This is a genomic window from Bacillus sp. AF23, assembly GCF_020861455.1.
GTDB classification, from domain to species: Bacteria; Bacillota; Bacilli; order Bacillales; family Bacillaceae; genus Bacillus; species Bacillus halotolerans.
Window position 1 is genome coordinate 1 of sequence record NZ_JAJHVY010000017.1, and the last position, 224853, is coordinate 224853.

Below are 224853 nucleotides of genomic sequence, written 5' to 3' on the forward strand. Positions count from 1 at the left end.
ATTGGCTGTATAAAAGGTGTTTTGATCCCTGTCTCAAAAACGGGGGTCAGTCCCTTTATGGACGGGGCTTTTTCTTCTTATTGGTTCACGCTGTCTTTTTCATAAATCGGAACCCAGCCCTCAGATGTAACAAAGATCCGCACCGCCACAACTTTTCGATCCTCTTGAAGCGTGAAATAATGGCGGATATTTTCAGGTACCGAGATTAAATCTCCAGGGTTTAAACGGACATCAAAAAATGTGCCGTCCTTGCCTTGAATGACGAAAATTCCGTGTCCGCTTACAATAAAACGGACTTCATCGTCTGTATGGTGATGTTCTCTTTTAAAGTTTTCTAGCAGTTCATCCAGTTTCGGATTAGCGTCAGACAGAGAAATAACATCTTGGGCTTTGTAGCCGCGGCGGGCTGAGATATCTTTAATTTCAGCGTCGAAGGTGTCAAGAATTTGCTGTTTTTCTTCTTCAGACAGGTCATATTTTTCTGAAAGCTGTTCAGGGAGCTTGGCGATATCCCATTGCTCATAGATCACCTCTTGGCTGTCCAGAAAGCTTGCCACTTCCTCTTGATTTTCAATCGTTGTATTTGCCTCATCATGAATTCGAATTGTTGCCATTTGCGTTTCCCCCTTTTATTTAACCAGCTGATGCTGGAGTGTTTTCAGCTTCAAATGATAGCTGAATAAAAATTCATATGCTTCAAGCACTCTTTTCGCTTCAAGTGCTGTTCTTCCCCAAGCAGTAATGCCATGGTTCCTGATCAGGACAGCTCCTGAATCTCCAGTAACCTGATCCGCGAAAAGCGTTGCGAGAGTCGGAATATGAGCCGGATTTTCTATAATTGGAATGGACACTTCTGCATTCTCTTCCCACAGGCCGAGCGCTTTTATAATTTCTTGGCCTTTAAAAGTAATTTGGTTTTGATCGCCATACAGCTCTGAGATGACGTTATTGTTGACCGTATGAACATGAAGACAGCATCCGGCATTTGTTTTATTGTACAGATGCGTATGCAAAAGCGTTTCCGCTGACGGTTTCAGATGATGCCCCTTTTCGGCAGGCTCTCCGTTCTGATCCACCAACAGGAAGTCTTCATCCGTTTCTTTTCGTTTATCTTTTCCGCTCGCCGTTACGAGAAATTGCAATGGCTCATCAGAAACCTTGATGGACAGGTTGCCGCTGGTCGCCGGAAACCAATCTCTTTCTGCCAATTCCCGTTTTACTTCGGCAAGCTCGAGCCAGCGCTCTTGTTTTGCAGCCATTTCTTTACCTCCGTTACATCTTCAATCGCTTTCTTTATTTCGTGAAAATCATGGTATGGGATATGATTCAGATGATGCTCCTTGCATTCATTTAATAAATAATCCCTTGCAAAGCAAAGATCAGACAGCTTTGCCGCCTCTACATCGGTAACGGAGTCACCGATCATGATGATATATTGATCAGGCTCAGAAAGCTCGTTCATAACAGTCGGCTTGCAGCACCCGCATTGATTTGTGCATGTGCCTTTGCAAGAATGAGGCCAATCAATATGAATGAATTCGTTCTCAAATGACGCACGGTTGCAATAAATATGATCTTTCTCAACAATTCCTTCAAGCAGCGGATAGACAAAAAAGTCCATCCCCCCGCTTACGACATAAAACGGGAGTTCATGCTTGTTAACAAATGCGACAAATTCCCGAAAGCCGTCCCGGATTTTTGCGTCTTCTAATACGAATCTCGTAATCTCCTCTTTTAAGCAGCTCGGCAGAAGACCGAACATTCGTCCGACGCCTTCTTGGATTGACATCGTTTTGGAGAGCACGCCGTCTTTTAACGCCGTCCACTCCGGCGGAGCGAATGTTTTCATAATGTTTATAATGTTGTCGTTCATCGTGATGGTTCCATCAAAATCACATATAATTAACGGTTTTTGAGTCGTCATACGGCTTCAGCCTTTCCCCATTTATCAAGCGCAAGCTTCAAATCTTCGCATTGACCGGCTTTTTCTTCAATCGGCTGCGCCTCCAAAACCGCATCAATAATAGCTCTGAACGCTTTGCCCCCGCCTTGGGCGCCGTTTGGATGTCCGTGTATGCCTCCTCCGGCGTTAATAATATGATCAATGCCAAAATCACGCATGAGAAGCGGAACCATCCCAGGGTGAATACCGGCGGACGGAACGGCAAATGTCTGGTTAAAGGCATCTTCTCTCACGCATTCTTCATGAATCGCCAGCGCGTCTTCTTTCGGAAGCGCAACTGAGCCATATGGAGAAGGAAACAGACTGAAGTCAGCGCCGCAATATCGGTTTAATTTTCCGAGCAAAAGGGCATGGGAAAACCCGTACAACGGTGAGGATGTAAATGCCCCGCTGACTGCCGGATGCGCCATAATGGGGATTGATACGTCCGGATCTTCCGCAAGGCTTTGCATGACGTCCAAACCGTAAGCGAAGACATTCAATAAAAGCGCATCCGCTCCCAATTCAGCGGCGCGTCTTGCTTTATCTATAAGCTCAGCTGTTCTTCCAGTCAAATTCACTGCATACAGCGTTTTATGGCCGGTCTGCTCGTATGTTTCTTTCAAAATTTGTTTTCCCTCTGTAATTCTTGTTTCAAAAGGTGCTAAACCCGTCTCAAAGAAAATTTCATCGTCTTTGATTACGTCAACCCCGCCTAGCGCCTGCTGCCTGAGCTGTTCTTTAATATCACTCAGGTCCCTTCCGATGACCCCTTTAAAAATGCTCATTAACAGCGGTCTTTCAAACTCTCCAAGCATCTTCCGGATGCCGTATACGCCAAACTTCGGACCCGGAAGTGTTCGCTTAAACGCTTCAGAAAATTCGAGATCTATTAACTTGATTTTTCCGTCCAGCGACAGCTTGCCAAACACAGTTGTCAGCAATGCCGGAATATCCTGTGAGAAATTTACCTCGGGATAGGCAATTGTGATAACCGCTTGTTTCCCTGATGCAAGATGTCCCTCTCTCTCCTCGACTTTTACAACCCGTCCCTTATGCTTTTGCATCTGCTCCTGCTTCACCAGAGGCAGATCAGTCCAAGAGCCCACCGTCAATCCTGTTGCGATTTGTTCTGCTTTTTTCTCCGTGTCGGCTCCCGGCTCGGTCAGGAGATATGTTGCTAATAATTCACTCATGCCAGAGCTCCTTTCATTTTTTAACCATATAAAAAACCTCTTCAAACAGCTATGCGTCTAAAGAGGTTTCGTTTCTCGTCCGAATCTTATCTCTCAGCCGCCAGCTGCAAGAATTAGCACCGTGCTTTACAAGTCGGTTGCCGGGCTTCATCGGGCTCGTCCCTCTGCCTGCTCTTGATAAGAAAATATAGATTTGATAAATTATTTTGAATTATCCCACCGTTAAAGAATCTTGTCAATGCTTTTTTGGGTAAACAGGTTTAGTTTGCCAATTCGATGAGCTGCTTCTTTAAGCCTGGCTTCACTCGTTAAGAGCCCCACTCTGACATACCCCTCGCCATATTCACCAAAGCCGTTTCCTGCTGCAACCGCCACATTCGCTTTTTCAAGCAAGAGATCTGAGAATTGCTCAGAGCTATAGCCTTCAGGCACCGGCAGCCATGCAAAAAATGAACCCGCAGGCGCTGTTACATCCCAGCCGATTTCCCGGCATGCTGCTATCCAAGCGTTGCGCCTGCTTTCATATCGGGCATTTTGCTCCGCTACGCATGTCTGCTCAGATAAAAGTGCCGCCTCGGCAGCCTGCTGGGTTGCTTTGAAAAGACTGACAAACATATGGTCTTGATAAAGATTGATCGCTTCAATGACCGAGGCGTTACCAACTGCAAAACCGATCCGCCAGCCCGCCATATTATATGTTTTGGACAGCGTGTAAATTTCTATTCCGATATCCTTGGCGCCTTCAGTCTGCAAAAAGCTTAAAGGCTTGTGTCCTTCAAAGCCGACTGCACCGTAAGCAAAATCATGGACCACACAGATTTCGTTTTCTTTCGCAAAACTCACCGTTTCTCCAAAAAATTCCGCGGTAGCGACGGCTCCAGTCGGATTATTCGGATAATTCAAGTACATCAATTTCGCTTGTTCTCTTACGTCAGGCGAAATGCATGCGTATTCAGGAAGAAACGCATTTTCCTTAGTGAGCGGCATCATTTCCATTTTCGCTTTCGCAAGCGTGACACCGGACCAATAATCTGGATAGCCGGGGTCAGGAACCAAAATCGTATCCCCCGGATTTAGCAGGCATTGCGGCAGCTCGACAAGACCGGCTTTCCCGCCGAATAATACGGCTACTTCAGTTTCCGGATCAAGCTGAACGCCGTATTCTCTGTTATAAAATGCCGCCGCTGCTGATTTCAGACTGTGCGAACCTCGAAATGAGGAGTATTTATGATTTTCAGGCTGAGCAACGGCTCGCTTCATTTCCTCCACAATATGCTCGGGCGTCGGCTGATCCGGATTTCCCTGCCCCAAATTGATGACATCATGTCCTTCCTTCAGCTTTCGGTTCACTTTCTGCACAAGAGAAGCAAAGAATTGTTTAGGCAGTTCCTGCAGCAATTGAGAATGTTCAAATTTCATCTGTTTTCACCTTCTAAAAAAATCTTGAAATGATAGTCCAGTATCATATATGGTTAAATGAAAAAAGTAAAGAAAAATATGGGGTGTTAAAAAATGAAATGGACCATATCTTGTCTTCAATTTGATATTTCATACGGAAAACCTTCTGAAAATATAAAAAAGGCTGAATCTTTAATCGGAAAAGAGAGTAAAAATGCTGACGTTCTTGTTCTCCCTGAATTATGGACGACTGGTTACGACCTTGCCAATCTTGATCAGCTTGCTGATGAAGACGGACTCACTGCTCAAAGCTGGCTGCAAAAAACCGCAAAAAAACACGGGGTTCATATTGTCGCAGGATCTGTTGCTGTCAGAAAGGGTTCTGATGTTTATAATACAATGTTCATCGCAGATAAGGAAGGACGAATCATTAAAGAGTACAGCAAAGCCCATCTTTTTCAGCTGATGGATGAGCATGTGTATTTATCAGCCGGTTCCGAGGACGGATACTTCGAGCTTGAAGGCGTCAAAAGCTCAGGACTGATCTGTTATGATATCCGTTTTCCGGAATGGATCAGAAAACATACGACTAAAGGCGCTAACGTGGTGTTCATTTCCGCGGAATGGCCTCTGCCCCGCCTTGATCATTGGAAAAGCCTGCTTATTGCGAGGGCCATTGAGAATCAATGCTTTGTCGCCGCCTGCAATTGCACAGGATCTAATCCCGATAATGAATTCGCCGGGCACAGCATGATTATTGACCCTTGGGGACGCATATTGGCCGAGGGCGGCCGTGAAGAAGGCAGTGTCAGAGCGGAAATTGACCTTCAAGAAAGCGTTGAGGTGCGGGGAAAAATTCCTGTTTTCGATGATATCAGAAAAGATTTATATTAAAAAATATATTGACAATTCAATCACACACCTGTTACTATGTTCATCAACTGATAAATTAGAATTGTTTAACAAGTGAATATATTCTCTTATCGAGAGTTGGGCGAGGGATTGGCCTTTTGACCCCAACAGCAACCGACCGTAATTCCATTGTGAAATGGGGCGCATCTTCTTGGCGCCGAGACTGAAGTCTCGTAAGGCACGGTGCTAATTCCATCAGATTTGATCTGAGAGATAAGAGAGGCGGAACATGATTGTTAAGCCTCCTTCTCTCTGAGAAGGAGGCTTTTTTACGGCCATTCGCGGCACACATAACAAGATAGTACATAACTGGAGGTAATGACGATGGCAGTCACAAAAACACCTTTATACGAAACGTTAAATGAAAGCTCCGCTGTCGCACTGGCGGTGAAACTCGGCTTATTTCAAAGCAAAAGCACACTGACATGCCAGGAGATCGGCGACGGAAATTTAAACTACGTCTTTCATATTTATGACCAAGAAAACGACAGGGCTTTGATCATTAAACAGGCGGTTCCTTATGCAAAAGTTGTCGGGGAAAGCTGGCCGCTGACAATCGATCGGGCAAGAATCGAAAGCAGCGCACTGATCCGCCAGGGTGAACACGTCCCTCACCTCGTACCGAGAGTTTACTATTCAGATACTGAATTGGCGGTTACGGTCATGGAGGATCTTTCACATCTGAAGATCGCTAGAAAAGGACTTCTTGAAGGTGAAAATTATCCAAATCTGTCACGAGACATTGGCGAATTTTTAGGAAAAACGCTTTTTTACTCTTCTGATTACGCACTTGAACCTAAGGTGAAAAAACAGCTTGTTAAACAATTTACAAATCCTGAGCTCTGCGATATTACTGAAAGACTCGTATTTACAGATCCTTTCTTTGATCATGATACAAATGAATTTGAGGAAGAGCTTCGTCCATATGTTGAAAAGCTTTGGAAAAATGACAAGATTAAAGTTGAAGCGGCTAAGCTGAAAAAGTCATTTTTAACATCTGCCGAAACGCTGATTCATGGCGATCTGCATACAGGAAGCATTTTTGCCAGCGAGCTTGAGACAAAGGTGATCGATCCTGAATTCGCTTTTTACGGGCCAATCGGTTTTGATGTTGGCCAATTTATCGCCAACTTATTGTTAAATGCACTCAGCCGTGACGGTGCTGATCGAGAGCCATTATATGAACATGTAAAACAAGTTTGGGGCACGTTTCAAACAACATTCAGTGAAGCCTGGGAGAAAAACAGTCTCGATGTGTATGCCAAAATCGACGGTTATCTCGCTGATACGCTCAGCCATATTTTTGAGGAGACAATTGGGTTTGCCGGCTGCGAACTGATACGCCGCACCATCGGCCTTGCCCATGTGGCAGATCTGGATACAATTTTACCGTTTGATAAACGAATCGAAAGAAAACGGCTGGCGCTGGAAACCGGTGCTGCCTTCATCGAAAAACGTTCACAATTAAAAACCATAACGGATGTTATTGAATGTTTTAAGTTACTTGTAAAGGAATGATTCACCCATGACCAATTCATTTGCTGTTCCGCGTTCTGTTGAATGGAAAGAAACAGCCATTAAGATTTTAAATCAGCAAAAGCTTCCTGATGTTACGGAATATTTGGAGCTGACAACGAAAGAAGAAGTATTTGACGCGATTGTCTCACTTAAAGTTAGAGGAGCCCCGGCGATCGGGATTACGGCAGCATTTGGGCTCGCGCTGGCGGCAAAAAACATCGAAACTGGTGATGTGGCGGAATTCCGCTGCGAATTGGATAACATCAAAAATTATTTGAACAGTTCAAGGCCGACAGCAATCAATTTATCATGGGCGCTCGAAAGACTGAGCCATTCAATTCAAAACGCCATTTCTGTAAATGAAGCAAAAACCAATCTTGTCCATGAAGCGATTCAGATTCAAGTGGAGGATGAAGAAACGTGCCGTATGATCGGCCAAAACGCGCTTCAGCTTTTCAAAAAAGGCGACAAGATTATGACAATCTGCAATGCCGGTTCTATCGCGACAAGCCGCTATGGAACCGCGCTTGCCCCGTTTTATTTGGCGAAACAAAAGGATTTGGGGCTTCATATTTATGCTTGTGAAACCAGACCGGTTCTTCAAGGTTCACGGCTTACGGCTTGGGAACTGATGCAGGGCGGTATTGACGTCACTCTGATTACGGACAGCATGGCAGCCCATACAATGAAAGAAAAACAAATTTCTGCCGTCATCGTCGGCGCGGACCGAATTGCAAAGAACGGAGATACCGCGAATAAAATTGGCACTTACGGACTTGCTATTTTAGCAAACGCCTTCGATATTCCGTTTTTTGTAGCAGCACCTTTATCTACTTTTGACACAAGAGTAAAAAGCGGGGCTGATATCCCAATAGAGGAACGGGACCCCGAAGAAGTCAGGAACATTTCCGGCGTCCGAACCGCTCCGGCTGAAGTGCCTGTCTTTAATCCTGCTTTTGATATTACACCACACCATCTGATTTCTGGGATCATCACTGAAAAAGGGATTATGACCGGTTCCTATGAAGAAGAAATTGAACAGCTGTTTACAGGCGAAAAGGTTCATTAAAAAACCGCTGAAGACTTTGCTCATATTGGGCCGAGTCAGCGGTTTTTTTGTTTGCTCATATTCATATCGATTATTTCATCTTTTTGAGCGCTGGATAAGATATGCAGTTTTACAAGCAGCTCGGCAAAAACGGCAATTTTCTCAGAGCGGCTCGGCTTCAATTGCTTTGTCCTCCTCTTTCATCAGACCAACTTTTTTAACTTAGTAAAATCATATGTCGGCGGCGAAAAAAGGGAACGTGCCATATGTTTTATTTTTCTTTATAGGAGATTTGCTCGATGCTAAGCAAATAAGCTTTGATGTCAGTTTTGCTTCCGGCATACCCTGTTAACGTGCTGTTTTTGCCGATCACTCTGTGGCACGGGACAAATATCGGCAGGTCATTTCGTTTATTTGCCTGTCCGACAGCGCGCACCGCTTTCGGACTTCCGACCGCTACGGCAATGTCAGCATAGCTTCGTGATTCGCCATACGGAATCATGGCAAGCGCCTCCCATACTTTTTGCTGAAAAGGCGTGCCCTTTTGGCTCAATGGCAGTGAGAATATCTTTCTTTCTCCCGCAAAATATTCGTGAAGCTGCTTTTTCGCTTCTGCCAAAAAAGCCGTCTCCAACTGCTCCGTATTCCCAACGGATTCTTTCCACTGCATCAAATCTTCCTTACTGAGGAAGAGACGGGTGATGCTGCCTTCTTCCTCGGCAATCGCGAACTCCCCGAGCGGCGTTTCCGCTGTCGTATAGTAATTCATTCCTCTAACCTTCTTTCTTCAAAATTCTGCCTGACGGGAAGTGTAAGATGAAAAACAGTCCCCTTTCCTTCTTCACTTTCCACCATTATTTTGCCTTGATGTTCTTCAATAATTTTATAGCTTACCATAAGCCCGAGTCCAGTTCCCCGTTCCTTTGTTGTATAAAACGGTTCTCCGAGACGCTTTAATTTGTCCTCTGTGATTCCGACTCCTTCGTCTTTCAAAGATATAAGTATATGATCTTGATCAGCTTTTTTGATCGTCACATAAATATTGCCGCCATCAGGCATGACTTCGATGGCGTTCTTTAATATATTGATAAAAACCTGTTTCAGCTGATTCGGTTCACAGTATATCGGCGGAATGTCGCCGACTAAATCCAGATGCATTTGTACGTTGCTGAGATTGGCTTGCGCGTTAAGAAGGTCTAATGTGTCTTTCATAATTTGTGTCACATGTTTTTCCTCATACATGATAGCCTGGGGCTTGGCTAAAATTAAAAACTCTGTGATGATGGATTCGATGCGCTTTAATTCTGAGGTGATGACGTTGAAGTAAAGTGAATAGTCTCCCTCCACACTCCCTTTCAGGAGCTGAATGAAGCCTTTAAGAGCTGTCATTGGATTTCTGATTTCGTGAGCGATGCCGGCAGCGAGTTCTCCAACGACATGGAGAGTATCAGATTTGCGAAGACGCTCTTCCAGTTCTTTTCGCTCTGTGACATCTTTAAAGATAGCCAGGTTCATATTTTGAATAATATTTCGTTTAAATGAAAATTCTAGTTTTCGATTATCATTGCTGCTCAGCAAAAATGGAATCTCATTGTCCATTTCATCGAAATTAATCTGCCTTGCCGGCGATGCCAGATTTTCTATTTCATAGGAAGAAATAATATCAAGCAGGCTGTGTTTTTTCAGTTCTTCATGCGGCAGGCCCAAAATATTGCTCGCTAACGGGTTGGCGTCGATGATTCGGTACTGATTGTCGAATAATACGTTGCCGTCCATTGAGCCGTTGAACACTTTTCTGAATTTGAGCTCGCTTTCCCGAAGCTCCTTTTCCATCCGCTTTCGGTCACTGACATTTCTTAAAATTGTTAAGTGCTGGTTTTCAAGTATTGTCCGCTTTGAAGTAAATTCAAGCTCTTTGAACTGCCCGTTACCCATTTGAAACAGCATCTCTTCCCTAATCTCACCGTATTTTGCATATTTTCTCTTCGTCAAGCTGTATTTCTGCTGAGAGTCTACGAGAAAATCACACAGCTTTCTTTTTAACAGCAAATTCATCGGCAGTTCAAAAATTTTACAGGCTGACTGATTGGCCTTAACGATTCTTCCGTCATTCGACCAGATGATAATGGCGTCCATGGCGTTTTCAAAAATTTCTCTGAAGCGCTCCTCACTTTTAAATAGCTGGAGCTCCATGGACCTCTTCTCTGTGATATCCCGCATAATCGACATATAAAAACCGCTGATGATGTTAGACGTAATCGTAAATTCAAACAGCTTCTGATCTCCTGAACGAAGCCTGACAGGCAGCTCGCCTTTTGCTTTTCCCTTTCGATAAAGCGTGTGCCAAATGTTATCGAAATCTTTTCGCGATCCGCTGTCTATGAATTGATACAGCGACAAATGTGACAGCTCATTCTGGTCGATTTCAAAGCTTTTGCAAAAGGACAGATTGGCATCAATAAAGCCGCCGTCTTTATCAAATAAAACGATTCCGTCGACAGCTCTGTCAAACAAGTCCTTAAAAAGCTGTTCATTCATGGAAAATTCCCGTTCCAAAATTTTCTTTGAAGAAATGTCTCTCATAACGACAAAAAAGAAATCCTCGCCAATCCCTCTTTTGGCAAGAAACTCAATATATTTTGTCGCTCCGCTGTCCAGCCTGATCGGAACCTCCTTCCACAGAAAACCTTTCTTAAAAAACTTCTTTACGGAAAGGTCCAGCTCATCCTTTGGAATAGAAAACAAAAAATCAAAAACGGAACGCTTTTTCAAACCTTCCGCATCTACTTGAAGCATCCTCGCTGTTGCTTCATTTGCCTGCACGATTTTCATTTCATTATCGCATATAAAAATAGCATCGAGCGTATTGTTCACAATCACTTGATGCTGATGTAATTCCTTTTTCAGCCGATCATTTTCTTGTTTGAGGCGCTTCAGTTCCTCTTTCAGATCTGAATTTGTCTCGACATTGAGAGTTTCCATGCGTAAACACTCCTTCTTCAAAACCTATCCCTCAATATTTCTACATATTGCATGAACTTCCTTCATTCGCCCTATACATTTCAGAAAATTTCAGCGTGATTACATAAAGAAGACATTTTCAACGATCCTTACCGTCACTTTACATCGTCCTAACAATCAGACGTTTTTTCAAATCCTTTTTGATCTTTTATTTTAAAATAAATACCAACAGGGAATAATCTTTTAGTGACTGATTTAAAGAGAAGGTGATGCTATGAGTAAATCGCGAGACAGTTATTTTGACAATGCAAAATTCTTATTGATATTCCTTGTTGTTTTCGGTCATATTCTTCGATCTTTTATTCATGATAACAATTTTATGCTCTACCTCTACAAGTTCATTTACACGTTCCACATGCCTGCCTTTATTCTTGTATCCGGTTATTTCGCCAAAGGTTTTAAACGCGCCGGATATGTGAAAAAGCTGGCGGTTAAGCTGATTATTCCATATTTGATTTTCCAAAGCATCTATTCCGTCTTTTATTACATTATTCAAGACGAAAGCATGACAAATGTGAATCCGATTGATCCGCAATGGTCGTTATGGTTTCTGGTAAGCTTATTTTTCTGGAATATCCTGCTCTATCCTTTTTCAAAGCTTTCTAAGCATTGGGCGCTGTTTGTCAGCTGCGGCATCGCCGTGCTGATCGGCTATCTCGACTTTGTCAGCAGCACACTGAGCCTGTCCCGGACATTTGTATTCTTACCGATGTTCCTGGTCGGATTTTACTCGAATAAACATCACTTTGATTTACTGAGATCAAAACGAGGCAAACAGATTGCGCTCGGTGTGCTCGCCGCCGTATTTGTCATCTGCTGGGGCATCGATTTTGACTATTCATGGCTGTTCGGCTCTAAGCCGTACTCATCATTTGGCGATGTCACCTTGGCAAGCGGCCTCTCCCGAATCGGCTGGTATGTACTTTCCTTTGCGGCAACCTTTAGCTTTTTAGCGCTTGTTCCGCAAAAACGCTATTTCTTTACGAAGTGGGGAACAAGGACATTTTACGTATACCTGCTTCACGGATTTATCATTAAAACACTCAGGCAAGTCGGGCTTGAGGATGGACTCACTGACTATCAAAACTTAGTCATCCTGCTGCTCTTAACTGCAGCCCTTACCTCCATTCTCTCAAGCAATTTCGTCAAAACGGTTGCTCAGCCGTTCATTGAATTGAGAATGACAGGCTTGCTGCAGCTAGTCAGAGGAAGCAGCAAAAATGCCTATTTAAAATAGCTTAACACCTCTTAAGCGGCATGCCGCCTAAGAGGTGTTTTTTATTTTTGTTTTTTCTCTTTTTTCTTTTTCGGCTTTGTTACTTCAAGGGTTTCAATGATTTTCCCGGCGTTGTAATCCCCAAGCTCACTTGAGAATTCTTCCTCAAGCACCTTCTTATTCATCGGCTTTTTATGATTCTGCATGTCTTTGCTGTGCTGGTTCTTTTTCAAGATCACGCGCCTCCTTGCTGACCTTGTTTGGAATTGCGATTGGCCCCTCGGAAATTCGGGTCGTCGTGATATTGAGTCTTATATGCATTTCTGTCCATACTCTCAGTCGGTGTATTGTTATTTTTTATGGCTTCATTGACCTCAGCCTTACGTTTCATAGAAATCCTCCTCGCCAGTATTTCTAATTTTTATTTCGCTTGAAAATGCAGGCCAGCTGATTAACTGCAGCTGTTTATATTAGGTTCTCCAACTGGTGCCGGGTCACACATCTTTTTTTTGACAATAAAAAAACACCGCAGATGCGGTGTTTCATTATCCGATAATCACTCTTTCCTTCGGATAATGGTAATTTGCTTCAATTTCTTTTCTACCGATCAGATAAAGGAAGGTCAATATTCCGATCCGCCCGATAAACATGACGATCATAATGACACATTTTCCTACGTTGCTCAAATCAGCGGTAATGCCAAGGGACAGACCAGTCGTTCCAAAGGCCGAACATACCTCAAACAAAAGCTGCAGCAGAGAATGCTTTTCTGTCACTGTAAGGATCAGTGTCGCTCCAAAAACGAGCAAAATCGCCATCATTGTGACCACAAGAGACTTCATCAGATCTGCTGGGTGCAGCTCCCGTTTGAATACTTTTACTGCTTTATTGCCGCGGGCAAAATGAAACAGCGCAAGCAGATTCAAGGCAAAAGTTGTTGTCCTTATGCCTCCTCCGACTGAGCTTGGTGACGCACCGATAAACATCAGCGCGCACATAAAAAACAACGTGGGATCCGACAGCTGGCTGATATCAATTGTTGCAAGCCCGCCGCTTCGGGTAGCTGTTGATTGAAACAAGGATAGAAACAAAATATCATGCCATGCCTTTCCTGCAAACGAGTGGCTTGCTTCCAGCGCATAGATGCCGATGGCGCCAAACACTACGAGTGAGCCAAACATAATGGTCGTGATTTTTGTAAAAAGCGTAAACGGATATCTCCGATGCTTTGAAAACAAGAAGTCCTTTACTTCGACAAGCACCGGAAAGCCGATCGCTCCGAAAATGATCAAAAGCATCGTAATAAACTGCACAAAATAATCATGGCGGAATGGAACCATGGAATTTCCTGTTATATCAAACCCGCCATTTGTGGTTGCGCTGACACTTGCAAAAAACCCGTGTAAATAAGCTTCCTGAAAGGAATCATAGTAGGTTAAAAAATAAGTGCCAAGTATGATTCCTCCAAAAAATTCAATCCACAATATAAGAAAAAGAACCTGCTTCATTAAATTGACAATACCCGAAAACTGAGATTGGTTTTGGTCTACCATAATCAATTTCCGTTCTTTAAGGCCGATTCTTTTTCCCATGATCAGCCAAATAAACGTTCCGAGCGTCATAATCCCGATTCCGCCAAATTGCAGAACAAATGCCAAAATAAAAATGCCTGTAGTGCTGAATGTATCAGCTGTATCCACAACCGTCAGCCCCGTGACGCTGACTGAACTGACAGCCGTAAAAAGCGCGTCAATAAAAGTCCAATCCGCTCCCTGCTTATGGGCAGCCGGCAGGCTCAGCAATATCAGGGCCACAGTTACTGCGAGAAAGTAATATAATGCAATCAGCTGGGCCGGAGATAATGCCTGTATCAATTTTCCAAGCTTTAATCTCATGTGAAATCCTTCTGCCTCTCTTTTAAAGTACGGTAATTATTCTAAAGATATTAGATCCATTTTTAAAGGCTTTTGCGAAACATTTTCTTAACTTGCATATTTTTTTATTATTTTAGTCAAAGTGAAACAGAAAAAAAACCTCTGAGGGTTCTCAGAGGAAGGATGTTTTTATTTTATTTAGCTTCTAATCGTCTGATTCTTTCATCTAAATCAGGGTGAGTAGAGAAAAGCGATGACCGCTTCTTGCCATTAATCTTTAGTGTTTGGACAGCTGTCTGATCTTCTTCCATGATGCGGGAAGAATAGCCCTTAAGCGTTCGAAGAGCATGAATCATCTTATCCTTGCCGGCAAGATCCGCTCCTCCCCGGTCAGCATGGAATTCACGGTGGCGTGAATACGCAAAAACAACGAGGCTTCCGAGAATTGAAAAGACAATCTGAAACACAATCATTGCGATAAAATGAACAATCGGAGCAAGATCTTCCTTAACAAAGCGGCTCGCGATCCATGCAGCGATCCGTGATAAAAAGACGACAAAGGTATTCACAATACCTTGTAAAAGCGTCATTGTCACCATATCACCATTTGCAATATGAGCGACCTCATGGGCAAGCACGCCTTCAACCGCAGCGTCATCCATTTGGTCAAGCAGGCCTGACGACACAGCGACAAGAGAGCGGCGTTTTGAAGGGCCGGTCGCAAACGCGTTCACTTCGGATGAGCGGTAAATTCCGACCTCCGGCATCTTCGTTAAGCCGGCAGAGCGGCTTAATCTATAAACACGGTCAACCAATTGCTGCTCTTCATAGCTAAGTGTATGTTTCTCCGGATTCAGCACTCTGACGCCCATCATTGTTTTTGCCATCCATCTGGACATCGCAAGAGACATAAAGGAACCGACAAAACCGACGACTAAACTGAATACAAGAAGCGCAATAAGATTTATATCGCCATCAGCTGTAAAGTACGTCCCAACTCCAGTGACAGAGCTTATGACAGATAAAACAATGCCGATCGTTGTAAGCACCAAAATATTCGTTAAAATAAACAGAAAAATTCTTTTCGCCATAATAACCTCCGTTATTTTTAAGATCAAATGAACCTGTATATTTAAATTATAAAACATCTGTTTGAAAATGCAAGGATTTAGACGTATGATGTTAATGTATTACTGACGCTTTAATAGTGCATTTATACATAGAGATTATATCCGCGTCAAATTGTCTTGAAGAGGTGAACAATGAATATTTTTAAACTCACTCGAAAGGAGATGGTACGGCTGCTCTATTCCCTTAAAGGCCTGGGAGACATGAGCCCGCTCGACATCCTCGTTAAATCGGCGAATATGTCAGCGGAAGAAGCTGCAAGCCATCTTCAAATTCCAGAATTTCTTACAAGATATGAACGAAAAAAACAGAAAAAAGAATACGGCCTTTCAACCAACGAAATCGTTGAGCTTGGCAATTTATGCGAGCTGACTTCGTTAAAGTCAACCGCGATTCAAAATTGGGTGAAACGCGATATCAAAGATCTCATTGGCCATCCTGAGCTGGGTAAAAAGTATTCAGTTGAACAGGCAGTGATTCTTTTAATTGTACGTGACCTAAAATCCATTTATGACTTTGAACACATACGAGCTATCTTAAAAGTTGCTTTTAACACCATCTCAGACAGATCTGATGATGTCATCAGCCCGTTAGCGTACTATGAAAGCTGCGCGCATGTGCTGCATGCCATTTATCACCAAGATACTCCTTCCATGAAGGAATCAAATCTCCAGCAGATTGTCGAACAGGAAACAGACCTTCTTCGTCACCATTTTGAAGAGCTGAGTGGCACCCAATGGGTCAAAATCAGGCAGATTATTGCCATTACAGTTCTCTCCATTTTGACGTTCCATATTCAGGCGACCGCGAACAAAATGACCGCTGACATACTGTAATCAGGATGTACCCCCCGGCAAATCGCCGGGGGGTTTCTTATTCCCCCACAACAATTGCCAGCATAAATAAACCCCGTACATTTCAAACTAAATACGCGTTAAGAATTTCTTAATAGAAAAAGGAGATGAAAAAAGATGGCGAGCAGAAATAAACTCGTTGTTCCAGGGGTGGAGCAGGCACTAGACCAATTTAAACTTGAAGTGGCTCAAGAATTCGGTGTGAACCTTGGTTCTGATACAGTTTCACGCGCTAACGGCTCTGTAGGCGGGGAAATGACAAAGCGTCTGGTTCAGCAGGCACAATCACAGCTAAATGGCACAAATAAATAAACTCAGGACTCTATTCGCCGGGGGCACTCGGCGAATCTTCTGTTTGAGCTGATTCATTATTACTGCTGTAGCCATTTGGATTACGGTGGTAAGAAGCATTATCCCGATTAGATGAGGAATGATCCTTTCCTTTTTCACCGTTATTCCAATTTTTGCGATTTTTGCTATTCTGGTCACCATTGTCTTCTTCTTCATTTCCGTTATCTTGAGGAACTTGTGTAGGGGTTTGCTCAGTATCCCCATCTTTTTCAACTTTCGTGTTTTCATCCGATTCCTTTACATCTTTATTCTGTTCACTATCATCATTCTGCGTGTCAGTTGTATCTTCTTTTTGTGAATCCGTATCATCCAGCTGTTCATTTTCTCCTTGTTTGCTGTCCTGATCGTCTGTCTGATCCGTGTTTTCTTCCTCGCTGCCGGTATTTTTTTGATCCTCTTCCCCGGATTTTTGAGAATCTTCGTTTGGATCTTTCATGTTATTCTTTTCATTTGATTTTATGTAGCTGCCTGTTGATACGCCTTCCTTTTTTGCTTTTTCTCTCGTTTTCATATCTGTTTCGAGAGATTCCATGCGGTATGTCGTTTTATATTTTTCCGTTACATCATTAAGCTGTTTTTTTACTCCTGATTTATATGTATCGTCATCCGTATTTTCATAAACAGTGGAAATCAATATTTCTTTCGATTCCTTTACATATCCATGCTCGCTGCAATCCGTAATAATATCGTCTATCACCTTTTTAAAATCAGTCTCCTCCCAATCATCGATGTCACTGATAACCTTCTTGCCGTCATCATTTAAGGGCGTCAGTTCGATCACTTCGTAATCGCTGTTTAACGCCATTTCGAAGCTTGGATTGATATCTATTGTCATATACGCATAGGCCTTGTCATTAGAGAAAACGGGGAGGATAATAAAAATAAAAAGCATAATAGCAGTCATCGAAAAAATCCCCATTTTGAAAGGGCGCAGTCTTAAAACATCAAAAAAGCTGGCCCTTCTGCCCATGCGTGTCTCACTCGGAAGCATGATTTCTTCTCCGATTTCATATGTTTGGCGATCATTTTTTGCTTTTAAAAATTGTCCGTCAGGGGTCAGCAACGTGACGAATTTTTTATTTTTCTCTACTATGATCCCTCTTCTCATGAGTGCAGCACCCCTTTAAGATAATCTTTTAAATAAATATAATCACCGGTAATGATAATGCACATTGCAATGATATATTTTCTGTTTCGCTCAATCGTTTTTCTGCTTACTGAAACGAGCTGTTCGAGCTGTTTAACAGGAAGCTGTTTCTTCGTATAAAGAATCGCAGCTAATTCTTCATGCTCGATAAGGGTGAGCGCCACCTTTATGGCGTTTTGCCTTGCGTCCGCATGCTTTGGAGAATGTTCAAGCAGCTCTTGAAATGAAAGACCGTAGTCTTTAAGCTGCTTTTGAAAATACAGAATTTCCTCCCGCCTCTGTTCCTGTTCTATCTGGCGGCGGTATTCATCAATAGAAAGCTCGGCTTCAATCAGGCTTTGTGAGGATTCCTGATCGTCACCCTCCTGTAAATCCATATTAATATTTTGAGCGGTTCTTGCTTCTTTTCTAATGTAATCAATGACTTTTCTTTTTATAATAAGCTCTGCGAATGCGAGCAGCGAATTTCCTTTTTCAGGTGAGTACTTTTCAATAGCTTCGTTAAATGCAATCAGTCCGATGCTGAACTCATCGTCTTTTTCATCTATATATCGTTTACAAACGGATGAAACCGTCTTTGCGATAAATGGCTTATATTGCTGTATCAACTCGTTTTGCAGATCTTTATTGCCTTTTTGTATGCTTTCAACAGATTTTTCAAGCATTTGCTTCTTTTTTCCCAATTTAAACAAAAGGCTAAGCACTGGTTTCACCTCAGTTCCTCCCTATAACTACTCATTAATGATAGCTAATTTGATAGGGAATCGCAAAGGAGAAAAAGAAATATTGATTTCCAATGTCTCAATTATGACAATCCATTCTCACGTACTATACAGGATTTCGTGCCTTTAATGAGAATTTTGGGGGTTTTAAAAGAGGTTTTTGTAACAAAGCTGTTATAAAAATGTTATTTTATTTCGTCTGTGAAAACGCTTCAAACATGAAAAGACTCTGCTTTTCAGCAGAGTCTTTATGATTAAGCCCTTTCTTGGCTTCTGTCATTTTGTTCGTTTTGTGCGTCTTCCGCCTGTTTTTTTGAGCCTGACATAAACCAGCCGCAAACTGCGATCGCCGCTAAGACACCCCAGAAAATCAGCTTCCATGTCCCTGAGTGGATAAAGTGCGAGGACACTATAGCGATGTCATCATGTGCGAGTGTATATAAAGCAAGCTTTACCCCGACCCATCCGACAATAACAAATGCTGCTGTTTCTAGGCTTGGACGTTCCTTTAAAAGCTTAACAAACATCGATGCCGCAAACCGCATAATCACCAGTCCGATAATGCCTCCGGCCAAAATAACGAAGAATTGTCCTCCATCAAGTCCGCCGATCTTTGGAAGTGAAGTTCCCGGCAGCGTAACCGCCAGAGCGACGGCCGCTAAGATGGAATCAACAGCAAAAGCGATATCTGCCAGCTCAACCTTTAATACAGTCGGCCAAAACCCGCTTTGCTTCGTCACCTTATGATTGTCTTCTTTCTTAAATACATATCTTTTGAGCAAGTGGCTTGCTGCAATATACAGCAAGTAGATCGCGCCAATGGCTTGAACCTGCCATACGTTCACCAAAAAGGAAATAGCGAATAAAGAGCCAAATCGCAGAACAAAGGCGCCTGCCAGCCCGTAAAACAATGCCTTCTTTCTTTGCTCCTCCGGCAGATGTTTTACCATAACCGCCATCACTAAAGCGTTATCGGCGGCTAAAATACCTTCCAGCCCGATCAAGACGAGAAGAACCCAACCATACTCCAATAATAATGCTGCATCCATAAATGATACCCTCCCAAAAAAGTTGTTTTCTTTCTCTTCATCCGATCTTATGCCGGCCGGACATGCAAAAAAGACCTTTGCCGACATAAGGCAAAGGTCTTGCTAGACATGAATTCAGGCATGCCAACAAAGCCGATGGATATCACTATCCATGAAATGACGACTTTGTTTCCGGAACATTCCGGACGCTACTCCCCTTTGGGATTTCAAGAAATATCATATTATATGTCAATGATATGCGGAGAGAGCTTATTTGTCAACGCTTATTTTTTAAAAAAACTGAAAAATGTTCAGACTGAATTCGTTTTTTCCTCTTCTTTATCAGTAAATAAAGAACAAACAAGATCAAAATGGCGATCCCGATCGGCAGCATATATTGGTCTAGAATAGAGCCAACGTCTTTCCAATTTTCTCCGAGCTTCACACCGAGATATACATAAACAAATGTGATCGGAAGCATGGCGATAAACGTGTAAAGAGAAAACACCCAGACATTCATTTTTGCGATGCCGCATGGTATGGAAATCAGTGTGCGGATCCCCGGCAGGAAGCGGCCGCTGAAAGCGACAAAACCGCCATGTTTTTTAAAAAATTCATCCGATTTGTCAAGAGCCTCAGGCTTTATAAAGAGGTACTTTCCGAAACGTTCAAGAAACGGCCTGCCTCCATAACGCCCGATCCAATACAGGGTGAGCGGACCGGCGACTCCTCCTAATGATCCTGCCAGAACAGCGCCGGCAAGCGTCATGTCACCTTTCGATACCCAATACCCAGCAAGCGGAAGGACAATTTCGGCCGGAATAAATTCAATACAGAGCGCCAGAAAAATTCCGAAATAAGATAAGCTTTTAAATGCTTCTATCCAGGACATAACCAATTCTTCGATCATCTTCACTTCCCTTTTCCCTGATCTATGTATACACATTTTTGTTTTTCACTCAAAACATCAAAATGATTTTAACATATTTTTGACGGTCAGCAGAACTAAAAACAGAGAATCATCATTTCAAGCATTTTTCTGACAATTTCTCCAGGCCTATAGACTGAAATTCTTTAGCTGACAGCCGATATTAAGGAGAGTCAACAAGACTGGAACACACGGGGGAATCTCCATATGGAATTACACGCAACGTATAATACAACACTTATATGTTTATCTATTCTTATTGCTTGCGCAGCATCGTTCACCTCCCTTGAACTTTCAAGAAAAGTCACCATTCATACAGGATTAAAAAGCAAGGTGTGGCTGATTGCAGGCTCTATCATTATGGGCTTTGGGATTTGGTCCATGCATTTTATCGGCATGATGGCTGTTCATACGGAGATGCCGATGCATTATGAACTGACGCCTTTAGTTGCCTCGATTGCAGCTGCTGTTTCTGGATCATTTGTTTCTTTATATATCGTCAGCCGTTATATCCTAACCTTTTACAGACTGCTTACAGGATCGGTGGTGCTGGGTGCATCGATTTCATCTATGCATTATATCGGAATGTCTTCCATTTCCCGGGTAATGATGATGTATGAACCGCTGCTTTTTACATTATCCATTGTCATTGCCATTGGAGCATCTTTAGTCTCACTAAAGATTTTCTTTGACTTGTCCATGAAAAAACCTGCAGACCATTTGCTGATTTATAAAATAATCAGTGCCTTAATAATGGGAATTGGCATATCGGGAATGCATTATACAGGAATGATGGCCGCTACATTTTATGAAGATGTTGCACCTCCCGACCATCATATGGAAGTCCATACATTCGATTGGTCTATTCTGATTGCCTTAATCGTCTTCTGTATGCAAACGTTATTATTATTCAGTTCTCATGCTGATCGAAAATTCATGAAACAAAATGAACGCATGAAGGATAACGAACAGCGGTTTCAATCTTTAATCATTCATAATATTGATGCGATCTTTATCCTGTCATTAAAAGGAGATATTATATCTTCTAATCATGCCGGTGAGGATATGATGAATAATTTCGGCCTACACCATCAAAATTGGAATCATTATATGTCGCCAAAAATCAATGCGCTTTTTAAGCAGGTCAAAGGCGAAAAACAAGCCATTAACAGTGATACCAATCTCATGACGGACAAAGGCCAGTTTCATTTAAATATTACGTTTATCCCTGTTGAGGTGAACCAAGAACTGGACAGCATATATGTCATCTGTAAAGATGTGACAAAACAGTACAGAGCCGAAAAAAAAATCCATAGAATGGCTCATTACGACTCACTTACAGATTTACCCAACAGAAGACATGCGATCTCCCATTTAACAAAGGTCTTGAATCGCGAGCATGCCTTGGATTATAACACCGTGGTATTTTTCTTAGATTTGAACCGGTTTAAAGTGATAAATGACGCATTAGGCCATAATGTCGGCGATCAGCTGCTCCAGCTCGCGGCTAAACGGCTTTCATCCGTTATACCTGATAATGGATTTATCGCACGGCTTGGGGGTGACGAATTCATTATTATTTTGACTGACGCCAATACCGGAACGGGGGAAGCCGATACTTTGGCTAAAAAAATCATTCAGCAATTCAAAAAGCCATTTAAAATTCAGGAACACACCCTTATTACATCCGTCAGCATCGGAATTGCGATTTCTCCTAAAGACGGAACAGACGGCCCTGAATTGATGAAAAAAGCAGATATGGCAATGTATGCGGCCAAAGAGCGAAACAAAAGCAAATACAGATACTACTCTTTCTCAATCGGCAATAAAGAAACCGTCAAGCTTAATCAAGAAATGGAGCTGAGGGAAGCGATTGATAACAAAAGATTTGTCTTGCACTATCAGCCGCAATTCAGTACAAGAGATCAAAAAATGACAGGTGCTGAAGCGCTCATACGCCTTGTCACTCCCGACGGCAATCTGCGTCCGCCTGGAGAATTCATCGGTGTTGCCGAAGAAACCGGCCTTATTATTGATATTGGAAAGTGGATTATTGATGAGGCGTGCAGGCAGGCAAAAGAGTGGCACGACAAAGGATTTGATCTTTCTGTCGCCATTAATATTTCCGCCAGACAGTTTCAATCGGAGGAACTGATTCCGCTCATCAAGAATACACTTTCTAAATACATGCTTCCCCCTCGCCTTCTTGAAGTTGAAGTAACAGAAAGCATGACTATGGATAATCTTGACCACTCCAAAAAGGTTCTATCTTCTTTAACCAAATTAGGCATCAGGATCAGCATTGACGATTTTGGCACGGGGCATAGTTCTCTAAGCTATTTAAAGGACTTTCCGATCCACAGGCTGAAAATCGATAAATCATTCATCGACGATATTCAGACACACCCGAAATCAGAACAAATTACAGGCGCCATTATTGCCATGGGCCATCAGCTGTCTTTACAAGTCATTGCCGAAGGCGTGGAAAACTCCGGACAAAAACAGCTGCTTGACGAAAAAGGCTGTGACCATTTACAGGGCTTCTTTTTCAGCAGGCCAATACCGCCCGAACAGCTTGAACACTTGATATTGAACCAGCCGCCGCGTTAACAGCGCCGGCTGTTTTTTATACCCATAAGTTACTACACATGAATCACCCCTCTCATCTCCACAATAATGAAAAAAAGGGGTTCATCGATATGCATACAATGTGGAAGGGATCCATCAGCTTCGGTTTGGTGAATATCCCCATCAAGCTTTATGCCGCCACAGAAGACAAAGACATCAAACTGCGAAGCCTTCATAAAGAAGATCATGCGCCAATTAAATATGAAAAAATGTGTACCAACTGCGAAAAAACGCTCAGTCCTGACGAAATTGTGAAGGGATATGAATACGTAAAAGGAAAATATGTCGTGCTGACTGATGAAGATTTAAAAAGCTTAAAGCAGGAGCATGAAGAGAAAGCGGTTGAAATTGTCGATTTTGTTCAGCTGCAGGAAATTGACCCGATATATTTTAACCGCTCCTACTTTGTCGGACCCGGAGATAACGGCACGAAAGCCTATACTCTTCTTCGCGAGGCGCTTCGGTCCACCGGAAAGATCGGGATCGCCAATATGACGATCAGGTCGAAACAGCAGCTTGCCATTCTCCGCGTATATGAAAATTGCATCGTAATGGAATCCATTCATTATCCCGATGAGGTCCGTAGTGCTGCCCACGTACCCGGAGTGCCTGATCAATCAAGTGTAAATGATAAAGAATTGCAGACCGCCATTACACTGATAGATGAGCTGACAACTGAATTTCAGCCGGAACAATATGAGGACACATATCGAAAAGCCTTGCTGCAAAGAGTCAATGATAAGCTGGAAAATAAAGAAACAGCCGTCACTCCTGACAAAGCGCCTCCTCGTGAGGATGTGATCGACCTGGTCAGCGCACTTCAAGCCAGCATCGATCGAACCAAAATGCCGAATCGGGAAAAACCAGCGGCAGCACCAGCCGAAGGCGGAGAACCGAAAGGAGCCGGAGAAAAAAAGCAGAAAACCACTAGAAAAAAAGTCTCCGGCACATCATAACCAATGGCGTTTACCATGCAGCCCGTGCTTACTGCGTCACCTCCAAAAGGAGCGGAATGGCATTACGAAGTAAAATATGACGGGTTTCGCTGTATTCTCCGCATTCATCCGTCAGGCGTGACATTAACGAGCAGAAATGGCTTAAAGCTTAACAGTACCTTCCCTGAAATTGCCAACTTTACCGAAACTGCTTTTCAGCATATTGAAAAGGAACTTCCGTTAACACTTGACGGAGAAATCGTGTTTTTGGCGAATCCATTCCGTTCAGATTTTGAACATATGCAAGTGCGGGGACGTTTGAAAAGGCCGGAGAAGATACAGGAATCCGCAAACTCTCGGCCTTGCTGTTTTCTCGCATTTGACCTTTTGGAACGAAGCGGACAAGATGTATCGACTTATTCCTATATTGACCGAAAAACATCGCTGCATGAGCTGATGTCTGCTGCAAAGCTCCCGGCTGAGCCAAATCCTTATGCAAAGGAAACCATTCAGTATATCCCCTCCTACCAGCACCTCGATCCGATTTGGGAGAAGGTAATAAAGTATGACGGAGAAGGAATTGTAGCGAAAAAAATCAACAGCAAATGGCTCGAAAAAAAACGGTCATCTGATTGGCTGAAATATAAAAACTTTAAACATGCCGATGTTTGTATCACTGGATTTAATCCTCACAATGGATTTCTGACGGTTTCTGTGTTAAAAAACGGTGTAATGACGCCTGTCGCCTCTGTATCACATGGGATGAGCGAGGAAGAAAAAAATGCAATACGATCGATTATGGAACAGCACGGACATAAAACAGCATCAGGTGAATATACGCTCGAACCTTCTATCTGCGCTACTGTCCAGTACTTAACGATTTTACAAGGCACGCTACGAGAGGTTTCGTTTGTCACATTTCAATTTCAAATGGACTGGACCGACTGCACCTTTGCACAGCTTGTGCGCCGCTCAAAGCCGGTACATCCAAAACTGCAGTTTACAAGCCTGGATAAAATCATATTTGAAAAGCATAAAAAAACAAAAGAAGATTTCATCCAGTATATGATTGAAATCAGCGACTACCTGTTCCCGTTTCTCAAAGACCGTGCTGTCACAGTTATTCGCTATCCGCACGGATCAAGGGGCGAATCCTTTTTCCAAAAAAATAAGCCGGATTATACACCGGACTTTGTCCAATCCTTTTTTGACGGTAGCCATGAACATGTTGTCTGTAAGGACCTGTCCACCTTATTGTGGCTTGCCAATCAGCTCGCTTTGGAGTTTCATGTTCCTTTTCAAACGATTACAAGCAGAAGGCCGGCAGAGATTGTCATTGATTTAGATCCCCCGTCCCGAGATGACTTTCTGATGGCTGTTCAGGCAGCAAATGAACTCAAACGGCTCTTTGAATCCTTCGGCATCACATCGTATCCGAAGCTTTCCGGCAACAAGGGGATTCAGCTTTACATTCCCTTGTCACCAGAAGCATTTACGTACGAGGACACACGCCAATTTACACAGCTGATTGCCGAATATTGTACCAATGCATTTCCAGACCTATTTACAACCGAACGCCTGATCAAAAACAGGCATGGAAAATTGTATCTCGATTATTTGCAGCATGCTGAAGGAAAAACGATTATCTGCCCCTATTCCACCAGGGGAAACGAGCTTGGCACCGTAGCAGCGCCGCTGTATTGGCACGAGGTGCAGCCATCTTTGACACCGGCGATGTATACAATCAATACCGTCGTTGACCGGGTCAAGAAACACGGATGCCCGTTCTATGATTTTTACCGCAATCCGCAGGATGAACCTCTTGCCGCTATTTTGAATCAGCTGAAGAAAAAGAGCTGACTTATCCGGTCAGCTCTTTGTGTTGTTTCAACTGTATTTTTTCTCCAAACGTTCACTTTCCTGGCGCTGCAGCGGGCTCAAGGGTTCATTATACAAATCGATATCCACCGCATATTTCGGCCGTCTTTTCACTTCAGAGAAAATCGTTCCGATATATTCGCCGATAATCCCGATTCCCATGAGCTGCAATCCGCCCAGAAACCAAATAGAGATGATGAGAGACGCCCAGCCCGCATTTGTGTGGCCGAGCATTTTTTGAATGACTGCGCCAATCCCCGCCATGGCGCTTACCAAAAATAATAGAAAACCCAAAAGCGTAAAAAAGCGAATCGGGGCCACACTGAAGGATGTGATTCCGTTAAATGCGAATGAAAGCATTTTTTTCAGCGGATATTTCGTTTTTCCGGCAAAACGTTCTTTGCGGTCATACAAGACTTCAGCTGACCTGAAGCCGATCATAGGAACGATGCCCCTTAAAAACAAATTGGCTTCCGGATAGCGCGCGAGTTCTTCAAGCGCCCGTTTATTCATTAAGCGAAAATCGGCATGATTGTAAATTAACTTAATACCAAGCTTATTCATGAGCCGGTAAAACGCTATAGCGGTCGTGCGCTTAAAAAAGGTATCGGTTTTCCGGCTGCGGCGCACGCCGTACACGATTTCAAAACCATCGTGATATTTCATCATAAAATCCTTGATAACAGAGATATCATCCTGCAGATCGGCATCAATCGAAATCACGCAGTCTGATTTTTGCTTTGCTTTATGCAGACCTGCTAAAAGCGCTTTTTGATGTCCGACATTGCAGGCTAATTTTAATCCGGTTACCTTCTTGTTTTTCACACTTTCCATGGCAATCAAAGACCAGGTGCGGTCTTTGCTGCCGTCATCAACAAATAAAATTTTACTGTCTTCGGATATCATTTTTTCTTCCATTAAGCTGTTTACAACCTCCGTCAGCTGACGGCTTGTCTCTTTAAATACTTCCTCTTCATTGAAACACGGAACGACGATGGTTAACACTGGCTGTGGCTGTTTCAATCGATATCCTCCTTATTTTGTTTCGTATAAATAAATGCGCCAGGCGGAATCTTTATGGTCAAATGTTTTCACGAGCGCCAGGTGGTTTTGGTCAGCGTTCATGATGGGAACCGAAGAAAAAATATATTGTCCGCCCATTTGTTGAAACACATCTGTATTTAATTCAAGATGATTGATTGTTTTCTTAGAATTCTTTTTAAAGTCATATCGTTTGCCAAGCTCATCGACGAACAGATAGCAGCGGCTCCCCCATTCATCAAAGTATCGTTTCAATTGGGCGTTTTTTTCTAGCTCTTTTTCAATGATTTTTCTAAATTCATATTTATATGAGAGCGGGTACAGGTTGTTATATGTATCTAAGGTGTAAAAACCGTTGTATTGGGCAATAGACGGATGCAGACCGATACTCGCCACCCTGTACGAATCTTGCGGGCGCCCGATATACTCCTTAATTTCTTTAAATTGGTCAGACGCGTAAAATTCACGAAACGTCGGCGCGTTGTAGTGAACGCCATACGTATACTCCTCATTAAAAGGCGCAAGGACCATCAGCTGCGCAGTAACTGCCGCATACACCAGCCATCGCCACTTTTTCCCCATCCGCCAGATGAGGTACAAAGCGAGCGCAAAACTCATGTAGATCACCAGCGGGCGCAAAAAATGAAAACGGGCAAAATTAAATTCAGCTAAAAATGCAAATTTCTGCTTTGGAACAGCCCATATTTTGTTGAACCAAAACGCATACCACAGTGACAGCGCATAATTCAGCACGCAGAGAAAAAGATAAACGTTTTCTTCCCTTGTCCGATTTCGTTTGAACAGCACAGCAAAAAAGACGAGTAATAAGATTGGAAGAATCACAACGGTATGAACTGTCATGACATGGTTGTGTCCGTAGACAAAGTTTTTGACGGACAAACGCAGAGAGTGCCAAACATCATGCCTTGATGAAATAAATTCAATCCGGTGCATCGGCGCGTGTGAAATCAACATCGAATAGACAAGCCGGTACTCGACAAATAGATAAATACTTGTCATAAAAGCGATGCTGCCTAAGAAAATGAAATTCCATTTTCTTTTTGTGATGACATCATACAGCCAGAAGCATGCCATCCCAGCCAAGAAAAAGAAGAAGCCTAATACAAAGCTTGAATACAACGGCAGCAAACCGAGCGTCAGCCATTCTCTCCATGAGATATCCCCTTTTCGGATATTCAAAAAAGCCCACAGCGCCAAAGGGTATCCAAGCGTGCTCAGCATTCCAGAAGGCCAAAAAGGCGTTAAGGCAAATGCGAGCGATACGCCAATTCGGATCAATGCCGCTTTCTCCTCCGGAATCACATGTTTCTTCAGCAGCACATACATTCCGAAGAAAGCGACAACTCTCGTAATGGTCTGGCTTACCGCATAGGCGGTCATAGAAGAAAACAACGCGTGCAGCCAAACAATTCCGCTCCACTCAGTGCCGAACGCATCCCGTGGCAGTCCGTTAATGATTTGCGGAATGGCAGCATCAACTTTGCCGATGATTTCTCCGCTGTCGGCCAGCACCTTGTACCAAGCGATATTGGAATCCAAATTATCGTGTACGCGAATATGGGCGTCTTCCTTCAAAATAAAAAGCGGGGAGACATACAGCAAAAGGAGAAATAAAGCCATCAAAAGATAATATGTTTCTTTTTTGTGTTGTCTTAATCGTAACATCCCTAACACATCCATCTGTTATTCTGACTTCTATTGGGCATGATCTGCCTCACCTGTCAAAATTTATTATCCCTTTTCCCTTCTAAAACATTCATCAAATGACAATCCTTTCTGCATTTTTCAAACTGGTCTTCAACCCATTAATTCCCGCTATCCATAAGGCTGGATCACTTACTATACTGGTAGAAGGGAGGGGATACATGTGTTCATCTTACTTTCATTGGTCATACTTGCTGTTATGCCATTTATATATAAAGCAAACCGCAACACAAAAGATGTGAAGGTCAACACGATTTCAATTGATCAGCAAGACGGCCTTCCAGCAAGAAAAAAACTGAATATCCTTCATTTATCGGATCTTCATTTAGAAAACATTTCTGTATCGCCTGATGAGCTGTATCGTTTAACAAATAATCAACCTGTAGACATCATTGCGCTGACCGGAGATTTTCTTGACCGGAAACGAAATATTCCAAAGCTTGCCGGCTACTTGCAGGCACTGCAACAACTGAAGCCTGCTTATGGCATGTACGCGGTGTTTGGCAATCATGATTATGTATTAAAAGATAAGGACTTTCAAAGATTAAAGCGAGTGCTGGAGGAAAATGGCTGCATTACGCTGCAAAATGAACATGTTCACATCAATACTGATGCAGGGCCTGTTAATATTATCGGAATTGACGATTACAGTACGAATCGCAGTAAAATCACAAACTCTTATAAAGGCCTTCAGAATGGCTATTACCTTGTATTGACACATGATCCAAACATTATTTTAGAGATGCAGGATATTCATTTTGACTACCTGTTATCAGGCCATTTTCACGGAGGGCAAATCCACTGGCCAAAGCCGTATCATTTGGTGAAAATGGGCAAGCTTGTACGCATGAATATGATTAAAGGGCTTCATTATCATCACGATAAACCGTTTTATATCAGTGAAGGTTTAGGACAAACTGGCGTTAATATCCGTGTAGGAAGCCGCCCCGAAGTGACTTTCCATCAAATTTAAAAAGACTGTGCTGACCATGGCATCAGTCTTTTTTTTGATAGGTGTGCTGAAGCTTTTCTTTCGAGATAAACAAATAGGATGAATCCGGCAGATTTCGCAAGCTCACTGGCTTTGACGTTAAATATAAAATCGGCATATGGGTGATTTTTTTAAAGGATCTGTAAAAAGGATTGACCGGGGTTACCACGTCAAAGCCGAGTCTTTCTACCCCTTTATCAAGCATTGTAATGCCAATGATTCCTTTGATTTTTTCGCTTTTTTTATGATTGTTGATATACTCCAGCAGCATCGGCATTGATTGATATACTTTTTGATAAATAATGATTCCTTTTCTGACTGCGCTTTCAATGCTTTGCAGTTCCCTGATCAGCTTGATGTTGTGCAGATGGATTTTAACGAGCACATCGTTTTTTCTTATATGCGTTCCGTCACTCAGCACGACATGATGCCCTTTGTATTTCGTCAGTCTGACTCGAAAGACGCATTTTCGCTCATCTTCAATCAAAGTCAGCCTCGAAAAAAAGAAATAAATCGGGTCAATTACTCTCCAAATGGAAAGGAAACAGGTTTTCATCTCTTCACCTTCCTTATCATCAAAAAAAACACCCTTATATTTTGTGATGATTCTCCCCAAAATATAGTTGCCATATTTTTAAGGAGGACGGACATGACAAACATTCTTATTTTTCCTTTTTTAAGCATTTCCACCGGGCATCATCATGTTGCTGATACCCTGAAGGCTGATCTGGAATCTAAAGGACTGCATTCAGAAAAAATTGATATCTTTTCACATACGTATAAACGTTTAGAACAACTGTCCTCCTCAGCTTATTTAAAATGGATTCAATATTTCCCGAAAACGTACAGCGGAATATACAAGCTTCTCGCTTGCGGAGAGTGTAAAAATGTCAAACGCTATGCCATGTATGAATGGCTGTTTATGCAAAGCATGAGACAGATTCTCAAAGAAAAACAGCCTGATATCGCCTTCTGCACACACGCCCTGCCTTCTTACCTGCTAAACCGGCTGAAACCGGAATATCCAAACATGACCATTGTAAATGTATACACGGATTTTTTTGTGAATCAGGTATGGGGGCGGAAGAACATTGACTACCACTTTGTCCCGATCATGGATATCAAGAAGCAGCTCATGACCGAAGGAATCAGCCAGGAAAAAATATTTTTGACCGGCATTCCCGTTCACCGGGCTTATGAAACAGGAACCGCAGAAACCTGTCAGCATCGTCCGCCTTATACCGTCATGATTACAGGCGGCAGTATGGGAGTCGGAGGTATTTTTAAGCTGGTCCAGGAGCTGTCGCCAGGCGGAAACATCTTATACAAAATATTATGCGGCAGAAACGAAAAGCTCTACCGCTATGTCAAAAGTTTACAACATCCTTTTATCGAAGCGATCCCATACCTTCACAGCAAAGCAGAAATGAACAGTCTGTACGCACAAGCCTCAGGCGTCATGACAAAGCCAGGAGGCGTAACCATCAGTGAATGCTTAAAGAAAAGGCTTCCGGTATTTATCTATCATGCGCTGCCGGGACAGGAGGAAATGAATGTGAACCTGTTAAAAGAACGGCAGCTTGTCACAGATATAAGAAACTGGGATATGAAGCGGGCAGAGGAACGCATTTCCGCATTTTTTCAATCGAATGAACGGGCAGCAGCAGAGAAGCAAGTCAGGGAGTATCTTGGCCAAATGTGTGACCGGGAGATTGGGGAGGTTTTAAAAAGGATATTAGATGAATGTGAACATAAAAAAACACCCTCCTGAAAAGAGAGTGTGGAATGACTAACGAAACAGTAAATGCTGGCTGTGAATACCTGCTTTCTTCAGCAGGAGGATCAGCTGGTCCTGCTCATCAGACGAAAGGCCTGAAAACGCTCTCGCTATACGGAGCGCATGGATTGGATAAATTTTATCCAAATACTCATTCCCTTTATCCGTGAGATGCGCGTAAACGGAGCGTTTATCTTTCGGGTCCTGCTCCCTGACTAAAAACCCGTTTCTTTCTAGCTTGTCAATGACATATGTGACGTTTCCGCTTACAAGCAGAAGTCGCGACCCAATTTGCTGTAATTTTTGCGGGCCTCTCGTATACAAAAGTTCCAGTACGGCAAATTCTGTGGGATTAAAGCCGTGCTCTTTGCTGTCACGGATGCTGTGTTCAGACACACTTTTGAAAGCCCTTGCAAAAACTCTGTACAAATTCATCGCACGCTCAACTTCTTCTTCGTTAAACGATAATCTCATCATATCTACCCCGTATATAGAATTTTTATAAAAAAATAATGAAAACCCTTACATATAATAAGAGTTTAATGCCCTTATTATTTTTATTCGCTATAATTCGAGAAATTCCTTTTCAGGAAACAAAAAAATCCTTATACTCGTTATTTTGTATAAGGATTTTTTTGGTGATATGGGATGCTGCGAAAGAAATATGCGTATTCCTTCCGCAGTTCAGAAAGTGTCATTTTGTTCATTACTTCTTTATTATAAACTCCGATTTGAAAGAGTTTTTCTGAATAATGGCTTCGTTCTTTTTCTAATGCAGTTTTCAATAAATTACTCATAGCGTCCTCCTTCATTTTAAGGTATCCTCTAAATAAGATACTCTTTTTAAATGAATGTGGTGTGAATCTAATGTAAAGAATTTATGTTTACGAAGATTTTCGGTAAAGTCCGTTTTGAACTGATCTTAAAAGCTGAAAAGCATGTTCTCCGGCAAGCTGCATAAACGTTTCAAGCATTTCATCCCGTTTCATATCCAACTCGATTATTTCCTTTGCCAGTGAGACCGCTTTTTCTTCCTCCATGATTATCCTTCCTCCTCATTTAATCGTTACATAAAGGATAAAACGCGCTTATAGGTTACGCATCATTCTTGTTAATTTTTCTGCCGTATTTTTTCAAAAATCTGCTATTTCATGTTAGAAAATATAACAAGCGTCAGGTTTTTTCTCTATGTTTTTTATATACTATTATCAAAAGACATCCAGGGGTGGAAAAATGACCACAGAAGATCATTCTTATAAAGACAAAAAAGTGATTTCAATCGGGATTGTCAGTGAATTGACAGGGTTGTCCGTAAGACAGATCAGGTATTATGAGGAGCGTAAGCTGATTTATCCGCAGCGTTCTTCAAGGGGAACGAGAAAATATTCTTTTGCCGACGTCGAGCGGCTGATGGATATCGCGAATAAACGCGAAGACGGCGTGCAGACAGCTGAAATTTTAAAAGATATGCGCAAAAAAGAACAAATGGTAAAAAACGATCCGCAAGTCCGAAAAAAAATGCTGGAGGGGCAGCTTAATGCTCACTTTAGGTACAAAAACCGTTAAACGATAAAAGTCCGCCTCGCAATCTGAGACGGACTTTTATCGTTTATAATGAGTGAATGAATGCAGTCGCAATACCAAAGTAAATTAATAATGACAAAATATCATTTAACGTCGTAATGAGCGGACCTGACGCAATGGCCGGGTCTACATTCAGTCTATGCAGAATAATGGGGATGATTGTTCCGGACATCGTGCCGATAATTAAGGTCAGCAGCAGTGAAGAGCCGACAACAAATCCTAAAAGCACATTCCCCTGCCATATAATGGCGATCACCGTAATTAAGACAGAACAGACGGCACCGATATAAATACTCGTTCTGAGCTCCCGAAAAATCAGTTTCACAATCGTTGTTTTATTCATTTCTTCTTTAGATAAACCTCTGATGACAACCGCGAGAGACTGTGTTCCTGTATTCCCTGTCATCCCTGACACCATCGGCATAAAGAATGCCAGCGCCACGACCTGCTTCAGCGTATCTTCAAAATAGCTCATGATGCTGCCTGAAATCAGCCCGATGAACAAAAGCAGGATCAGCCATGGAAGGCGGCGGTATGCTGCAACATATGCTTTTGTATCGAAGGTAATGGCTTTACCTGATGCGGCGAATTTTTCGTAGTCCTCATCGGCTTCCCGAATAACGACGTCGATGATATCATCGACCGTCACGATCCCGACAAGCACATTGTTTTCTTCCACAATCGGAATCGCTAAGAAATCGTAACGTTCAATCAGCCGCGCCACTTCTTCCTGATCTTGAAGCGCGTCTGCTGCAATGACACGGGTAAACATCAAGTCTTGTACCTTTTCTTCCGGTTCCCCGAGAATCAAATCGCGATATGACAGAACGCCGACAAGCTGCTTACTGTCATTTATAACATATAAGTAGTTGATAGACTCTGCGATTTCCGCGAAACTTTTTAGTTTGACGACCGCGTCTTTTACCGTGTAATGCTGAGGAATCCACACATAACGGTTGGTCATCATGCGCCCCGCTGAATCAGCCGGGTAATTCATAAGGAGCTGAACAGCTTTTGACTCTGATGCTTCCATGCTGGATAAAAGCTGTTCCTTCAGTTCTTCATCCATTTCTTCAAGCAATTGAGCGAGGTCATCGTTGTCCATTTTGTTCATGGCGAGTGTTGCTTTTGTTTTTCCGACTTTATTTAAGACGGCTAGCTGAAATTCCCGTTCCAGTTCGCCGATCATATCAGTAATATCATCAACAGTTAAATAAGATAAATAGCGGGCGCGGTGTTTTTCCGGCATTTCTTTAAAAATAAACGCCATATCATAGGGCTGAAGCTCATCAATAACACTTCTGAAATCCCTGATTTTTCCGTCTCGCAATAATATAATGATGCGTAAAATGAGTTCGTCATAGGCCATGTTTTGAACCATCAGGACTCGTACCTCCTCTACGGAGACGTGCCGGCCTCGCCAGAAGGTGCGGCAGATCGTCTCCTCATCGTGTAATCAATTGTCTTGCTGTCATAGTATATGGGTACTTCTTCAGATTGACTCGAATGGGGAGAATCCATACTCCGCACCTCCTTTTTGTTCAACATTTCGTTTTCAAGGCATAAAAAAAGCCTTCTGGATTGAAGGTGAAAGAAGCACGGCAAAAAAAGCGTGCGGGCGCCTTCAATCGTAGAGCTTTAGCACTGTATGGCATAGGAGCAATCATCCAGCTGCATTAAAAATCACCTTATGTCGATGATTTCTGTTGACCCATTGGCGTCTTTGGACATTTTTGGGCAGCAGCGTATCTCCATACAGGAGCCTCACCTAACGAAGTTCGTAATTGAATTGACACACTGAGATTACAGAAAAAAACAAGCTATGTCAACTTAAAAAAGTTATTTATGCGTTTACATCTCATCAAATGAAATAAAATAAGGGCCTTAGCCCTTATTCTGTTGTTTGCGTCTCATCATCTTCAGAAAGCAAATGATAGGTTTCATGAAGAAATAAGGCGTATTCCCCTTCTTTCGTCGGGTGTGGAACATACTCAGCCTGATTGATGTATTGTTCTTCTTTCTTTTCCAAGCGCTTCGCCTCCTTTTCTTATTAGATTGTCCAAAAAGCGGCTCGTTATCATGAAAAAACCCCGCGGGTGCGGGGTTAGTCGTCTAATTCCTGTTTCATAATACGTCCGTCCTTTGCAGAGATGTCAAATTCTGCTTCAGTCCCTTGTTTCGTTTGAACCTCAATTTCGTAGATATAAGCACCGTCGTCTTCATCCAGCTTGCTTTCTGTGACGGTTCCAGCTGTTTTCTTTAGAGCAATCTGTTCTGCTTCTTCTTTTGTCAAAACAACTTGCTCTTTTTTCTCTTTTAACGGGTCATTGAGCGCTTGTTTGGTCTTGATATCCACATAAACATCATAATCTTCACCGTCTTTTTCGATTTCAACTTCATAAGCTTCTTTGCCATTATAGATGTCTCTGTCGATGTCATCCACTGTTCCGTCAACAACTGTTTTGGCAATGGACTCCGCTTCTTGTTCAGTAAGTCCGCCAGTTTCAGAAACAGACTGTGTTTGTTCATTATTTTCTTTCGCAAACGCGTTGTAGCTGAACCCTCCGGCCGCTAAACACCCTGCTAATAAGCCAATCATCCATCTTTTCTTCAGCATATGTGATTCCTCCCTTGTTCGTTATGAGTTCAGTTTACACACTCAACATGAAAGGAAAACGAGAGAAAGATGAGAATTTGATGAGAAAACCATTAGTCTTCATAGATAATATTAGAAACTTTGCCGGTATAGGCGTTTATTTTCACCGTAGCTTCCTTGTCATTCGGGAGATCAACATCTACTTCAAACAGGAGAGTGCCTTCGCTTTCTTCCAAATCGGCGTCATCCGCTTTTCCTCCAGCCTCACGCTCTGCAATGGCTTTTGCCTCTTTTTCCGAAATTGTTGTCTTTTGTTTGTCTTTGCTGCTGATTTTATCAGCGGACACCACCGCTTTTGTCTTCATATCTACCTTCACTTCGTATGTTTCCCCATTATTTTTTTGAATGGTATACGACGCAACTCCGTGTTTTCGCGTGTGTTTTTTGACGGTGCCCGGCACCCGCACCAGAGCGAGGTGCTCAGCTTCTTTTTCTGTCATCTCAGATGTGTTCGCCTTTTTCACTCTGTTCATTGACAATATGTCGCCCGATTTAGCATCAGCTTTTAGAAAATAAATTCCTTTTGGATTTTCCAGAGTCATATCATACGTTTTTTTATCATTGGATTGCGTCACTTTTGTGATGTCGCCTTCATAGGAGGTTTCTACTTTTTTTATGACTGCCTCCTTTGACAGCACGTCCTCATGGGTTTGCTGAATGATAAGAACCGCGCAGATGACAATGGCTAAAACGGCTGCCGCAGCAGCAGCTCCTGTTTTCATTCGTTTTGTCATAGCGCTCCCCCATTCTGTTCTTTAAATTGCATCGTGACATTTGTTCCCTGTCCCGGTTTGCTTTTTACAGACAGGTCAATACCATGCTCATCGGCAATATGTTTGGCAATGGATAGACCTAAACCCGTTCCGCCTGTTTTGCGGTTACGCGCCTCATCCGCCCGGTAAAAACGTTCAAACAGACGCGGGATATGCTCTTCAGGTATGCCGATTCCTTCATCCCTTACGGACAAAAACGGACGTCTGTTATTGGTTCCTGCGGAAATCACAATGGCCTTGTTACTATACTTTATGGCATTATCAAGCAAAATCGTCAGCAGCTGCTTTATGCGTTCTTCATCTGCCGTTACAAGCAAATTCTCCTTGTCCGTCTCGAGAAGGATATCGCGTTTATAAACCGGCTGGAGTGTTTGTATGACGGCGCGCGACACTTCGATCAGGTCAACCGTTTTCAGATCAAGCTCCAGTTCTTTATGGGTCTTGGCCAGCGTAAGCAGCTGATTGGTCAGTTTTTTCATATGGACCGCTTCTGAATGAATAGCTTCAATGGATTCCTCAAGCACTTCAGACTTTTTTGCCCCCCAGCGTTTCATCAGATTGCTGTAGCTTTCAATAATGGTGAGCGGGGTTTTCAGCTCGTGTGAAGCGTCTTGGACGAATTGCTGCTGTTTATCGTAGTGCTCTTTCAGCATGCTCGCCATCTCATTAAAGGTCAGCCCCATTTGATACAGTTCGTCATGCGACTGTCCTTCCAGAGAAATTGTTTTGAATGCTTTTTCTCTCTGTATGTCTTTCATCGTTGTCACCAATTGTCTGATTGGATTGGTGATATGGCGGGCGAGTAAGCTGCCGGCAAAGAAGGAAGCGATACAGACAGCCGCGCTGGCCGCAATTAAGATGATTCTTAGCAGAAGAAGACTCTCTTCTGTATGCTCCAGCCTTTCCACGAGCTGAAGCGATACGACTTGTCCGTCTGTCCAAATGACCGGGACAGCTGCTGCTGCAAACAGTTTGCCTTCATGCTTTGTCACGTCTGTCGTTTCCCCGCTGTGAAAAGAAAGAGGGAAGTCTTTATATGCTTTTTCCTTTGTGATGGTCATCACGGCTTTCCGATCCGCACTCACTACCCGCACCATTCCATTTGCCGGAAGATAGGCCTGCAGCATATCCTGCAAAGCCACTCCTTGTGTTTCGGCGGTATGAAGAGCTTCGGCGATATTGTCCGTTTCATCGGCAAGACGGGCCGCATCCTTTGAGGTGAGTGCCGATGAAAAAATAAGATAGACCGCAGTATGAACCAATACTAATAAAATCAACAGCCAAATGGATGTATAAAGATGAATCTTTGTCTTCAGCTTCATCATTTACCCCTTAATGGTATAGCCGACCCCGCGTACGGTATGAATCAGCTGTTTTTCGTAAGGATAGTCCAATTTTTTTCTGATATATCTTATGTACACGTCGACGACATTTGTATCACCGATGTAATCAAACCCCCATACAGAGCTGAGAATTTGCTCTCTCGTCAGCACTTGCTGCGGATGCTTCAGCATATAGACGAGCAAATCAAATTCCCGGGGCGTTAATTCAACTTCTTTGTCTCCCCGTCTGACTTCACGTGTTTTCTCGTTCACCTGCAAATCGTCATATGTCAAAAATGTGCCGATATCCTCTGTTTTGCTTCCGGTTTGGCGGAGTGCCGCTCTGATTCTGGCAAGCAATTCTTCAATTTCAAACGGCTTGGTGACATAGTCATTCGCACCGATGTCAAGCCCCGTTACCTTATCTGGAACGCTGTCGCGGGCTGTTAATAAAATAACCGGTGTCTCTTGATCCGTTTTCCTCAGCCGGCGCAGCACTTCAAGCCCGCTCAACCCTGGCAGCATGACATCGAGCAGCAATAGGGAATACGAACCTTCCGTGACCGCGTTAAGTCCTTCAGAGCCATTATGTTTGATGGTGACGCTGTATCCTTCATATTCCAATTCAAGCTGAAGGACCCTGGCGATTTTTTCTTCATCTTCCACAATTAATATGTGCCCTTTTTCCAATTCCGATCATCCTCTCATGTTCCTATATGAAAAAAATGATTTCATTGTTTACAAAATGATTCTTATCATCTATTATGATGTCAAAATAAAAAATTGTATACGGAAAGCACTAGGGGTGCTGTTATGGCTGAGATAAAGCGCGCAAAAACGCGCTTTGATCCCTTATGACCCGATCTGGATAATACCAGCGTGGGGAAGTGCAGGTTGACCGAAAGGTGTATTTTTTCGTGCGCTTACTCGATCTATGACTGCATATTCCCTAAGGATATGCAGTTTTTTATTTTACCAAAAAAACAGGAGGTCAGAGAAATGGACAACTTATGCGGTACAAGCAGAATCGCCGGATTTCGGTTCTCTTTATACCCGATGACAGATGATTTTATCAGTGTGATCAAGTCTGCGCTGAAAAAAACGGATACGTCAAAGGTTTGGACAAAGACCGATCATATCAGTACAGTTTTGCGCGGATCGATCGCTCATGTATTCGACGCCGCTAAAGCCATCTACCTGTATGCAGCAAATAGCGAAAAGCACATTGTCATGAACGGGACGTTTTCCATCGGCTGCCCGGGCGATACACAAGGAGATACATATCTGACAGCAGATGAAAAGCGTGTCAACGAAGAATCTGTTCACGACCTGAAAGCAGAGGCTCCTTGCCAATTTGCGCTTTATCCGATGAATGAGCCGAATTATATGGACATCATCATGAAAGCTGTTGAAATCGCTAAGGCTGACGGCACCTTTGTACAGGGTGTTCATTACGCAAGTGAGGTAGACGGAGATGCACACGACGTGTTCCGGACACTGGAAGCCGCTTTCCGCATGGCAAATCAGCAAACAGCCCATGTCACCATGACCGTGAACTTCTCGGCAAACAGTCCATCAAGAAAACAGAAAGCAGGGATAAAATGAAAAGCTGGAAAGTAAAAGAAATTGTCATCATGTCTGTTATCAGTATTGTTTTTGGCATTGTGTATTTAGTATTCACCCATTTCGGAAACGTACTTGCAGGGATGTTCGGGCCCATCGCTTATGAACCGATTTACGGCATTTGGTTTATCGTGTCGGTGATTGCCGCGTACATCATTCGTAAACCGGGCGCGGCCCTTGTTTCAGAAATCATCGCAGCTCTCGTTGAATGTTTGCTGGGAAATCCTTCAGGCCCGATGGTTATCGTTATCGGCATTGTTCAAGGTCTCGGAGCAGAAGCTGTATTTCTTGCGACACGCTGGAAAGCTTATTCCCTTCCTGTGCTGCTTCTGGCGGGTATGGGGTCTTCGGTGTCCAGCTTTATTTATGATTTCTTTGTTTCCGGTTATGCGGCGTACTCACCGGGCTATCTGCTCATTATGCTTGTGATCCGTCTGGTTTCAGGTGCGGTCCTGGCCGGCCTTCTCGGAAAAGCTGTCAGCGATTCTCTCGCATATACGGGTGTCTTAAACGGAATGGCACTCGGAAAGGAACTGAAAAAGAAACGGAAACGGGTATCAAATCATGCAAGCCTATAACAAGTTGCTTTCGGTTGACCGGCTTAGCTTTTCATATGAAGAAAACGAGAAACCGATTTTTCAGGATATAACGTTTGAGCTCCAAAAAGGAGAATGCGCTTTATTGTTAGGGCCGAGCGGGTGCGGAAAAAGCTCGCTTGCCCTCTGTTTAAACGGGCTTTACCCTGAAGCTTGCGACGGGATGCTGTCTGGGCATGTATTCTTATTTCAAAAAACGATCACTGACGCTGAAACCTCTGAAACAATCGCTCAGCATGTCGGAGTCGTCTTTCAGGACCCTGAGCAGCAGTTTTGTATGCTGACAGTAGAGGATGAAATCGCCTTTGGATTGGAAAATCTGCAAATCCCCCAAGAAGAAATGGTGAAGAAAATTGATGACGTTCTGGAAAAATTACACATCACTCATGTAAAGGAAAAAACGATTTCCACTCTGTCAGGGGGACTGAAGCAAAAAGTCGCGCTCGCCTGTATTTTGGCGATGGAGCCTGAGCTTATTATTCTGGATGAACCGACTTCCCTTTTAGACCCTTATTCAGCACGGGAATTCGTTCAAATGATCAAAGAGCTTCAGCAGGAAAAAGGCTTCGGCCTTCTCGTGATCGAACATCAGCTTGATGAGTGGGCGCCTTGGGTTGAAAGAACAATCGTACTGGATGGAGCAGGCAAGAAAGCCTTAGACGGGCCGACTAAGGATATGTTTCAGCATCACTCAAACATGTTAAGAACAATGGGAATCGCTGTGCCAAAAATTTGTGGCTTACAAGAAAATGTGAGCATACCGTTTACATTGTCAAAAGAAACGCTGTTCAAGGAACCCTTCCCTGCTGGGCCTGCTGAAGAAGCGGCGGTTCTTTCTGCTGAACACGCAGTGCAGGTCCAGAGCTTATCGTTTTCAAGAGGACAGCAGACCATTTTCAAAGACATCAGTTTTTCATTGCGTGCAGGCTCTTTGACGGCACTTGTCGGGCCAAACGGCACAGGAAAATCTACGCTGTTGTCTGTTCTCGCCCGTTTGCTCAAACCGAAAAGCGGCAAGATTCTTCTGCATGATAAGCCGCTGGAGTCTTACAAAGAAAAAGAGCTTCGCAAACAAATGGGATTGGTTTTCCAAAATCCAGAGCACCAGTTTGTGACTGACACAGTATATGATGAGCTGCTGTTCGGCCATGCGGCAAATGCCGAAACCGAGAAAAAAGCGCAGAACCTGCTGCAGCGTTTCGGCCTTGCACATTTGGCGGACCACCATCCGTTTGCGATCAGCCAAGGGCAAAAACGGCGGCTGAGTGTCGCCACAATGCTGATGCACGATGTAACGGTTTTGCTTTTAGACGAACCGACCTTTGGCCAAGATGCCAAAACAGCCGCTGAATGCATGGAAATGATTCAGCATATCCAGACAGAAGGCACCGCTGTCCTCATGATCACACACGATATGGAGCTTGTATCTTCATATGCTGACAGCGTGCTTGTGCTTCACGGCACACATTTGGCCTTTGACGGAACACCGGAACAATTATTTTCCAGGGAAGCCGAGCTCGTCCAAAAAGCAAAGCTCACCCTCCCCCTTCGATATGAATGGATGACATACCAGCAGGAGGTGCGTGATGAAGCAGCCGTTACATCTCATTAACCCGGCAGTAAAAGCAGCGGCGGTTTTTTGCTGTGTCGTCATGCTGTCGTTTATTTACAATCCTTACACACCGGCGTGCTTTTATATCATGATTGTTGCGGGTGTCCTGTTTGCGGCCAGAATACCGCTGAAAAAATGGCTTTTGTTCACGATTCCGTTTTTGATTTTAGCATTCGGCTGCGTATGGACAGCCGCTGTTTTCGGCAAGATTCCGACGACCGCAGATAATTTTCTGTTCCAAGCCGGCCCTTTTTCGATCAACAGTGAAAATGTGGCTGTCGGCATCTCACTCGGGTTTCGGATTTTGTGCTTTTCTGCCTTATCAATGATGTTTGTTTTTACAACCGATCCGATTTTATTTATGCTGAGTCTTGTGCAGCAGTGCAAGCTGTCCCCGAAGCTTGCATATGGCGTCATTGCCGGATTTCGTTTTCTCCCTCTGTTAAAAGAGGAGGTCCAGCTGATCCAGCAGGCACATAAAATCCGAGGCGGAGCGGCGGAAAATGGATTAAAAGAAAAAATCAGCGCGTTAAAGCGCTATACCATCCCGCTATTAGCAAGCGCGATCAGAAAAGCGGAACGAACAGCTCTTGCGATGGAATCAAAAGGATTTACAGGCAGCCGAAACCGGACGTATTACCGGTCGCTTACCGTCAGCCCGCGCGACTGGCTGTTCTTTTTCCTCATTCTCTTGTTATTCGCAGGATCTTTTCTTGTGTCTTTATGTTTTACCTCATAGAAAAAGCCGCTATGTTGAATAGCGGCTTTTTTATTATTGATGATAGTTCAATGCTTGGGCAAGATTGGTTTTAATATTAATGTTCGTAAAATCAATTCCAAGCTGTACAGCGGTTTGCGCAATTTCTGGTCTGATTCCAGACAATGTGGATCTGACACCGATTAAAGTAAGCGCCTCAATCAATTTAAAGATTTGGTGCGCCACCATTGTATCAACAACGACGACACCTGAAAGATCGATCAACAGATGCTCAACGCGTCTTTTCGCACATGCATTAAGCGTGTTCTCAAGAATAAACTTTGCCCGTTCAGTATCAATATCACCGACAAGCGGCAGCAGAGCTGTCGTTTTGCTCAGAGTAATGACAGGCGAGCTTAATTCCAGTATCATTTCTCTCTGGGCATTTAATTGCTGTTTTGCATTCGATTCAGCGTGATCGACGAATGTATAAATGGTAAAATCAAAAACTTTCACAATCAAATCGGCCCATTTTTGTTTCTCTCCCGGTCCAAATGCCGACTCGTTTTCTTCTGCGAACTTCTCAAAATACTTCGTATATAATCTTCGGTTTCTCATAAACTCACGGATGACGTATTGCACCGGGGTATCGAGATGTTTTTGATCATTCGTCAGCTCAATAACCCATTGTTGAAATTCATCGAGAAATTGTTTTTCCGGTAAAACATACATGTAATTCAGATGCCGGTAGAACTCTCTGTCCTGCTCTTTCAGCTCCTCGGTTACAGTTGCATTATGTAAGGCATAAATCGAATTCGGATCGCTTTCCTCCATTGTGTCAATCCATTCCTCGGCCATTTGTTCTACATGCTCAGAAAAAAACGCAAATATTTTTTCATTCAGTTTCATCACACTGCTCCTTTCCCAACTTCTATTATAACTTGACTGACAGCTGAATCCCAGCCATACACGCTAGAGACATCCATTATTTTGAAAATTACTAATCCATTGGATTGTATCCTATTTTTTCAAAATGCTTCAAACGACACTGTCCGAGCGGCTGCTTTTTTCATATAATGTGAGATAACACCCTTGTATCCACTTGCAAGCATAAAAAAGGAGGGCTTTTTTATGAATGGTGAAATCCGCTTGATCCCGTATGTGACGAATGAGCAGATCATGGATGTGAACGAGCTTCCTGAGGGTATTAAAGTGATTAAGGCGCCAGAAGTGTGGGCAAAAGGGGTTAAAGGCAAAGATGTAAAAATTGCTGTATTGGACACCGGCTGCGATACAAGCCATCCCGATCTGAAAAACCAAATCATCGGCGGCAAGAATTTCACAGATGATGACGGCGGCAAGGAAGATGCCATTTCCGACTACAACGGACACGGCACACACGTTGCCGGAACGATTGCGGCTAACGATTCAAACGGCGGCATCGCCGGAGTCGCGCCTGAGGCAAGCCTTTTAATTGTAAAGGTGCTGGGCGGTGAAAACGGCAGCGGAAAGTACGAATGGATTATTAACGGCATTAACTATGCTGTTGAGCAAAAGGCTGATATCATCTCAATGTCCCTTGGCGGACCGAGCGATGTGCCTGAACTGGAGGAAGCGGTCAAAAACGCCGTCAAAAACGGAGTGCTAGTCGTTTGTGCCGCGGGAAATGAAGGTGACGGCGACGAACGCACAGAGGAGCTTTCCTATCCTGCTGCGTATAATGATGTGATTGCGGTTGGATCGGTTTCAGTAGCGCGAGAATCGTCAGAATTTTCAAACGCTAACAAAGAAATTGATCTTGTTGCACCTGGTGAAAACATTTTATCCACTCTTCCCAACAAGAAATACGGGAAGCTTACCGGCACTTCAATGGCTGCCCCTCATGTCAGCGGAGCGCTTGCTTTAATTAAAAGCTTTGAAGAAGAATCTTTTCAAAGAGAGCTCTCTGAATCTGAGCTTTATGCGCAGCTGATCCGCAGGACACTTCCGCTCGATATCGCAAAAACATTGGCCGGGAATGGATTCCTGTATTTAACCGCTCCTGATGAGCTGTCAGAGAAAGCAGAGCAGTCACATTTACTGACCCTATAATATTATTTTTCTCATATAATATATACCGTAAATTGTAAAAAAAATTTCAAAATCTTTGTTGACAATGAATTTGAATTGCTGTTAAGATTACCAACAAATGATTCAACTTTTCAAAAAATTAATAACATTTTCTCTTATCGAGAGTTGGGCGAGGGATTGGCCTTTTGACCCCAACAGCAACCGACCGTAATTCCATTGTGAAATGGGGCGCACTGATTTTCGCGCCGAGATTTATATCTCTTAAGGCACGGTGCTAATTCCATCAGATTGTTTCTGAGAGATGAGAGAGGCTGTATGTTTTGCAAAAAAGCCTCTTTCTCTCATGGGAAAGAGGCTTTTTAGTTGTGAGAAAACCTCTTAACAGCCTGTATCCGCGGGTCAACAAGAGTGTTTTACATATAAAGGAGGAGAAACAATGACAACAATCAAAACATCGAATTTAGGATTTCCTAGAATCGGACTGAACAGAGAATGGAAAAAAACGCTTGAAGCGTATTGGAAAGGAAACAGCGATAAAGATACGTTTTTGAAGCAAATCGATGAATTATTCTTATCCGCAGTGAAAACGCAAATTGACCAGCAGATTGATGTTGTGCCTGTTTCTGATTTCACACAGTATGATCATGTTCTTGACACTGCGGTCAGTTTCAACTGGATCCCGCAACGCTTCAGACACCTGACTGACAGTACGGATACATACTTCGCCATCGCCCGCGGAATAAAAGACGCCGTATCAAGTGAAATGACAAAATGGTTTAATACAAACTACCATTACATCGTGCCTGAATATGACGAGAGCCTAGAGTTCCGCCTGACAAGAAACAAACAGCTTGAAGATTACCGCCGAATCAAACAGGAGTACGGCGTTGAAACAAAACCTGTTATCGTCGGCCCTTATACGTTCGTCACGCTTGCAAAAGGCTACGAGCCATCTGAAGCTAAAGCAATTCAAAAACGTCTCGTGCCGTTATATGTACAGCTTTTAAAAGAGCTTGAAGAAGAAGGCGTAAAATGGGTTCAAATTGATGAACCTGCGCTTGTCACCGCTTCAGCTGAGGATGTACGCGGCGTAAAAGAGTTATTCGAGAGCATCACAAATGAGCTTTCTTCCTTGAATGTACTTTTGCAAACGTATTTCGATTCTGTTGATGCTTATGAGGAGCTCATTTCTTATCCTGTACAGGGTATTGGGCTTGATTTCATTCATGATAAAGGCAGAAACCTGGAACAGCTTAAGACACACGGCTTTCCGAAAGATAAAGTGCTGGCAGCCGGTGTCATAGACGGACGCAACATTTGGAAAGCGGATCTTGAAGAACGCCTGGATGCCGTGCTTCATATCCTCAGCATTGCACAGGTTGATGAATTGTGGATTCAGCCTTCCAGCAGCCTGCTTCATGTTCCGGTAGCGAAACACCCAGATGAGCATTTGGAACAAGATCTGCTGAACGGATTGTCCTACGCGAAAGAAAAACTGGCAGAGCTAACAGCTTTAAAAGAAGGCTTAGTATCAGGCAAAGCCGCCATCAGCGAGCGAATTCAGCAAGCGAAAGCGGACATCAGAGCGCTCAAACAATTTGCAACAGGAGCCAATTCTGAACAAAAGCAAGAGCTGGAACAATTAAGCGATAAAGACTTCAAGCGCCCGATTCCGTTTGAAGAACGCTTAACCCTGCAAAATGAATCTCTCGGACTCCCGCTTTTGCCGACAACAACAATCGGAAGCTTCCCGCAGTCTGCTGAAGTACGCAGCGCACGCCAAAAATGGCGGAAAAACGAGTGGTCTGATGAACAATACCAAAACTTTATCAACGCGGAGACGAAAAGATGGATTGATATTCAGGAGGAATTGGATCTTGATGTTCTTGTTCACGGTGAATTCGAACGGACAGACATGGTTGAATACTTTGGTGAAAAGCTGGCCGGCTTCGCCTTTACGAAGTACGCCTGGGTTCAATCATACGGTTCACGCTGTGTACGCCCGCCGGTCATTTATGGAGATGTAGAGTTTATTGAACCGATGACAGTGAAAGATACTGTATACGCTCAATCGTTAACATCCAAGCATGTAAAAGGAATGCTGACAGGTCCTGTTACCATTTTAAATTGGTCTTTCCCTCGGAACGATATCTCGAGAAAAGAAATCGCGTTCCAAATCGGACTCGCCCTCCGCAAAGAAGTAAAAGCGCTTGAAGACGCGGGCATTCAAATCATTCAAGTCGATGAGCCAGCCCTGCGTGAAGGCCTTCCGTTAAAAAACCGTGATTGGGATGAGTATTTGACTTGGGCTGCCGAAGCATTCAGATTAACAACCTCTTCCGTGAAAAATGAAACACAAATTCATACACATATGTGCTACAGCAACTTCGAAGACATCGTCGATACGATCAATGATCTTGACGCTGATGTCATTACGATCGAGCACAGCAGAAGCCACGGAGGATTTTTGGATTACTTAAAAGAGCATCCGTATTTGAAAGGGCTCGGTCTTGGTGTTTATGACATTCACAGTCCACGTGTCCCGTCAACTGAAGAAATGTACAACATTATCGTTGATGCGCTTGCCGTATGTCCGACTGACCGTTTCTGGGTAAATCCTGACTGCGGTTTAAAAACAAGACAGCAGGAAGAAACAGTCGCAGCCTTAAAAAATATGGTTGAGGCGGCGAAACAGGCAAGAGCTAAGCAGACACAGCTTGTATAATACGAAAACCATCTGCAAATGCAGATGGTTTTTTCTTTTAGAAAACGGGAATCGGTTTTCGATGCTCCCCATCCCCTTCTTTTAGTATTTTGGCTGTTCCATTTTTATCAAATGCCACAAGGCTCAATGATGTATCATGTATGTAAGCAGAATTCCATATGTCATGAATGCCTCTTCCCTTTATGATATTTAACAGCATTAATATAAAGACAGAATGGGTAACCAGAAGAATATTCCCGGAAGAATGGCTGTCTAAAATCAATTGGAGAGCCAGCCTTGCCCGGCTTTCGAGGTCAAAAAACGTTTCACATCCCGGCTGGCGATATGCTTCAGGATGATGAAAATAAGCATGAAAAAGATCAGGTTCATCTCTTTCAATATCCTCTTGTTTTTTCCCTTCCCATGGCCCCAGCGACATTTCTCTGAATATACGATCTTTCACCAGCGGCAGGCGGCGCGGTCCCAATATAGCTTTTGCCGTCTCTTCTGTCCGCTTGCTCGGGCTGATGTAAACCTGATTGAATTTAATATCCTTCAGCCGTTCTCCAAGAGCTCGGGCATTGTACAGCCCAAGTTCTGTTACACCAGAATCCAGCCAGCCCTGCATTCTTTTTTCTACGTTCCAATGTGTCTGTCCATGCCTGGCGATATACAAATGCAGCATATGCTCCCCCTCCCTTTTTTCATCTTAGCAAATCCCCCAAATATTTTGTTTATTTTTCATTTTTTTGAGAATGTTTTTTGTACTTCTTTTCGGCTATACTTATATCATTCGATCGACTGGGAGGGTATGGGATGAATCATGAAACGTTTTTAAAGCGGGCTGTCGAGCTTGCTCGTGAAGGAGTGAACGCTGGAATCGGCGGGCCTTTCGGAGCCGTTATCGTGAAGGACGGGGCCATTATAGCCGAAGGACAGAACAACGTCACTACAAGCAATGATCCGACTGCCCATGCGGAAGTAACTGCTATTCGAAACGCCTGTAAAGCGCTTGGGACATACCAGCTGGATGACTGCATGTTGTATACGAGCTGCGAGCCATGCCCAATGTGCTTAGGCGCCATCTACTGGGCCCGGCCGAAAGCCGTTTACTATGCTGCTGAGCATACAGATGCTGCTGAAGCCGGTTTTGATGATTCATTCATTTATGAAGAAATTGATAAATCTGCTGAAGAAAGAACGATCCCCTTTTATCACGTGACTCTCGCGGAGCATTTATCCCCGTTTCAAGCATGGCGGGATCTTGCCAACAAGAAAGAATATTAAAGGATCAGGCATGTGCGGCCTGATCCTTTGTTAATTCACTGAGCAGCTGCTGTGCCTGAGTACACCTCGGGTTTGCTTTCAGCGCTTTTTGCAAATATAAAACGGCTGCCATATGTTGAGGCAATTCAGCGTGACAGACGCCCAGCCAGCAAAGGGATCGAAAATCAGCGGCTCCTTTAACCTGTACGTACTGATGGTTTTCACCTTGCGTTTGCAGACAGGATTCAAATGCTGTAATCGCTTCTCTGACTTTTTTAAGCTGATACTTCATTATCCCTTTGTAGTAGTAAAGGGTGCTGTAATCTGGATAATGCCGCAGTGCTTCATCAATATCCCGCTCAGCTTCTTCATACCGTTCAGAATCAATGAAGAGTTTAAACTTGATATAATATAAAACCGCTGGAGGAATTTGCTTTTTGCTGTTGCATTCATTTATGCACTTCATTGCCAGGCGGATGGCTTTGCTCTGTTCACCGCCTCTGTCGTACTCAGCTGCTTTCTGATAAATGAGAAGCGGGTCGGCATATGACGTCAATAATTCTGTATTCAACATGCTTAAATTACGTTTATGCTTACACTTTGCCTCCTGCTCCAGATAGCCGTAATGGTGAATAACACAAGGGAGAGAGAAAGCGCCGCTTGCCTCCTCACCCACGGGCTTTTCGCAAATTCTTCCCTTAAACGTTATCTTCCGCTGATTCCGTATCAGCCTGATCTGCATTTGTTCAAATGCTTCGTTTTCATCCCATTGCTTTCCCGTATAGTTTATAACCTTTACGTAACCAAGGGACTGCCTGCAGTCATTCAGCAGTGAACGCAATAAGCTTCCCGTATCCACGTCTAACTCTTCATCTGCATCCAAAATCAAAATCCACTCACCCTTGGCATGCTGTAAACTGATGTTTCTTGCCTGCGAATAATCCTGTGTCCATTGATGATGATAGACCTGAGCATGAAAACTTCTGCAAATTTCTACGGTTTGATCGTTTGATCCGGTATCAACGACAATGATTTCATCAGCAATATGCTGCACGCTTTCTAAACAGCGGACAATATGACGTTCTTCATTTTTGACAATCATACAAACTGACAGCTTCGGTCTTTTCATTCGCTCACCTTTTCTCTAGTCTGAATCCACCTATACTACATGTATTCACACTTCGAAAAGATCATAACCAATCCGTTCATATCAAAAAAACATCCTGAGAACTCTCAGGATGCTGCAAATTATTTTAATTCCAATTTTACATCAACATTTCCTCTTGTCGCTTTAGAATAAGGACAAAATTCATGAGCAGCCTCGACAAGCTCTTGGGCTTTATCCCGATCCAATCCCTTTGTATTGACGACAAGTGTGACTCCGATTTTAAAGCCGCCGTCACTTTCATCCTTCATGAGGCTGACCTGTCCTTCAATTTCTGAATCAATGTCAATATTTTGTTCTTTGGCCACGTGTTCAAGCGCGCCGCCAAAGCATGCTGCATAACCTGCGGCAAAGAGCTGTTCCGGGTTTGTTCCAGTTTGTCCTTCTTTTTTTGCATTGGGCATGACAATGTCAAAATCGAGAACCCCGTCATCTGATTGAATATGTCCTGAACGTCCGCCGCGAGCAGTGGCTTTTGCTGTAAATAATGCCATTTGTTTTCAGCCTCCTTATTTGTCTTTAGTTGTTATATTTCCCATACACATCTTTTTAAACATGTTTTGTTTGCCGAGAATAGGAAAAGTGGTGATTTTCAGCTACAATAGTATGTAATGTCAGAAAGAGTTGGTGAACACAGATGCAAAATGGATTTGATCATATGAAATTAGAGAATCAGCTTTGTTTTTTGCTTTATGCGAGTTCGCGGGAAATGACAAAGCAGTACAAGCCGCTGCTTGAAAAGCTGAATGTGACATACCCTCAATATTTGGCTTTGCTTTTATTGTGGGAACACGAAACACTTTCCGTCAAAAAAATGGGCGAGCTTCTGTATTTGGATTCCGGAACGCTGACACCGATGCTGAAACGGATGGAGCAGCAGGACTTGATTACCAGAAAAAGATCTGAAGAGGATGAGCGGTTGGTGATGATCAGCCTGACAGAGAACGGAACGTTATTAAAAGAAAAAGCGGCTGATATTCCGGGAACGATTCTGGGACTCTCAGGCCAGTCCGGCGAGGAATTAAAACACTTAAAATCGGCTCTATATACATTGCTTGAAACGCTGCACCATAAAAAATGAGGATGCCCTATGTGAGGCATCCTCATTTTTTATTCAGCGATTTCCAATGTAACATCGATATTGCCGGAGGTTGCTTTTGAATAAGGGCAGACACCGTGCGCTTTTTGCACAAGTGCCTGTAATTCTGATGCACTGACTCCTTTTCCTTTCACCTGCAGCGTCACACCCAGTTTGTAGCCCTGATCTGCTTCATCCTTTAACAGGCTGACATGCGCTGTAACCTCCGTCTCCACTTTCACTCGTTCTGTTCTTGCTACAAGCTGAAGTGCGCTGTCAAAGCAAGCTGCGTAACCTGCCGCAAACAGCTGCTCCGGATTTGTCGCTTTTTCTAATTTCTTTGCTCTCGGTGTTCCCGGCATTGCGACATCGAGCTCGAGAACGCGGTCTGATGAAATTACCTTTCCTTCTCTTCCTCCTACGGCTGAAACAGACGCTGTAAATAATGGCTGACTCATTTTTGTATCCCCCTAAATATATTTTATACAATTAAATTGTACACAATCTAATTTGCGGTGTCAATTTTTTAGTGCACAAAAAAAAGCTTATCCCGTTACGAGATAAGCTTTTTCATCGAACATTGCCCCGCTATTCGCGAATTTGTCCTGTTCCTTTAATGATATATTTTGTAGAAGTTAATGCAGGAAGCCCCATCGGTCCTCTTGCATGAAGCTTTTGTGTACTGATGCCGATTTCTGCTCCGTAGCCAAATTCAAAGCCATCGGTAAAACGGGTCGACGCGTTATGATAGACCGCGGCGGCGTCTACAGCCGTTTGAAAGTAAGCCGCATGCTGATCGTTTTCAGTTAAAATGGCTTCAGAATGATTAGTGCCGTATTTCTGGATATGCTGCACAGCTTCCTGTACACTTTCAACCGTCTTTACACTGATGACAGGCCCTAAGTATTCCGTTCCCCAATCTTCTTCTGACGCCTGTTTGCTTGAAGAATGAAGCCCGCATACGAATTCATCGCCGCGGATTTCGACTCCCGCTTTTTCCAGCTGCGTCAGCAATTCTTTTCCGTGCTGCTCTGCCCATGCTTTGTGGATCAGCAGTGATTCAATCGCGTTGCACACGGAAGGGCGCTGCGTTTTGGCGTTTATGACAATCTTTTCAGCCATTTGCTGATTTGCCGTTTCATCTATGAAAATATGACAGTTGCCGGCTCCGGTTTCTAATACCGGGACTGTTGATTCTCTTACAACGAGATCAATCAGTTTTTTTCCTCCGCGCGGAATCAATACATCCAATCCGTCATTTAACGTAAAGAGTTCTTTTGCTGTCTCTCTGCTCGTATCCTCAATCAGCTGCACAGCGTTGATTGGAAGCGCTGATTGCTCAAGCGCTCTGTGAATAACACTGACGAGTGCTTTGTTGCTGTGAATGGCCGAGGAGCTCCCCCGCAGGACAACCACATTTCCTGTTTTCAGGCAAAGGGTAGCCGCATCAACTGTGACGTTTGGCCTCGCCTCGTAAATCATTCCGGCAACACCGAGCGGCACACGGATTTTTTCAATAAACAGGCCGTTCTCTTTTTCAATTGTTTCAAGAGATTCGCCGACTGGGTCAGCCAGATCAATCAATAGCTCTACCGCGTCCGCGATGTCGCGTATGCGTTTCTCATCCAGCGTGAGACGGTCAATGACATCGGGTGTTAACCCATTTGCTTTTCCGTTCTCAATGTCTTTTGCATTTTCCGATAAGAGAAAATCCAATTCTTTACGGAGTCCATTTGCAATAAGACTAAGCGCCTCATTTTTTTCAGCCGTTGTTTTCATCATCATTTCAGCTGCTGCTTCTTTTGCCAGCTTCGCTTTTACAGAAACTTCACTCATTTTTCCGCCCCCTAGTCTTTTAAGTTGACCCAGTCATTCCTGTGAATGACCTCAAACGTTTTGTCAAAATCAAGCTCATTGCTTCGTTTGCCTTTTGCCTCCATAATCTCCTCAGATGAATAATGGGTCTGGCCTTTGCCGATCACACCGCCCGGTCCCCGGACTTCCACGACAGCCCCTTTTGGAAAGCTCCCGTTCACGCCTACTACGCCAGCCGGTAAAAGACTGCTTCCGTTATGAACCATCGCCTCTTCGGCACCCGCGTCAATGACGATTTCCCCTGATATCGGCGAGTGGAATTGAATCCATTGTCTCGTATTGTTGACTGAGGATAGCTCCTTGTCGCCGATATAAGTCCCATCTCCCCTGCCGTCTAAAATATCCGCCAGCTTTTGTTCGCCGCTGCCTGTTCCGATGAACACTTTGACCCCAAGAGACAGTGCGGTTTGTGCAGCTAACAGCTTTGATTTCATACCGCCCGTGCCGACCTTTGATCCGGCTGAACCCGCGTATCCCAGCAATTCAGGGGTGATCTCCGGCAAATAATCAAATCGTTTCGCATCGGGATTTTCATTTGGATTGGCATCATACAGCCCGTTAATGTCAGTCAGGATCATGAGCTGGTCTGCATGAATTAATCCGCTGACCAAAGCAGAGAGCATATCATTGTCGCCAAAAGTCAATTCTTCAACAGACGTAGAATCATTTTCATTAATAACCGGGATAACACCACGCTCCAGCAATTCCATAATCGTTGCATACGCGTTTCGATACCGCTCTCTCTTCGAAAAATCATTTCTCGTCAAAAGGATTTGACCCGGGGTAAGTGAGTATTGTTTAAATTGATTCATGTATTGCTGCATTAACAGTGTTTGTCCGACCGCGGCTGCCGCCTGCTTTCCCTTGAGGGTAACAGGACGGGACGGATAACCGAGACTGGAAAACCCCGCCGCTACCGCTCCCGAGGTAATCAAAATCATTTCATGCCCCGCTTTTTTCAAAAGAGAAATTGCCTGAACGTGTTCTCTGATTTTTACCTCATCAATGCTTCCTTTGCTATTTGTAAGCGAACTGCTTCCTATCTTCACTACTATTCTTTGTTTTTTCATTTATTCTCCTCCGCGGCTCTTCGCCAGCCAACTTACAATAAAAAAACCCATTTCATCCTCATTAATAAGGACGAAATGGGTTTCCGTGGTACCACCTTGTTTGAACGCACTTCAGCACGTTCCGCTTCCCTGTAACGCCAGGTTATGCGCCTAGGTTTTCCCCCTAAGACTCCAAGGCAGGTTCGGCAGGTTTCATGCGGCAAAATGTTTCAGCCACTCATTTTGCTCTCTGTCACAGAAAGGTCTGCTTACTAATCCTCTTCAACGCTCAATGATTTTTTTATATTATGCAAAGAAAAAAGCCTCTTGTCAAGGTTTTTTCCACATCAAAAAAGCCCGCATTGCGCGGGCGTCTGGCAGTCTAGTTAAAGACAATGGTTTTATTTTCGTGAACGATGACGCGGTCTTCCAGGTGCCATTTCACAGCGCGGGCAAGAACGCTGCGTTCAATCGTTCTGCCGATATTTTTCAGCGCGTCGGCATTGTCGCGGTGGTCAACACGCTCAATGTCCTGTTCAATGATCGGCCCTTCATCAAGGTCATTTGTGACATAGTGAGAAGTTGCGCCAATCAATTTGACCCCCCGCTCATAAGCCCGTTTATACGGATTGGCACCGATAAAAGCAGGCAGGAAGGAATGGTGGATATTGATGATTCGATTCGGATGAGCCGACACAAAATCAGGCGTTAAGATCTGCATGTAGCGAGCAAGAACGATCACATCAATATCATATTGCTCCAGCAGTTCAAGCTGCTGTTTCTCAACTTCCGCTCTGATATCTTTGTTCGCTTTTAAATAGTGGAATGGAATGTTCAGCGGTTCAACAAGGTCTCTCGCATCTTCATGGTTGCTGATGACAACCGCGATTTCCGCCATGAGATTGCCTGTTTGCCATTCCCAAATGAGCTCATGCAGACAATGAAGCTCCTTTGATACAAAAATAGCGACACGCTTCAGCTCGCTGGCCATCGCTAAGCTCCACGTCATGTCGAATGTATTCGCAATAGACGAAAACGCGTCCTGGAGTTTTTCTTTTTTCTCCTGAATGCCCTCACAGTCGAAGTCAATTCTCAGGAAAAAACGCCCGCCTTCAGGATCTGTCGTATATTGATTGGATTCAATAATATTGGCGCCATGTTCTAATAAAAACGCAGAAACGGCAGCAACAATACCCGGCTGATCAGGACAGCTGACCAAGAGGCGCCCTTTATCTTCATTTCCGTCACGGTATTCATTTAACCGCTGGGTCATATATGATTTCATGAATAATCCCTCTTATCTTTGTAAGTCTAAACTAATTATCCATTATACTGAAGATTTGATAAAAATCAATTTATGACAGAATTTTTAAACCGACGGCCGAGCACAAGATTAAAGCGATAAAGAAGATCCGTTTGGCGTCTTTCGGCTCATTGTAAAAGAGAATGCCGATAAGCGCCCCGCCCGCGGTGCCGATTCCTGTCCAAACGGCGTAAGCGGTGCCCATCGGAATGGTTTCCATAGCAAATGATAATAAGGAAAATGAGGCGGCAAAACCGATAATGATCAGCACTACCCATTTGGGGCTTTTTTCTTTCGCAAATTGATTCATAAGTGCGACGCCTGCCATTTCCAAAAATCCCGCGCCTAATAAACTGATCCAATGAAGCATTATGCCTCACCTCCTTTTTCTTCAGCCTCATCCTGTGTTACAAGCTTCAATCCGATCACACCGATTAAGAGCACGCCGATTAACAAAAGCTTCAGCAATCCGACCGGTTCGTGAAACAGAAACATTTCACTCATCACCGTTCCTGCTGTGCCAAGACCTGTAAAGACGGCGTATACGGTACCGACCGGCAGGCTGGCTGTCGCCTTCATTAACAAATAAAAGCTAACTATGATACCGACGGCAGTGCCGCTCCATGTTAAGACTGAGTCAGCATGCTTTAAGCCCACAACCCAAACAACCTCAAATACGGCGGCTAACACAACCAATCCCCATTTCATATCACATCATTCCTTTCTATCTATGCAATAAAATTCTCCGAAAACAAAAAAACCCCGGACAGTCGACTCATAATGAGCTTGACTCTCCCGGGCTTTTTTCCCTCCGTGTGCATATGCGCTGTTATGATGCGCATATGTGTTTTCTCTCGGACCAGTCCATGTCAATGAACATGCGGAACCCTAGAAAACTTTATCTGGTCTTATGATACTACACCTCGACGCTGTCTTCAATTGTAAGATTTTCTTTCATACACAGCGATCGGTTTATTCCATTTTCTGATCATCCGGCTGTAAAGCATGCCGATTTTCTCTGCCACCCGTAAAGACGCTTTGTTATCCGGGTCAATCAAAGCCGCAATTTTGCCGTACTGCCGCTCCTTGAAACCATAGTCCAGGCAGGCTTTGGCCGCTTCTTGCGCATAGCCGTTTCCCCAGTGCCGGCGGGCAAACATATAGCCGATTTCCATTGCCGTTTCATTTTCGGTTTGCTGAGGCACGATTCCGCATTGGCCTAAAAAATCCCCCGTCTGTATGTCTTCGGCGATCCAGAGACTGACCCGGTACCCTTTTTCATTTCTTTTGTTCCAAGCGATCCACTCGCGGGTTTGCCGTTTATCTTTTAAACCGGAATAATATTTCATCACTTCAGGGTCGCTGAAAAGCTCAAGTAAAGATTCTTGATCCCGGTCCTCCATACAGCGCAAACGAATCCGTTCGGTCACAAGCTTCGTTTCAGCGCCCATTTTTGATCATATCCTGCTTCCATTCTTTTTTAAGGGCTTCAATATGGGCTTGATGATAGCGATTATGGTCCGCCATATGCCATATCCCCCATCTTACTGTTGCCTTGTCACCCTCGTAAGAAAGTGTTTGATGCAAATCGCTCTCGGTCAAGGTCTTACATACCGATTTCAGCTCGTTTACGACATGTTGATGTCTTGTCAAAAGTTCTTCTAACCCCGGCTGATTCTTTGGTTCAGGCAATCGTCCGCTTTCATCTGTCATCGGGCCGTAAATGTCTTCAATATGTTCAGGGACCCGATTCTCCTTTATGCGCCACACCCATCTGATATCAACATTTGCGATATGCTGCAGCAGCTGTGCCGTGCTGTTTTTTGTTTGACAGCACCCCTTATAATATAGCTCTCTGTGAGTCATGCGGCTCACAATGGATGCCAGACGGAGGCTGTTTTCTTCCACTGCGGAATACAGCAGACTGACTGTCGGCGCCATGTCTTTTCTAATGAATAAGTCCCTCATGTTCCATTCCCTCCTTACCTATGTGTACATTTTGACGTAAGGGGGGACATTTCCTTTGCAGAAGGCACAATCTAATCTATCAAAAAAGCGCCAAAGAATGTCGGCAGCACATTTAATTGTTATTTCCAGGCTTGTACAAATACGGATCATGGTGCGCACCGTTGGATGTATTCAAATCGAGTGAGATGTCACCGCGGTCATTTAACGTGCCGAGCGTGACCAAAGACAGCTGTTTTGGGCTGTGTCCTTTTTCCTTAAGCTTTTCAAACAGCCAGCTTCGGTTTTTTTGAAGGTACTTCAAATTGTGATCAAGGATCTCGCCGTCCAATATGAGGGGTATCGGGATAAAGTTCCGTTCAGCCTCTATATTCAAATCCCGCACCTGCACTGCTCTCGCTTCTTCTGTCGGGATCACGCTTACTTCTCCCGTTTCTTCAATGATGGCAAGATCAATATCAGCCGGATCAGCATAGCCCTTTTCTCTCAGTTTTCCGAGCAGCTCATTGACGGTCAGCCTCTCTTTTTTGAGTCCACGCTCATCGATATCCCCGTTCCGGATTAACACTGTCGGACTGACCACCAGCAGCCATCTCCACTTATTAGAAAGAGCAAGCTTGCTCATCAGAAGATAAAGCAATAAAAAGGCGCCTGCGTAATAAATAGACATCGGCAGCTTGGATGTGAGGATTGGCTCACTGATAATGGTTCCGATTGCGAAGGTCAAAAGCAAATCAAAATTGTTCATTTGTGACACGGCTTTTTTTCCGGCAAGCCGAAACAAAATATATGCAATCGAAAACACGATAACAGGCTTGAATAAAAATGCCCATACCATCCATAACACTGATCATTGCCCTCCATCCGCTAGTCATAATGAATATATTGTTCCCTGTAACTGAAACGCTATGCATATCTTACCTCTTCATCCAGCATCCAAATAGGCGAACGTGCAGAATGCAGGCACATAACATAGTAGAAAGTCTTGTTATTGGAGGGACAGCATAAAACATCAGCATAAGAGTGCCAATTGGCAATATGAAAGCATACAGTCAAAATCCGCATCCTATCAGCCATACCATACAGCTGACAGGCTGGCCGGTTTAGAGCTTAAAATGGAGCATTTGATCAGAGCCATCGTGGTGAACAATGAATTGCTGAGAACGATTCAAGAGCAGCAAAATCGCGTATGCACAAATGGAGGCGGATCAGTCATTGTGCGGATGTAGAAGAAGGCGCGTCCGCCTTCTTCTATTTACCTAAAAAAAGCCCTTCTCATATAAAAGAAGAGCTGTGTGTATTAAGAAATGGACTGTGCGATGCTTAATTGAGGACCGAACAGTTCGTAATGAATAGACTCTGGCGCTGATCCGAGCTCCGATACAAGCTTATGCATTTGAGTGATAAAAGACGGTGAACCGCAAATATAATAATCCGCATCTGTATTGGCGATCAGGCTTTTGAGAAACTGCTGGTCAATCTGACCTTCATGAAATTGAATGTCACCCGCGCGGTCTTCTTCTGTCGGCTCGCGATACACAAATGCCGTTTTAACAGAAGAATGCTCTGCTGCCTCTTCTGCTTCATCGCGCAGCGCGTGGTATTCACTATTTTTCGCGGCATGGATAAACAGAATCTGCCGCTCAGGCTGTTTGGAAACAGACGTTTTCAGCATGCTGATCATCGGTGTGATGCCAACTCCGGCACTAAGCAGAACGAGATCTTTGCGGGATGAAGAATCTAAAACAAAATCTCCTGCCGGTGCGCTGATTTCTAATGAATCCCCCTCATGCAGCCCTTCGTGTAAATAAGAAGACACAGCACCGTCTTTCTTAACTGAAATTCGATAATAGTCTTTTCCCGGCATATCAGACAAGCTGTATTGACGGATATGCGTATATTCAGAATCAGGAATCCGGACTTTGATGCTGATATACTGCCCTGCTTGAAATTCAGGTAACGGCTTGCCGTCTTCCGGTTTCAAATAGAAGGATGTTATTTCTTTGCTTTCACGCACTTTTTTCGCAACGATGAAAGGCTTATACTCCTTCCATCCGCCAGTTTGGTGTTCCGCTTGTTCATACATTTCTTCTTCAATTCCGATAAAAGCGTCAGCTATAACTCCATACGCTTTCTCCCACGCCTGCATAATGTCAGGAGTCGCTGCATCTCCCAAAACATCTTTAATCGCAATCAGCAAATATTTGCCGACAATCGGATAATGTTCAGGCTTAATACCGATACTGCGGTGTTTATGGCCGATTTGTTTGACGACCGGAATGATATTGCCAAGCTGGTCAATATTAGCTGCAGCTGCAATAACGGCATTCGCCAGGGCGGTACGCTGTGTTTTTTTCTTTTGGTTTGTTTGATTAAAAATGTTTAAAAGCTCAGGATGATCTTGGAACATGAGGTCGTAAAAACGTCCTGTAATGGATTCTCCGTGCTGCTGTAATACTGGTACAGTGCTTTTTATGATTTCGATTGTTTTGTTATCTAACATCGTTTAACAACCCTTCCGAAAAGATGTATTTAAAATATATCTTTAAAATACATGATCCTGCCTTTAAAAGATATATTTAAAATGAATCTTTAATAAAGTTGTCACAAAATTATCAATTTAACGTGACAATTGTTGCTTTTTTATAGAATTCCCTAGCAAAAACGGACTAACCTCTGTAATGATCACCATTAACAGCGAAAAAATGGAAGGCACAAAAAAACCCAAAACAACGTATGTTTTGGGTTTCATGTTTACCAAGGCTTGTCTGTTCCAAGCGCATTTGCCAGCGCCTGACTGTGTTTTTTTCGGTTTTTCCGTTCACTGGCACGCTGAACCGCTGTGTTATGCAGCATGATTTCCTCTTCGGTTTCCGGTACAACTCTCGGCACAGGCACCGGCTTGCCGTTTGAGTCTAATGCGACAAAGGTCAAAAAGGATGTCGCGGCGAGCTCCCGTTCACCAGTCATCAGATGCTCTTTGATGACTTTCACAAACACCTCCATGGAAGATGTGCCGACCCAAGTCACATATGATTCCAAGCAGACAGACTCCCTTTGCCCGATCGGTTTCAGAAAATCGACAGAGTCCATCGAAGCCGTTACCGTATCACGTCTGCAATGGCGCGCTGCGGAAATAGAGGCAATATCATCGATATAACTCATCAGTTTTCCCCCAAACAGCGTATTATGATTGTTCGTATCGAGAGGGAATACCCTGCTGGTTTTCACAACCTTTGACTCTTTACAAAATTTTGTTTCCTGTGCTTCCATACCTTTCTCCCCTTTGATGTCTGATCGATTAGTAAATGCACTCATATTCTCCTATTAAACAATATTCTCATCCATTTGTCTAAAATTTAAAATGATTTGTCTGTCAGGTTTTCTTTCTTAAATGTTTAATGATTTGGCTGACGAGGGAATAATATACGTATTCTTCACACGGTCAGGAGGAGAAACAAATGGATGTATCTGTTCCAAAACATCAGCACAAAACGGTATGCCAAACTGAATATGACACCTTGAAGAAAGTTATTTTATGCAAACCCGAGCATATGACAATTAAGGACGTTATTAATGAAACCCAAAAACATTTTGAAGAAGACAATATTCAGGTCAAAACCGCCAAAGAGCAGCACAAACGCTTAGTAGAAGAGCTCAGGTCACACAGCATTGAGGTCATCCTTTTGCCTGTTCAGCACGGACTGCCTGAGCAGGTATTTACCCGGGATATCGGTTTTGTCATCGGGGAAAAAGCCTTTCTTTCCAGCATGACTGAGCCCATTCGCCAAGGGGAAGAAGCTGTGATAAAAGAATTTTTCCACAATCAAGGGATTCCTTATACCCGGATGCTGGATACTAGCATTGAAGGCGGGGATGTCGTCATAGATGGCACTACCGTTTATGTCGGAATCAGCCAGCGCACGGACATCTCAGCGGTCGGCCAGCTGCAAGAAGAGCTTCCTGAATATACCATCATCCCAGTTCCGCTCCATGAAAAATTTCTGCATCTGGACTGCGTATTTAATATCATTTCTGAAAGCGAAGCATTAATCTACCCTGAAGCCCTTCCGCAGCAGGAAGTTGATATGCTGGCAGAGCGTTACAATCTCATTGAGGTACCCGAAAACGAACAATTTACACTTGGCACAAACGTCCTGTCTATCGGCAGAAAAACCATCATCAGCCTGCCGGGCAATCGTCATGTGAATCGTGAATTATCCAAAAGAGGCTATCACATCATCGAAATTGACTTGTCAGAAATTATCAAATCAGGCGGTTCCTTCAGATGCTGTACGATGCCGCTCATTCGAGGCGAATGAAGAATATTCCCCTTTTTCATGTTTTGAACAGCGTATTTCTTTAAGATACGTTAATATAGAGATGACATCATTTTTAAGGGGGAAATCGCATGACAAAGTACATAGGATATGTCGGAACATATACAAAAGGCGGAAGTGAAGGCATTTATTCATTCGAGCTTGATACTGAGAAAAAAACACTCAGCGAGCCAAAGCTTGCCGCAAAGCTGGGAAACCCCACATATGTGACGCCGAATAAAGACAACACGATTCTTTATTCAATTGAAAAAGCAGACGGTAAAGGCGGTATTGCTGCCTATAAAATCGATAAAAACAGCGGTGAATTAACATTTCTGAATCATCAGTTAATCGATGGCCCATCGCCATGCCACGTGAGCGTCGATGATCATCAGCAATTCGTATTGACAGCCAACTATCACAGCGGGAAGGTGCACGCTTTTCCGGTTCAACAAGACGGAGGTCTGCAATCTCCCGCTTCAGAAGCCGCCCATACAGGAAAGGGTCCGCATGAAAGACAGGAAAAGCCGCATACACACTATGCGGGCTTTACACCTGAACATAATTATGTCGTAGCGGTTGACTTAGGGACAGACAAGCTGTACACCTATAAGCTGAAAGACGGTGAATTAACTGAATCCGGAAGCCATTCCTTCGCTCCCGGTGCAGGCCCTCGTCATATCGCTTTTCACCCGAAAGAAAAATACGCATATGTCATGACAGAATTAAGCAATGAAGTGATTGCGCTTGAATACAATCCGACAGCCGGCGAATTCAGAGAACTTCAAGTCGTCTCTGCCATCCCTGATGATTTCACAGATAACAGCCAGGGAAGCGCCATTCACGTCACTCAGGATGGGCGTTTTGTTTACGTTGCAAACCGCGGCCATGACAGCATCGCTGTTTTTGAAGTGAATCAATATTCAGGCGAGCTGGCATTTGTGGAAAGAGTATCGACTGAAGGAAACTGGCCTCGTGACTTTGTGCTGGATCCAACGGAGACCTTCCTCGTTGCTTCAAATGAAGAAACGGGCAATCTCGTATTGTTTGAAAGAGACACAGAGACAGGCCGGCTGTCGCTGCTTCCTTCAACCGTTTCTGTCCCTTATCCGGTGTGCGTGAAATTTTTACAGCAATCATAAAAGAAAGCTGGCTCCCAACAGCGGAGCCAGCTTTTTGTTTATCTCACCTTTTCTTTCGTTTCAGCATTTCGATATAAATGGCAGGCAACGAAACGGCCGGCTTCGATTTCTTGAAGCAAAGGGCGTGATTCTCCGCATTCAGGCATCGCCTCCGGGCAGCGCGTCCGAAACACACAGCCGCTCGGCGGATGGACCGGACTCGGCAGCTCCCCTTTTAAAATGATGCGCTCACGCTTGTCCTCTAATTCGGGGTCCGGAATCGGAATCGAGGACAGCAGCGCCTTCGTATACGGGTGCAGCGGTTCACGATACAATGTGCCGCTATCTGTAATTTCCATCATGTGGCCTAAGTACATAACGCCGATTCTGTTGCTGATATGCTTTACCATCGATAAATCATGGGCAATAAACAGAAATGTGAGCCCTTTTTCTTTTTGAAGCCGCTTCAGCAGGTTGACCACTTGCGCCTGAACCGACACATCAAGCGCAGAAATCGGTTCGTCCGCTACGATAAACTCCGGATTCAATGAAAGCGCTCTGGCAATCCCAATTCTCTGCCTTTGACCGCCGCTGAATTCATGCGGGTAACGGCTGCCGAAATCCGGGTGAAGCCCCACTGCCTCAAGCAGCTCGTCCACAACGAGAAGCCGCGCTTTATGGGTATTGTAAAGATTATGAATTTCCATCGGCTCTAGAATGATTTCTCGAACAGTCATCCGCGGATTGAGCGATGCATAAGGGTCCTGAAAAATCATCTGCAGTTTGCGGTTAGAGGCAAACTGCTCTTTCTCACTGAGGGCGTGAAGATTTGTTCCGCGGTATTTGACGCTTCCTTCTGTGGGATGGTAAAGACGCATCAGCACTCTTCCCAAGGTTGATTTCCCGCAGCCGGATTCTCCGACAAGCCCGAACGTCTCCCCCTCATGAATCTGGAAGGTTACCCCGTCGACCGCTTTGACTGTTCGCTTTTTCCCTGCGTCAAAATGCATTTTCAGCTGACTGACCTCTAGCAGTGGTGTCATGTGTCTCCCTCCTCATTCTGAAAAACAGCGGCGTGCCGCACAAAGCTCTTTTTCATATCCTGTATCTTTCAGCGTGATGATTTCGATCGATTTCCCTGTTTTAGGAGAATGGAGCATTTTTCCGTTTCCTATGGACAGACCAACGTGATGAATTGCTCCTTTTCCTTCCTCATATGCAAAAAACAGCAGATCACCGGCACCAATGTCGTGAAGCGGCACTTCCTTCCCTGTTTTCGCCTGGTCTCCCGCATCACGGGGAATCCTGTATCCATTTGCTTTAAATACGCTGTACATAAAACCAGAGCAGTCAAATCCAAACCCGCTTATACCTCCCCATAAATAAGGAAGCCCGAGAAAACATGCCCCTGTCTGAATGATGTCTTCCGCCGTTCCTTTCTTATTCTGAACAAACGCCGCATCAGTTTGTCGCAGGAGCCTATCTCCAAAAGGAGTCGCTACCTTGAAAAAGCCATTCTCTTCTTCAATCAGCGGCAGAGCAGTTAAGAAGCTCAGTTCAATTTCCTTATCTCCGGTATCCCCATACAAAAAAGCTGTTGGTTTGCTGATCGCCACGGTGTGATTCGATTGTGGGAGATTTGTGTTTTTCAGCTGGTTCTTTTTCATCCAGCCCGGATAACCGCGTTTATCCTTGCGGGATGACTGGCCGGGCACAACGACAGACACCCATTCATCCTGTTCTGCCGTGACCAGCACCTCCTCACCAAAGAGAACCTGCGTCTGAATCACATTATCTGTACATAACCCAAGCCGCTGATCATAGGTCATGCTCTTCAGCCATTCTCTGATCGACACGGTCGGATCGAGCATGGTGTGATCAAATGGACGAGGAGTATCAGGTGCTGTCCATATGTTGGCAACTGCTGATATAACAGTATGGTTCATGTTTCCATCCCTCCTTTCTGATACGCGACTCCGGTAATGCCAAGACCAGGTTTGTCAGGCATCGTAATCGTGCTGCCGCTGTAAATAATCCCGCCCTTGATCAAATCCGTTTTCAGCATGAGCGGGGCGTCGAAATCAAAGCGGGTAATGTTTTTTTTGCTTGCCGCGAAATGCGCCGCAGCTGTTATGCCAAGCTTTGTTTCGATCATGCTGCCGACCATGCACTCCACCCCGCAAATCTCAGCCATGGCATTGATTTTCTCTGCACCGCTGATTCCTCCTGCCTTCATTAATTTAATATTGATCAGGTCGGCGCTGCGGGTTTGAAGGACTTCGAATGCCTGTCGAGGAGTAAATACACTTTCATCAGCCATGATTAGGGTGTCCGTTGCATCCGTAACTTTCTTGAGCCCGGCAAGATCATCCTTATGGACAGGCTGCTCGACAAGCTCAATGTCCAGGCCTGCATCCTCCATTTTCCGAATGGCCGTTACCGCTTCTTTCGACCCCCATCCCTGATTGGCATCCAAACGCAGCTTTACCCCAGGCCCGACACACTTTCTGATTTCTTGAATACGGGCGATATCTGTCTCAATGTCATCTCTGCCAACCTTTATTTTTAGTGTTTGAAAGCCTTGTTTAAGAAAGCTCTCTGCATCCGCCGCCATCTCTTCAGGCGAGTTCACACTGACGGTGTAGTCCGTTTCAAGTGTGCTTCGATATCCGCCGAGCATGTGGTAAAGCGGCTTTCCGCTCATCTGCGCCCAGCCGTCGTATACAGCCATTTCTACAGCTGCTTTTGCGCTTTGATTCCCTTCCAGAAGATGCTGGATGTCATGCAGAATGGCCTCCCAGCCGGACAGTCTTCTTCCAAGCAGTGCCGGCTTTAAGACGTTGTGAATCGCACTTTCAATACTGTCCATGCTGTCTCCGGTAATCACAATCGTCGGAGGCGCTTCTCCCCATCCGATTGCGCCACTATCATAAGTGATCGTTACGATAACAGATTCGGCCGTATACACTGTGCGAAGCGCCGTTTTAAACGGCTTTGTCAGCGGCACGGCGACCCGTTTCGTGTCTATTTTTGTGATCTTCATACTGAAAGCGCCCCTTCAGAAACGCCCGCCTCAATGACGACCGTTTTTTCGGCTGTATCCATGGCAGCGTGGGCACCGATCGGAACGGCAATACTCGGCGAACAGTGGCCGATCTTAAACCCTCTAAGAGCAGGCCTTCCGGCGGACACAATATAGTCTTCGAGCACCTGCTCAAGCGTCAAAGATTTCTCCCGCTTCACCGGGATGCAGTTATGAAAATCACAAACAAGAATACCGGCTGCGTCCGCCAGCTTCCCTGCCATTTTCAGCTGATTCAGCATCCGGTCAATTTGATACGGCTCTTCATCAATATCTTCAATAAACAGGAGCTTTCCCCTCGTATCAATTTCAAACGGCGTGCCGAGTGTCGATGACAGCAAGGAAAGATTGCCGCCGACAAGGTCTCCTTCCGCTTTTCCCGGAACAAGCACCGTCAGCGGAGAAAGCTTCTCTGTATAGGTGAATACTGTCTCTTGAAACAGCTGCTCATACGACGCTTTTGTCAGGGGATGAACGTCTTCCAGGCCAATATCTGAGCTGAGCATCGGCCCGTGAAAAGTGACGAGGCCTGTGTTTTGATGGATGGCGGTATGTAAAAACGTAATATCACTGTATCCCCAAAAGATTTTAGGATGTTTGCGGAGCAAGCTGTAATCAATGCCTGAAGCGATCCGTCCCGTGCCAAAGCCTCCGCATGCGCACAGCACCGCTTTCACCTCCTGGTCTTTGAACATCTCGTGCAGATCAGCCAGCCGCTCATCATCCTGTCCCGCTAAATAGCCGTGCTGGTTTTTCAGCGCCTTGCCCAGCTTTACCTGAAGACCGAGCTCCTCTAAAAACAAAAGCGCCGTTTCAAGCTTTTTCGGATCAGGCGGGCTTGCAGGTGCGATGACACCGACTGTATCGCCTTTTTTCAGTGCGTTCGGCTTGTGATTCAACTCCGATCAGCTCCCTTCATTTGCTCTGCACCCTACGTATACGTGAAAATAAGAGAAAAAATACCGCTCCTTCACCTAAAGAGAGCAGTATTTTCTCAATCGCCGCGTTAGTTTTTATCGGCCCATTTTAAATCGATGTAGCCGACAGGGTGCCGGACGATGTCCTTTACATGTTCGTTTTGCAGATTGACCTGATTATAGAAATAAACTGGAATGATCGGCGCTTCATTGATGAGAAGCTTTTCCGCCTTATGCATGAGTGAAAAACGCGTTTTTTCATCCGCTTCATTTTTTGCCTGCTTCATCAGCTGATCATATTCTTTGTTGTTCCAGCCTGTACGGTTCATCGAATTTCCTGTTTGGAAGGCTTCCAGAAAACTGATAGGGTCCGCATAGTCAGGCAGAAATGAGCTTTGTGAGAATTGGAACTTAAGCGCTTTTTGCTCTTCTAAAAACACGTTCCACTCCATATTGGCCAGCTTCACATCGACGCCAAGGGTGTTTTTCAATTTTTGCTGGATGGCTTCAGCAATCTTTTTATGCTCCGGTTTCGTACTGTAAGTAAGCGTGACCGCAGGCAGCTTGTCATACTTCTCTTCCTTCATTCCTTTTTCCAGCAGCTGCTTCGCTTTGTTTTCATTTGGTGTGATCAGGTCTCCGCCCGCTTCACGGAAGTCCTTGCCGTCAGGCTGTGTAAACCCTGGTGAAACAAAAGCGTGTGCCGGTTTTTCATTGTTTTTCGTGACATATTTTACGATTTCCTTCTGATCAACAGCCATTGCGAAAGCTTTTCTGATGTTTTCATTTTGGAACGGCTCCATATTGACATTAAAGCGGTAAAAGTATAAACCCGCCTGATCAACGATGTGCACATTGTCTTGATCCAGCAGCTGGTCACTTAGCTCAGCCGGTACGTATGCGGTGTCCAATTCACCGGACTGGAACATTTGGTAATCTGTATTTCTGTCACTCACCATTGCCCATTTCACTTTGTCAAGCTTCACGGTTTCTTTATCCCAGTACGTATCGCTTTTTTCCATTGTGATGCTGTCATCATGCTTCCATTCCGTCAGTTTAAACGGACCGTTGCCGACAAATGTATCGGCTTCAGCAAACCACTTTGGATTTTCTTTGTCGACTTTTTCGTTAACCGGAAAATACGCCGGGTTTGACACCACGCTCAGGAAATATTTTTGCGGTGCGGCAAGCGTCACTTCAAGGGTGTGATCATCCTTCGCCGTCACCTTCACATCGTCTCTTTTCCCTTTTCCGCTGTTATAGGCTTCGCCGCCTTCAATAAAATAGCCGAGAAACGCGGAAGAAGCTCCTGTTTTCGGGTCAAGCATCCGTTTCCAAGCGTATTCAAAATCTCCGGCTGTCACAGGGTCTCCGTTCGTCCATTTCGCATTTTCCCGAATCGTAAATGTGTACGTTTTCTTGTCTTTCGACACAGACCACTTCTCTGCCATCGCCGGCTCCGGTTCATTGTCTTTGCCGAGGCGCGTTAACCCTTCCATGATGTTATTTAACGGCTGCCAAGACACGTTATTAAAACCGATCGGCGGATCAAACGAGGTCGGTTCATTTTCATTATTTAAGTACAGTACCTTTTCTCCGCTTGTCTTTGCCTTATCTTCTCTGCTTTCTTTTCCAGCCTGCTCATTTGCTGTACATCCCATCAGCGCAAATGAAAGTCCCAGTGCAAGGCCCATTCCCCATAGCTTCTTCACTCTCTTCATCCTCTTCCCCCTTTTTTGTTATTCATCCTTCGCTCCCGGCAGCACCGCATGCTCAGCCCGTTTATCCTGAAGCCAGCAGTGTACAGCGTGCGTGCCGGATCGAACAGTTTGATCAGGGTATACCCTGTCACACACGATCATTCTGCTCGGACAGCGGGCGGCAAATGGGCAGCCCGGCGGCGGTGAAAATAAATCCGGCGGCGTGCCGTCAATCGGAATCAGCTCCGCGCCATCAAGATCCAGCCGCGGGACAGAATTCAGCAGCCCTTTTGTATAAGGGTGCTGCGGCTTGTAAAATATATCTTTTCTTGTGCCAACTTCCGCTATTTTTCCGGCATACATAACAGCCACTCTGTCAGCAACCTGGGCAACCACGCCTAAATCGTGTGTGATCAAAATGACAGAAACCTTTGTTTTTCTCTGAATCTCTTTAAACAGTTCCAGTATTTGAGCCTGTATGGTGACGTCAAGGGCAGTTGTCGGTTCATCCGCTATTAAAATATCAGGCTCGCAGATCAGCGCCATCGCAATGACAATCCGCTGTCTCATGCCGCCGCTGAATTGATGGGGGTACTGCTTCAGGCGTGCTTCAGGATCCGGAATGCCGACCAATTCCAGCATGGAAAGAACCTCTTTCTCAGCCGCCTTTTTCGTCATCCTTTTGTGACGAAGAAGCGCTTCCGCCAGCTGGTCGCCGACAGTCAGCGTCGGGTTTAGCGCCGTCATCGGGTCTTGAAAAATCATTGAAATATCCGCGCCCCTTATGCTCCTCATTTCTCTGTCAGAGAGACGGCAAAGGTCTTTGTTTTTAAATAAAATGCTGCCGTCTGTCACCTTCGCTGAATAAGGCGGGAGCAGTCCCATAATGCTTTGAGAGGTGACGCTCTTGCCGCATCCCGATTCACCGACAATGGCAAATGTTTCGCCTTTGTACAAATCGAAGCTCACGCCTCTGACAGCCTGAACCGTCCCGCCGTAAGTCGTAAAAGAAACATGCAGATCATTGACTGACAGAACTTTCTCCATACAGCTACCTCCTTAGCTTAGGGTCCAGTGCATCCTGCAATCCGTCCCCCAGCACATTAAACGCGTACATCGTTAACGAGATGAAAAAGGCAGGAAAGAACAGGCGCCACCAATGCCCGGACAAAATGGTCGGCAGGCCGTCATTCGCCATCACACCCCAGCTGGCAAACGGCGCTTGAATGCCGAGACCGAGAAAGCTCAAAAATGATTCTGCGAATATGGCGGTAGGTACAGTTAAAGTCATTTGTACGATGATCGCGCCCATTGTATTCGGCAGCAAATTTTTGCGGATGATGCGAAAGGTTTTCGCACCAAAGGTTTTCGAGGCGAGCACATACTCGTAATTTTTTATTTGCAGCACTTGGCCTCTTACAATTCTCGCCATGCCGACCCATCCCGTAACAGTCAGCGCTACGATAATGGTGCCGAGCCCCGGACCCATCAAGACCATCAGCAAAATGACAACAAGAAGATACGGCAGCCCGTACAGCACTTCAATAATCCGCATCATGACACTGTCTGTTCTGCCGCCTTTATAGCCGGCAATGCCTCCGTAAATGACACCGATCAAAAAATCAATCAGTGCAGCCATCACTCCGACAAATAACGAAATCCTCGCTCCGTACCATGTTCGTGTAAACACGTCCCGGCCAAGCTCATCGGTACCGAACCAATGATCTGCAGAAGGCGGAAGATTTTGTTCTGTCAGTGATTGGCGCTCGACACTATGAGGAGATAAAAAAGGGCCGATTGCTGCCATCACAAATAGAAATAAAAGAATAAAAAGCCCGGCCATCGCTAGTTTATTTTTCTTCAGCCTCCTCCAAGCATCCTGCGCATAGGACAAACTCGGCCGTTTGACTGAATCGGTCTCTTGGGTCTTTCCCTGATTCGAAACAAACCATTCGTCCGGCACCTGAGCGTGCTGCTGCGGCTGGCGTTCATCTGTTTGTACAGGGAGATTCATACGCTTCACCCTTTCTTATGCAATTTAATGCGCGGGTCCAGCAGACCGTAGGCCAAGTCGACCAAAAACAGCATTACGATCAAAATGACGCTGTAAAAAACGGTCGTTCCCATAATCACGGGATAGTCCCGCTGATTAATACTTTCGACAAAATATTTTCCCATTCCGGGAATGGCAAAGATTTTTTCAATCACAAAACTTCCTGTTAAAATGCTGGCAACGAGAGTTCCCAGTACGGTAATGATGGGCATGAGCGCGTTTCTGAGTGCGTGTTTTACGATAATTTTGAGCGGAGACAGCCCTTTTGCTTTCGCTGTGCGGATATAATCCTGTGTCAGGACTTCGACCATGCTTGATCTTGTCAGCCTGGCGATAATCGCCATCGGTCCAACTGCAAGCGCTGCGGTCGGAAGCACCATATGGATCGGGCTCGTCCACGTAGCGGCGGGAAATAGTTTAAAATTGACGGCAAACTGCTGAATAAGCAACGTCGCCATAATGAAATTCGGGATGGAAATGCCGAGTACCGCGAGGCTCATCGCAGCGTAGTCCAAAAAGCCATTGCGGCGCAGCGCGGCAGTTACGCCAAGTATCAGCCCTGAGATCACAGCAATGACAATCGCTGCCATCCCAAGTTCGAAGGAAACGGGAAATCCGCGTTCCAGCATATCATTTACGCTGTCTGACGGTTTTTTTATAGAAGGGCCAAAATCGAATGTAATGATGGATTTTAGATAGATGATGTATTGGATAATGAGAGGATCGTCTAAGTGATAGTAGGCTTCGAGATTTCTTTGAACCGCTTCATTTGTGCCCCTCTCCTCATTAAAAGGAGATCCGGGAATGACCTTCATCAGAACGAAAGTCAGGGTGGTAATGACCAAAATCGTAGCTGCCATTGCCCAAAAACGCTTCATTATATATCTTGCCAAAGCCTTAACACCCCTTTAGCAGAATGATGTTCGCATTGCCAGTTCAGTCATGACAAGCATAGCCTGATAGGCTTCAAGCATATCCTTCGCCTGAAATTGAACGGTTGTGGTTCCCGGTTTAATTTCTGTACCCGGCATTAGATGAGCCCATTCAGCTTGGCCGTAATTGGCAAATTCAATGCTTAATACAGGCCTGTCAGGCGGTGTAAGCGGTTTAACTTTATCTTTGTTCTGCAAGGCATATGCGGTTTTTTCTGTCAGCAGCCGGCCGGCTTTCGCAGGCGACAGACATTTGACTGCAGACCTTGAAATCGTTTGTTTAACAGCAGCTGTCGTGACATTTGGGATGAGCTCTTCAGCTTCTTTGGCCGCCCGGTCATCACCGGCTACCATTAATACCGGAACATCGTAATAACCGGCAATGTAAGCATTTAATCCAAGCTCACCGACAGGCTGATCATTTATGTAAAAATGACGGACACCGAAAATCATACTATGGGACATGACACCGGGAGTTGAGGCTCTCGCGTGATAACCGAGAAACAACGCGCCCGTGAAAGTATCATCCAGCCCCTGCACCATTGAAAATGGTTTAACATCGCCGGAGATCAAATCCGCCTCCGGATGAAGCTTTTCAACCATCAGATTATTCATTTTCGAATGGCTGTCATTCACCAGCACCTCCGTACACCCGCTGTTAAACGCTTCGGTAATACAGTAGTTTGCTTCTTCGGTCATGATCAGCCGTCCGCGTTCATAATTACGCTTGCCGGAATCAACAAAGGTATCATCCGGAAGACCTGAAATACCCTCCATATCTACTGACATGTACAGTTTCATAACGCTCCTCCTTTTTTACTAAATTATGAATATTCTAACAGATTATATTAAAAAAAGAGGAAAATTGCAATATATCTGGGAAAAATCACTAACGTTCAGAGATAAAAAAGAATCCTCTTTCAAGGATTCATGTTTCTTTTGCTGCCTGTTCTGTCAGCTGCTCATATTTTTCGAGTGTTTTTTCAAATACTTGATCAAAAACATGCGGCACGGAGGCACGTATCACCGCCGCTCCCTCTCCTGTAATTCCGCCTTTCGTTGCAACACGGTTCAGCGTCTCCTCAAAGGACATCTTCTTTTCGATCAGCAGCTTGCCTGTCCCATACAGTGAGTGTATCAGGAAATCAAAGGCTTCTTCTTTTGTCAGGCCGCTGTTTCTCACAGCCGACAGCGCTAATTCTTCAAACACTGCGGCGATGAAGCCCGGGGCAGAGCTCGTCAGATTACTGGCGGCATCTAAATTAGATTCTTTTATTTCTCGCACACTGCTGAAAGCCGATAACAGTGCATCCAAACGTTCTTTCTTCTGTGCCGCGAGTGCTTCGCTGTGAACAACCAGTGAGATGCCGGCTTCCGCTTCAGATGTAATGGCCGGAATCAACCGTGATATTCCAGCTGCCGTTTCAGCCTCTAAAAGCCGCAGAGGCACACCAGCCGCAATGGATACAATATGAGAATTCCGGTTCACATACGGGTGAAGCCGGCGCACTGTTTCAATGACATGGAGCGGCGGGACACATATAAAGATCAAGGCGCACTTTTCCGCCCATATCTCAAGCGGTTTTGCCGAAACGTTTGGATAATCAGCGAGCAAAGCCTGAAGCCGCTCCCCCTTAGTTCTTGTCTCAACAAACAGCTCATTTTCCTCTATTTGTTTATGCTTCAACAGCTGCCTGGCGATCATATCCGCCATGCTGCCATATCCGATCAATCCGATTGACTCCATCGTTTCAGCCCTTTCATGTACAATATTCCTTATAAAGTGTACCGTTTTTCGCACTTTTTCACAATTTCCCATAATGTTTTCATTTTTATCCCACAGTTTTTGTTTATGATAAACTCAAGTCATAAAACTGCCATAAATAAAATGTAATTTGTTGAAAATAGAGAGAAACGGAGTGAACATGATGGATAACTATCGTGACGAAAATAGAACAGAAGGACAAGAGAATGAGGTTTTTTTAATGAAAGAGAATGATCAAAACCCGTCTTACTCAGCCCGCAATGTGATTCATGATCAAGAGAAGAAAAAACGCGGATTCGGATGGTTCAGGCCGCTGCTCGGCGGAGTCATCGGCGGAAGTCTCGCCCTTGGCATTTATACGTTCACACCGCTTGGCGACCACGATTCTCAGGACGCAGCGAAACAGACGTCCAGCCAGCAGCAAACTCAATCTGTTACAGCTAAAAGCACATCCTCTGAATCAAGCAAAAGCTCGACAAGCTCATCTGCATTTAAGAGTGAGGATTCTTCTAAAATCTCAGATATGGTGGAAGATCTTTCACCGGCGATTGTCGGCATCACAAACCTTCAGGCACAGTCAAACAGCTCTTTGTTTGGCTCTGGCTCTTCCGGTTCCAGCTCTGATTCAAGCGAAGATACAGAAAGCGGCTCAGGATCGGGTGTCATTTTCAAAAAAGAGAACGGCAAGGCTTATATCATTACGAATAACCACGTTGTAGAAGGCGCAACTTCACTTAAGGTGTCTTTATACGACGGCACTGATGTGACAGCTAAGCTCGTAGGCAGTGACTCTTTAACAGATTTAGCCGTTCTTCAAATCAGTGATGACCACGTAACAAAGGTAGCAAACTTCGGTGATTCATCAGATCTCAGAACAGGCGAAACCGTCATTGCGATTGGAGATCCGCTCGGAAAAGACCTGTCTCGCACAGTAACACAAGGAATTGTAAGCGGCGTGGATAGAACAGTTTCAATGTCAACTTCAGCCGGTCAAACAAGCATTAACGTGATTCAAACTGATGCCGCGATTAACCCGGGTAACAGCGGCGGTCCATTGTTAAATACAGACGGCAAAATTGTCGGCATTAACAGTATGAAAATCAGTGAAGATGATGTTGAGGGCATCGGATTTGCCATTCCAAGCAATGATGTAAAACCGATAGCTGAAGAATTGCTTTCTAAAGGGCAAATTGAACGTCCGTATATCGGTGTCAGCATGCTTGATTTGGAACAAGTGCCGCAAAACTATCAGGAAGGCACACTCGGCTTATTCGGCAGCCAGCTGAATAAGGGCGTATACATCCGTGAAGTCGCTTCAGGCTCCCCTGCTGCAAAGGCCGGGCTGAAAGCTGAAGATATTATCATCGGTTTAAAAGGAAAAAAAATCAATACAGGCAGCGAATTGCGCAATATCCTATATAAAGACGCAAATATCGGCGACACCGTCGAAGTGAAAATTCTCAGAAACGGAAAAGAATTGACGAAAAAAATCAAACTCGATCAAAAAGAAGAAACACCTTCTTAAGAAAAAAGCCTCAGGCCGCAAAAGCTGCCTGAGGCTTTTTATTAGACAAAAGACCTTTATACTCTATGAAACTTTCTGCCAAGACACCCGTATACGATACAGGCTAACATCATTCTAATCAGATGCTTGAAGCATTGTTTAAAAAAGGAGGAATAACATGAAAACCGTGGGATTGAGCATAATTTGCGCAGGATTGGCTTTTCTGATGCTGAGCTTTCTCCTTCCTGCATCAACATTGGCATGGGGAGTTACACTGGGGACCAGTATTCTATTAAACATAACAGGTACGGCTGTGATTATGCGTTTCTTAAAAACCCTTCAATCTAACAGCTGATTCAAGCAACGCCTAAGACGAAAGCTTTTAGGCGTTGCCGTTTTTATTTCAGCTTGCCTGACCGCAGTGCAAGTTCACAATCCCTTCTCCTCTCCTTCTTCCTTCCATATCAGCACCTTTTACTTTGATCATTACATAAAAAACCCCTGTCCGTAATGGACAGGAGGTTCAGGTTAGGACATATGCTGGTCTCTATAGAGTCTTTTATTTTCAATCCCATACGATTTCTGTACGATGTAAAGCGGCCGGTCTTTGGCTTCATCATAGATTCTGCCGATATATTCACCAATCATGCCCAGTATCAGAAGCACGATGCCGCTGAACAGGAGCTGGATGACGATAAGCGATGACCAGCCGGTAATGGTGCTGTCGGTGAACAGCTTCAAATACAGTACGATAAACATATACAGAAATCCTGCGCTTGACATGAAGACCCCGGCATAGCTTGCCAGCTTCAGCGGTTTATGTGAAAATGTCGTAATGCCGTCCATTGAAAGCTTCAGCATTTTCTTAAGCGGGTATTTCGTTTCTCCGGCAAGCCTTTCATCACGTACATACTCAACTGCCGTTTGTTTGAAGCCTACCCAGCTGACGAGTCCTCGGACAAAAGGGTTTTTTTCCTTTAATTTTTTCATTTCATCACAGACTTTTCTGTCCATGAGACGGAAATCCCCGGTATCAATCGGGATATCAATATCTGTCATGCTGCTGAGAAGCCGGTAAAACATGGCCGCTGTCTGTTTTTTGAAAAAGGTTTCCCCTTTTCGTTTTGTACGTACGGCGTATACGACCTCATAGCCTTCCTTCCACTTTTCAATCATGTCTAAAATTAACTCAGGAGGGTCCTGCAGATCGGCGTCAATGACGGCGATTGCATTCCCCTGTGCATAATCCATACCCGCAGTAATCGCGATCTGGTGCCCAAAGTTCCTTGAAAAATCAATGATTTTCACTCTCGGATCAATCAGACTGTGTTCTCTTAAAATCTCAATACTGCGATCTTTGCTGCCGTCATTGACAAATAGCAGTTCATAGTTTTCCTTCGTTTGATCCATGACCTCTTTTAAGCGCTGATAGGTTTCATGAATGACAAGCTCTTCATTATACACAGGTACCACAATTGAATATTGAATATGTCTGCTCATGTTTTTTTCCTCCTATTCATCAGCATGTAGTTCGTATAATGCAGCTGACTGGTTCATTCCGCCAGGCCCGCCGCCCATTTTGCCGGTTTGGCCTGGTGCGTTGCTCTCGCTTGACGTACCTGATGAATCAGTCTGATCAGGTGATGTCTGCTGATCAGCGCTTGACTGCCATTTATCAGAAGAAACTTTCTTGCCGTTTTCTTGAACCCATTCGACAATTTCATTGTTTCCGCCTTTCCCCATTCCTGAAGCCAAGAAGTATTTCACTTTTCCTTCTTTTACGAGCTTTTTAAATTGAGTCAGCGTGATGGCCGGGTCAGAACCGCTGAATCCGCCGATCGTCATGACGGCCTTTTTCGTTTTGATAATATACGGAGCCGCTGTGTTTGAATCAGTTGTGGCGAATAAATATTCCGCTCCGGAATTGTTTTCTTCTAAATACTCAATCAATTTTTCATTTACACTCGACTCGTTCATTCCCATGCCTTTTCCGCTGCTTGAAGCGAGCTGCGGCCCTGTTTCAGGAAGAGAACTGTTTCCTCCGTACAGGAGAGGTGTGCTTGCCCAATAAATCGGCATCACAAGCAATACGAGAAGACCTGCAAGTGATATATAATATGTGAGCGGTTTTTCACGCTGTTTAAAAATCAAAAGAGCAATGGCAGATAACGCACCGATAACCCCTACGCCGATACTCCATCCAACACCGATTTGATCGTTGTAGTTTCTCAGAATAAACAATTCAAATCCTGTTGTGGCAATCATCGCCGCCGGCAAAAGCCAAGACTTCCAGCCTGTATGGTTTCGGTATAACTGAACGAGCGCAACCCATCCAGCTCCGACAAGTGCAGCAATCGGCGGCGCCAGCATAATGAGATAATAATGATGGAAAAATTCTGCTACACTGAAGAATCCGGCAATCGGCACAAGCCATGCAACCCAGAACACCGTCTCCTTCTGCTCAACTGATAATCTTCTTCTTTCTCTCGCGCCAGCGATCAGTAAGCCTGCGATTCCAAATATCGCAAATGGCAGCAGCCAGCTGATTTGATCAGATAGTTCTTGTTGGAAGAGCCGAAGCGGGCCAGGTGTTCCCGTTCCGAACATTCCTGTACCTGATTGCATTTTTGAGCCGGTTCCTGTACCGCCTTTCCCTCCGTCTCCGCCGGGTCCGCCTTGGCCGCCATCTCCGCCGCTCGGAGGGCCTCCTTGACCGCCGCTTGGCATTTCCCCATTGGATGGCGGTGCCGTCATATTGCCATTTGCAGATTTGCCATCGTTTGATGAGCTGCTGCTTGATGACTGATTAGGCGGTGCCTGAGCGTCAGATGAACTGTTCTCCGCAGAAGGCATTTCTTTTGGTGCGTCTCCGCTTGACCCGCCCTGACCGCCGCCGGAATTTTGTCCTGTCAGCCGCTGAATTCCGTTGTATCCGAAAGCCAATTCCAAAACAGAGTTGGTCTGGCTGCTTCCGACATAAGGGCGTTTGCTGGCAGGGATATTGTCAACAATGAGCGGCCATGATAACGAAACTGCCGCTAATATGACTAATGCGCTTCCTAATGAAATGATTTTTTTCTTGATTGTGGCATTTGCCGCAATCAGGTAGAACAATAAGAAAGCCGGCAAAATCATATAAGCTTGAAGCATTTTTGTGTTGAAACCTGCACCAACGACGAAAAATGCTGCTAACAGCCAGATCAGCTTTCCTTTTCTGATGGCTTTAAAGAGAAGCCATGTAGCCAGCAATAAGAAAAATACCAGTAATGCATCAACATTGTTTGTCCGGGCCACAGCCACCGCAATCGGTGTACATGCCATGATGAAAGAGGCAATTCTTGCTGCCGTCTTACCGAATGTCGGTTTTATTAACAGATACATTAAAAGGACAGAACCTACACCAGCAAGTGCCTGAGGCAGGATGACGCTCCAGCCGTGCATACCGAATATAAGTGCGCTGATGGTTTGTATCTGGAACGTAATAGGCGGTTTATCAACCGTTATAAACCCCGCCGCGTCGAATGAGGCATAGAAAAAATTATGAAAGCTTTGCATCATACTTGTGACTGCAGCGGTGTAATAAGGATTCACCGTATCATCATTCCAGATGTTATAGATATTTAAAAATGCAGATGCGAGCAAAATGAGAATCAGGAAGATGTCCAGCTCGCGTTTTTTCTTTTCCACGTTTGTCTTCACTCCTTTTCGTCTAACTTTGAAATAGTGTAACAAGCAAATGTGAAAAAACTATTAATAAACAAAGGCAATATTTTTGCCATAATCAATTCATACGATCAGTCCATAAAAGCAAAAGTTTTTGGGTCTTTATCCTGGTCTAATTCTGATATTTTTTACCTAATCAACCACGCTATTTATGTAAGCCGTTTTTGAACAAAAAAGCCTTCCGGTGACGCCGGAAGGCAAAGAATCACAATATATCGTTATTGAATCGGCTTCAGCTTTGCTTCAATTTCCTCTCTTCTATGCTCAAGATATGGCGGAAGAGCGATGGTTTGGCCAAGCTCATCAATTTCTTCATCAACCATAAAGCCCGGACCGTCTGTAGATAACTCAAACAGAATGCCGTTCGGTTCTCTGAAATACAGCGCCTTGAAATAGTAGCGCTCAACGATGCCTGAGTTGCTAAAGCCTTCCCGGCTGATGATGCGGTGCCATCCGGCAAGCTCTTCTTCGTCTCTCACGCGAAATGCGACATGATGGACACTTCCTTTTCCTTGACGTTCGCGCGGAAGATCATTTCTTTCAATTAAATGGATTTCTGTGGCCGCACCGCCTTCTCCAGATTCTAAAATGACCGCTGTCCCCTGTCCTTCAACCGGCTCTCGGCTGATCTCTGTAAACCCAAGAATATTGGTTAATACATGTAATGTTGGTTCAGCGTACGGAACTATCAATTCAACAGGCCCTAACCCGCGAAATGAAAATTCTTCCGGAATGCCGCTTTGTTTAACAGGCAGACCATAACCTTTGCCTTTCTCATCAGCAGTCAGCACAAGTCGCTGTCCTTCATGATCCTCGAATGCCAATATGTCACGTCCGGCTCTTTGGGCGATACCGCTATGCACCACCTGATGCTCTTCAAAACACTCTTTCCAGTAATGCAGCGCTTCTGTGCTTGGAACACGTAATCCAATAGAAGAAATACTGTTTGTTCCCGCATGAAACGGCGCAATGCGGGGAATCTCAAAAAACGTCAGTTCCGTTCCCGGATTTGCCACTTCATCTCCGTAGAATAGATGGTACATCGTCGGTTCATCTTGGTTTACGGATTTTTTGACGAGTTTTAATCCTAATACTTTACTATAGAAATCTAAGTTTTTTTGCGCGTCAGCTGTTAATGCGGACACGTGGTGAATGCCGTTGACTTTCATATGCTGTCCCTCCAGGCTAATTTATCTCGATTTCGAGATATTATATTAAAGATGTATATTTATTTTCCTAATTACAAGGTATTTTATTCACATACGAAAGTCAACATATCAGCTTCATCTAGATCCGGCACCCTGCTAAGTCCCGCTGTCAGCCGTTTAATATGTTCATTCTCCGCTTGGACACCTTTCGTAAAACACGAACTTTATATAAGATTACAAACAATTTTATTCGTTTCAAGAGATAGAAAATAGACGATTTCATAGATTTTACGAATGTAAATAGAGCAAATATCGAAAATCAGAAAATTTATTTTATTTCACTTTTCTAAAATAGGGTTTACAATATGAAAAATAGATTCTTCATCACGAAGCTTCATCATAGGAGGTTAAGGACATGCATACTGAAGAAAACGGTTTAAAAAAAGAGATAGGCCTCTTGTTTGCCCTTACTCTTGTTATTGGAACCATTATCGGTTCCGGCGTTTTTATGAAGCCCGGTGCTGTGCTCGTTTATTCAGGAGACTCAAAAACGGCGCTATTTGCGTGGCTGTTAGGCGGTATATTAACGCTGGCAGGCGGACTGACGATTGCTGAAATCGGTACGCAGATTCCGAAAACAGGCGGACTTTATACGTACCTTGAAGAAGTATACGGCGAGTTTTGGGGATTTTTATGCGGCTGGGTGCAGATCATTATTTACGGCCCGGCGATTATCGGGGCACTCGGTTTATATTTTGGATCTTTAATGGCGAATCTTTTCGGCTGGGGTTCAGGCCTATCAAAGGTAATCGGTATTATCGCAGTTATCTTTTTATGTGTCATTAATATTATCGGTACAAAATACGGCGGTTTTGTTCAGACGCTGACTACGGTCGGAAAGCTGATTCCGATTGCTTGTATCATTATTTTCGGCCTTTGGAAAGGCGATCAGCATATCTTTACGGCAGTAAACGAAAGCATTTCTGATATGAATTTCGGAGCAGCCATTTTGGCCACATTGTTTGCTTATGACGGATGGATCCTGCTTGCGGCTCTCGGCGGAGAAATGAAAAATCCTGAAAGGCTTCTGCCTCGCGCAATGACTGGCGGACTGTTAATCGTAACAGCCATTTATATCTTCATTAATTTTGCGCTGCTGCATATCCTGTCCGCAAACGAAATTGTGACACTTGGAGAAAATGCGACAAGCACTGCTGCCAGCATGCTGTTCGGTTCAATCGGCGGAAAGCTGGTCAGTATCGGAATTATTGTCAGCATCTTCGGTTGTTTAAACGGAAAGGTTCTTTCTTTCCCGCGTGTGACCTTTGCGATGGCAGAACGAAAACAGCTGCCTTTTGCTGAGAAATTGTCCCGCGTGCACCCGACATTCCGCACACCGTGGATTGCGATTTCTTTCCAAATCGCTGTGGCGATCATCCTGATGCTCATCAGTAATCCTGATAAGCTCTCTGAAATCTCTATTTTTATGATCTATATCTTTTATGTGATGGCCTTTTTTGCAGTATTTATTCTTCGTAAACAAACAAAGGGAAAAACGCGTGCTTACAGTGTTCCGCTTTACCCGTTCATGCCGATATTGGCGATCGCAGGTTCATTCTTTGTATTGGGAAGCACACTCATTACAGACACATTAAGCTGCGGACTATCAATTCTCATCGGTCTGGCCGGACTCCCTGTGTATTATTGGATGCAAAAACGAAAAGCCCGCTAAAAAAACGGTTCCCTTGTTTAGGGAACCGTTTTTTGGTGAATCAGAAGATAAATGTTGACAAAAAAAACACAACTTTTGATATACTTTTTACGTTAACCAGAAAGATTTTGCAAACTTGGTTCGTTTTTTTGAGGTGAAGTAGGCCAAAATAAGGAGACACGTTTTATCGAAAAAGTCAAGCCGCGTTTTTTTCGACTTTTCCTGTTTTTTTTCGACAAAAGGCTATATAATAATTTGATGTGTGCATTGTCTCATTCAAACAATGGAGGGTTTTTTAATGATAAGAAGAAAAAAAGATAAGTTTTCACTCCTTTTAACAGAAATTGCAAAAAATATAGACGAAACTGCAGAATATTTTGTAAACTTTAAAGTCACAAACCAAACGACGCTTAAAGAGTTTGCAGATACGTTAAAGGAATTTGAAACAAAAGGTGACAATCATGTTCATGTCATGATCAAAGAGCTTAACAAAGCTTTTATCACTCCTATTGAGCGCGAAGATATTCTTCAGCTGACAAACAGCCTGGATGATGTGCTGGACGGAATCGAACATTTTTCTGCCATGATGGAGATTTTCTCAATTACTTCATCAGACGAGCATATCGATAAATTCAGCGGATACATCAGAGAATGCGCGAAAGAAATTTTGATTACAATTGAGCTGCTGGCTGAAAACCGCTTAAAAGATATCCAGCCTCACGCAATTAAAATTAAAGAGTATGAGCACAGCTGTGACAACCTGCACAGAAAATCATTAAAAAATCTTTTCGGAACAGAAAAAGATCCGATTAAAGTGATTCAATATCGTGAAATTTACGAAACGCTTGAGGAAATTGCTGACTCTTGCCAAAGTGTTGCCAATAATCTTGAAACCATCATTATGAAAAACGCGTAACGAGGGGTTATAATGGATATTCTCTTAATATTAACGATACTAATTGTGATTTTTGCTTTGGCGTTTGATTTCATCAACGGGTTTCATGATACAGCGAACGCAATTGCGACCTCAGTATCGACAAAAGCGCTGAAACCGCGCCATGCTATTATAATGGCGGCTGTGATGAACTTTATCGGAGCGATGACCTTTACAGGCGTTGCCAAAACCATTACAAAAGATATTGTTGACCCTTATACTTTGGAAAATGGCTCTGTTGTTATTTTAGCTGCTTTAGTCGCAGCAATAATCTGGAACCTGCTCACTTGGTATTACGGCATTCCAAGCAGCTCATCCCATGCGATCATCGGGGCGATTGCCGGTGCTGCAATTGCGGCAGCTGGATTTGGAGCTTTAAATTATAAGGGATTCATTAAAATCATTGAAGCGCTGATCTTATCACCGATCATTGCCTTTGTTCTTGGTTTTATCCTTTACAGCATCGTCAAGCTGATTTTCAAAGACAGCAATTTGGCGAAAACGAACAAACAATTCCGCAGAGTGCAGATTATAACAGCTGCCCTGCAATCCTATACACACGGAACAAATGATGCGCAAAAAGCAATGGGAATTATCACAATGGCGCTGATCACGGCGAATTTACATACTTCTGCTAATGACATTCCGACCTGGGTGCAATTCGCCTGTGCGACAGCCATGGGTCTCGGTACATCAATAGGCGGCTGGAAAATCATCAAAACCGTCGGCGGAAAGATCATGAAAATCCGTCCGGTAAACGGGGTATCCGCTGACTTAACCGGAGCAGCCATTATTTTCGGTGCCACATTTATTCATTTGCCAGTCAGTACAACGCACGTCATTTCTTCATCAATCCTTGGCGTCGGTGCATCACACCGGGTAAAAGGCGTAAACTGGGGCACGGCAAAACGCATGCTGATTACATGGGTTATCACGCTTCCGATTTCAGGAACACTTGGTGCTATCGCCTACTTTATTTTAAATATGATTTTTTAATGTGGAACCGCTTCTTAACAGAAGCGGTTTTTTTGATGGAACAGGAAAACCAGCCGCATCTCTAGAATACAATAATCAGAACCTATTTCAGATGCGAGGGATTGATGTATGCTTTTATTCTTTCAAATCATGGTCTGGTGCACTATGGCCGCTTTAGGCTTATACGTATACGCCACATGGCGGTTCGAAGCGAAGGTCAAAGAAAAAATGTCCGCCATCCGAAAAACATGGTATTTGCTGTTTGTTTTGGGCGCCATGATATACTGGACATATGATCCCTCTTCCCTGTTCACAAACTGGGAACGGTATGTCATTGTCGCTGTCAGCTTTGCTTTAATTGACGCTTTTATCTTTTTGAGCGCTTATGTGAAAAAACTGGCCGGCAGTGAACTGGAAACAGACACAAGAGAAATTCTCGAAGAAAACAACGAAATGCTCCACATGTATCTCGATCGGCTGAAAACATACCAATATCTATTGAAAAACGAACCGATTCATGTTTATTATGGAAGTATAGAAGCATATGCTGAAGGAATTGATAAACTGCTGAAAACCTATGCTGATAAAATGAATCTGACGGCCAGCCTTTGTCACTATTCGACACAGTCTGATAAAGACCGGTTAACCGAGCACATGGAGGATCCCGCTGACGTGCAAACGAGGCTGGATCGAAAGGATGTCTATTACGACCAGTATGGAAAAGTAGTGCTCATTCCCTTTACAATCGAGACACAGAGCTATGTCATCAAACTGACGTCTGACAGTATTGTAACGGAATTTGATTATTTGCTATTCACATCATTAACGAGCATATATGATTTGGTGCTGCCAATTGAGGAGGAAGGTGAAGGATAATGGAAAACGCGTTTCAAAACGGATGCCATCCGCGGGCAAAGAAACCGTTTAAAATCCTGAAAAAACGTTCAACCACCAGTGTCGCAAGCTATCAAGTCAGTCCGCACACAGCAAGAATCTTCAAAGAAAACGAACGGCTGATTGATGAGTATAAACGTAAAAAAGCATGATCACACTAAAAGGACAAGAGAAACAGCTCTTGTCCTTATTCCTTTTCTTAAGGGGCTACATATAATAAAACAAACAGAGGATAATGTCAGGTGATACAGTGAAAAAATTGGTGCGGCGTGTGAAGGTTATTGATTACGGGAGGTTTGGCTTTTCCGGGTATTCGCTTCGGGTGAGGGAGCGGAGTGCAGGAATTTTAAAAAAATTGAAGAAGAAAAAATAAATCCCGGAGCAACTCCGGGATATTTAGGTTCTTTCATCAGCTAACTTGAGCTGCGATCTTCGCTTTTGTCGCAGGTCCGTAGATACCGTCAGCGGGTAGACCGTTAACAGACTGAAAACGCGCAACCGCGTCTGCTGTTTTCGGCCCGTAAATGCCGTCGATTCCGTTGTTCACAGCTCCTTTATCAGGATAAAAGTAGAGAGCCGCCAGCGCTCGTTGCACCTGAAAGACGTGTTCGCCTGAGGTATATGGTGTTGTCAGCTGAATGATACCGTCAGGAAGCGGATAGAGTTCTGGCTCTGCAGCGGACGAAGGAGCACTTACAATTAACACTTGACCAACCTGAATGAGATTCGGATCTTCGATGTTGTTCCACTCTTGCAGCTGAGCAACAGTGACACCGAACGCTCTCGCTATGGATGTAAGTGTGTCACCTTTTTTTACGACGTAAGTTTGGCTTCCGCCACCGCCAATTCCCGCTTTAAACGAGTCCCACGTATCCAACAGTTTGCGAGGGCATTCCTTCCCTGACCAATATTTGTGAGGCACGACGTTAGCGAGGCTGATACCGTGTTCATCCATCAATGTTTTGATCAGCCACTGGGCATTAGCTGTTGCTTGTGCAAAGTCACCATCCGCATTTTCACAAATTTCAATCCCAATAGAAGCCCGATTGCCGCTTCCATTCCCGTCTCCTGCATGCCAGCCGTTTTCATTTAACGGCAGATGCTGATAAATCTCTGTATCATCAACTGTAAAATGCCAGCTTGTTGTCGTATCAGGGTTTTTCAAATAGCGGGCATGCGCTTGGGCATCGGCGCCTGCTGCCGTGTTCGCTGTATTGTGCACGGTAATATAAAGAGGTGTCATCGCGTAGCCTGGACGGTTATTTGCACCGACCGGAATAAAATCTTGAATAATGTTAACCATTTTCATCTCTCCTTATTTCGTCAGATTATTTTCCTTTAACAAGTCGCGTTGCTTTTTCCCTTTTTCTGTTACATAGTTGTTTTTAAACCAAGCTGCTAGTGTTGTCCCAATTGTGAAGATCACTGATCCTGCTGAATACAGAGCATCTGCAAGCTGATTCACCTGCTCTTCCTGTATGTCCAATGGTGATTTGCCAAACATCAGCATGCTCTGGTTGATGAGCGCAAGCAAAAGAAGCACCGTCCTAGTGACCGTGCCTTTATCATACGTTTTCATGATAATCCCCCTTAATGCTGCAGCAGGTTGTACATAATGGCGATCGCTCCGCCAATGATCCCTGTGCACACTGCTGTAATGATGGCACCAGTGATGGTGCGCTTAATCCATGTTGTATTTTCTTCAATTTTGTTTAATTTTTCGTTCAGCGTCATGATTTGCTGATCCTGCCGGTCAGACACGCGTTCCAATGCGGAAACTCTCTGTTCGAGCGCTTTTTGTTCACCTTTTATGTCTGCTAAATCCTGCTGAAAGACATTAACATCAGGTACCTCCGTCGGTTGTGACACCGGTACGCCCTCCTTTTACTTCATCTTGTTCACCTCCTTTGAGGCAAAATAAAAAAACGCCTATTAAGCGTTTATCCTTCCTTATTAAGTCACAATAAGTTCGTTCGTCTCCTCGGGATTGCTGGGAATTAGTAATCCTTTCCGGTAATTTCTTTATATTGCTCTTTTGTGATCCATTCAATCCTAACGTATTCTTGAACTTTTTCATCCGTATAGCATTTCCACATATAAAATTGCTTTATGTCAGCTACTTCTGGATACCTAGCCATTTAATTTGCTCCCTTCAATTCTTGTATTTGTTTTTGCATCTGGGCAATGACAAAAGCCTGCTCTGCTTCCCTCATACGTCTTTCTTCATTTTCCTTCTCTGTCTTAGCAATCTGCAAAGAAAGCGCCGCATTTTGCTGCTTCAAAAGTTCAACTACAGAGACTTCTTCTCCCACTGAACTTAAAACCGCATCAATCTCTTCCTGTGTAGCTGCCTCAGTCCATTCCTGTTTATCTGCATCAAACTTTGGTTTGAACAGAGAAGGAGAATCCGGCAGCGCAACGGTAGTGCAATCAGCAGGAATGATATAATTGCCTTTCTCGTCAACTTCAATCACCAAGACAGGCTCAACAAACATAAAATCTTCATCATATCTAAAGACTTGTATCAAGTTTTCAACCTCCCTAATTTAATGCAATTACATTATCCATGTAGTAACCAGTTACATTGCTGTTATTATTCGAATGAATACCTGACAATTTCATATCTCCACTTGTATGGATAAATAACTTAGAATAACCAGTCGTTCCTGAAACAGGGACATTTACAACTGCACCGTTTTCTGGCAATCTCTCAGACGGAATTGTTCCACATACAACTTCACGATTTGCTGTGATATGGCCACGTAATAGAAGCAGATTTCCCCACTTTGCGTATTGAAACGGTCTGTCTCCAGTAGCAGCGCCATTTTTTAGTGTGACGTTTTGCCATGTTACCGATTCAAAATCCTCATTAGTAATAAGACGCTTCCATCCTAAAAAATTGCCCTCTTTATGAAAAATTCCAATCCATGTTTGATTATCGTAAGATCTAGTAGCGACAATTTTCCTTAACCCTTGAGGCGGAGCGAGGTCAGCTTGAACATCTGTAATATCATAATAGTACCAAGCTGCTTCATCATCACCTGGATGATTCACAACCCCTGCACCGAAATATAAGCCAGTTGGGTAATCAAAAAGATTCTTTCCATTATCAATCTTAATTCGTTGACCATTCTCTGTTGTTAATGGATATAGTTGTGCATTATTCCATTTGTCTTTATCAGATTTTATTACGTGGATATCTGTTTGATTTGCATGTGCATCTACCTTAGATTGCGCTCCTGCTGTAGATTCGATAGGATACCAATTGATTGCAGTGTTGTTAGCATTATAGTAAAACCACCATGCATTACCTTCTACGTCTACAGCGTACCCAATGCCTATTCCCGGCTGTCCTACTAACTGCATACCGCGCAAGCTTGTCTTTGAAGGGCTATCTGTTACAGCATTTGTTCCATAGAAAGAAACGGAACCAACATCTTTTAGGGAATCATAAAATGAGCCAGAAGTTAAATTTATTTTTTGTGTACCATTATCGGCGGTTATTTTGAAAAGTTGACTGGCATTCCATTTTTCTTTTTCAGTCTTAGTTACATGTATATCAGTAAGTTTGGCGTGAGCATCGACTTTCCTTTGAGCTCCCTCTGTAGTTTCTATATCAATCCAAGATGTCCATGTGATAGAATCATTTTTTCGGATTCGATAGAAAGTTTTCAAACCATTTGAAGCATCGTACGCAGTTTGAACGAGCGTATTCCCATAGCTCATTACTAGAAGAAAGCATTGGATCAAGCCTGGTCCATTCAATCCAGCATTGTATATCAGATACATTCCAGTAGCAGTCAGTTCATTATAATCCGTTGTCTCACTGCTACTTTTATAAAATACCTTGCCGTTGTCTTGCGTTATTTTATAGAACTGTCCTGCATCCCATTTGTCTTTATCGCCTTTTGTTACATGTATATCTTTATTATCAGAATGAGCAGCCACTCTTTTTATTGAGTCTTCTTCCGTTTCATATTTTATCCAGTCAGACCAGATTCCGTTAACTAAAGACTTTCTCCAAAAGCCACCATCTTCAGCCATGGCCATTGCTTCTCCAGCCGTCGAAGAGGAATGCAAGTAAATACCATGAACCGATTGAGAAGGCGCATTTTTCGCATCACTCGAAATATAAAAAGTAAAAGTCTTGTTCTGCCCTAAGGCAACACTATGAAAGTCATAACTTTTACTGATGTTAATAAGGATCGATCCATCGTCTTTCGTAATTTTCGAAAGCTGCGCACCATTCCATCTAACCCGTTCTTCATGCGTAATATGCCGCACCTGATCTTGCTCATGTTCATCAAAATCCTTCTTCGCCGCCTGCTGTACATTATCCACATTCCCCAGCCCGACTTGCGCCTTTGTTGTGTTGTGGGGGTTGTTCATGTCGTTTTTGTGGGCAGCCAGGTCTGTGTGGGCGTCTTTTATGCCTTTTTCCCAGCGGTTGACGTCGTCCTCGTTAATTGGATCATCCGGAAGCCAGTCTGTTTTTTCTTCGTATGCCATGTTTACACCACCTCAAAGGTAAATCTGAAATCGAGTGTTCTGTTTTCACTGACGTCCAGGTCTGTTTTTCTTTCTGTAATGATGTTGCCCAGCTCGTCTAAAATTTGTACCGTTTCTATATGTTTGATGTCTTCTTCACGTTTTGTCAGAACGGTCACTGTTGCTCCTTCAATGGCGAGCTCCACTATTTCTGTTTCTTGGCCGTTAAGCAGCACGTGATGAATCCTGCTTTTCAGATCGGCAGCTGTACGTTCTCTGTATATGGTTGAAATCAAGTTAAGACCACCTCATTATTGTTAAGGGTGACAGAATAACCGACCTTCAGCTCATTGGCTGTTCGGTATCTTCGGTGATTCAGGATGACTGTGTCCTTTATTTGGAGCGTCTCATTTAATCCGCCTCTGAGCGTATACGCCAGATGTGCCGGCTTCATATTTTCCAATGCTTCGATCAGCTCATTCATGTGCTGGAGATCATCAATATTGATGTCTACATTAAAGCGGTATTCACCGGGCAGCAGGCGGACTTGTGCCGACGGGTTTTTTAAGAAACGGTTCACCGCTTGCTCAATGGCCCTGTAGGTGATCGGCGGGATGTTCGACATCTTCGAAATGAGCCGTAATCGCCTGATTTCATCGGTGTCTCCCGATTCCCGCGGCACGTTTAAAATCTTTTCCCAGCGGCTAAGCCCCCATGTTGCTGTCGGGACAAATAACTGGTCTGTCAGATCAAATATGCTGTTATTTTGCTGATCAAACTCAGGTGCTTCCGCTTTCAGCAGCTCCGACATTTCTTTTAAGCTGGTGAGAAACGGCGGCAGATATGAAATCATGTCATCTTGTTTGCTCAATGATATTCACCTGCCCAAGCTTAGGGATTTCTACGTCGCTCAGCACTAAATTTTCGGAAGTGCCGTTGATTTTAATATTTGAATAATCACTGACAGACGGCGAATTATAGACGATGTTATTAATTTGAGAAAGGCGGATAATGTTATCTTCGAATGCCATTTTCTTAAAGAGATTTAAAACGCCTTCTTGAATTTCTGTCTTTACTTCATCAATCGAGTGATTGACTTCTGGAAGCACCTCGGCAGAAATCTCAACTTCCTTCCAGACCGCGCTCTCCACTGTGACAACGGCTCCGATTGGCGCCTGCCCCTCGCCCTGACCGGGCTCAGGGTCAATATAGTCTTTCACTTTTTGAATTAAGATTTCAGAAGCAGGTTCAAGGTTGGCATTCGTGACGACAATTTTAACCGTCCCTTCTCCGTTCCAAAGCGGGAAGATCTTTGCCTTTCCAACACCGTCCACTTCTTCAGCCCACTCTTTATAATGCATTTTATTGGCGCTGACAGCCTCACGCCGAACCCTCGTAAAATACCGTTCTCTTAAACTATCGTCTCCTTCTTCTTCACGCCCCGGAATCAGAATCTCTTTGACAATCGCTTTTTCCAATCCCGGGATGGTATCCAGTGACAACAGATTGCGTCCGGTCAGATTGGCGTTTCCTGCTTCTCCCGGCGTTTCACATACAAGTGTCCCGTCTCCTGTATATTGAAAATAAAGATTGTCCACATAGAAGCGGGAGCCTTCAGGAATTCTGACGCCAGCTGTGAACTCCCCTGCTCTCACGGCCTTTGTTGCAGCTGTCCGTTCAATCCCCGCTTCCGCAGCGCGCCGGTCCAAAAACTCTCCTTGCGCAGTATCAGAAAACACAAGCTCAAGCACGGTATCAAGCCATATATACGACTTCGCAAGCTCGGCTGCCGCCGGGGCTAATGCGTTATAAATAACACTGCCTTCTCTCGTGTCAATATCTGCGGAGATGCTGTTCAGCATACGCTCCATAATCTCTTCAAAGGTCTGATCCTCAAACATCTTCGCCAATCACCTCCTCAATCTCAAGCGATCCTTCATCTGTCTCGACTACAAAGGAAACATGAAACGCATCGCCTTGTTTTTCTATCTCAAAGTCTGTTACAGCGGAAATACGGTCATCATAAACAAGTGCCTCTTCTATGAGCCTTGGAATCTCCATTTTTTTGTAGGCATCAGTCGTCTCATGATCTGTAAGCACGTCCTGAAGCTCATTTCCGACATTATGGCTGTAAACTGAATACGCATATCGTTCAGTTTGTAAGGCGATATACACAAACTGTCTGATTGCTTCAAGCCCGGTAATCAGCTCATTTGTAATTCTTCCGTTTTCAAAATCTATTTTGTAGGTTTGCGAGGTTTCAATGACTTCGCCGTCATCTTCAATATCCTCAAACTCCACTTCTGGTGTCAGGGCCATGATGCCCACTCCTTTATACATGCTAAATAAAAAACCACTTCATCCGAAGCGGTTTTGTTTACAGTTTATCTAAAATAAAAAACGATTGTCCGCCTGTCAGAGCTGCAGTCATGACGCGATCCCCCAGCTCGAGTGCATCATCTCCTCCGGACTGCATCCGTTTTGGGATTATGAGGGCGTCAGCCGGTATAATCAGTTTGCTGTTTTCTTTTAATTTGATTTCAACAGGAGAAACCGAAACCACCTCAGCTGGGAGCAGCTCCACCGGAGATTCAGCATCAACCGCACCGACGGCCAAATGTTTGATGGCTTCACTCAGTCTCATCAGGAAACCCCTTCCGGCATCGTATTCTTTTCGACAACATCAATGGTCATCGTATGTTTCGTTCCTTTAAACTCATGCCGGTCTGTATCTACCCAATAGGTTTTTTTGATACCTGCCTCCGGAATGGATATAAAGACAGGCAAGCCGCTCTGTACTTCTGGAATGCCAATGGCCTGAATATTTTTCAGTTCTTTTTTTACGCCCTTTTTTTCAGCAAGTCGTACGTCGGCCCTCTGCTGAAGCTGCGCCTGGTTAATTTCGTCTGTTACGGTCTCCGTATATTGAAGCACGCCGTATTTGTTTAAGCCTGAACTGTCCTTCGCAGACGCTTTATACGTCTTATTATCCTTCTGGCGGCGCAGCACCACCCGTGTTGCGGTATCATTTATAGACGTGCTGTATTGGTAGCCCGTAATATTGACGCCGGTTTCCAGCACCCATATCTCCGACGGATCTGGCCAAGCGCGCAGACCGAGCTTTCCTTTTTCTGAATACAGCTGATAATTCCGTCCCGTCTGGCTCTTTGTCTGTTTTAAAGCCTTCAATATGATGTCGTACAGGCTCGTATCATTTTTAATCACAAGGCTTTTGATCGTATGACTTGTGTTCGCAATAGAGGTTGTCGGAATTTGAAAATCATTGGCGATCCTCCTGATCATCTGGTCAGCACGCTGATTGGAAAACACGTACACATCCTGATTTTTGACCAGATATTGCAGCATATCGTACGCACTGAAGGCAAGCGTATGTTCATCAGGCGTTCGGGCGAAGACGATCCCGCGGAAAAGCTCTTTTCCCTTCCACTTAAACAAGACGGTATCTCCTTCTGTGACGCTGTAATACGTCTGGTCGCCCTGTTTGATGACGATGGTCGCTTCTATGGAGCGCGGCGCTTGATATCGGTGTCCCTCCAGCGACACGCTTTCCGCTACCAGCTCAAGCCATTCTGTATCTTTAATGACGAACAATTCTATCATCATACATCACCTGTTTCATTGCGGTATCTTTAATTTTTGACCGGGAAAAATCCAATGGCCCGGCTGCCTGATATTTCGTTTGCTTCGTTTAATCATGGCTGTTTTATTGGCGTTCCAAATTTTGCGCCATTGCGTACTGTTCCCGTAAAATCTGCCAGCAATGTCCCATAGCGTGTCTCCCTTTTTCACTGTATAGGTTTTCGGAGAGGCCTTTGACGGACGTTTTGCCTTTGTTTTTTTCTTTTGCTTGATTTTTCGGGGGGAAGCGGTTTTGTATTCTTTTAATTGAATATCAAACGAGCGATCACCGATATCCTGCTGGCCTTCGCTATAGGAAAAACCTTCAACACTGCAAGTCAGGTTCACTTTAGTTCCCGTAATCAAAAACTGGACCGGTTTTTTGGCCTTCATCCATTTTTCAATTTTTGTTATCGCGTTTTCCGGCGACGGGAAGTTTTGATATTCAGCTATCGGGCTGTATTTCTTCGGAAAAAACGAAGAGAACGAAATTTCTTTCGCTCCCTGTTCGTCAATAAATGTAAGGTCACCGAACTTAGCTACTTTAACCGTCTCATTCTGAACCGTATTTGAAATATTCAGCTGGTCGGGAAGTACGGGGAGCCGCAGCTTGTCCTTCCCTTGTGAAATCCAAAATTCATATACGGATTTAGTCAAATGCAACGACTCCCTTCGTTCCAATATTGATATCCTTTTGCAGTTCGTCTATAAGCGCCTGCTTGATTTTCGCTGCAAGACTTTCGGCGTCTTGTCCATTATGGAAGTGCTGGTCACCATTAAATTGAATATAAATTTCTTTTGATCCGGATACCGCTGTCGTTGGCCGGCTTGCCGAAGTAACAGCGGAGACTTGGCCTGAAGAAAGCTCAGACTGCTGGGATTGAGACGGATCTGTCACTTCCATACCCAGAGCTTGCGCTGCTCTCTGAAGGAGGTAGCGGCCGCGTATGCCTCGCTCCTCCGGAATGATCCATTCCCGCTTGTTTCCTTCACCGACACGGGCGATTTGTTCTTTTGTGATCAGTCCGCCGTTGGCATAACCGACATAGGGACCGCCACGTTTCAGGCTTTTAATGCCAGGTACATTATCAATTGAGCCGTATCTGCTTTTGATATAGCCGATCGCTGCAGCAGCGTTGTGAATCGGATTTTTGATGTTACCCATGCCCGGTGCTTTATGAGCATTAAATGTAGTCGGGACTGTCTGCATGAGTCCTTGTGATGGATTTCCCGCCTTCGCGTTGCTATCCCACAGGTTAATAGAGTTCGGGTTGCCTCCTGATTCATACTGAGCAATCGTCATCAATCCTGGAAGCCAGCTTAATGGTGTCTTTGTGGCCATCATTGCAGCCATAAGCCACTGCTTCACATTTCCCCCTACTGCACCCATTCCGGAATAAGCAGCTGCAAGTGAACCGGCTTGCTTTTCAGCGTATTTTTTCACATCGACAGAATCCAATCCTTTTACTACCCCGACAGATGCAAAGCGACCGAGACTCATCATAACTCGAGAAGGCGAATGGATATCTAATTCTTCACGGAAAGCCGTCTCAACTTTTTTCGCGAGTTCCTTGGCGGCTTCATGGACTTCACTTGCCTTTGAAGTCATGCCTGAAACAAAATTCCCGATCATGCCGGTTCCCCAGCCGTTTGATGATTCTTTAGATCGCAAAAACGGCTTATTCACATGTGTATTTACATATTGATCAGTACCGGTTTGGGAACTATTTTGTCCTGAAGTAAATCCTTTGATTGTACTGCTTCCCCATGAGGAGGATTTGTTTACAGTAGCTTGGAACGGTGTTTTGACTTTTGATTGTAAAAAGCCGTCTGTTCCGGTTGCTGTGCTGTTCTGACCATTAGCATAACCATTGACCACCTGTTTTCCGTAATTCGGAGAGTAGGAAATCAAATTATTCATAGGCTGACCAACGTTTTTCTGTTTCCAAGTGGACATCGAAACAACTTTATCCTCAATACCTTGATCAAAACCCCGAGTGAACTGTTGGCCGAAAGAAGAAGCCTGTTCATTAAGACTCGAAGTATCAACTGTAGGAGATACTGTAGCAGTGACTGATGCTGCGCCGGCTAATGGAGAAACTGCTGATTCTCCGCCTGCGGATGAAGCAGAAGCCATGTCGTCAACAACACTCATCCCCAGTTTTGAAGCTGCCTGAGAAAGAAGCATTTTACCACGGCCTTTGTTGTTATCAACAGGGATCACAAACTCTTTACCCGCTTCACCAATCCATGAAATGGTTGGTTTCGTAATATAGCCGCCCGTCGCGTTCGTTTCAGTTTCAAGAACGCTTTTTTGTTTAGGAAAAATACTTGTTGGCGCTGATGACTGAGACTGGACAAGACCAGCAATTCCTCCTCCACCGCTAGAATTTTTACCAGATGAAGACTTACCGGATTTCTTTGTTGTTAATCCAGTAGCTTCCTCACCTCTCCCTATAAGATTGCCTATGATCTCCCCTCCGGCGTCAGCTAATCCTTTTAGCTTAATGACCCACCAGAAGGTATCTTCAAACTTCGTCTTAATTCCGTCAGCTATTCCCCCTAACGGATCACCCACATTTTTTTGGAACCAATCCTCAATACCTTTCCAAGCGTCTTTAACTGCTGTTATAGCTGACTCAAATTTTTCCGAAATGGATTTTTTGGCATCTTCCACTTTTGAGACAATTGGGTTCCAAACATTTTCACTGAACCATGTCGAAACTGCACTCCACTTGTCAGATATCCACGTCCATGCTTCGTTAAGTTTTGTCCAAATCCAGTTTGCTGCATTAGTGACAGCATCACTTACCGGCGTCCACACATTTTCCATAAACCAAGTTGAGACTGTAGACCATAATTCTGAAATAAAAGTCCATGCTTCGTTGATCTTCGTCCAAATCCAATTTGCTACGTTACTAACAGCTGTACTGATTGGGTTCCAGACATTGTCATAAAACCAAGTTGCCACCTGAAGCCATTTTAATTGGATCCAGATTCGCGCATAATCAATATGTGCTTGGATCCATCCGGCAACAGTTGCCACTGCATTACTAATCGGATTCCAGACATTATCCATGAACCAAGTTGATACAGTGGACCATGTGTCTGAGATCCAAGTCCAGGCGTCATTTATTTTTGTCCAAATCCAATCAGCAGCATCAGTGACACCGTCAACTAATGGATTCCAGACATTATCCATGAACCAAGTTGAAACAATCTTCCAAAGAGCTTGGATACCATCCCAGGCAAATAAAAAGGCACCTACTACTAAATTTATGATCGGAACTGCCGTGTTATAAATAGGTGTCCACACGTTATCCACAAACCAGGATGATACGTCATTCCAGGTATCAGTTAGCCATTTCTTAGCATCCTCGAATTTGTCAGTGATCTTATCAATCTTATCTCCGGCCCAATCACTAACAGGGGTCCAGACATTATCCATAAACCAATCCGAAAAATCAGACCAAGTATCCTCGATCCAATCGACGGCATTTCCTGCACCGTCTACAATTCCATCCCATGCTTTTGAAGCGCCGCCATCATCAAACCATTTGCCAATAGAGGATCCTAAATCAGAACCCCCTATACCGCCTGCAATACTACCGACAACGCCGCCAACAGCAGTGCCGACAACAGGGACAACAGAACCAATAGCGGCTCCCGCGGCTCCGCCTGCCGCAGCTCCACCAAGATTCCCGGCGAAAGAACCAACTTTCTCACCTGCATTTTCTTTGTTCATCCCGAGCAAATCGGTTGCCGCTAATGCTGTTCCCAAAAGGGGGATACCTTTCGCGAATTTCCCCAAACCTTTTAAAGGCGTTAAAACTTTCCCCCATTTTGATGAGTCGGTGGCAGTGGACCTCATGCTTCCGAGCCAGTTTCTGAACTTAGAACCAGAATTCCTTCCACTTGTGGCATTTTCTCCTGATGCACCGCTCTGACGTCTTCGTAATACCTCGCCTGGAACTCTCAGTGTTCGTCCTGAAGTCCTTGCACTTGTCGGACTTTTTCTTTTTTTATATCTTTTGTTGGTTTTGCTTCCAGAGCTATTACCTCCGCACCCACAGCAGCAGCAACAGCATCTCTGCCCGGTGTTGCGTTTATCAACTTTCTCGTTACTCTGCGTATTCCCAGGCGCATGATTTGGGGTATTTTCTTCATTATCATTTTTTTTAAACCAAGGAATTTTTTCAAATAACGAGTCAAGAATCTTTTCTATCACTTTATCTTTAAAAGCTGTTCCGAAGTCTTCTAATGTTTGCATAAACCAGTTCTTTTTCTCTTCCGGTTTCTTCTCGTTGATCTTATCAGCAGTTAATTTTTCTTTAGCGATAATATTAACTGTATATGTTTTTTCAAAATCTTTTAAAAGGGCTGTAATTCGATTAACGGTTTTTGTTATTTCATCAATCACTTTTAATTTAACTGAATACCCGTTTTTAAGGTTCTTTTGCAAATATCCCAATATTCGTTTTGTAGCTGGGGTGATTTGATTATTGACGAAAAGACCGACTGAAAACTGATTTCCGCTCAACATTTTTCTTATTTTTTTATAAGCATCTGTTACATGTTCAATTAGATTTACAGTAATGTTTCTTTCTTTCGGAAGCCGTTTCAGCTTATGCTCAATAACATTAAGCCCGGCAGTAGCCTGATCATCAAGAACCACTTTAACTTCAAGTGATTTTGCGAATTTCAAAACAATATAGTCATTGATCTTCCTCAATCTGTAAAAGGCTTGGTCCTCTGCCTTAATACTGATTTTGATTTGTCGATTAATGGTTTTCACCTTTTTTTCGACCATTTGGAACCCTTTATGAATTCGTTTTAACTTTTTAGAAACTTTATCTTCCAGGTCAAAACGAGCTGTCAATTTAGCGATATTATGTACCTCCTTTCCTCGATTCTTTTTCCATTAATTCAAGCTTATACCCAATCAGCCCATACAACAGCGCCTTAAAGTTTCTGGGCGCTTCATACAGTTCTAATAAATCTGATGGAGAATAATGAAGCTCGTGCATCGCATAATAGAGATACACGGCTTCTTTATGCCCATCTTTTATTAGTTTTTTGCTTCTTCTTCCAGGTCTTCTAATTCATCTTCGAATCCATTAATCTCAATTGCTTTGTTGAGCCAGTTTGCGTATTCGCCTCCTACAGACAGGACACGTTTCGCTACTTCTACCGGGTCGGCCGTTTTGTAAGCTTCTCGAAGATCTTTTGAACGGAAGTCTGGATAAACTGTCGATTCCACTGCGATTCGGGCATAAAAGCGCTGGCTGTCTAAATCTTTTACACGGCCTCTGCCTTTTACATTTTTATAAGTTGTTGTTTCTTTCTCCAGTTCGTCAATGCGCTCTGTCGTGATCGCTTTGAAAATAAATGGTACGATATTTCCTTTTTTATCAACAAAACGTTTAGAGATCGGCACTTTGATTTCTTCGGCTTCGATTGTTTTTCCCGGCATAAAAAAGGAAATATCATATACGTTTTCGTTCTTCTCGCTCATGTAAAAAACTCCCTTATCTTTAAATTGATTTCATCATTTAAAAACAGACCTTTCTGAGAAAGGTCTGTTTATGGCTTGTTCAGTTTTGATTAAAACGTGTCAGAAAGCTTTTCAGGCACGTCGAAGTCTTCAAATGTAAACGGAACTTCTTCCTCTAATGCTTCTGAATCGACATCGAGGCTGGCGATTTTTGCGGAGTCGAAGTTTACGTCGTAAAGCGTGACTCTTTCTGTTCCTCTTCCGGAAGATTTATCATCTAACACAGCCTGCAGGGTGAAATAAGGATCGCTGCCTTTTTTGACGTAGTCCATCATAAGGATTACAAATTTTGATGTGACTTTGTAGAACGTCGCTGTGCCTGTTCCGTTTGCGCCTGTTGTTTTATGGCCTGTCATGCGGCGGCCCATAATGTTTACTTCAGACTTGTTTTTCTCGACGTTCGCTTCAAACGTTTTGATGTGCGCCATTTCCTCACCATCGAGAAATAAGCGTCCTTCTTTACCTGAAATCGTGTTTTGTGCTTTTAATGCCATATTAGTTTACCTCCACATTAAAGTAGAATTTTTCTGCTGCGTCGACAGGCTGTACAGCGAGGTCAATCAAGAAGCCGTCACGGTCTTCATTCATTGAAATGGTGATATCTTGATCAGAATCAAAACCGGTAATGCCGCCCGCATCCTGAAGTGTTGTCATGTATTGCGTAATCATCGTTTTCACATACTGAAGCCCGTCTTCAGAGGCCGGGATGTCGCTTCCGCTTCCCTTTCTTGATTTGATTAATGCTTTCAGCTCGCGTGTTAAATCGTTATTGACGGCGTCGAGTACACGGACGATTTTGTTTTTCGCAAACTTCTTGTTTTTCTCAGCCGTAAACGTGACAAGTGAGTTAATGTCTTTTTCTACGCTTACCGATTTATCGCGGGCGTCAAATGTGAATAAAAATTCGCCTTTGCCTAAGCGTTCCACAATCGCGTCGTGGTCAAGGCGGTTTAAGACATCAACGGCGCCTTCATACTCCACAAATGTCAGCGATTGGTTAAAGGTTGCTCCCGCACTTGCGCCGGCTACCCACGCCGTCGCTTTGTCCGGTGTCACTTCTGTTCCATCTTCCAGCAGCACACCTTCTGTCACGTTGATGATGCCTTCATAGTCACCGCTGTAATTGGCTGTTACCCCTTGGACTTTTTGCCCTTGTCCGTCACGCAGACGCTTAATGAATGCGGCAAAGGTCGCCTTCAGCTGATCTCCTTCTGCAACCGGCAAAGCGATGACATCAAAGCTCTCCGTTTCAGCCGCAGCCAAGAAATCAGTATAGTCTGAGTTGACCGGCGCTTTATCCGTACCGCCGGATAAACGGATTCCCGCAGATGCGTTCAGCGTCTCGGCAGCCGCGTCTCCCTCTGATCCAGTCAGCGGAATTGAAGAGGAAAGATCTCCTGTTCCGGTAAATGTCACATAGCCGTTTGCTGTTAATTCTTCAGCTTTTTTGACAGTCTGTTTATCCACTTCTGATTCATCCATATACGTTGTGACATCAAATGACGCTGCATCCAGTACATTTTTATTAATGCGGATGATGATGTCATTCCCTTTTGATCCGCCGTATAGAGCAGTCGCTTTAACGCCTTCGGCAATATCGGCAGATGCTCTGACGCCTTCAGTGAGGCGGTACATCAATACCGTTTTCGCGTTTTTCTTCGCTTCACGCAACAGTAATAAAGATGGATCGTCGATGCTGAGACCCACTTTTTTGTTTAAATCCTCCACGCTTGAAATGGAGACGAATGTTTTCGCTTCGCCCCAGCTTGATGCGACCGGAAGTGCGACCGTCCCCCGTTCACCAAGTGACACCCGTTCCTGTGCCGTCGTTTTAAAATTGAAATAAATGCCTGCACGGTCCTTTTCTTTTCCTGCTGTAAATGTTCCGCCATTCATTATTGCATGACCTCCTTAGTTAAAAATGTTTGTATCAATTGACTTGCCTCTGATTTCGTCAGGCGTGTTTTGTCCACGCCAAATAAAGCCCCCTGAAGGATCTCCGGCTTAACGCCGAACAGTTCCTTTGCGTGCTTGATCAAATCCGCTGTATCAAAAAGAGCTTCCCGGCTCTCTGTATGTACAGCCTTCGCTTGTTTCTGCTTTGCCACCGCTATTTCACCCCGCTGTTCATATCGATATCCTGTAAGACAGGCTGTTCTGTTTTATGATAATAATATCGGCTGCTCCACCTGATCACCATGACCGCCTCGCCCCTGTCTCCCACCCTCGTCTCAATTCGGGTGATACGAAGCATATCTCCTGTCTCGTCACCGGATTCACTGAGCAGCGGAACTATATTTCTCGCTTCTCTGATGGCATCCGCGAGCCTGTCCGCTTCATCCAGCGCCTGTACGGAGTCAAGATGAAACAGCTTCACATTGAGACTGTAGGTTTTTTTAAATGTGGAGACTGTATCTGTTTCTTCAAAAACAGATGGCGCAGGGACATATAAAGACGGCACTTGAAACTGATCAGGCAGCTCGCTTTCATAAATGGGAACAGACCACTGGCTGTACAAAAAAGCCATGATCGATCCTGTTTCGCTGTTCATCCGGCTCCTCCTTTACATCTTTTTCAGCCACTGGCGCAATTTATGTTCCATTGATTTTGCAAACAGCTGTTCATATAGAAGCAGTGCATGCTCCCAATAGCTCGTGCCGGGTATCCATTTTTTCTTGAGCGCCATGCCTGTGGAAGAAGCCGGATCATAGTTAAACCGTGAGCCTTGAAAATGCCCCGGCACCCATCTCACATCGTCCGCTTTCGACGTCCAGTGGCCGTCATTGAGAAAAGAAGCATATTCAAGCTGGGTCCCGACCTCAAGTGAGAGTCCGCCGCTTTGTATCTTCCAGAGGTTGTCCTCTGAGCCTTTCTGAAAGGAGCTGAGCAGTTTTTCTGTATCTATCGTTTGCGTGCTGATGAGTTCAGATTGTACGATCTCCAGAAAATCTTGCCCGCACTCTTCAAGCCACCGGGACGCCTCGCGGGAAAAACCGCCAGATGCCGCTCCTTTTAACGATGCGTTCAGCTGTTTAAGTCCCGCTATCTTCATAGACTTTCATCTCTGACAGCGATGACTTCCCAATGATGGTGTCTGATCTTTTTTGGCAGCTTCAGAATATAGCTGTTGTGTTGCCAAATGATTTTGTCGTTCATCCGGATATCCGCAGAGCCTGGAAAATGGACAAGAAAGCTGTGATACACGGTTTGATCAGGCTCCTCCTGAATCAGCTGCTGCGTTTTTTCTGTAAAGTAGCAAGGGACATTTTCTTCATCGGGTGTATTCGGATATGAAAATACCGGCTGAAGCTTGTCCGCCGGAATTCCGAATCGTCCCGCCGGCGGCGGCTGCGCTTTTTCATGATAAATATCACAGCGATGAATCAGCATCTGCTGATAACTCATAACGACCGCACCTTCAATCTGGCGGACTCCGGAACATAGTCCGGTGCGATAAACTCTTCCAGCAAATGATATACATCGGGCTTTTGAATGCCGGCTTCACCTGAAACCGTGTAGGAGTAATCCCCCATTTTCTCAGACTGATAGCTTGATGCGGCTGATTCGTCGCTGTTTACTAGCGCAAAATATTGGGCGAGCTTCAGCAAAGCTAATCTCGCCTTTTCAGGGAGCGGGTCGTAGATGCTGTCTGTAAAGCTGTGCCCTGTAATGAGGGCCGCTTCCGATTCCGCCTCGATGATATCCTGCGCCAGCAGTTCTTCCGGCCTGTTTTTCACCTGGTCATAGACCGAATAGGCGGCAACGTCCGTCGGTTCGATGAGCATATAAGCTGGCCACCCCATTTCGATTATTCTTTTACGTTAATTAATTTAGCGCAGGCATCCTCTTCCTCGAACTTGCTGTCCAGCTTCGCCGTTAAGACAATGATGAACTTACGGGAGCGGATATCCTTGTCGACTTCAATTCGAATATTGCGTGAGAAGCCGAGAATGATATTTTTCGGATGTGTCAGAATGATATCGGACGCATCATATTGCGCGTCTCCCTCTCCGACTGCGTACGGCTGAATATTGGATACCCCTTTTACCGGTACGCCGAATGCTGTGGACAAGCCGCCCTGAACAGCCTGGTCCCCAAGATTTGTCTGGCGGTCCGCCACGCGGTCCTTCCATTCAACTTCTAAGCCGTGCGACGTATAGAATCTGAATTCCTGAGGGATGCGCAAATATTTCGGCGGAACAGCCTTTAAGCCTTTTTTAAATGTCGCTCTCGACAGTTCTTCACCGTTCATATCGACGATGTGGGACACTGCTTGTTTACGGATGCCGTCCAGCTGCGCCAGGTATGGATCTGCTGATGCAGTATCTCCGTTTACGATCAGCTCTTCAATATCAACTGCCGCGCGCTCTGCTAAAATTTGCATGATCGTTTGCTGCAGTCCGTCTTTTTCAATATTGTTTTCGAGCGTGTCGTACGTAATGTTAATTTCCGCAATGACTTCCTTTGTGTTCAGCTGGACAGTGCTTGTCGTCGGAACCGCCAGCTCGTCTGTTGTGAGCGCCTTTCCTTCTTGAGCCGCGCGCAAAATACGCTGGCCGAAGCCGATTTTCTCAAATTTTTGCGAATCGTTTTCCATTTGAATCACGCGGGATTCACTGAAAATCGTCGGCGTGTTTTGCACCATGCGGATAAAAGCTGATGCTTGTGCAGGGTTCATGAGCCCGCCGCTTTTTAAAGCAGAAAGCGACATTTCCGCTTTCCGAATGATCTCTTGATTTCTCAATTGATTTCCTCCTCTTTGACTGGTTTACAGCAGTCCGCTCCAGATTGATTTTTTGACTTGCTCTGTATTGCCGGCCGCATCGTCCGCCGTTTGTTTAGAGGCTCCCCGAGCTTTTTCCAGAGCCTCAATGCGTTCGATCAGCGGGGCAATCATGTCCTCAACGAGCTTCTTCAGGCGCTCGTCATCTCCCGTCTGCTCCGGTTTTTCCTCTGTTTCTGTGTTTTTTTCAATTGTCTCCAGCCGTTTGAGCAACGGATACAGCGCATGCTCGATTGATTCCCTCATGTCTTCTTTCCTCATTTCTTCAGTCTCCTTTCCTGTTTTGTCGGCCAGCAGCTGTTTAAACACACTTAGGAACCCGGCTTTTTCAACCGGTTCTTCTTCATATACATCAGCAGTGCCCGCCATGCTGTAGCCGGTGATGATGCCGGCTTTGATTTGTTCCCACACCTCATCTGACGCTCTTGTCACAAGCACCCACGAGCCCTTTGTAATCCGTTTTGTTCCGATGATAAAATCATCGGGCGCCACATAGGATTCAACGACCACGCCTGTGCCGCCTTCAAAGCTGTGATTGATATCAATCTCCCGCGCGTCTGCAAGAAAGCCATGCGCTGCTATTTCAATTTCTTCTGCGGTCATATAGTCGCCGTGGGCATCTGGAACATCAGGCTCATACACAATTCCGTATACGAGCTTTTGTTCATCCTGCTCGCTTTTCGTAAACAGCCGAACCTTTTTTTCAAATGACGGAGGTTCGGCTGACTTTGTAAAGAAAAATTCTGTCTGGTTTGCCGCCTTGTCCACATAGCTGACAAAGCTGATTTTGGCATTTTTCAATTCCCGCGCCACCTGCTTGATTCACCTCCCTTCAGGACGTTTTGATAGCTTCGATGCTGTCCTTCAGCTCCTGCAGAAGTGCTGTCAGATTCGTCTTTTCAGCATCCTGTCCGGCAGGGCGTTTGTAAATGTCCTCCGGCCACTCCTCAAGCGTTTTGCCGAGCACCCGTCCGGCAAGGTCTCGTAAATCATTTGGAGAAACGGCTCCAGCTGTAATAAAAGGACCGAGCACTTTCGCAATCTCAAGCGGATCACGAAAGTCCGGTCCTTTTAATGTCAGCCTCACATCATGAAGATTCAGCTCCGGCAAAAGCAGTGTGTTCAATTTGTTGACAAGCGTTTTCCGCTCTGGCTGAAACACCTGCTCCTCCGTAATTTTTCTCGCTGTATCAGCCGTAGCCCGGTTGTATTCCTGAGCTTCTCCCGTATAAAGCGGCGGCAGACGGAAAGCAGAGCGCAGCTTATTTCTGCTTTTTTCATCATATTCAAGAAACAAGGCGTCGTTTTGCAGGATTTCCGCAAGGGATTTGATTTCCACAGAAACCGGCGTGATATCTTCACCGCCGTGAAGGTCCTTCTCCTTCGCGATGCCTTCCGCCTCAATCAGAAGAAATTTATGGGCGTTTTCCACACCTTCAAGGTCATTCATATACTCCTGCAGTTCCCGGTAAGAAGCTTCAGACAGCATCCCGTTTTCCACCGTAATCGCAGCGGGTACGTGACGCCCCTGCTTAAAATACATAAAATTGAGCTCTTCCGCTTTCCGGGCGCCGTATAAATTGACGATATTGCCTACCCAGCGGGGCACGCCGTATACGCCGCTTCCGATTTTAAGATGGATCACTTCGTTTGCTTGGTGCTTTTCAGCCAGTGTGCTGACATATTCGCCCGTGCGCATGTCCAGTTTTCGAGGATCGCCGTATTCTTTGAAAAATACTTTTTTTCCATTGATCATCTGCACAAATTTCCGAAACCGTTTTTGCCTTTTGATTCTCTTCACTTTTCCGTTTTCTTCATACATAAAAGATACTTCCACAGGCTCGCCGGCTCCGCATACGCGCATATATTTCACATCCAAATATTCAATGCCGGCCGGTTTTCCCATCCCGTCGCGAAGCACTTCCATAAAGCCGTTTCCGGTTTTTTCCCTGTCTTCAATGGCATAGCCTAAAATCATTTCAGCAGATTCATCAAAGTGAAGGCATTTGTAAAAGGCTTCAAGTCTGGCCCAGTCTTTTTCCGCTTTTTTCTTTTTCGCCTGGTCGACATCAGTGGCGTTGATATCAAACGTGTACTCCACATCAAAACCAAAACCAGTAATATTCACTCTGTACGCATCAATGCATTGCTGAAGAATGGTTGAGTATTCAGCAATTGTTTTGAGCTCGGTGATATTGTAGGGCGGAGCGATGATATCCTCTCCGTACAAATCAGAAAAGTCGTCTTCATAAATTTGCTTTGTCTGAGGAGCAGATGCATTGGCTTTTAAAACCGTTGCTCTGACTGTTTGATTGTGCGGCATTTATGACCTCCTCCTTTCTCGGTTCGGACGGATTCGTTTTTGCGCTGTTTCCTTCACATCTGCGACCTCATAATCATCAAGCGCATACCAAATAGCAGAAAGCGTATGCGGATCGATCGTGAATTCATCCTCAACCAGCGCACCGTTTTTATCTTTGGCATACGTCAGTGTCTTGAGCTCATAGATGACATTTTCACAGCGGTCCGAACAGAAAATTTTTTTGAAGCGTTTGACCTTTTTGGTGTATTGAAGCCTGGAGCCGGGAAACTTCCTGGCTCCGACCATCCGAAAACCCTGCTGGCGGAAATATTGAATGCTCTTCGGCTCAGCGGAGTCGGCTTTGATCATTTCCTGTGTTTGAACCAATTCCCGCAGCTCCTCAGCCGTCTTGTCATCTGTCATTTTGTTTTTATAATACTCCCAATAAATGTAGAGATATTTCTTATCAGGATCGACGGCGAGACGGACGACAGCATTGTAGGATTCTTCAAAACCAAAATCCATGCCTGTGCGAAGGATCGGCTGGCTGATGGCCGCAATTCGTTCTTCGATACGGTCGTGCGGAAGCACCTCAAATTGCGGCAGCACCCTGATTCCATTGACGCCGAACCTGCCTTTACGGGCAATTCGGTATAAGTCAGGATCATATTCCTTCAGTCCGTCAAGCTGCCTGATATAGCTTTCGGGGAGGAAGAGGTTGTCGTTTGCCGTGGAATGATGGTAATACGTATCTCTCCTGACAAGTGTCCGCTTTTCGTAAAGCTCGCTGTCATCCAGCACAAACCGCTGATTGCGTTCATCCCGAAAAAAATGCCGGTACGTCCAATTGGAGGTGCCGACGGGATTGGTGGTGCAAATCATGTGCAGCTTCAGCTCAGGGTGGCGAAGACGGCCGATTAATTCCTTAAAGCCTTCATACTTCACCTCAGAGCACTCTTCAATCCATATTAATGAAATGTTGTGTACAGATTTCAGCTTCGCCGGGTTGTCCATCCCTTTGAACATGATCCGGCTGCCGTTTTGAAACCGCAGCTGAAGCGGGGAAGAAAGTGCTGCGGCTGCCTTCGTGAGACCAAGCTCTTCAATCACCTCTTCAAATAAAGCGAAGGTCGAATCCCGGTGGGTATCGAACACCTCGCGTATGACGAGCGCCGTCCGCTTTTCCTTCAACAGCTTTAACACGATTTTCAGCGCCGTATGATAGCTTTTTGATGAGCCGTAGCCGCCGACGAGAAACTGGTACGTCTGCTCCCAATTGAACACGTAATCTTCAAAATGAGGATTGATTTCTTTTACAATCATGCCTTGTCCTCTTTTCGTTTGATCATGATTTCAATTGGCTCGCGGCCGTCATCAGTTTTTTCCGCTTTTTGTTTCGCGAGCTTTAACTTCTCATTTTCTATTTTTTGTTTAAATTGATCCGGAAACAAATCAAAGTATAATGACAGCTTTTCAAGTGCTTTCATTTTATCGGCAAGCTTAATGGCGATGCCTTCCTTGCCGAGCTTTGCCTCCGTGACAATCGTGCCGTCAACGAGACCGGAGTCTTTGACGTCGACAAAGCTGATTTCCTTCATGATCGGGTTATCATCTTCATCAAACAGCGGTCCCGACTTTCCGACGGCCTGCACCTCTTTTTTGCCAAAGGTCACATAATCCGTGATATCGGCGAACGCGATTTTGACATATACCTGCAAAACGTCCATCGCTTCAATAAACACTTCATTCACCATTTCTTTTTTTATCCGCCTGATTTCAGCGGCAACCTTTTCATTCTTTAACAACCGGCAGCCCGTCACATGGGCGCTGTCCGGAGAATAGCCCGCATTGATCGCTGACTGTGTCGCATTGAAGCTTTTTACGTAGTACAGGCAGAACAGCCGCTGCCGTTCATTTAATTCATCGTTTTCTATGCGGCGCTGCTTATGTCCGTTTTCAGAAAACAAGGCTTCTTTCCATCCGTCCTGTTTTTTCCAGATGCCGATTGTTTTCGCCGAAACGCCGATTGTGTCTGCAATGGCCCTGTTTGTGATATTTCCCTGATGGTGCTGATAGATTGCTAATGCTTGTTCTCTCTGTTGTGTTTTCATGCTACGGCATCACCGCCACCTCCAGCATGGATTTCTATTCATAAAAGCGGCCGGTTATGCCGGCCGCTTATGTGTCATGCTCTTTTCACTTATAGGTGGCAAACGTATGACAAGCATTCAGGCAAGCGATCGGTTCATTTCCTCCTGCTGTCTTTGCATCTTTAATAAAGCCCGTTTGATTGTTGTCTGCACAGTTGATTTTTTGACGCCAAGAAGATCGGCAATGCGTTCATAAGAAAAGCATTCCACCTTGTGCAGCAAAAACATTTCTTTCTCCCTGTCCGTTAAAAGGGATAAGGCTTCTCGGATTCTCTCCCTGTCTTCCTCAGATACCTGTCCGTCCGGCTCAAACATCATATCGCAAGAAAATGATTCTATGATTCTTGGATCTTTGACCATCAGCCGCTGATACGCATCACGCCGGTCAATCGCCCGTCTGATGCCGGGCTGTCTTCCTTTTTCAAGCCATTCTGTTACATATTCAAGGTCTGTGATGATGTTTCTGATAATCTTTTTATCCCTCATGTCCTCAGCTGAGAGCACTGATTCATCTGCTTCAGCGAGCGGTTTATATTGTGTTCTTGTTTGTTTTAATGTGCGTTTATATTCAAATAATAAGTCTTGCATTCTATGATTCCTCCTCATTTGTGCAATAAAAAAGCGGACACCAATCAACGCACAAATGCTGTGCATGTTGATCAGTGTCCGCAGGCTTTCCGTCTTGGACGTATTCTTTTTTCGCTTTAATTTAATTTGTAGCCGATTTCAAATTCTACTCGGGCAAGGTCTCCCTTTCTCGTTTCAACAAGCGTTTTCCCGTGCTCCGGAGCTTCTGTGATCCAGGCTTCATGCTTTATGCCGTCGACTATAATAACACGGATTTTCCCATCCTCAAGCTGGCTGTCGAGCGTGATGGAATCAATATTTACGAGTTTTTTAGGGTTGATCATGTGTCATTTCCTTCCTTTCGGGTTCAGCGCTTTTGTTGGCTTCTTCTAATACCCTTATGATGTGCTCCTTGGAGTGAGCGGAATTCCCGTTTAGAAAATCCAGCGCCGCTTTAGCCGCTTCCTTCAGCTCAGGTGCGGCTGCCATCAAGTTGGCATTGCTTATTTGCGAAAAAGAGCTGAGGTCAAATACAGCGGCGATCAGCCGGCCGTTTGAATATGGGAACCTCTCTTTTTCTTCTTCACTGTAAGCAGAATAGATATAAATTGGCTTCGTATCTCCGCTTGCGACAGCACGCCACGGCGCAGGACTCATTTCAAATTGTTTTGTTTCCGGCATCTGCTTCACTTCCCGTCATCCTTGTACCATTGTTCGATGTTTTTTTCTGTCCGCTTCGCCCGAAACAGCAACGCGAACAGAGCAGCCAGCTGTTTAATCACGGGCATTCAGCCCCGCTTTTCCGGCTGTCAGCATTTGTTCCAGCTTTTGAATAACCGGCGTTAAGTCATTGCCGGACCGGCAGTTAGGACATGGATGAAAAACCGCTCCGATCCCGGTATGTTCAACAATTACTTTCTTTGTCTTACAGAGCTTGCACATTATCTGATGCCCTCCAATCTATGATTCAGGTCATACGCTGTTCCTTTGATAATCACTAAGTAATCACTGCACATTTCATAGATTCTCGTGCCGATCGCTTCATCAACCCGGACGAGCGTTTCAATCGTAAGCTCGCTTGAAAGCAGAATCGGTTTATGATTTAAGTAGCGGTAGTTCAAAACGGAATACATTTGTTCCAGCTGCCAATCAGTGGCGCGCGGTTTGCCGTTTACCGGTTTAAAGAGATCATCAATGAACAGCACGTCTGCCTGCTTTATTCGGTTCAGCTTGGCTTCCAAAAGATCAAAATCATTTTTTAAATCAGTAAAGCCTTCAACGAACGGAAAATAAATGACCGGCACATGGCGCTTTCTCATCAGGTCATTGGCCGCAGCGGTAAGAAGATGTGTTTTCCCGGAACCGGGCTGACCCAAAAGGGCGATGCTGTTTTTCCGGCTGTCCTTGATTTGTTCATAATCCGCCACAAACTCTTTGGCGCATTCAAACGCGTCCTTGACGGCCTGTGGCTTCTCTTGGGTGCGGAATTCATGGAAGCCAAGCTGTCTGAAAGCAGGTGTAATTTCACTTGCGCCAAGCAGCCGTTTCACTTTTCGTTCTGCCATACAGCTGCACATTGTCCACACTTCCAGACCGTCTTGCCGGCTGAGATATCCCCCCTGATCCTTGCATCGCTGGCAATCATACCGGCTTGCGTCTGATTCGGCCGGTTTGTCCGCCAGTAATGGACGTCTCCCTTTTCTCAGCTCGTCTAAAATCTGCTCGATTGTATGTTTTGTCATTACTTTCATTCCTCTCATGTTGTATTGCGGCGGTCTTTTTGGCTTGCTGCGCGAAAAATCGGTCTTCGATGAATTTCGAACAGTAGCGAAAGGCCTTTATCGTTTCTGAAGCAGCGGTTCGCCGGTTTTCAAAAGCTTGAAAACATTCCTCAAGCCATTTGATTGTTTGCGTTACAGGAACGCCGATGGCGACAATACGGGCGATGGCTTGATAATCTCTGGAGGAAGGATACACGGTGCGTCCTTCTTGAGCCGACCGTAATTGTGTAAACCGCTTCGCAATGTGATCCACTGCATCATCAGCAGCAGTATATGTTTTTGTTTTATCTATATTAGAGCGGTCTTCTTTGTCCTGTGCCAGCGGCGAAAATGACCGCTCATTATCGCTGCGGTGCGCAATTTTGTCCGATCTGAAGCTGAATTTTTTAGAGTGCTTCACAGAAATCATGAGTCCGTATGGCGCGCGGGCAGCCTTTATGTATCCATGGCTTTCAAGAAGCTCCAGCCATCTTCTGACTGTTTTTTCACTTACACCGAATACGGCCGCCATCTCTCTTGCTTTTAATGGCTTATGGCCGAGCACAATTCCCCAGCTCACGCCGTCCTTTTCAATTTCTTTTGTCGTTGAGCTGATAAACCAGAGAAACAGCCACAGGGCCGAGCCTATTTTGTCGTAATGTTCTGAATTCAACAGCCCTGAATACATGGGAAAAGGATAGCTTTTATCCATTTTCATTGCGTTTCACCTCTTCTTTTAACAGCAAGTACGCTTGAAATTGTTCTCGATTTTCAAAATGGAATACCGGAAGGCCGCATGCCGTAAAAGAAATGGAGCCGCCGGATTGTGCGAGATGGCGCTGATCTATCGGATGTTCACTAAAAACGATTTGAATCGGATGCATGTAATCACTCCCCCGATTTGTTTTCGATACAATTCGTATCAACTGTTACCAAGTATAAACGATACATTCTGTATCATCAAGTTATTTTTGATACTTTTTTTATCATAACTTTATTTTGATACAGATTGTATCTATAATCATAAGTAACTTAGGGAGTTAAAAAAAGAGAGGTCATAGTATGATAGGCGGCAGATTGAAGAGTCTCAGAGGAAAAAGGACACAGGAAGAAATCGCATCTCACATCGGTGTATCGCGCGCACGATATTCTCATTATGAAAACGGGCGAAGCGAACCTGATTACGACACACTGCAAAAGCTGGCTGATTACTTCCAAGTGACAACGGATTACTTATTAACAGGAAAAGAAAAAAATTCTGATGATGATATGTTTTCTGATCCGGACTTGCAGCTCGCATACCGGGATATGCAGGATTTTTCCCCGGAAAGCAAGCAGCAGGCCATCGAATTTATCAACTATTTAAAAGAAAAAGAGAAAAACCGGAAACCGAAAAACAAATAAATCTTTCTCTGTTCTCTAAAACATATAAAAAATAGACCGATATAAAGAAAAAAGTGTTTATTTTTTAAAGAAAAGGGAAAGATTTCAACAAACTTTTTTAGTCCTAAACGGGCTTTTCTTTCTCGCTACAAACAGAACATACGTTCGAAAGGGAGTATTCAATTGGGCGATTACTTATCACATCTGGAGGAATACGTAAAAAATTTATACAGCCGGCTGGGCATCACCTCTCCCCATCACATTGACATGCTGAAAATCGCAAACGATCTTGATATATGGGTTCATTTCGAGGATATGGGAAGCATGATGGTGAAATACGACGGCATGTACAGTATCATATTGAACCAAAGAAAGTCCCAGGAAGAGCAATGGGAGGATTTTGGTCATGAACTGTGCCACGTATTAAAGCATGCAGGCAATCATTTTCAGATGAACAAGCTCTTCAGGGAGCTGCAGGAATTTCAGGCGAACCAATTTATGTACCACTTCTGTGTGCCAACCTTTATGCTGTTGCAGATGGAACTGCCGCAATGGAGAAGTCAGGCTCTTGCAACCATTGCGACGGTATTCCGGGTAACAAAGGACTTTGCTGAGAAAAGACTTGAAATGTTTGAACGGCGTAAAGCAGGTATTCAATTTCAGAAGCGGCTTGCTTACTTATTATCACATAAGCGGCCAAATGCGTACGAGGAAGGCGATCAGCAGCACTTGCAGGTCGCTGAAGAAAAAGCGTTGTATCAAATCGGCAAATACAGCTGATCAAAAACAGGCTGAGGACATTTGCCCTCAGCCCGGCATAGATATTAATATTTCGACATCGGAGGCATGGTATTCTGCAGCCACATTGGCGCCGGTTTAAGATGAGGCGCAGATGCGAACGCAATCGGAGCCGGGATATACCTGAACTCGCCCCGGCCGTCAAAGGCTTCGCCATGAGCCCACCTTCCCTGTGAGCTTTCATCCCCTCTGGAAAAGTTAAACAGGTCATAGGATACTTCCTGCTTTTCTAGCTCACGCGGAAATGTCGCGGGAACGACAATATCCCGTTCTCTTTCTTCCAGCTCTTTAATCGCTGCATACCACATATTTTGATGATAAGTATCCCTTGCAATCAAAAATGACAGCATATCCCTTACACCGGGGTCATCAGTCATGGCGTAAAGCCGTGTCACCTGAAGGCGCCCCTGGGCTTCCGCATTTAAGTTTGCACGGAAATCCGCCAGCAGATTTCCGCTTGAGATAATGTATTTTGCATTCCACGGATAACCCTCACTATCTGATGCCATCGCACCCAAGCCGGACACAATAGCGTGCTGAGGATTCATCCCTGACATCACTGCTGCAATAGCGGGGTTGCTTTTATAAGCATTCTCCTGTACATCAGCGGGAGCATCATCCAGAAGCCTGGAAATCATCGTAGCCAACATTTCCACATGTCCGATCTCTTCCGTCCCCACATCACATAGCAAATCTTTATACTTGGCATCCGCCCTGCAGTTAAAACCCTGAAACAAATATTGCATCATCACACTAATTTCACCAAATTGGCCGCCCAGCACCTCTTGGAGCTTTTTCGCATAAACAGGATCCGGACGGGAAGGCTTTGCCTGATATTGAAGCTCTTTAATATGATAAAACATCGTTTATTCCTCCCTGCGCATTCAAACAATCACAGCATATGAAGGAATAGGCAGTTATTGCAGGTCCTACTTGCTTCTTTCATAAAAACCAAGCTTAACGGCATTCACATATCGAGAAAAAAGATTGTTTTCTATGTATTGTCCCTTACGGCAGCCAAAATTGTGAAACAGCGCGCTCCGCTGCGCCGTACTCAGTTCCAGCTGCAGCCCCATCTCCCTTTTCGTCCGATTGACGATATTTTGCGGATGAACACCTGCCAGCCGGTCTTTTTCACTGACCAGTTCCGCACTGAAACCTGCCTCATTCAGCAACTCGCAAATGGCTGCTGCTTTTATCCGATCTGCGCCCCCGACCAATGTATGCGGCTTTTTCAGATCACGATAGCCGTGAAATGCCAGCGCGAATCGGTGGGCGTTTACTTTTTCTATGGCAAGCGGTTCATCAAAACGAGTGCTTGTCAGGTGGAGCGAACGGTTGTTGTGCTGCTTCAATCCTTCAAAAATATAAATGGAACTTTGATCAGCAAATGCCCGCACCAGTTCGCTGACGCCCGGCTCAATTCTTCCGCCGTGAGGACCGAGGACAATATGCTCGCTCCCGCTGTTCTCTTCATAAATAATCCGGTATTCCGATTCAGACGCAGAAAGAGATAAAAAACTGTCATACATATCTTTCATGTTAAGCGCTCTCCTTTATCAGTCAGCACCAGTTTACTCTACTCATCTATGAATGAAAACCTTTTTATCGTATTTCCATAAGGAGATATATGAAGGGATTTATCGATATATTGCTGAAATGTGTCAACTCTTTCAACAGCTGAGGCGATAGAAAAGTAAGCACTTATTTTACTAGAAAGAAAAACTGCGGCGTTTAAATGGGGGCGTTATGCGGTCGATCTACAGGTGGATGAAGTATAAATGTTATAAATCATTCTTTTAAAAGGCTTATGTAAGCTGGCACGCTATCCATTTTTATCAGTTTGTTTTTGAAAACAGCCTTTTTTTGATGACGAATACATTTGACCATACCATCTCTTTTTTAATCCATATAATAAAATTGATCAAACATTAAAGGAGGGGTTAGTATGGGTTATTATAAAAAATATAAAGAAGAGTATTACACTTACAAAAAGAAGTATTACAAGAAGTATTACAAGAAGTATTACGACCACGATAAAAAGTATTATGACGATCATGAGAAAGATTATGATTGCGACAAAAAGTACTATGATCATGACAAAAAATATTATGACCACGGCAAAAAGTGTTATGATCATGACAAACATGACTACGATTACAAAGTAGAATATAAAAAGTATTACTAAACCTGTAACGTTCTATTTCTTTTCCCCGGTGATCACCGGGTCTTTTTATTTTCTATTTTATTGCTCGAAGTTTTTACTTTTCTAGATTTCTTGTCAACTTCGTGCCTAGCAAATTGTTCATAACTCTTAACATCCTTTTGTGGCGCGGCGCTCTCCTGCTGTGCCAAATCAGTCAAAAGGTTCTCGCTGCCGTTTGTATGTAAGGGAAAAAAGGAAGCTCCATCCAAGTGAAGCTTCCTTTTTTTCATTATAGTTTTTGTTCCATTTTAGCTTTCGTTTTCGGCCCGTAAATGCCGTCTGCCGTTAATCCGCTGACAGATTGAAAGCGTTTGACAGCATTTGCTGTTTTTGGCCCATATACACCGTCCACCCCATGATTCTTCGCCCCTTTATCAGGATAAAAATAAAGAGCTGCCAGCGCAGTCTGAACCTGCTTTACTTTTGTGCCTTTTGTCAGCGGGCTCGTTACTTTGATTACCCCCGATGGCAGCGGGTAAGAGGATGCGGCATGGCTTTTAGAGGAAGAGGCAGTCCCGGAAAGCTTGATCTCCTGTCCGACTTTAATGTAATTTGGATCAGTGATGTGATTTAAGCTTTGCAGCGTTTTCACACTGACACCGTGTGATGCTGCGATGCCGGACAGCGTGTCTCCTTTTTTCACATGATACACTTGCGCAGAAGGAGAAGCCTTTTTCGCTGAAACGCTGCCGTTTAATTCCGCTTCAATTGCCGCCTTGACTTGCTCCCAGCGCCCCTCTGATAAAATGCGGTGCGGGCAGTATTTTCCGTTCCAGTCTTGGTGCTTTCTGACTCGATCAATTCCCCAGCCCCGCTCCTTCAAAAGCTGTGCCACAAAAGAGATCGCCAATGCCTCGGCTGCCTCGTACTTTGGGCCTCCCGATTTGCTGTAGCAAATTTCAACGCCAATCGACTTGCGGTTTCCTGTACCGTTTGTGCCGTCACCAGTATGCCAAGCGTTACGGTTAAGCGGCAATCCCTGAATCACCTCTTTATCATCAACCGCGAAATGAAAGCTTGTCGAGCTGGTGTTCCCGATCATGTAGCTAATTTCGTTGGCAGCGGACGCGTCGTTTGCCGTGTTGTGAATGGTAATATATTCAGCGGACATCGCATTCGGGCATTTCAGCGCGTACTTTGCCTCAGAAACCACATTTTTCTTCACTTGAATGCTCACCTATCATCTCTCCTTTTTCTTTTTTCATCAATAGGTGGCATTCGTAGGACGAAAAGCACCGCTATATGGATAATTGTGCTAAACTAAAGTTCAAAAGGAGGGGGCATTCTTGAATACGTACTTAATGCTGACTACGAGAACAGATCAATTCAATCAGAAGCATGCAGCCGGACACTATGAATTTTTGGACCGTCTGCAGGCAGAAAAACGCTTAAAAATGTTCGGGCCTTTCAGCGACGCCACAGGCGGAGCCTACGTCATCAAAGCAGGTTCGCTGGAAGAGGCATCAGAAATCGGACATGCAGATCCGCTGGTGGCAAGCGGTTCTTCTGAGCTGACCATTAAGGAATGGAAGCTGAAATAAAAAAGACCCTTCCGCAACCGGAGGGTCTTTTCTCGTCATCATCATGTTTGATTGCGTGCCGCAATATGAAATGTTTTTCCCTCTGCATCTGCTGTTTCTCCTGCATGGACCATCACCTGAGTAAAGCTGAACCCGACCGCAACGAGCAACAAACCTGTCATCCATTTAGATTTCATATAAACAATCTCCTCTCTGGATTTGTTTTTGTGCGTGCACCATTTTCTCATAAAAGGAAAGTGCTTTTTCAGGCTGTCCGTTCTCTATATAGTATTGGGCAGCATCATGCGCCAGCTCTTCAATGTAAGGATACAGCATATGTTCTTCAAGAAATTGAAAGGTGTGTGAGACTGATTCTGTGTCAATGTTTTTTCCGTATAACGCATGTAAAAATTGAAAAAGCTCCACGAATAATTCATCACTATACTGACGGGCAATTTCCAATCCTTGACAATATTGCTTTTGCGCTTCGGCATCATTTTTTTGTTTATACAGAACTTGTGTTAATGAGTAGATAGAATGCGGAAGATTATCGAACTTTTCCGACTTGCAAATAGAAACAGATTTCTCAAAGTATTCGGCTGCCTTTTGCAGTTCACCCATTTTCTCGTAACAGTTTCCGAGATTGTAAAGGGCCGAACTGATCAGGCGGGGATTGCCTTCTTTCTTTGCAAGATCTAAAGCGAGTTCTAAATGGGGCAATGCTCTTTCTGGATACTGCATATCATCATAATTACCTGCAATAACGAATTCACATTGGATTCTGCGGACAGTGTACGTTTCATACATCTGATACGTTTCTAACGCCTGAACGGCATAGCTCATAGAGACATAAGTCTGCTTTAAATTGTAAAAGATCTCAGCCATTTTAAAAGCAAATTCAGCTTTTTCAATGTCGTCTGACACAAGGGCAAGGTTCTTTTCTGCCCTCTTATAGTACATCATGGCACTGACAAACATTTTCTGCTTAAATTCATACATCCCGCGAAAAAAGTTAAAGTAGTATTCGAGCAGTCCTGTCAGCTTGTACTGATTCCCCTCGATGTCTTCTAATAATTCTGAAAACTCTAGCTGCGAGGTGTCCTCTCCCAAAGGCTTAATGTAATCCAGCATAACACGGTGCCTAAATTCCATTAAAGAATAATACAGCAGCAAATCTTGATCTTCTTCCATATCCTCGATTTCTCTTTCTACTTCGAGCTTGACCCGTTCGGCTTCAGCTACGTGAAACTGCCGGATATGGGTATACCATTCATTAATTTTAAGCCCGACATAAGAGGACGGAATAGTCTGCTTCATCCTCAATTAATCCCCCCTTTTATATACCCGAGATATGTCATATTTTATCATATTTACAAGAAAAAGAAGAACGCAAAAAGACCGCAATTGTCGAATTTCGGCTAACCGCAAAAAAATACAATCACTTCTCAGCATATTGCTTGTTAATTTATGCCCATTGATATAGGATTTCATTGCACCATTTATTTTTACATATGGAGGAGATTCTATTGAGCCAATCCACTCAAATTGTGAGTCACTTTTTGTCACATCGCAATGTGACGATTGAGCTGACAGAAAAAATCAGCAAAAATCATTACAGCTACAAACCGACGGAAACATCAATGTCAGCAGAAGAGCTTGTCAAGCACATCCTGACGACTTTCCATCTGTTCGCAAATGTCATTAAAGAAGGCAATGCCTCACCTTTTCAAAACCAGCAGGAAGAAACGGAAACAGATCTCAATGTTTTGGCTAAAACGTTTACAGAAAAAACGGCTGCCATCCTTGAGCAGCTCACTGAGGAACACCTTGACAGAGAAATTGACCTGACAGCCACTTTCGGAAGAAAAGTCACTGGCAGCGCATTGCTTCAGCTTGCGATGGAGCATGAAATTCACCATAAAGGCAACCTGTTTGTTTATGTAAGGGAAATAGGCCATACGGAGCTGCCGTTTTATCAGCAGCGCATGTAACCTAAAAAAAGATACCTGATCTAAAGGTATCTTTTTTATTGCCTTCAGTTCACTACCGTATCCAATATACCCCGATTCCCAGTGACAGCCAGTATTTTCATATAGCTGACTGGTTGACCTCATTCAGCCAAATACCGACCGGAATTACCTGTTTTAACCGGTCAAACTCAATCCCATCTCGTCCTGACACTCATTATAGGGCAAATGAATAAAGATATTGAACATACAAAAATCAAAGAAACATCCGTACAAATATTCAAAAAAATTTAATTGATTAAAGCGACCTAATCATATATAATCTGATAAAAATAGTCGGGTTTTCAGGAGGCCTTTATCATGAGTGTTAGCATCATTTTGATGGGTTTGTTAGTCGGTGTCTTAGTCGGATTGACAGGTGTAGGCGGAGCTGCGCTTTTAACTCCTCTTTTAATAGTGCTTGGAATCAATCCTTCCATTGCAGTCGGTACGGACCTTGTCTATAACTCGATCACCAAGCTGTTTGGTGTTGCGTCCCATTGGCGGCAGAAAACAATCAATTTTAAATTGGTAAAATACTTAGCCATCGGCAGTATTCCGAGTGCTTCTATAGCCATTGGCATACTTCATTTGTTTCCCGCCTTCCACCAGCATCAGGAAGAGATTATTAAACACGCTCTTGGTTATGTGTTGACCCTAGTTGCCATTTCGATCATCGTCCGCCTGTTTCTGGACAAAAAACTTCGCCCGAACCGCTGGCAGCTGATGCCGCTCGAAGATAAGCGGATGCTTACGATTCTTATCGGTGTCGTGTTTGGGTTTATCGTCGGCTTAACGTCGATCGGTTCCGGCTCGTTGTTTGCGATTGCTATGCTGTACTTATTTAAAATGAAAACATCCGACATTGTCGGAACAGATATTGCGCATGCTTTTCTGCTCGTTACTGCGGCAGGTATTTTAAATGCAAGCTTCGGGAGCGTTGATTATTTGTTAGCGGCCAATTTGCTTATCGGTTCCATTCCGGGGGTGCTGGTTGGCAGTCATCTTTCACCTAGATTTTCACCCCGTCCGCTGCAATTTATTATGGCATCCATTATCTTAATCAGCGGTTTGAAGCTGATTTAACCAAGAAGGCTATCCTGAACAGGATAGCCTTTCTTGGTTTATAGCGTCACACCCGATTTAAAAATGGCAAGCTCTCTGAAGTCATTTTTTTCGTGATTCACGAGCTCTCCGCTTGCAACCTTCGTGATATAATCGATAAACTCACGAAGCACAAATTCCTCATGAACATCATCCTCTGCTAAGAGGCCTGCGTTAAAATCAATCCAGTGCGGCTTCGTCTCGTACAGCTGTGTATTCGTCGCCACCTTTACAGTTGGAACAAAGGTGCCGAACGGCGTGCCTCGCCCCGTTGTAAACAAAACAATGTGGCAGCCGGCCGCAGCCAATGCGGAGGAGGCGATTAAATCATTGCCTGGCGCGCTCAATAGTGTCAGTCCGTTTGTCTTAAGCACTTCACCGTATTTTAATACATCTGAGACAGGAGAAATCCCCGCCTTTTGCGTGCAGCCCAGCGATTTATCCTCAAGGGTGGAAATGCCGCCTGCTTTGTTTCCTGGCGAAGGGTTTTCGTACACCGGCTGATCATGCTGTATAAAATATTGTTTAAAATCATTGATTAAATCGACAATTTTATGGAATACCTCTTCATTGGCAGCCCGCTGCATCAGCAGCGTTTCCGCACCGAACATCTCCGGCACCTCCGTCAGCACCGTGCTGCCTCCCTGCGCAATGATATAATCAGAAAATCGTCCGAGCAATGGGTTCGCTGTGATGCCGGAAAAACCGTCAGATCCCCCGCATTTCAACCCTATTTTCAGTTCAGAAAGCGGGATGTTTTCCCGTTTATCCCCTTTGGCCGCTTCATGGATGTCCTTCAGCAATGCGACACCTGCCTCCATTTCGTCTGTCACCGACTGGGATTCAAGAAACTTCACCCGATCCTTGTTGACATCCTGAAGCGCTTTTTTCATTGCTGCCAGCTCGTTATTTTCACAGCCGAGCCCCAGCACCAAGACACCGCCGGCATTTGGATGGCGAATGGCGTTCAGCAGGATTTGCCTAGTATTTTCGTGATCATCGCCAAGCTGTGAGCATCCGTATTGATGTTTTAGCACTAATACGTTGTCAAATGGGGCAATATCCCCCGTTTCTCTGACAAACCGCTGAAGCATTTTTTCGGCAATTCCATTGACACAGCCGACGGTTGGCACGATCCACAATTCATTGCGAACACCGGCATTGCCGTTTTCTCTTCTATATCCTTTAAATGTCCGATCCTCATGTGTGTATGGATTTTGTTCAAATCTCGGTGTATAACTGTACGTTTGGATATCAGATAAATTTGTTTTTGCATTATGAACATGAATATGCTCCCCAATACAAATATCTTTTAACGCATGCCCGATCGGAAACCCGTATTTGATGATGCTGCCGTTTTCCTTTATATGCTGCAATGCAATCTTATGGCCTCTTTTCATATCATCTTTTACTTCAATCGATATGCCGTCCGCGTTCAGCCGCTCCCCCTTCTGAATATCACGCAGAGCAAGCAAGACATTATCCTGTCTATGAATTTTTATAAATGATTTCACAGCACTTTCCCCCTTTGCAGACAGCATTGTTCAAGAGCCCGCTCCATTCCCAGTTCTTGAATATGATTCAAGTAATCAGCGACTCTCTCAGTCAGCTTCGGAATTTCATTGAGATTTGCTCCCCACAGCCATTGTTCTCCTAATAAGGCTGAAGCGATACGGAGCATATCTCCGGTCTCCTGATTCCAAACCTCTTGGAAAAATTGAAGAACAGCCGGGTCATCCTGCATTTCCTTCTTTCGATAAACATACAGAAGCGCGCTGAATGAAAACACTAAACGTGCAGGAAGCTGTCCCTTTTGTTCAACATATTCCTGGAGGGTCGGCAGGTTTCTCGTTTTGAATTTTGACACTGAATTTAGTCCAATGCTTTCCACATAATGTTTGATGTACGGGTTTTTAAAGCGATTCAGCACATCCTCCGCATATTGAGTAAGCCCTTCCATTTTCAAAACAGGAAGTATTTCATCATGAATCAGCTCCTCAACAAAGCGCCCCACTGCCGGATGTTCAACTGAATCACGCACCGTTTTCAAACCGTATAAAGAAGAAACTGGCGTCATTGCCGTATGCGCGCCATTTAAAATTCTCACTTTTTTCGTCCGATATGGGGTCAGATCGCTGACAATCTTTGTATGAAGACCGGCTGCCGCAAAGGGCAATTCTTCTCCAATCCAATTCGGCCCTTCAATCACCCATAAATAATACTGTTCTCCCACAACAACCAGTTCATCTTGATAGCCTAATTCCGCAGTGATCTCATTCATGCTGTCTACAGGAAACCCGGGAACAATGCGGTCTACTAAACTATTACAAAACGTGTTGGCGTTCTGAATCCATTGCGTAAATCCCTCTTCCAGCTCCCATAGATCAGCATAATGCAGAATCGCTTCCTTCAGCTTTTGCCCGTTATTCTCAATCAGCTCACACGGAATCAAGACACACCCTTTTGTCTCGTCTCCGGCAAAAGCCTGGTAGCGAAAGTACAGAAAAGCTGTTAATTTCCCTGGAAATGTTTTTTGCGGCCTATCCTCTAAGCGGTCTTCTTTCTCACAAACAATACCAGCTTCGGTCGTATTAGAAATGATAAAACGCAGTGCTTCGTTTGAAGCCAACTTTTTGAACTCGTCATAGTCGGAAAACAGATCAATCCCGCGGCTGATTGAATTGATAATCATCTTTTCGTTTACCGCTTCTCCATCCTTCATTCCCTGTAAAAAAAGAGTATACAAGCCATCCTGGTCATTTAATCTTTTGATTTTCTCTGAACCTCTCGGCTGTACAACCGCGACACTTCCATTGAAATCAGTATGTCGATTCAATTGTTCAATTTGCCAATCGACAAACGCCCGAAGAAAATTTCCTTCTCCAAACTGGAGAATCCTTTCCGGATACTGTGTATAGCTTTCGTACAATTTTTTATTCAGCTTTTGCACCGTCATTGCCTCCCTTTCAGATTTATGCACACGTTAACATTTTTCTGTATAAAGAATGCCCGCTGGAAAAACGGGGCATCATGTCGTGACATCTTTTACTGAATCACGCACCATAAACTCTGTGTTTTCAAAGATTTTTTCTGCTTTCGTATCCGGTGTGCTGATCAGCGCCAATAATTTTTTTGCCCCGAGCACGCTGATTTTTTCAACAGGACGTTTCACTGTAGAAAGCCTTGGCGTGATATATTGCGAAAAACCAATATCATCAAAACCGATGACAGATATATCATCAGGCACGCGCATCCCCTTGGCAAATATGGCATTCATTGCTCCGATCGCCATGTCATCATTCGAACAAAAGACAGCGGTTGGAGTGTTCGGGAGCGCCAGCAGGCGTTCCATCGCCTGAAAGCCGCTCTCCATATCGTATTGCCCTTTTACACTGTATTCATGTTTGATCGGTATATGATGGCGAATCAGCGCCGCTAAGTAGCCTTCCTTTCGCTGCTGAGAGGATTTAAATCCTTCGATTCCCTCAATGATGGCGATGTCTTGATGTCCGTTTTTAATCAAGTATTCTACAGCTTCCTGAGAACCTTCCTTGTCATTGGACAATATGTTGGTGATGGCCCTGTCATCGATATCCCGGTTCAGCACGACGAGCGGGATCTTTTTTTCCCGAATATGATAAATAAAAGAATTATCAATATCACTTTGACTCATTAAAATAATGCCGTCATATCTCATTGGTGTTACAGAGTCATAGCTTTTCAGATCATCAATGCCGCGCACATACAGATTGTACTCCTCGCTGATTGCCTGGTTTACGCCTTTAATGGTATCAGCGAAAAAACTGTGTGAGGTTCCGTTTGTGATGCTTGTAAAGAAAAGCCCGATCGTATGGGATTTTTGCATTGCAAGGCTTTTTGCATTCACATTCGGTGTATAGTTGAGCTGTGAGGCGAGCTCCAATATTTTTTTCTTCGTGTGTTCTTTAATATAAGGGCTGTTATTGAGTGCTCTGGATACGGTTGTGTGGGATACGTTTGCAAGTTTTGCGATATCTTTAATGGTTACCATCTATTTCCCTTCCTTATCATACCGGCTGCGATTCGTTATTACATATTGTATCATCAAACACACCGCCTCTCCCACCATATTTCCAGATTAATAAGAAACCGTATCATCAGCATGCGTTCCTGCTGCGCTGCCGATGATTGGCCGCACAAAACGGATGACAGCCAGTGAAGCGAAGACGGCCAGCCCTCCGGCAAGTAAAAATGCGCCAGAAAAAGTACCCGTCCGGTCAACTATAAAGCCGGTTAACGCGGGACCGATGATGCCTGCGGTGTTGGCGAGAAAATGCATGAATCCGCCAACAGAACCGACATTCTTTTGGTCGACTACATCCTGAATAACAGCCCAGTAGATCGCGCCCGTCAAATATAAAAAGAAGACAGACAGAGCCACGAGCGTAACAGCGCTTACAGTTGTGGTAACAAGCCCAGCTAAACCAATCAATACCGCGGAAGAAAACAAACACGTGACGAGCACGACTTTACGCGAAAACAGCACGCCTTTCCGGACTGTTTTTTTGTATACATAGTCCGAAACAAATCCCCCGGCTGCCAGGCCGATAAATCCTAAAATCCACGGAATGACTGTGATGACACTCATTGACACAACACTTAATCCCCGCTCCTCGACAAGATAGCTCGGAAACCACGTCAAAAAGAAGAAGAGGATGTAGTTGTAAGTGAAAAAAGCAAACGCCGTGAACAAGACTGTTTTTTGTTTCAGATAAAAGGTCAGCGGAATTTTCTCCTCGGGAGCGGCTTCAACTTTCATCGCAGGCGCATTGCCCATTGGCTCAGCCGGCTTTTCTTTTACGCATTTTAACCAGAGAAATGCCCAAATCAATCCGATGATCATGATGAGAACGAAGGAAACCTTCCAGCTGAATGCAACAGCGATCATGCCGACAATTGGGCCGGAAATGGCTCCGCCAAGGGGCGTTCCGCTATTTGTGACTCCGACAGCTGACGCCCGCTGAGTCGGCGGAAACCAGTTATTGACCATTTTATTGATAGTCGCCGAAAGCGGCCCTTCCCCCATTCCAAACAAAATTCGTATGATCAGCAGGCTGACAAAGCCAAAAGCCAATGCAACTGCTCCGCTGAACAGCGACCAAACGACCATGGCCACAAATAAGGTCAGTTTTGCTCCATAGCGGTCGGATGCCACACCGCCAAGAAAATTGAAAACGGCATATCCAATCGAAAAACTGCTGAAAATCAAGCCCATTTGTGTAGCGGACAGTGTGAGATCATCCTGAATGAATGGAGCTGCAATGGACAATGCCGAACGGTCCAGATAGTTAATCACACCAGCCAGGAACAAAAAAAGGATGACTGGAAGCTTATCTTTTGAAAACATCTCAACCTCACCCCTATGTTGGTTCAGTATCTGCTTTCGTCACACTCCTGAATAAGCCATAAAACCTCCATCGACAGGAACGGTGATGCCGGTGACAAAGCCTGAATAGAAATCATCCGCCAGCCAAAGAAGCGTGCCAAGCAGGTCCTCCGGTTTTCCAAATCGCTTCATCGGTGTTCCCGCAATAATCTTTTTAGAGCGGTCTGTAAAGCTTCCATCCTGATTGATCAGCAGATCGTGGTTTTGTTTTGTCAGAAAAAAGCCTGGTGCGATTGCGTTAACCCTCAGTCCGGTTTCCGCAAAATGCACAGCCAGCCACATTGTAAAATTATTGATTGATGCTTTGGCCGCACTGTACGCCGGAACCTTCGTCATAGGTGAATAAGCGCTCATTGATGAGATATTCAAAATGGCTGGTGAGTCTGCCTTCAGCAATTCCCTTCCAAATACTTGGGTAGCCAGAAATGCCCCAGTGAAGTTGGTTGAAAAAACAGTTGAAAATCCGTTTTCATCCATGTCAAAGAATGATTGCCCTTCTCCTCCTTCTTCATATGTCTCCACATCAGTAATCGCAGCGGGATGATTTCCTCCTGCTCCATTGATTAGGAGATGAACAGCGCCAAATCGGTCAAGGATATCAGTCTTCGCCTTCTCTAGCGACGTCCTGTCCAGCACATCAGCAGAAATGGAACATGCCGTGCCGCCAGCTTTCGTAATTTCCCTCACAACCTCTTGTCCTGTTTCAGCTGACCGGTTCAGTATCGCCACCTTCATGCCATGGCGGGCAAGCTCCCGGGCCATGGCCGAGCAGAGCACACCGCTGCCGCCCGTGATAACAGCAACTTTACCTGCCAGTCGATGATGAATAGGAATCATCATTCCACCTCTTTTTCGCCATTGATTCGTACGCGTCCCACAGTCCGCTCAAATACATGATGCCTAAAGCGCGATCGTATAAGCCGTAGCCCGGACGGCATTGCTCTCCCCAAATATGGCGACCGTGATCCGGCCTGACATATCCGTTGTAATCCTGCTTGTGCAGTTCTGCCATGACCCCTTGAATATTAATCGAACCGTCCTTTGTCAGATGAGACGTTTCAATAAAATCCCCATTTTCAAAGATCTTCACATTGCGGATGTGTGAAAATGGAGCAAGCCCGGCATATGTTTTAGCAATTTCCACCATGTCATTGGCGGGATTGGCCCCCATGGAACCGGTACATAAGGTGATGCAGTTAGAAGGTGAGTCTGATATGGTCCGCAGCTTCTCATAGCTTGCCTCTCCTGTGATAATACGCGGCAATCCAAAAATCGGCCAAGGCGGGTCATCCGGATGAATGGCCATTTGAATGCCATGCGCTTCAGCAACCGGCAGAATTCCCTTCAAAAAAAATGATAAATTGTTCCACAGCTGTTCTTCATCGACCGGCCTGTAGGCCTCAAACAGTTCTTTGATCCGAGCCATTTTTTCAGGCTCCCACCCTGGGAGTGTCAGGTCAGACGCGTCTTCCACCGTCCGGATCAGCTCTTGAGGCTCCAGGCTCTCCACTTTGGCTTTTTCAAAAAACAGAGCGGTTGAGCCGTCTTCCAGCGGACGGAACATGTCGGTGCGTGTCCAGTCGAAAATCGGCATAAAATTGTAGCAAATCACTTTCACGCCAAAAGCAGACAGATTGCGGATGGTCTGCTTATAATGTTCAATGTACCGGCCGCGTTCTTCGCTGCCCAATTTAATCGCTTCATGAACGTTTACGCTCTCGACAACCTCCGCATGAAAACCTTGGGATTGTATATATTCCGTCTCGGCTTTGATTTCCTCTATTCCCCACACTTCCCCGGCAGGTTTGTGATGAAGAGCCCAGACGATGCCTTTCACCCCGGGAATTTGTTTCACGTGTTCAAGTGTGACTGTATCATTGCCTCGTCCATACCATCGAAATGTAATATTCATCCTACACCTCCGGATTGAGCCTTTTAATCAAATGTGATCACTGCCTTCCGCACCTGATCGGGATGCTCCTTGATAAATTGAAACGCGTGATGGACATCATCAACTGAAAACGTATGGGTGACGAGCCCGTTATGCGCTAACCGGCCTTCATTCAGCAGCTTTACAACTTTCGGAAACTGATTTGTCTGGAGTCTTGAGCCGGTAATCGTGACTTCTTTTTTTGTAATGGGGAGCTGAGGAATTTGTGACGCTCTCTCATCAAATCCAAGCACCACCACACGCCCTGCCGGAGAAACAACATTAACGGAAAGCTCAAAAGTCGCAGGGAGACAGACAGCATCAATGACTACATTGGCTCCTTCACCTCCCGTCCATTCCCGAACCCGCTCAGCCGCATGTTCTGTTTGAACATTCACAACAGCGTCGGCACCGTTTTCTGCAGCAAATGCCAGCCGCTCATGATTTAAGTCGGTTATCATGACGGAAGCACCCGCAAGCTTTGCCATTTTTAACACACAGATGCCGATAGGCCCCGCTCCCTGAATCAGAACGCGATCACCCTTTTCCACCTGTCCCCGCCAAACGGCCTGGGCACCTATTGTATAAGGCTCGGCCATAACTGCCTCCTCCCAAGGCAGCTCTTTTGAAACCGCGTGAAGCTGCTTTTCAGGAAGCACAACATATTCCCGCATCCCGCCGTCTTCATGAACGCCAAACACAGAAAGCTTCGCACAAACATTCGGCCGGCCTTTACGGCAGGCATAACAGTTTCCGCAATAAGAAATCGGTTCAATCACAACATGGTCTCCGGCTTTCAGGCCTTTAACATTCGCACCAACCTCCTCCACTTCTCCCGTTACCTCGTGTCCGATTACTCTCGGAAGGGTCGCAAGCGGATTCGTGCCATGATAAATATGCATGTCAGAACCGCAAATTCCGACTCGTTTTACTTTGACGAGCACTTCATCAGCCTTTGAAAGAACAGGCTGTTCCATGTCTGCTGTCACCAAATCATACGCTTTTCGCACTTGAACCGCTTTCATTTTCTCACCTGCTTTTTAAAAATTCATACACGCTCCGAGCAATTGAAATTCCGTGTTTCCTGTTTCTTTCCTCGTGCAGCTGCTCCAATTCGCCAGGCACATACACTCGCTCGACTCCTCTAGCCGGAGGTGATTGCTGCAGTTCATCAAGCATGGCGTCCATCTGCTCTAAAAACATATCTTGTCCGGTAAAATAGGACGGATGGATCGCGCAAACATAATGTCCAAGCTTCCTATTTTGATCAAGATCGCCGTACATTTTAACGATATGCGGCCCAAAAGCCGCCCCAGCCAGCAAACCTGAAAACACATCCGCCACAACAGATAGCCCGTAGCCTTTAGGACCCCCGAACGTCGAAAGTGAGACGACCTTATGAGGGTCTGTTACCGTCTCTCCGTTTTCATCGACTCCCCATCCTTCTGGTATTTCTGCGCCCTCTTCACGCGCCTGCAGAATCTTTCCAAATGCCACTTTTGACGTCGCCATATCTAGGATAAACGGTTTTTTATGCTTTGCCGGCACACCGTAAGCAATTGGATTCGTGCCTAAAAAAGGAGACCTCCCGCCAAACGGGACTACAATACTGTCAGTATGAGACATAGCGATTCCAATCAGTTTTTCCTCAGCCGCTTTTTGCACAAAATAACTTAACGCTCCGCAATGGCTGCTGTTTGTCGCGGCGACCATGCCAACACCATTTTTCTTTGCCATTTCAATGGCGTGATCCATCGCCTTATCGGCAATCACATGGCCGAACCCGTCATCACCGTCCAGCACTCCTGTCACCGGCCCCGTTTCTTTAAAAATGGGACACGCTTTTTGATTGATGCCTCCAGCCCTCAGCCTGTTCACATAATGTTCTGTTCGCAAAACACCATGAGAATTCACATTGCGTAAATCGGCGTGTATGAGCACGTCTGCTACTTTTTCGGCATCTCGTTCATTCAAATTGGCGCCGATCAGCTTTTGCTGAACCAGTTCCTTCGCTTCTTCAGCGGAAATCGTTACCGTATTCAATTCAATAAAGAGCCTCCTTTCTTTCAGTTTCATCACTTAGCGAAAACCCTTACAAATTATTATTACTTGCAAACTATTCAAAATATTCTTTATATGATTGTTTGATCAGTTTCTATGCTGAAGCTCTTCGACAATCTGTGCATGCTGCTGATCTGTCAGTTTATAAAGAAAACCGATAATGACCATAGCTAATGCCAAAGCAATAGCGGGATACAGAAGAAGAAGCGCTTTAATGCCGAGCAGCGCCTGTGCCGTCTGGGCTACGTTCGGCATATATCCGACAAGCCCCAATCCGATCCCAGAGAGAAATCCAGACAATGACTGAGCAAGCTTCCGCGAGAAGTTAAAGAGGGAATATGTCGTTGCTTCTTTCCGCTCACCGGATTTCCACTCGCCGTAGTCAATGATATCTGAGACAAGCGCCCACGTAATGCCATTGGGAATACTGATCCCAATAAACGCGATGCTTGCAAGGATGGTAAACACATATACATTTGAAGGAAGCATAAAGTTGATCAGATCCGCGGCAACGCTGATGCCGAAACCGATCATTGCGGTTTGTTTCTTTCCAAACATCTTGACGAGCTTTGGCAGAAACACGACGCCCAAAAAGGAAGATCCAATAATGATAAAGTTCATATAAGCCATCAGTTCGACATTGCCTAGGTTATATTGTGCGAAGTATACGAGCATTGCGGATTTAATGTTGTATGCGGAAATCGAAAAAATGGTCATCAGGACAAGGGTTAACAGCGGTTTGTTCGTTATAAACGTTTTGACGACAGATGAAAATGTTAATTTCTCTTTTGGCGCTTCCGCAATAACAATACGTTCCTTGCAGTTGCGATAGCAAATATAAAACCAAAGCACACCAAGAACAGCAAACAATCCCATGACCACCGGATAGCCTACCTTCGGGTTATCAAACTTGACGAGCAGCGGCATGACGGCCACGCTTGTGATAAACAAAGCCCCGAGTGAGCCGATTTGGCGAAAAGTAGAGATAGAAGTCCGATCTTCGGTATTTTGAGTCATCGACGCTCCTAATGAGCCGTACGGAATGTTTACAAATGAATAGCCCACGCCCCACAGCATATAGGAAGCATACGCATAAATCAGCTTGCCTGTCGTTGATACATTCGGGGACAGAAAAATAAGAACAGTAAGCACAGCAAGAACAATGCTGCCGATTAATAAATAAGGCCTGAATTTCCCCCGCCTGCCGATGTTTTTGCGATAATCAATTGATGAGCCGACAATGGGGTCTGTTACAGCCGCAAAGAGCTTGCTGACTAAAAAAATACTTCCCGCCATTGCAGCCGGAATTCCCGCCACATCAGTAAAATACTTTAATAAATAGATTTGGCCTAAATCAAACATAAAACCGTTCCCAAAATCACCAAAACCATAGGACATTTTCTCTTTCAGTGAAAGCCTCTTCTCCGTTTCAATCGACACAACCTTATTTTCCAGTTCTGCTCGCATCTTCCACCTCTTGTCTTAAGAATTTTCGATGAGATGTCCGCTCAGTATGACGTATCTGAGCGGAACTTATTTTATACGTTTGCCTTTTCTTCTTGAAATTGAAAATATTGTTTCGCATTGTGATAGCAAATGCCTTGTACGATGCCGCCAAGAAGCTCCATATCTTTCGGCACTTCGCCGTTTTCAGCCCATTCGCCGATCAGATTGCAAACAATCCGTCTGAAGTATTCATGGCGTGTATACGACAAAAAGCTTCTGGAATCAGTCAGCATGCCGATAAAACGGCTGAATAGCCCGACGTTTGATAACGCTTTCATTTGATCGAGCATCCCATCCTTGCAATCGTTAAACCACCACGCTGTGCCAAATTGTATTTTCCCAGGCGTGATGCCGTCTTGAAAGCTATTTATCATGCTGGCAATGACATAGTTATCATTTGGGTTGAGCGAATATAAAATCGTTTTCGGCAGCTGGTTTTTCATTTCTACTGAATTCAGCAGCCTGTACAAAGGCTTCGCAATTTCTTCGTCATTCATAGAATCATAGCCTGTATCCGGCCCCAATTTCTTCATCATTTTCGTATTCGTATTTCTGAGTGCATTGATATGAAACTGCATCGCCCAGTCAAGCTCAGCATACAATCCGCAAAGAAATTGAAGCGTATATGTCTTGAATTTCTTCTCGTCTTCGTGAGAAACCTGTTCCCCGTTTAATCTTGCGGTAAAAATGAGGCCCGCTTCCTCTTTGTCCGTTTCGGCAAACACCATTGAATCAATCGCATGATCAGATACTCTCCCGCCGACTGAATGGAAGAAACGCACTCGTTCTTCAAGAGCCTTCAAAAACTCATCATAGGTTGTAATCGAAAGTGACGCAGCCTTTTCAAGCGCCTGCACCCAATCCGGGAAGCCTTCGCGATTGATTTCCAGCCCTTTATCCGGCCGAAATCCCGGCAGCACACTGACAGGAAAATCTTTGTCCTCTTTTAATAATAGGTGGTACTCGAGGGAATCGACAGGGTCATCGGTTGTGCATACTACTCTTACATTTGATTTCACAATGAAATCCCTTGCCCCGAAGCCTTCTCCTTGCAGCAGTTCATTCGTCCGTTTCCAAATATTTGGCGCCGATTGCTCATTTAATATCTCGTAAATTCCAAAAAATCGCTGCAGCTCTAAATGGGTCCAATTGTAGAGCGGATTGCCAATCGCCATCGGCACTGTTCTCGCCCATGCCATGAACTTCTCCTCATCAGCTGCATCGCCTGTAATGTATGTTTCTTCAATTCCATTGGCTCTCATAATGCGCCATTTGTAATGGTCTCCATACAGCCAGGCTTCTGTCATGTTTTGAAATCTCTTATTTTCATAGATTTCTTTCGGACTCAAATGGCAGTGATAATCAATAATCGGCATGTCTTTCGCATAATTGTGATAGAGGTTGACAGCGGTTTCATTTTTCAGCAAAAAGTTTTCTCCCATAAAGGGTTCCATGTCCTCACCGTCTTTCATTCTATTTCAAAATGTTAACGTTAACATTTTGATTTGTTTTTATTTTACCTTTATATTCCTCTGGGATCAATCTCTTTTTAAAATATAAATGTTAACGTTAGCAAATAAGCGCAAAAAAGACATTGCCGTAAAGCTGTCTGAAAAGACCTCTTTTTGGCAATGTCCGATTTTACAAGAAAGGATTAGTAAGCCAGGCTGAATAGTCCTTTAATGTGTGTTAAGTAGCGTACGTTACTTGCTTCTTTCATCAAGGAAGCAGGAAGACCTTTAAGCGGTGTAGAATTAGCACCAATGATGGCTACCGCATCTTTGCGTCCAAGACTTGCAAGTGTACCAGAGTTTACTGGCTGGAATGTTTCAAGTGTTTTTCCTTCTAAGTAAGCGAATAGGTTGTAACCGATCAGCTCACCCATTTGCCATGCGATTTGTGCAGTTGGCGGGTATGGACGGCCGTCTGCCGCAAAGTAAACAGCGCTGTCACCGGCAACAAATACATCTTCATGAGATGTAGATTGAAGGAAATCGTTAACTGTCGCACGGCCGCGGTTCACTTCAAGACCTGATTCGCCGACTAAAGGATTTCCTTGTACGCCGCCAGTCCAAACAAATGTGTTGGCAACAACTTTTGATCCGTCTTTCAGATCAATCACGTTTCCTTCTACATTTGTAACAGGAAGGCCTGTTAAGAACTCAACGCCGCGTTTTTCAAGGCTTTTAGTCGCGCGTTCGATAAGATCATCCGGAAGAACAGGAAGGATTTTCGGACCTGCTTCAACCAATTTTAATTTGATTTCTTTGTGGTCTACGCCGTATTTTTTCGCAAGGTTCGGCATGATGTCAGCAAGCTCACCGACAAGCTCAACGCCTGTTAAGCCGCCACCGCCGATAAGGATTGTTGCATCCGCTTCGTTTTTCGTTTTAGAGTACTCGCGCACACGGTCTTCAACGTGGCTGAAAACTTTGTTAGCATCAGCAGCAGATTTAAGAACCATGCTGTTTTCTTCAAGTCCTGGGATGCCGAAGTAAGCAGTGACAGAACCAAGGCCTACTACTAGCGCATCGTAAGTTAATGCAGAACCGTCAGCAAGCGCAATCTCTTTTTTATCAACAGAGAAAGAGCTGACTTCCGCGATTTTAAGATCAATGTCTTTGCCTTTGAAAAGTTTTTCTAACGGCATTGCAACCGCTTTTTCAGACACGTTGCCTGCTGCAAGACGGTGTAATTCCGTAATGATTTGGTGAGTTGGGTATTTGTTTACCACTGTCACGCGTGCTTGTTCTTTTGTGTAATGTTTGCGAACTGTTAAAGCAGAAAGAACACCGCCATAACCAGCGCCTAAAATGACAATATGTTTTGACATCGTATATCCTCCGTCCTTTATATCAATTTGAATCTGAGATTATTTTTGTTTTTCGTTCATGATTTCAAGGTAGCTGTTAGCAAAACGGAACAGCTTTTGAGCTTGAGGATCTTTCAGCATGCGCAACAGGCCGAAAAGTCCAATCGTTTCGTTGCTAGCATCCGCGCGGTCTTTCGCTTCGATTGCAGTCGCAGCCACTTCTTTTGCTGTTTCTTTTACAGGCTCGAGAATTTCAGTGATTGCACCGACTGTATCGCTTTTCAATACTTCGTCAGTCGCAACAGACTGAGCGAAATCATAAGACTTCGTTAAAATATTCACTAACTCAGTCAGCTTTGGAAGCTGGTCAACTAAAACAGTCAGTGATTCTTGAACTTCTGGCTTTAACAGCTGATCAATAAGATCTTGCTGGCTTTGGCTGACAGACGCATTTGTTTGATCGATTGTTTCTGGCATATCCAATTCTCCTTTACTATAAGCAGTATGCTGATTTTTTGGAAAGGGTAGTGCCTCTCCCTGATCTCATGTTTGAAAGCATGAGAAGAAGGATTGTGAATTCGTGCACAATCATTCGCAAAAATAAATGTTTACTACCCAGTTTTTCATCTTGCCATATTCAGTATTATTTTTATCTCAAAAATAAACCATTGAATAAGTCAAAATCCTTTACTCTCTCTGAAAATAGCAAACATAAAAAACTCCAATTTGATTACCTTCTATATGATAACACTTTTTGAACAAAATTTGAACGTGAATTGCTTCGATTATGAAATTAATTTATATGGTGCCCGTGTCATAACATTTCTTCAGCACTAGTTATTGACAATCCATCAATTTTCTCCCCTACGCGTTACCCATATGTCCAATAGAGGTTCTCTTTTTCCTGTAACTGGATCCAATGCCGGAAGTACTGCTTTCTCTATATTCTCTAGCGCAGCCGCTCTTTCATCCGGCTTTCCCGTCTTCATATCATACCGAGAACCATCTGGATAAGCGCCAATCACGGTAAAATCGGGGCTCGCGCTTAGCTTTTTATGGCCGACACCGGCTGGAATGACCGCTGCGTCGCCCGTTTTGATAGGAACAGCAGCTCCTTTTTCTCCCCCAAATTGAATAACAGCCTCCCCTCGGACTGCGATTAGGACTTCATGCGTGTTGCTGTGATAATGATGGTACGGAAAAACACTGCCCGACCAGCTGTTTAGCCAGCCATGCCGGTTGACGATCCGCTCTGCCTGTTCAGCACGTCCCATAAAAACATTTTTATAGATAACGAGCGGAAAATCAGGGTGATTTGGAATCCTGCCGTCATCCTGAAAAAAGTACGTTTCTGTTTCCATCATTTTCACCTCCCTATTTCTGTCTTCCACTTATATTGATCCGTAAAACATCATTATTTTCTCACAATTCCGTTGATCTGTATCATCCCGGGTAGTATAGTATAAAAAAATAATGCCAGAATGAGGGATTTGATGAAAGCGATTGTAATCGGAATATTGGCTTCTCTCTTTTTCGCCGTTACCTTTATTTTAAACAGGGCGATGGAATTATCCGGAGGCAGCTGGCTTTGGAGCGCCTCGTTACGCTTTATTTTTATGGTTCCGTTTTTATGTCTGATTGTCATAATGAAAGGGAAGTTCGTTCCTCTTTTACAAGAGATGCGGAAAAAGCCGTTTTTTTGGATAAAGTGGAGCTTCGTCGGTTTTGTTCTTTTTTATGCGCCGATCACGTTTGCCGCCGCATTCGGGCCGGGCTGGCTCGTAGCCGGAACATGGCAAATTACCATTGTAGCCGGTGTGCTGCTGTCTCCATTTTTCTATGAGAAAAAAGACACGCCTGGAGGCACTTTACTCGTTCGGCAAAAGATTCCCCTTGTTTCGCTGGGCACTTCCGTCGTCATTCTGATTGGGGCAGCGCTGATTCAGCTCCAGCATGCAGAATCGCTTTCCGGAAAAATGCTGCTCTTCAGCGTGCTTCCGGTTGTCATTGCTGCTTTCGCCTATCCGCTGGGAAACCGGAGAATGCTTGAGCAATACGGAGGCAGGCTTGATACGTTCCAGCGTGTGCTGGGAATGACCCTTGCAAGCCTTCCATTCTGGCTTGTATTGGCAGCTTACGGCTGGTGGTCAGATGGCCTTCCGACCGAGGGACAAACCGTTCAATCCTTTATCGTTGCCGTCAGCTCAGGCATCATTGCGACCGTTTTATTTTTCTGGGCAACGGATATGGTAAGAGATAATCCGCAAAAGCTTGCTGCTGTTGAAGCAACACAATCCGGGGAAGTGATATTCGCTTTGCTTGGTGAAATAATCCTGCTGTCAGGTGTTTTCCCTTCCATTTTATCGTTTGCAGGCTTAATGATCATTATTGCCGGAATGGTGTTACATACCTTCGCTTCCCAACAAAAACCCAAAGAGAAAACTCAGTCAAATCTTACTGCTTAGCAGCTTCTGGAGAATGGGCGAAAGCCCGTTCTCCTTTCTTTTTAACGCCTTCCAAAAGAGACCTGTTTCACGTTATATTTATGTATAGTCTAAGCCCACTTAACTGAAAGGTGATATTTTAATGGAAGCAAACAATCAAAAAGACGATATACCAGCAATCTCATTCACATCTGTGCGAAAAAGCTATGAACAAGAGGGACAAACCTATGATGTATTAAAGGATGTCACGGGAGACATTAAACAGGGTGCAATCGTGGCCGTTTTGGGCCCTTCCGGTTCAGGAAAAAGCACACTGCTGTCAATGTGTAATTTGATGAAAACACCGGATCACGGTGAAGTGAAGATTTACGGAAAGGAAGTCAGAGACTGGAATGTGAATGAACTGAGGCGGACGGCCTCCCTTGCTTTTCAATCCGCCCCCGTCCTTGACGGAACGGTGCGTGACAATCTGAATCTGGTACAAAAGCTCCACCAAACCCAGCTTTATTCTCCTGAAGAGCTCGCTTCACTGACAGGTCTGTCTCCAGAGCTGTTAGACAGAAGCGCCAAGGATTTATCAGGCGGACAGCGGCAAAGGCTTTCACTTGCCAGAACACTCGCAAACCCTTCCTCCATCCTATTATTGGACGAAATTACATCTGCGCTGGACCCTGTTTCTGCTCTGGAGATTGAAGAACTGATCAAAAGGCAGCATCAAGAGAAAAAGCTGACGGTCATGTGGGTGACTCATAATATGGAGCAGGCAAAACGAGTAGCCGATTCCATTTGGTTTATGGCGGATGGTCGGCTGCTGGAAATCGCAGAAACTGAAACATTTTTCTCTAATCCGCAGCATGAAACAGCCAAGGAGTTTTTGAAGGGAGGCACTCAATAATGGATTATCTTTCCCTCTCTTTAACGATGATCTTTGTTTTGATCGCCTTGTTTTTATCAAAATCCTTTAAAGCCGGCGTTGAAAAAGATATGATCATTGCCACCATCCGGGCCGCGTTACAGCTGCTTGTGATCGGTTATGTGCTGTCGCTGATATTTCATGGGGATCACCCTGTGTTTATCCTGCTGATGGTGCTGTTAATGCTGGCGGTGGCGGCGCAAAACGTCGTCAAACGAAAGAAAATGAAAATCGGTTCTTTTTGGAGGGTGTTTGTGGCGTTAGCGATTGTAGAAATCATCACCCAAGGCATTCTTCTGGCGCTTCACATCATCCCGCTTACCGCACGGTATGTCATCCCGATCAGCGGAATGGTCATCGGAAATTCAATGGTGCTCGCGAGCCTGTTTTTAAACCGGCTCAGCTCCGAGGTCGGGGTGCGCAAGGAAGAAATTCAATTGATTTTGTCGCTTGGCGGCACACCAAAACAATCCATACAGCATATCCTGACTTCCGCCATGAAAATGAGTATGATCCCAACGCTAGAAAGCCAGAAGACATTGGGGCTCGTCCAGCTTCCCGGCATGATGACCGGCCAGATCTTAGCGGGCGCCGATCCGATTCAGGCGGTTCGCTTTCAGCTTTTGATTGTTTTTACAACGATGGCGTCCGCCGCGCTGACTTGTGTCATACTCAGCGTGCTGACATACCCGTCATTATTTACCGCGCATCAGCAGCTGAAGCAAAATGGTTAACATGATGACAGCGATTTCGAGGATTTGCAGATTACAAAAAAAAGCCGCTTCTCAACAGAAAAGCGGCTTTTGTGCTGGTTATTCCCCAGCCATTTCTTCATAATTCCGTGAAAGTTCAATAATCATCGCGCCCATCCGCTCAATCTCCGGAGCAAGCAGCCTTGTGATGCCTTCTTCCCGCAACGCTTCAGCAGTCACTTTTCCGACAGCCGCTGCGATGGCACACTCTTCGAATACAGCCTTCACTTCATTGATAAAGCCGCGCTCCTTGGCAAAATGAAACAGAGAACGAACCTGAATGGCCGTGGTAAAACAAACGGCATCCAATTCACCATTCAGCAGTTCCCGGCATAACTGTTCCACCGTTTCCTCCTCTGGCGGGATATGCTGATAAGGGAGAATCGGCAAAACTGAAGCTCCTTTTTCCTCCAAAAATGCTATGAGGGCAGGTGCATTTTCTCCGTGAAGCTGCACCATTACTTTTTTTCCTGAAAAGTCGTAAGGCTCCAAGGACCGAATCAATCCGCTGGTTGTCCCATCTTCATCAGAAGCCTCTGCAGTGATGCCAAGCTTTTTTAACGCAGACAATGTTTTGTACCCTCGGCACGCCGCTTTAGCCTGGCGAATCGCCAGCAGAAACTCGTCCTTTACGCCGATTTTCTCTGCCATCTTCACAAGCGTCTCCGTACCGATGCCTGTCGTAAAGATCACCCAGTCGGCTTTTTCTTCCGCAAATTTGCGCAGCTCCGGCTCCACCTGCTCCTCTGCCAAGTACACCGTTCCTTGGAGAGGCCGAACGACAGGAATTCCGCCCTGTTTTTCAATGATTGTGCTGATTTCTTCCGTTTTCCGAGAACCCCCAATCGCGACGCGTTTTCCATGTAAACCTTTACCCATATCCGTTCCTCTCCTCTTTGCCAGCTTAGGCTTTATATGTATATAACCTTTAATAAAGCTATTGTGTCGCAAACCAAGGGAGAAATCAAGATGAACCAAATGCCTCTCATTACCGTTGAATACACCGGTTGCATGCTGTAATATAAACAACAGACACGCTTTAACGGAGGATCGATCATGGAAACAAAAGAAGAATACGAAACAAAAGGCTATGACACATCGGTTATTTATGAATTCAACGAATATCCTGACGTTCATAGCGGACGCTGTGATAATTGTGACTATACGCTTTTTAAAAGCTCCGTAAAAGGCGGAAAGTTTTTGAGAGAATGCCGGAGATGCGGGATGAAAAAGAATATTTAATAGAAGATGTTCGCGGGGCGGGGTTAGCCTCTGCACCCGAGAACAAGCTAGAGAAAGCGGGATTCATTATTTTATTTTCGCTGCAGTCTCCAGCCCTTTGTATATCATTCCCACCGTCTCTTCCGGCGTCATCTCTGACGAATCCAGCCACAGGCCTAGACGCGGTGTTTCTGACTGCAAGACGGCATCGAGAGATTCAATGCTGATATCCCCATATCCTTTTTTCTTGCGTGCTGATTCCCTTGCGGCTATTATGTCTACTCGTGGTGCCAATACGATCACATACAATGGACGATAACTGATCAACTTCACCATTTCTTCTAACATAGGTCCGATGATCACATCCTGCACCACCGTATGAAACCCCGCTTCAGCATACATATCCGATACGTTAGCAGCCAGCCGGTAGCGAAGACGCAACTGTTCCAGCGCCTCAGCTGAAAGAGTGCCTGACATTTGCATTTCGCCGTTTACGATCATTTTTCTAAATACATCTCCCCTGACATGAACGCTCTTGTCGAAACGCTCAGAAAGAAGCTGGGCAACTGTCGACTTCCCCGCTGCCATCACCCCTGTAATCAGATAGACGGCGTTTTCTTTACTCATTGCATCCCATCCTTTTTAAAAGAAGAAAAACCGAAATCTCAGCAGATTTCGGGTGCAAATGTGTTATTGCGGAACGACAGACTTTTTTATGAAGGCTTCAATTTCCGCGGCTGCCTTCTCCGCTCCGCCTGCTTCTTTTACGTCTTTCTGCATATCTTTTACGCGGTTGAGCATTTCTTTATCTCGGGATACGTCCTGAACCGCCTTCTGCAAACGGGAGACGCTGACCTCTTCTTTCGGCAAATAGACGCCGAGGCCTAATTCATCAACACGCCGGGCAGTGAGCTCCTGCTCATACATTTGCGGAATCACAACAAGCGGTACCCCCGCATTCATTGCCTCCATCGTACTGTTCATTCCCCCGTGAGAAACAAACAGATCGGCTTTCGCTAAGATATCCAACTGCGGAACGCGCTGGCGAACCGTAAAGTTGTCAGGAATGTCACCTAGACTGTCAGGTTCAATTGATATCCCTGTTGACATCACAACATGCCAGTCGGAATTCCGAAATGCATCTATGCACATGCGATAAAATTCTGGCCATGCGTTAAAAGCGGTTCCCAATGAAATCAGCATGAGCGGACGATTGCCTGTTTCCGGCAGCAGGCTCTCTTGTTCACCTCGTTTTCCAAGTGAAGGACCGACAAAGCAGAATCGCTCATCAAAGGTTTCGTTTTTAATCTGAAAAGACCGCGGCATAAAGACAATATTTAACGCTTCCGGTATAGCTAAGTGTTCAAATGAGACAGCCGGTAAGTTTTCTTTCTCAAGGTAAACCTGAAAATCGGCCTCCGCTTGTTTGAGTTGCTTGAGCATCTCTTCACTTCCAAGCTGAAAGGATTCATTTTGCGCATAGGAAGAACAAAGCCTGATGGCCGGCACATTCAGCTTATCAGCAAACAATTTTCCCGCAAATGCGATAAAATCATAAACGATAAGATCAGGCTGGTCATTTTGATATAAATCTTCAAGCTGAGGCAAGATTTCGAACGATTCTTTTAAAATGCTAATCGGTGTTTCATTTTTCTCTATCATTTCCCTAATGCGTTCCGGTTCCACGTTAATCGTAGTTTGATATAAAAGCGGGCTTGCCCCGGCTTGCTTTACCGCAGGCGCGAATTCCTCAGTCGTCGCATAAGTGACACGATACCCTTTTTCACAAAGCTTCTCCACTAACGCAAGAGTTGGATTCACATGTCCGTATGCCGGGATATTAATAATTGAGATATGATGCTGTCTCATCATTTCAGCCTCCAATTTTCATATTATATGTTGACGCGAAAACTCTTTAGTCCGTATATCACGCTATTTTCAATCGGGGTAATACTGACTGGCTCCATATGAGAAAACGTTTGAGTCAATGACGTTAACGCGATGGCTGCTTCAAGCCGTGCAAGGGGAGCCCCAAGACAAAAATGAATGCCGTGGCCAAACGCAATATGCGGATTGGGGTGGCGGTGAATATCAAACTTGTGCGCCCTGTCAAACTTCGCTTCATCACGATTTGCTGACGCCACAAACGCCAACACCATGTCGCCTTCTTTTATCTGATGGCCACTAATCTCTGTATCCCGTTTGGCAATTCGCCGCAAAACAGGTGCAGGCGCCCTGAAACGCAGAGCTTCTTCCACCGCCTGAGGCACCAGCTCTGGATTCTGCTGCAATTCGTCATAAGCGCCCGGCGTGTCTAAAATGCTGTACATCGCGTTTGAAATTAAGTTCGTTGTCGTTTCGTTTCCCGCCACCAGCAGCAATGTACAAAACGGAATCAGCTCTTCTCCGGAAAGCTTCTCGCCGGTTTCTTCTGCTTTAATTAAAATGGAGATGATGTCCTGTTCCGGTTTCTTCCGTTTTTCTTCTATGATGCCGGCAAAAAACGCGGCTAGCTCTTCCTCGCACTTGTTCCGCTCTTTCAGAAAGGCTTTCTCCGCTTCCTCACTTCCATCTCTTGGTGTGCTCACCAAAATATCAGACCATGTCTTAAACGCATCCATATGCTCTGAAGGAACGCCTAAAAGCTCAGATATCACAATGACAGGAAGCGGATATGAGAAATCCTGAACCAAATCAAACTCGCTTCGTCCATGAAAACGATGTATCAGATCATCTGCGATGTCTTGAATTCTTGGTTCCCACTGCTTCATGACACGCGGTGTAAACGCTCTATTGACAACAGAACGGATTTGCGTGTGTCTTGGCGGGTCCATATTAATGATCGAATTCCCGATAGAACTTGTCTGCTCTGGCATATAACTGGAGAAAAGCTCTTTATCCCCAATCACTTTTTTGACATCATCATAAAGAAAAACACTCCATACTTGATTGTCTTCATCATAGGTAACAGGAGCTTCCTTTCTCATCGATTCGTACCACGGAAACGGATGATAAGCATCCTGTTTATTTTTTCCGTTCATCAGTGCACGCTGCAAAGCTTGTCGCCGATTTACCACATTCATGCTTTTCCCCTCCCCATGAAAGAAAAGATTCAGCAATTGACGAACTTCACCACCTCCTGCTATCGAAAAAGAGAGGGACATCCATTTTGTCGTCTGAAACAGCAGGCAGGTCTTCAAGATGCCGGTGCAGGCATCATATAATCCCCCTCGAATGTTGTTCATCTTACCATAATCTTTCAATTTTTTTCTATTACGCACCCCCGATTTGGTTCACAACGTGACCTTAGGCATGCGCATCAATCTTAGAAACGCAATCAATAGCTTATGAAAATCTCACACGTCGCCCTCATCCGCAACGTAAGCACTACTCTAAAAGATGACTTTTCCATTATGTAAAGCAAGCTGAAGATATGATTAAATAGAAAGTAAAATGGTGAAGGAGAGAACAAATGACAGCACAGATCAACCGTAAAAAACTAGTTGTCGGCATCGTACTTTCACTTGCATTTGTATTGTTTGTGTTCTCTTTTTCTGAGAGACATTCAAAACCGCTCGTTGAGGGAAAAAAACAGGAAAACTGGCATACTGTCGTCGACAAAGCCTCTGTCGACATATATGGAAGCCGTTTAGTGGAAGAAAGCAAACTAAAACAAAAGCTCGGCCATAAACAAGCCGATTCGGTACTAACCCTTTTGAAGCTTGCCAGCGAAAAACATATTGCCCTGTAAAAACAAAAAAGAGCCCTCGGCTCTTTTTTGTTTAATCCAATACAGTTTTTTTATCCGGATGACGCTGAAAGTCAAAAAGCATGCTGAGCTGTGACTGTGTGTTTCGTTTTGGAGAAAGCGGAGGGAGCCTGTCTTCCGGAAAAAAAGCGGCATGGTTCGTCTCAATCCCGGTTTTCTGCTGCCCGCCCGTTATGCTGCATTCAATGAAGATCTTATAGTAATGATAAGGCTGAGGAGGATGAGGATGCTTATGGCTGTCCAGCACGGCCAGTAATCGGGAAGACACTGTATCGTAACCCGACTCTTCTTTGATTTCCTTGATCACATTTTCAGCGGGCGATAAACCAATTTCACAAAACCCGCCTGGGAGTGACCACAGCTCGTCATGCTTCTCCCGAACGAGCAATATGCGATTCTCTCGAAATACCGCGCCGCGAACATCCGCCTTCGGTGTCGGATAGCCTTTCTCGCCTTTCCATAAATCTGTAATGGCTTCGATATCGGTTTGTGAATAATCTGCCATCATCTCCAAGCTCAGTTCCATCAGTTCTTCGTACCTTTCCCTGTCATACACATCCTTGGAAAAAGCAAGCCCCGCCTGTGCGATCGCCTGAATTCGCTGTGCCCGTTCCAGCCATTTGGTTTGCATAATTGATCACCTCACTACTATTTTATACTATCAATCTCTTTTAAATTAAAAAAGCATGCTCCGATTTTCCGGTGACATGCTCAAAAGATACCTTAATTCAGTTTTACGAAATATGTAATATCCTCTGTTTCAAAATTTAAAAACGATGGACTATATGACAAATTAAGGTTTTTTTCTCCTTTTGGAATCACGAAACTGACTGTGCCTGTTACCTTTTTACCCGAGGCTAACTTTCCTGATTTAAGGCTTGTTTTCAGGTCAGCAGTAGATACTATGTTTGCTCTGATTGATTGATCTTTGCCATCTTTCAATTCAAAACCGCCACTCGTATAATTGAAAGACTTGTCGCTTGTATTTTCGATCGTTACCTCAGCTATTAAAAATTCTTCATTATTATTTATTGTTTTTTCTTTCTCTCCAATTTTTGTCTTATACTCGCCTTGTTCTGCCGTCGTATATACTTTATTGACCGAGAAATTTGTGCTGGAAGCTTTAAAAGTTTCGCCTACTTTATGCACCTTTTCATCCGTTTTGGTTTCTTTTTCCTCTGTTTTCTTTTCCGTTGCTGTTACTTCTTTCTTTTCTGTCTTTTGCTCAGCTGACGCATCACTGGACTGGCTGCACGCAGAAAGCGCAAATCCAATCGTTAGCACAAACAAAATGAATAATGCTTTTTTCATTGCTGTTCCTCCATCTAAAGTAATCGTTTTCTATTATAATCACGCTTTTCCTTTTCTTAACAGGGAACAAAGTAACAAATTACTCTATCATATTCATTCATAGTATAGGTCAGCCAATGACATAGATATTTATCCTTTACTGGAAAAAATACTGGACAGGCCGATGATGGCTTATCCTCTTCCAAAACAAAAGCTTCTTTGTCTTGTTTCTATTTTAGATATTTTATCCTAGTTCCCAAGACTCATCTCACAAAAAACCCGAGCTGGCATTAGCCGGCTCGGGCGGGTGTCAATCTCGCTTATCCATTCCCCTTTTCTCTCGGGGTTCCTGATGATGTTTTTGATGTTCCGGAGGCTGAGTTGTGCGTTCCAGCTCCTTTGTATCTTGTCCCATTCCTTTTAAAAAGGAGAACAGCAGCGTAACCGCTTTGTTGATTTCCGGGTCTTTAAGCGAACGGATGATATCAAAATAACCTGTTTTCTCTTCGCTGTTCTTCTGTTCTACCGCGTTCGCCACACCTGCATTCACTTTCAGTATGAGCGGCTCCAGCTGTTTGACATCCAGCATGCCGAGTGTTCCAAACAGGAGAAGCAGGTTTTTAAGCATATTGGCCGTTTCCTCTGTATCTGCCTTTTTCACTAGGATGTCAAGGACTTTATCACCTTGGCCAAAAAGGCCGCGGAGCAAAGGCAGTACGCCCCGATCGTTCATGTGCCCAAGCATTTGCAGCGTCTCCAGAATGGCTTCTTTGTTGTCGACTAAGGCATCTTCGATTTCTTCCAAATCACGTTTGCGCTGATCTTCTTCGGTCACCTGTACTTTCTGAATGCGTTTAATCGCTTTAGCCATTGTGCCCAATCCCCCTTTTCACAGCATCGCCAGGGAAGATGTAATCCTTCCGCGCCCATTTTTTATGAACCTGCACACCGATTTGCGGCTGCGGATTTCCGTTGCGGTGATTGATTTTAGGCAGCGGATTGATTCCATCCTGCTTCAAGATTTCCATCTTCGCTGATGTTTCTTTGTACGCAGGCGTGTCGGTATCCTTGTCTGCGTGGCTGCCTGTTAACAGGTTGATCGCCGCTTCCCCAGAATCGTTCATTGGCAGATACACTTCCTTCCCTTTGACACGATCAGTGATCAGGCATTTCACCTTCACATTTCCAAAAGGCGACGTGAGTCTGACAAGGGTCCCGTCCTGGATCCCCCGTTCTGCCGCAAGCTCTGGAGAAATTTCTAAGAATACATGCGGCGTTTTTTCAGAAATACCTTTTGATTTATACGTCAGGTTTCCTTCATGGAAGTGCTCCAAGAGTCTGCCGTTATTTACATGGATGTCATATTCCTCACCGAACTCCTCAGGCTCAGTCCATTGAACCGGATAAAGAATCGCTTTGCCGTCCGGAAAAGGAAAGCGTTCTGTAAAGAGTAAAGGTGAATCCTTCCCATCAGCACTTACAGGCCATTGCAGGGAGTTGTAGCCCTCAAGACGTTCATAAGTTACTCCTGCATAAATTGGTGACAGCATTGCAGCTTCTTCCATAATGTCGGAAGGATGCTCATAATTCCAATTGGCCCCAAGCTTATTCGCTACCTCCATAATAATCTGCCAGTCCGGCTTTGATTCACCCATAGGTTCAAATACCTGGTATAAACGCTGAATACGGCGTTCAGTGTTTGTAAAGGTTCCTTCTTTTTCAAGGCTCGGGCTCGCAGGAAGAACAACATCTGCAAATTCTGCCGTCCGAGATAGGAAAATGTCCTGCACAACAAAGAAATCAAGTTTTTCATATGCGGCGTGTACATGATTGATATTAGAATCGACAAGGCCCATTTCTTCCCCTTTTACATACATCGCTTTCAGCTGGCCGGAATGGATTTTTTCAATCATTTCATGGTTGGTCATGCCCGGCTCCTTCGGCAGCTGTACACCCCAGGCTTGTTCGTATTTCTTGCGGACTTGTTCATCCTTCACTTTTTCATAGCCCGGCAGGCTGTCTGGCATGCTTCCGAAGTCACTTGCTCCCTGCACGTTGTTATGGCCGCGTAATGGATAAGAACCCGCACCCGGTTTTCCGTAGTTTCCTGTGACAAGCAGCAAATTTGAAATCGCAGTGCTTGTATCGCTGCCTCCAATGTGCTGTGTCACGCCCATGGCCCACAACGCGCACACACTGTCAGCCTCATGAATCATTTCAGCCATCTGAATCAGGGTTTGTTTATCAATTCCGGTTTTCTCCTCTGCATATTCAAGTGTGTACGGCGCCAGGCTTTTCACGTATTTATCCCTGCCGTTGACCCTTTCCTGCAAAAAGCGTTCATCGGCCTTGCCGTTTTCAATCAGATATTTGGCGATGGCATTCAGCCAGACGATATCTGATCCGGCACGCGGCTGAACAAATAGATCAGAACGCTCAGCCATTTCATGTTTTCTGATATCAGCCACGATAACCTTCTGCCCTCTCAGCTTGTGAGCCCGTTTAATGCGGGTAGACAATACCGGATGCGACTCTGATGTGTTCGAACCGATAATTAAAACAAGATCTGCCTGGGCGATATCTGTAATCGATCCTGAGTCACCGCCGTATCCGACTGTTCGGAACAGGCCGGCAGTAGCCGGAGACTGGCAATAGCGCGAGCAGTTATCCACATTATTTGTGCCGATAACCCCTCTGGCCAGCTTTTGCATCAGGTAGGATTCTTCATTCGTACATTTAGACGACGTGATAAAAGCAAGTGAGTCAGGGCCACATTCTTCTTTCAATTCAGTGAACTTGCTTGCGATCAGTGTTAAGGCTTCCTCCCACTCTGCTTCCCGGAAATGGTCGCCTTCGCGGATGAGCGGTTTTGTCAGACGCTCCTCGCTGTTTACAAAATCCCAGCCGAACTTGCCTTTTACACAAGTGGAAATGCCATTGGCAGGCGCCTCCTCCTGAGGCTCCACTTTCAGAATATCTCTCCCCTTAGTCCAAACATCAAAACTGCAGCCGACACCGCAATAGGTGCAGACGGTTTTTGTTTTTTTGATTCGTTCATCACGCATGGCAGATTCCATGTCAGAAATGGCGAGAATCGAGCCGTATCCTGTCTCTACGCCTTTCGTGATCTCGATCATCGGGCGCAGTGATTCGTTATTGATGCCTGTTAAATATCCGGCTTCCCCTTCCATTCCTTTTTCCATCATCGCGTTGCATGGACATACGGTTGAGCAATGGCCGCACGACACACATGACGACTCGTTAATCGGCACGTCATTATCCCAAATGACGCGCGGGCGTTTCCGCTCCCAGTCAATGGTCAGCGTTTCAGTTACCTGAACGTCCTGGCATGCCTCAACACAGCGTCCGCACAAAATACATTGATCTGGATCATAACGATAAAACGGATGGGATTCATCCTTATGGTATGGCTTGTGATCAAACGGAATGCTTTGGTGATTGATTTTCATTTCCTTCACCGTATTATGTATTTCGCATCCCCCATTGTTGTAATCGCAAACTGTACAATAAAGCTCATGATTATATAAAATCTTGTCCATCCCGATGACCTGTGCCTTTTTCACGTCAGACGCAAGCGTATCAATGACATCGCCATCCTTTATTTCAGCTGAGCACGATCTCTTCAGCTCACCATTGATGCTGACGATACACGTATCACATGTTTCTATCGGCCCAAGGCTCGGATGATAGCATACTTGCGGCACTTCGATTGAACTGTTATTCAAAAGCTGCAGCACCGTCTGGTCTCCGGCTGTCTCCATCTCAACGCCGTTGATTGTTACTTTTTTTGTGTCCGCCATCTCCATTCCCCTTTCTTGCGTTTATATACCGAATTACCCATTTCAGTTCCCTTACAAGTGCTGATTAAAACATACAGAGCGCATACAAATGTTTTAATGCACGAACACCGGGAAACGTCATGATAGACATAAAGGGAGGGATAACCATGAAGAAAACCATTTCCGCATTAACAGCAGCGGCAGCACTGTCAGGCACTGTTTTTGGCTTTGGGACGGCAATTCCGGAAAAAGCTGCCGCTCAGACAAATCCGCCTGCTGAAGAAACAACCTCATCATCCGCTAAGCTTGTAAAAAATCTTTATAACACCGCTTTTACAGGTGAAATGCCGCAGCAGGTACAAGGTCTTACGATTAACAAAAGCACAAAAGGGGATGTCCATGCCAAGATGGGAGAACCGGAAAGACCGGCTGGAGGAAACAATATGTTTGATCTATACAGCTGGAATATGGGAAATCCCGGCTACGGCTTTTCCTATAACAAAGACATGACCATTTCAGAAATCCGTTACTTTGGAACCGGAGTAGAACGCCGTCTGAATCTTGGAGGGGTTACACCGGATGTGCTGAGCGATCAAATTGGCCCCGCCGACCGAATTTTAACCGTCCCATTCACGGATGAAATCGACTATATCTATGATACAGGCCGTTATGAGCTCCATTTCGTCATTGGAAAAGACCAGACAGCCAACCATGTCAATCTAAGAGCAAGATAAAAGTACCTGCGGCTGTTCAGCCGCTTTTTTTATGGACAAAGTGAGGATGGATTCCTTACAATACATGGGAGGGAAAATGCGGGAAGAGGTATCAATCATTCATGAGAAGGAACCGGTTCATATATGCGGCCTTTACAATCCTCATCATCGGGTTGGGACTGGGGTCAAGAGCATTCTCCAGTTTTCTCCCGGATATCGTCAATGCCTATCTCGGAGATGCACTGTGGGCCGCAATGATTTTTACGGGCTGCGGCTTTCTGTTTCATACGATGAAAACCATCACAACAGGCATTATCAGCCTTTCATTTTGCGTTATTATCGAATGCAGCCAGCTGTACCATGCTGAGTGGATCGACCGGATCAGGGACACTTCGCTCGGCGGCCTCGTGCTGGGGTACGGATTTTTATGGAGCGATATCATAGCTTATACGATGGGAATTGTCACCTGCACACTCATAGAGCTGATCCATCAAAACATTAAAAAGCGCCGCTGACGTGACGCTTTTTCTTATGTCGAGAACAGCCCGCACTGAGACAGAATCGTCTCTGTATCCAAGAGTGTGGCCTCCTTTATATCGACCCGGTGTTTATTCATAAAAGACTGAACAGCGTGATATCCAACTGCATATCCGGCAAAAGCAGATAATCCCGCCGGCTCGAAGCCTTGCGCTTTCGCTATTTGATCTCCAAACATGTAACGGCTCACCTCCGAAAAGCCTTTTACATCAATCACCTCTTTTATGACTTCAATGGAATATTGCAAATCGTCCCGATCAAAGCGAGTAACCCAAGGGCCTAATTGTTCTTCGCCAAAGAGCTCCCGCGCAAATGACTCAGCCAGCCCTTCAATGACAAGATAATCCCCGACTGACACAGAACCTCGGTGAAAATCAAAATACGAAAACCGCAGATTATGGTGAAATTCATGGGCAATAATCGATGAAATCCTAAGAAGGTTATAGCTGTTCGGATACATCCAAACGTGAATAAAGCCTGGAATTCCCCCAAACCCGCAATACCCTTTTTGCAGCTTCAGCTTGCTTGGATCAGCAATGTAAAGCCCGAACCTCATTTCTTCCGCATTTACTCGCAGCTTTTCACGCTCGGCAAAATGTATACACTGCTGCAGCGCAGATTCAGCAGTCTCCGCAATATGCAACTGCTGCAGTTTTCTCAATGCTTTCTGTCCGATTTCAGCATTACACACATCCAAATAACCAAGCATCTTTACAGCCATGATTACATCATATCCATTCGGTGTCTTCGCTTTTAGGGGAACCTGTATGGCGCTCCACATTTTTTCAAACGGTCCCATCATCGTATACCGAAATTCGTCCGCTCTTTCGTGTTCTTCCATCGAAAACAGCTTTTCATATTGCTGAAAGGTCTGTTCTATTACGATATTCATCCTAATCCCTCCTTACAAAAAATATACGGTATGCCGCAGCGTAAGGGTCAACAGAAAAAATTAAGCCTTTCTGCCCTATAAAATCAAAGCCGCCCGCCGATAGGTAAGGCATAGGAGGTGTAGCAATGGATATTCCTGCATTATCAGTTGCCATGCATCAAGCAAATCTGGCCCAAAATGTTGATATCGCTTTAACGAAAAAGATGCTGGACACTGCCCAGCAAAATGCTGATCAAACCCTTAAGCTGATTCAGCATCCGACGCTCGGACAAAAAATTGACCTGAAAGCTTAGCTTCACACCCCAGGCGGCCAAGTACTCCATCCTTCCGGCCGCCTTTATTTTTCCAAAAAAAGCATGCATGTTTTGGCCTTTCCTCCGTATGATTTATTGTTTGTCATTTTAAGGAGGTCAGGAAGAAATGAAAAGAATCGTTAAAAAGGTGTCTTTGGTGTTGTTCGCATTCGTATTTATTTTTGCCATCAAGGGAGCACCCGCTCATGCGGAAACGCATGCCTACGATGGAAAAAGCCCTTATTACAATGATTGTGCGTCCAGCGCCGCCACAAAAAAATCTTCTAACTTAGTGAACGCAAACAATCAAGTCATCGGAGTCGTCGAGCTCAAGTTCAGCAGTACATGCAAAACGGCATGGGCAAAAATAACGATGAACAACACCTTGACAACAGGCTATGAAGCAAATGCGGAAATAACCCGGAACACAGATAAAAAGAGATATAACTGTGACTCTGCAGGCGGCAATGGCAAAGCGGTGGCAGGCCAAAAATCTTGTTATACGCCTATGGTCTATGACTTAGACCCGAGAACCTCCTACGCTTTCGGTAAATATTCAGGCCCCAACCTGAATGTATGGGCAACCACAGGCTCTTATTAAAAAGAAAAAAGGCTGTCCAACGGGCATTTCCCGCGACAGCCTTTCCACATTTATTTAGCTTCCCTTTGTTTTTTTACCTCTTCCAGCTGAGTGACCGTCACCAATTGATAGCCTTGATCGGTCAGTCTTTTGATAATCTCATCGGCCGCATCAGCAGAAGTGCCGTAAATATCATGAATTAAAATCGTCTTTCCGTCAGCCGCGTGGCTCATGACTCGGTTGACAATTGTATTTTTATTTCGGTCTTTCCAATCTTCCGGATCAATGTCCCATAACGCGACATCCATTTTCAGCTTGCTGCGCAGTTCATCATTAATGCCGCCATATGGAGGACGCACAAGCGTCGGACGATACCCGCTTATTTTTTCAATCATGTCCTGCGTGTCATTGATCTGCTTTACAGCCTCTTTCACTGAAAGCCTTGTGAGAAGCGGGTGGCTCCATGAGTGGTTCCCCACTTCATTTCCTTCTTTCAGCATTCTTTTTAACGTTTCCGGATAATATTGAACCCTGCTGCCCAGCACAAAAAACGTTGCATGCCCTTCATATTTCTTCAAGGAGTCCAGAATCTGATTTGTTGTCGCAGGATTCGGACCGTCGTCGAAAGTAAGCGCAATGACTTTTTTATTCGGATCAACTGTTTCTTCTTTGGGTAATGAAATGACTTCGTGCTTCGGTTTTTGTTCTTTGATTTTATTTTTGTTTTTCGCTTTATCAATATATTGTTCTTTCAATATATCTTTTAAAAGATGTTTCTTAATCGCAATCGACTGCTCTCCAAGATAGCCCGCAGCGACTTGATATGTATCAAAATAAAACTCGATATAATCTTCCTTGACGGCAAAACGGCTGAAATTTTCTTTTGCCGGTGCAGTTCCTTCTTTTAACAATTCGTCGTCCGCTGCAATGTCCTTATTCTTTTTAAGCTCATGATAAGCGATCAGCGAAAGCTTTTGTAAATAATCAGAGTCCTTTTTGAAAATATCATCAATAGAAAGAAAGGCTTCCTTGCTAAAATCAAAGTTAAATGTTTTTTTTACGTTTTGTCCATGCGCGCCGCCTATGTATTTATATTCATTAAAGACCACTGCCGCTGTCTGCTTGGCATAATGAACAATTTCATAATCGATGTTGAGTTCATTGCGCTTTTTTGTATGCTCCTGGTCAGCATCTTTCGTTTCCTTCTGAAATTGGCGAACCTCTTTCTCTGCGAAACTCTTTAATGCCGCGTCCATTTTTTTATTTTTAAAAACAGGGTAGTTGACCGCGTAATTGAATGTTTTCCCGTCATTCACAAGTGTTGCGATCTCTACATCTCCATACTGAGAATCGGTTTTTACCTGATTCATGACCGTTTCTTTTTTTGATGTATTATGGCAAAAGCCTATAAGCCCTGCCGCACAAACAACTGCTAATAATACTTGAAACCATTTGATTCTTTTCGCCAACAACACAAACTCCTTCTTTCGTAATCACTTCGATTTATATCCCATCAAAAGATTCAGATGATGTTCTTTATGCTTATTCGTACTCAATTAGAAATATTTTTGTAACATTAAAGTAACATTTATTTCACTTTTGTAATAATAGGAGATTTAGAAGTTCTTGTCAATCCCTTTCTGAGGATTTACTCAATTAAAAAAAACAATTTGGTCGATGGACATACACCCATTTCTCATATCAGGAATAAAGTAAACAGAATAAAAAATGCTAGGGAGGTAACCCTCTTGGAATTTCCTGTTAATTACGATCAATTTGAGCAAGTTTCACCTTTTGATGAAAGACAGCCATATTACTACCCGCGTCCGCGCCCTAGACCGCCATTTTATCCGCCTTATTATTACCCAAGACCGTTTTATCCGTTTTATCCGCGTCCGCCTTACTACTATCCGCGCCCTCCTTACTACCCTTGGTACGGATACGGCGGCGGATACGGCGGCGGATATGGAGGATACAACAGATAGCAGGCGGTGTTTACCGAGAATGGGGGCAGTCCAGCTCCCCTTTTTTTGTATAAAAATTGACAATATCATGACAAATACAGGAAATAATTGTGATCTGGCTGGCCTCTTGGTACGATAACTAAAGCATGCAGTTTTGGGGGAGGCGTCTATTTTTGGAGAATTCAAGAGTTTCTGCTCCGATTTCTGAAACAAAATACATAAAAGCCTCGAACCGGGTATCCGTTTACGATTTTATAAAGCTTGCAAAACCCGGCATTATCGTATCAAACTCGATAGCAGCCTTCGGCGGATTTTGGATCGCATTTGTGAGCTCAGAAATACCATTAACAGGACTCGCTTTTTTCATGACAATGATAACGGCAATGCTTGGAACCGCGTTCGTCATGGCCTCCGGCACTGTCTACAACAACTATTTTGATCGGCATATGGATGCAAAAATGGAGCGCACCCGCAGCAGGGCCTCAGTCACAGGAAAAATGCCGCCGGCTTTGATCTTAACGTATGGCTCTGTTTTAGGAATAGCAGGTCTTGCCATGCTGTATTCCCTCAACCCTTTAACTGCAATTCTCGGACTGGCCGCCTTTATTTTTTATGCCATCATCTATACAGTATGGGTGAAACGGGCCTCAGTATGGAGCACGTTTGTCGGAAGCTTTCCGGGAGCTGCTCCGCCGCTGATGGGTTATTGTGCCGTCACAGGAGAAATCAGTGTAACCGCCGTCATGTTATATGCCATTATGTTTCTGTGGCAGCCCCCGCATTTTTGGGCGATTGGGATAAGACGCAAAGAGGAGTATCAGGCGGCTGGTGTCCCGCTCTTGCCCGTTGTAAAAGGAAATCATGTAACGAAAGTAAAAATGATTCAATATATTGCAGTCCTGGTGCCGATTACGCTATTATTTCCTTTTTCTCTCGGCACCGGCCATATAAGCCCATTTTATTTTTTTACTGCCTTGGTTCTCGGAGGTATATGGATCAAAAAAAGCATGCAAGGATTCAAAACAGACGATGACGTAAAGTGGGCAAAGGATATGTTTGTCTACTCACTCATTTATTTTTGCTTGCTGTTTTTTGTCATGATGATTGATTCATTTGTAATGATGTTATTAATCTGATAATTTTATGCAAAAAGAGCCACACATTAATGTGACTCTTTTTTGTTTGGAAAAACAGTCTCTAATAGAAATGTCAGGATAATAAACACAGCCGCGCAAATCAAAAATCGGACGATTTCAGTCAAAATCCAGCTATGGGCAATACTTATATCATCGGTTTCCTGGAGGACTGCACATATTGAAAAAATAGTGAGTATGTATTTTAGGATTTCTTTGTTCATGGACACCATCACTTTCTCGATATGATCACCAATATCCAAAATAACACATAGCTGAGAGCGGCAAAAGCCGAAAGAGCAAAAAAGTACCGGCCCAGGCTGAACTAAATTTCCAACCAAATACATAATGGCTCTCCATTCTAAGATATGAATATATCAGGAAATATAGAAAAATTGCCCAACCGCCTACATTATGGTAATATATAATTTGCTTTTCTCATGTTCATTGATTTGGAGGCGTACGATGAAAGGGATTGTTTTAGTTGTTCAGCTTGGATTTTCATTCATGGCTTTTCTGTTTTTAGCCGCTGTCAATTGGTATCAAGGAAGCGAGCTTGTTTCAGATCAATTCGATTGGAATTACACAGCCACATTTTCAAAGCTTCTTAACGGTATTGACACCATCACCAGCCCCAAACAAATTTCACAGCTGGACTTTTTCATATACTCTGCGAAACACTATCCGGTCATAAGTATAGTGATGATCTGTTCGTTTTTATATGTGTTATTATCACTTTTTCTGCTGATTCGCAATTGCCACACGGCTCGATAAAGAATATGTCATTTCCACATGCCCCATTGAAATACCATATAAGGAGCACCGTTATGATCCTCCCCCTCTTTTTTCTTTCATCGCCAGTTCATCTAAAGGATATGGCAAGGCACAGCTCGCTCCGCGTACTTGATTTCTAAGCATTCCATGATTAGGTGCGCGATTTACATCTTCTCTATATTTGTATGGTTAATCAGACCTGCGTTTATATGATCCGATCTTGAATGTTCTTGCCTCATTGGTTATTTTCGGTTTCACCTTTTGTTTTTCCATCTTTCGGAACTTTTCTCTCGCTCTTTCGTATAACCTCACAGGAGGTATCACATGATGAAAGAGTATGAATTCGTTAGAGTCGAACTCAGTACCATGAGAAGAAGACCCAAAGAAGACTACCAACAAATCATTCGTGACTATGCTCAAAGAGGATGGAAGTTTATTCAGATTTTCGCCCCTAGTATAGACGGGTATGGAGCAGCTGCTTATTTTGAAATGATATTTGAAAGAGATGTGGAAGATGCTTAGTCTTTATGGCTAAAGCATTCTTACCATTGAGTAACTTATATTTATAAATGACAAATCATAAAAAGCTTACAATGAGTAAGCTTTTTTGACCCTTCATGACAAAGAAATACTCTAGTTTTTTCAATCGTGCTTCAAACTTCGCTTTCGTTTTCGCTCGATAAAGTCCATGCATCAGTTCAATGCTTAATCATTAACTTTCCCAGTATACGCATAGATCACCTGTCTTAGAAATTCAGCTAATCCCTCACCATGTTGATCGTAATATCGCTTAAAGCGCTCATCTGATACATACATCTCCCCTAGACCTGCATGAGCTTCTTTGCTGTAGTCGCTCCAATGATAAAGAAGCCATTTTTTGTGTAATTCCGCCGCTTTCAAGGCATCTTCACTTTTTGGATCTCCTTCTTCAAATGCTTTTTTAAGTTTTTCAAACATTTCTTTTTCTGTAGCGGTCAGCTCTTCATATTGCTCCTTTGTCATATTCAACACTTTTTGGTTAGTTTCTTCCACCGCTTCTTCTCCATACTTTTGGCGTATTTCCGCTCCGTATTTCCGCTCATTTTCTTCCACAAGCTCTTTTTTAAATCCTATAAATTTCTCTTCATCTCTCATCTTTTCGTTTCTCTCCTCTGCATGAATTGTTTTTTCTACATTTTGTATAAGGCTATCAATCCGGGCTCTTTCTTCTAGAAGCTCTGCATGATGATTCTTTAATGCTTTATGACGATTAAAAGATGGGGAAAAGATTAATTTTTTTATCTCCTCTAATTGGAAACCTAACTCTCGATAAAATAAAATGTGCTGTAATTCGTTGATTTCTTTTTCCCCATAAATTCGGTATCCTGATGAATTAATCCGTGCTGGCTTTAAAAGGTTAATCTCATCATAATACCTAAGCGTTCTTGTGCTGACTCCCGCTAATTTGGCTAACTTCTGAACGGTATATTCCATTTCTTCTCCCTCCTTATACATTAACCGTACACTTTGACGTAACGTGAATGTCAAAGCTTTTTTAAAAAAGATCTCCTTGAATTTTCAAGGAGATGATTTATCTGCAACATGTCATATACCGAAACTTATTTGATGTCTCTATTAAGAAGTTCTTTTAAAAGTTGATTGAACTCCTCCTGCTGTTTTATACTTTTGCGAAGGGAGTCTGCTACTGCTTTGTTCTCACCGCCAGACTTATGCATATTCCTGTTAGCTGCAAATATCTTTTCATAATAAAGAGCAGGCACCATCTCTGCTCCCCCTTTACTCCTTATCATCCGTTTATTTAGCCCCAGACGGTTATTCTTACCATTTGAAATCATACTGATTTCTTTATCGTTTTTTTCTGTTATCAAATTCATGAATTTTTCTGAAGCGTTACATATTACGGATACGTTATAGAGAGAGAAAATAATGAATATGCATTGTAACAAACTTGTTATAGAGGAAACAATTAATTCTCGATTCATGAGATAAATGAACATAAAAGAATCACATGTATAGATATCAAATAGAAGAGGGGCTAAAGAGATGGTTCTCCTTGAAACGGATCGGTTACTATTAAAAACGATTGATGTTAATCTTCTAGACGCTGCATCTAAACTGGATCATCAGGCTATTATAGACCTGGGTTATAAAACAAATGGGGAATGGCCAAACTCAGATTTTTTTGAAGCAATTCCTTATTTCCGCGAGATTTTAATCAAAAATAAAGGAACAAGAGGATTTGATTCATGGATCATTTTAAAGAAGAATGATTATGAAATTGTCGGAGGAACTGGGTTTTTAGGCGACCCTGATACGGATGGCATGGTTGAAATCGGTTTTGCAACAAATAAAAGTCACCGCCGTAAAGGTTATTGTTTTGAGGCTGCTCAAAAGTTAATAAACTGGGCATTAAGCAAAGAGAATGTTAACTGTATTGCGGCAAGATGTGAACATGGCAATATGGGTTCACAGCATATTTTGAAGAAGTTAGGGTTTAAACTGGACCGTGAAGAAAAAGACTTTATCCATTGGAGATACGCTAAAGTGTAAAAACATATTCTTCACTTATAAGAAAGCAGGCTCTATGCCTGCTTTTTCAAGCTATTTTCCTCTATGCTTTTTTTTAGCTTTTTGCTTTCTGATGAGATGCTTTTGTTCTTTTATTTTTTCTCTTTGTTCTTTCGTTATTTGTTTTTTCTTTTGCTTCTTCGCTTCCAACTCTTGTTTCATCGCATCCTGTGCCTTTAAGGATGCTCCGGCACGTTTCAATTCCTTCGAAACCTGACGTTGCAATCTTTTCGGATTTATCTTTTTCTGATCTTGGGCTTTTACACTAACTCCTTCCTGCTCAGACTGGGACAGAGTCTTTAAGAGTTGTCTATTAACAAAATCTAATACTTCAGAATCCTTCGGCTCTTTTCCAAACAAATGCTGAGAGGCCTTTAGTTTTCCGTTTTTCACAACCTCAATAACTCCTACCCAAAACTGACCATTGTAGTAAATCGTTAATTTCATAACGATTCCCCCCTCTTTTAAATGATGAAAGAATGATGGACATCCCGAGGAGGGGAAGGTTACTGACATAATAAAAATGCATTCGGACTACCAACCGAATCGTGTTTTTTCATTCTTTTGCTTAAATTTTATCAATTTTTCTCTTTAGAGAAAAGATATTGAGAGCATACTTCAAGGAATAAGTCATGCATCAGCTTCACCCTTTTTTTCTCTATTCAAAATCAAGGAATCCAAAGAAGACTGAAAAAATTAAATAGAATTGCATTCTCTTCTTTCAATAGAATATCAAGCTACGGTTTCCTTTTGTTTCGCAAAAGCCGGCAGCTGTCAGGCGTTCACAAAAGCGTGGATCCCATTATTTTCATTCCCCTTTATGAAAGCAGCCTCTGCCGAACCAGTTTCATCTTTGTACGAAAAACGGAACTAACTCAAGTTCATTCGAGTCAGCTCCGCTTGATTATTTAGTCCAAGTTTTGGTCGATGGTTCCCTCAAAATAGTCATCACTGACTTGTTCATGCGTTTCAGCCAAACCCTGTTCCAATTGTGTGGTTCCTTTGTAATCTGACGGTTCAAAATATTTTCCTGCGACATCCATATTTTCATTTGCTTCTTCTTTGTTATTGGTTTGTTCGTTCTTGCCTAATGTCTCTGACTTAGGATCGCCATTTTGATTAAAATCAAAGTCCTTGTCGATTTCAGAAAATCTTTTATAATCATCAGGTCTGTCTGCTCCATTTTTTTGAGTCACATCATCCACTCCCTTTCCTTATCAATCAATATGACAGGCCAAAAACAATTGGCCCAGATCTTGATATTAGGCATTCATTGAAACAAAACTTATTTGGTCCTCTTTGAACCTGTGCCATGTTTTTTAGGGTCATCTGCTTTGAATGCTGTTTCAGTCTCATGATCATTTCTTATTTGTTCAATACTTGAATTTTGAATCCCTTTTTTAGTCATGCTTTCACCTCTTTTCTGAAAACATTGGAATATCAGCTTCACCCTTATTCTGTCTTTTGTGCAGACATTCATTCACCCCCTTTTGACCAATAACAAAAAAACTCTTAAGAGGGACCATTCGTCATGAGTACTAGTTCTGTATCTGCCAAAGCATAATTTATCTCTCAGCAAACACAATAAGTTTAAAGAATGTCATATGACAGAAACTGTTCCGTTTACTGTAAGAAAAACACTCTTTATTTAGAGGATCACCCAGTATAAAAACAAGTCTAGAATTATGTATTAAGCCTAATTGCTGAAGTGACTGCCGTTGGATCGGATACATTCATGCTAGTGAATCTGGTTTTTTTTATTGAATCGGAAAAGCAGATTAGATTGAAAAAAGCCCTTCTCTCTGAGAAGGGCTAAGTAATCGTAATGACATTTACACAATCGGTTCATACCTTAAACCGCGCCATATTAATGAGGGCAGCGGGTGTATTCGCAAAGGGTGCAGTCGGTTTCTTTACACTTGCTGCTTATTTGATTACGAAATCACCGTATTCTGCTGAATGGATATTGATCGGTCCGTTCAGATTGTAGTTGTTCGACTTGGCGACAGAGCGAAGCACGTCCACACGGGCAACCGATTCTCTCCACTCATCACGGGTATCCGGATCTGCTGGATTCATCAGGTCGTCATAGCGCACGTCCAGAAATTTATTTAACCATTTCTTCTCATCTATTCCGTCTTTAGGTGAGCCGCCTGCCTTTTTGTTCGTGCGTTTGATCAAGGCATAAAAAGAGTCAGGGTCATCACCATCGCCATGCTGAATAACTGTATCGTACATCACAGCTTTTGCCAGTGCCGTTTTCAAGCCGGCATTCTCTGATCGTTTCATGGCAGGCTGATAATACAAGCGATCATTTACCTTGTCTTGGGCAGCACGGAAATCTTTATCATTTCCAAGCGAACGCCAGGCAGAAGCAAATCCCTTGAGGTTGCTTATGTCATCGCTTTCTTCTTCGGCCAGACGGCGCAATTCAGGCAGATACTTTTTCAGTTTGTTATTCGGTACTGCCTTTGTGTATACTTCAACTACTTCCAATGCATCCCCGGTAGCCGTTGTAAAGCCTGCCCGTCCGCATGTATAGCCTCTTCCATCACCCAAGGGTTCCACATATCCGTATTGGATTTCAGTCGTGCCGTTTTCAAAGATACTGGTCAGCTGTTCCGCCCGGCGCTTCTGATCCTTGTTCAGTCCGGCCGCAAAAACCGTATCACTCATCATCAGGGTAAAAAACATGGTGAAAATAAATGATGAAATCGCTGCCTTCTTCCAGAAACCTGCTTTTTTCTCCAAACTGATTTTCATTCTATTACCCCTTTCTACATATTGTAATTACGGACTCAGTATACATGAAGGGGCTGACCTTTTGTTGAAAATACATTGATTTGTCAATATTTTGAATCTTAATTACTACTCTTAATGGTAAAGAGATTGCGGGTCTCATGTAAAAGGCAGATATCATTTACATCACAGAGAGATTCTTGAGAGAAAAGCTTTCCGACAAGGACTTCTCTTATTATCATTCGTTCCATTTTTAAAAGTAATCATTGCCAATCAGCTCTCGTAGAAACTGTAACTAATAGGAAATTCATGTAAGTCAAAAAAAGAATCCTTCTTTGTAAGGATCTTCCCAATACCAAGATGTTTTTATTTAAACCATGCTTTCTTTAAATTGCTGGTAAAGTTATTATCATTAAAAGGAAGGAACATTTGCTTTACCGAAATCTGTTGTATGTAATGCATTCCTTGCGGCAGGAGTTAAATCATCCCATCCGATTAACGGTTGAGTTCCGCCTACTACATCATCGCTCATAAGTAATTCATGGTTCAGCGGCGAAGTGCTTTCATATGCAATGGATAAAACTGCATATAGTATTCATTTCAAAAACGTGTCACAAACACACAATAAGCCCCATCCACTAAGGACAGAGCTTTTTGTCATTTTAGAGCCTTTCAAGCACGTTTTTCGTCTGTAGCACCGCCAGCAGAAAGCATCAGAAAAGAATACTAAAACTTCTCTGCACGAAGTGTCGGTTCTTCTGCAAACAATGATGATGTGCTGTTTCCTTACTCATCTTTTTTATCTTTATCGGCATCTTCATTATCCTCAACCGGATCTTCGGGATCAGTCTCATTATCTTTTTCATCATCTTTATTGATCGTATCGTCCTCATCAACACCCGGCGCATTGTTACCGTTATTATCCTGATCGTTCTCCTCAACATCTGGAGTATTGTTATCTTGATCATTATTATTTTGATCATTATTACAGCCCATTAATATAAAAGTGGATAGACATAACGCAGTTATTATTTGCAACCATTTTTTACTCATTTCCACCCTCCTCTCTTCTTTTTAATCCATATAAGTTTGTCCATTAAGTTCACTTTGATTCGTTCCATTCTAAATGTCTTCTTGATCAGCATATTAATTTAATCCTTTGTGAAAACTAAACAAAGGTGCTTAGAAAGTGGTTAAGAAGAAAAAAAATTAACTATTCAAAATGCAGTTAATCATTTTAAACCAAATAATGTAAGATTATTCATGCCATTATCCTGCAGCACAAAATTCTTTAAAAGTTGTTCTCTATCTTGAATATGTAGTTACCTTATGAGTTCTTCAGGCTATAAAAAACACCCCAATCGCTAAACTCATTGTCTAACAATTGGGGCGCAATTTACGATTCATTTATAATCTTAGGATTTGCTCCATATTGATTCTCTATTGTTTCACTATCTTGGCAGTTAAAGATCAGCATCATAATAGGACCGACCACCGGAATAAAGCCTATAAATATCCACCAGCCACTTTTGCCGATATCATGCAATCTGCGGATACTGAGAGCAAGAGACGGAAGAAAAACAGCTAACTGATAAAGAAAGATCAGAATATATGCCAGTAATCCCCCGCCATATCCAATTACATATCCTACTTGTGAACTGGCATATCCTTCTGCCGCCAATGGGCCTGATGTAAATAATCCAACTAGTATTAATGATAGCAGTAATAAAATAAAACAAATGATGCCATTAAAGAGATGAAACATCCAATATTCCTTTCGCCGAGCTCTCCCTTCAAAATTGACATAGTTCTTTAAGCCATTCCAATACCATTTCATATAGTTTCCTCCATTACCAACACTATAGATTACTGCAAAACATATCCATTATATCATAAAAATGATTTGGCTATAAAACTAGTCAATGGCAAAAAGACCTCATAGAACTTGCTATACAAAAAATGAAGGCAGTCGTAAAACAAATATGGACAAGCTGATTGTCCTCACTCCTTTAGTTCCATTCTTAGTCAACTGACAATAAAACAGGAATTAACGAAATACGCCAACATACACTTTGTATGAATGTAAACGAAGGAGTGGTTACTTTGTATCATTACTTTTATGTTCCTGTGTTAATTCCTCACTTACCACCTGCTCATCACACGCAAAGAAATCAAGACTTTTCAGAAAGACAGCGAAGAAGAGAAATCACATTGAATGTAGATGGCTTTATACCGCCATCTTCCACCGAGGATCTCGGAGACGGCTTTTATTCTTACGCATGGACTAACCAACAGGTCATAGATCCCGGTGAATACCTTGTTTGTTATCTTGAAGGAAGAGATATAAAGGTAATCAATGGCGGGTTTACTCCACGTGATTATGCTCCAATGTATGCAATAGGCAGCTTTCCAAGGAGAAGAAACCAGTGGGTAATTACGCTTCATAATCCTCTTCAAACCCAAAGAGCCATATCACTTTATCTCATTGCGAAAAGATAACACAAAACAAAAACGGCAGGAACGCCTTTATCAGCGTTTCCTGCCGTTTTTGTTTTGTGTAATTCCGCCTGGGTTCGAACCAGTGGCCTCTGCCTTGTCAAGGTAGGGGCTATATGCCGTTACGAACTGGCGTTTTATTTTAAAAACCTTATTTTATAAGGTTTTCTGACAAGAATTTCTGATAAAAAACCTTTTGTTTTGACTAAAAGTTTGCCCCATATTCGTCCCCATCTGTTCCCAAATGGCATTACAACATACTTCGTCTATTCACTGTGACCGAATCCTTTCACCTAACCTATCTTCATAAACAGTTTATGATTTGGCTATCAGAAACAGCCCTATTACTAAATTATTAGTGAATGTGGCCATACCATATCATATAAACTTCATATATTAATATTGATTAAAATAATAGGAGGGCTTAAATTGGGTTATTATAAAAAATATAAAGAAGAGTATTACACTTGGAAAAAAACTTATTACAAAAAGTTTTATGACCACGATAAGAAGCATTATGATTGTGACAAAAAGTATCATGACTGCGATAAGAAGCACTATGATTGCGACAAAAAGTATTATGATTGTGATCATGACAAGAAGTATGATGATGATGATCACGATTATCATTACGATAAAAAGTATTATGATGACGATGATCATTATTATGATTTTGTCGAATCGTATAAAAAACATCACTAAATCTCTTAATCATCTAAAAAAGTTCTGCTTTATTTCAAGTGATGTGAAAATAGAAAAGCTCCCTATTGTGTGGGAGCTTTTCTTAGAAAATTGATTTTATGTTCCAAATTAAACACCGCTGAACTTTTCAATGATTTTGACCCTAAAAAGAGACAGGATCAATGAATTTCTAAGCTGAAAAATCAACTTTACCCTTTTATTTCAAAGCCTATTGAATTGTACATCTGATGACTTCTGAATGAAAATGATGATTGTTGGCAGAATTGGACAACAATCCGCCAACATTTTACTACTTAATTACAGGTGGTTGATTCTTAGCCATTGAATGTCTCTTTTTTAAGGAACCTTTTACTCATTCACATTGCTTTTCATTAACCATTCTACTTCCGTTAATTCTTGTTTTTGAACGTCTTTTGTGTGTTTTTTCGTGAAATGTTCTTTAACAGCTTCTTCGTTTTCCCAAATCTCCCAAAGCATTATTTTGCGTTCTGATGGTTCAAGCGGATAAGCATGGAATTGAATACACCCTTCTTCTTTGTTTGTTTCTTCCTCAAGTCTTTTGAATTCCTTCATTATTTCATTAAGGTCTTTATCACTGATGATTTTTAAGCATGCAGTTATGTAATGCATCGAAATCCCCCCTCTTTACATTATTTCATGGCTTTTCATTATAGCATTTTCTCGAAAAATGTAGATGTCATTTATAAACCATTAAACGACATCGATAGCCTTTTAGACCAATTTTCTATAAATTCTAAAGCAAGCTAAAGGGTCGATATCAGACGATATGGTCCTTATTTATGTTTATTCCGACCCTTTTTAGTCTAAATAGAGAGACTTTTCAAAAAACACTCTATTAGAGGGGGTCCTTAGTGGTATAATATTAAATATATGTAAAGAAAAGGAGGTATTTGATTGTCTGTTTCGGATTTAATCCCATATCATTATGTAACTACAGACATTAATCATTGGTATGTTGTCATAAAGCAGGGTCGAGTTGAGAAAGCAAAAGAAATGAAAAGAAAAGTTGAAAAAGAATTCGATATGATGGAGAAAAATGAAAAGGTTGCAGTCTATCTTCAGCTACTAAAGCTACGGCACGAAATAATGCTGTCGTATCTCGAACCTGACTCTGTTAAAAATATAGATGGTGTTTATTCTGCTCTTAAAAAGACAAGGGAGAATATGGCCCCTGAATCCCTTACGAATACAATAGAGTTCTATTATCATTTTTTTACCGGTATGTATCATTTCAGAACAAGAGATTTAGTTATTGCCTTAACATATTATCGCGAAGCCGAAAAATATCTTGATTTATTAGATGAAAACGCAAATACGCTCAGCAAGCATATTCTATATTTAAAGAGCAAAAAGATGCTCAGGGTAACCTTACATATGGCAAAGAAATGGTCCAATGTCAGTTTGTTATCTTTGGGAATTGGCTAGATAAAATGTGTTATGAGGATGCTTTAGAAACAGCTGAAAAAGCCTTACATGATGCTATAAAAATAGGGGAGCAACATTTAATTGGTTCAGCACATTTTAACGTGGGATTATGTTATAATAACCTTGAAGAACTTGACAATGCTGAGAAATATTTTCAAATTGCCTATGAAATTCATAAAGATCGAAAACACATGTATGAGTCCAAAGCGATTTTTAATCTGGCATATGTCAAAGCAAAGAAAAATGATTTAAAGACTGCATTAGAATTATACCAGGAAGGTCAGAAGGTTGCTGCCCGACACAACAACCAGGAAGTAACCAAGAAATTAAAACTGGTTAAAGGTCTTTATTTATCATTCGACTTACAAACACTTAGAGAAGTGTTCAAGTTCTTCGAAGAGAAAAACCTTTACGGTGATATGGAAGAATACGCTGTTGCTGTTGCTGATTTTTTGACCAACAAAGAAGACAGACATGATGCAGTCGATTTTTATCAAATGGCAATTGAAGCACGCAAACAAATTCAAAGGGGGAAACATTTAAATGAAAAAATGTAAAATTGCAATTTGTTTAGCGCTCTTGCTTGGCGTTGTTGGAGTATCTAGCGCTTCATACGCTCTTTCTGAGCAGTCCACTTATAAGGTCGCAGATAGAGCAGCAACTTAATATGAAATTAAGAAATAACCCCATTTTGGACTTTACAAATGGGGTTTTTATTTTATCTTCTCAACTCAACTTTTATTCTTGGGTTTTCATTTAAATCATATACTGCATTAATAATACCGACAACCCCTATAAAAAGTAAAAAACCCTTGCTGCGCAAGGGTTTAAGCTATGATTCCGACTGGGCTCGAACCAGCGACCTCTACCCTGTCAAGGTAGTGATTACCTTCTGAGCTGTTATTTTTATTCCTGACAAATACTTATCCATCAAGGGATTTCAAATTAGATGTCTGATCCCTTCTGAATAAAAATATTAATTGTTGGCAGGTTTGGGCAACAACTCGCCAACAATTTCCCATTTAAAACCAATGAGTTTATACGTAGGCTTACCAATATTTTCTCCGTTGATAAAAGAACGTTTGTTTGCATATAATTTAGTCAAGGAGATGATCGGAATGAGTCAAGGAATTTACGACAAGAGATGGGAACAAAAATTCATATTACCTGAGTAAAGGGCTGCCCTTTTAAGCCGAAAGAGAGAAGTTCAGAAAATCGAAAAACCCTCTCTTGATGAATACCAACTGGAGGAAATGGCACGAACTATTTGCGAAGCCATGGAATTCAACTCGGTTCTGGTCATCGGTGTATACAAAGACGGCTTTATTGAAGATGTAACAGGGCATGTGCATTACATAAACGAAGTGAAACAGAAACTACATGTGAAGGATTTAAAAGGAGATACATGGTTTATTATATTTGATTCTCTTTTAACGTTGTAGCGAATGAGTGAGTTGATGTGGAATAAAAAAAGTGGAAAAACGGTAATATATAAGCTCACTTTATAAAGTGAGCTTCTTTGTATTATGAGAAAAAAGACTTCCATTTTTCAAATGCAGAAATTAAATTTACTGAGGTAGTAGCCGTCTTAATAATAGAATCAGCTGAATCTAGGAAACTTTTTATTAAAACTTTCTTAGGCTTCTCTGTGTTAGCTTCGCTTGTTGTAGCTTGTACCAGATGGTTTAATTTTTCTTCTTCCTCGCTATCTAAATTTGAATCTTTGATTTCTGTTAATAGTGCCTGCGTTAACTCTGCTAACTCATTATTACTGCTATTATGATTCATAACCACATTTGAAGAATTAGATCCAAAGCTAAATGCGCTTCCACTATTATTTGAAATATTATATTGCCTGTTATCCTCCATGTAAACGTACACCCCCTTTTTAGGCTCGCTAAATAGCCCTTCATTAATTAAATCCTTAAAAGTCTTACCATCAGCAATAGAACCTAAACTAACATAGGTATTTTTAGCGGGTTCCAGTATTTCTTTTTTTTTTGACATTGAGACTTAAAAAAATCAGTAAACTCGAACACTAACAAAAAATTTTCAGGGGAAAAATCATTCTCCCCGCAATAACAATCAAATAACTCATCTTCTATATCCTCATGTAATCCAAATGACTGGATTTTATGATTGGATGGACAAAGTAACATTTTTTTAGGGATTAACTCATAACCATCTTTAGTCATGAGATATTTTAAAACAGATTGATAATAATTCTCACTCAAACCTATAGCGTATAATACATTTTCTACAGTGAAATCCTCAATAGGAGGGTCATTAGCAGCCCAATTCAATAAGACTTCATTAATCTCCAAAAAATTTATTGCTTGTTCCACGTAACTCCCCTCCTAATAATCATTCTTCTGTATTTATGGCAGCCTCTTGATCTACTTTTTTTCTATCTTCCATATCAACTAGTATCAATATATCTAAAACATGATCTACTATTGTTTCAGGTACTTCTTTAGTAAATTTAAAATAACCCTTTTGAAAATTAACTTCAAATATTGTTTCTAATTCTATTGATGTTTTTGGATCGGTATATACAAAGATACACTTCTCTTCCATTGTATGATCAGTTGGTAAACCCAGACCTTTTATCGCGTTGGTGATTTTATCAAAAGTTCCATCATTACTTAAATCAATACCCTTTTTTCCATTGAACTGAACACTTCCAACATTAGTAGGAAGTGAAATATGTCTTGAAGATACTCCCGCCGATAATAGTTCACACATTTTAACAGCATTATCCCTTGTTAATTTAGGGACTGTAAAGTAATTACAAGGTTTTTTGTAACCAATAAAATCCATGGTGAATTCAATATATTTTTTTATATCTTTAAATGGACACCTCATTTGAATCAAAGGGTCCTCTCCAAAGATTAACACGACAGAAGTAAACTGTGCATATGATGATACGGAGGAGGAATATCCACTTTTCCTAACAGTTAATTTCTCTTCAACAAACTTTAAATAAACTGCGGACCCTTCATGTTTAATAGCACAGAGTTGTAAAGTTTGTTTTAATGGTGGTTGCCATTCAGTATCAATGTTATTAGGGTTAACATTACGATTTTTCACTAGGTAAGACAGTAATTTTTCAGGTGAGTCTATATTTTCAGGCCAAGCTTCTTCTAGTTCACATAGAGTTAAGTTTGTACTTGAAAATTTAAATTGCTCATCTAAATAATCTAACTTTTCTTTATGCCCTTCTTTGATTAAATCTTGGATTATATCTTCTTCAGAACGACCATAATAAGTTATTTTATTATTCTTTGCAAGTTGATTAAGGAATTTTTTTCTCTTAATTATATTGGTGTATTTTATCATATGACCCTGCCCTTTATAAAAAAATAAACTTAAAGAGCACAAAACTGCAAAATAACAAATAAAATGTTAAAATATTAATGAGTTTGAGTTTAGCGCTCCAAAACGTTCCTTAATAGGAACGTTTTTCTTTTATAATAACAGTATTCTATGTCATCATCCACATTTTTACACCATTTTTTTATAGCTGGCAAACGTATGACAAACAAAACCCTCCTCATCTCGAGAAGGGCTTCATTCATCATACGGTCTGTACTTCTTCCGGCCATACTCTAATTCTTTTTTCTTTTCCTCTAAATCGGTTCGAAGAAACAAACTGGTGCCGCTCAACTTTTTAACCGGAATAAGCTTCCCGCTGCTTATAAGCTGGCTTATACGTGCCCGTTTAACCCCGAGTAACTCTTCTGCCTCATTAGTGGTGAGGACTTCACGCCTAATGAAGTCCTCGACCTCCTGACGGCTTTTAAAATGATATTCCATGTTATCTTCTCCTTAAATCCTTAATGATCATGTAAATGGTTAATGCTAAGACAAAGATCATAACGCCTGTTGTAAATGGGTTTGTCCAAAACGAGCGCAGACCAATGGATGCAACACTAAGCAGTATCATGGAAAAAATGAATGTTTGTTTTCTCTTCATATTGTATGCTAGACTGTTTATAATTATATTGAGAAGCGAGCGACCAACTCGCTTCCCTTTACACTTAGTCCTTCTTATTATTTTTCTTTGCATCGTGTGATTGTTGGGCAATCCATGCGATTGATGCAACATAGAAGATAATTTGAAGGACTTTTAACATATTGTCTAGCATTTCCTCACCTCCTTATGCTCTTATTATACAATATCTATAAACAATTGTATATAGGTTTATTAAAAATATTTGAATATTCGCGAAATAAGAGGATTAATTTAACAATATATGCTATTATCTTACTGAAAAAAATAATGCTAGGAGGTTGTTAAATGAAAAAGCTTTTTGCAATAGCGCTCGCCGTTATTATGTCAATGGTATTTATTAATTCTGCATCTGCCGCTAATACGTACGGAAGTGTAAATGTTAGTCCTTGGGATAGAGGTTATACTCAAACTGTTGATGGTTCAGGTCAATATGGAAGAATCACATTAGAAGGTACTGCAGGATCATACGCTGATGCATATGTAGAGGTATACTCTGATGGTCAATGGAGATCTCCAACTATCAACGACCCTGATTTGGGTTATCTTCTTTTAAATACGGGAGTAAGTAGAGATACTACTAATTATTTTTTTGAAAAAGGAAAAAAATACAGATTATATGTCAGCACTATCGGCTCTGATTACAGTGCAAAAGGTTACATCAGAACATATGATTGAGATATGTATATTAAAGACCCCACTTGTAAGTGGGGTTCTTTGTTTAACTCTCCTATTATTTTAATAGTGCTTCGAGTTTTGCTTTAGTCTTTAGTCCGTAAATATTGTCCTGCCTAAGCCCCTGTATAGAATAGAAAACTGCACTCATTTTGTTTTAAAATGAAGTATGGAACACATATAGTAGTTATTGCTGGCTGTATGTGCAACTTAATGTCTTTTTACTTTGGAGAAGCATTACGTTCATGTTGAATAGTTCGATCAAAGTTCAAATGAAAATTCTCAAATTAAGTCCTTTGTTGTATATATTAATTTTGAGAAAAGGAGGGATTTGTGATTTTTTATTATGAAGTAATTTGTATAAGTTGCAGGAAAAGATTTAGAGTATATGAAGGCACATTGAAATATAAGCAAGTTAAAGAAAACATAAAAGGAAAATATACTTGTGAAGAATGTAGTCATAACATACGTTTAGAGGCTATAAAAAACTTTTTTAGATAACATTTTTTAAGATTTTCTTATAGTATGTTAACTAGAAAACTGCAAAAGTCTGATCTAATAGGCTTCTTTTTTTGCATAAAAAAACCCCCGGTTTATTCATCGAGGGTTGATTTTTATGCTTAAATCGTCCTTTTTATTCTTATTGCTACAAAAATACGAGATTTTTCAACCTCGTCAATTCACAAACTTATTTTAAAAGCTTTTCAATTTCCGCCTTTGTTTTCGGCCCATAAATACCGTCAGCTTTTAATCCATTCATTAGCTGAAACCGTCTGACGGCGTCGGCGGTTTTCGGTCCGTAATATTTTATTTCAATCGATTCGTTTTTGTCTGTTTACTTAACACATAAATAAAAGCCCCCTCTTATTTAGAAGGGCTTTCTGATGCTTATGTTTGAAGACGATCCGACGTAACTTGGAATGAATTTTGAGTTTGACTTTCTGTTAAGCTGGATCCAAACCCACATACTAAAACGAATGACAACCCTAGGATAAGGCATACCTTCTTTTTAAAAGTCATACTGGCATTCTCCCCTTTGAATTTGTGTTTGAGTTTCAATCATTTTCTGATGATAAACATAAGATGTTTCAAATTCTTTAGAGTTTGCGTAAGCAGCTGCAGTCTCACAGGCAATGTCTTCTACATACGAATAGTTCTTGTTTCTTTCTAAGTATTCTATTGTTTTATTAACACCTTGTTGGTCCACTGCATCGACATAAAGAGCTTTTAAATAACCCTGTAATTTCGTGAAAAGCTCATCGCCTTGATAAATAGCTGCCGACAACCCTTTCTTACTTACTTGGATGGCTTCATTCATTTTTCCTTGTTTGAAAAGGATTTTTGCATAAGAAAATAAAGAATGTGGCAAATTCGTCAACTTTTCTTTTTCAGTAATCTCCACAGCTTGCTTCATGAAAACTTCTGCTTGCTGATAATCCCCTCTGTCCGCAAAATTTGTACCTAAGTTATAAAGTGCGGAACTAATGAGCCTTTTATTATTTAATTCTCTGGATAACTCTAGCGCTTTTTCAAGATGTGGCTGACTTTTTTCATAACGCTTAAAATCAATATAATTCCCTGAAATAACAAAGAGACATTGAACTTTCCGTACCTTATACAATTCATATTGATTGTAAACGTCTAATGCTTGTTTAACGTGGTGCATAGATACATGACTTTGCTTCATTCCATAATATGCTTCGGCTAACTTAAAATGAAACTCTGCTCTTTCGATTTCATCAGGAACGTGGATAAGTTCTTTCTCCGCCTCCCTATAATAGGCGATTGCTTTCACATATTGTTTTTGATCAAATTCATACATCCCCCGAAAAAACAGGGAGTAGTAAGACAATAAACCGGATATCCCTTTATTTGACGCCTCTATTTTTTCGAGTAACTCGTCAATAGTTGGTCTTATGCGTGTAGTTACTGGTTCTAAATAGTCTAGCATAAGCTGATGACGGAATTTCATTAATGAGAAATAAATCAACAAATATTCATCCTCTTCCATCTGATTGATCTCTTGTTCCACCTCAGCTTTTAAAATCTCTGCATCTGGGACACTGAATTGACGAATCATCTTATACCATTCATTGATCTTTACGCCAACTTTAGACGACGGTAAAACTGGATTCACGGGACCCCTCCTTAAACACCTTTTATGTAATATTCTAACATTTCCAAAAATATGTATGTCCGCAAAAAAACCGCAAACTTTTGTCGCTGCTAAAGTTCTGTTGTCCTAAATCACACTTAGGTATTTACACCTAATCCTAAAGTTTCATTTTCCATATAAAGAGATTCCTTTCGAATTTTGTCTTATGTCATGTGGTAAAATTTTGTTGCTAATTCCGTATGAACGAAAGGATATGATCATGAAAGTATTTGAAGCCAAATCACTGCTTTCCGAAGCAGATAGACGCGCAAAGGCATACAAGGAATTAAGAAGTCAGATGGTCAATCTAAAAAAGGCTTTTAAAGCTGTAGCAGATTTAGATGACAGTGAGTTTTCCGGCAAAGGCGCCGACAACATTAAAGCATTTTACCAAGATCACGCAGGTGTAGCTGACAATTGGATTGACTTACTTGATATGAAAATTGCTTTTTTGACAAGCATTTCAGGCGCTTTAGAGGACGCCAGCTTAGCTGATGCATACATAGAAGAATCCTTTTTTAGAACATGAGTTGGCTAACGCTTACACAAAATCAAAATCTATTATGTCTGAACAAAAGAAAGCCATGAAGGATATCTTACATGATATCGACGATATTCTTCCGCTTGATTTGTTCTCGACAGAAGACTTCAAAGACGAACTTGCAGATGCAGAGGACAAACGTAAAAAAACAGTCGATAAACTAGGAAGCGTGGACGAAGCACTTGTTACTGAATATGCCCAGTCAGAGCCAAACGAGCAATTCATCAAGAAGGACTTCCAAAAGCTTGAGGAATCCACAGGCAAAGGCAAAAACGCTACGCCCATTCACTACAACGCCAAGGCGTACCGTGAAAGTGACATACATAAGAAAAAAGGCGATATTGAGAAACAGACTGAAGCTTATTTGAAGATCAAGAAAGATGAAGCGAAAGAACGAGAGATCAAAGAGTTGAAGAAGAAGCTAGCTGGCGGAGTGACGGATCCGGATGAATACTTAGACATTGCCAAGAAGGTCGGCTATGAAAATCTTACCCCTGAACAGCTTGAATTTGTTTCATTTCTTGAACAGCGCAAAGCTTTCATGGATAACGGAAAAGAAGTGTTGCAAATCATAGGCGATGGCGCCAAAGGTGCAATTGTTGGTGTATACGATCTTGCCAAAGATGCCGGTGAAGGAGCCATTCAATTTGGATGGAATATCGGTTGGACAATTGACAACTTAAACAAGGATCCTCAAAAAGTGTTGGATACAGTTCTGGAATACGACTATCAAGCTGCCTTTCAAAGTATGATTGACACATTGAAGGATGATTGGGACAAAAAAATGATTCACGGGGATGCATATACACGGATGCACTATGTTACTTATTTGGGCGGAAGTCTTCCGTTATTGAAAGGTGGAAAGTCCTCTGTCTCAACAGGATCGAAGGATCTTGCTAAAGTTGGGAAAGCAGCTAGTGGCCCAATTAAGAAAGGCGGAAAGTCTGTAAAACAGTTTGTCAAATCTCCTGTAAATCGGTATACTCCAGCATTAGAAGGAATCCTTCAAGATGCTGAGAAAACCATTAACGTGAAAAATACGCCACTCCTAAAAAGAATAGCCGATTCCACTAAAGATAGTGTACTCTTTAAATCAATCAATGGTAAGTCATCAAAAAACAAGACAGTTAAAAAGGGCCTTTCCAAAAAATCAAGAGAAGTTGCGCTTCCAAAGGTAGATACATATGAACAAGCTAGAAATGAGGCGCTAAATCTAATTGGTGATTTAGGAATAGATTCAAAGCCTTTTATAGGTACTTTATCTAAAAGCGCAGGCTTTGGTAAAGTTACTGGCCGAATGTCTGGAGATAATAAAGTCCTTTGGAGATTAGATTATGACCCCGAAAAGGGACCTCATATAAATGTTGAGGATTATAGAAATGGAAAAGGAGATAAAGCAAAGAAATATTATATACCTTTTAACGGAAACGAAGATACTTATAAATCCCTTTTAAAACATTTAAATAAATAGGAAGTGTTAATATGACTTTATACGAAGAATGTCTAGAAGCTCTTGGAGATAACAAAGAAGTCCTCACTATTTCTGAGACACGCAAATATCATGAACAACTTGGCGAAAGTTTCCCCTTCACATCATGGGGTAGAATTAAATGGGATGAAGTAACTACTCACAGATCTATTGATTATGCTGAAGATATCGACGAATGGTTAATTGAGAATAAAATAGATGATAAAACTGTTATTCTCCTTTGGGCTTACGGTGATTATCCAGCTGTAAAAACCAGCTTAGACAACGCCTTAAACGTAATTGATGATGTAACTGCTGTAGGTTCAGATACTTTCATGTTCAGCGAATCTGGTTATGTTATTGAATTTTTCCATGATGGAGATGTAACAATAGGAAAGGCAATTTGAAAATAATAGCCCTTCTTAGTAAAGAGGATCAATATGAACTTAGAGAAAAAAATGGAAGCTATATTAATTAAAAGAAAAAAACTTAATCCTAATGATGACTATGGAATTCAAAAAAGTTGGGATGAAATAATTGAAGTACTCTCAGAAAATGAGGAAAATACAATTAGCTATCTAGAAAATTGTAATAAAGAAGATTTATATTGGATCAGTGAAGTATTTGAAGACTTAGCTGAAAGTTTACCAAAGTAAAGAACTTATTAATTGTTTAAGAAAATTAGATGAAAAATACCCTGACTTAGAAATGACAAATGATATTGATATAGCAGAAAGTTATTTAGAATAAGATACGTACCATTTCTCAGATTTGAAGTTAACATTTCTTGGTGGTGATAAGTAATGATCGAAATCGAAATTTATGAACCTGTATTTCAATTTCTAGGAGGTATTTTTCATCAAGATATAGAAACTCCAGAATCAGCACTGGCCGAATACTTAGATGAGATACCAAAAGAAGAGCAAAAAACTGATATAGTAGCATTAAAAGATTTTATTAACAGCGATTACTCGGATGAAGAAAAGAATGATTTTATCGATGAAGCTGCTGACGGAGTGGACATTCTTAGTTACGACGTATCTCCAATCATATGGCTCGAACAAGTTATTCAAAAAATCGAAAAGAATATTGAAACCTTATAATCCATTAAACCTAGCATAGAAACAGGGCTGATTTTGACTTCACTTCTTAATCAGCCCCAAAGAAATTTCGTCCTCAATTCGTCCCCATGTAGGAACAAAGCTAACAAATATAACTAAATACAAAGTAAAAAACCCTTGCTGCGCAAGGGTTTAAGATATGATTCCGACTGGGCTCGAACCAGCGACCTCTACCCTGTCAAGGTATCCGCAAGTGATCCGATAAGTCAATCGGTAAGTCAAACGTTGGTATATCAGCGTTAAGTCATCGTTAAGTCAAACGGTTTTTATTTCGATATTACGAATTATAGCGTATAGCACCGCCACCGCGCAAGTCCACGTACCGTAACCCGCGAGATTATTCAAACGCCTTCCTGAAACGATCCATAAGCGATCCACCACGATTTAAGCGTGCCTTAACCGTCCAAGCCGCCTTCCTAAACCCCGCATATAGGTAATCGTCGAAACGCTTAATTTCGTGCGATTTCGCTTTCATAATCGTTGCGTGCCACGCTTCAACGAATGGAGCCGCATGATCTTCGAGTCTGATCGTTCTATCTACGCTTGCCTTAGCGCGAAGTAAAATACCGTAGTATTTATAAATCTTCTCGGCGTCAAAGTAGCGAGCCATTGCGTTATAGATATCGTTAGGCAACGAGCCCTTTAGCGCTTCAGCCGGGACCGTAGCCGTATCTAATACGTTATTTTGGTTTTTAGAACGCTTAATTAAATCCGATGGTTCGTTTTTCGTTTTCGGCGCTTCAACCGTTGATTCCGTAGGCTTCTCGGCTTGTCCGCGATTGGACATTGTCGACTGGTCATCCAGAGGCAAGATCACGATTATGTTCGCGCCTTTTCCTCCGTTTATCTTCCGCGTCGTGGCGACCTTCTTTACGATGTTCAAAGCCGCTAATTTATTCAGCGCCCTCCGCGCCGTCTTAACGGATTTCTCGATTAGACCCGCCAATGTTTCCGCTTTAAGATGCGCTGCCCCGCTAAACTTAACCGCGTAACGTGCGATCATCTTAAGCGCCTGGCGATCCGTATCGTTAAGCTCGTATGTATTGCGCTTGATATGTTCGTAGACAGCTTCGTTAAGTTGAGCCGTCGAGTCGAACGTTTGGTATTCCGCTAAGTAATGCATATCGTCAACCCCTTTCGTTTTATCGATATATCAGTAATTAAATAATAATAACTCATTATCAATAAGTCAATAATTTCATTTACAAAATATCGATAACGCGATAGAATAGACTTATCAAACGTCTAGGGGTGGTTTAGGTGCGCCTTTATATAAAGCTTGAAGAAATTTTGGACAAGCGAGGAATAAAGAAAACGAAATTTGCTGAAGAGATCGGCGTAAGAAATAACGTAATCTCTGAACTTTGCGCAAACCAACGCAGTACAGTAAATCGCGAACATGTAGCCAAAGTCGCTAAAGGATTAGGTATTACGGATATGAACGAACTATTTGAGATCCGCGACTAAATATTTCCGATTGATAACCGAACGCATATTCGCATATAATAAATGCGGAGGTGTTCGCCATGGAGATCGAGGATAAACGACGGGCGATGCGCATTATAATGCCGGAGCACAGAGCCGGCCTAGCGCGCCAAGCCGAAGAGAAACGGAAAGTTGAAAAGCCGCAACTGGATGCGCAGCAGATCGAGGATAGGGAAATAACGGTCGCACAGTCGATGGAGTTCGGTGCACCACTCGCATTCGAGGTATACGACGATGGATACATACGAGCAGTAATTGGCGCAGTACATTACGTGGATCACATACGGAAGGAGTTTCGCGTGAAGGACGCCCGAGGCGATACTAACTTCGTGAGGTTTGCGGATATCATAAACGTAAAAAACGCCCCATCCGGTTAAGGACGTGGCTAGTTTCGTTAGCTGACGCTCTTCTTTATATTCTCGGGCTTCACCCAATCAACCGCAATGTTTTGCTTACAGCGTCGGCAACTATCGTTAACTTTTCCGCTCGTTACGAAGTTTTTATCGTGACCACAATTCGGACAAGAGTATCGCGCGCCACCTAGTGAAATCGCGAAAAACGGAAGACTGAAAAAGGCGAGTCCTAAGCCCGGAAGGATACCGATAATCGTAAGACATAATAGTACCGAAATCAACATAATGAACGATCCAACGCACAAACTGATAATCCTACCGAATCCAAACTTTTTCTTCGCCACAGTCACCGTTTTATATTCCACGTTAATCCACCCGCCCTTTGTAAGTTAGTAAAATTATACTACGGCGCCAAACTTATCCGCAATGAGTTTTTATGTACGCGAGCACCTACGTTATCATACGTAAGCACTCGCTAAAAGTTTCGTTATTTCGTTGTGCCTTCGCGCTTGGCTCCGAGTTCAAAAAGACCTGTCGCCGCTAATCCCGCAAAGCCACCGGCCCATAACCGGAGCACCAAATCGAGGTCGGTAAACGGATAAGCAACCGCACCAAGTCCGATGCCAATCACGAAGCTTATCGCTGGAACTGCATTTGTCGGAAGCTTAACCGTTTTCTTAACCAGTTGAACAAGCGCCGTTAAGATAGGCGCTAGTACAGTCGCGAAAATTAAAACGTCTTGCATGCTATCGTCTCCTTTTCGTTTACTTTACTGTTGCGCCCGTTGATTTCGCCGCGTAAATATTTACTTTCCCGAACTGACCCGTCTTGATTGTATATACGTCCGTTTGTGGGTTCGCAAGGACTTCGTACTTCAGACCGCCGAATTTCTTAGGACGCAATGAGCCGCATTCGTTTCCTTTAACAGGCGCTTTGTTAGTCGGATAGATGCGCCATGAATCGGCAGAGGCCGGAAGGTATACGTATTTCTTACCGCTGGATGACGGTTTAGAAGAACCGCCTTTAAGCTTGAGCACCTGGCCGACGGAGATTTTATTCGCGTTCTTGATGCCGTTGTACGATTGAAGCTTCGCCATACTTACGCCTGTTTTCTCCGCGATTTCGGAAAGCGTGTCGCCTTTCTTGACGGTATAGGTAGACCCGGAAGTCTTAGGCGCTGAAGCAGCCGGTTTAGACGACTTACCGCCGAGCGCTTTAAGTTCCGCCGCAATAGCCGCCTTTACCGATTCCCATCGTCCCTCGGCAAGCACGCGATGCGGACAGTATTTACCGGACCAATCCTGGTGCTTACGTACGCGATCGACGCCCCAGCCGCGCTCTTTTAGTAATTGCGCGATAAATTTAATCGCCAGCTTTTCGGCCGCTTTATACTTTGCGCCGCCTGACTTCGAATAACAAACCTCTACTCCGATAGACGTGCGGTTTCCGGAATTCTTACTACTACCATCTCCGCAATGCCATGCGTTACGATCAGTCGGCAACCCTTGAACGACTTCCTTATCGTCCACCGCGAAATGGTAGCTCGTTGAACTTGTGTTTCCGATCATGTACCGAATCTCTGCGTCCGCTGAAGCGTCGTTCGCCGTATTGTGGAACGTAATGTACTTCGCATCCATTGAATACGGACACTTAACGGAATACTTACTTGATGCGACCAGATTCTTACGTACTGAAATCGCCATTTTATCGTCTCCTTTCGAAATTAAAAAAGCCCGCCGGGACTCTCACCTGACGGGCGTACTTCGTTTATTTACGTAAAAAGCGCGATACCTACCGTAAGTAACATCCCTACTACGGTTAGCATCACGCCCCATACCCATTTCGTATTTGCTTTCATATCCGCTATATCTGCGCGATTCTCTTTCGCCAACGCCAATGCTTCTTCGGATTTCTCGTCAGCACGTTCAGCTTTCGTTTTGACTTCGTTAAAGAAATCAACCTTGGTGTCTATCCGAACCAGCCACTCGCGAATGTCCGCTATTTTATCGTTGAGCTCGTTGTTACTCGGTTCCGCCATTGGGCCGCCTCCTTTCCGTTAATTACTAAGCCCCAGCAGATCCGTCAGTCGCCCCAGAAGGCCCTTCGCTGGGAGGCGTATTAGGATCGTACGGTTCACCGGTAATTTCTTCGTATTGTTCTGGTGTGATGCGACCGACCGCAACAACATCATAAACTTGTTTTTTCGTCCAACGACCTGTTTCATAAAACCCCTTGATGTATGTGAACCAATCTATCATATTACTCTCCCCCTATCGCAATTAGATAGTATAGATCCGCTACCTGTTGAGACAGGACTTCTATTTCGCTTGGTTTCGGTGCTGGCGGCTTCACACTGTCGATATAGTCTTGTGTTGCCGACTCAATCCAAACGCCTTTTTTTGGATCATACTTCGGATCATATAACCCAGCAGGGATTAACGCAGTTGTACAATTTGGCGGCAGTTCCTCGCCTGCTTCCGTGTTTATTTCGATATCAGCTTCGCCGTCATATTTGAAGTTATCATCGTAGAAAAGAACGTGCATACTCATCACCTCCGTTACCATAGTGGAATTCCGATGTTAAATGAAACTCTCGACACGCTTGCGCTATCGTTCGCCACCATGCCGTCATATCTTAAATCGCCGTCAGTCGTTAAGGAAAATCGAGCAGTACCATAAGATCCGATCGTCGGTACGACAAAATCGACTAGCTGCGTCGGTTTGTTCGTGAATTTTGCGACAGATGTTCCGATAGCTGGAAGAGTTCCGAAAGATCCGCGCAGCCACAGAACGTTGTTGCTGACGGAAAATTTGAACGGTCTACTCGTGTCCTGCGTTGCTCCGTTTATAAGGGTTACGTTATTCCATGTCGGCGTTAAGTCAGATGAAGTTAAAACGCGGCGCCACCCGTGCCATCCTGAATCCGTGTTTAAATAATTCGTAAACATGTTATTTTGATAATCAACTGCGACAACGTAGCCGAACGTACCTAAACCATTACTATCGGTTGCGGTCATATGAAAAAAGCCTCGCGTAGAGTTAGTAGAAGGTGCGTTTGCTGCCTTACCTGTGGAATAAAAAGTGCCGAACCGTCTCCCGCTTTGAGTAATTTTCATATAAAAATCGTCAGTGTCGCCTGCTGAGACGAGAACGCTTCCGATGTCATTCGTTATTTTAAATAACTGGCTTCCGTTCCACTTTGTTCGCTCATCAGCCGTAATATGCCGCACGTTATCGGCGACATGCGTATCAAAATCAGTCTTTGCTGCCTGTTTTACGTTGTCAACGTTAGCCAGGCCGACCTGAGCTTTCGTAACCTTATGCGGATTATCTGTTTTAGCAGCATGTAGGTCCGTATAAGCTTTCGCGTTCGCTTCCGCTGCATTCGCTTTCTCTTGGGCACCAGCCTTTGTTTCGATGTTCTCGAACTCGTTAAACTTCGCTTTTATTTCGTTAAGAGTTTGGTTTATCTCATCCGTAGTTTTATTGATATCCGCCTTCAGGTCTTCGAAATCTTCGATATAGTATTCCGCAAGGGGAGCGATATTGGTATCGATGAGCGCCTTATCAATTTCGAACGAAAATTTGTGAACGCTTAGGCTCTGTCCGTTATCGTAACTAACGTAAAGCTCCGCCATCACAGTTCCGGAGTGCCGAATTTGATCGTCGGTAAGGACGTAAAAAAGGACGCCTTCTAAAGCGTCCCCGACTTCCGTATTAACGTAAAACTCGCTGCCGTCCGCCATCCGCATGAATAGCTTGCCGTGTGTTGCGTTTGAGATCGGTAAAGGTTCGCCGTCCTTCGTCAGCTTGAACGTTATCTTTGCCGTCCCGATATCTTGCGTGCTGAATTGAATACCTGTAGTTACGCTTCGTTTGGTTGAGGCGGTAATTTCAAACGATTGTTCCGCATCGTTATATATCATTATCGAACCCCCTAGTGCTGCGGCGTAACGATCATTTGCGCTACACCGTATCCTTTTTCTGCGTTATAAGGCGTTTTAATTTTCATGACCGTTCCGTATCCGTTTGATTCCGCCTTCGTCGCGACTCCATCGACAGCAGTTACGCTATCACCTACCGCAACGGTCGAATCGATACGAACGAGTACCTGACCGATAAGACCGATAACATGCCACTCGTCTCTTTCTTCACGTGGCGTATACTCGACTGTTGGATCGTAGTTCGGGTTCTCTGCCGGAACCGTAACCAGTCGGCCATCTTCGTAAATTTCACGATAAATAAGCTCACCAAATTCATCCCGCAGATAACGGTCGTTCCAATAAAACGCAGCTCCACCGAGTACCAAGCCGGCCGTTTTCGACACTACGCCGAGTATCTTATCGCCACCGTCGGCTTTTCGGATCTTGTCGCCTACCAGTGTTACGAGGAACGAAGCGTCTATCTTTTGTCCGTCAATAGATTCGAAGTACTCTCCGAAGTCTTGTAGATTCGAAGCACTTTCGATCGCGGCCGTAGCCCGAACTCTTCCGTTCATAGCGTCCAGTTCGATTTTCTTATGGGCCTCCGACGCGTCGCCGTCGCCGTGACCTAAAGCAACGGTGTATTCTTTCGTGTTTATTACGTTTTTAGACGCAATTACGACCGAAGAACCGCTTTCGCCTTTCGTGTGCGAATTCCACGAATACAAAACACCATTTCGCGAACCTTCTGTTGTTGCACCGCCAGCTACACCTGCAATAAAGTTCCGTTCACCCTTCGCGATAATCGTACCTGAGCCCGCGATGATTGCGCTTGTATCCGTTAGGGGTGAACCGGAGGAAGCCGCCGCTCTAAATCCACCCTTCAGGTTGTTCGGAATCACCTTGTACTTTTGTCCAGCTAATACTGCTGCGTCCGCGTATCCGACGGCGCGAACTGCAATAATAGTCGCTTGGTTGTTCGGTGAGGTGATACCGGCTGTCCCGCCCCTAGTGTGAACAATGCCATTACTCAACGTAACGTAATAAACGCCGCCTCCGATTCCGATACCTACAGGCGCCGAATCATGAATCGTAAAGTTCGAAATGTAGATATCGTCTGTGCGCTGAGCTCCTCCGTAAATATGAACGTCTGATCCCGCTGTTGCGAATCCGTACATCTGCAAACCATTTACGTTGATCTTCCGGCTTTTGTATTGAAACGCGATAATGTCCGTACCTTTATAATCATATGTCGGATCGCCAATTGCCCGGAAATTTGAAATCATAACACGTTGGTAGGCCGATATTACAAGGGCTTTCGGGGCCAGACCGGCATATAAACCATTGTAGATCGGTTCGCGCGCTGTACAATCAACTAATGTAACATCTCTCGCCGTCTCACTCCACGGTTCTGCCGCTAAGTGGTGACCGATGTGACGCAAGTCGTACGCCCGAATGTCACGGTAGGATTCATGCCCACGAATATGGACGTTCTGAGAAGCCGGCCATGCTGCGTGCGCTTTTACTTCGACGCCTCTTACGTTTCCTTCGGTGTAACAATCGACAACCCATACGTTTTTTGATCCGTCATCTATTTCGATACCGTTCGAGTTTGCCTTCCCCGCTGTGTGCGCCTTTCCGCTAGGGTTAGTCATTACGCAATTAGAAATGAAGATGTACTCGCTATAGTGCGTAGAGATTCCGTCGTCACCGTAACCTGAGCCGACGCAACGATCGAACCAAATGTATCGGCAGCCTTGTTGTGTATAATCCGTTGCGCTAATATCGTAAGTTGGCGCTGAGGCATCGAAACTATGAAGTCCCGGATTAATGCTTTCTACTTCGCGCACGATGCTGAACTTAACCTGTGCAAGTGTTAAACCGCTCGAGTGCAAGCCGCCCGTTGCTCCGACGCCACCTTGACGATTCGGATTCCAGTCTAACGTCATACCTTCGACGGTGATGTTTCGGTTGCCTCCGGCATGGTCCGCGTTAGTGACCACCCATTCGCTTGCCGGCGTGTCTTCGTGAAGCTTCAGCGTTGTAACTCCGATTCCTTGACCGACCATATAAGTCCACGACGGAAGCTTAACGCCCTTTACGATATATGTTCCCGCCGATAAATTAAGACGGACTTTACCGGTACCGATCGCCTTCTGGAACGCTTCTGTACTATCTTTAATGCCGGTCGGATCTGCTCCGAAGTCATCAACGTTAACCGTCCTTTTGATTTTCTGCAAAAGCTTAAGGTACTCGCGATCAAGCCGTTCTTTTAATAACGGAAATACTTCCCCGTCAGTTCCTACGCGTGAATCTACGACTTCTTTTACATTAGTTCCATCCGCGTTAAGAATCAGGTTTTTCATGCGGTTATAAAGACTGTCTACGTATGTTCGCAAAGAAAAACCGCCATGGTCGATTTGATCCGACGTGTGGGCGGTCTCTGCGTTCTTATGTGCGGTAATCTCACGGTATGAGCCTTTAATGTCATCCGCAATATCATCGAGGTTTTGGTTGTGATTATTACGAAAGCCACGATCCCATCCCGATCCCGCTTTTCTGTACGGATATTTCGGCATTCTATTCCTCCTCGTTATTTATTTTCTAGTGCTGTTAGCCGTTGGTTTATGGACTCCAGTTGTTGCGGCAAGGTCGAAATATCAACGGTTTCGGTACCGACCTTTATATGCTTTAATTTCGTAAAGTCCGCTGCGCTCATGAGTCCGTTATTTGTTTCAGAGGCCAACACAATAGATACCTGGCCGTCTGGACCTAAAACGATACTGGCTAATTTCGTAAAGTCCGCCGAACTCATTAATCCGTCAGTCGTTGCGCTTGCAAGTGAATATCTCGGTATCTGAGACGGGTCATAGCCAGTCTCGAATTGCGTATATTGACCGATAGTAACCGCATTACTTTTTATCTTTCCGGTGGTACCGTCGATAACCTTTCCGATGACCTTTTTAGTTCGGTTAAACTCGGAAACAATGTCGGTTGAGCTTTTCGTGAGCGTGCCTAGTGTATATTTCGGAGATTTACTCGGGTCCGAATAATCCTCTTTTTCGGTCACGCGAAGCTGAACGTCTATACCGAAAGGATCGAGAATGCACCAAACGTAGTCTCCTTTGCGAATGTCCTGAATACCCATTTCAAGGAGCTCAACGTAAGTTAACGTAATAGAGATATCGATACGATCGTATAATTCGCTTTTTATTCGCTCAAGTAAATCCGCCTTGACGGTGTAGCGATCATCTCGCACTGGATCAGCGTGCCTTATACCGAGAACCGACGCTAGTGGACTCGTATACTCCGCTTCAATTCCCTTACCGAATCCTCGAATAAAGGTTTTTATGTCGCTCGTATCGATTTCCTGTTGCGGATCTTGAACGTTAAATTTATACCGGATTTGATTATCGGTAACACGTGCGATTTCTTTCGCGACAAATATAACGTTTTGTACACATTCGAATTCTGCTCCGAATTTCTCGACGATATCTTCCAGCAGCGAGAGCGAATTAGCATCGCCGAAATTTTCGATAGTCACCGATGTTGGAAGTCCGGTCGTATCAACGCTATAGGCGTAAGGCGTACCGGATAATGCGATTTCTAACGCAGCCTCTGGACGATAAGCCTTTTCGCCTTTGTGCGTATCGTAGATATAGTGATCACGCAAATCTATAAACATCTTATGAATCGCAGTTGCTTCGATTTTGATAGATTCACCGATTGGCTTTGTACTAAGTTTCTTTATAACGTAAAGTTCCGACTTATATTCGAAAATATTATCGTTCTTAATTAAAGCAACCGCGTGCTCATTTACGTCAGTTCGTACGCCTGAAACACTTATCGTTTTTTCGTTGTTGATGCCGCTGTTCCTAGTTACGCTAAATCCAGCGAGCAATTCAACCGCGCCGGTAAGTGAATGTACGAACAGGTCCGTGCTTACTTCGTCCTCATATGGTATCGTCGTTGGAGTTGCGGGAATTACCGGATTAGTGTCGCTAGACGATGTGTCGTATTGCGTTAGTTTATACGTTGATATAATGCTGTTTAACTTCGTAGCATACGATGGATCGGTTGCATACCCGGCTTTTACTAGCGCAGCCGTGGCTTTTTTATAATCGGACTCGCCTACGACAGCTTTATAGTGTTTCGGGTCCCAACTCGTTCCATTAACGTAAAGCTTGGCGAGGTCCTGCATCGATTCATACCACGAAGGGTACTTACGAAACTTTGCGTCGACTTGAACGTTTCTACCGTCGATAACTTCCCACGTTTTCATAATTACGTACTGACCGTTGTATTCGCCTTTTACGCCGAAAAGGTTTTTTCCGTTTACCGCGAGGCCGCTAGTTCCGTAGGCACTTTCAAGGCAACCCTGCGCAATAACGAGGCTCGCAAGAATCTTATATTTGACGAATATCTTTTGCGCGTCCGGGGCGATTTCCTTAATAAAGCTGGCGCTACTCATTTCGGGCCTCCCTTATAAATAATAAAAACGGAAGTCGAATTTTATTTCGAAGCTTCCGCTTGTTCCTGCCATTTTAAAATCGTTCCATCCGGGGGCTAGTCTAATTACTTTTCGATTCGTCTGTCCGAAAACACTTACGTTATTCTTTTTAACTTGGACTCTATTTAACGATAGAACGTCCTTGGCACCAGTCGTTCCGCTGTACTGAAAAACGTCTCCCATCGTACTATTTGTAATCGTTAGTTTGCTAGACGCTCCTTTGTACGTAATTATCAACGGCAGCTCCCTTGGGTCTATCTCTTCGGTTCCTGCGTTAAAGATTCGGAAAGTATTGGTTTTGAACGAATACTTGTAATCTTCATCGGTTAATCCTTCGCCTATTTGCCAGAGGTCGGAATCGAAGGTAAACGGGCTTAACGTAGTTCCGATCGATTCAGAAAACGGCTTAAATGATATGAATGAGATATCAAAAAAGCCGTATATCCTGTTCTGATCGATAGAGTACTCTTGATTCGTTTTTACAAACCAACGCTTGCCCGGATTATAACCGTCAGTGATATAAAAAGCCTGCCTCGAATCGAATAACGCGAAAACCTCATCGCGCATAAGGTGATAATCGGTAAGGTCAGCCGCTTTCATATAAAAGGAACAGTCGATGATACGCGGACCATAAACTGTTCCCAAATCTACTTCGCCTTGCGCGCCTTCAATACTTTCCGAAGAGTGGATAGGCGATGGAGAACGCGGCTTAAATTCTTTGAGTGTTATTCCTAGCGCTTCTAAATCGTAAGTAGTTCCGTTGAGTTTCGTTATAATCAGATTTAACAACCGCCCCATCACCCCTGCATCAGATTTTTAATCGAAATTTTCCGCCCTTGTTCCGCACTTACAACGCGTTCTGTCCTGCGCCCGATCTCTTCGCTATCCATCACGGTCACTAGCTCGATGTGCATCGGCTGCCCGACGTTCGGCTCCGCAACTGACGCTTCGAAGGCGTGTTTGACTTTCGCCATCTTGCCGCCTGTCAACACCATCGACGGATTGTACGCGTAATCCTGTGCGTCAATCATGGCTGCGTTCGCCATTGCGTCTGCCGCTGACTGAACCGCTCCGATATTTCGTTCGATACCGACCGCCAAACCTAACGGTAAGAATTTACCGACTTCATCACGGAATACGCGAGAAGGCGAGTGAATACCGAAGAAGCTTTTGATTCCGTCCGTAATGCTGCCCGCAAAGTCGCCAATTTTTCCGAGAATCCAATCTTTCACGGAGTTGATTCCGTTCCAGAGACCCTTGATCAAATCGACCCCGGCATCGAACACTTTACTCACGTTATCGCCGATTGCGCCTGCCAAATCCGTCACGATTTTTACGCCCATCTGCAGGAGCTTTGGCGCGGCCTGAATTAATCCGTTCACGAGCGCAACTAGTAACTTAATTCCGAGATCGATTAATTGCGGCATAAATCGGATGATCGTATCAACTAATCGCGTAAGTAACGTAATTGCTGCCGAAACTAATTGCGGAAGCGCCTGGATCAAGCCGTTGACTAGCGCAATGATTAAACGGACGCCCGCGTCAATGATTTTCGGTAAATTATTGATCAGCGCCTGGACCAAACTGACGATTAAGAACAGCGCCATTTCGATGAGTTGCGGAAGCATCGTAATAATTCCGTCGACCAAAGCCGTCAGTATCTGGATGCCCGCTTCGAGTATTAACGGTAGATTCGTCACAATTGCGTTAATAAGCGCCATAATAAGCTGCAGCGCCGCCTCGATTAATTGCGGAAGAACCTGGATGATTCCGTTAATCAGCGCATTCAATATCTGGATGCCGGCCTCAATGATCATCGGTAGTAACGTCACAATTGTCGTAATCAACATCGTTAGTAATTGCGTAGCTGCCGTAATGATTGCCGGAAGTGCCGTGACAATTCCCTGGATCAGCGACGTAATGATTAAGATTCCCGCGCCAAGGAGCATCGGTAAGAGCGTTGTGATCGATTGGATTAAAGTCGTTATGACTTGCGTAATCGCCGTTAGGATATTCGGAAGCGCCTGCGTAAATCCGGTTAGAAGTCCCGTTATGATCTGAACGCCAGCCTGCGCAAGCATCGGTAGATTCGTAGTAATCGCGTTTACGACAGAAGTTACGAGATTGACAAAACCGTTTAGAAACGTCGGCAAGTATGTCTGTAGGCCCTGTTCGATTGCCGGCAGAAATTTAGCGCCCGTAATGATCAAGCCCGGTATGCCGCCGACTAACAATCCGATGATTGTCGGAATGTATTGCGCGATAGAACTAAAGTCGCCTTGAAACGCTTTATTGACGGCGCTTATCAAATTCGTAATCGCGTTTTGTACGGCCGTTGCGCCAGCGATGATTAACTGGACGACTGATTCCGGAAGAATCTGACGCAACTTATCGGCACCGCTTGCGAAGTCACCCGTTAGAACCGTTGCTAAACCGCTAAATAGCGTCTTCAGTGTCGCAAGGGCCGGGGCGAGCTTTGCGCCGATCGTGTTCGCCAAGGCTTCGAGCTTAGTACGGATGGCTTCGTTGTTTTTGATTAACAACGCGATGGCTGCGACTGCCGCGACGATTGCTCCGACCACAAGCCCGATATGCGCGATAATTAGTAGCAATACCGAACTCGTTACGCCTAATGCTGCGGCTACCCCGCTGAATGCTGCTACTAGCGTTCCTACTGCGGAAACTACCGAACCTATGAAGATTAAAATTACGCCAAAAACAGCGACTAAGCCTGTAACAACAGTGACTGCCGCCCCTGCGTACGCTATAAACTTTTGCATGCCCGGCGAGAGTTTGTTAAACCCATCGACTAGAAACTGCGCAATACTAACGAGTTTAGACAACGCTGGCAATAGCGCATTACCGACGGATATTTGTGCCGTTTCAAAGGCGCCGCTAAGTTCTTCGATCTGGCCCTTAAGATTGTTCATTTTCTCCGCAGCTACTTCAGCCGCAGTGACCTTAGACATTTCCTTCCACATTTCTTTGGCGCCTTTAGATCCTTCTTTCATCATGATGTTTGCTGCCCGGATAGCGTCAGTACCGAACATTGTCTTAAGCGCGGCCTGTTGTTGTTGCGACGTAAGCCCTTTAAGTTTTTCCCGCAGGACTTCCGACATTTCTGCGAACGACTTAACGTTGCCCTCTGCGTCATAGAACGCGTTTGATCCGTCTTTAGTAATCAGTCCAAGCTCTTCCATCTGGCCGTATGCAGCTTCCGAACTTGGCGTTAAATTTAACAGCATCGTCTTGAGTGACGTACCAGCGTCCGAACCTTTGAGTCCGTTTTGCGCGAATATAGCAAGTGCTGTGGACGTATCTTTGAACGACAACCCAACGCCTGAAGCAACCGCCGATACCATAGATAGGCCGTACTTTAGTTCGTGGACGTCCGTCGCTGAAGCGTTGGCCGCGCCCGCCAGCATATTCGCCGCCTGCGTAACTGAAAGGCCGTCTTTCTTAAAGGCGTTTAGCGCTGTCGATGCGATTTCGGCTGCTTCTCCGAGGTCTAATTCGCCGGCAACCGCCAAGTCGAGCGCCCCTGCTAGACCGCCGCCCATGATGTCCTCTAACGAAACGCCGGCTTTAATAAGCTCCTCGATCCCCTGGCCGGCCTCTAACGAACTAAATTTCGTCTTCGCGCCCATATCGATTGCTAAGTCCGTAAGTTTTTCCATCGTATCGCCGGTTGCGCCAGATACCGCCTTAACGTTAGACATCTGCGCCTCGAAGTCCATCGCTTTGTTAACCGCAGAGCCTAACCCAGCGCCTACGCCTGCCGCGACTGCTCCGAACCCTAACGCAATAGACTGACCCATACTCTGAAGTTGCGAACCGAAGTCTCTAAGCGAGTTCTGCGATCGTTGCAATTCCGTAGTTAGGTTAGAAATATCGGCGCCAATCCGGACGATAATCGATTGATCCGCCATATAGCCCCTCCTTTCTTATTTGATGTCAAATTGCGACAGCCATTCGGAGGCTTGCTGCTGCTTTGCAATAACTTCCTGCGGGATATCGACTTCATCATCCGCTGTTTTGGGACGCTTGAATAAATCCGATTGCTTAATGCTTTTCTTAGCTTGGCGAACTTTTCCGATCATCATCGCGAGTGAAGCCATGTCGTCATATTGATCGAACTTCTTGTCTTGCTGCGCCTGGATTAAGATGAGGTACTCCCGCGGTGTCAGTGCGTAAACTTCGTCAGGCTTTAATGATAAGTACCGCCAAGCCTCGGCCAGTACTTGGTCTATTCCAAAATCCCCGCCAGCATTTCCGCCGCTTTCGGATCTTTCTTCAGAAGCTTTTCCGCTGTTTTCTTGTAGAAAAAACTGTTCGATACGACCTCGTTCGTGATTTTAAGAATCGTATCCATATCGAGTACTTCTTTCTCGACTCCTTCTTCGATAGCTGCTCTAACCTTAGAAATCGAAATGTTCTTTTCGGTGTGAAAAAGCCCCGCATGTACAACGTGTACAAACGTCTCTAAATCCCCAACAAGTGCTTTACCGATTAATTCGAATGAGCCGCCTTTGTACAAACCGTCAAGGTGTTTAACGCTCTTAAACGTCAGCTTTAATTCGTACTCTTCTCCTTCAATTTCAAAACGTGCCATATAATCGTCTCCTTCTCGTTTTATTCGTTAAGTAAAAAAGACACCGCGATTAAGCGATGCCTTAAGGTGTTGTCGTGCCTGTATCTCCGCTAGCTGGAGCAGATGAAGACGGTGCCCCTTCCGGAATTTCCGTTAGAGTTTCCTCCGTAATGTCTCCGTTCAATGAGCCTTCAAGTGAGTACGTTGCGAAATCTCCGTTTCCAAATTCGCGTTCGAACGAAGAAATCATATACATGCCGCTTTCCGCCTCTTTAGTCCGAGTATCAATTTCGTAAATTTTGACGAACTCTTTATTTCGGATTTTCTTTTTCATCGCCTTAATAAACGGATCGCCTTCTGTAATAACGCCCTCAATCGAAACGGATTGCGTTACCTTTCCGTAGTCACTTCCGGTTTTATCCTTCGTGTCCAAATCGATTGAATCGGCTTCGGTACTAGTTGTTCCGCTCGTTTGGTTAAACGGGCGCACCATTTTTTCGCCTGACTCCGTTTCGATTACCGCTGCAAATAAAATCTCTTCTCCGCGATATTCTACCGCCAAATTAAATCCCCCTTTTGTTATGCGTTCAATGTCGTATCTATCTCGATGTCAAAATAAACGCGATGATACTGCGTCTTATCCGCCACTTCCTCCGCAGGCAACGGAACCTCCGCCGTTAAATTGACATAAAAAAGACCGAGCGTTTGGCTCGGTTCACTTGCGTTAATAAGCGATATTTTATCGAATAAGAATATCCGTTTAAGGTGCTCCTGTAAGGTTGCTCGTTCTGTCGCGGCGTTTGTGTGAAGGCCGATTTGGAATCGGTAAATCATTCGCACAGATTCTCGCTGTTTCGAAACAACCGTCGGAGTGTTCTGCCTCTGCTGTACCGTAATAAACGGCTTGGTCTCCGGTAATACAACGCCATCATAGACCCATACGACCTCAAATCCGGTTTTCTTGGCGAGATGTTGGATTATCGAATATTGAACATCGATTTGTCTCATCGACCTAAACCTCGCACTAAGCGAAGTATTTTCCCGCGATAGACACGTTCGTTGCTCCATACGACATCCCGGATGAACCCGCTTTGAGTTTTATGCGTATATTCTTGGATCTTCGCATAATCTACGTCCGATCCATATTCCCACATTGCGGGCGCAACCTTTTCCGGACTGGCTACGATGCTATTTCGAAGTTTCCCCGTTTTTACAGGAGCCCGTTCAGCAGATTCATTCGCCATCAATAGCGTCTGAGCTTCCGTTACCTCATCGACTTCTTGTACGAATTGCGTTGCGTCAAGACCGCGCACAACTCGATTAAGACCTTCGACTGAAATACGTACCTGGGAACGACTCATCTTCTCAGCCTCCCAACGATCTCGGCGCGATTTCTTGCTCCGATTCCTTTTTTATCTACGGATAATATCTCGTAAGTCTTTTCGTCATAGATTACGCTTTTAAGAGACTCGTAAATATCTTCGATCAGTTCGATAGCAATCGAGAACCAAATATCGCCGGATTGAACTTCGATTCCGTCCGCTAGATACTTATCGATCTTAACTTGCGAGCTTATTTCGGTGACTACAGAGGGAACAATCCGTTTTGGCGGTTCTGTTTTCGGTAAGGGCTCGTTTGTTATCGGATCTCTTACGACTTCCCCTTCGTAAAATAAAACCACGTCATGAGTTCGTCCTTGAACGACCTCTTTTCGCGCTTGCTTCATAAACACGACGTCTTCCGGTGTTATCACGCAGTCACCTCCTATTTGTATTTGTCGTGCAACTCATACGTTAAATATCCGGTACAATTAATGTGCATCATATAGATTTCCGGATCGTCTGGCTTATACAGTCCGGCGCCCATTCCGTAACGGTCTTCGAGCTCAAGCTGCGTACATCGGTGATCAGGACGATTAGCTTTTCCGCGATGTACCCGCATAGCCTTAACGACTCGACTTTGCTGTCCGGTATAAGACGCCGCGACTCTATGCGCAGTATTCCCTTCCGTTACAACCAACCGCCTGATTTTCCATGCGTCATTTTCGTAGACCTTGCGTACATTAGCGCTAATCTCACTAACGGACTGGCCCGTTATAATTCCCGTACGAATAGCTTTTGAAAGCTCGTCACGCTGATCGCCAGCAAACCGCCATACTCGGTCGGATAATACTAAACCATCGTCGCCTACTCGATTTACAATGTAACGAACAACGTTTTTGTTGATCTTATCGAAAGCAACTCCGGATATAGCTGCGGTGCCTACCGAATCCACAAACGCCGTTTTTACAGCGTCTGAAGTCGTCGAGGCTGTGTCGTCGAATATTTTCTCGAAGGCGCTCATACCGGTAGTTCGCATAAGCTTTTCAATCGTATCTAACTCGCGAAGTAGTTTGTTCAAGCGCTGCCTTTTAATTTTTCCGTCGCTGCCGCTGTACTCTGTAAGTAAGTCAACGATCTCAAGTCGGATTCGTCCGATCTCCTTTATCGCGTACACTTGCTGACTTGCGTTTAGCTTGCGATATTGCATCGAAACCTTTTTAAGCTGGCGGTCTAGTTCCGCTTGGCTGCTCATCGATCATCAGCTCGTTTCGGATGCATCTGGCCGCCGCTTCTCCGATAAGCTTTACGATAATCTTTCCGGGCGTCTTTTCCGAGTTGCATGTAATTAGCAAAAATGTTCGTTTTGTCTATCGATTCTTCTCCGTCATGGAAACTGAAGAACCGAGCCGCATCACTTGCGATAGTTTCGTATGCGATTGCCAGCGCTAAGAATAGAACAGCATTTTCGTTTTCTTCCGCACTTAGACCGGATTCAGCTTCGGCTTCGGCGATCCATGCGGCAATATCGTCCGCTGTGACGCCTTCCACTCTACTTAACCGCGTTGCTAGTCGACTTGATACCGCCACATGACTCACCTCCGTTATTTTTTCTTCTTAGAAGGACCTTTCGGCTTTTGCTTTCCTTCGTCAGGAGTCGGAGAATCTTCCGCAACTTCTTCAGCCGCGATTTCCTCCTCTTTATCTTCCTTGATCGGTAAAGGCTCAACATCTACGCGCTGAATAAACGGTGACGCCGCATCAAGCGCTTTGATTTCCTTCTCGACATTCGTTTTATATACGCCGTATCCGTTAAAAACGAGATGCAAACCGTCTCTCATAAATTCGTAGTTTGGTAACGTCTTATATTCTGCCATTACGCCATCTGCCCCGCTGCTTTGAGTTTCGCAAGTAATGCGTTAAGATCAGCCTTCAAACCCTCGACGTCTGTTGCTGTGCTGTTCGCTTGTGATGCCGCTTTGGATGCGGTTAATTTACCATCGAGAGCCGTTTGTAGACCTGTGACATTGGCGATTGTATGCGTATGTGATGACGGCGGGAAAGTCGAAGGTTTTCCGGTGACATCCGCCCATTTGATTTCTACAGTTGCGCCTGAGCTCGATTCTAATTTCGCCAGTAAGTCGCCGATTTTAAGGTCATTCGCAACCGGCATCGACTCATTTAATCGTTTAATATCGTTTACACTTAGTGCCAAGTATATCGCGCTCCTTTCGAATATTTATAGGAGGCCGAAGCCTCCACTATGTTAGGAAACAGCTTTAGAGATGCCAGAAAGAACAGCCACAGATTCTTTTGCGTTTTTGATTTCAAATCCAAGTTCGCCACGGATGACACGGGAGAAATAATCCGCCCCATTTGGAGTAGCGTCCTGGTCATAAACCGGAGTAAGATAGCGAGCTTTGATGTTATCAAGGTCAAGCAACAACGCTCGATCTTTAGGCATGTTTTGGTCAACAACGACTTGTGTTACTGCTCCACCAGGGAGGTCGCTCATGAATGACATGATTTGATACCCTGTCTGCTCATCTCCACGAGTTGTGCGGATCGTATCCTTAGCTAATTTAGTTATTTGTCTTGAAACACTAGAGTTACATAGGATCGTATTTACACGACCACCTCGTTTGAATGTTGCCTCTACAGCATCGTTCAAGCCTTTCGCTGTGATTTCTTGTCCGCCGAAATCAGTTACTGCAGACCCCTGCTCCTGTGCAAAAGCGAATAATCCGCCTGTTGATCGAGGCTGAGCTGCCGATCCTTGATATTTACGACCATAAATTAATGAGTTATTAATCTCACGAACCATTTCTTGCAAACGCAAATTGACTTGATAGTCGAGTTCGTCAGAAACTCCGTACGTCCTAACGTGCTGTTGAGTACGCGATACAGAAGCGTAGCGAGAGAAGATTTGCGAGTAGTTGAACGATACAATACGATCGTTAATCTCATTTTTTCTAAATACGTCTTCTCCTTCCGGACGCGGACGTGAGATTACTTTAATTTCTCCATCCTTTTCAATTGCTTCCGGAGTGGTAGCGTCGTAACCACGCTGAACCGTAATTTTGTCGGCGGCTTCATCAACCGCAGTTACACGAAACACCTCTAAACCATTTTGAACCAAAGCATTAATTGTAAATTTTTGAGCTTCTCCGGCTTCTAATTCGATTTCAGTTGCGTCAGCCGCAGCCGCTGTTTTAACAACGCCAGTGTCACTGTTTAAATAATCGTTCTGCCATTCGAACTTAGTCTGCGTTAAACCTTCACCTGTGCCGATAAGCCCGAAAAGAACAGGCGCCTTTGTTAAAATTAAATCTACGTTCGCCTGCATTTGGCGAACTTGTTGCTGGAAATCATAGCTAGTTGCTACCATGTGTTAATCCCCCTAATAGTTTTTGTAATTAAAAAAGCCGCCAAGAAGGCGACTGAATTACCGTTTGTTTTTTAAACTTAAAAGCTCATTAAATATCTTCGTCACTGTTCCTGAGTACCTGCTATCCTTAAGAGCTTTTTGTTTAGCCTCTTCAAGTTCTTTTTCTTTCGCGACGATCTCCGTTTGAGTGTTATTGGTTGCCGGATTACTGCCGCCCGCTGCGTCTGCTCCAATCGGTTGCTTAAACATCCACGGACTGGACGCCTTAAACGCCGCGACTGCTTCTTCGGCTCCAACAACGTTACCTTCTTCGTCAATCTGGACCGCTGACTTATCGAGTAGCGCGAGAACTTGATTCGGATCGTTTGCGTTAAGTGATCGAGCGATAGCACGAAGCTCCGTGTTAATAATGCGTTGATTAGCCGATTCTTGAGCTTTTTTAGCTGCTTCCGTAGCCTCTTCCGCTTTCTTGGCCGCTTCTTCTTTTTCGACTCTTAAGCGTTCAGCTTCGGACATTTCCGCCTTTTTGCGCTCTTCTTCCGCTTTTTCTAACTCTTCGAGACGTTTCGCTTTTTCTTCGAGCTCCACACGCTTCTTTTTCTCGCGTTCAAGCCGCTTATTAACAATCTCGTCAATTTCGGCCTGCGTGAACGTCTTTTCCGGCTGTTGCGTTTGCTCAGTCGGTGTTGGTTCCGGCTCCCCAGCCGTAGTTTGAGCGTTAGTTTCTCCCGGTTCCTGTTCCGCGAAGTGTTGTAAATTCAAACGTAGTAATTTTCGTTGTACATCCATTCCTATACCTCCGTTTAAAGCCCGTCGGCTATGGATTACGCAAAACAACAACCGATAGTTTAACGACATATCGTAGGTCAATAGTTGTTATGCGTTAGGATCTTCTTCGTCTTCTTCCGCTTCATCTTCCGGTGTCCTGCCGCTCGCAGACTCACCGTAAGGGTCTTGCGATTGCATTTTAAGGTTGCGCTCCTGTAAAATCTCCATAAATTTAGCTTCCGGATTTTCTTTTCCGCTTCGAGCGATCGCACCTTTAACGGATTCCAATTCGTTAGAAATTTCTTCGCCTAGCTGCGTAATTAACGCCGCTTGATCTTCCGGTAAAGGAAGTCCGAAGATAATTTTGTTGTCGTAATATTCGTCGACTTGCGATAGAAGCTTATGGTCGTACTTGAATCGCGGATGCTCTTGGCGCGCTTTCATATAGCGCAAAATATATTCGTTCAACGTTTGTAAACGGGACTGCCAAACGATCCAAGCCCGCTGCGTTTTCGAAATGATTGAGCCGTATAGCATTTTGAGTGCCATGTCGTTTATACCACCGGTGTTCATGTCAGCCGTATTGACCATCGGAACCTCGCTGATTTCGTGGAGCCGTTTCTGCATCCGGTCAAGATACGCTTCAATCGCCTCTTTAAATTTAAATCCGCTTTCAAGCTTCTTCGCGTCAGGAGTCCCACCGTCTTTGTCCGACTCACCGAGATCCCAAATAGCACTAGGCGAAACTTGAAACGGATTTTTCGGATCATTCTCTACGTCAGTTAGCAACGTAATCGCGAACATTTCAAACCGAAGCGCATCGGAGTAGTCCGATATTTTGCGGTCAATTTCATCCGCCGTATCGATCAGTTTCTCGACCTCGCTGTAACCTTCGCTATGACCGGTAAGTTTGTCCGTCGGGATATGAACAACCGGGATAAAATCGAGCCCCATAGATTTTCTTTCGACTCGCTGATCGCGCAAAGACAAACCATCGTCATAAACGGCTTCCTCAATCTCGCAATCATAGGCGCCGGTTTCTTCGTCACCTTTCCATACGAGATAGTACGAGAGTTTCCAAAGGCGTGTCTGTTCTTCGTCAAGCCAAGCTACGAAATGAACAGCGTCTAATTGGTCTGCATCCCATTCGTTATGAACTGCGATAACTTCCGTCGAAGGGTGCCACAGAATTTTAATTTCGCCGCGTCGGGTGTCATAGTGGAGCCTCGCATATACGCCCGTACGACTGATGGCACGATCTTTAGCCGCAGCCAGTAGCTTTTCATGCATCCGGTTATCATCCCAAACCCATTTCAGTAGCCGCTCTTTCGCCTTTGCCCGGCTGTTTTCCTCTTGCTGTTCCGCACTTGGCTCGTAGCCAGACTGCATCATTTGCGCCGGATCGTCGATTACATCGGGCGGTACTGATACTTTCGGCTCTTTCTCGAACTGCCAAGCTGCCATCGTATCGATTAACTTTCGTGGATAATTCATCGAAAGTGTAGTCGGCTCATATGCGATATTGTCCGACTTAGTATAGTCGGACCAGACGTTTAAGCTGCCCTCATAGCGCCGGTAAAGCTTAATTTCGTCGCAAATACGCTGGAATTCGCGCGAACCGATTGCTTCTTCGATAGGTATTACGAATTGAAACGGGTTAATAAAATTCCGATCTACAGTTACGATGTAAAACGCCTCCTTTCGTTTAGTAACGGTAACTACCGACGTTACCGCCTTTGCGTCTTCGCGATTTAGCCGCAGCAGAGACCGCCATTTCTAACGCATCGATAACATCATCGTGGGCTCCGGTGCCGTACTGTTCGAATTGCTCCAGTAATAGTGCATGCTTACGGTCGAATTGGATTGTTCCATTCTCGATCGAAGGCAATAACGCTTCGATACGGAGCTCTTTACGGCTACGGTGTTTTATCTTCTTAACGCGAGTATCTGCCGGATAGCCGGCTTTCGTTAGCTGCTTCTTGAGCTCATCAACGAAAAACTCTTGCGCTGCTTGCGCTTCGGCCGCAATTACGGTCGGTTGGTAATGAACGACCTTCTCGACGATAACTTTCATAAACTCGTCCGGCTTCAAACGTTGACCAAAAGCGTCAATAACGAAAATAGATCCGCTAATTTTATCGATAGCGACCGTCGTAATTGCGGAATAGTCCCCTCGCTCTTTCCCCATCGCGAAATCCACCGCAAGAGAAACGTCATATTTCATGAAATCGATATTACCGTTGTGGTACGTGAACTTTTCCGGATTAAAAATCATCGATTCCTCGTCGATTGGATGGTTCATGTACTCGGTATTGAACGCTTTAGATCCGTTATCCCATTTCCAGCGCATTAGTTTAAACAACGGCTGGACTTCCGGCCATAAAACTCGGCTGCCGCGCAATAATTCGGCTTCATTTTCTCTATAAAACCGTTCTGCGTCAGCTAGTCGGTTCGGATTTTCGCGATCAACATAAATAAGCCGGCATTTTTCCCAAAGATCGAGACGTTCCGGCTGCTTGATAATGGCGCGATAGACTTTCGTCACGAAGTCCGACCGCTTATATAGTACATGCATTAAAAGCGCGTCCATATGAACCGTCGTTCCCATGTAAACGAAGGCTGTCCGCTTTCCTTTCGGATCACCTAACGGCATGACCGTTTGCGAGAACCAGTTACGGAGACTATTTCGCTGTTCTGGCGTGCTGGCGTTTCCGCCTGGGCGCGCATCCTCTAAGTCATCGCAAATAATAAGGTCCGGCCGCGTACCGTTCCAGTTACGTCCACGCAACGCCTGACCTGTAGAGGCCGCCTGCACTAGCGCAAGCTGCTTTCGGCTGTCTCCGTCTGGATGCCACGCAATGAATGATTCGGAGTTATCGATGATATTCGCTTGGTCTTGCGGCGACAATAACGGCCCAAAGTCGGCGCGCAGCTTTTTGTTGAACTTAAGCTGATTCCGAATCCATTCCATATTCGCTTTAGATACGGAGGGCGTTTCCGAAATGATGATCGTATATTTCCGGCGCCGATAAACGATTTCGTGAACCGGAAAGGCTTTCGATAGGTAAGTCGACTTTGCGTGCGAACGTGGCGCCGCTGCCGCTATCTTTTCGTTAACCTTTTCGGAAGACACGACGTTCATAATGTCGCATATCTCTACGTGGAAATCTGGCGCTTCGCTAACGTCCGTTATGTCGAAGCCGTCCCAATTGCCGTCGTTATCAGGGTTTCGCGCATCCGAGAAATATTCGATTGAGAACTCGAGTAGATTACCTTCGCATCGCTGAATCCGTTTCAGCCGTTCAAGTTCGGTTGCTTTTTCGTAATAATCGGCGATCTCTGACGCAGGAATGTCGTCGCCGTACGTTTCATCTAACGCGTCTAGGTATTCAGTTAGAACGTTGATTAATTCAGCGCGTTCAGCCGGTTTGAGCCATCGTCCATCAACCCATGCGATAAAGATCGCCTCCTTTTCGTTTAATTTCGTTTGACTTTCGTTATCATTTTCGTTATTATGAGTGTAACAAAATAAAAATTAAGTTACGGAGAGTGAACGAAATGGCTAACGAAGTATTCCCGATTAAATCTAAGCGCGATTTTAATAAACTGAAGAACGCCCTGAACGGTCGCAACCGTCTGTTATTGACGCTAGGCACCGCTTTTGGTCTGCGTATCAGCGATTTATTAACGCTTAAGGTCGGGGATCTTCGCGGCCGGGATTCTCTAGTCATCACGGAACAAAAACGCAGAAAAAAGCGTAAGATTACGTTTAGTTCGTCCGTGTTACGCGAAATCAAGACGTATTTAAGCGACGCTGCCGATGAAGACTACGTATTTGCCAGCCGGCAAGGCGGCGGCAAACCGATAAGCCGCGTTCAAGCGTACCGGATACTAAACGACGCGGCCGGACGGGCCGGCATTGCGGATAAAATCGGCGCGATAGGAACGCACTCGCTCCGTAAGACGTTCGGCTATCGTCTGCACGAAAACGGCGTTGATATTACGCGTATTATGTCCATACTTGGACACTCAAGCGAGCGTGAAACGTTGAGATACATCGGAATAACAGCCGATGAAATATCGGAAGCTTACGAAAGCATCGAGGTTTAGGCCTGCGGTGCTTTTTTTATTTTACGCAAGCACAAAAAGACCTCCGCCGTAGGGTGCGGAAGCCTCGTTCTGATTGCGTTGGACTCACGTAGGCTAAGTCGACCGTCGGGTTATAAACCCTTTCGAATGTCGAACGCAAGTCTAAATTAATCTCTCGACAGCTAGGCGTCCATGTATCCCGTTATCGCCTAATTCAGCAAGCGCGACTATAATCTCTTCATCCGTCAAGTCGATTCCAATTTGTTTTATCTGTAAAAAGGCGTCGATAATCATATCCGTCGTTATGTTGTGGCGTTCTGCTGTCGAGTAAACAAATCGAAGAATACGTTCCACCCTTTCGCCCTCCCTTCGAAATCACACGAAATCAGCGCTTCTAACGTTTACCCTACCGAATACCCTACGGCTGGATTAAAACGGCTGTGACGCTTTAATTTCGTGGCAGAATCGTTATCTATTACGTAATTGTTCGATAACCCACTCCGCTCCTCTTAAGAAATCGCTCGTCACTCCGAAATAAGGTGCGTCTGTTAGCGATATCCCTAGCGCATCTAGCGCTTCCTTTGGCGGACGGGTGCCGCCGACTATTGCGATTTCAGATTCCGGAAGCTTTTCGGAAAACTTAACCGCGATATAATAGCCATCGGAGGTCAGGCGCTCACTTACCGTTACTTCTTCGTCTCTGAATTCCGTTAAATCAGCGATGATACTTTCGATTCCTCGCGTCACAGTGAACGCCTCCTTTCCGTTAGGTCAAAGTGAATTTTTGAAATGCGCGTTTAAAATGTGCCTGGCGCCCGGGCTTTTCGTTTTTCCTCCCCCGCCCCCCCTTTTCGTTTTTCATACGGCATGCACCGTTTTGTATATCGAGTGTAACATTATCGGATTAAGTTACAGTGGGCGGGAGGTCTGGTCGTTGATATGACGGCATTCATTCGTGTTTGTATTGCGTTATGTATTACGTTTTATTTATGCATCTTATGAACCGTGATATATCAACGTTTATATATACGGTAGGGATAGCGCGATATGTATAAGATACTGTATATTCACGGGGCTTATTCCGAAAGTGATCGAGGGGTCACGCGCTAGAAGGCCACGGCTGATAAAATAAAAGCGCCCGTCAAACGGCGTAACCTACCGCTATCAGAACGCTTCATATATTACTGTCCGTCTATTCTTCCGTTTTACGTTGCGCCCTCAGACGCTCTATTTCCGCCTTGATATCCGCTATGTTGTTACCGTCATTCTTAACGTCTACTTCCGTTCTCTCCGTCAGCATATCGTGCCACTGCATGTACGTCCGTAGCATTGCGGCATTCCCATCGTTAATAATATGATCGGGTATTGACGCTATGATATCCGGCATTCTTTCCGCTGATTGCTTCTTAATTCTGCGTTTTAGTTCTTCGTAAAAGTCATCGTTGTTTCGCCAGTTATGCAACGTCTGTCTTGTAACGCCTACTGCATCGGCAATCTGATCGTAAGTCAATCCGCCTCTGTTCGGTTGCGCTAAAAATTCGATAGCAGCGATTTGTTTTTCGCTAAGTTTCCGAGCCATTTCCGCCCTCCTTTCCGTTAAGTTTTACGTAGCTTTACGTCCTTCTATAATACATAGATAACTAAGGGTGTAAATTATCGGGTATTATCGTTAAGTTTCCGAAATTAATTTCGTTAGGTTAGCGCAGTCCTTTCCGTATGTACTTAAACATAGCGCTAATTCCGGTCACTTCGTTCCCTACATACGCGCAGATATTAATTAATAAGTACTTGATCGCGATAATACTGGACGAAGTGAAACGGAGTTCCAGAGGCTTGTGATTCACAAGACTAAGAAGTGATTGGCGACCTAAAATCGCTGTATCCCTTGCGGCTCTAAGCGCGAACCCACTTTTCGGTTGTGCGAATAAAGTCGTGTTTTTCGCCGATTTGTGCGAATAAAGTCGTGTTCATTATCAATTAGTTTTCCGTAATTGAGAATCGGACTACACGAAAAAAGATGACGCCAACTCAACGCCATCTCATCGATAGTATTTTCCCCGCCAAGAACAACCCGAAAACCGCCTTCCGTTTTAGCATCGCCAGGTAAATCCGCCGCGCCCAACTTTCCTCGTGCTGCAGCGCTATCTCAACCGCCTTCCCTACGTTCGGATGCTCGACTATACGTTCAATCAACGCTAACTTTTCGCGCATCCCTTTATCGCAGCCCGGCTTGAATTCGTTCTGTATACAGCCGTTTACCGCGATATAACACTTCCGCCGCGCTAGATCAACCGCAACCTTTTCGTCGTACAAACCCCACCGTTTCGCGTACGTTTCTAGCGTATTGCCGTTTATGTACGAATCGAATAGCTGCGGGTTGTATTTGCGCATCAAGCTCTCGTCGTTAATCTGCCGGTAATGATACAACGGTTTATCGATATAATAAGCCGTCTGGCAGTACGTAAACGCGTCCATATTAAACAGCCAATCTTCGCCGAGATACTTACCGTCAGGAAACGTTAGGCCATACGTATCTATTAAACTTTTGCGGATTAACTTCCAAACGCCGCCGTACGATCCGTTATATAAAAAATCCGTCAGTATTTCCGCCTTGATTTCGTCCCGACCTAACGGCGTATTTGCTTTTGCGCGATAACTTTTCGTATAGCTTTTCGTAGTATCTTCGTAATCCCAGCAGATATCCGTAAATACAATATCGGCGTTGTTTTCGCGCGCAGTTTCGTACATAGTCGCGTAACCTTCCGGCTCGATCCAATCGTCCGCATCGATAAACGCAACGTACTCACCTCGCGCCTGCTTTAGCGCATTATTGCGTGCCGTGGCCGGTCCTTGATTCGCTTGGTAGATCGGCTTGACCCGTTCGTCAATGGCTTCGTAGTACCTTAGAATATTGCGCGTTGAATCGGTTGACCCGTCATCTACGATCAAAACTTCGATATTCTTCAGCGTTTGACCGAGAACACTATCTAAACATTCGCGCAGGTATTGTTCGCCGTTATATACCGGTATAATAACGCTCATTTTCGGATTCATTTCGTCCACCCTCTCGGTTCGGGAATTCCCGTACTGATGTTTATAGGATAATTATACCAGATAAGGTTAGGAATTCAAGACGAAAAAAAGACGCCGATTTATTCAGCGCCCTCTTCCGTTGCTTCTTCAATCTCGAATAGTTCCTCGACCTCTACTTCGAGCGCCTTCGCAATTGAAAAAACGTGCCAATCTTCATGGCGACTATTTTTATCGAATCGCGAAATCGAACCTTGCGGAACGCCCGATGCTTCCGACAACCTTACCTGCGTCCATCCTTTCGCCTTCATAACGGCATTTAGGCGCGGCGTAGCGTTTAATTTCATTTCGATCACCTCTGCGACTATTATACGATATCGAATAAATTTCCGCAAATCCGTTGACATGCAATATCGTATATCGTATATTTAGGTCAACGAAGGGCCCTCGTTAATAAAATCCGAGAGGGGTAACGAAATGATTAACGAAACACAAAAACTGAATAAGGCGATTTTAGAACGAAACGGAGGCGCAGCCCCACCGACCAAAGCAAAGCTGCACCGTCCGAATCGAGCGAAGCACTTCCAGTATATCACAGCGTTTATTCTATGCGCAATGTTATCCGCATTCACTTCAGTCACCGCGCTAGCCACCGATGTTTACCGCAACTTTGCCGAACTCCAAGCTAACGAACCCGAGACGAACTACAATATATTCGCGACCGATCGCGCCACGCCCGTATTGATACTTGCGCCACATGGCGGCAGTATTGAAGGCGGCACCAGCGAACTTGCTCGCGAACTCAGCAACGACTATTCAACGTATCTTTTCGAATCGCTTAAGACGCCGAACGGCTTCGACCTCCACATCACGAGCACCCACTTTGACGAACCGACCGCGCTTGACCTGGTTACGCGCCACCAACGCGTTATATCGCTTCACGGTTATAGCGACAGCGCCGAGCACATTATCGTAGGCGGCACCGATCCTATACGCGGCCAGGCGTTAGTAGACCGCTTGAATGCGGCCGGCTTTAGCGCCGAGCTCGTAGGCGAAGGACATCGCTTTGCGGGCGCCCGTGCCGCGAACATAGCGAATAAGTGCGTAACCGGCGAAAGTCTGCAACTCGAGCTTAGCACCGGATTGCGAAAGAGCATGTTCGGAACGTTCTCGCTTGCTGGACGCGCCGGAACCGAAACCGCGACGTTCTATAAATTTACCGGGTTGCTGTCGGTCTTTATTAACGAAAATTATAACGTTGGAGGTAACGAATAATGATGCGATATACGTTGGAAGTCGAAAAATACGGTATTTGTTGCGATGGAACTGAGGCGGCTGCGACTACGTCAGGCTTTAATCAGGCGCTTAAGGACGCAGTAGAGGCAGGCATTTGCGAAATAGACATTCCAAAAGGCGTTTACTTGATCGACGGCGTTAACGAAGAATCCGTTACCAAGCCGGAAGAACACGCAGGCATTATCGTGCCGTCCAATATGACGCTTAATTTACATCCCGAAGCCGAATTCCGAGTCGCGCCGAATGGATCTTTCGGTTATACGTGCTTCTATATCGGCGAGGTCGAAAATGTAACAATAAAAGGAGGAAAGATACGCGGTGAACGTTATCAGCACGATTTTAACGGACATGGCGACTTCGAAAAGAAGAAAACGCATGAATGGGGCTACGGTATAAACGTACACGGCGCCAAGAATGTCACGATTAAAGGCGTTGATATTGCGGACTGTACAGGCGATTGCATTATCGTTAACGCGCAAGGTATGCTTAACGTTTCCTGGACGACTTACCGCCCTGCTCGCAATGTAACGATTAGAAACTGCAAATTAGACGGAGCGCGCCGCAATAACATATCGGTAACGGGCGGCGAAGACATTAAGATCGAGAATAACGAAATTACAAACGCAGGCATAAACGATGGTTGTAAGCCGATGTTCGGCATAGATATCGAAGGCTACGGAGAAGGCGACATTGACTACGAAGAGCCACGTAATGTGAAGATAACGAATAATACTTTCGCAGGTAACGTGGCACAGTCCGTATGTAACTTCAGCGGCTACGAGGTCGTTATTTCCGGGAATCATTCGGATAACTCGATCTCCTACGGCTACGGCACCGATACAGTGATCGCTAATAATACGCTGGTTCGTAAGGATAAAAAATACACTGCAATTGCGGGGCTCGGTGTTTCGTCAGGTTTTATAGGAAATAACGCAACCATTTCCGGTAATACGATAAAAGGCTTCAGCAGTGGTATAGATGTTCGCGGCGCTGACGTTACCGTTTCAGACAATACGATTTCAGAATTAAGCGTGGACGGTATTGCCTTAGCCACATTCGAAGCCAAGAACGTTAAATTCTCGGATAATACCGTAAACCACTGTCCAGGAAAGTTGTGTTGCGCGCGCAATTCTAGAGATATAACGTTCGAAGGTAACGAATTAAATGACTCGGATATCACCGCGATGGAGATCATTGATTCTACCAACGTTAAAGCAAAGTCGAATGATATAAAGCGAAGCAAACAAGGCTTCGTAATTACGAGGTCGTCCGCGAAAGTATTCGATAATGACGTCGATCTTACCGAGTATCCTAGCGCTGCGGCTTACGCTATAGCTTTCGATAAAGGCAGCGACGTATTCATTAAAGACAATCGAATTCCTGCGCCGACCAATATGGCTATATACGGAGAAAGCGCTGAAGGTCGTAAGGTGCGTATCAAAGGAAACGATATAACTGACGCGAAGTGTTTGATACCGATTTATGTTATCGGCGGTAAAAACCACGAAATATCCGGTAATGACGTAACGTTTAATAGAACGGCTTCCGGCGGCTATGGGATTCACACGAAAAACACAGACGGCGTCCTAATTAAAGAAAACGTTGTATATTCTGTCAGCGGATTTAAATTATACAGTCCGATAAAGACCGATGAATCTATTAATTCGCGAGTTATCGGAAATAAAATAGCCGGCTCTCTAGCGCTGAACAAAACCGACATTGAAACGAACAATATTCCAATTTAACCGTTGACTTACGTTATACGATATCGTATAATAGAATTATAGAAAGGAGGGAAAAACGAATTGAACGCGGACACGGTACTAATTATAACGGCGATAGTAAACTTCGTCATTGCGCTAACGAATTTTGCAACCGCATGCGTTAACGCAAAAAACGCTAATCGCAAAAACGACTAGCGCCAGAAACGTTGATACGGGGATAGATGTGAGAGTCCTCCCCGTGTCTCCTATAGTACCGTATCAAAAACGAAAACACAAGGAGGCGAGCGCGCCATGATAACGGCTTTATCAATCGTAATTACGGCGGCGGCCCTGATCGTTGCAATCGCGGGCCTGGTCGTCGCACTCAAACGGAGGCGATAACGGTATGCAGCAGCTTATGATTCGCAAAATATGGTCGGATACGCCGGCACTTACATCGCAACAGGAAGCTCAGATCCTCGATCTATACGAGCGCCCCGCCGCCAATTTCGGTCGATGTGGGCGCGCTTACCAAATTGGGATCAATTCGATGTTACAATATTTCGGCTACCGGATCGAAGTCGAAACGGAGGCTATGAACGATGATTGAATACGCTTGTAACGAATGTAATTACGCAAGACTTGACGTAAAAATAGAGCCTGACGCGTGTTGCCCTACGTGTGGAGCGCGCCTACAGGTCGAGGAGGAAATCGTATGAAACGTTTATTTAAATCAATCGTAATCACCGCGGCTTTGATCGCGAGTACCGCCGCCTTAGCACCGCAAGCAGACGCAGCCTGGTCGGGCTGGCAGACGGAGAAGTTCGGACATAAAGCGCGCGTCTATACGGATGCGACTACGTATACAAGCAGCGCAAAGACGGTCGATTGGAAGGCCGAAAAGAAAGGTGCGGACACGCTTTACTATACGGCTGGCGTTTATAAAAAGCGCTCAGGTGGCGGTCTGACCGATACGGGTTTGGTGCAGCGCGGCAGCTTTAAGACCGCAACGCCGCTGAAGTCATTTAGCGTAAAGTCGATTCGCGGTAAGACTGGCGCTGGCAGCTACGTGATCCAGGTCGATTGTTATACGGATTCAGGCAAGCGCCATTATATCGGGACTTTTGAGTCAGCGCGTTTCAACGTTAAATAAACGCAAAAATATAGACGCCTTAACGGGCGTCCTTTTTCGTTTCATCCATCGGTTAAAAACTTTTTATAATTTTTTTATTAAAGGTGTTTACACCGTAAACAATACGTGATATGATGTAATCAAGATAAAGGAAACAAACAAAACGCAAAGGGGACGGTAAACATGAAAACTTATCAAATCAAGGAACTTCAAAAGGAATTAGCTAAAATGGAAAGAATCGCAAAGAGCATCAAGGAAATGATCAATGAGTATGAAGGTCCGGTTTGGGGCAAAAACAACCTTATCAAAGAGTTCAACAAACATGTAAGAATCGCTAAAGCTATCAGAGAAGATCTGAAAGGAGCTTTCTAATATGAGTGTAATCAAACGTATTATTGAATTAAATATACACAGCAGGGAGTTAGAGGAAACACCAGGTACGGGATCAGAAAGAATTGAAATAAACTCCGCAATCATTGAGCAGGAGCAGCTACTTAAGGACCAAATCGGACTCCAAGGCTTTAATGAAGTTATCGACGCGGTAGTAGACTTTATAGAAGGTAATTCTTCCGAAAAACACGTTTGGGACGTTTATGCTCGGTGGACATGATAATTCCGAAATTATTAACTAAGTCAGACATGGCGACTCGTTGGTCTGTTACCCGTCAAGTCGTCAACAATTGGTCTAAACGACATGTGGACTTCCCACCGGAAGTTTCACGTGTAGATAACGGCCGCCTTCCCCTTTATCTTGAATCGGATATAGAGAAATACGAAAAAGCGAGAAGATTGCGCTAACCTCTCGCTTTTTTCTTGTACTAATTCTTCTTAACGTTAAACAGCGCAATCAACGTTTTGTCCGGCGCTTTAGATTGGCGATAGAAGACGTTAGGGTTAAACGTAAATCGCTCCGGCTCTGTGCCGACTTTAATACGCGCAACAACGTACTCACCGTCGAATTTCATCTGCTTAAGACGGCGACCTAGCGTGTCCGGCGTTACCCCGATAGCCTCCGCAAGCTCTTTCTTATTAAACCACCGGATGCGTTTCGGGTTCTTTTCGAAAGGATTTTCGCAAAGAGCATTCGTCTCGAAATGTATGAACGGGAGCATACGATAAATAAGACCGATGTCCGTCGCCTTAACTTCGCTATATACGCGTTTAATTTTCGCAGTATATAGCTTCACAACGTACTGGCTGCCGAAGTTTCCTTTGAAGTGGTAGCGTTCATTTACGCTATAACCGTCGGTGGCTTCCCGTATAATGTCGCGTTCAATGCATGCGGCTAAGAAATCGTAAAATGTCCGAGGCTTCTTGCCGAGCTGTAAAACGTCCATCATGTCGGATGTTGTCATCGGTGCTTTGTTGCGGCTAGATTTAACGAGAACACCGTTATAGTCGACGTAGCACTGGAGAAGCATTAAATACCCGCATTGCGCCGTCGTAAGAGCGCTATAGACTTCGTGAATATTAGACATATTCGCGTTAGAGAAGTCGCGCCGATCGGTCGTTTTTTCTTGTTGCCGCCGGAAGGCTTCGTCTTGATTGCGGTGCCTCAGCGTATAGATTTCCGATAAGTCCTCCCCGGTTTCCGTGTTCACAACTCGCAATTTCTTACTCATACAATCGTCCCCTTTTCAGTAAAATAAAAAGCGCTATATAAGCGCCTAATCAGTGATAAGTTTTTTCGCCAGTGGCGATATTTACGGTGAATTGTCCCGGCGCTTTTCCACTTATGAACTTGCGATACTTTCTTCGCCTGCTCTTGTTCTTCGAAAGAGACGCCTTATTCACATACGCGGACTCTCTCTCACTTCTCTGCCTTCTAACTGGGTACGAGTGGTTTTTCCCGTCCGTTCCGAAATTCTGACCGATTGACAATGGAACCTCTATACGTGGGTTATCATTTTTCTTGCGGTGCTTCCCCTCCTTTCGTCTAGCTAGCTGCTCGTCACTCATTATCGGGTATTCAGTTCGCGTAACTTTATCCGGATGTGAATCGGATAGTTCTTCGTGGATTATAATATTAGTCATTCGATCAAGCGCGGCGACGTCCGGCTGTTCTCCGGTAGAGTCGTAGTAGGCGTTTACTAATGCCATTATTTCTTCGATACGTTCCTGTCGCGTTAGTTCTCCGGCCTTAGTTCGTTGGTACATTTCCGTAATTGTCTCGTGTAGTAACGCTTTATCCATTGATTCGTCCTCCTGACGTGTATCCTTCGTTATGGCTCGCCCAGTAGTAGTAAACATCTGCAATCTTTTCGGCAGCACGGTCTAACGTTTCTGATAAAGTATTTTGCGCAATCCCTATCCGTTCGCCTGCCTCGGCTTGCGTTAGTTCTCCGAAGTAAACGAGCTCTATCGCCTGTCGCTGGCGGTCCGTTAAATTCGCTAATTCGATCGCCTTGTGGATATCGATAAGAATCGTAGCCGCGTCGTAATCTCCGCAACGCTTGCGGCTGACGAACTTTTGATAATCGGCGAGCAACAACTTGACGCCTTCTGCGTTATCGAGCGCATAGGCTGCGTCGAATTCGCGTTCCTTTCGGTGTAGATCGACTTTGACCGTTCCTATAATAACCGTCCCCTTTCGTTGACTCCTTCGTTAATTTCGTTTATGATTAACGTAAACGCTTCCGAAAGGAGTTTCGTTTATGGTTCTTACGTGGATATCTAACGACTTTGAGCGCAACCTCAAAGCGTACATAACTATCGAAAAGCAACGCCGCCTGTTTATCTCGGCCGGAGCTCGCCGTATTATCGGCCTGCCTACGGATGGTCCGTTTTATCTTACGGTCGCATATGACGCGGACGAAAAGCGCATCGTGGTCGGCAAGCCCGAATTAGTAAATCAGCCGGACGTCAAGCCGTTTAAATTCGATAAGCGCGGTAACGTGTCGGCCATCCCGTTCTTGCGTAAGGTCGGCATTGATTTCGATAGCCTACCACAGCGCTATTACTTGATCGGCGATGGCGAGGCGGCCAAGCAGCCGTATTTGGCTTATCCGAAGCACACATACGCGTTTCAATTAGACACCGACGCCTAAGTTCGCCATCAACGCGTCCAGCTTCGCGTATAATTCATCGATCGTGCCATCGTTTGTAATTTCGTAATCAACTTCGAAATTATCAACCGCTGTTTCTGTCGCATGCTCTAAGTCGGCCGCATCGAACTTGTCTCCGCGTTTCTTAGCGCGCTCGATACGTAAAGGCTCCGGCGCAACTATGCGGACTATCTTAAAGCCTTCTGCGAGAACACGATCGTATTCTATCGGTTTTCTTATATCGGTAATTAATACGTTCGCGGGACGGCAACACTGGCGTTTTATATAGTCGTTGATTTTTCGGAACTCGTAATCGACCCATACAGATTCAGCGCCAGGAACCGGCAGCTCCGTTATTCCGTTAATAAAGTCGCGCATAGGTTGACGTGGTTTATGTTCGTATTGCATCTCGGGAAATAGATCGTAAAAGAGCGACTTTCCCTTCGAAGAAAATGTGAACGGCTGAAAATCGTGCATAGTAACGACGTAATTTGTTGCGGCATCTTTTCCGGATGCAATGCGTCCAGTAAAGGCGAGCTTCATGGGCGATCACCAACGTCATTAAATTCGAGATCAATCGAACTACTCACCCGAGAATACGCTTCAATCTCCAACCGTGAAATATTTTCGATCTTTTTTCCTCGTTGATAAACGTCGAACTCTCCTCGCCCTTCATGAATAACGAGCACAAACGGTGCGCTTGCGATAATACTTTCGCTCTTAGTCGGTTCTTTCAACCGCGCCAATTCCTCGCCGAGCGTCCGGTTGTCTTTGTGCAGCGTGTCGATTTCGTCTTTTAGCGCTAAGTACCTGCGAGTGTTTTCGGATCGGATTTTCATATCTTCGTCCAAAGCCGCGTGTAGCTTTTTATTCTCGCGCTCTAAATCCGCTACTCGTGTCGCCAGATTAGATACGACGTCGATTAGATCGGCTGGCTGCGGTTCGTCGGCTTCGGCGGATTCTACCGGGACGAGTACGCGATAATGTCCGTGAGAGATTCCAACTACGTTTTCTCCGATGGGTGATACGTATTCAACGACGTCAACCGCACTAATGCCAACCGCCGTAACCTCAGTGACTATTCCGTCTGATTCGTCGCGATCCTTATCAACGTGAACAACCTTCTCGCCCACTTCCGCCTTGCGATCGGCTAATTCGCAGCGCCGCGTACCGTCAGGGCCGTCAATGTGAACGATGTCGGTCGGTTCGAGTACGCGGTATTCGCTACGGAAGATAAGTCCGTCACCATTCGTAATGGATTTGGCTTCGTCGCTTTCTATGTCGCCCTCTAACGGTTTCCATACATGCTCGACAGTAAAGATTTCGCCGTTCTCATACGATTCGCTCCGTGAATTTCTAGCAACAATTACGATCTTCTCGCCAACCTCCGCTTTACGATCGACCTCTACGTATTCGCGCTTGATGCCGCCAAGTGTTTCGTCAGCCAGTACGTGAATTTTAGCGTTAGTTTCCGTCATTTATTCCGCCTCCTTTTCGAATTCGATTGCCCCGTAATCAAGATCGCTAAGAAAGTCTCCGAATGGACCGAAGTACTCTATCCGTTTCGCCCCAACGTTAAGCCCTTTCTTGCGCAGATAATCGTTTATAGCGCTCTCCACTTCCGCTTGGTTCAACTTAATCTCCATCCGATCGCCCTCCCGTTAATTTATTATGCGAACCTGCACCGACTGCCGTCCGAACTGTACCGCGTCGGTCTCTCGCGCAACTAATACGTCAATCTTGGCGCCTTTAATTGCGCCTCCAACATCGCTCGCCACTGCCTTAAACGTCGTGCCATCCGCCTGTTTTATTTCAACCGTCGAACCCAACGCAATCACTGACGGATCGACCGCTATGATGCGCTTGCCGGCGTGGTAGATCGTTCCGGTTACGTCTATGCCGGTCGCTGTTACGCCGCTGCAACCTTCGGGGCAATCCGCCGTATAAGCCGAAGCCTCGAACGTTTGCCATGCGGGTTCTGGCGCGGTTTTGTTTTCGTTAGCAACTTCGTTATTCACCTTCGGCTTTGGTCGCGCCTTGGGCTTCGCTTTGACTTCCGCCCTTAACGACGCCACTTCGTTTTCAAGCGCCTGTATGCTTTCGTCTTTCTTTTCCGCCTCAGCTTCCGCCTTCTGTAGCGCCGCCTCTTCTTCGGTGATGCGCGGCGGGTCTGGCGGTGGTGGCTCCGGCGGCTTGGCGGTTGGATTCGTAAGTAATTGCGTTGACATCGCTAGATTCGTTAGTATACCGATGCTTACACCTCCTCGAAAAACTGTGCCGTCCATGGCTCCACGTCGACCACTTCGCGTCTTAAAGCTTCGGCTAATTCGGTAATTTCCGCCTGTGCACCGCGTCCCTTTTTGCGTTTAGAATAGAACGACAACAACGCGGTCAGATTCGCAGTCATAACGAGATTAGTTGCGGCTGCGTTCGGTAGGACGGCGCGAGCGTCTTCTGCGGTCACTCCGGCTTCTCGCAATTTATCGTAGGCTTGCTGCGCTATTTCCATAGCCTCCGCGAATATTTCCGTAGCAGGACGATCAGTAATTGGCGCCCCGTACACAAAGTCGTACATGTCCGCCGTTTTATCACTCGTAACTTTTTCCGGCACCACGTAATCGAATCCGCCGATCTTATCATCGCTTCCCATCCGTACGTAACGCTGTGATTGGACGCTGAAGCTGAAACCGACGCGATGGCGTGTAAGTTGCGCCAATAACGCCCGGCTGACGCCTTCAATCGCGAAGGTGAACGTTAGGTGTTCGAGGGTCGACGTGTGTTTGGACGCGAAGATATGTCGAAATAACCGGTCGGCGTCCGTGCCTGCGCCTCCGTCTGACGCTTTGGAGCCGAAATACTTGCCGCCTTCCTTTGCGACGATTTCGGTCGGCTTATTGGCGCTATAGCACGATCTGATTGCGGTTAGGGCGGCAGCTTGACCGTCTGTTATGTCGTGATCATCTAGCAGATTCTCAGCAAATTCTCCGTAATCCAGCGAATGGATAAATTTCTCGCTTAATTGCGTATGTGCGATTAGCTGTACGTTCATTTTGGTTTCCGCCATTTATTCTCCTCCTCACCGTATAGAAAAGATGCACAAGACTCTGACAGGCATCCAGTTTCAAATTCTATCCCTCTAAAATCACAAACCTCACACCCTCGTCCGTAGCATGATCTACAGTCGATTGCGCTCGTTATCATCTCTTCTCTACATTCTTGACAAACCATATGCCACTACTCCCGAAGCCGCCTGCACCTCGATCGCTATCGCCGAGCGCATCAACTTCCGTAAACACCGCCTGCTCGACCGGCTTGATTAACGCTTGCGCGATACGATCGCCTTTCCGGATTTTAATAACGTTATATTCCGTAGGTTTGATGACATTAAAGTCGTCGTCCCCGGCTAGTATACCTCGCATGATTCGTGGTTGTGATGCGTATCTAACTTGCGCAATATTATCGACAAGCACGCCAACCTCGCCCGTATATCCGCAATCTACAGTACCGAGCTGCACTCGCAATTTAGTTTTCAACGTAATACCGGATCGCGGTCGGATCTGCATTTCGTAGCCTTCCGGAATCTCGAACGCCAAGCCCGTCGGCACACACGCGGTTGCGCCCGGTTCGATAATTACGTCAGCCGCCGCGACTAGATCGAAGCCAGCGTCCGTTGCGTGCGCATAAGCCGGAATCTGTGCGTCCGGTGATAAGCGTTTTATATTTACGTTCATTTCGTTTCCTCCTTCGTTAGGTCCTCACTAGATAATACCCGCGAGTTTTACCTTCCGCACACAGAATCGAAATAAAAATCCGAATCCTTAAGCGCCTCGACCGTCGCCTTCTTGTACCCGTTACCCTTCTGCGAAAAGAAGTCATGCGATTTCGTCTTCGTACTAAGTCCGTTCATCACGATCGGATTCGGTGTTTCGTCTTCGAAGTATGGATCGAACGCAAGGTTTTGCAGCGCTTTATTCGCGTTATAACGCATGAACCGTTTTACGTCGTACGTCAGAGCGACCGCATCGTAAAGATCCTCGGCGTATGCGACCTCGTTATCGTAGAGCTCCGTTAGCAAATCGATGGCAAAGTCGCGAAGCTCTAACTGAACGCCGGGCTCCTGACGGTTATAAATTTCCTGCGCGAGCAAGCCGGTATAAACGCCGTGAATCGCTTCATCGCGGATAATAAGCGAGATAATTTCGCCCGAGTTCGTAAGTTTGCCTTGACCCGCGAAATATAACGGATAATAAAAGCCGCTGTAGAACAGAAAGCTTTCGAGGTACACCGAAGCGACCAGCGCCTTATACAGCGAAATATCATCGCCCGGCTCAATCGAGTTGTATAAACCGACGATCCGTTCTGCCTTCCGCTGCAAGTACGGATTTGTCTTAACCCATTCGAAAACTTCGTTAATTGTTTCGGTAGGCGCGAGCGTCATAAATATGTTCGAATAAGATTTCGCATGGACAGCGTTCTCCATCATCGCCATAAAATTAAGGACGGCTTTGCGTTGGTGTCCGTCGATGTGCTGCGCGATGGTCGGCATGCCTACGTTGCCTTGTTCGGTGTCCAGAAGCGTTAGGCCGGCCAGATCACGCATATACGTCGTCTGCTCGGTCGGGCTCAGCGACTTCCACGTTAAGAGGTCGCCGTTTAGCGAAATCTCTTCCGGAAGCCAGAATTGCTTAACGTTCTGCGCATAGAACATTTGCGTAAAGTCGTCTTCGTGTTGCGACCAATCGGCCGCCGTATGGATTGCGTTTGCGTTCGTCAATTATTCGTCCTCCTTAAATTCCGGTTTTCCGATTCGTATAGCAAGGCGATGACAAAAGAACGCCTTTTCTCGAAAGAATATAGGAATGCGATGGTTCTTCCCTCTCTCACGCCAAGCCGTCTCTCCTATCGCAAACAAAATTCGAAAGCGTCCGATGTCAATGTATAAACACCGAACGATTCCGCCCTCTTCTGCGATATGCCTTAGTCTATAAATCTTTAAACTGCGCATGATAAGCAGCCTTCTTGAGTTGTGTCCTTTGTTCGCGCATAATACAGCGTCTTAATTCCTTTGTGATGCGCGTATAAGTCAATCCGGTTCAGATCACGCGTCGTCATCGTATCTTTCAAGAACAGCGTAAACGAAATACCTTGGTCGACGTGCTGCTGAATCGTTGCGATCATATCGACGACTTTAAACATATCCATGTCGTATGCTTCCTTGTAGAAGAACCAATTCTGCGGCGATAACCCCGGCATAGGATAATACGTTTTCGAATTGCCGTACGTACGCTCCTCGATGCGCTCCATAATCGGCATGACCGACGCCGTTGCCGACTGCACATACGAAATAGATCCGGTCGGCGCAATCGCAAGTCTGTACGAATGATATAAACCGTACTCGCGAACATCCAATTCGAGATGATGCCAGTCGAGACCGTCCGGAATCCATACGTCTTTAAACAGCGCTTTTACTTTCTCGGTCTTCGGAAAACAATCGATACCCTCGCCTTCTTGCGCGTCAACATAAGCGTATTTGAAGAAATACTCTCCGCTGGCATACGTAGAACCCTCGAAGCCTTCGTACGTACTGCCGGTTTCTTTGGCGATCTCCATCGAACGTACAAGCGACCAATAATTAACGAGCGCGAAGAATACGTTAGCAAAGTCGCGCGCTTCTTCCGATTCATAAGCGATGCCGTTTTGCGCTAAATAGCCGTGCAAGTTCATCGCGCCCAACCCAATTGAACGCATTTCGCGGTTAGCTCTTGCGACGGCTGGCGCATTCTTGATATTCGAAGTTTCCGAGACTCGCGTTAGAGCATCTACGGACAGCTTAACGATTTTACCGAAGTCGCCGTTTTTCATTACGTTTACGACGTTGAGCGAGCCGAGATTACACGAAATATCGAGACCGATTTCGTCCGGTTCGCCATAGTCGGTGTATTCCGAAACCTGCGACGCCTGAAGCACTTCGCTACAGAGGTTCGAAAACTTAACCTTCGAAATGTGATTGTTCGCATGTGCCGCGTTTACGTTACCTTCGAACATAATGTACGGATACCCCGATTCTGACCGCAACACAGCGAGCTTTTCGAGTAGCTTCCGCGGATTGATCTTTTCCTTGCGTACATCCGGATTATCGACGAGCTGATCGTACATCAGGCCGATATCCATTTCGTCCAGATGCGTTCCGTACGCCTTATAAATGGTGTGCGGATAGAAAACGTAAGCCGGCCGATCTTCTCGCGCTAGTTCGATAAATTTATCCGGAATAACAACGCCGATGGATAACGTTTTAACGCGTACGTCTTCATCTGCGCTGATTTTCTTCGTATCAAGGAAATCGTTAATGTCCGCATGGAATACGTTGAGATACGCTGCGCCGGAGCCTTGCCGCTGACCCATCTGATCCGCATATCGGAACGCATTATCGAGCAGCTTCATAACGCCTACAACGCCCTTCGTCGCATTTTCTACGTCTTTGATCGCTTCGCCTTTCGCCCTTAGCTTCGATAGATTAAGCGATACGCCGCCGCCAAGCTTCGAGAGCTGCATCGAAATATCAATTGCGCGACTTATATCGTTAAGCGAATCGTTAACTTCGAGCAAGAAACACGAAACTAATTCTCCGCGTCGCTTCCGGCCGGCATTCAAGAACGTCGGCGTGGACGGTTGGTATTCCTGGCGCATCATTAAATCCACGTACTCGAGCGCCTTGGCTGCGTCGCCTTCCGCAAAGAACAACGCACAGCAAGCGACCCGATCTTCGTAGCGTTCGAGGATCTTCTTGCCGTCGTTCGTCTTCAGCGCGTAATCGTTATAGAACTTGAAAGCGCTCATGAACGATGGGAATCGGAATTTGTGCACATAGGCCGCTTTATAGACCGCCTTGATTTCTTCAAACGTATAGGCGTCCAGGAATTCGGTTTCGTAGTAATCGTTATCGCGTAGGTAGTCGAGCTTTTCGCGAAGGTCGTGGAAAAATACGGTGTTTTGATTTACGTAGTCAATAAAATAAGCGCGGACGGCTTCGAGATCCTTTTCGAATTGGAACCGGCCGTCTTTCTGTAGCATAATTTCGTTATTAAGTTCGATATAGCTTGCGTGTTTACTCATTCGCGAGCACCTCTTCGTCTATTTTGTCCGAATACTCCGCCTCCAGCGTCTTATACTCATTTCTCGCCGATTCAAGTAAATACTCGATATCTTCAAGCCGATTTTCTAGGTCTTCTATTTCCGCTAACTTCTCTTCTAATTCAATTTCGATCTCCTCACTCGTTCTCAAGCGCATTCACCCTTTCGATAAATTGTCGTACATCTTCGTCCGTGCCCGCTAATTCAAAGCGCCCGACCACCGGCACGCCGTATTGCGCCGCTATCAAGCCCGCAGCCTTTGCGTAATTATCCGCCCATATACGATTGCCCGATGCAGCCGCGCCCGCCAAGTACGCGCCATTAACCGCTAGGAAATCCGCCACCGGCCGCACCACCTGACCGAAGCCGTACGTCCCGGTCACGCAAACGAACGGCTGAGCTAACGTTAGGTCGGGCGATATTTCTACGGCGCGTAAACCGGTCTTTGCGACGAATCGGCGTACGTTGCCAGTCCGCGAATAATAGGCGATTAGCATCCGCTCAACCCTTCCGTCTCTCAATTTCTGCTTCCAACGCCGCTATATTCGCGAGCCGCCGATCTCTTTCGATCCGTAACTCGATAAGCTGTCGTTCGTGCCGACTGATTGCGTAATCATCTTCGGCAAGTCCTTCGTTGAGTAATCGCAACATTTGGCGTAGTTGTGCGTCCGTCGCTGATCCCATCATACGTATCACTTCTCCTTAATCGTCATGATATTTTCGTAAAGCGACATGAACGGAACTCGGAAGCCGATCGTCTTGAACTCGTAAGTCTTACCGACCTCAATCTCCGCGTATAGATCGCTGGAATTAAACTTCCGGGCAAACAAAGCGTCCGTATTTTCGAATACTTTTGCGTTGCCTTTCTCGTCCTCTCCGAAAATTAGATACTTCGAAGAATCTTCGGTGGTTTTCGTCTCTTTATCCGTCACCTTAATTACGTAAGTGTTCTCGTTATTGTAAGACGCGATTGTAAATAAAGGCGCCACAACTACGAGAGAAATTACAGCCAACGTGATTACAGCGATCGTTCCCCATTTAATTAAGCGCTCCATTATTCCGCCTCCTTAAACACGTTGTCATCAATTCGACTGACGATTTTAGAAACATAAAAGATCGAATAGCCTTCGTGTCTAAGGGAGTTGACAAGGCTCTCTGCATCGATCTCGGAGCCGCAGCGAAGAACTTTAGCGTCCTCATAACTAAACCCCTCCGTTTTACCAGCGATTAAAAAATATCCTTGATTCATCTATTCGTCCTCCTTCGGTTTATCTATTACGCCTTCACGAACCAGATACGAAAGCCCAATCGCCACCGCATCCGATTCATCATCCGTACGAAACGTAAATTCATCCGGCAGCGCAAGCATACGCCGTACGCCCGCCTCTACTTCGTCCTTTGTGGCGCTGCCTTTTCCGGTCACATCCCGTTTAACTGCGGTCGGCTGTATCTCTATGTCCGCCTTGTATCCGTATTTACCAAGCGCCATATCAATGACTGCCCATGCTCCAAACACTGTTTGCGTCGCCCTCTTATTACGCCCGCCCGTGTAATGTTCGCGGACAACCATGTCAAACGGTCCGTATTCGTGCAGAACCATCGTTGTTGCGGCTTCGATATAAGAGTAACGATGGCTATCCGGCGATTGGCTCGTCGTGCTTACAGACGTTACGTGAACGAGGTTGATACGCGGTCCAGACTTTAGGCGCTTAACTTCGAGGACTGCGAAGCCTGGATTCGTTGATATATCTAGAGCAAGGATGCGGATAGGTTTGACGCTACTCATCGGATCTCCTTATACGCAACTATTAAAACAGGTCCAGCCGATTCCAGCGTAAATGCGTTCTTAACATCAACAGACAAACCTTCGGAAACACATTCGTCAATAAAATCTTGCATCATACGATTGAGCTGTTCATTATTCCAACCTTCAATTACTTTCGCTTTAACAGCCGTTCTCATCAAACCGCCTCCCCTTTGCGTACTTTTTCGATAAACTCTAGCGCCCCGGCGTACTGCCGCTTAGTAGATTCGTATACATTAGACCGCCTTACCTGCGAAACTTTGTCGCGTATGGCCGCCAGTTCAGAGTCCGTCAACGATTGCGCAATAGCCGTTTTAAAGCCGTTAAACGTCCAGCCGTTAAGATCCAGCGTCATCGGCTTGCGTTCATCCACCGACGCCTGTATTTCTACGAATCTATCGAGCAGCGCGTCAATGTCCGCCTGGCTAATTTCGATGCCGAACGCTCGGATGTCCGGGCTCTTTTCGAATTCGCCTTCCGGATATTCCCACGCTTTCTTCGCCGCGTTTACGTAGAGAATTACGTACAGATCAACGCCGTACATTTCCGCATAGGCAACGCATTGCTTAACGTGTTTCTCGTCCGGCTTCTTCAACGAATGGAAGGACGTTCGGGCTGCCGACGTTTGCTTCGACTTGATTTCGAGGCCGACGCGTAGTAGCTCGCCGTCTTCCGTTACATAGCGCATAATGCCGTCGCATGTTCCGTATAGATGAAACGTCTTGCCACCGCGTTCGATCTTATGGCTCCGCTTTGCGAAATCCTCGAACATCGGCGTTCCATCTTCGTTGCGTTCGAAACTGAACGGACAGGGCCGGCCGGTTTTCTTTTCGAAGTGTTTTTCCATAAAGAGAATATCGCGCTGGATCATATCGCCGATCGCCGTTCCGATGCGCGTCCAGCGCCCTTGATACGGAGGCTTTCGCGTTTCGTCTTTCGGCGATCCGATCGCTTTGTGATAAAGCTCGCGCGGGCAGGCGTTTGCAGATGACGGTGAAAAATACGGTTTCTTCGGAAATACTTTCGGAGCCTCTGCGTACCATCGGTGTATTTGCGCGCCCAGGGCGTTATCCCACGTTTCGGGCAGCGAGTGCCATTCGTTTAGATATTCGATGAGCTCATCCGCAATTTGCTGCGCGTATGTGGTCGGCTCGGGCGACGCCGGCGCTAATTGGGCGCGCAGTGAGTTTGCGGCTGATCGTGCGTTTTCGTTCGTCAATTAATCGTCCTCCCTTTTATAACCATCTAACAACGCGATCAGAACTCCTGGTGAAATACTTGCGTAATTCATAAGATCGCAGCACCGGCTAGCGTATCGCCTCAATTCCGATATTTCTTCGTATGTGAGTTTCTTGGTCACATCCCCGCCTCCTTGTTTTTAAACCATTCGTCCGGTCCGTATTCTTCCATCCAGCACGGCTCGATTACCGTATCGCAATCTAATGGGAGAACAAGCTGGAACGTATTAGTCATAATGTCGTCAAATAAATCGGTTGCTTCTCGCGTTAATTGTTCGTTAGGAATAGCGCATTTTAATTCGTCATGCAACGTTAAAGGGAATTCCCATCCGCGACCTAATACACATTCGTAATAAACGCGGATCATGCACATCTGTAGAATATTTGCGCCCGATCCTTGAATCGTATGGTTAAAGGCAGCGCGTTCGCATCCGCCAGTAAAACGCATTAGATCCCAGAATTCGGAGCGTTCTTCCCAGCGTAATTTATTCGTTTTCTTACCGAGTTCAGGATCGTTTTTGTCCGTGATTCCGCATTTACGCATAAGCTGGCAAAGCCGTTTGTATTTCTCGACATATCCCGGAAAACGACGTTTTTGCTTGAGGATCGTTGCAGTCCAACCATGCTTGCGTAAATGAGCGAACGTAGCTTCGACCATCCCTTTGAAGCCCGGTAAGATTTCGTCAAACTTTCCGTAGGCGACTTTCGCTTGTTCTTCGCTAATACCGAAAGGAATAACGCCTTTATAGAACATATCGAAGGCCTGACCGTAACCAATCGCAAGGAACATCTGCTTCATCGCTTTCCTGTACGCTGGAACTGCGTCTGGCGTCCCTTTTACGGATTTATAATGAACCTCCGTACATATCTCTTGCGGAACATTGAAAAGAATTGCGGCAAACTCAACGTATGGATCAAGTCCACGTCGGTACATATCCGCGAATATCTCGTCTCCGAACTCTGTCGCCATCCGGTGCGCCTGAATCCTCGGCTCGATCGACGATAAATCCGACCCAATGAACGTATACCCTTCCGGCGGTCTAAACGCCATCCTCACACGCTGCCCTCGTTCGGTACGCGAAGGGATGTTTTGGATATTCCGCCCCTTCTCCGTTTTCTTTGGCGCGTCGACTAAACGCTGCATATGTTCGAGGAATTCTTTGTCGGAAATATTTTCGCGATAGAGTTCGTTATCTTTGCCCTTGTAGCTTTTCGAACTATAACGCCCCGTCGATACGGTCTGCAGTTGCGTATGAAGGCGACCATCCGCATCTTTAACGTAAGGGATACGATTAATAAACGTCCCTAGTAGCGTTGTCAGTTCGGAGAATATTGCCATCGGTTTAAGGCGCGGCTCTTCTTTAAAGTAGAGCGCAAGGACGTCCTTACTAACCGCGCGTTCTTTCTTCTTATCGATAATCTTCGTTTTGTCCTCGATTCCAAGTACGTCGTATATCAGATATTGAACGTGCTGATCCGAATCGAGGTTGAATTCGTGAATATAATCTGGCGCGTTCTGCGGAATAGCTGGCGCAAGTGGCTGCGTTTTGTATTTATGGATGCGCTCTTTAAGCCGCGCGTATTTTTTCGTTGTTGGATTCGCCTTTTTAAATTCCGCTTCACATTTCGCAAGCATCTCCGCTTGTTTAGCGATCTGTTTCTTACGGCTCTCCTGCCAGGCTCGAATCTTATCGCCCTTAAGGTGCATCGACATCCTGTAGAGAAAATCATCATCGATCTGATACGCTTCGTGTATATCATCGATAGCTTGCTGTAATTGCGGCTCATATTCGGACTTTAAACGCATAAGTTCATCGTCATCAATCACGAAGCCAGTACGTTCTATTGTCGTATTTACTTCGTAGAGATACTGACGGATTTCGAAGTACGGATAATAAAGGTCGTCGATCTTCAGCATCATATCGATTTGCCAACGCGTTAGAAGCCAACCCTTTTCGGTATCCTTGATCGCGTATATGCCGACTACTTCAGGCGAGTAGACCATCGGAGAACCTTTACCGAATAAATCCTCGAATGTGAAATCGTCCAGATGATCTGCGCCGATGTATTGTTTGTATTTCGTGACGAGCTCCTTCAGACCCATCGATTGCTCATGTTCGTTCATTAATCGCGCAGCATCTAACGAGTCGTAACGGAATCCTTTCGGCTCAAGCCCATCGTTCAGAAACATCGCGTAGTCGAAGGGCGTATTATGGAACGCTTTGATGTGTCGCGCATCTTCGATGAAAGCTCGGCAAACTTCTAGCGCAACTGATCGCGTACATTGTTCGTCTTCCGTCAAATGACCGTAAGCAACGTAGTAGCCTTCGTTTAAGCATGGCAACCAGAACGAATATCCACCCGACCTATCAATAAATGTATCTGTCCCGGAAGTCTCCGTATCCCATTCGGTAAATGACATCGCGAGTGGGATTTCGATTCCTCGTTCCGCTAACTTACGTCTGATATGCGTATTATTAAAGAGATCGAATACTTTCCGGAACCAAGGATCGAGCTGCTGCGCTTTTACTTCCTGACGTAATCGTTCGATCATCGGCGCCAAGTCTTCGTCCTTCGTAATAACGTAGTAATTGTCCGGCTTTGTACGAACCGTTTCTTCCATGCGCTTCTGTCGCAAAACCTCGTTCTCTTTAGCGAGCTGTTGTTTACCGAGTGCGCACGCTTCCGTTTTCGTCAGTTTGTTATTTTTCGTACGGACTAAATCGCCGGCCTTATGCGCTCGCCATGCCGCATCAAACTCGCGTTTTTCTTTATCGTTAAATTTGCACGTTCTGGCGATGCGTTCAAATGCCTCGTCGAGCGTTTCCGTTTTCTTGGCTTCTGCCTTCCGCTTGGCCGTCGCCTGGACCGCGTCCGTTTTCGGCGCCGCCGGCTTCAGCGCGTTCAAGTTTAACCGTAAGCCTTCCATCCGTCGTCCTCCTTCCTCTCGAAGTAATTGCGGTAAATTTATACACCGAATACTTTGTCTAACACGAAAATAATTACTATGCTTGTGAAAATTGCGATGAGGACGCAACCTGCCATCAACAGCCACCAATCAACGTTAAATTTATCCCGCTTCATAAATCGACCGCCTCCGTCCATCTCCGTTTATATTCCGCTTCATTATCCGCATACCACTCCGACCAGCAAGACTGCCCGCACGCATATACCTCGAAGAGCGAATCATAAGTGGCGGATCGCCCTTCATAGAGGTTAGCGTTGCAATTGGCGCAGACGGCGGCGGCTTTAGCGATCAAAGCGCGCCTCGACTGGCGTGATAAGCGTTACTTTATCCTTATTAGGGCGCGAATAAGTCCCGTTCGGTAATTGCACTCCGTAAAAATGAGCGCCAATATAATCCATGATTCCAAACACCCCGTACTCGTCATACTCGTCGCTAATTTGAACGATATCACCGACCTTATACTCGCCAACCTTGCGTCCGATTTCCGCCCACTTCTTGCGCTCGGCCGCTGCGCGTTTAGCTTCGGCAACTTCTTCGTCAGTGGCACAGACGAGTTCTTTCGCAAGCACGTACTGAATTTCTTCGTCTGTGATTCTACGGGCGACTTCGTTATTTCCGTGTGTAAAAGAGTCTTCGAGTATTTCTACGATATCTCCGTCGCTGAATTTGTGATAATCGGTGGCGTTAACCACCTTCGCATAATCACCGACCTTCAGGCGCTCAGGCTTCGGCTCGGCCTCTACGCTTTCGGCGCTGACTTTGCGATATACTGCGAAATTGTCAGTGTAGGTGTCGTATTCATCGCTATCATCGTCAATAATTACGGGGTCTCCGTCCTCAAATTCTTTAATTTCGTAATATTCCTTATCGGTTAGATAGCTCGGAGGATCATCGAATTTAACGAAATCGCCCACCTTCGCCTCATCTACGTCGATCCGCTTATATTCCGCCTCACCCTTCAACGCAGCCACGTCGGATTTTAACGATTCGATTTCGCCTTCCGCCTTTGCTACGCGCTCTTCTACGGACGGATTGGTGCTGGCGGCGACTTTGCGGAAGATTTTAAGACAATGTTTATATGACGATGCTTCGCAAGTGTTTCCGTCCATACCGACAATTTGATCGATAATGCCAGATTTCGTGTAAGTCACGACGAAAAACTCACCGACATTTTGACTGCCCCACGCTTCCTTAACGAGTACAATATCACCGACCTGCGCTGCGCCTTCCACGCGCTCGTATTCCGCCCTACCATACGAAACCTTCGTAATTTCACCGTTCACCATATCGAGTGTCTTAACGTTTTCTAATTTCGCCATCATACCGCCTCCGCTTCGTTAATTTCCGTAAACTCTACGTCTTCGCGACTAAACGCCAAGTCCATCCGTACCCACCGCTTGCCTTCCTTCGACTGCGGACCCCAATATTCGGTTAGCTCGCGATTCTCGAACATCCAAACGGCGGGCGCCGGGCCCGTGCCGACCTCAACGCCGATAAAGTAATCGACTTCATCAAGCGTATAAGGCGTGCCGTCGTTCTTCCGCGCCTGGACGATCCGCTTGCCGCCGCGCTTTTCCCGTACGATAATCGTCTTCACCTGGAACGTTTTCCACTGCTTGCTATACGGACACTTTGCGCTAATATCGAACGCCTCTTCCGTTTCGGACGTACTGACCGCCTGCCAACCGCTAGCCAGCAGCGCAGCACGAGCGATCAGTTCCGAATACTTGCCGGTATCTTCTGTTTTATGCGCCATATGAGCGCCTCCTTTTCGTTTGGTTGATTCGCGATTAGAACGGTAGGTCTCCGTCACTCGGCTCGTGAGCTTCGTAATTATCACCCGCGTTTCCGCCCTCTGCTGGAGGTAATACGGATTTCTTAACACCATCCTTCGCGTCGTGAAGCAACTTAACGATGTCGCTTTCTTCACGGAAGTTTGCGAGCTCCTCGTATTTATAATCGATGCCAATGAACGCTTTAGCTTCGTCTAGAACCTCGTCAGGAAGATCGCCAGTTTCCAACGAGTACGTTTTATCGGCCTGCTTAAAGTGAACCGCCTGACCTACGAGTGTGTAATCCGGAAGAATCTTCTTCGCAGGCTTCTCCGCCTTGTCGTAGTCATCGATCAGATTGTTCGCGTGAAACTCTGCGATATCAATAACGCGATAGGTTTTGTATTTCGGATCGTAGACCGGGATCATAAAGAACATCTTACGTTGAGCTCCCGCTTTGCACGAAATGCACTCGTCTTTCCCGGGACGGAAGTATTTCTGCAATTCGTCAGTATCGACTTTATCCTTCGGCGAGTGTAAGCACGTATGCTTTCGGAATTTATGATCGTAACCTTTTCCGGTGTACTCTTTATTTTCGTGAACGAAGTAGATGTACCATTCGTCTGGCTGCGCAAGAATGACTAATGTACGCCCGTCTTTGTTAATTTCTCCGTAGCTTCCAACGCGAACATAGCGCGTAACACCTTCCGGGAATTCGCTTTCGCCACTTGACGCCTTATCTCTTTCTTCCTCACGTTTTTTCAAAATGTCTCGAATGCTCATTCGTTTTCCCCCTACGATTTAATATTGAGCGTTAAGCCCTCGCAAAATGCCGGTATCTGCGCCCGAAACGCCGCCAGCGCTTGGCAGTAGCGACGCGACCCGAATTACCTAACGGCCGCCCCGACATTCTCCGAGGGCCTGGCGCCCTTACTGCGTTTTCTTCGCGTCGTTTTTGTACGTTTCCCACGCCATGCCGCCGATAATGACCGCGCTGATAATCACGACTATTGGAACGATCCATACTGCGTCAGACATATGCCGCCACTCCTTCCGCCGCTTTGTAGAGGTCGCGTTTGAGATCGAGTGATTCCGTCGGCAGTTCGTCAAGCCGCATCTGGAGCGCATTGATTCGCGCTTGGTAAGCCGTGCGTTTAGCTGCCGATCGGGTCCGTTTATATTCAGCGCGAAAGTATTCAATCTCTTCGTTTAATTCTTCGCGAAGACTTTCGTTAGATTTAAGCGCAGCCTGCACGTTTTCTTTCAAAGTAGCGAACGCCTCCTTAATAAGGTTAGCGCCGAGGTGCTTGCGCGCTTTATATACAGTAATTACGTTGCTGTCGTTAACTCCGATATGGATAACGATGCCTTTTCCGCCATACATGCGAGCCTCGTGTCCGTTTTCGTCAACGTGAATTCCGAGGTACTCGGCGTCTTTCAAATGGTCCGCAACCCATACGTAGGCTGCTCGATGGTTTTTGATCCCAAAGCGCGATTGCAACCGTTTGTGTGCGTGTGAGGTAATGCGGAAGTTCATCCGACGCGCACCGCCTTAATGGCCGGATAGTAATCGGCTGGATCTTCGTCGTGCGGCCATGCGCCTTGGTAAATAATTTCGGTGAGTTTGCGCTCGTCTAGCGCAATTAACGTTTGAATTTCGTTAAGATTGGGTAAATTTGAAGTAGTCATAGTACGTTAGCCTCCGTTTAAATTGAGATTATCGTACTAGGTCGCGGGGATGCGTTCGCATAGTGTTCGCTTGAATCTGTTGCCAACAGATTGTATTATAGAGGAGTAACGAACGTCCTCGGACCTAGTTACGACACAGAAATTAAAAGTTAATTCGCGAATAAATAGTCTCGGTAATCGCCGAACTGTTTACTGTCGAAATTGCCTGCCAGCTTTTCGAGTTTGCGAATGACTGTCATGTGGTGAATGCCTAACGCTTTTCCGATTGCCGTCGGAGTTGGGCGCTCACTCACGAGGAATGTTTCAACGATTGCCTTCGTTGATCCATCCGATTTTTCTAACAAAGAGCTTATCAGTTGCCTCTGATCGGCTCTTTTCTTTTTAAATTGGAGTTTTTCTGGTGTTTCCATCGAAATGATTTCCAGCGTTGCCGCGCCTTCGCCATCGTGTTTTTCTAATTCACATTCCATAACTTCACGTTCTCGTCTTGTTTTTCTATCCCTGTAGAGATTTGCGCGTTTATTCTTAACGCTAACCATAAAGTAATTCTCGAAATCGTGTTCTCCTGAGTAAGTTTCTATGCACCTCATCAATACGTCTTCATAGAGCGCATTTACTTCTGGAACGTTTGATCTTAACGACCTAGCAATTTCTTTAAAAGTCGCTTTAAATTTAGAGATCGTTAACCTGTATATCTCTTCAAACACGAGGTTACATCGAGTGTGTTTGTACTCCATCACCAGACTATTAAGTTTTTCTTTCAATTCACTTCACCATTCCCTTCTCATTAGATAATACCCGTGAGAAATACAAGTCGCACATTTTTCTTTAATTTTTTTTATGACTGCTTTTCTCTATGTAAATAATACCATGCATTTTTTTATTTCCAGTATCTCCACAGTATCTTTCTAAAAAATCATTTAATGTAATGAATTTTCAAAATAAAAAGAAAAACCCGCCTAATGGCGGGAGGAAGTACTCAACCTCCTGGTATTGGATCTGCTAACTGAGTGGGTTGCTCGGTCTGTACCTCTTCTTTAATGTAATTACCCGCAATCAGTACCGCTCCAATAAGTAAAACTGTTAATAAAGCCTTTTTCAAAAAAAACATCTCCTTTATAAGTTAATTGGATGTCTTTTATAGGCTGAGCAAGAAGGGGATCTAACCCTAATTCAATCATATCACCCACAACTATGCTCGAAAACAGAAAGTTAAACTCTTGTGTGAATACCCTATAAGCCTCAGCTAAACTG

258 protein-coding genes, 6 pseudogenes and 6 riboswitches (1 of these 270 only partly in view) are annotated in these 224853 nt (G+C 44.4%); of the genes and pseudogenes, 71 read left to right on the forward strand and 193 right to left on the reverse strand.

The features are described 5' to 3' along the window. Nucleotides 1-77: 77 nt before the first annotated feature. The 5 genes from mtnD to LNN34_RS08730 all read right to left on the reverse strand — a co-directional run bounded on the left by mtnD (nucleotide 78) and on the right by LNN34_RS08730 (nucleotide 4557). Nucleotides 78-614 (reverse strand): acireductone dioxygenase, encoded by a 537-nt coding sequence (gene mtnD, locus LNN34_RS08710; protein ID WP_044156131.1) that lies wholly within the window; start codon nucleotides 612-614, stop codon nucleotides 78-80. 15 nt (nucleotides 615-629) lie between these two features. Next, a complete protein-coding gene (locus LNN34_RS08715; RefSeq protein WP_044156132.1) occupies nucleotides 630-1259 on the reverse strand; it encodes a methylthioribulose 1-phosphate dehydratase in 630 nt (209 codons plus the stop codon). Continuing rightward, a complete protein-coding gene (gene mtnX / locus LNN34_RS08720; RefSeq protein WP_202663691.1) occupies nucleotides 1217-1924 on the reverse strand; it encodes a 2-hydroxy-3-keto-5-methylthiopentenyl-1-phosphate phosphatase in 708 nt (235 codons plus the stop codon). The genes LNN34_RS08715 and mtnX overlap by 43 nt, the downstream gene beginning before the upstream one ends. Beyond that, complete coding sequence (mtnW, locus tag LNN34_RS08725; RefSeq protein ID WP_101865228.1) at nucleotides 1921-3138, reverse strand: 2,3-diketo-5-methylthiopentyl-1-phosphate enolase; 1218 nt, start codon at nucleotides 3136-3138, stop codon at nucleotides 1921-1923. Before mtnW ends, mtnX begins: the two co-directional genes overlap by 4 nt. Nucleotides 3139-3221: 83 nt before the next feature. Next, a riboswitch (SAM riboswitch) is annotated at nucleotides 3222-3322 on the reverse strand. A 38-nt stretch (nucleotides 3323-3360) separates the two neighbouring features. Then, entirely contained in the window at nucleotides 3361-4557 is a 1197-nt protein-coding gene (locus LNN34_RS08730) for a pyridoxal phosphate-dependent aminotransferase (protein WP_229043104.1), read from the reverse strand. 93 nt (nucleotides 4558-4650) lie between these two features. On the opposite strand from LNN34_RS08730, the gene LNN34_RS08735 reads away from it, so the two are divergent. The 3 genes from LNN34_RS08735 to mtnA all read left to right on the forward strand — a co-directional run bounded on the left by LNN34_RS08735 (nucleotide 4651) and on the right by mtnA (nucleotide 8035). After that, nucleotides 4651-5430 carry a carbon-nitrogen family hydrolase gene (locus LNN34_RS08735; protein WP_229043105.1) on the forward strand — a complete coding sequence of 260 codons (780 nt, stop codon included), beginning with the start codon at nucleotides 4651-4653 and terminating at the stop codon, nucleotides 5428-5430. Between the two features lie 83 nt (nucleotides 5431-5513). Continuing rightward, a riboswitch (SAM riboswitch) is annotated at nucleotides 5514-5668 on the forward strand. 104 nt (nucleotides 5669-5772) lie between these two features. Continuing rightward, nucleotides 5773-6966, forward strand: a complete 1194-nt coding sequence (gene mtnK, locus LNN34_RS08740; RefSeq protein WP_059292894.1) for an S-methyl-5-thioribose kinase — start codon at nucleotides 5773-5775, stop codon at nucleotides 6964-6966. Nucleotides 6967-6973: 7 nt separating this feature from the next. Continuing rightward, nucleotides 6974-8035 carry an S-methyl-5-thioribose-1-phosphate isomerase gene (gene mtnA / locus LNN34_RS08745; RefSeq protein ID WP_229043106.1) on the forward strand — a complete coding sequence of 354 codons (1062 nt, stop codon included), beginning with the start codon at nucleotides 6974-6976 and terminating at the stop codon, nucleotides 8033-8035. A 35-nt stretch (nucleotides 8036-8070) separates the two neighbouring features. Here the strand turns inward: mtnA and LNN34_RS08750 are convergent, their stop codons facing one another. The 3 genes from LNN34_RS08750 to LNN34_RS08760 all read right to left on the reverse strand — a co-directional run bounded on the left by LNN34_RS08750 (nucleotide 8071) and on the right by LNN34_RS08760 (nucleotide 10996). Beyond that, nucleotides 8071-8196: a hypothetical protein gene (locus LNN34_RS08750; protein WP_024121158.1), complete on the reverse strand. Its 126-nt coding sequence runs from the start codon at nucleotides 8194-8196 to the stop codon at nucleotides 8071-8073. Between the two features lie 89 nt (nucleotides 8197-8285). After that, nucleotides 8286-8783, reverse strand: coding sequence for a methylated-DNA--[protein]-cysteine S-methyltransferase (locus tag LNN34_RS08755; RefSeq protein WP_059292896.1), 498 nt, complete (start codon nucleotides 8781-8783; stop codon nucleotides 8286-8288). After that, nucleotides 8780-10996 (reverse strand): PAS domain-containing sensor histidine kinase, encoded by a 2217-nt coding sequence (locus LNN34_RS08760; protein ID WP_059292897.1) that lies wholly within the window; start codon nucleotides 10994-10996, stop codon nucleotides 8780-8782. Before LNN34_RS08760 ends, LNN34_RS08755 begins: the two co-directional genes overlap by 4 nt. Before the next feature lie 253 nt (nucleotides 10997-11249). On the opposite strand from LNN34_RS08760, the gene LNN34_RS08765 reads away from it, so the two are divergent. Continuing rightward, nucleotides 11250-12272: an acyltransferase family protein gene (locus LNN34_RS08765; protein WP_044156141.1), complete on the forward strand. Its 1023-nt coding sequence runs from the start codon at nucleotides 11250-11252 to the stop codon at nucleotides 12270-12272. A gap of 41 nt (nucleotides 12273-12313) precedes the next feature. On the opposite strand, the gene LNN34_RS08770 is transcribed toward LNN34_RS08765, so the two are convergent. The 4 genes from LNN34_RS08770 to htpX form a co-directional block, all read right to left on the reverse strand. Beyond that, nucleotides 12314-12484: a hypothetical protein gene (locus LNN34_RS08770; RefSeq protein ID WP_024121154.1), complete on the reverse strand. Its 171-nt coding sequence runs from the start codon at nucleotides 12482-12484 to the stop codon at nucleotides 12314-12316. A gap of 2 nt (nucleotides 12485-12486) precedes the next feature. Further along, nucleotides 12487-12642, reverse strand: coding sequence for a hypothetical protein (locus tag LNN34_RS08775; protein WP_010333992.1), 156 nt, complete (start codon nucleotides 12640-12642; stop codon nucleotides 12487-12489). A 154-nt stretch (nucleotides 12643-12796) separates the two neighbouring features. Next, nucleotides 12797-14146 carry a Ktr system potassium transporter KtrD gene (gene ktrD / locus LNN34_RS08780; RefSeq protein WP_044156144.1) on the reverse strand — a complete coding sequence of 450 codons (1350 nt, stop codon included), beginning with the start codon at nucleotides 14144-14146 and terminating at the stop codon, nucleotides 12797-12799. A gap of 173 nt (nucleotides 14147-14319) precedes the next feature. Next, nucleotides 14320-15216: a protease HtpX gene (gene htpX, locus LNN34_RS08785; RefSeq protein ID WP_059292899.1), complete on the reverse strand. Its 897-nt coding sequence runs from the start codon at nucleotides 15214-15216 to the stop codon at nucleotides 14320-14322. A 171-nt stretch (nucleotides 15217-15387) separates the two neighbouring features. On the opposite strand from htpX, the gene LNN34_RS08790 reads away from it, so the two are divergent. Further along, nucleotides 15388-16089, forward strand: coding sequence for a DUF1836 domain-containing protein (locus tag LNN34_RS08790; RefSeq protein WP_101865233.1), 702 nt, complete (start codon nucleotides 15388-15390; stop codon nucleotides 16087-16089). Nucleotides 16090-16224: 135 nt separating this feature from the next. Next, complete coding sequence (gene sspD, locus LNN34_RS08795) at nucleotides 16225-16419, forward strand: acid-soluble spore protein SspD (protein WP_010333988.1); 195 nt, start codon at nucleotides 16225-16227, stop codon at nucleotides 16417-16419. Nucleotides 16420-16429: 10 nt separating this feature from the next. Here the strand turns inward: sspD and LNN34_RS08800 are convergent, their stop codons facing one another. The 4 genes from LNN34_RS08800 to LNN34_RS08815 form a co-directional block, all read right to left on the reverse strand. After that, nucleotides 16430-17566: an anti-sigma factor domain-containing protein gene (locus LNN34_RS08800; protein WP_059292901.1), complete on the reverse strand. Its 1137-nt coding sequence runs from the start codon at nucleotides 17564-17566 to the stop codon at nucleotides 16430-16432. After that, a complete protein-coding gene (gene sigI, locus LNN34_RS08805) occupies nucleotides 17563-18318 on the reverse strand; it encodes an RNA polymerase sigma factor SigI (RefSeq protein ID WP_229043107.1) in 756 nt (251 codons plus the stop codon). The genes LNN34_RS08800 and sigI overlap by 4 nt, the downstream gene beginning before the upstream one ends. 263 nt (nucleotides 18319-18581) lie before the next feature. Beyond that, nucleotides 18582-19376: a TerC family protein gene (locus LNN34_RS08810; RefSeq protein ID WP_044156151.1), complete on the reverse strand. Its 795-nt coding sequence runs from the start codon at nucleotides 19374-19376 to the stop codon at nucleotides 18582-18584. Between the two features lie 256 nt (nucleotides 19377-19632). After that, on the reverse strand, nucleotides 19633-20301 hold the full coding sequence (locus LNN34_RS08815) for a DedA family protein (RefSeq protein ID WP_059335905.1): 669 nt from the start codon (nucleotides 20299-20301) through the stop codon (nucleotides 19633-19635). 189 nt (nucleotides 20302-20490) lie between these two features. Here LNN34_RS08815 and LNN34_RS08820 point away from each other — a divergent pair, with 189 nt between their 5' ends. Genes LNN34_RS08820 through LNN34_RS08830 form a run of 3 tightly spaced genes read left to right on the forward strand, consistent with a single transcriptional unit; the run spans nucleotide 20491 to nucleotide 25706 of the window. Beyond that, nucleotides 20491-22893, forward strand: coding sequence for an EAL domain-containing protein (locus tag LNN34_RS08820; RefSeq protein ID WP_229043108.1), 2403 nt, complete (start codon nucleotides 20491-20493; stop codon nucleotides 22891-22893). A gap of 38 nt (nucleotides 22894-22931) precedes the next feature. Next, nucleotides 22932-23867, forward strand: coding sequence for a Ku protein (locus LNN34_RS08825; protein ID WP_083510088.1), 936 nt, complete (start codon nucleotides 22932-22934; stop codon nucleotides 23865-23867). A 3-nt stretch (nucleotides 23868-23870) separates the two neighbouring features. Beyond that, entirely contained in the window at nucleotides 23871-25706 is a 1836-nt protein-coding gene (locus tag LNN34_RS08830; RefSeq protein ID WP_229043109.1) for a DNA ligase D, read from the forward strand. 27 nt (nucleotides 25707-25733) lie between these two features. Here the strand turns inward: LNN34_RS08830 and LNN34_RS08835 are convergent, their stop codons facing one another. Then, nucleotides 25734-26747: a glycosyltransferase family 2 protein gene (locus LNN34_RS08835; protein WP_059292906.1), complete on the reverse strand. Its 1014-nt coding sequence runs from the start codon at nucleotides 26745-26747 to the stop codon at nucleotides 25734-25736. Between the two features lie 12 nt (nucleotides 26748-26759). After that, a complete protein-coding gene (locus LNN34_RS08840; RefSeq protein ID WP_095713455.1) occupies nucleotides 26760-28451 on the reverse strand; it encodes a DUF6044 family protein in 1692 nt (563 codons plus the stop codon). A 238-nt stretch (nucleotides 28452-28689) separates the two neighbouring features. Here LNN34_RS08840 and LNN34_RS08845 point away from each other — a divergent pair, with 238 nt between their 5' ends. Continuing rightward, entirely contained in the window at nucleotides 28690-29463 is a 774-nt protein-coding gene (locus LNN34_RS08845; protein WP_267476670.1) for a metallophosphoesterase, read from the forward strand. Between the two features lie 22 nt (nucleotides 29464-29485). On the opposite strand, the gene LNN34_RS08850 is transcribed toward LNN34_RS08845, so the two are convergent. After that, on the reverse strand, nucleotides 29486-30037 hold the full coding sequence (locus tag LNN34_RS08850; RefSeq protein ID WP_101865237.1) for a YkoP family protein: 552 nt from the start codon (nucleotides 30035-30037) through the stop codon (nucleotides 29486-29488). A gap of 93 nt (nucleotides 30038-30130) precedes the next feature. On the opposite strand from LNN34_RS08850, the gene LNN34_RS08855 reads away from it, so the two are divergent. Beyond that, on the forward strand, nucleotides 30131-31252 hold the full coding sequence (locus LNN34_RS08855; RefSeq protein ID WP_198097648.1) for an MGDG synthase family glycosyltransferase: 1122 nt from the start codon (nucleotides 30131-30133) through the stop codon (nucleotides 31250-31252). An 18-nt stretch (nucleotides 31253-31270) separates the two neighbouring features. Here the strand turns inward: LNN34_RS08855 and LNN34_RS08860 are convergent, their stop codons facing one another. From LNN34_RS08860 to LNN34_RS08870, 3 genes are all read right to left on the reverse strand, one after another. Next, nucleotides 31271-31735 (reverse strand): MarR family winged helix-turn-helix transcriptional regulator, encoded by a 465-nt coding sequence (locus LNN34_RS08860; RefSeq protein ID WP_081638289.1) that lies wholly within the window; start codon nucleotides 31733-31735, stop codon nucleotides 31271-31273. 137 nt (nucleotides 31736-31872) lie between these two features. Then, nucleotides 31873-32055 carry a hypothetical protein gene (locus LNN34_RS08865; RefSeq protein ID WP_024121137.1) on the reverse strand — a complete coding sequence of 61 codons (183 nt, stop codon included), beginning with the start codon at nucleotides 32053-32055 and terminating at the stop codon, nucleotides 31873-31875. Nucleotides 32056-32142: 87 nt separating this feature from the next. Next, the gene (locus tag LNN34_RS08870) at nucleotides 32143-32298 is read right to left on the reverse strand and encodes a hypothetical protein (protein ID WP_010333974.1); all 156 of its coding nucleotides are present in this window, start codon (nucleotides 32296-32298) and stop codon (nucleotides 32143-32145) included. 193 nt (nucleotides 32299-32491) lie between these two features. Between LNN34_RS08870 and tnrA the strand changes: the two genes are divergently transcribed. Continuing rightward, nucleotides 32492-32824 (forward strand): MerR family transcriptional regulator TnrA, encoded by a 333-nt coding sequence (gene tnrA / locus LNN34_RS08875; RefSeq protein ID WP_003239028.1) that lies wholly within the window; start codon nucleotides 32492-32494, stop codon nucleotides 32822-32824. A 43-nt stretch (nucleotides 32825-32867) separates the two neighbouring features. Here the strand turns inward: tnrA and mgtE are convergent, their stop codons facing one another. From mgtE to LNN34_RS08905, 7 genes are all read right to left on the reverse strand, one after another. Beyond that, a complete protein-coding gene (mgtE, locus tag LNN34_RS08880; RefSeq protein ID WP_229043110.1) occupies nucleotides 32868-34223 on the reverse strand; it encodes a magnesium transporter in 1356 nt (451 codons plus the stop codon). 17 nt (nucleotides 34224-34240) lie between these two features. Further along, nucleotides 34241-34363, reverse strand: coding sequence for a hypothetical protein (locus LNN34_RS21940; protein WP_010330178.1), 123 nt, complete (start codon nucleotides 34361-34363; stop codon nucleotides 34241-34243). Between the two features lie 95 nt (nucleotides 34364-34458). Continuing rightward, nucleotides 34459-34625: riboswitch (M-box (ykoK) riboswitch) on the reverse strand. Nucleotides 34626-34733: 108 nt separating this feature from the next. After that, nucleotides 34734-34871, reverse strand: coding sequence for a transcriptional regulator SplA domain-containing protein (locus tag LNN34_RS08885; RefSeq protein ID WP_003218541.1), 138 nt, complete (start codon nucleotides 34869-34871; stop codon nucleotides 34734-34736). A gap of 75 nt (nucleotides 34872-34946) precedes the next feature. Further along, nucleotides 34947-35459: a PepSY domain-containing protein gene (locus LNN34_RS08890; RefSeq protein WP_024121135.1), complete on the reverse strand. Its 513-nt coding sequence runs from the start codon at nucleotides 35457-35459 to the stop codon at nucleotides 34947-34949. Nucleotides 35460-35551: 92 nt separating this feature from the next. Then, nucleotides 35552-36232, reverse strand: a complete 681-nt coding sequence (locus LNN34_RS08895; protein ID WP_103671593.1) for a PepSY domain-containing protein — start codon at nucleotides 36230-36232, stop codon at nucleotides 35552-35554. Next, nucleotides 36229-37593, reverse strand: a complete 1365-nt coding sequence (locus tag LNN34_RS08900; RefSeq protein ID WP_229043454.1) for a sensor histidine kinase — start codon at nucleotides 37591-37593, stop codon at nucleotides 36229-36231. Before LNN34_RS08900 ends, LNN34_RS08895 begins: the two co-directional genes overlap by 4 nt. A 3-nt stretch (nucleotides 37594-37596) precedes the next feature. Beyond that, a complete protein-coding gene (locus LNN34_RS08905; protein ID WP_198097650.1) occupies nucleotides 37597-38283 on the reverse strand; it encodes a response regulator transcription factor in 687 nt (228 codons plus the stop codon). A gap of 101 nt (nucleotides 38284-38384) precedes the next feature. After that, nucleotides 38385-38496, forward strand: a riboswitch (TPP riboswitch). Nucleotides 38497-38592: 96 nt separating this feature from the next. Here LNN34_RS08905 and LNN34_RS08910 point away from each other — a divergent pair. The 4 genes from LNN34_RS08910 to LNN34_RS08925 are packed head-to-tail and all read left to right on the forward strand — an operon-like array spanning nucleotide 38593 to nucleotide 42163. Further along, on the forward strand, nucleotides 38593-39198 hold the full coding sequence (locus LNN34_RS08910; RefSeq protein ID WP_044156171.1) for a YkoF family thiamine/hydroxymethylpyrimidine-binding protein: 606 nt from the start codon (nucleotides 38593-38595) through the stop codon (nucleotides 39196-39198). Beyond that, nucleotides 39195-39794 (forward strand): ECF transporter S component, encoded by a 600-nt coding sequence (locus LNN34_RS08915; RefSeq protein WP_101860626.1) that lies wholly within the window; start codon nucleotides 39195-39197, stop codon nucleotides 39792-39794. Before LNN34_RS08910 ends, LNN34_RS08915 begins: the two co-directional genes overlap by 4 nt. Then, entirely contained in the window at nucleotides 39781-41424 is a 1644-nt protein-coding gene (locus tag LNN34_RS08920) for an ABC transporter ATP-binding protein (RefSeq protein WP_229043111.1), read from the forward strand. The genes LNN34_RS08915 and LNN34_RS08920 overlap by 14 nt, the downstream gene beginning before the upstream one ends. Further along, complete coding sequence (locus LNN34_RS08925; RefSeq protein WP_095713462.1) at nucleotides 41399-42163, forward strand: CbiQ family ECF transporter T component; 765 nt, start codon at nucleotides 41399-41401, stop codon at nucleotides 42161-42163. The genes LNN34_RS08920 and LNN34_RS08925 overlap by 26 nt, the downstream gene beginning before the upstream one ends. A 33-nt stretch (nucleotides 42164-42196) precedes the next feature. On the opposite strand, the gene rsbRB is transcribed toward LNN34_RS08925, so the two are convergent. Then, on the reverse strand, nucleotides 42197-43030 hold the full coding sequence (rsbRB, locus tag LNN34_RS08930) for an RsbT co-antagonist RsbRB (RefSeq protein WP_024121127.1): 834 nt from the start codon (nucleotides 43028-43030) through the stop codon (nucleotides 42197-42199). A 222-nt stretch (nucleotides 43031-43252) separates the two neighbouring features. Between rsbRB and isp the strand changes: the two genes are divergently transcribed. Beyond that, the gene (isp, locus tag LNN34_RS08935; RefSeq protein ID WP_024121126.1) at nucleotides 43253-44212 is read left to right on the forward strand and encodes a serine protease Isp; all 960 of its coding nucleotides are present in this window, start codon (nucleotides 43253-43255) and stop codon (nucleotides 44210-44212) included. 131 nt (nucleotides 44213-44343) lie between these two features. After that, nucleotides 44344-44499: riboswitch (SAM riboswitch) on the forward strand. Nucleotides 44500-44627: 128 nt separating this feature from the next. Then, nucleotides 44628-46916 (forward strand): 5-methyltetrahydropteroyltriglutamate--homocysteine S-methyltransferase, encoded by a 2289-nt coding sequence (gene metE, locus LNN34_RS08940; RefSeq protein ID WP_229043112.1) that lies wholly within the window; start codon nucleotides 44628-44630, stop codon nucleotides 46914-46916. Between the two features lie 37 nt (nucleotides 46917-46953). Here the strand turns inward: metE and LNN34_RS08945 are convergent, their stop codons facing one another. Next, complete coding sequence (locus tag LNN34_RS08945) at nucleotides 46954-47580, reverse strand: histidine phosphatase family protein (RefSeq protein WP_198097758.1); 627 nt, start codon at nucleotides 47578-47580, stop codon at nucleotides 46954-46956. A 131-nt stretch (nucleotides 47581-47711) separates the two neighbouring features. Here LNN34_RS08945 and LNN34_RS08950 point away from each other — a divergent pair, with 131 nt between their 5' ends. Further along, nucleotides 47712-48182 carry a nucleoside deaminase gene (locus LNN34_RS08950; RefSeq protein ID WP_216394637.1) on the forward strand — a complete coding sequence of 157 codons (471 nt, stop codon included), beginning with the start codon at nucleotides 47712-47714 and terminating at the stop codon, nucleotides 48180-48182. Nucleotides 48183-48186: 4 nt separating this feature from the next. Here the strand turns inward: LNN34_RS08950 and LNN34_RS08955 are convergent, their stop codons facing one another. Beyond that, the gene (locus tag LNN34_RS08955) at nucleotides 48187-49290 is read right to left on the reverse strand and encodes a glycosyltransferase family 2 protein (RefSeq protein ID WP_216394638.1); all 1104 of its coding nucleotides are present in this window, start codon (nucleotides 49288-49290) and stop codon (nucleotides 48187-48189) included. Between the two features lie 119 nt (nucleotides 49291-49409). Further along, entirely contained in the window at nucleotides 49410-49820 is a 411-nt protein-coding gene (locus tag LNN34_RS08960; protein WP_095713467.1) for an organic hydroperoxide resistance protein, read from the reverse strand. Nucleotides 49821-49963: 143 nt separating this feature from the next. Here LNN34_RS08960 and LNN34_RS08965 point away from each other — a divergent pair, with 143 nt between their 5' ends. After that, nucleotides 49964-50407: a MarR family winged helix-turn-helix transcriptional regulator gene (locus LNN34_RS08965; RefSeq protein WP_103671587.1), complete on the forward strand. Its 444-nt coding sequence runs from the start codon at nucleotides 49964-49966 to the stop codon at nucleotides 50405-50407. 29 nt (nucleotides 50408-50436) lie between these two features. Here LNN34_RS08965 and LNN34_RS08970 read toward each other — a convergent pair whose 3' ends face one another. The 9 genes from LNN34_RS08970 to LNN34_RS09010 form a co-directional block, all read right to left on the reverse strand. After that, nucleotides 50437-50862 (reverse strand): organic hydroperoxide resistance protein, encoded by a 426-nt coding sequence (locus LNN34_RS08970; protein WP_103671586.1) that lies wholly within the window; start codon nucleotides 50860-50862, stop codon nucleotides 50437-50439. A 130-nt stretch (nucleotides 50863-50992) separates the two neighbouring features. Then, entirely contained in the window at nucleotides 50993-52240 is a 1248-nt protein-coding gene (gene proA / locus LNN34_RS08975; protein WP_229043113.1) for a glutamate-5-semialdehyde dehydrogenase, read from the reverse strand. A gap of 11 nt (nucleotides 52241-52251) precedes the next feature. Beyond that, a complete protein-coding gene (proB, locus tag LNN34_RS08980) occupies nucleotides 52252-53349 on the reverse strand; it encodes a glutamate 5-kinase (protein WP_044156184.1) in 1098 nt (365 codons plus the stop codon). Between the two features lie 361 nt (nucleotides 53350-53710). Next, the gene (gene purU, locus LNN34_RS08985) at nucleotides 53711-54613 is read right to left on the reverse strand and encodes a formyltetrahydrofolate deformylase (protein WP_229043114.1); all 903 of its coding nucleotides are present in this window, start codon (nucleotides 54611-54613) and stop codon (nucleotides 53711-53713) included. 70 nt (nucleotides 54614-54683) lie between these two features. Next, a complete protein-coding gene (locus LNN34_RS08990; protein ID WP_024121116.1) occupies nucleotides 54684-55001 on the reverse strand; it encodes a DMT family transporter in 318 nt (105 codons plus the stop codon). Beyond that, the gene (locus tag LNN34_RS08995) at nucleotides 55001-55339 is read right to left on the reverse strand and encodes a DMT family transporter (protein WP_229043115.1); all 339 of its coding nucleotides are present in this window, start codon (nucleotides 55337-55339) and stop codon (nucleotides 55001-55003) included. Before LNN34_RS08995 ends, LNN34_RS08990 begins: the two co-directional genes overlap by 1 nt. An 82-nt stretch (nucleotides 55340-55421) precedes the next feature. Next, nucleotides 55422-55534: riboswitch (guanidine-I (ykkC/yxkD leader) on the reverse strand. A gap of 32 nt (nucleotides 55535-55566) precedes the next feature. Further along, nucleotides 55567-56082, reverse strand: coding sequence for a GNAT family N-acetyltransferase (locus LNN34_RS09000; RefSeq protein ID WP_229043116.1), 516 nt, complete (start codon nucleotides 56080-56082; stop codon nucleotides 55567-55569). Then, a complete protein-coding gene (locus tag LNN34_RS09005; protein ID WP_044156190.1) occupies nucleotides 56072-56599 on the reverse strand; it encodes a DinB family protein in 528 nt (175 codons plus the stop codon). Before LNN34_RS09005 ends, LNN34_RS09000 begins: the two co-directional genes overlap by 11 nt. Before the next feature lie 112 nt (nucleotides 56600-56711). Beyond that, nucleotides 56712-57443 (reverse strand): DUF421 domain-containing protein, encoded by a 732-nt coding sequence (locus LNN34_RS09010; RefSeq protein WP_229043117.1) that lies wholly within the window; start codon nucleotides 57441-57443, stop codon nucleotides 56712-56714. Nucleotides 57444-57642: 199 nt separating this feature from the next. On the opposite strand from LNN34_RS09010, the gene LNN34_RS09015 reads away from it, so the two are divergent. Next, nucleotides 57643-57825 carry a hypothetical protein gene (locus tag LNN34_RS09015; protein ID WP_229043456.1) on the forward strand — a complete coding sequence of 61 codons (183 nt, stop codon included), beginning with the start codon at nucleotides 57643-57645 and terminating at the stop codon, nucleotides 57823-57825. A 71-nt stretch (nucleotides 57826-57896) separates the two neighbouring features. On the opposite strand, the gene hmpA is transcribed toward LNN34_RS09015, so the two are convergent. Together hmpA and LNN34_RS09025 are read right to left on the reverse strand one after the other, a co-directional pair. Beyond that, the gene (gene hmpA, locus LNN34_RS09020) at nucleotides 57897-59099 is read right to left on the reverse strand and encodes an NO-inducible flavohemoprotein (protein WP_199397542.1); all 1203 of its coding nucleotides are present in this window, start codon (nucleotides 59097-59099) and stop codon (nucleotides 57897-57899) included. 251 nt (nucleotides 59100-59350) lie between these two features. Then, complete coding sequence (locus tag LNN34_RS09025; protein WP_010333945.1) at nucleotides 59351-59869, reverse strand: acyl-CoA thioesterase; 519 nt, start codon at nucleotides 59867-59869, stop codon at nucleotides 59351-59353. A gap of 188 nt (nucleotides 59870-60057) precedes the next feature. Here LNN34_RS09025 and LNN34_RS09030 point away from each other — a divergent pair, with 188 nt between their 5' ends. Then, nucleotides 60058-60918 (forward strand): dimethylarginine dimethylaminohydrolase family protein, encoded by an 861-nt coding sequence (locus tag LNN34_RS09030; protein ID WP_229043118.1) that lies wholly within the window; start codon nucleotides 60058-60060, stop codon nucleotides 60916-60918. A gap of 89 nt (nucleotides 60919-61007) precedes the next feature. Continuing rightward, a complete protein-coding gene (locus LNN34_RS09035) occupies nucleotides 61008-62057 on the forward strand; it encodes a lactonase family protein (protein ID WP_227533758.1) in 1050 nt (349 codons plus the stop codon). 38 nt (nucleotides 62058-62095) lie between these two features. Here LNN34_RS09035 and LNN34_RS09040 read toward each other — a convergent pair whose 3' ends face one another. From LNN34_RS09040 to proG, 10 genes are all read right to left on the reverse strand, one after another. Then, complete coding sequence (locus LNN34_RS09040) at nucleotides 62096-63079, reverse strand: ABC transporter ATP-binding protein (RefSeq protein WP_044156198.1); 984 nt, start codon at nucleotides 63077-63079, stop codon at nucleotides 62096-62098. A 12-nt stretch (nucleotides 63080-63091) separates the two neighbouring features. Continuing rightward, on the reverse strand, nucleotides 63092-63982 hold the full coding sequence (locus tag LNN34_RS09045) for a C40 family peptidase (protein ID WP_229043119.1): 891 nt from the start codon (nucleotides 63980-63982) through the stop codon (nucleotides 63092-63094). After that, nucleotides 63979-65079, reverse strand: a complete 1101-nt coding sequence (ykfB, locus tag LNN34_RS09050) for a dipeptide epimerase (protein ID WP_229043120.1) — start codon at nucleotides 65077-65079, stop codon at nucleotides 63979-63981. Before ykfB ends, LNN34_RS09045 begins: the two co-directional genes overlap by 4 nt. Then, nucleotides 65076-66017, reverse strand: coding sequence for a S66 peptidase family protein (locus tag LNN34_RS09055; RefSeq protein ID WP_044156202.1), 942 nt, complete (start codon nucleotides 66015-66017; stop codon nucleotides 65076-65078). Before LNN34_RS09055 ends, ykfB begins: the two co-directional genes overlap by 4 nt. Nucleotides 66018-66124: 107 nt before the next feature. Then, nucleotides 66125-67756, reverse strand: coding sequence for a dipeptide ABC transporter substrate-binding protein DppE (gene dppE / locus LNN34_RS09060; protein WP_229043121.1), 1632 nt, complete (start codon nucleotides 67754-67756; stop codon nucleotides 66125-66127). A gap of 18 nt (nucleotides 67757-67774) precedes the next feature. Continuing rightward, complete coding sequence (locus LNN34_RS09065) at nucleotides 67775-68782, reverse strand: ABC transporter ATP-binding protein (protein WP_099042857.1); 1008 nt, start codon at nucleotides 68780-68782, stop codon at nucleotides 67775-67777. A gap of 4 nt (nucleotides 68783-68786) precedes the next feature. Continuing rightward, a complete protein-coding gene (dppC, locus tag LNN34_RS09070) occupies nucleotides 68787-69749 on the reverse strand; it encodes a dipeptide ABC transporter permease DppC (protein ID WP_044156206.1) in 963 nt (320 codons plus the stop codon). 5 nt (nucleotides 69750-69754) lie between these two features. After that, nucleotides 69755-70681 (reverse strand): dipeptide ABC transporter permease DppB, encoded by a 927-nt coding sequence (gene dppB / locus LNN34_RS09075; RefSeq protein ID WP_229043122.1) that lies wholly within the window; start codon nucleotides 70679-70681, stop codon nucleotides 69755-69757. A 15-nt stretch (nucleotides 70682-70696) separates the two neighbouring features. Next, nucleotides 70697-71521: a D-aminopeptidase DppA gene (dppA, locus tag LNN34_RS09080; protein ID WP_069486434.1), complete on the reverse strand. Its 825-nt coding sequence runs from the start codon at nucleotides 71519-71521 to the stop codon at nucleotides 70697-70699. Between the two features lie 127 nt (nucleotides 71522-71648). Beyond that, nucleotides 71649-72467: a pyrroline-5-carboxylate reductase ProG gene (proG, locus tag LNN34_RS09085; protein WP_069486433.1), complete on the reverse strand. Its 819-nt coding sequence runs from the start codon at nucleotides 72465-72467 to the stop codon at nucleotides 71649-71651. Nucleotides 72468-72648: 181 nt separating this feature from the next. Between proG and htrA the strand changes: the two genes are divergently transcribed. Both htrA and LNN34_RS09095 read left to right on the forward strand, forming a co-directional pair. Further along, on the forward strand, nucleotides 72649-74010 hold the full coding sequence (htrA, locus tag LNN34_RS09090) for a serine protease HtrA (protein WP_059352793.1): 1362 nt from the start codon (nucleotides 72649-72651) through the stop codon (nucleotides 74008-74010). A 157-nt stretch (nucleotides 74011-74167) separates the two neighbouring features. Further along, complete coding sequence (locus LNN34_RS09095; RefSeq protein ID WP_069486432.1) at nucleotides 74168-74344, forward strand: hypothetical protein; 177 nt, start codon at nucleotides 74168-74170, stop codon at nucleotides 74342-74344. Between the two features lie 173 nt (nucleotides 74345-74517). On the opposite strand, the gene LNN34_RS09100 is transcribed toward LNN34_RS09095, so the two are convergent. From LNN34_RS09100 to LNN34_RS09115, 3 genes are all read right to left on the reverse strand, one after another. Beyond that, the gene (locus tag LNN34_RS09100) at nucleotides 74518-75489 is read right to left on the reverse strand and encodes a glycosyltransferase family 2 protein (protein WP_044156214.1); all 972 of its coding nucleotides are present in this window, start codon (nucleotides 75487-75489) and stop codon (nucleotides 74518-74520) included. A 12-nt stretch (nucleotides 75490-75501) separates the two neighbouring features. Then, nucleotides 75502-77676, reverse strand: coding sequence for a glycosyltransferase family 39 protein (locus tag LNN34_RS09105; protein ID WP_059336098.1), 2175 nt, complete (start codon nucleotides 77674-77676; stop codon nucleotides 75502-75504). Nucleotides 77677-77930: 254 nt separating this feature from the next. Further along, complete coding sequence (locus LNN34_RS09115; RefSeq protein WP_229043123.1) at nucleotides 77931-78881, reverse strand: ring-cleaving dioxygenase; 951 nt, start codon at nucleotides 78879-78881, stop codon at nucleotides 77931-77933. A gap of 394 nt (nucleotides 78882-79275) precedes the next feature. Between LNN34_RS09115 and steT the strand changes: the two genes are divergently transcribed. The 6 genes from steT to spoIISC all read left to right on the forward strand — a co-directional run bounded on the left by steT (nucleotide 79276) and on the right by spoIISC (nucleotide 83747). Further along, nucleotides 79276-80592 carry a serine/threonine exchanger gene (steT, locus tag LNN34_RS09120; protein ID WP_229043124.1) on the forward strand — a complete coding sequence of 439 codons (1317 nt, stop codon included), beginning with the start codon at nucleotides 79276-79278 and terminating at the stop codon, nucleotides 80590-80592. Between the two features lie 277 nt (nucleotides 80593-80869). Continuing rightward, on the forward strand, nucleotides 80870-81487 hold the full coding sequence (locus tag LNN34_RS09125; RefSeq protein ID WP_044156219.1) for a DUF47 domain-containing protein: 618 nt from the start codon (nucleotides 80870-80872) through the stop codon (nucleotides 81485-81487). Between the two features lie 12 nt (nucleotides 81488-81499). After that, complete coding sequence (locus tag LNN34_RS09130; RefSeq protein ID WP_044156221.1) at nucleotides 81500-82501, forward strand: inorganic phosphate transporter; 1002 nt, start codon at nucleotides 81500-81502, stop codon at nucleotides 82499-82501. A gap of 108 nt (nucleotides 82502-82609) precedes the next feature. Then, nucleotides 82610-83356 carry a toxin-antitoxin-antitoxin system toxin SpoIISA gene (spoIISA, locus tag LNN34_RS09135; protein WP_024121091.1) on the forward strand — a complete coding sequence of 249 codons (747 nt, stop codon included), beginning with the start codon at nucleotides 82610-82612 and terminating at the stop codon, nucleotides 83354-83356. Continuing rightward, nucleotides 83356-83526, forward strand: coding sequence for a type II toxin-antitoxin system SpoIISB family antitoxin (locus LNN34_RS09140; RefSeq protein ID WP_024121090.1), 171 nt, complete (start codon nucleotides 83356-83358; stop codon nucleotides 83524-83526). The genes spoIISA and LNN34_RS09140 overlap by 1 nt, the downstream gene beginning before the upstream one ends. An 83-nt stretch (nucleotides 83527-83609) precedes the next feature. Continuing rightward, nucleotides 83610-83747: a three component toxin-antitoxin-antitoxin system antitoxin SpoIISC gene (spoIISC, locus tag LNN34_RS09145; RefSeq protein ID WP_125825426.1), complete on the forward strand. Its 138-nt coding sequence runs from the start codon at nucleotides 83610-83612 to the stop codon at nucleotides 83745-83747. Nucleotides 83748-83783: 36 nt separating this feature from the next. Here spoIISC and LNN34_RS09150 read toward each other — a convergent pair whose 3' ends face one another. From LNN34_RS09150 to LNN34_RS09320, 35 genes are all read right to left on the reverse strand, one after another. Beyond that, complete coding sequence (locus tag LNN34_RS09150) at nucleotides 83784-84677, reverse strand: N-acetylmuramoyl-L-alanine amidase (RefSeq protein WP_059336101.1); 894 nt, start codon at nucleotides 84675-84677, stop codon at nucleotides 83784-83786. A gap of 12 nt (nucleotides 84678-84689) precedes the next feature. Beyond that, nucleotides 84690-84953 (reverse strand): phage holin, encoded by a 264-nt coding sequence (locus tag LNN34_RS09155; protein WP_024121086.1) that lies wholly within the window; start codon nucleotides 84951-84953, stop codon nucleotides 84690-84692. 11 nt (nucleotides 84954-84964) lie between these two features. Then, nucleotides 84965-85243, reverse strand: coding sequence for a hemolysin XhlA family protein (locus tag LNN34_RS09160; protein WP_059336102.1), 279 nt, complete (start codon nucleotides 85241-85243; stop codon nucleotides 84965-84967). Nucleotides 85244-85371: 128 nt separating this feature from the next. Continuing rightward, nucleotides 85372-85512, reverse strand: coding sequence for an XkdX family protein (locus LNN34_RS09165; protein WP_059336103.1), 141 nt, complete (start codon nucleotides 85510-85512; stop codon nucleotides 85372-85374). Beyond that, a complete protein-coding gene (locus LNN34_RS09170) occupies nucleotides 85513-85902 on the reverse strand; it encodes a hypothetical protein (RefSeq protein WP_059336104.1) in 390 nt (129 codons plus the stop codon). 13 nt (nucleotides 85903-85915) lie between these two features. After that, the gene (locus LNN34_RS09175; protein WP_069486429.1) at nucleotides 85916-87883 is read right to left on the reverse strand and encodes a pyocin knob domain-containing protein; all 1968 of its coding nucleotides are present in this window, start codon (nucleotides 87881-87883) and stop codon (nucleotides 85916-85918) included. A 2-nt stretch (nucleotides 87884-87885) separates the two neighbouring features. After that, nucleotides 87886-88158: a hypothetical protein gene (locus LNN34_RS09180; protein WP_101860753.1), complete on the reverse strand. Its 273-nt coding sequence runs from the start codon at nucleotides 88156-88158 to the stop codon at nucleotides 87886-87888. Next, the gene (locus LNN34_RS09185) at nucleotides 88155-88733 is read right to left on the reverse strand and encodes a YmfQ family protein (protein WP_024121079.1); all 579 of its coding nucleotides are present in this window, start codon (nucleotides 88731-88733) and stop codon (nucleotides 88155-88157) included. The genes LNN34_RS09180 and LNN34_RS09185 overlap by 4 nt, the downstream gene beginning before the upstream one ends. Beyond that, entirely contained in the window at nucleotides 88717-89763 is a 1047-nt protein-coding gene (locus tag LNN34_RS09190) for a baseplate J/gp47 family protein (protein ID WP_213418553.1), read from the reverse strand. Before LNN34_RS09190 ends, LNN34_RS09185 begins: the two co-directional genes overlap by 17 nt. After that, the gene (locus tag LNN34_RS09195) at nucleotides 89756-90181 is read right to left on the reverse strand and encodes a DUF2634 domain-containing protein (protein ID WP_024121077.1); all 426 of its coding nucleotides are present in this window, start codon (nucleotides 90179-90181) and stop codon (nucleotides 89756-89758) included. The genes LNN34_RS09190 and LNN34_RS09195 overlap by 8 nt, the downstream gene beginning before the upstream one ends. 58 nt (nucleotides 90182-90239) lie before the next feature. Further along, nucleotides 90240-90506, reverse strand: coding sequence for a DUF2577 family protein (locus LNN34_RS09200; protein ID WP_024121076.1), 267 nt, complete (start codon nucleotides 90504-90506; stop codon nucleotides 90240-90242). After that, a complete protein-coding gene (locus LNN34_RS09205) occupies nucleotides 90506-91483 on the reverse strand; it encodes a phage portal protein (RefSeq protein WP_103671559.1) in 978 nt (325 codons plus the stop codon). Before LNN34_RS09205 ends, LNN34_RS09200 begins: the two co-directional genes overlap by 1 nt. 15 nt (nucleotides 91484-91498) lie before the next feature. Then, complete coding sequence (locus LNN34_RS09210; protein ID WP_044156239.1) at nucleotides 91499-92158, reverse strand: LysM peptidoglycan-binding domain-containing protein; 660 nt, start codon at nucleotides 92156-92158, stop codon at nucleotides 91499-91501. Beyond that, nucleotides 92151-96389 carry a transglycosylase SLT domain-containing protein gene (locus LNN34_RS09215; RefSeq protein ID WP_416378571.1) on the reverse strand — a complete coding sequence of 1413 codons (4239 nt, stop codon included), beginning with the start codon at nucleotides 96387-96389 and terminating at the stop codon, nucleotides 92151-92153. Before LNN34_RS09215 ends, LNN34_RS09210 begins: the two co-directional genes overlap by 8 nt. A gap of 1 nt (nucleotide 96390) precedes the next feature. Beyond that, nucleotides 96391-96528, reverse strand: a complete 138-nt coding sequence (locus LNN34_RS09220) for a hypothetical protein (protein WP_072566146.1) — start codon at nucleotides 96526-96528, stop codon at nucleotides 96391-96393. 41 nt (nucleotides 96529-96569) lie between these two features. Next, on the reverse strand, nucleotides 96570-97016 hold the full coding sequence (locus LNN34_RS09225) for a phage tail assembly chaperone (protein WP_229043126.1): 447 nt from the start codon (nucleotides 97014-97016) through the stop codon (nucleotides 96570-96572). A gap of 89 nt (nucleotides 97017-97105) precedes the next feature. Then, complete coding sequence (locus LNN34_RS09230) at nucleotides 97106-97549, reverse strand: phage tail tube protein (protein ID WP_003220592.1); 444 nt, start codon at nucleotides 97547-97549, stop codon at nucleotides 97106-97108. A 1-nt stretch (nucleotide 97550) separates the two neighbouring features. After that, nucleotides 97551-98951 (reverse strand): phage tail sheath family protein, encoded by a 1401-nt coding sequence (locus LNN34_RS09235; protein ID WP_229043127.1) that lies wholly within the window; start codon nucleotides 98949-98951, stop codon nucleotides 97551-97553. Continuing rightward, nucleotides 98951-99163 carry a hypothetical protein gene (locus LNN34_RS09240; RefSeq protein ID WP_059336109.1) on the reverse strand — a complete coding sequence of 71 codons (213 nt, stop codon included), beginning with the start codon at nucleotides 99161-99163 and terminating at the stop codon, nucleotides 98951-98953. Before LNN34_RS09240 ends, LNN34_RS09235 begins: the two co-directional genes overlap by 1 nt. Before the next feature lie 2 nt (nucleotides 99164-99165). Next, nucleotides 99166-99606: a phage tail terminator family protein gene (locus tag LNN34_RS09245; RefSeq protein ID WP_198097786.1), complete on the reverse strand. Its 441-nt coding sequence runs from the start codon at nucleotides 99604-99606 to the stop codon at nucleotides 99166-99168. 12 nt (nucleotides 99607-99618) lie between these two features. Further along, nucleotides 99619-100107, reverse strand: a complete 489-nt coding sequence (locus tag LNN34_RS09250; RefSeq protein WP_044156244.1) for an HK97 gp10 family phage protein — start codon at nucleotides 100105-100107, stop codon at nucleotides 99619-99621. Then, on the reverse strand, nucleotides 100104-100460 hold the full coding sequence (locus LNN34_RS09255) for a YqbH/XkdH family protein (protein WP_044156246.1): 357 nt from the start codon (nucleotides 100458-100460) through the stop codon (nucleotides 100104-100106). Before LNN34_RS09255 ends, LNN34_RS09250 begins: the two co-directional genes overlap by 4 nt. After that, nucleotides 100457-100840 (reverse strand): DUF3199 family protein, encoded by a 384-nt coding sequence (locus LNN34_RS09260; RefSeq protein ID WP_059336112.1) that lies wholly within the window; start codon nucleotides 100838-100840, stop codon nucleotides 100457-100459. Before LNN34_RS09260 ends, LNN34_RS09255 begins: the two co-directional genes overlap by 4 nt. Before the next feature lie 23 nt (nucleotides 100841-100863). After that, nucleotides 100864-101799, reverse strand: a complete 936-nt coding sequence (locus LNN34_RS09265) for a phage major capsid protein (protein ID WP_229043128.1) — start codon at nucleotides 101797-101799, stop codon at nucleotides 100864-100866. A gap of 24 nt (nucleotides 101800-101823) precedes the next feature. Beyond that, nucleotides 101824-102651 carry an XkdF-like putative serine protease domain-containing protein gene (locus tag LNN34_RS09270; RefSeq protein ID WP_229043129.1) on the reverse strand — a complete coding sequence of 276 codons (828 nt, stop codon included), beginning with the start codon at nucleotides 102649-102651 and terminating at the stop codon, nucleotides 101824-101826. Nucleotides 102652-102670: 19 nt separating this feature from the next. Further along, nucleotides 102671-104161 (reverse strand): phage portal protein, encoded by a 1491-nt coding sequence (locus tag LNN34_RS09275; protein ID WP_229043130.1) that lies wholly within the window; start codon nucleotides 104159-104161, stop codon nucleotides 102671-102673. After that, nucleotides 104162-105463, reverse strand: a complete 1302-nt coding sequence (locus LNN34_RS09280; protein ID WP_229043131.1) for a PBSX family phage terminase large subunit — start codon at nucleotides 105461-105463, stop codon at nucleotides 104162-104164. It abuts the gene before it with no gap. Beyond that, entirely contained in the window at nucleotides 105460-106251 is a 792-nt protein-coding gene (locus LNN34_RS09285) for a terminase small subunit (RefSeq protein ID WP_044156253.1), read from the reverse strand. The genes LNN34_RS09280 and LNN34_RS09285 overlap by 4 nt, the downstream gene beginning before the upstream one ends. Nucleotides 106252-106368: 117 nt before the next feature. Continuing rightward, complete coding sequence (locus LNN34_RS09290) at nucleotides 106369-106878, reverse strand: sigma-70 family RNA polymerase sigma factor (protein WP_229043132.1); 510 nt, start codon at nucleotides 106876-106878, stop codon at nucleotides 106369-106371. 116 nt (nucleotides 106879-106994) lie between these two features. Further along, nucleotides 106995-107201: an XtrA/YqaO family protein gene (locus tag LNN34_RS09295; RefSeq protein WP_010333893.1), complete on the reverse strand. Its 207-nt coding sequence runs from the start codon at nucleotides 107199-107201 to the stop codon at nucleotides 106995-106997. Further along, entirely contained in the window at nucleotides 107188-107538 is a 351-nt protein-coding gene (locus LNN34_RS09300; RefSeq protein ID WP_267476673.1) for a phage portal protein, read from the reverse strand. The genes LNN34_RS09295 and LNN34_RS09300 overlap by 14 nt, the downstream gene beginning before the upstream one ends. 93 nt (nucleotides 107539-107631) lie before the next feature. After that, nucleotides 107632-107799, reverse strand: a complete 168-nt coding sequence (locus LNN34_RS09305) for a hypothetical protein (protein WP_024121058.1) — start codon at nucleotides 107797-107799, stop codon at nucleotides 107632-107634. Then, nucleotides 107799-108599, reverse strand: a complete 801-nt coding sequence (locus LNN34_RS09310) for an ATP-binding protein (RefSeq protein WP_229043134.1) — start codon at nucleotides 108597-108599, stop codon at nucleotides 107799-107801. Before LNN34_RS09310 ends, LNN34_RS09305 begins: the two co-directional genes overlap by 1 nt. After that, a complete protein-coding gene (locus LNN34_RS09315) occupies nucleotides 108499-109335 on the reverse strand; it encodes a phage portal protein (protein WP_229043135.1) in 837 nt (278 codons plus the stop codon). The genes LNN34_RS09310 and LNN34_RS09315 overlap by 101 nt, the downstream gene beginning before the upstream one ends. Then, nucleotides 109322-109501 carry a hypothetical protein gene (locus LNN34_RS09320; protein ID WP_059352776.1) on the reverse strand — a complete coding sequence of 60 codons (180 nt, stop codon included), beginning with the start codon at nucleotides 109499-109501 and terminating at the stop codon, nucleotides 109322-109324. The genes LNN34_RS09315 and LNN34_RS09320 overlap by 14 nt, the downstream gene beginning before the upstream one ends. A 178-nt stretch (nucleotides 109502-109679) precedes the next feature. Between LNN34_RS09320 and xre the strand changes: the two genes are divergently transcribed. Together xre and LNN34_RS09330 are read left to right on the forward strand one after the other, a co-directional pair. Continuing rightward, complete coding sequence (gene xre, locus LNN34_RS09325) at nucleotides 109680-110021, forward strand: HTH-type transcriptional regulator Xre (RefSeq protein ID WP_229043136.1); 342 nt, start codon at nucleotides 109680-109682, stop codon at nucleotides 110019-110021. A gap of 162 nt (nucleotides 110022-110183) precedes the next feature. After that, nucleotides 110184-110780, forward strand: coding sequence for an ImmA/IrrE family metallo-endopeptidase (locus LNN34_RS09330; protein ID WP_044156263.1), 597 nt, complete (start codon nucleotides 110184-110186; stop codon nucleotides 110778-110780). 44 nt (nucleotides 110781-110824) lie between these two features. Here the strand turns inward: LNN34_RS09330 and LNN34_RS09335 are convergent, their stop codons facing one another. Then, nucleotides 110825-111661, reverse strand: a complete 837-nt coding sequence (locus LNN34_RS09335) for a manganese catalase family protein (protein ID WP_229043137.1) — start codon at nucleotides 111659-111661, stop codon at nucleotides 110825-110827. 66 nt (nucleotides 111662-111727) lie between these two features. Then, a complete protein-coding gene (locus LNN34_RS09340; RefSeq protein WP_044156266.1) occupies nucleotides 111728-112339 on the reverse strand; it encodes a poly-gamma-glutamate hydrolase family protein in 612 nt (203 codons plus the stop codon). A 407-nt stretch (nucleotides 112340-112746) separates the two neighbouring features. On the opposite strand from LNN34_RS09340, the gene LNN34_RS09345 reads away from it, so the two are divergent. Next, nucleotides 112747-112986: a hypothetical protein gene (locus LNN34_RS09345; RefSeq protein WP_229043138.1), complete on the forward strand. Its 240-nt coding sequence runs from the start codon at nucleotides 112747-112749 to the stop codon at nucleotides 112984-112986. 247 nt (nucleotides 112987-113233) lie between these two features. On the opposite strand, the gene LNN34_RS09350 is transcribed toward LNN34_RS09345, so the two are convergent. Next, nucleotides 113234-114181, reverse strand: coding sequence for an N-acetylmuramoyl-L-alanine amidase (locus LNN34_RS09350; protein WP_229043139.1), 948 nt, complete (start codon nucleotides 114179-114181; stop codon nucleotides 113234-113236). 109 nt (nucleotides 114182-114290) lie between these two features. Between LNN34_RS09350 and LNN34_RS09355 the strand changes: the two genes are divergently transcribed. Continuing rightward, nucleotides 114291-114545 (forward strand): YciI family protein, encoded by a 255-nt coding sequence (locus LNN34_RS09355; RefSeq protein WP_229043140.1) that lies wholly within the window; start codon nucleotides 114291-114293, stop codon nucleotides 114543-114545. A gap of 41 nt (nucleotides 114546-114586) precedes the next feature. On the opposite strand, the gene phrA is transcribed toward LNN34_RS09355, so the two are convergent. Beyond that, a complete protein-coding gene (phrA, locus tag LNN34_RS09360) occupies nucleotides 114587-114721 on the reverse strand; it encodes a phosphatase RapA inhibitor PhrA (RefSeq protein ID WP_044156269.1) in 135 nt (44 codons plus the stop codon). Continuing rightward, nucleotides 114711-115847: a response regulator aspartate phosphatase RapA gene (gene rapA, locus LNN34_RS09365; protein ID WP_229043141.1), complete on the reverse strand. Its 1137-nt coding sequence runs from the start codon at nucleotides 115845-115847 to the stop codon at nucleotides 114711-114713. Before rapA ends, phrA begins: the two co-directional genes overlap by 11 nt. A gap of 203 nt (nucleotides 115848-116050) precedes the next feature. Here rapA and LNN34_RS09370 point away from each other — a divergent pair, with 203 nt between their 5' ends. Together LNN34_RS09370 and LNN34_RS09375 are read left to right on the forward strand one after the other, a co-directional pair. Further along, entirely contained in the window at nucleotides 116051-116515 is a 465-nt protein-coding gene (locus tag LNN34_RS09370; protein ID WP_229043142.1) for a DinB family protein, read from the forward strand. 336 nt (nucleotides 116516-116851) lie between these two features. After that, complete coding sequence (locus LNN34_RS09375) at nucleotides 116852-117616, forward strand: sulfite exporter TauE/SafE family protein (RefSeq protein ID WP_044156273.1); 765 nt, start codon at nucleotides 116852-116854, stop codon at nucleotides 117614-117616. Between the two features lie 38 nt (nucleotides 117617-117654). Here LNN34_RS09375 and LNN34_RS09380 read toward each other — a convergent pair whose 3' ends face one another. The 13 genes from LNN34_RS09380 to LNN34_RS09440 all read right to left on the reverse strand — a co-directional run bounded on the left by LNN34_RS09380 (nucleotide 117655) and on the right by LNN34_RS09440 (nucleotide 132732). Continuing rightward, nucleotides 117655-119148, reverse strand: coding sequence for a UxaA family hydrolase (locus tag LNN34_RS09380; RefSeq protein ID WP_229043143.1), 1494 nt, complete (start codon nucleotides 119146-119148; stop codon nucleotides 117655-117657). Next, nucleotides 119145-120584, reverse strand: coding sequence for a tagaturonate reductase (locus tag LNN34_RS09385; protein ID WP_229043144.1), 1440 nt, complete (start codon nucleotides 120582-120584; stop codon nucleotides 119145-119147). Before LNN34_RS09385 ends, LNN34_RS09380 begins: the two co-directional genes overlap by 4 nt. A 78-nt stretch (nucleotides 120585-120662) precedes the next feature. After that, a complete protein-coding gene (locus LNN34_RS09390; protein ID WP_229043145.1) occupies nucleotides 120663-121664 on the reverse strand; it encodes a LacI family DNA-binding transcriptional regulator in 1002 nt (333 codons plus the stop codon). Between the two features lie 87 nt (nucleotides 121665-121751). After that, a complete protein-coding gene (locus LNN34_RS09395) occupies nucleotides 121752-123020 on the reverse strand; it encodes an MFS transporter (RefSeq protein WP_229043146.1) in 1269 nt (422 codons plus the stop codon). A gap of 39 nt (nucleotides 123021-123059) precedes the next feature. After that, nucleotides 123060-123896, reverse strand: coding sequence for an SDR family oxidoreductase (locus tag LNN34_RS09400; RefSeq protein WP_229043458.1), 837 nt, complete (start codon nucleotides 123894-123896; stop codon nucleotides 123060-123062). Then, the gene (uxuA, locus tag LNN34_RS09405) at nucleotides 123865-124971 is read right to left on the reverse strand and encodes a mannonate dehydratase (protein ID WP_229043147.1); all 1107 of its coding nucleotides are present in this window, start codon (nucleotides 124969-124971) and stop codon (nucleotides 123865-123867) included. The genes LNN34_RS09400 and uxuA overlap by 32 nt, the downstream gene beginning before the upstream one ends. A gap of 23 nt (nucleotides 124972-124994) precedes the next feature. Next, the gene (locus LNN34_RS09410) at nucleotides 124995-126014 is read right to left on the reverse strand and encodes a zinc-binding alcohol dehydrogenase family protein (protein WP_229043148.1); all 1020 of its coding nucleotides are present in this window, start codon (nucleotides 126012-126014) and stop codon (nucleotides 124995-124997) included. Nucleotides 126015-126018: 4 nt separating this feature from the next. Then, the gene (allD, locus tag LNN34_RS09415) at nucleotides 126019-127032 is read right to left on the reverse strand and encodes an ureidoglycolate dehydrogenase (protein WP_229043460.1); all 1014 of its coding nucleotides are present in this window, start codon (nucleotides 127030-127032) and stop codon (nucleotides 126019-126021) included. A 105-nt stretch (nucleotides 127033-127137) separates the two neighbouring features. Next, nucleotides 127138-128517, reverse strand: a complete 1380-nt coding sequence (locus tag LNN34_RS09420) for an MFS transporter (protein WP_059292972.1) — start codon at nucleotides 128515-128517, stop codon at nucleotides 127138-127140. A 71-nt stretch (nucleotides 128518-128588) separates the two neighbouring features. After that, entirely contained in the window at nucleotides 128589-130010 is a 1422-nt protein-coding gene (gene uxaC / locus LNN34_RS09425; RefSeq protein ID WP_059292973.1) for a glucuronate isomerase, read from the reverse strand. Nucleotides 130011-130210: 200 nt separating this feature from the next. Then, nucleotides 130211-131389, reverse strand: coding sequence for an NAD(P)/FAD-dependent oxidoreductase (locus LNN34_RS09430; protein ID WP_044156288.1), 1179 nt, complete (start codon nucleotides 131387-131389; stop codon nucleotides 130211-130213). A 39-nt stretch (nucleotides 131390-131428) separates the two neighbouring features. Then, nucleotides 131429-131845, reverse strand: coding sequence for a DUF1641 domain-containing protein (locus LNN34_RS09435; RefSeq protein WP_010333866.1), 417 nt, complete (start codon nucleotides 131843-131845; stop codon nucleotides 131429-131431). A 374-nt stretch (nucleotides 131846-132219) separates the two neighbouring features. Next, a complete protein-coding gene (locus LNN34_RS09440) occupies nucleotides 132220-132732 on the reverse strand; it encodes a cupin domain-containing protein (protein WP_416378569.1) in 513 nt (170 codons plus the stop codon). 129 nt (nucleotides 132733-132861) lie between these two features. On the opposite strand from LNN34_RS09440, the gene LNN34_RS09445 reads away from it, so the two are divergent. The 3 genes from LNN34_RS09445 (at nucleotide 132862) to LNN34_RS09455 (ending at nucleotide 135459) form a co-directional block, all read left to right on the forward strand. Then, the gene (locus tag LNN34_RS09445; RefSeq protein ID WP_229043149.1) at nucleotides 132862-133833 is read left to right on the forward strand and encodes a multidrug resistance efflux transporter family protein; all 972 of its coding nucleotides are present in this window, start codon (nucleotides 132862-132864) and stop codon (nucleotides 133831-133833) included. Nucleotides 133834-133954: 121 nt separating this feature from the next. Then, nucleotides 133955-134707: a phosphate ABC transporter ATP-binding protein gene (locus tag LNN34_RS09450; protein WP_229043150.1), complete on the forward strand. Its 753-nt coding sequence runs from the start codon at nucleotides 133955-133957 to the stop codon at nucleotides 134705-134707. Beyond that, nucleotides 134707-135459, forward strand: coding sequence for an ABC transporter permease (locus tag LNN34_RS09455; RefSeq protein WP_229043151.1), 753 nt, complete (start codon nucleotides 134707-134709; stop codon nucleotides 135457-135459). The genes LNN34_RS09450 and LNN34_RS09455 overlap by 1 nt, the downstream gene beginning before the upstream one ends. A gap of 78 nt (nucleotides 135460-135537) precedes the next feature. Here LNN34_RS09455 and LNN34_RS09460 read toward each other — a convergent pair whose 3' ends face one another. Then, nucleotides 135538-136356, reverse strand: a complete 819-nt coding sequence (locus LNN34_RS09460; protein WP_229043152.1) for a uroporphyrinogen-III synthase — start codon at nucleotides 136354-136356, stop codon at nucleotides 135538-135540. Nucleotides 136357-136533: 177 nt separating this feature from the next. Between LNN34_RS09460 and LNN34_RS09465 the strand changes: the two genes are divergently transcribed. Then, nucleotides 136534-136719: a hypothetical protein gene (locus LNN34_RS09465; protein ID WP_010333860.1), complete on the forward strand. Its 186-nt coding sequence runs from the start codon at nucleotides 136534-136536 to the stop codon at nucleotides 136717-136719. 66 nt (nucleotides 136720-136785) lie between these two features. Here LNN34_RS09465 and LNN34_RS09470 read toward each other — a convergent pair whose 3' ends face one another. The 3 genes from LNN34_RS09470 to LNN34_RS09480 all read right to left on the reverse strand — a co-directional run bounded on the left by LNN34_RS09470 (nucleotide 136786) and on the right by LNN34_RS09480 (nucleotide 139781). After that, a complete protein-coding gene (locus LNN34_RS09470; RefSeq protein WP_059336135.1) occupies nucleotides 136786-137325 on the reverse strand; it encodes an AAA family ATPase in 540 nt (179 codons plus the stop codon). Between the two features lie 63 nt (nucleotides 137326-137388). Then, nucleotides 137389-138567 (reverse strand): macrolide family glycosyltransferase, encoded by a 1179-nt coding sequence (locus LNN34_RS09475; protein ID WP_059292980.1) that lies wholly within the window; start codon nucleotides 138565-138567, stop codon nucleotides 137389-137391. A gap of 23 nt (nucleotides 138568-138590) precedes the next feature. Further along, on the reverse strand, nucleotides 138591-139781 hold the full coding sequence (locus LNN34_RS09480) for a cytochrome P450 (RefSeq protein WP_229043153.1): 1191 nt from the start codon (nucleotides 139779-139781) through the stop codon (nucleotides 138591-138593). 389 nt (nucleotides 139782-140170) lie between these two features. Here LNN34_RS09480 and LNN34_RS09485 point away from each other — a divergent pair, with 389 nt between their 5' ends. Next, nucleotides 140171-140449 (forward strand): hypothetical protein, encoded by a 279-nt coding sequence (locus LNN34_RS09485; RefSeq protein ID WP_024121023.1) that lies wholly within the window; start codon nucleotides 140171-140173, stop codon nucleotides 140447-140449. 31 nt (nucleotides 140450-140480) lie between these two features. On the opposite strand, the gene LNN34_RS09490 is transcribed toward LNN34_RS09485, so the two are convergent. From LNN34_RS09490 to fdhF, 4 genes are all read right to left on the reverse strand, one after another. Beyond that, complete coding sequence (locus tag LNN34_RS09490) at nucleotides 140481-141098, reverse strand: NUDIX hydrolase (protein ID WP_229043154.1); 618 nt, start codon at nucleotides 141096-141098, stop codon at nucleotides 140481-140483. A 92-nt stretch (nucleotides 141099-141190) separates the two neighbouring features. Beyond that, the gene (locus LNN34_RS09495; protein ID WP_044156301.1) at nucleotides 141191-141778 is read right to left on the reverse strand and encodes a DUF4352 domain-containing protein; all 588 of its coding nucleotides are present in this window, start codon (nucleotides 141776-141778) and stop codon (nucleotides 141191-141193) included. A gap of 289 nt (nucleotides 141779-142067) precedes the next feature. Beyond that, the gene (locus tag LNN34_RS09500) at nucleotides 142068-142628 is read right to left on the reverse strand and encodes a DUF1641 domain-containing protein (RefSeq protein ID WP_059292983.1); all 561 of its coding nucleotides are present in this window, start codon (nucleotides 142626-142628) and stop codon (nucleotides 142068-142070) included. Then, nucleotides 142621-145578 (reverse strand): formate dehydrogenase subunit alpha, encoded by a 2958-nt coding sequence (gene fdhF, locus LNN34_RS09505; protein ID WP_099042821.1) that lies wholly within the window; start codon nucleotides 145576-145578, stop codon nucleotides 142621-142623. Before fdhF ends, LNN34_RS09500 begins: the two co-directional genes overlap by 8 nt. Before the next feature lie 146 nt (nucleotides 145579-145724). On the opposite strand from fdhF, the gene LNN34_RS09510 reads away from it, so the two are divergent. After that, nucleotides 145725-146291, forward strand: coding sequence for a YjgB family protein (locus LNN34_RS09510; RefSeq protein ID WP_215510632.1), 567 nt, complete (start codon nucleotides 145725-145727; stop codon nucleotides 146289-146291). Between the two features lie 101 nt (nucleotides 146292-146392). Continuing rightward, nucleotides 146393-146785: a DUF2809 domain-containing protein gene (locus tag LNN34_RS09515; protein WP_059336141.1), complete on the forward strand. Its 393-nt coding sequence runs from the start codon at nucleotides 146393-146395 to the stop codon at nucleotides 146783-146785. Nucleotides 146786-146799: 14 nt separating this feature from the next. On the opposite strand, the gene LNN34_RS09520 is transcribed toward LNN34_RS09515, so the two are convergent. Beyond that, nucleotides 146800-147699 (reverse strand): DUF2268 domain-containing protein, encoded by a 900-nt coding sequence (locus LNN34_RS09520; RefSeq protein WP_215510633.1) that lies wholly within the window; start codon nucleotides 147697-147699, stop codon nucleotides 146800-146802. A 125-nt stretch (nucleotides 147700-147824) separates the two neighbouring features. On the opposite strand from LNN34_RS09520, the gene LNN34_RS09525 reads away from it, so the two are divergent. Together LNN34_RS09525 and LNN34_RS09530 are read left to right on the forward strand one after the other, a co-directional pair. Continuing rightward, entirely contained in the window at nucleotides 147825-147992 is a 168-nt protein-coding gene (locus LNN34_RS09525; RefSeq protein ID WP_010333849.1) for a YjfB family protein, read from the forward strand. Nucleotides 147993-148119: 127 nt separating this feature from the next. Next, nucleotides 148120-148593: a YjfA family protein gene (locus tag LNN34_RS09530; RefSeq protein WP_044156310.1), complete on the forward strand. Its 474-nt coding sequence runs from the start codon at nucleotides 148120-148122 to the stop codon at nucleotides 148591-148593. A gap of 50 nt (nucleotides 148594-148643) precedes the next feature. Here the strand turns inward: LNN34_RS09530 and LNN34_RS09535 are convergent, their stop codons facing one another. Further along, nucleotides 148644-150044 (reverse strand): polysaccharide deacetylase family protein, encoded by a 1401-nt coding sequence (locus tag LNN34_RS09535; protein WP_229043155.1) that lies wholly within the window; start codon nucleotides 150042-150044, stop codon nucleotides 148644-148646. A gap of 276 nt (nucleotides 150045-150320) precedes the next feature. On the opposite strand from LNN34_RS09535, the gene LNN34_RS09540 reads away from it, so the two are divergent. The 4 genes from LNN34_RS09540 to LNN34_RS09555 all read left to right on the forward strand — a co-directional run bounded on the left by LNN34_RS09540 (nucleotide 150321) and on the right by LNN34_RS09555 (nucleotide 152965). After that, the gene (locus tag LNN34_RS09540) at nucleotides 150321-150557 is read left to right on the forward strand and encodes a hypothetical protein (protein WP_024121014.1); all 237 of its coding nucleotides are present in this window, start codon (nucleotides 150321-150323) and stop codon (nucleotides 150555-150557) included. Between the two features lie 125 nt (nucleotides 150558-150682). Then, the gene (gene cyoE, locus LNN34_RS09545; RefSeq protein ID WP_229043156.1) at nucleotides 150683-151672 is read left to right on the forward strand and encodes a heme o synthase; all 990 of its coding nucleotides are present in this window, start codon (nucleotides 150683-150685) and stop codon (nucleotides 151670-151672) included. 462 nt (nucleotides 151673-152134) lie between these two features. Beyond that, entirely contained in the window at nucleotides 152135-152443 is a 309-nt protein-coding gene (locus tag LNN34_RS09550) for a YjdJ family protein (RefSeq protein ID WP_215510636.1), read from the forward strand. 327 nt (nucleotides 152444-152770) lie between these two features. Beyond that, on the forward strand, nucleotides 152771-152965 hold the full coding sequence (locus tag LNN34_RS09555) for a DUF4177 domain-containing protein (RefSeq protein WP_024121010.1): 195 nt from the start codon (nucleotides 152771-152773) through the stop codon (nucleotides 152963-152965). A gap of 183 nt (nucleotides 152966-153148) precedes the next feature. On the opposite strand, the gene LNN34_RS09560 is transcribed toward LNN34_RS09555, so the two are convergent. Both LNN34_RS09560 and LNN34_RS09565 read right to left on the reverse strand, forming a co-directional pair. After that, complete coding sequence (locus tag LNN34_RS09560; RefSeq protein WP_202656910.1) at nucleotides 153149-153916, reverse strand: MerR family transcriptional regulator; 768 nt, start codon at nucleotides 153914-153916, stop codon at nucleotides 153149-153151. Between the two features lie 125 nt (nucleotides 153917-154041). Continuing rightward, nucleotides 154042-154317, reverse strand: a complete 276-nt coding sequence (locus LNN34_RS09565; RefSeq protein ID WP_229043157.1) for a hypothetical protein — start codon at nucleotides 154315-154317, stop codon at nucleotides 154042-154044. A 169-nt stretch (nucleotides 154318-154486) separates the two neighbouring features. On the opposite strand from LNN34_RS09565, the gene LNN34_RS09570 reads away from it, so the two are divergent. Further along, nucleotides 154487-154993, forward strand: coding sequence for a GNAT family N-acetyltransferase (locus LNN34_RS09570; RefSeq protein WP_059292993.1), 507 nt, complete (start codon nucleotides 154487-154489; stop codon nucleotides 154991-154993). Between the two features lie 51 nt (nucleotides 154994-155044). Here LNN34_RS09570 and LNN34_RS09575 read toward each other — a convergent pair whose 3' ends face one another. The 7 genes and pseudogenes from LNN34_RS09575 to LNN34_RS09605 all read right to left on the reverse strand — a co-directional run bounded on the left by LNN34_RS09575 (nucleotide 155045) and on the right by LNN34_RS09605 (nucleotide 159587). Next, complete coding sequence (locus LNN34_RS09575) at nucleotides 155045-155458, reverse strand: YjdF family protein (protein ID WP_229043158.1); 414 nt, start codon at nucleotides 155456-155458, stop codon at nucleotides 155045-155047. Nucleotides 155459-155919: 461 nt separating this feature from the next. Then, complete coding sequence (locus tag LNN34_RS09580) at nucleotides 155920-156207, reverse strand: YozQ family protein (RefSeq protein WP_044156326.1); 288 nt, start codon at nucleotides 156205-156207, stop codon at nucleotides 155920-155922. An 89-nt stretch (nucleotides 156208-156296) separates the two neighbouring features. Then, complete coding sequence (locus tag LNN34_RS09585; protein ID WP_059292995.1) at nucleotides 156297-156419, reverse strand: hypothetical protein; 123 nt, start codon at nucleotides 156417-156419, stop codon at nucleotides 156297-156299. Nucleotides 156420-156937: 518 nt separating this feature from the next. Further along, nucleotides 156938-157774 carry a chitosanase gene (gene csn, locus LNN34_RS09590; protein WP_059352750.1) on the reverse strand — a complete coding sequence of 279 codons (837 nt, stop codon included), beginning with the start codon at nucleotides 157772-157774 and terminating at the stop codon, nucleotides 156938-156940. A gap of 342 nt (nucleotides 157775-158116) precedes the next feature. Next, nucleotides 158117-158324 (reverse strand): annotated as a pseudogene (locus tag LNN34_RS09595) (NPP1 family protein); the annotation flags it as partial. A gap of 212 nt (nucleotides 158325-158536) precedes the next feature. Further along, the gene (locus tag LNN34_RS09600) at nucleotides 158537-158803 is read right to left on the reverse strand and encodes a hypothetical protein (protein ID WP_024120997.1); all 267 of its coding nucleotides are present in this window, start codon (nucleotides 158801-158803) and stop codon (nucleotides 158537-158539) included. A gap of 343 nt (nucleotides 158804-159146) precedes the next feature. Then, nucleotides 159147-159587 (reverse strand): DUF805 domain-containing protein, encoded by a 441-nt coding sequence (locus LNN34_RS09605; protein ID WP_044156329.1) that lies wholly within the window; start codon nucleotides 159585-159587, stop codon nucleotides 159147-159149. Between the two features lie 266 nt (nucleotides 159588-159853). Here LNN34_RS09605 and LNN34_RS09610 point away from each other — a divergent pair, with 266 nt between their 5' ends. Continuing rightward, on the forward strand, nucleotides 159854-160249 hold the full coding sequence (locus LNN34_RS09610; protein WP_044156330.1) for a hypothetical protein: 396 nt from the start codon (nucleotides 159854-159856) through the stop codon (nucleotides 160247-160249). A 426-nt stretch (nucleotides 160250-160675) separates the two neighbouring features. Next, nucleotides 160676-160948 (forward strand): hypothetical protein, encoded by a 273-nt coding sequence (locus LNN34_RS09615; RefSeq protein WP_229043159.1) that lies wholly within the window; start codon nucleotides 160676-160678, stop codon nucleotides 160946-160948. Between the two features lie 348 nt (nucleotides 160949-161296). Here the strand turns inward: LNN34_RS09615 and LNN34_RS09620 are convergent, their stop codons facing one another. Continuing rightward, nucleotides 161297-161578 (reverse strand): putative quinol monooxygenase, encoded by a 282-nt coding sequence (locus LNN34_RS09620; RefSeq protein WP_044156333.1) that lies wholly within the window; start codon nucleotides 161576-161578, stop codon nucleotides 161297-161299. 285 nt (nucleotides 161579-161863) lie between these two features. On the opposite strand from LNN34_RS09620, the gene LNN34_RS09625 reads away from it, so the two are divergent. The 3 genes and pseudogenes from LNN34_RS09625 to LNN34_RS09635 all read left to right on the forward strand — a co-directional run bounded on the left by LNN34_RS09625 (nucleotide 161864) and on the right by LNN34_RS09635 (nucleotide 163836). After that, nucleotides 161864-162394 carry a hypothetical protein gene (locus tag LNN34_RS09625; protein ID WP_229043160.1) on the forward strand — a complete coding sequence of 177 codons (531 nt, stop codon included), beginning with the start codon at nucleotides 161864-161866 and terminating at the stop codon, nucleotides 162392-162394. Then, nucleotides 162355-162951: a tetratricopeptide repeat protein gene (locus LNN34_RS09630; RefSeq protein WP_229043161.1), complete on the forward strand. Its 597-nt coding sequence runs from the start codon at nucleotides 162355-162357 to the stop codon at nucleotides 162949-162951. The genes LNN34_RS09625 and LNN34_RS09630 overlap by 40 nt, the downstream gene beginning before the upstream one ends. 561 nt (nucleotides 162952-163512) lie before the next feature. Then, nucleotides 163513-163836 (forward strand): annotated as a pseudogene (locus tag LNN34_RS09635) (YolD-like family protein). 82 nt (nucleotides 163837-163918) lie between these two features. Here the strand turns inward: LNN34_RS09635 and LNN34_RS09640 are convergent. The 4 genes from LNN34_RS09640 to LNN34_RS09655 all read right to left on the reverse strand — a co-directional run bounded on the left by LNN34_RS09640 (nucleotide 163919) and on the right by LNN34_RS09655 (nucleotide 166210). Further along, nucleotides 163919-164263, reverse strand: coding sequence for a hypothetical protein (locus LNN34_RS09640; protein WP_069486399.1), 345 nt, complete (start codon nucleotides 164261-164263; stop codon nucleotides 163919-163921). Nucleotides 164264-164346: 83 nt separating this feature from the next. Then, a complete protein-coding gene (locus LNN34_RS09645; protein WP_069486398.1) occupies nucleotides 164347-164739 on the reverse strand; it encodes a hypothetical protein in 393 nt (130 codons plus the stop codon). A gap of 19 nt (nucleotides 164740-164758) precedes the next feature. Next, on the reverse strand, nucleotides 164759-165733 hold the full coding sequence (locus LNN34_RS09650; protein ID WP_069486397.1) for a hypothetical protein: 975 nt from the start codon (nucleotides 165731-165733) through the stop codon (nucleotides 164759-164761). A gap of 231 nt (nucleotides 165734-165964) precedes the next feature. Then, nucleotides 165965-166210: a helix-turn-helix domain-containing protein gene (locus LNN34_RS09655; protein ID WP_202664038.1), complete on the reverse strand. Its 246-nt coding sequence runs from the start codon at nucleotides 166208-166210 to the stop codon at nucleotides 165965-165967. A gap of 484 nt (nucleotides 166211-166694) precedes the next feature. On the opposite strand from LNN34_RS09655, the gene LNN34_RS09660 reads away from it, so the two are divergent. Further along, nucleotides 166695-167084 carry a hypothetical protein gene (locus LNN34_RS09660; protein WP_069486395.1) on the forward strand — a complete coding sequence of 130 codons (390 nt, stop codon included), beginning with the start codon at nucleotides 166695-166697 and terminating at the stop codon, nucleotides 167082-167084. 55 nt (nucleotides 167085-167139) lie between these two features. Here LNN34_RS09660 and LNN34_RS09665 read toward each other — a convergent pair. From LNN34_RS09665 to LNN34_RS09675, 3 genes and pseudogenes are all read right to left on the reverse strand, one after another. Beyond that, a pseudogene (locus tag LNN34_RS09665) lies at nucleotides 167140-167220 on the reverse strand (N-acetylmuramoyl-L-alanine amidase); the annotation flags it as partial. 549 nt (nucleotides 167221-167769) lie between these two features. Then, a pseudogene (locus LNN34_RS09670) lies at nucleotides 167770-167883 on the reverse strand (peptidoglycan-binding domain-containing protein); the annotation flags it as partial. Between the two features lie 207 nt (nucleotides 167884-168090). Further along, entirely contained in the window at nucleotides 168091-169218 is a 1128-nt protein-coding gene (locus LNN34_RS09675; RefSeq protein ID WP_003224692.1) for a Rap family tetratricopeptide repeat protein, read from the reverse strand. Nucleotides 169219-169456: 238 nt separating this feature from the next. Here LNN34_RS09675 and LNN34_RS09680 point away from each other — a divergent pair. From LNN34_RS09680 to LNN34_RS09695, 4 genes and pseudogenes are all read left to right on the forward strand, one after another. Continuing rightward, nucleotides 169457-171248 (forward strand): annotated as a pseudogene (locus tag LNN34_RS09680) (T7SS effector LXG polymorphic toxin). An 11-nt stretch (nucleotides 171249-171259) separates the two neighbouring features. Continuing rightward, a complete protein-coding gene (locus LNN34_RS09685; RefSeq protein WP_059336153.1) occupies nucleotides 171260-171652 on the forward strand; it encodes a hypothetical protein in 393 nt (130 codons plus the stop codon). 33 nt (nucleotides 171653-171685) lie between these two features. Continuing rightward, a pseudogene (locus LNN34_RS09690) lies at nucleotides 171686-171995 on the forward strand (hypothetical protein). A gap of 53 nt (nucleotides 171996-172048) precedes the next feature. Further along, nucleotides 172049-172348, forward strand: a complete 300-nt coding sequence (locus tag LNN34_RS09695) for a contact-dependent growth inhibition system immunity protein (RefSeq protein WP_229043162.1) — start codon at nucleotides 172049-172051, stop codon at nucleotides 172346-172348. A 355-nt stretch (nucleotides 172349-172703) separates the two neighbouring features. Here LNN34_RS09695 and LNN34_RS09700 read toward each other — a convergent pair whose 3' ends face one another. Beyond that, nucleotides 172704-173489 carry a helix-turn-helix domain-containing protein gene (locus tag LNN34_RS09700; RefSeq protein WP_229043163.1) on the reverse strand — a complete coding sequence of 262 codons (786 nt, stop codon included), beginning with the start codon at nucleotides 173487-173489 and terminating at the stop codon, nucleotides 172704-172706. A 137-nt stretch (nucleotides 173490-173626) separates the two neighbouring features. Between LNN34_RS09700 and LNN34_RS09705 the strand changes: the two genes are divergently transcribed. Both LNN34_RS09705 and LNN34_RS09710 read left to right on the forward strand, forming a co-directional pair. Next, on the forward strand, nucleotides 173627-173833 hold the full coding sequence (locus LNN34_RS09705) for a helix-turn-helix domain-containing protein (protein WP_088110627.1): 207 nt from the start codon (nucleotides 173627-173629) through the stop codon (nucleotides 173831-173833). A gap of 59 nt (nucleotides 173834-173892) precedes the next feature. Further along, nucleotides 173893-174228 (forward strand): YolD-like family protein, encoded by a 336-nt coding sequence (locus LNN34_RS09710; RefSeq protein WP_229043164.1) that lies wholly within the window; start codon nucleotides 173893-173895, stop codon nucleotides 174226-174228. A 463-nt stretch (nucleotides 174229-174691) separates the two neighbouring features. On the opposite strand, the gene LNN34_RS09715 is transcribed toward LNN34_RS09710, so the two are convergent. The 24 genes from LNN34_RS09715 to terL all read right to left on the reverse strand — a co-directional run bounded on the left by LNN34_RS09715 (nucleotide 174692) and on the right by terL (nucleotide 195845). Continuing rightward, the gene (locus LNN34_RS09715; protein ID WP_229043165.1) at nucleotides 174692-174949 is read right to left on the reverse strand and encodes a holin; all 258 of its coding nucleotides are present in this window, start codon (nucleotides 174947-174949) and stop codon (nucleotides 174692-174694) included. Between the two features lie 19 nt (nucleotides 174950-174968). Beyond that, the gene (locus LNN34_RS09720) at nucleotides 174969-175907 is read right to left on the reverse strand and encodes an N-acetylmuramoyl-L-alanine amidase (RefSeq protein ID WP_229043166.1); all 939 of its coding nucleotides are present in this window, start codon (nucleotides 175905-175907) and stop codon (nucleotides 174969-174971) included. A 68-nt stretch (nucleotides 175908-175975) separates the two neighbouring features. Continuing rightward, entirely contained in the window at nucleotides 175976-176242 is a 267-nt protein-coding gene (locus tag LNN34_RS09725; protein ID WP_229043167.1) for a hemolysin XhlA family protein, read from the reverse strand. Between the two features lie 25 nt (nucleotides 176243-176267). Beyond that, the gene (locus LNN34_RS09730; RefSeq protein ID WP_229043168.1) at nucleotides 176268-176462 is read right to left on the reverse strand and encodes an XkdX family protein; all 195 of its coding nucleotides are present in this window, start codon (nucleotides 176460-176462) and stop codon (nucleotides 176268-176270) included. 1 nt (nucleotide 176463) lies between these two features. Then, nucleotides 176464-176748: a hypothetical protein gene (locus LNN34_RS09735; RefSeq protein ID WP_229043169.1), complete on the reverse strand. Its 285-nt coding sequence runs from the start codon at nucleotides 176746-176748 to the stop codon at nucleotides 176464-176466. 14 nt (nucleotides 176749-176762) lie between these two features. Further along, entirely contained in the window at nucleotides 176763-178130 is a 1368-nt protein-coding gene (locus tag LNN34_RS09740; protein WP_229043170.1) for a phage baseplate upper protein, read from the reverse strand. An 11-nt stretch (nucleotides 178131-178141) separates the two neighbouring features. Further along, nucleotides 178142-180706, reverse strand: coding sequence for a peptidase G2 autoproteolytic cleavage domain-containing protein (locus tag LNN34_RS09745; protein ID WP_229043171.1), 2565 nt, complete (start codon nucleotides 180704-180706; stop codon nucleotides 178142-178144). A gap of 14 nt (nucleotides 180707-180720) precedes the next feature. Then, complete coding sequence (locus tag LNN34_RS09750) at nucleotides 180721-182598, reverse strand: phage tail protein (RefSeq protein WP_229043172.1); 1878 nt, start codon at nucleotides 182596-182598, stop codon at nucleotides 180721-180723. A gap of 12 nt (nucleotides 182599-182610) precedes the next feature. Further along, nucleotides 182611-183435: a phage tail family protein gene (locus tag LNN34_RS09755; RefSeq protein ID WP_229043173.1), complete on the reverse strand. Its 825-nt coding sequence runs from the start codon at nucleotides 183433-183435 to the stop codon at nucleotides 182611-182613. Beyond that, on the reverse strand, nucleotides 183435-186566 hold the full coding sequence (locus tag LNN34_RS09760) for a phage tail tape measure protein (protein ID WP_324251396.1): 3132 nt from the start codon (nucleotides 186564-186566) through the stop codon (nucleotides 183435-183437). The genes LNN34_RS09755 and LNN34_RS09760 overlap by 1 nt, the downstream gene beginning before the upstream one ends. A 15-nt stretch (nucleotides 186567-186581) precedes the next feature. Further along, entirely contained in the window at nucleotides 186582-186740 is a 159-nt protein-coding gene (locus tag LNN34_RS09765; protein ID WP_229043174.1) for a hypothetical protein, read from the reverse strand. 143 nt (nucleotides 186741-186883) lie between these two features. Beyond that, nucleotides 186884-187249, reverse strand: coding sequence for a tail assembly chaperone (locus LNN34_RS09770; RefSeq protein WP_229043175.1), 366 nt, complete (start codon nucleotides 187247-187249; stop codon nucleotides 186884-186886). Nucleotides 187250-187310: 61 nt separating this feature from the next. Beyond that, nucleotides 187311-187790, reverse strand: coding sequence for a phage major tail protein, TP901-1 family (locus tag LNN34_RS09775; RefSeq protein ID WP_229043176.1), 480 nt, complete (start codon nucleotides 187788-187790; stop codon nucleotides 187311-187313). Between the two features lie 17 nt (nucleotides 187791-187807). Further along, nucleotides 187808-188236, reverse strand: coding sequence for a hypothetical protein (locus tag LNN34_RS09780; protein ID WP_229043177.1), 429 nt, complete (start codon nucleotides 188234-188236; stop codon nucleotides 187808-187810). Then, on the reverse strand, nucleotides 188233-188589 hold the full coding sequence (locus LNN34_RS09785) for a hypothetical protein (protein ID WP_229043178.1): 357 nt from the start codon (nucleotides 188587-188589) through the stop codon (nucleotides 188233-188235). The genes LNN34_RS09780 and LNN34_RS09785 overlap by 4 nt, the downstream gene beginning before the upstream one ends. After that, nucleotides 188586-188981, reverse strand: coding sequence for a hypothetical protein (locus LNN34_RS09790; protein WP_229043179.1), 396 nt, complete (start codon nucleotides 188979-188981; stop codon nucleotides 188586-188588). Before LNN34_RS09790 ends, LNN34_RS09785 begins: the two co-directional genes overlap by 4 nt. Before the next feature lie 11 nt (nucleotides 188982-188992). Further along, the gene (locus LNN34_RS09795) at nucleotides 188993-189802 is read right to left on the reverse strand and encodes a hypothetical protein (protein ID WP_229043180.1); all 810 of its coding nucleotides are present in this window, start codon (nucleotides 189800-189802) and stop codon (nucleotides 188993-188995) included. Then, nucleotides 189799-190137, reverse strand: a complete 339-nt coding sequence (locus LNN34_RS09800) for a hypothetical protein (RefSeq protein WP_229043181.1) — start codon at nucleotides 190135-190137, stop codon at nucleotides 189799-189801. Before LNN34_RS09800 ends, LNN34_RS09795 begins: the two co-directional genes overlap by 4 nt. Before the next feature lie 14 nt (nucleotides 190138-190151). Next, nucleotides 190152-190424, reverse strand: coding sequence for a hypothetical protein (locus LNN34_RS09805; RefSeq protein ID WP_229043182.1), 273 nt, complete (start codon nucleotides 190422-190424; stop codon nucleotides 190152-190154). Beyond that, nucleotides 190424-190762: a hypothetical protein gene (locus LNN34_RS09810; protein WP_229043183.1), complete on the reverse strand. Its 339-nt coding sequence runs from the start codon at nucleotides 190760-190762 to the stop codon at nucleotides 190424-190426. Before LNN34_RS09810 ends, LNN34_RS09805 begins: the two co-directional genes overlap by 1 nt. A 51-nt stretch (nucleotides 190763-190813) precedes the next feature. Beyond that, nucleotides 190814-191935 (reverse strand): SU10 major capsid protein, encoded by a 1122-nt coding sequence (locus LNN34_RS09815; RefSeq protein WP_229043184.1) that lies wholly within the window; start codon nucleotides 191933-191935, stop codon nucleotides 190814-190816. Between the two features lie 57 nt (nucleotides 191936-191992). Then, on the reverse strand, nucleotides 191993-192724 hold the full coding sequence (locus LNN34_RS09820; RefSeq protein ID WP_229043185.1) for a scaffolding protein: 732 nt from the start codon (nucleotides 192722-192724) through the stop codon (nucleotides 191993-191995). 87 nt (nucleotides 192725-192811) lie between these two features. Beyond that, nucleotides 192812-194389 carry a phage portal protein gene (locus LNN34_RS09825; RefSeq protein WP_229043467.1) on the reverse strand — a complete coding sequence of 526 codons (1578 nt, stop codon included), beginning with the start codon at nucleotides 194387-194389 and terminating at the stop codon, nucleotides 192812-192814. Between the two features lie 19 nt (nucleotides 194390-194408). After that, on the reverse strand, nucleotides 194409-195845 hold the full coding sequence (gene terL, locus LNN34_RS09830) for a phage terminase large subunit (protein WP_229043186.1): 1437 nt from the start codon (nucleotides 195843-195845) through the stop codon (nucleotides 194409-194411). Between the two features lie 416 nt (nucleotides 195846-196261). On the opposite strand from terL, the gene LNN34_RS09835 reads away from it, so the two are divergent. After that, nucleotides 196262-196813 (forward strand): tyrosine-type recombinase/integrase, encoded by a 552-nt coding sequence (locus tag LNN34_RS09835; RefSeq protein WP_229043187.1) that lies wholly within the window; start codon nucleotides 196262-196264, stop codon nucleotides 196811-196813. Between the two features lie 141 nt (nucleotides 196814-196954). Here LNN34_RS09835 and LNN34_RS09840 read toward each other — a convergent pair whose 3' ends face one another. From LNN34_RS09840 to LNN34_RS09860, 5 genes are all read right to left on the reverse strand, one after another. Further along, a complete protein-coding gene (locus LNN34_RS09840; RefSeq protein WP_229043188.1) occupies nucleotides 196955-197146 on the reverse strand; it encodes a hypothetical protein in 192 nt (63 codons plus the stop codon). A 114-nt stretch (nucleotides 197147-197260) separates the two neighbouring features. Further along, the gene (locus LNN34_RS09845; protein ID WP_229043189.1) at nucleotides 197261-197539 is read right to left on the reverse strand and encodes a hypothetical protein; all 279 of its coding nucleotides are present in this window, start codon (nucleotides 197537-197539) and stop codon (nucleotides 197261-197263) included. A gap of 445 nt (nucleotides 197540-197984) precedes the next feature. Continuing rightward, on the reverse strand, nucleotides 197985-198371 hold the full coding sequence (locus tag LNN34_RS09850; protein ID WP_229043190.1) for a phBC6A51 family helix-turn-helix protein: 387 nt from the start codon (nucleotides 198369-198371) through the stop codon (nucleotides 197985-197987). A gap of 449 nt (nucleotides 198372-198820) precedes the next feature. Further along, a complete protein-coding gene (locus LNN34_RS09855) occupies nucleotides 198821-199846 on the reverse strand; it encodes a glycosyltransferase family 2 protein (RefSeq protein ID WP_324251397.1) in 1026 nt (341 codons plus the stop codon). Nucleotides 199847-199944: 98 nt separating this feature from the next. Then, on the reverse strand, nucleotides 199945-200169 hold the full coding sequence (locus LNN34_RS09860; RefSeq protein WP_229043191.1) for a helix-turn-helix domain-containing protein: 225 nt from the start codon (nucleotides 200167-200169) through the stop codon (nucleotides 199945-199947). Nucleotides 200170-200299: 130 nt separating this feature from the next. Between LNN34_RS09860 and LNN34_RS09865 the strand changes: the two genes are divergently transcribed. The 6 genes from LNN34_RS09865 (at nucleotide 200300) to LNN34_RS09890 (ending at nucleotide 204563) form a co-directional block, all read left to right on the forward strand. Further along, nucleotides 200300-201097, forward strand: a complete 798-nt coding sequence (locus LNN34_RS09865) for a poly-gamma-glutamate hydrolase family protein (RefSeq protein WP_229043192.1) — start codon at nucleotides 200300-200302, stop codon at nucleotides 201095-201097. Next, on the forward strand, nucleotides 201097-202863 hold the full coding sequence (locus tag LNN34_RS09870; RefSeq protein ID WP_229043193.1) for a right-handed parallel beta-helix repeat-containing protein: 1767 nt from the start codon (nucleotides 201097-201099) through the stop codon (nucleotides 202861-202863). Before LNN34_RS09865 ends, LNN34_RS09870 begins: the two co-directional genes overlap by 1 nt. Nucleotides 202864-203227: 364 nt before the next feature. Next, nucleotides 203228-203431: a hypothetical protein gene (locus tag LNN34_RS09875; RefSeq protein WP_229043194.1), complete on the forward strand. Its 204-nt coding sequence runs from the start codon at nucleotides 203228-203230 to the stop codon at nucleotides 203429-203431. Between the two features lie 105 nt (nucleotides 203432-203536). Next, nucleotides 203537-203974 carry a hypothetical protein gene (locus LNN34_RS09880; protein ID WP_229043195.1) on the forward strand — a complete coding sequence of 146 codons (438 nt, stop codon included), beginning with the start codon at nucleotides 203537-203539 and terminating at the stop codon, nucleotides 203972-203974. A 162-nt stretch (nucleotides 203975-204136) separates the two neighbouring features. Continuing rightward, nucleotides 204137-204325, forward strand: a complete 189-nt coding sequence (locus LNN34_RS09885; RefSeq protein WP_229043196.1) for a hypothetical protein — start codon at nucleotides 204137-204139, stop codon at nucleotides 204323-204325. A 1-nt stretch (nucleotide 204326) separates the two neighbouring features. Further along, entirely contained in the window at nucleotides 204327-204563 is a 237-nt protein-coding gene (locus tag LNN34_RS09890) for a hypothetical protein (protein ID WP_229043197.1), read from the forward strand. A 208-nt stretch (nucleotides 204564-204771) separates the two neighbouring features. Here LNN34_RS09890 and LNN34_RS09895 read toward each other — a convergent pair whose 3' ends face one another. From LNN34_RS09895 to LNN34_RS09905, 3 genes are all read right to left on the reverse strand, one after another. Beyond that, the gene (locus tag LNN34_RS09895; protein ID WP_229043198.1) at nucleotides 204772-205374 is read right to left on the reverse strand and encodes a hypothetical protein; all 603 of its coding nucleotides are present in this window, start codon (nucleotides 205372-205374) and stop codon (nucleotides 204772-204774) included. A 250-nt stretch (nucleotides 205375-205624) separates the two neighbouring features. Next, nucleotides 205625-206146: a hypothetical protein gene (locus LNN34_RS09900; protein WP_229043199.1), complete on the reverse strand. Its 522-nt coding sequence runs from the start codon at nucleotides 206144-206146 to the stop codon at nucleotides 205625-205627. Next, complete coding sequence (locus LNN34_RS09905; protein ID WP_229043200.1) at nucleotides 206139-206444, reverse strand: sigma factor-like helix-turn-helix DNA-binding protein; 306 nt, start codon at nucleotides 206442-206444, stop codon at nucleotides 206139-206141. Before LNN34_RS09905 ends, LNN34_RS09900 begins: the two co-directional genes overlap by 8 nt. A gap of 163 nt (nucleotides 206445-206607) precedes the next feature. Here LNN34_RS09905 and LNN34_RS09910 point away from each other — a divergent pair, with 163 nt between their 5' ends. Next, nucleotides 206608-207000 (forward strand): hypothetical protein, encoded by a 393-nt coding sequence (locus tag LNN34_RS09910; RefSeq protein ID WP_229043201.1) that lies wholly within the window; start codon nucleotides 206608-206610, stop codon nucleotides 206998-207000. Here LNN34_RS09910 and LNN34_RS09915 read toward each other — a convergent pair. The 23 genes from LNN34_RS09915 to LNN34_RS10025 all read right to left on the reverse strand — a co-directional run. Continuing rightward, nucleotides 206983-207375 carry a hypothetical protein gene (locus LNN34_RS09915; protein ID WP_229043202.1) on the reverse strand — a complete coding sequence of 131 codons (393 nt, stop codon included), beginning with the start codon at nucleotides 207373-207375 and terminating at the stop codon, nucleotides 206983-206985. The genes LNN34_RS09910 and LNN34_RS09915 overlap by 18 nt on opposite strands. Before the next feature lie 161 nt (nucleotides 207376-207536). Continuing rightward, nucleotides 207537-208475: a hypothetical protein gene (locus LNN34_RS09920; RefSeq protein ID WP_229043203.1), complete on the reverse strand. Its 939-nt coding sequence runs from the start codon at nucleotides 208473-208475 to the stop codon at nucleotides 207537-207539. Further along, entirely contained in the window at nucleotides 208476-208643 is a 168-nt protein-coding gene (locus tag LNN34_RS09925; protein ID WP_229043204.1) for a hypothetical protein, read from the reverse strand. Nucleotides 208644-208658: 15 nt separating this feature from the next. Further along, nucleotides 208659-209225 (reverse strand): 3D domain-containing protein, encoded by a 567-nt coding sequence (locus LNN34_RS09930; RefSeq protein WP_229043205.1) that lies wholly within the window; start codon nucleotides 209223-209225, stop codon nucleotides 208659-208661. A gap of 26 nt (nucleotides 209226-209251) precedes the next feature. After that, nucleotides 209252-210061: an FAD-dependent thymidylate synthase gene (gene thyX, locus LNN34_RS09935; protein WP_229043206.1), complete on the reverse strand. Its 810-nt coding sequence runs from the start codon at nucleotides 210059-210061 to the stop codon at nucleotides 209252-209254. A 133-nt stretch (nucleotides 210062-210194) separates the two neighbouring features. Then, nucleotides 210195-210728: a dUTP diphosphatase gene (locus tag LNN34_RS09940; RefSeq protein WP_229043207.1), complete on the reverse strand. Its 534-nt coding sequence runs from the start codon at nucleotides 210726-210728 to the stop codon at nucleotides 210195-210197. A 47-nt stretch (nucleotides 210729-210775) separates the two neighbouring features. Beyond that, a complete protein-coding gene (gene nrdF, locus LNN34_RS09945; protein WP_324251399.1) occupies nucleotides 210776-211753 on the reverse strand; it encodes a class 1b ribonucleoside-diphosphate reductase subunit beta in 978 nt (325 codons plus the stop codon). A 236-nt stretch (nucleotides 211754-211989) separates the two neighbouring features. Continuing rightward, nucleotides 211990-214110, reverse strand: coding sequence for a class 1b ribonucleoside-diphosphate reductase subunit alpha (gene nrdE, locus LNN34_RS09950; RefSeq protein ID WP_229043208.1), 2121 nt, complete (start codon nucleotides 214108-214110; stop codon nucleotides 211990-211992). Next, complete coding sequence (locus LNN34_RS09955; protein WP_229043209.1) at nucleotides 214103-214279, reverse strand: hypothetical protein; 177 nt, start codon at nucleotides 214277-214279, stop codon at nucleotides 214103-214105. Before LNN34_RS09955 ends, nrdE begins: the two co-directional genes overlap by 8 nt. Continuing rightward, nucleotides 214266-214625 (reverse strand): class Ib ribonucleoside-diphosphate reductase assembly flavoprotein NrdI, encoded by a 360-nt coding sequence (gene nrdI, locus LNN34_RS09960; protein WP_229043210.1) that lies wholly within the window; start codon nucleotides 214623-214625, stop codon nucleotides 214266-214268. Before nrdI ends, LNN34_RS09955 begins: the two co-directional genes overlap by 14 nt. Nucleotides 214626-214820: 195 nt before the next feature. Next, nucleotides 214821-215183, reverse strand: coding sequence for a hypothetical protein (locus LNN34_RS09965; protein WP_229043211.1), 363 nt, complete (start codon nucleotides 215181-215183; stop codon nucleotides 214821-214823). Next, entirely contained in the window at nucleotides 215183-215377 is a 195-nt protein-coding gene (locus tag LNN34_RS09970) for a hypothetical protein (RefSeq protein WP_229043212.1), read from the reverse strand. Before LNN34_RS09970 ends, LNN34_RS09965 begins: the two co-directional genes overlap by 1 nt. Beyond that, a complete protein-coding gene (locus LNN34_RS09975; protein ID WP_229043214.1) occupies nucleotides 215378-215914 on the reverse strand; it encodes a crossover junction endodeoxyribonuclease RuvC in 537 nt (178 codons plus the stop codon). Then, nucleotides 215911-216090, reverse strand: coding sequence for a hypothetical protein (locus LNN34_RS09980; RefSeq protein WP_229043216.1), 180 nt, complete (start codon nucleotides 216088-216090; stop codon nucleotides 215911-215913). The genes LNN34_RS09975 and LNN34_RS09980 overlap by 4 nt, the downstream gene beginning before the upstream one ends. Continuing rightward, nucleotides 216090-217151 (reverse strand): hypothetical protein, encoded by a 1062-nt coding sequence (locus LNN34_RS09985; protein ID WP_229043218.1) that lies wholly within the window; start codon nucleotides 217149-217151, stop codon nucleotides 216090-216092. The genes LNN34_RS09980 and LNN34_RS09985 overlap by 1 nt, the downstream gene beginning before the upstream one ends. A gap of 137 nt (nucleotides 217152-217288) precedes the next feature. Then, nucleotides 217289-220099, reverse strand: coding sequence for a DNA polymerase (locus tag LNN34_RS09990; protein WP_229043220.1), 2811 nt, complete (start codon nucleotides 220097-220099; stop codon nucleotides 217289-217291). A 320-nt stretch (nucleotides 220100-220419) separates the two neighbouring features. Continuing rightward, a complete protein-coding gene (locus LNN34_RS09995) occupies nucleotides 220420-221457 on the reverse strand; it encodes a hypothetical protein (RefSeq protein ID WP_229043222.1) in 1038 nt (345 codons plus the stop codon). Next, a complete protein-coding gene (locus tag LNN34_RS10000) occupies nucleotides 221457-221894 on the reverse strand; it encodes a hypothetical protein (RefSeq protein WP_195880247.1) in 438 nt (145 codons plus the stop codon). Before LNN34_RS10000 ends, LNN34_RS09995 begins: the two co-directional genes overlap by 1 nt. Before the next feature lie 34 nt (nucleotides 221895-221928). Continuing rightward, complete coding sequence (locus LNN34_RS10005; protein ID WP_229043224.1) at nucleotides 221929-222693, reverse strand: single-stranded DNA-binding protein; 765 nt, start codon at nucleotides 222691-222693, stop codon at nucleotides 221929-221931. 247 nt (nucleotides 222694-222940) lie between these two features. Next, the gene (locus tag LNN34_RS10010) at nucleotides 222941-223447 is read right to left on the reverse strand and encodes a hypothetical protein (RefSeq protein WP_229043226.1); all 507 of its coding nucleotides are present in this window, start codon (nucleotides 223445-223447) and stop codon (nucleotides 222941-222943) included. Then, complete coding sequence (locus LNN34_RS10015) at nucleotides 223444-223599, reverse strand: hypothetical protein (protein ID WP_229043228.1); 156 nt, start codon at nucleotides 223597-223599, stop codon at nucleotides 223444-223446. Before LNN34_RS10015 ends, LNN34_RS10010 begins: the two co-directional genes overlap by 4 nt. A gap of 149 nt (nucleotides 223600-223748) precedes the next feature. Continuing rightward, the gene (locus LNN34_RS10020) at nucleotides 223749-224069 is read right to left on the reverse strand and encodes a hypothetical protein (protein WP_229043230.1); all 321 of its coding nucleotides are present in this window, start codon (nucleotides 224067-224069) and stop codon (nucleotides 223749-223751) included. A 576-nt stretch (nucleotides 224070-224645) separates the two neighbouring features. Then, nucleotides 224646-224853: the 3' end of an AimR family lysis-lysogeny pheromone receptor gene (locus tag LNN34_RS10025; RefSeq protein ID WP_229043232.1), read on the reverse strand. 959 nt of this gene lie beyond the right edge of the window; 208 of the gene's 1167 nt are visible here — the last part of the coding sequence; its start codon lies beyond the right edge, outside the window; its stop codon occupies nucleotides 224646-224648.

Bases quoted from the DNA above. Each gene is read 5' to 3' on its own strand.
- mgtE (WP_229043110.1), bottom strand. From the start codon at position 34,223: ATGGTTCAAAACATGGCCTATGACGAACTCATTTTACGCATCATTATA.
- LNN34_RS09475 (WP_059292980.1), bottom strand. From the start codon at position 138,567: ATGAGACAGCATCATATCTCAATTATTAATATCCCGGCATACGGACAT.
- LNN34_RS09710 (WP_229043164.1), top strand. From the start codon at position 173,893: ATGGAGATCGAGGATAAACGACGGGCGATGCGCATTATAATGCCGGAG.
- LNN34_RS08800 (WP_059292901.1), bottom strand. From the start codon at position 17,566: ATGAGAAGAGGGATCATAGTAGAGAAAAATAAAAAATTCGTCACGTTG.
- LNN34_RS09100 (WP_044156214.1), bottom strand. From the start codon at position 75,489: ATGAGCAGACATATTCAATATTCAATTGTGGTACCTGTGTATAATGAA.
- LNN34_RS09450 (WP_229043150.1), top strand. From the start codon at position 133,955: ATGGAAGCAAACAATCAAAAAGACGATATACCAGCAATCTCATTCACA.
- LNN34_RS08915 (WP_101860626.1), top strand. From the start codon at position 39,195: ATGAAAAGCTGGAAAGTAAAAGAAATTGTCATCATGTCTGTTATCAGT.
- LNN34_RS09400 (WP_229043458.1), bottom strand. From the start codon at position 123,896: ATGATTCCTATTCATCATCGACTGGCAGGTAAAGTTGCTGTTATCACG.
- htrA (WP_059352793.1), top strand. From the start codon at position 72,649: ATGGATAACTATCGTGACGAAAATAGAACAGAAGGACAAGAGAATGAG.
- LNN34_RS09815 (WP_229043184.1), bottom strand. From the start codon at position 191,935: ATGGTAGCAACTAGCTATGATTTCCAGCAACAAGTTCGCCAAATGCAG.
- fdhF (WP_099042821.1), bottom strand. From the start codon at position 145,578: ATGGCGGACACAAAAAAAGTAACAATCAACGGCGTTGAGATGGAGACA.
- LNN34_RS09440 (WP_416378569.1), bottom strand. From the start codon at position 132,732: ATGATGGAAACAGAAACGTACTTTTTTCAGGATGACGGCAGGATTCCA.
- sspD (WP_010333988.1), top strand. From the start codon at position 16,225: ATGGCGAGCAGAAATAAACTCGTTGTTCCAGGGGTGGAGCAGGCACTA.
- LNN34_RS09430 (WP_044156288.1), bottom strand. From the start codon at position 131,389: ATGTCAAAACATATTGTCATTTTAGGCGCTGGTTATGGCGGTGTTCTT.
- LNN34_RS09740 (WP_229043170.1), bottom strand. From the start codon at position 178,130: ATGATATATAACGATGCGGAACAATCGTTTGAAATTACCGCCTCAACC.
- LNN34_RS09685 (WP_059336153.1), top strand. From the start codon at position 171,260: ATGACTTTATACGAAGAATGTCTAGAAGCTCTTGGAGATAACAAAGAA.
- LNN34_RS08825 (WP_083510088.1), top strand. From the start codon at position 22,932: ATGAATCACCCCTCTCATCTCCACAATAATGAAAAAAAGGGGTTCATC.
- LNN34_RS09640 (WP_069486399.1), bottom strand. From the start codon at position 164,263: ATGGAGGATAACAGGCAATATAATATTTCAAATAATAGTGGAAGCGCA.
- LNN34_RS09975 (WP_229043214.1), bottom strand. From the start codon at position 215,914: ATGAGTAGCGTCAAACCTATCCGCATCCTTGCTCTAGATATATCAACG.
- LNN34_RS09285 (WP_044156253.1), bottom strand. From the start codon at position 106,251: ATGAAAACACAACAGAGAGAACAAGCATTAGCAATCTATCAGCACCAT.
- LNN34_RS09725 (WP_229043167.1), bottom strand. From the start codon at position 176,242: ATGGCGGAACCGAGTAACAACGAGCTCAACGATAAAATAGCGGACATT.
- LNN34_RS09465 (WP_010333860.1), top strand. From the start codon at position 136,534: ATGGAAACAAAAGAAGAATACGAAACAAAAGGCTATGACACATCGGTT.
- LNN34_RS09655 (WP_202664038.1), bottom strand. From the start codon at position 166,210: ATGGAATATCATTTTAAAAGCCGTCAGGAGGTCGAGGACTTCATTAGG.
- LNN34_RS10020 (WP_229043230.1), bottom strand. From the start codon at position 224,069: ATGGAATGTGAATTAGAAAAACACGATGGCGAAGGCGCGGCAACGCTG.
- LNN34_RS09245 (WP_198097786.1), bottom strand. From the start codon at position 99,606: ATGAACAGCGAAACAGGATCGATCATGGCTTTTTTGTACAGCCAGTGG.
- LNN34_RS09225 (WP_229043126.1), bottom strand. From the start codon at position 97,016: ATGAGCGAGAAGAACGAAAACGTATATGATATTTCCTTTTTTATGCCG.
- LNN34_RS09700 (WP_229043163.1), bottom strand. From the start codon at position 173,489: ATGCATTACTTAGCGGAATACCAAACGTTCGACTCGACGGCTCAACTT.
- LNN34_RS09490 (WP_229043154.1), bottom strand. From the start codon at position 141,098: ATGCAAACCAAATGGCTGGAACGGGCACAGCGAATTCAGGCGATCGCA.
- LNN34_RS09990 (WP_229043220.1), bottom strand. From the start codon at position 220,099: ATGGAAGGCTTACGGTTAAACTTGAACGCGCTGAAGCCGGCGGCGCCG.
- LNN34_RS08715 (WP_044156132.1), bottom strand. From the start codon at position 1,259: ATGGCTGCAAAACAAGAGCGCTGGCTCGAGCTTGCCGAAGTAAAACGG.
- LNN34_RS09785 (WP_229043178.1), bottom strand. From the start codon at position 188,589: ATGAGTCGTTCCCAGGTACGTATTTCAGTCGAAGGTCTTAATCGAGTT.
- LNN34_RS09205 (WP_103671559.1), bottom strand. From the start codon at position 91,483: ATGATAGAATTGTTCGTCATTAAAGATACAGAATGGCTTGAGCTGGTA.
- LNN34_RS08850 (WP_101865237.1), bottom strand. From the start codon at position 30,037: ATGAAAACCTGTTTCCTTTCCATTTGGAGAGTAATTGACCCGATTTAT.
- LNN34_RS08855 (WP_198097648.1), top strand. From the start codon at position 30,131: ATGACAAACATTCTTATTTTTCCTTTTTTAAGCATTTCCACCGGGCAT.
- LNN34_RS08910 (WP_044156171.1), top strand. From the start codon at position 38,593: ATGGACAACTTATGCGGTACAAGCAGAATCGCCGGATTTCGGTTCTCT.
- LNN34_RS09515 (WP_059336141.1), top strand. From the start codon at position 146,393: ATGAGAAGGAACCGGTTCATATATGCGGCCTTTACAATCCTCATCATC.
- LNN34_RS09600 (WP_024120997.1), bottom strand. From the start codon at position 158,803: ATGAGTAAAAAATGGTTGCAAATAATAACTGCGTTATGTCTATCCACT.
- LNN34_RS08820 (WP_229043108.1), top strand. From the start codon at position 20,491: ATGGAATTACACGCAACGTATAATACAACACTTATATGTTTATCTATT.
- LNN34_RS09260 (WP_059336112.1), bottom strand. From the start codon at position 100,840: ATGCTCATCGAACCGACGGACGTTGCCGCCTATTCGGTCTATGACCAG.
- LNN34_RS09000 (WP_229043116.1), bottom strand. From the start codon at position 56,082: ATGGGCGCTGAAACGAAGCTTGTGACCGAACGGATTCGTTTGCGCTGT.
- LNN34_RS09530 (WP_044156310.1), top strand. From the start codon at position 148,120: ATGAAAAGAATCGTTAAAAAGGTGTCTTTGGTGTTGTTCGCATTCGTA.
- LNN34_RS09890 (WP_229043197.1), top strand. From the start codon at position 204,327: ATGAGTGTAATCAAACGTATTATTGAATTAAATATACACAGCAGGGAG.
- LNN34_RS08990 (WP_024121116.1), bottom strand. From the start codon at position 55,001: ATGCTTCATTGGATCAGTTTATTAGGCGCGGGATTTTTGGAAATGGCA.
- LNN34_RS08945 (WP_198097758.1), bottom strand. From the start codon at position 47,580: ATGCTGCATTTGTATATCGCCAGGCATGGACAGACACATTGGAACGTA.
- LNN34_RS08865 (WP_024121137.1), bottom strand. From the start codon at position 32,055: ATGAGTAATTTATTGAAAACTGCATTAGAAAAAGAACGAAGCCATTAT.
- LNN34_RS09865 (WP_229043192.1), top strand. From the start codon at position 200,300: ATGATTAACGAAACACAAAAACTGAATAAGGCGATTTTAGAACGAAAC.
- LNN34_RS09575 (WP_229043158.1), bottom strand. From the start codon at position 155,458: ATGAAATTAACGATTTACTACAATGGTCAGTTTTGGGTAGGAGTTATT.
- LNN34_RS09500 (WP_059292983.1), bottom strand. From the start codon at position 142,628: ATGGCTAAAGCGATTAAACGCATTCAGAAAGTACAGGTGACCGAAGAA.
- LNN34_RS09190 (WP_213418553.1), bottom strand. From the start codon at position 89,763: ATGTTTGAGGATCAGACCTTTGAAGAGATTATGGAGCGTATGCTGAAC.
- nrdI (WP_229043210.1), bottom strand. From the start codon at position 214,625: ATGCTAATCGCCTATTATTCGCGGACTGGCAACGTACGCCGATTCGTC.
- LNN34_RS08955 (WP_216394638.1), bottom strand. From the start codon at position 49,290: ATGAAAAGACCGAAGCTGTCAGTTTGTATGATTGTCAAAAATGAAGAA.
- LNN34_RS09875 (WP_229043194.1), top strand. From the start codon at position 203,228: ATGCAGCAGCTTATGATTCGCAAAATATGGTCGGATACGCCGGCACTT.
- LNN34_RS09280 (WP_229043131.1), bottom strand. From the start codon at position 105,463: ATGATTGTAAAAGAAATCAATCCTCATTTTGAAGATTACGTGTTCAAT.
- LNN34_RS09660 (WP_069486395.1), top strand. From the start codon at position 166,695: ATGAAAAAGCTTTTTGCAATAGCGCTCGCCGTTATTATGTCAATGGTA.
- LNN34_RS09255 (WP_044156246.1), bottom strand. From the start codon at position 100,460: ATGAGTTATCAGCAGATGCTGATTCATCGCTGTGATATTTATCATGAA.
- LNN34_RS09460 (WP_229043152.1), bottom strand. From the start codon at position 136,356: ATGGGTAAAGGTTTACATGGAAAACGCGTCGCGATTGGGGGTTCTCGG.
- LNN34_RS09755 (WP_229043173.1), bottom strand. From the start codon at position 183,435: ATGGGGCGGTTGTTAAATCTGATTATAACGAAACTCAACGGAACTACT.
- LNN34_RS09565 (WP_229043157.1), bottom strand. From the start codon at position 154,317: ATGAATTTGATAACAGAAAAAAACGATAAAGAAATCAGTATGATTTCA.
- LNN34_RS09155 (WP_024121086.1), bottom strand. From the start codon at position 84,953: ATGAAAACGTATGATAAAGGCACGGTCACTAGGACGGTGCTTCTTTTG.
- mtnD (WP_044156131.1), bottom strand. From the start codon at position 614: ATGGCAACAATTCGAATTCATGATGAGGCAAATACAACGATTGAAAAT.
- LNN34_RS10000 (WP_195880247.1), bottom strand. From the start codon at position 221,894: ATGGCGCATAAAACAGAAGATACCGGCAAGTATTCGGAACTGATCGCT.
- LNN34_RS09115 (WP_229043123.1), bottom strand. From the start codon at position 78,881: ATGAAAGTCAACGGCATTCACCACGTGTCCGCATTAACAGCTGACGCG.
- LNN34_RS09095 (WP_069486432.1), top strand. From the start codon at position 74,168: ATGAAAACCGTGGGATTGAGCATAATTTGCGCAGGATTGGCTTTTCTG.
- mtnW (WP_101865228.1), bottom strand. From the start codon at position 3,138: ATGAGTGAATTATTAGCAACATATCTCCTGACCGAGCCGGGAGCCGAC.
- spoIISC (WP_125825426.1), top strand. From the start codon at position 83,610: ATGTCAGGTGATACAGTGAAAAAATTGGTGCGGCGTGTGAAGGTTATT.
- LNN34_RS09550 (WP_215510636.1), top strand. From the start codon at position 152,135: ATGAAAGGGATTGTTTTAGTTGTTCAGCTTGGATTTTCATTCATGGCT.
- LNN34_RS09715 (WP_229043165.1), bottom strand. From the start codon at position 174,949: ATGCAAGACGTTTTAATTTTCGCGACTGTACTAGCGCCTATCTTAACG.
- LNN34_RS09805 (WP_229043182.1), bottom strand. From the start codon at position 190,424: ATGGCAGAATATAAGACGTTACCAAACTACGAATTTATGAGAGACGGT.
- proB (WP_044156184.1), bottom strand. From the start codon at position 53,349: ATGAAAAAACAAAGAATAGTAGTGAAGATAGGAAGCAGTTCGCTTACA.
- LNN34_RS08810 (WP_044156151.1), bottom strand. From the start codon at position 19,376: ATGGATGCAGCATTATTATTGGAGTATGGTTGGGTTCTTCTCGTCTTG.
- LNN34_RS09045 (WP_229043119.1), bottom strand. From the start codon at position 63,982: ATGAACCATACTGTTATATCAGCAGTTGCCAACATATGGACAGCACCT.
- LNN34_RS09455 (WP_229043151.1), top strand. From the start codon at position 134,707: ATGGATTATCTTTCCCTCTCTTTAACGATGATCTTTGTTTTGATCGCC.
- LNN34_RS09820 (WP_229043185.1), bottom strand. From the start codon at position 192,724: ATGGATGTACAACGAAAATTACTACGTTTGAATTTACAACACTTCGCG.
- LNN34_RS09525 (WP_010333849.1), top strand. From the start codon at position 147,825: ATGGATATTCCTGCATTATCAGTTGCCATGCATCAAGCAAATCTGGCC.
- LNN34_RS10015 (WP_229043228.1), bottom strand. From the start codon at position 223,599: ATGACTACTTCAAATTTACCCAATCTTAACGAAATTCAAACGTTAATT.
- hmpA (WP_199397542.1), bottom strand. From the start codon at position 59,099: ATGTTAGATAACAAAACAATCGAAATCATAAAAAGCACTGTACCAGTA.
- LNN34_RS09230 (WP_003220592.1), bottom strand. From the start codon at position 97,549: ATGGCATTAAAAGCACAAAACACGATTTCAGGTAAAGAAGGACGCTTA.
- LNN34_RS09860 (WP_229043191.1), bottom strand. From the start codon at position 200,169: ATGAAATTAAACGCTACGCCGCGCCTAAATGCCGTTATGAAGGCGAAA.
- LNN34_RS09750 (WP_229043172.1), bottom strand. From the start codon at position 182,598: ATGAGTAGCGCCAGCTTTATTAAGGAAATCGCCCCGGACGCGCAAAAG.
- tnrA (WP_003239028.1), top strand. From the start codon at position 32,492: ATGACCACAGAAGATCATTCTTATAAAGACAAAAAAGTGATTTCAATC.
- LNN34_RS10010 (WP_229043226.1), bottom strand. From the start codon at position 223,447: ATGAACTTCCGCATTACCTCACACGCACACAAACGGTTGCAATCGCGC.
- steT (WP_229043124.1), top strand. From the start codon at position 79,276: ATGCATACTGAAGAAAACGGTTTAAAAAAAGAGATAGGCCTCTTGTTT.
- thyX (WP_229043206.1), bottom strand. From the start codon at position 210,061: ATGGCGGAAACCAAAATGAACGTACAGCTAATCGCACATACGCAATTA.
- LNN34_RS08895 (WP_103671593.1), bottom strand. From the start codon at position 36,232: ATGACAAAACGAATGAAAACAGGAGCTGCTGCTGCGGCAGCCGTTTTA.
- LNN34_RS09520 (WP_215510633.1), bottom strand. From the start codon at position 147,699: ATGAATATCGTAATAGAACAGACCTTTCAGCAATATGAAAAGCTGTTT.
- LNN34_RS09605 (WP_044156329.1), bottom strand. From the start codon at position 159,587: ATGAAATGGTATTGGAATGGCTTAAAGAACTATGTCAATTTTGAAGGG.
- mtnA (WP_229043106.1), top strand. From the start codon at position 6,974: ATGACCAATTCATTTGCTGTTCCGCGTTCTGTTGAATGGAAAGAAACA.
- LNN34_RS09850 (WP_229043190.1), bottom strand. From the start codon at position 198,371: ATGGCTCGGAAACTTAGCGAAAAACAAATCGCTGCTATCGAATTTTTA.
- isp (WP_024121126.1), top strand. From the start codon at position 43,253: ATGAATGGTGAAATCCGCTTGATCCCGTATGTGACGAATGAGCAGATC.
- LNN34_RS08775 (WP_010333992.1), bottom strand. From the start codon at position 12,642: ATGAAACGTAAGGCTGAGGTCAATGAAGCCATAAAAAATAACAATACA.
- LNN34_RS09925 (WP_229043204.1), bottom strand. From the start codon at position 208,643: ATGGAGATTAAGTTGAACCAAGCGGAAGTGGAGAGCGCTATAAACGAT.
- LNN34_RS08845 (WP_267476670.1), top strand. From the start codon at position 28,690: ATGCCATTTATATATAAAGCAAACCGCAACACAAAAGATGTGAAGGTC.
- LNN34_RS09065 (WP_099042857.1), bottom strand. From the start codon at position 68,782: ATGGAGAAAGTTCTGTCAGTCAATGATCTGCATGTTTCTTTTACGACT.
- LNN34_RS09885 (WP_229043196.1), top strand. From the start codon at position 204,137: ATGAAAACTTATCAAATCAAGGAACTTCAAAAGGAATTAGCTAAAATG.
- LNN34_RS09435 (WP_010333866.1), bottom strand. From the start codon at position 131,845: ATGCCAGAAACAATCGATCAAACAAATGCGTCTGTCAGCCAAAGCCAG.
- LNN34_RS09250 (WP_044156244.1), bottom strand. From the start codon at position 100,107: ATGAAGATAGCGGGACTTAAACAGCTGAACGCATCGTTAAAAGGAGCG.
- LNN34_RS09275 (WP_229043130.1), bottom strand. From the start codon at position 104,161: ATGCCGCACAATCAAACAGTCAGAGCAACGGTTTTAAAAGCCAATGCA.
- LNN34_RS09200 (WP_024121076.1), bottom strand. From the start codon at position 90,506: ATGAGACTGAGTGAAGCCATCAAACATTTGGCCGTCGGTGCGGTTGAT.
- LNN34_RS09760 (WP_324251396.1), bottom strand. From the start codon at position 186,566: ATGGCGGATCAATCGATTATCGTCCGGATTGGCGCCGATATTTCTAAC.
- ktrD (WP_044156144.1), bottom strand. From the start codon at position 14,146: ATGAGATTAAAGCTTGGAAAATTGATACAGGCATTATCTCCGGCCCAG.
- LNN34_RS09510 (WP_215510632.1), top strand. From the start codon at position 145,725: ATGAAGAAAACCATTTCCGCATTAACAGCAGCGGCAGCACTGTCAGGC.
- LNN34_RS09005 (WP_044156190.1), bottom strand. From the start codon at position 56,599: ATGAGGGACTTATTCATTAGAAAAGACATGGCGCCGACAGTCAGTCTG.
- ykfB (WP_229043120.1), bottom strand. From the start codon at position 65,079: ATGAAGATCACAAAAATAGACACGAAACGGGTCGCCGTGCCGCTGACA.
- LNN34_RS09560 (WP_202656910.1), bottom strand. From the start codon at position 153,916: ATGGAATATACCGTTCAGAAGTTAGCCAAATTAGCGGGAGTCAGCACA.
- uxuA (WP_229043147.1), bottom strand. From the start codon at position 124,971: ATGAATATTACATTTCGATGGTATGGACGAGGCAATGATACAGTCACA.
- LNN34_RS09310 (WP_229043134.1), bottom strand. From the start codon at position 108,599: ATGACAAAACATACAATCGAGCAGATTTTAGACGAGCTGAGAAAAGGG.
- LNN34_RS09025 (WP_010333945.1), bottom strand. From the start codon at position 59,869: ATGGAAGCACAGGAAACAAAATTTTGTAAAGAGTCAAAGGTTGTGAAA.
- LNN34_RS09555 (WP_024121010.1), top strand. From the start codon at position 152,771: ATGAAAGAGTATGAATTCGTTAGAGTCGAACTCAGTACCATGAGAAGA.
- LNN34_RS09895 (WP_229043198.1), bottom strand. From the start codon at position 205,374: ATGCTTCTCCAGTGCTACGTCGACTATAACGGTGTTCTCGTTAAATCT.
- LNN34_RS09140 (WP_024121090.1), top strand. From the start codon at position 83,356: ATGGAAAACGCGTTTCAAAACGGATGCCATCCGCGGGCAAAGAAACCG.
- purU (WP_229043114.1), bottom strand. From the start codon at position 54,613: ATGAAATCATATATGACCCAGCGGTTAAATGAATACCGTGACGGAAAT.
- LNN34_RS09620 (WP_044156333.1), bottom strand. From the start codon at position 161,578: ATGCATTACATAACTGCATGCTTAAAAATCATCAGTGATAAAGACCTT.
- LNN34_RS09930 (WP_229043205.1), bottom strand. From the start codon at position 209,225: ATGTCAACGCAATTACTTACGAATCCAACCGCCAAGCCGCCGGAGCCA.
- LNN34_RS09290 (WP_229043132.1), bottom strand. From the start codon at position 106,878: ATGCAAGACTTATTATTTGAATATAAACGCACATTAAAACAAACAAGA.
- LNN34_RS09995 (WP_229043222.1), bottom strand. From the start codon at position 221,457: ATGGCGAAATTAGAAAACGTTAAGACACTCGATATGGTGAACGGTGAA.
- LNN34_RS09175 (WP_069486429.1), bottom strand. From the start codon at position 87,883: ATGGCATACGAAGAAAAAACAGACTGGCTTCCGGATGATCCAATTAAC.
- LNN34_RS09880 (WP_229043195.1), top strand. From the start codon at position 203,537: ATGAAACGTTTATTTAAATCAATCGTAATCACCGCGGCTTTGATCGCG.
- LNN34_RS09320 (WP_059352776.1), bottom strand. From the start codon at position 109,501: ATGCATCCGATTCAAATCGTTTTTAGTGAACATCCGATAGATCAGCGC.
- LNN34_RS09765 (WP_229043174.1), bottom strand. From the start codon at position 186,740: ATGATGATCGGAAAAGTTCGCCAAGCTAAGAAAAGCATTAAGCAATCG.
- cyoE (WP_229043156.1), top strand. From the start codon at position 150,683: ATGCAGTTTTGGGGGAGGCGTCTATTTTTGGAGAATTCAAGAGTTTCT.
- LNN34_RS09375 (WP_044156273.1), top strand. From the start codon at position 116,852: ATGAGTGTTAGCATCATTTTGATGGGTTTGTTAGTCGGTGTCTTAGTC.
- LNN34_RS08830 (WP_229043109.1), top strand. From the start codon at position 23,871: ATGGCGTTTACCATGCAGCCCGTGCTTACTGCGTCACCTCCAAAAGGA.
- LNN34_RS09125 (WP_044156219.1), top strand. From the start codon at position 80,870: ATGATAAGAAGAAAAAAAGATAAGTTTTCACTCCTTTTAACAGAAATT.
- LNN34_RS09585 (WP_059292995.1), bottom strand. From the start codon at position 156,419: ATGACTAAAAAAGGGATTCAAAATTCAAGTATTGAACAAATAAGAAAT.
- LNN34_RS09780 (WP_229043177.1), bottom strand. From the start codon at position 188,236: ATGAGACAAATCGATGTTCAATATTCGATAATCCAACATCTCGCCAAG.
- LNN34_RS09910 (WP_229043201.1), top strand. From the start codon at position 206,608: ATGGTTCTTACGTGGATATCTAACGACTTTGAGCGCAACCTCAAAGCG.
- LNN34_RS08765 (WP_044156141.1), top strand. From the start codon at position 11,250: ATGAGTAAATCGCGAGACAGTTATTTTGACAATGCAAAATTCTTATTG.
- LNN34_RS09295 (WP_010333893.1), bottom strand. From the start codon at position 107,201: ATGATCAACCCTAAAAAACTCGTAAATATTGATTCCATCACGCTCGAC.
- proA (WP_229043113.1), bottom strand. From the start codon at position 52,240: ATGAGTGAAGTTTCTGTAAAAGCGAAGCTGGCAAAAGAAGCAGCAGCT.
- LNN34_RS08890 (WP_024121135.1), bottom strand. From the start codon at position 35,459: ATGCTGAAGAAAAGATGGATGATTGGCTTATTAGCAGGGTGTTTAGCG.
- LNN34_RS08730 (WP_229043104.1), bottom strand. From the start codon at position 4,557: ATGAAATTTGAACATTCTCAATTGCTGCAGGAACTGCCTAAACAATTC.
- LNN34_RS08900 (WP_229043454.1), bottom strand. From the start codon at position 37,593: ATGAAGCTGAAGACAAAGATTCATCTTTATACATCCATTTGGCTGTTG.
- LNN34_RS09150 (WP_059336101.1), bottom strand. From the start codon at position 84,677: ATGGTTAACATTATTCAAGATTTTATTCCGGTCGGTGCAAATAACCGT.
- LNN34_RS08815 (WP_059335905.1), bottom strand. From the start codon at position 20,301: ATGTGTATACATAGATCAGGGAAAAGGGAAGTGAAGATGATCGAAGAA.
- LNN34_RS09300 (WP_267476673.1), bottom strand. From the start codon at position 107,538: ATGCCGGAAACAAAACAATTTGAAATGAGTCCTGCGCCGTGGCGTGCT.
- LNN34_RS08950 (WP_216394637.1), top strand. From the start codon at position 47,712: ATGAATCATGAAACGTTTTTAAAGCGGGCTGTCGAGCTTGCTCGTGAA.
- LNN34_RS08925 (WP_095713462.1), top strand. From the start codon at position 41,399: ATGAAGCAGCCGTTACATCTCATTAACCCGGCAGTAAAAGCAGCGGCG.
- LNN34_RS09030 (WP_229043118.1), top strand. From the start codon at position 60,058: ATGGATGTATCTGTTCCAAAACATCAGCACAAAACGGTATGCCAAACT.
- LNN34_RS09940 (WP_229043207.1), bottom strand. From the start codon at position 210,728: ATGAACGTAAATATAAAACGCTTATCACCGGACGCACAGATTCCGGCT.
- LNN34_RS09195 (WP_024121077.1), bottom strand. From the start codon at position 90,181: ATGGCCCTGACACCAGAAGTGGAGTTTGAGGATATTGAAGATGACGGC.
- htpX (WP_059292899.1), bottom strand. From the start codon at position 15,216: ATGGCGAAAAGAATTTTTCTGTTTATTTTAACGAATATTTTGGTGCTT.
- LNN34_RS09340 (WP_044156266.1), bottom strand. From the start codon at position 112,339: ATGAAAGATATGTATGACAGTTTTTTATCTCTTTCTGCGTCTGAATCG.
- dppC (WP_044156206.1), bottom strand. From the start codon at position 69,749: ATGAATCTCCCTGTACAAACAGATGAACGCCAGCCGCAGCAGCACGCT.
- LNN34_RS09495 (WP_044156301.1), bottom strand. From the start codon at position 141,778: ATGAAAAAAGCATTATTCATTTTGTTTGTGCTAACGATTGGATTTGCG.
- LNN34_RS08870 (WP_010333974.1), bottom strand. From the start codon at position 32,298: ATGGAGGAAGAAAAAGCGGTCTCACTGGCAAAGGAAATAATCGAGTTG.
- LNN34_RS08920 (WP_229043111.1), top strand. From the start codon at position 39,781: ATGCAAGCCTATAACAAGTTGCTTTCGGTTGACCGGCTTAGCTTTTCA.
- LNN34_RS09130 (WP_044156221.1), top strand. From the start codon at position 81,500: ATGGATATTCTCTTAATATTAACGATACTAATTGTGATTTTTGCTTTG.
- phrA (WP_044156269.1), bottom strand. From the start codon at position 114,721: ATGAAATCTAAATGGATGACAGGTTTGTTGCTCGTTGCGGTCGGGTTC.
- LNN34_RS09920 (WP_229043203.1), bottom strand. From the start codon at position 208,475: ATGACGGAAACTAACGCTAAAATTCACGTACTGGCTGACGAAACACTT.
- LNN34_RS09965 (WP_229043211.1), bottom strand. From the start codon at position 215,183: ATGGAGCGCTTAATTAAATGGGGAACGATCGCTGTAATCACGTTGGCT.
- LNN34_RS09040 (WP_044156198.1), bottom strand. From the start codon at position 63,079: ATGACACCACTGCTAGAGGTCAGTCAGCTGAAAATGCATTTTGACGCA.
- LNN34_RS09720 (WP_229043166.1), bottom strand. From the start codon at position 175,907: ATGGCGATTTCAGTACGTAAGAATCTGGTCGCATCAAGTAAGTATTCC.
- LNN34_RS09970 (WP_229043212.1), bottom strand. From the start codon at position 215,377: ATGAATCAAGGATATTTTTTAATCGCTGGTAAAACGGAGGGGTTTAGT.
- LNN34_RS09485 (WP_024121023.1), top strand. From the start codon at position 140,171: ATGACAGCACAGATCAACCGTAAAAAACTAGTTGTCGGCATCGTACTT.
- LNN34_RS09315 (WP_229043135.1), bottom strand. From the start codon at position 109,335: ATGAAAATGGATAAAAGCTATCCTTTTCCCATGTATTCAGGGCTGTTG.
- LNN34_RS08760 (WP_059292897.1), bottom strand. From the start codon at position 10,996: ATGGAAACTCTCAATGTCGAGACAAATTCAGATCTGAAAGAGGAACTG.
- LNN34_RS09770 (WP_229043175.1), bottom strand. From the start codon at position 187,249: ATGGCACGTTTTGAAATTGAAGGAGAAGAGTACGAATTAAAGCTGACG.
- LNN34_RS09420 (WP_059292972.1), bottom strand. From the start codon at position 128,517: ATGCGAGCAGAACTGGAAAATAAGGTTGTGTCGATTGAAACGGAGAAG.
- LNN34_RS09035 (WP_227533758.1), top strand. From the start codon at position 61,008: ATGACAAAGTACATAGGATATGTCGGAACATATACAAAAGGCGGAAGT.
- LNN34_RS09445 (WP_229043149.1), top strand. From the start codon at position 132,862: ATGAAAGCGATTGTAATCGGAATATTGGCTTCTCTCTTTTTCGCCGTT.
- LNN34_RS09345 (WP_229043138.1), top strand. From the start codon at position 112,747: ATGGGTTATTATAAAAAATATAAAGAAGAGTATTACACTTACAAAAAG.
- uxaC (WP_059292973.1), bottom strand. From the start codon at position 130,010: ATGGAACCCTTTATGGGAGAAAACTTTTTGCTGAAAAATGAAACCGCT.
- mtnX (WP_202663691.1), bottom strand. From the start codon at position 1,924: ATGACGACTCAAAAACCGTTAATTATATGTGATTTTGATGGAACCATC.
- LNN34_RS09335 (WP_229043137.1), bottom strand. From the start codon at position 111,661: ATGTTTTATCATATTAAAGAGCTTCAATATCAGGCAAAGCCTTCCCGT.
- dppE (WP_229043121.1), bottom strand. From the start codon at position 67,756: ATGAAGAGAGTGAAGAAGCTATGGGGAATGGGCCTTGCACTGGGACTT.
- LNN34_RS09305 (WP_024121058.1), bottom strand. From the start codon at position 107,799: ATGTGCAAGCTCTGTAAGACAAAGAAAGTAATTGTTGAACATACCGGG.
- LNN34_RS09915 (WP_229043202.1), bottom strand. From the start codon at position 207,375: ATGCGCGACTTTATTAACGGAATAACGGAGCTGCCGGTTCCTGGCGCT.
- LNN34_RS09855 (WP_324251397.1), bottom strand. From the start codon at position 199,846: ATGAATCCGAAAATGAGCGTTATTATACCGGTATATAACGGCGAACAA.
- metE (WP_229043112.1), top strand. From the start codon at position 44,628: ATGACAACAATCAAAACATCGAATTTAGGATTTCCTAGAATCGGACTG.
- LNN34_RS08790 (WP_101865233.1), top strand. From the start codon at position 15,388: ATGAATATTTTTAAACTCACTCGAAAGGAGATGGTACGGCTGCTCTAT.
- terL (WP_229043186.1), bottom strand. From the start codon at position 195,845: ATGAACGTCGTGTCTTCCGAAAAGGTTAACGAAAAGATAGCGGCAGCG.
- LNN34_RS09735 (WP_229043169.1), bottom strand. From the start codon at position 176,748: ATGCACGTTCTTTTCTACGATGATAACTTCAAATATGACGGCGAAGCT.
- nrdE (WP_229043208.1), bottom strand. From the start codon at position 214,110: ATGAGTAAACACGCAAGCTATATCGAACTTAATAACGAAATTATGCTA.
- LNN34_RS08965 (WP_103671587.1), top strand. From the start codon at position 49,964: ATGCAAAATGGATTTGATCATATGAAATTAGAGAATCAGCTTTGTTTT.
- LNN34_RS09695 (WP_229043162.1), top strand. From the start codon at position 172,049: ATGATCGAAATCGAAATTTATGAACCTGTATTTCAATTTCTAGGAGGT.
- dppA (WP_069486434.1), bottom strand. From the start codon at position 71,521: ATGAAACTGTACATGTCAGTAGATATGGAGGGTATTTCAGGTCTTCCG.
- LNN34_RS21940 (WP_010330178.1), bottom strand. From the start codon at position 34,363: ATGGATTCTCCCCATTCGAGTCAATCTGAAGAAGTACCCATATACTAT.
- LNN34_RS10005 (WP_229043224.1), bottom strand. From the start codon at position 222,693: ATGAGCATTCGAGACATTTTGAAAAAACGTGAGGAAGAAAGAGATAAG.
- rsbRB (WP_024121127.1), bottom strand. From the start codon at position 43,030: ATGAAACTGAATGAAAAAATATTTGCGTTTTTTTCTGAGCATGTAGAA.
- LNN34_RS09470 (WP_059336135.1), bottom strand. From the start codon at position 137,325: ATGAGTAAAGAAAACGCCGTCTATCTGATTACAGGGGTGATGGCAGCG.
- LNN34_RS09235 (WP_229043127.1), bottom strand. From the start codon at position 98,951: ATGAATGGCGGAACATTTACAGCAGGAAAAGAAAAGGACCGTGCAGGC.
- LNN34_RS09870 (WP_229043193.1), top strand. From the start codon at position 201,097: ATGATGCGATATACGTTGGAAGTCGAAAAATACGGTATTTGTTGCGAT.
- LNN34_RS08735 (WP_229043105.1), top strand. From the start codon at position 4,651: ATGAAATGGACCATATCTTGTCTTCAATTTGATATTTCATACGGAAAA.
- LNN34_RS08970 (WP_103671586.1), bottom strand. From the start codon at position 50,862: ATGAGTCAGCCATTATTTACAGCGTCTGTTTCAGCCGTAGGAGGAAGA.
- LNN34_RS09390 (WP_229043145.1), bottom strand. From the start codon at position 121,664: ATGGTAACCATTAAAGATATCGCAAAACTTGCAAACGTATCCCACACA.
- LNN34_RS08995 (WP_229043115.1), bottom strand. From the start codon at position 55,339: ATGAAATGGGGATTGGTTGTGTTAGCCGCCGTATTTGAGGTTGTTTGG.
- LNN34_RS08755 (WP_059292896.1), bottom strand. From the start codon at position 8,783: ATGAATTACTATACGACAGCGGAAACGCCGCTCGGGGAGTTCGCGATT.
- csn (WP_059352750.1), bottom strand. From the start codon at position 157,774: ATGAAAATCAGTTTGGAGAAAAAAGCAGGTTTCTGGAAGAAGGCAGCG.
- LNN34_RS09480 (WP_229043153.1), bottom strand. From the start codon at position 139,781: ATGAATGTGGTAAATCGGCGACAAGCTTTGCAGCGTGCACTGATGAAC.
- LNN34_RS09835 (WP_229043187.1), top strand. From the start codon at position 196,262: ATGGCTAACGAAGTATTCCCGATTAAATCTAAGCGCGATTTTAATAAA.
- LNN34_RS09650 (WP_069486397.1), bottom strand. From the start codon at position 165,733: ATGATAAAATACACCAATATAATTAAGAGAAAAAAATTCCTTAATCAA.
- LNN34_RS09745 (WP_229043171.1), bottom strand. From the start codon at position 180,706: ATGCCGAAATATCCGTACAGAAAAGCGGGATCGGGATGGGATCGTGGC.
- LNN34_RS09630 (WP_229043161.1), top strand. From the start codon at position 162,355: ATGGTCCAATGTCAGTTTGTTATCTTTGGGAATTGGCTAGATAAAATG.
- LNN34_RS09395 (WP_229043146.1), bottom strand. From the start codon at position 123,020: ATGTTTTCAAAAGATAAGCTTCCAGTCATCCTTTTTTTGTTCCTGGCT.
- LNN34_RS08960 (WP_095713467.1), bottom strand. From the start codon at position 49,820: ATGGCATTATTTACAGCAAAAGCCACTGCTCGCGGCGGACGTTCAGGA.
- LNN34_RS09410 (WP_229043148.1), bottom strand. From the start codon at position 126,014: ATGAAAGCGGTTCAAGTGCGAAAAGCGTATGATTTGGTGACAGCAGAC.
- mtnK (WP_059292894.1), top strand. From the start codon at position 5,773: ATGGCAGTCACAAAAACACCTTTATACGAAACGTTAAATGAAAGCTCC.
- spoIISA (WP_024121091.1), top strand. From the start codon at position 82,610: ATGCTTTTATTCTTTCAAATCATGGTCTGGTGCACTATGGCCGCTTTA.
- LNN34_RS09980 (WP_229043216.1), bottom strand. From the start codon at position 216,090: ATGAGAACGGCTGTTAAAGCGAAAGTAATTGAAGGTTGGAATAATGAA.
- LNN34_RS09730 (WP_229043168.1), bottom strand. From the start codon at position 176,462: ATGATAGATTGGTTCACATACATCAAGGGGTTTTATGAAACAGGTCGT.
- LNN34_RS09795 (WP_229043180.1), bottom strand. From the start codon at position 189,802: ATGAGCAGCCAAGCGGAACTAGACCGCCAGCTTAAAAAGGTTTCGATG.
- LNN34_RS09165 (WP_059336103.1), bottom strand. From the start codon at position 85,512: ATGGCTAGGTATCCAGAAGTAGCTGACATAAAGCAATTTTATATGTGG.
- proG (WP_069486433.1), bottom strand. From the start codon at position 72,467: ATGGAGTCAATCGGATTGATCGGATATGGCAGCATGGCGGATATGATC.
- LNN34_RS08840 (WP_095713455.1), bottom strand. From the start codon at position 28,451: ATGTTACGATTAAGACAACACAAAAAAGAAACATATTATCTTTTGATG.
- xre (WP_229043136.1), top strand. From the start codon at position 109,680: ATGATAGGCGGCAGATTGAAGAGTCTCAGAGGAAAAAGGACACAGGAA.
- LNN34_RS09900 (WP_229043199.1), bottom strand. From the start codon at position 206,146: ATGGATAAAGCGTTACTACACGAGACAATTACGGAAATGTACCAACGA.
- LNN34_RS09220 (WP_072566146.1), bottom strand. From the start codon at position 96,528: ATGCACGAGCTTCATTATTCTCCATCAGATTTATTAGAACTGTATGAA.
- LNN34_RS08860 (WP_081638289.1), bottom strand. From the start codon at position 31,735: ATGATGAGATTATCGTTTAACGAAGAAGAAGTTGAGCGTGCGATGAAT.
- LNN34_RS09570 (WP_059292993.1), top strand. From the start codon at position 154,487: ATGGTTCTCCTTGAAACGGATCGGTTACTATTAAAAACGATTGATGTT.